The sequence below is a fragment of the Pseudomonas sp. LD120 genome, assembly GCF_009861525.1.
GTDB lineage: Bacteria > Pseudomonadota > Gammaproteobacteria > Pseudomonadales > Pseudomonadaceae > Aquipseudomonas.
This window is the reverse complement of the sequence record NZ_WVHL01000003.1, coordinates 286,375-513,862: the sequence shown is the minus strand read 5'-3', so window position 1 is coordinate 513,862 and position 227,488 is coordinate 286,375. Positions and strand designations below refer to the sequence as shown.

Sequence of the window (227,488 nt, the reverse complement as noted above, 5' to 3'; positions counted from 1 at the left end):
CCGGGCAGGTACAGGCTGTCCGCCTCGGGCAACGCGGAATCGTGGATCGGAGAGAAGAAGCTCAACTGCGCGCCCATGGCCCGCAACAGGTCCAGGCTCGCACCGTAGGTGAAGGCAAACGCCTCATCCCGTGCCACGGCGATGCGCACCCCTTGCAACAGGGGCTCGCACGCCACCGGCGATGGCGCGGCAAAGCTCACCGCGGGCGGCAGCGCCACCTGGCAACTGCTGGCCAGGGCCTGGGCGGCGGCGTCCAGGCGCAGGTCCAGATCGTTCAGTTCGCCAGCCTGCACCAGGCCCAGGTGGCGGCTGGGCAACTCAATGTCGGTCTCGCGAGACAAGGCGCCGTACCAGCGCAGCCCTTCGGTCAGGCTGCCTTCAAGCAACTGCGCATGCCGCAAAGTGCCGACCCGATTAGCCAGCACTCCGGCAAATGGCAGGTCCGGCTCATAGCGCGCCAGGCCCAGGGCCAGCGCGCCGAACGTCTGGGCCATGGCGGTGCCATCAATCACCCCCAACACCGGCACGCCGAAATGCCGCGCCAGATCAGCACTGGAAGGCGTGCCATCAAACAGCCCCATAACCCCTTCAATCAGAATCAGGTCGGCTTCGCCAGCGGCGTCCCAGAGCAGGCGCCGGCTTTCCTGCTCACCCACCATCCACATATCCAACTGGTACACCGGCGCGCCACTGGCGCGCTCGAGAATCATCGGATCGAGAAAGTCCGGACCGCATTTGAAGACCCGCACCTTGCGCCCCTGATTACGGTGCAGACGGGCCAGCGCCGCAGTCACGGTGGTCTTGCCCTGGCCGGATGCCGGCGCGGCAATCAATACCGCAGGGCAATGACGTACATCGGTCATGAATTCACACTCACAGCTCAACACCTTTCTGCGCCTTGATACCGGCCTGAAAGGCGTGCTTGACCATGCCCATTTCGGTGACGGTATCCGCCAGCTCGATCATCTCGGGCTTGGCGCCGCGTCCAGTCACCACCACGTGCTGCATGGGCGGGCGGGCCTGCAAGTCACTGAGCACCTGATCCAGATCCAGATAGCCGTGCTTGAGGGCAATGTTCAGCTCATCAAGGACCACCAGACCAATGCTCGGATCACTCAGCAGCTCCTTGGATACCGCCCAAGCAGCCTCAGCGGCAGCGATATCACGCTGGCGATCCTGGGTTTCCCAGGTAAAGCCCTCGCCCATCACGTGAAAGCGCACCTGCTCTGGACAACGCCGGAAAAACAGCTCTTCACCGGTGCTGTTACGCCCCTTGATGAACTGCACAACACCGCATTGCATACCGTGGCCCATGGACCGCGCCAACATGCCGAAGGCCGAGCTGCTCTTGCCTTTGCCATTACCAGTCAGCACCAGCAACAGCCCGCACTCATTGGGCGAGTTGGCGATTCGTTCATCGATCACGGCTTTCTTGCGCAGCATGCGCGCCAGATGACGCTCGTCACGATCGGGGGATTCACTCATGGGGCAGCTCTCCGTTGGGGCTGGGGGAACGGGGGGCAGGAAAAAAGAAAAGGCGGCGTTAGCCTGGCATCGCCCACCGTGATGCCGTTGGATGGATCAGGCCGGTCTCCGGGCTCATGAGGGGCATTGCTGCCGGACCGCGCGCCTTCCCGCATCGTGTTCGACACAGTGGCATCAGGCGCAGCCTTGACTCATCTACCGTTGCGGGGGCAGCGCCGGAATTGTCGCCGATTCCATCGCTGGAACAGGCCCTGACCGGCTTCCCTGTTTCACTCTGTCGACCTTGGGCCACAGAGCACCTGAAACAAGCGGCGAAGGTTAGAGGGTTGGGGTGGGAGCGTCAATTAAAGCCGGCCCTCGCATGTGCAGCAAAACCGTACTGCATCAATTAACCCACATGCATCTTGTGCCACACTGATCACTTTGATATCAAAAAGCCACAACCCTCCCCCTACCAGACAAGAATAAGGATGGATCCCGATGCAAGGCATGCTCATCAGCAATCCCAAGCTGGAATTCCTGCGCCCGATGCTGGAACGCTGGTTCGATTGCATTGATCGTTACAACACCCTTCGTGGTGATGGCGAAACCCCTTACTGGCACGACGAACAGGCCAACCTCGGACTGCTTTCCGCCGCCGCCTGGATGGCCGAGATGGTCAGTCTGGAACACAGCCCGAGCAAAAAGCAGCAGGAAGAAGGTGCCCGCAACGCCCGCACCGACCTTTACCTGGCCACCCGCGATGAACGCGCCTATATCCAGACCACTCAGCGCTGGCCGCGAGTCAACAACCTGCAACTGACCCAGGCCTTACTGGACATCACCCTTGATGCCAAAAAGATCAGCTACGCCAGCGACCTGAGACTCGGCTGCCTGTTCGTCGCCCCGCAAAAAGCCCAACACAGCGCCAGCCCCGAAGAACTGCAGGACATGCTCGACGAACTGCAAAAGGAACACTGCTGCGCGGTGGCCTGGTACTTTCCCTACGCCTACCGCAAATTGCACAACGAAGCGGGCAACTACCATCCCGGAGTCGCCGTGTTGCTCAAGGAGGCCCGCTGATCGAGCGGAACCATCGACTGGCGATGTTCCTCTATGACTGGGACATTGGCGCATTCATAGGGACATCAGCATGCTCAAGCTTCAACACGCGTTACTTATCGCCATCGCCGCCGGCCTCAGCGCCTGCGGCGAAACCTCAACGCTGCAGGTTTCGGACGGCACCGGAGCGCACCCCACACTCCCGGAACCCAACCCGACACTGCTACCCACAGTCAACATCGCCCCCGCCATTGGCTGGCCCCAAGGCGCAACACCGATTGCCGCGCCCGGCACCCAAGTCAACGCCTTCGCCGAACACCTCGACCATCCGCGCTGGCTCTACGTGCTGCCCAATGGCGACGTACTGGTGGCGGAAAGCAACGCCCCCGCCAAACCCGATGACAACCAGGGGATTCGTGGCTGGATCGCCAGCAAGATCATGGACCGCGCCGGCGCTACAGTACCCAGCGCCAATCGCATCACCTTACTGCGGGATCAGGACCATGATGGCGTGGCGCAAACCCGCAGCGTGTTCCTGGAGAACCTCAACTCGCCCTTCGGCATGACGCTGGTGGGCAACGACTTGTATGTGGCGGACACCGACAAGCTGCTGCGCTTTCCCTACCAAAATGGCGACACCCAGATCAGCGCGGCCGGCACCAAGGTCATCGACCTGCCTGGCGGCACGCTCAACCACCACTGGACCAAGAACGTCATTGCCAGCAAGGATGGGAGCAAGCTCTACGTGACCGTGGGCTCCAACAGCAACGTCGGGGAGAATGGCCTGGATAAAGAAGAAGGCCGTGCGGCCATCTGGGAAGTGGATCGCGCCAGCGGTAAGCACCGATTGTTCGCTACGGGTCTGCGCAACCCCAATGGCCTGGCCTGGGAACCGGTGAGCGGAGCACTCTGGACCGCAGTGAACGAGCGGGATGAAATCGGCAGCGACCTGGTGCCGGATTACATCACCTCCGTCAAGGATGGAGCCTTCTACGGCTGGCCGTTCAGCTATTACGGGCAACACGTGGATGTACGGGTCAAACCACAAAACCTCGACCTGGTGGCCAAGGCCATCGCCCCCGACTACGCCGTGGGTCCGCACACCGCCTCACTGGGCCTGACCTTCGCCGAAGGCAGCAAGCTCCCGGAGCCCTTTACTGAAGGCGCATTTATCGGCCAGCACGGCTCCTGGAACCGTAACCCTCATAGCGGCTACAAAGTAATCTTCGTCCCCTTCAACGCCGGCAAGCCGCAGGGACAGCCTATCGACGTCCTCAGCGGTTTTCTCAATGCCGATGAAAAAGCCCAGGGCCGCCCGGTTGGGGTGGTGATCGATCGGCAAGGCAACTTATTGGTAGCCGACGATGTCGGCAACAAGATCTGGCGCGTGTCCGCAGCCAAAGCGCCATAAGCTCAGCGCTTGCGGCACAGGGTCAAACCATCCCCCAGCGGCAGCAGCGACAGGTCGATGCGCGAGTCATCCTTCAAGGCGCGATTGAGCGCCTGGATGGCTCGGGTGTCCTCACTCTCGGCATCCACCTCCAGCACCCGACCGCTCCACAAGGTGTTATCAAACACCGCCAAACCTCCGACTCGCAGCAAGCGCAGCGCGGCCTCCAGATAGGCCGGGTAATTGGCCTTGTCGGCATCGATGAATATCAGATCGAAACACCCCAGCGCTCCTGAGCGCTCCAACTGCGCCAGGGTTTCCAAGGCAGGGCCCAGGCGCAGATCAATACGCTGACTGACCCCCGCCGCCTGCCAGTAATGGCAAGCGGTCGCAGTGTAATCACCGGGAATGTCGCAGCAGATCAGCGACCCGTTTTCCGGGAGCGCCTCGGCCATGCAGAGGGCGCTGTAGCCGGTAAAGGTACCCACCTCCAGCACCCGCCGAGCGCCGAGCAGCTTGATCAGGAGCGCAAGAAACTGCCCCTGCTCCGGCGCAACCTGCCAGCGGGCATTGGGCAAAGCCTGGGTTTGCTCGCGAAGACGGCGCAATAACGGCGTTTCACGCAAGGAGACGTCCAGCAGGTACTGATAAAGGGCGTCGTCGAGGTTGAGCGTACGAGCAGTCACAAACACCTCGACCCGAAAAGAATTATGGATTGCGCGCCAGATGCTCCGGCGGCAGTACGCGCTTGGCGCTCAGGTAGGCTTTCTGCCAATAGGCTTTGGACAAGCTGTCGAGCTTCACGGTGCCGCCCGTGGCCGGCGCATGCACGAAGCGCCCTTCGCCGACATAAATACCAGCATGGCTGACCTGGGAACCCCCATTGGTGGCGAAGAAAATCAGATCGCCAGTCTGCAGGGCATTCTTACCAACGCTCTGCGCCTGCATGCTGATCATTTCCCGAGTAGAACGCGGCAGCGCAATACCCGCCACATCACGATAGACATAGGCAATCAGGCCACTGCAGTCGAATCCGGTGTCAGGTGTATTCCCCCCCCAGCGATAAGGCGTACCCACCAAGCCCAAGGCGCGAAACAGCACATCGTCAGCAACGGGAGAAAAGGCCTGTGAGGCATTGAATGTCGGGGATCGCACCACTGGTGCAGAGGGCGGGGCATGACTGGCGCAAGCGCTGAGTAGCGCGGCCAGGACAATCAGAGCAAAGCGGGCTGAGGTCGACATAAGCTGAACAATCCTGATGGGGATGCGGCTTTCTCTGCCATGGCGCTGAAAACAAAACCGCGTAAGCCGAGGCCTACGCGGTTTGCTTTCAACAATTGATCAGAATTCTAGCGACTACACGTCAAACTTCAAGTAAGACTTTAACTTCGCCCTACAAATGGCTTGATTATTTACGTGCCGTGACCACGCTTGGCGCCATGGCCAACGCACGCTTGGCTTCGATAAACGTCTTGCTCCAGTAGCTGGAACCCAGGCTGTCGATGCGCACACCACCACTGCGGCGGCTGCTGGAGTGGATGAACTGATCATCCCCCAAGTAGATACCTGCGTGACTGACACGACCGCGGCCGTTGGTGCTGAAGAACAGCAGATCGCCCGGCTTAAGGTTGTTGCGCGCCACCAGAGGCGCTTTCACGTTGATCATTTCGCGAGTGGAACGCGGCAGGTTCATACCGGCCTCCTCACGAAATAGGTAACCGATGAAACCGCTGCAGTCGAAGCCGGCTTCCGTGCTACCGCCAAACCGATAACGAGTACCGATCAAGGAAATGCCACGCTCGAGGATGCTGTCAGCCAGAACTGGCATCTGGTAAGGCTTGCTGTCAGAGAACTCTGCCAGTTCCTTTTCAGTTGCCAGCTCTTCTTGGTAAACAGCAGGAGACTGGTTTTTAACGGAGACTTGAACCTGCCGTGCCGGCTGCTGCTCAGACACTGGAGCGTGAGAGGCGCAACCAAATAGCAGGGTGACGAGTGCGAGAGGCACGAGGGGTGCGAAGCGACTTAGCATGGGCACGACCGTGGCTTGAAATAAAAGAAGACGCGACTATGCCTTCTATCGCCCTCATTTGCAAATTCAATCGATCAGAATGTGACTTATGAGTTTCGTGCGTACATCTAAGGCTTTAAGCCCATTTAAACGTCGTACGCCTCTGGAAAAGCTTCCAAAGGCGCGTTTTCTGACGCCTGAAACATGCCGTCGGCGACCAAGAGTCACCGACACCTCGCGCCTTACCAGCCCAGCGTCTCTTTCAGAAACGGGATAGTCAGCTTGCGCTGGGCTTGCAGCGAGGCCTGATCGAGACGCTCCAGCAGCTCGAACAAGGCGCTCATGCTGCGGGTTCCACGAGTCAAGATGAAATGCCCAACCTCATCGGTCAGGTGCAACCCGCGACGGGATGCACGCAACTGCAAAGCTCGCAATTTATCCTCATCGGAAAGCGGACGCATCTGGAAGATCAACGCCAAGGTCAAGCGGGACTTCAAGTCAGCCAGTTTTACCGGCAACTCACGGGGCGAGGTCGACGCCGCAATCAACAGGCGGCGCCCACTGTCACGCAGGCGATTGAATAGATGGAACAACGCCTCTTCCCAATCAGCCTTGCCGGCCACGGCTTGCAGATCGTCGAGACAAACCAGTTCGTACTGCTCAAGGTTGTCGAGTATCTCAATACCGCGATCAAGCAGCTCCGCCAGTGGCAAGTACACCGCCGGCTCACCCAACTGCTCGAAACGCAAACAGGCGGCCTGCAGCAAATGGGTGCGCCCCACACCATCCTTGCCCCACAAGTAGATCAGGCTTTCGGTCCAACCGGCGTCGGCTTCGCATAGGCGCTCGACGTAGCCGAGTGCAGCGGCATTGGCGCCTGGGTAGTAGTTGATGAAGGTGGCGTCATCACGCAGACGCACACCTAGGGGCAGCTGAATCGGTTTCATGCTGACTGAACAGTTCCAAACGAACCGTTAGTGGCCTCTGTGTAAAGTTTGCAAAGTTTATACCCGTGACGCCGAGCGCACAATGCAGCAGACCACAAGCAAAATCAAAGGTTTGCGTCAGCCGAACACGACCCTGGGGCACTCTTTGACGGTCCAGGCGAAACCTGGTTGGACGCCCACCAACAACACTCGCCCTCCCTTGGCTTCATTCAAGGCCCTTACAATTCAGGGTCTTCAAGACCACTGTAGAGGCCCGAGTCCTTGTACAGATCATGCATGTGGCGCACCAGCACCATGATCACCGCCGCCACCGGCAAGGCCAGCAACACACCGGTGAAGCCGAACAGCTGACCACCGGCAAGAATGGCGAAAATAACTGCCACCGGATGCAAGCCGATGCGATCCCCCACCAATAACGGCGTCAGCACCATGCCTTCAAGCGCCTGGCCAACCATGAACACCGCAACGATACCGATCATTGGATACAGGTCGCCACTGAACTGGAACAAGCCGGCAATCAATGCCGCGCCAATACCGATGACAAACCCCATGTACGGCACAATCGCCGCCAAGCCGGCAATCAAACCGATCAACAGACCCAACTCAAGCCCCACGAGCATCAGCCCCGCCGCATAGACTGCCCCGAGCGCCAGCATCACCAGCAACTGCCCTCGAACAAAAGCCCCCAGCACCTCATGACACTCGCCCGCCAGGGACACCACCCGCTCTTCGCGATTACGCGGCAGCAGGCTGCGGATCTTGGCCATCATCAGGTCCCAGTCCCGCAGCAGGTAAAAACTGACCACGGGAATCAGCACCATATTGGCCAGCCAACCGATCAACGCCAAACCCGAAGCCGTGGCTCGACTCAGCACCATACCGACGATATCGGTGGTCTGCCCCATGTGCCCACTGATGGCCGCCTTGATCTTGTCGAACTTCCAGAAACCATCCGCCAGCCCCAGTCGGGACTGCACCCAAGGCATGGCCGTGTGCTGGACCCAATCAAGCATCTGCGGTGTCAGCTCATAAAGGCGCAGCAACTGCTTGGCGAGCATCGGCACCAGCACCAGCAACAGCGCCATCACGACCAACGTAAACAGAGTGAACACCGCCACCACGCCCCAGGTGCGAGACAACCCCCAGGTCTCCAACTTGTCCACCAGCGGATCAAATAGATAGGCCAGCAACAGCGCCACCAGGAACGGGCTGAGGATCGGATGCAGCAGGTAGACGAACCCACAAGCCAGGAGCACACCGCCCAGCCAGAACCAACGACGCGCATCAGCCATACACCACTCCATTGCTTCTATATAAAGGACACAATCCGTCACCAACGAAAATGCAGCTGCACCTCGGATGACGGCGCAGCCGCAGGGGCTGGGGCTACGCCTCCCTCCCCTGGCACCGGCACCTGCTGCGCTTGCACTTCGCCAGCAGGCACCTCCTGCAACTTGGCCAGGGACAACTGCGCCCGCAATTGCTCGGCGCTCCCGTTAACCCGGTAGACAATACGGTCACCGTCGACGCTCTGCAGCTGCGCGCCAAACGGCAGCAAAAGTTGATCCAAAGTCGCATAACGCTCCAGAGTCATGCCCTGGACCTCAAGCAACTGTTCGCTGGACGCGCCCGGATGGGTAACAAAGCGCGGCGCCAGACGCTGACTCACTGCCAGCAAGACCGCATCGGCCAAGGCCGCGGTGTCGGCCCCTTGAACAGCCCCCTGCTCTTTCTCGTCGCCCAGCCAGAGCCGCCACTGGGCCTGCCATTGACTGCCTTCTTCACGGGCATGTACCGCCAGCAGCGCGTCCGCACCATAGCGTTCCGACGCCTCGCGCAGCGGGGCAGGATCAGAGCCTTCAATATTTGGCGCAGTGGCAACGATCTGCTCGCTCAAGTCCCCCAGGGGCAAACGCAGCGGCAAACCGCGATGCTGCGCCGCACGCCGCAAAGGCACGGCATTGGCCTGACCATCCCCCACCAGGCTCGAACCCTCAGTCGAATCACTCAACCACCAGCCGAGGATCGACGGCCGATTACTGCCCCACAAAGACAGTCCGGCCTGACGCAACGCGCGGTCGGTACTGACAGGATCGAAATCCACCTGCAGGCTTTCCGGCGGTCCGGCGTCGTAGCCGTACTGACTGATGATCTGTTGCGGATCCTTGCGAATAGCCGCGAGCCCCGCGCCCCGCACCGCCTTGGCATCACCGGTGAGGCGCAACACCAGGGTTGCCAACGCCCGCTGAGTGGCCTGATCACGCTCCTCGGGCGCCTGACTGCTGACCGGCTCACGGACCTGATACAAACCATTGAGGGTTTCGGCATGACTCGCCAGGCTGACCCATGACAAACAGCCCACAAATAGAAATTTACCCAGACGCATGGAAGATTCCCGACGACAAAAAACGATTGAAACAACGCGCACGAACCATGGCGAGCAAGGCTGTGACCACAGGCCCCGGCAAAACATTCACTCACCGCCCGTTTTGTTTTCGCGCTGTCATAACGATAGCCACTTGAGCGCTATACCTTATACAGGCAAGGCCAAGACCACCAACACGACCAATCGCGGTTTTTTTAAGCGGATATGCCCCTCCCCGTCGGACCGAGGATGGCCGCTGCCCCTCAAGCCTGATAAAATCGCGCGCCTTCGCAGACCGGCATCAGCTGGGCACCCTGAGACACTTTCACAGTGCCTGGGCAGCCTCACTGGTTCGGTCGATACCCCTGAATCCCCCCTAAAGGCCTGGATCATGAGCAAGCAACCCTCCCTGAGCTACAAAGACGCCGGTGTAGACATCGACGCCGGTGAAGCATTGGTCGAACGCATCAAGAGCGTCGCCAAGCGCACCGCGCGCCCGGAAGTCATGGGCGGCCTGGGCGGTTTCGGCGCCCTCTGCGAAATCCCGGCCGGCTACAAACAACCTGTACTGGTGTCTGGCACTGACGGCGTTGGCACCAAGCTGCGCCTGGCCCTGAACCTGAACAAGCACGACAGCATCGGCATCGACCTGGTTGCCATGTGCGTCAACGACCTGGTGGTCTGTGGTGCCGAGCCGCTGTTCTTCCTCGACTACTACGCCACCGGCAAGCTCAATGTCGACACCGCTGCCCAGGTCGTGACCGGCATCGGCGCCGGCTGCGAACTGTCCGGCTGCTCGCTGGTGGGCGGTGAAACCGCTGAAATGCCAGGCATGTACGAAGGCGAAGACTACGACCTGGCCGGTTTCTGCGTCGGAGTCGTGGAAAAATCCGAGATCATCGACGGCTCGAAAGTCGCCGCTGGCGACGCCCTGCTGGCCTTGCCATCGTCCGGCCCGCACTCCAACGGCTACTCACTGATCCGCAAGATCATCGAAGTATCCGGTGCCAACATCGAAAATATCCAGCTCGACGGCAAGCCACTGACGGACCTGCTGATGGCCCCGACCCGCATCTACGTCAAGCCGCTGCTGAAGCTGATCAAGGACACCGGCGCGGTCAAGGCCATGGCTCACATCACCGGCGGCGGCCTGCTGGACAACATCCCACGCGTGCTGCCAAAAGGCGCCCAGGCCGTGGTCGATGTGGCGAGCTGGCAGCGTCCGGCAGTCTTCGACTGGTTGCAAGAGCAAGGCAACGTCGACGAGCACGAAATGCACCGCGTACTGAACTGCGGAGTAGGCATGGTCATCTGTGTGGCCCAGGATCAGGTTGAAAACGCCCTGAACGTTCTGCGCGAGGCCGGCGAACAGCCTTGGGTCATCGGCCAGATCGGCCTCGCTGCAGAAGGCGCGGCCCAAGTTGAGCTGAAGAACCTCAAGGCCCACTGATGCAAGAGCGGACGTCGCCGACCTGTGATGTTGTGGTGCTGCTATCCGGCACCGGCAGTAACCTGCAAGCCCTGATCGACAGCACGCGCACCGACGACAGTCCGGTGCGCATTGCTGCCGTGATCTCCAATCGCGCTGACGCCTATGGCCTGCAGCGCGCCAAGGACGCGGGTATCGCTACCCGCTTCCTCGATCACACCGCCTTCGAGGGCCGCGAGGCCTTCGATCAGGGGCTGATCGAACTGATCGATAGTTTCCAGCCAAAGCTGGTGGTCCTGGCGGGATTCATGCGCATTCTCAGCGCTGGATTCGTGCGCCACTATCAGGGCCGCCTGCTGAATATCCATCCTTCGCTGCTACCCAAATACAAAGGGTTACATACTCATCAGCGAGCGCTGGAGGCCGGAGAGACCGAGCACGGCTGCAGCGTGCACTTTGTCACCGAGGAACTCGATGGCGGACCTCTGGTCGTACAGGCTGTGATCCCGGTAGAGTTGCACGACTCGCCGCCAAGCCTGGCGCAGCGAGTACACGTCCAGGAGCATCGGATTTACCCCATGGCCGTACGCTGGTTTGCCGAAGGTCGGCTCACGCTCGGCGATCAGGGTGCTTTACTGGACGGTCAATTACTGGCTGCCAGTGGTTATTTGATTCGAACCTAGGAGATTTTATGCGTCGCGCCCTGCTCTTCGCTTGCGCTCTGTTCGCCCTGCCGGCTGTGCAGGCGGCAGACCTTCACCCGTTCTCCGCTAGCTACACCGCCGACTGGAAACAGCTGCCCATGAGCGGCACTGCTGAACGCAGTCTGGAAAAAACCGCCAATGGCGCGTGGAAACTCAGCTTCAAGGCATCGATGATGATCGCCAGCCTGAGTGAGGAAAGCACACTGACCCTGGACAAGGACACCCTGGTGCCTCAGTCCTATCACTTCGAGCGCGGCGGCCTGGGCAAGGCCAAGAAGGCTGATCTGGACTTCGACTGGAACGCCAAGATGGTCACTGGCACCGACCGCGGCGATGCGGTCAAACTGCCACTGAACACCGGCATGGTGGACAAATCCACCTACCAGCTCGCCCTGCAACACGATGTGGCCGCCGGCAAGAAGACCATGAGCTATCAAGTGGTCGATGGCAGCGACGTTGACACCTACGATTTCCGCGTCCTGGGGTCGGAGAAAGTCGACACCAAGGCCGGCCAGATCGACGCCATCAAGGTCGAGCGCGTGCGCGACCCGACACAAAGCAAACGCATCACCGTGATGTGGTTCGCCAAGGACTGGGACTACCTGCTGGTGCGCCTGCAACAAGTTGAAACCGACGGCAAGGAGTACAACATCATGCTCCTCAACGGCACCGTCAACGGTAAGACGGTCAAAGGCAGCTAAGCCACAGCACGATCAAAACCCCGCCAACGCGGGGTTTTTTTTGCCTGACATTTCACCTCGGCACCTCACCGAAAAGGACAAGGCAAGACGCCGAAGATGAAGCTTTTGTCATGAAACCTCCCTGCCTGCGGCGAAATGTCACGGATTCAGCGGGCTGCAGGATTGTCTTCGATTCTGCAAAGGTCTGTTGCAAATTCCGGCGATTTACTTAGCAATCTAACAAAACATATAACGAAGTCCTGCACACGCCTTGCTGCAGATCAACAGAGATTGGAGCTAGCAGATGACTGTAAAAGTAACTGAACGCGACGATTCACACATGTCCCATGAAGGCGTAGCCGCGGGTGTACGGATCTGGGATGTGCATCAACAAGACCTGCTGGTGGGCATGTTCCACTCCGAAAGCGATGCCCACAGCTATAAGGCTGAGCTGGAAAAACTCGAACAGAACCGCGCCCCACAAAGCTCCTGACTCAACATCAGCGCCGGGCCGCCAGATTCCACGCCAATCCTACCGCCCAATAACGAGCAACCCCGCCATGAGCGGGGTTGCTCGTTATTGGGTGCTTACCACATCAAATCATCGGGAATCTGGTAGGCCGCGTACGGATCATCCTCATCCGGTGCTTCGGTAGGGGTATTGAGTTGCACGATACGCCGCGGGTCACGCTCCTGGATCTTCAGCGCCGCCTCCCGTGGAATCACCTCGTAGCCACCGCCGTGATGGACGATGGCCAGGGAGCCGCTGCTCAGTTTGTTGCGCATCAAGGTGTTCACCGACAGACGCTTGACCTTCTTGTCATCGACGAAGTTGTAATAGTCCTCGGTGGTCAACTTGGGCAGGCGCGAGACTTCGATCAACTGCTTGATCTGCGCGGCACGGGCCTTTTGCTCGGCCTTCTCCTGCTGCTGACGATTGAGCTCCTGGTCACGCTTGACCTTCTCGGCCATGGCTTCCTGAGCTGCGCGCTGCTGGGAGTCATCCAGCTCGATCTGGCCTTTGTGGGCCAGGCGTTGCTGCTTCTGCTTGTCTTTGCCGACCTGCTTGGCCTGCTTTTGGTTGACCAGCCCTGCTTTGAGCAACTGGTCGCGAAGGGAAAGGCTCATGGTGCTTACTCACTTAGGCAACGGCCTCAGCCGCAGCTGGGCAAATTCTTTTCCTGACGTTTGGCTTCGCCCCACAGGGCATCCAACTCTTCGAGGGTGCAATCTTCCACGGGACGATGGGTATCGCGCAATGCCTGCTCGATAAATCGGAAGCGTCTGTCGAACTTGGCATTAGCGCCACGCAAGGCGCTCTCCGGATCGACCTTAAGGTGCCGGGCCAGGTTGACCACGACAAACAGCAAGTCACCGATTTCATCGGTGATGGCCGCCGGGTCGTTGTCGGCCATGGCCTCCAGCACCTCGTCCAGTTCTTCACGCACCTTGTCCACCACCGGCAACGCATCCGGCCAGTCAAAACCAACCTGGGCGGCGCGCTTTTGCAACTTGGCAGCACGGGACAAGGCCGGCAAGGCAACCGGCACATCGTCCAGCAGGGACAACTGCAGCGGAGCATCGGACTTCTCGGCACGCTCCTCGGCCTTGATCTGCTCCCAGCGGTCCTTGACCTGCTCCTCAGTGAGCCGCGCAACATCCAGCGGGGCATACAGGTCACCGGTAGGGAACACATGAGGATGGCGCCGAATCAGTTTGCGGGTGATGCCGTCCACCACCGCATCGAACTCGAAACGCCCCTCTTCACGGGCCAGTTGGCTGTAATACACCACCTGAAACAGCAGATCCCCCAACTCCCCCTGCAAGTGGTCGAAGTCACCGCGCTCGATGGCGTCAGCGACTTCATACGCCTCTTCCAGGGTATGCGGGACGATACTGGCGTAGTTCTGCTTGATGTCCCAAGGGCAGCCATATTGCGGGTCTCGCAAGCGCGTCATCAGGTGGAGCAGGTCTTCAAGGCTGTGCATCACTTCATCCCTTTCATACAGGCATCACGGGGTTCGGTTGCGCCGGGTCTCGATGATGTTCGGCAACTGGGAAATTCGTCCCAGCAAGCGGCCCAACGCGTCCAGCCCCGGAATCTCGATGGTCAAGGACATCAACGCAGTGTTGTCCTCCTTATTCGAGCGGGTGTTGACCGCCAGCACGTTGATCCGCTCGTTGAGCAGTACTTGCGAGACGTCACGCAGCAGACCGGAACGATCATAGGCACGGATGATGATGTCCACCGGATAGGTGAGCACCGGCACCGGCCCCCAACTGACCTGGATGATCCGCTCTGGTTCGCGCCCAGCCAATTGCAGCACCGAAGCGCAGTCCTGACGGTGAATGCTCACGCCGCGACCTTGGGTGATGTAACCGACGATCGCATCCCCCGGCAGCGGTTGGCAGCAGCCAGCCATCTGGGTCATGAGATTGCCCACGCCCTGGATCTGGATGTCGCCACGTTTGCCCGGCTTGTAGCCTGCTGCCTTGCGCGGGATCAGTTCCAACTGTTCGTCGCCGCGCTCTGGCTCCACCAGTTGCTGGGCCAGATTGACCAGTTGCGCCAGACGCAGATCACCCGCCCCCAGGGCCGCGAACATGTCCTCGGCGACCTTCATGTTGGCCTTCTCGGCCAGCTTGTCGAAATCCACCTGCGGCAGGCCAAGACGACTCAGTTCCCGCTCCAGCAAGGTCTTGCCGGCCGCAACGTTCTGATCACGCGCCTGCAACTTGAACCAATGGACGATCTTCGCCCGCGCCCGCGACGTGGTGACGTAGCCCAGGTTGGGGTTCAGCCAATCGCGGCTCGGAGTGCCGTGCTTGCTGGTGATGATTTCCACCTGCTCGCCAGTCTGCAGGCTGTAGTTGAGCGGCACGATGCGCCCATTGATCTTCGCGCCCCGGCAGTTGTGGCCGATCTCGGTGTGCACCCGATAAGCGAAGTCCAGCGGCGTGGCGCCCTTGGGCAAGTCGATGGCGTGACCGTCAGGGGTGAAGATGTAGACTCGATCCGGCTCGATATCCACCCGCAGCTGCTCGGCCAGACCACCGATATCACCCAGCTCTTCGTGCCACTCCAACACCTGACGCAGCCAGGAAATCTTCTCTTCGTAATGGTTGGAGCCGGACTTGACGTCGGTGCCCTTGTACTTCCAGTGCGCACAGACCCCCAACTCAGCTTCTTCGTGCATGGCGTGGGTGCGGATCTGCACCTCCAACACCTTGCCCTCGGGGCCGATCACCGCGGTGTGCAGCGAGCGGTAACCGTTTTCCTTGGGGTTGGCGATGTAGTCGTCGAACTCCTTGGGAATATGCCGCCACAAGGTATGCACGATACCCAGCGCGGTGTAGCAGTCGCGCATTTCCGGAACCAGCACCCGCACCGCGCGCACATCGTAGATCTGGCTGAACTCCAGACCTTTGCGCTGCATTTTGCGCCAGATGGAATAGATGTGCTTGGCCCGCCCGCTGATGTCGGCGTTGACTCCAGTGGCCTTCAACTCGTTCTGCAACTGGTTCATCACGTCGGAGATGAAGCGCTCGCGATCCAGGCGCCGCTCATGCAGCAGCTTGGCGATCTGCTTGTATTGCTCAGGCTCCAAGTAACGGAAGGACAGATCCTCCAGCTCCCACTTGATATGGCCGATACCCAAGCGGTGAGCCAGGGGAGCGTAGATATCGAAGACTTCCCGGGCAACCCGGTTGCGCTTCTCTTCGTCGGCGCTTTTCACCGCCCGAATGGCGCAGGTCCGCTCAGCCAGTTTGATCAGTGCCACGCGCACGTCATCGACCATGGCCACCAGCATCTTGCGCAGGTTCTCCACCTGAGCCTGAGTGCCCAATACCAGGGATTGACGAGGACTGAGACTGGCGCTGATGGCGGCCATGCGCAGCACGCCATCGATCAGCTTGGTCACCACCGGACCAAAACGCTGGCTGACCGCGGGCAACTGGATCTGACCCTCACGGACGCCGCGGTACAACACCGCGGCGACCAGTGAGTCCTGGTCCAGCTTGAGGTCGGCAAGGATCTCGGCGATCTCCAGGCCGGTGCTGAAACACGACACGTCCTCGGCGCTGAGCCCCTTGGCCGCGATGTGTTGTAACTCAGCCTCACGAGCGAACTCGCAGGCTTCTTTCAAGGCTTCACGGTCCAGTGCCATGTCGACGCTGACCGTGTGATCGAGCCACGCCTCGAGATTGATACTGCCGTCGGTGTTGATCGGCTGGTGCGCTCTCACCTGTACCATCTTGCTTTACCTTCCCTACGACGCACATTCAATGCGTCAAATCGCTGACCTTCAACTGTCAGGCACCGCTCGCAGGGCCAGCGAGTCGTGCCTGACAGGCCAGTCGGATTAGACAAGCCATCCTAGCTCGCTTCGAATAACGCCATGGCCTCGACATGTGCCGTTTGAGGAAACATATCGAGAATCCCGGCTCGTTTTAACCGATAGCCCTGTTTGATCAATTCGACCGTGTCACGGGCCAAAGTTGCCGGGTTGCATGACACATACAGCAACCGCTTGGCGCCCAGACTCGCCAGCGTGCGAACCACCTCAAAAGCACCGTCGCGAGGCGGGTCCAAGAGTACCGCAGAAAAGCCTTGATCGGCCCACTCGGCAGCGTTCAGGGGTTGGGATAAGTCGGCTTGAAAAAAGCGTGTGTTATGCAAGTTGTTGCTGACGGCGTTTTCAGCCGCTCGCGCCACCATGGTTGCCACGCCTTCCACCGCCACCACTTCCCGCACCTGCTGCGCCAACGGCAGGGCGAAGTTGCCCAGACCGCAGAACAGATCCAGCACCCGCTCGTGGGCCTGTGGTGCCAGCCACTCCAATGCCTGAGCGACCATCGCCTCATTGACACCGGCATTGACCTGGACAAAATCACCAGGCCGATACGCCACGTTCAGATCCCAGGATTCCAGGCGGTAACCCAGGGTCTGTGACGGATCGAACGGCTGCGGTTCGCCTTCGCCATGCAACCACAACTGCGCCTGATGGAAGTCGCAGAAGTCCTTGAGGATCGCAAGGTCGCTTGCGGACAACGGCGCCATGTGGCGCAACAGCACCGCCAGTGCCGAACCACTGAACAGCTCCACATGCCCCAGCGCTTGAGGCTTGCTCAAACGCCGCAGCATCGCCGGCAAGCGACTCATGATCGGTTGCAAGGCCGCTACCAGAACCGGGCAATCGTCGATGGCGACGATGTCCTGGCTGCCGGCGGCCCGGAATCCCACCTCCAGTTGCTTACCCTTTGCGTCCCAACGCACCGCCACCCGGGCGCGGCGTCGATAGCCGAACTCTGGACCGCTCAACGGCGCCGCCCAGACGTCGGGCTCGACCCCCGCGACCTTGAACAACTGCTCGGCGAGCATGCGCTGTTTCAGGGCAAGCTGTTCGGCGTGGGGCAGGTGCTGCACGCTGCAACCACCACAACGCCCGGCGTGGGCACAGGCTGCCGGACGGCGCAGCTCACTGGCGCTGAACAGACGCTCGGTACGGGCCTCCACCACCTTGCCATGAGTACCCAGTACCCGCGCCTCGACGTCTTCACCGGCCAGGGCTGCGCTGACAAACCAGGTGCGGCCATCGACAAAGGCGATGCCACGACCGTCGTTGGCCAGGCGCTGAATGTTCAAGCGCTGTTTCTTGCCCACCGGAATCTGTGGGGCCCGGCTGCCGCCCGCAGGTTGGAAGCGCAAGCCTCTCTCGTGCTTAGCCATCAGTTGGGCGCATCGAAGATGCCGGTCGACAAGTAACGATCGCCACGGTCACAGATGATCGCGACCATGACCGCGTTTTCCACTTCCCGGGACAGGCGCAGCATCGCTGCCACCGCACCACCGGAAGACACGCCGCAGAAGATGCCCTCTTCCCGGGCCAGGCGCCGGGTCACGTCTTCGGCTTCGCTCTGGGCCATGTCGACGATCCGGTCGACCCGACTGGCCTGATAGATCTTCGGCAGGTATTGCTCGGGCCAGCGGCGAATGCCGGGAATGGCCGAACCTTCCATGGGTTGCAGACCGATGATCTGTACCTCGGGGTTCTGCTCTTTCAAATAGCGCGAAGTGCCCATGATGGTGCCGGTGGTGCCCATCGAGCTGATGAAGTGGGTGATGCTGCCCTGAGTCTGGCGCCAGATTTCCGGACCGGTGCTGGTGTAGTGGGCCTCGGGATTGTCGCCGTTGGCGAACTGATCGAGCACCTTGCCACGGCCTTCGGCCTGCATGCGTTCGGCCAGGTCGCGGGCGCCTTCCATGCCCTCCTCCTGGCTGACCAGAATCAACTCGGCACCATAGGCGGTCATCGCTGCCTTGCGCTCGGCGCTGGAGTTGTCGGGCATGATCAGGATCATTTTGTAGCCCTTGATCGCCGCAGCCATGGCCAGGGCGATACCGGTATTGCCCGAGGTCGCTTCGATCAGGGTATCGCCGGCCTGGATCTGCCCGCGCAGTTCGGCGCGAGTGATCATCGACAGTGCCGGACGGTCCTTGACCGAACCCGCCGGGTTATTGCCCTCGAGCTTGAGCAGCAAGGTATTGCTGGTGGCGCCAGGCAGGCGCTGTAAACGAACCAGCGGGGTGTTGCCGACGCAATCGGCGATGGTTGGGTACTGCAAGGTCATGGCGTATTCGCAATCCAGACTGCGGGGGCGCCTATCATACCGGCAAACGTCCAAGCTCCATATCACGCAAAGTACGGCTCTTATGGCTTATTGGAATAAGGCCATCAAGCACAACCCCTTCAAGCCGCCCGCGGCGAACAGGCAGCCTGCAAGCGCAGGTGAATGCGCAAACCCTGAGCCGTGTTGCACGCCCACAATTGCCCGCCCTGACGCACCACCGCATTGCGCGCAATACTCAGGCCCAGGCCAAACCCGCCGTGCCCCGGGCGCGATCCGTCCAGGCGAATGAACGGGGCGAAGATGCGCTCCAGGTCCTGCTCCGCCACGCCCGGCCCCTGATCGTCCAGCCACAGGTGCCAATATTCACCATCGCGGCGCCCGCCCAGGGTCACCCGGGCGCCAGGAGGTGAATGACGGATGGCATTGCGCAGGATGTTTTCCAGCGCCTGGGCCAGGGTATTGAGGTGCCCGCGAACCCAGCAATCCACCTGCAGTTCACACCGCAACTGGTCGGTGGACCAACCGCTCTCGAAGCAGGCATTTTCGCTGAGCATCTCCCACAATGCCTGGACATGGATCTGCTCCTCGGCCAGTGGCCCACGCTCAGTGTCCAGCCAGGCCAACTGCAGGCTGTCCTCCACCAGACGCTGCATGCCATCGATCTCTCGTCCCAAGCGTTCACGCAGCGCCACCAGACTCTGCTCGCCGTCACAGGCCACCCGCAGCCGACTCAGGGGCGTGCGCAGTTCATGGGAAAGGTCACGCAGCCACTGCTGTTGCATCACCACAGTGCTTTGCAAGCGCTCAGACATCTGGTCGAACGCTCGCCCCAACTCCCCCAACTCATCCTTGCGCTGAGTGATCTCGGTGGACAGCCGCGCATTCAATTGCTCCGCACGCCAGGCATTGGCTTGCTCGCGCAACTGATTCAGCGGCACCACCAGCAATCGGTACAACCCCACGCACAACAACAGGGTGAACAACCCAGGAATCACGCCGTTGGTAATGACCTGCCAGAACACGCGGTAGTGACCCGGCATGAAACGCGGCGGCAACTCGATCACCAGACTGCCCAAGGACGGATCGTCGGGAAAGGGTATTTTCAGCCAGGGCAAGCCACGGGCATGCCGACTCACCGGCCAGTCAGCGCCACGCAAGAAAGTCAGGCGCTGGGCTTCGGTCGACGTCAAGGGATAGCTGCTCAGCGATTGCAGATCACTGCCAATTACCCCGATCCAAGTGTGCTCGGAACCGGCCACGTGCTCGATCCACCGATCGATGCTGGCATGTTGCCCGTTCTTCCAGGCCTGCTGCGCTTCTCGGGCGTAACGACCAAGGGTGGCGCGAGCCTCGTCGGAGAGATACAGGTTCTTGCGCTCCACATAGCGCCCCCACGACCAGCTCAGCCAGATCATCAGCAGACAAAAAGCCATCAACAGGCACACCAGCTTCCAAAACAGCGAGTGTCGCCCGGGCAGATCAGACCGGCTCATCGAAGGCGCTCAGCACGTAACCCTTGCCCCACACCGTGCGCAATTCCAGCTTGGCGTAGCCCAGCGCCTTGAGCTTGCGGCGAATCTGGCTGACGTGCATGTCCAGGCTACGGTCATGGGCCGAGTAACCGCGCTGCAGCACGTGCTGATAAAGGAAGGCCTTGCTCAGGACCTCATCGGCATTGCGGTGCAGGGTTTCCAGCAGGCGGTACTCGCTGCGGGTCAGGCCGGCCCATTGCTCGGCAACCCTCACGTCACACCGCGCATCGTCAAACCCCAGGCTCTGCAGGTGGCCGCTGAGCAGCGGCGTGGTCGGACATCGATCCAGCGCCACGCGTCGCAGAATGGCTTCGATGCGCACCCGCAACTCGGCGATGCTGAAAGGCTTGGGCAGATAGTCGTCGGCGCCCAGACGGAAACCACTGATACGATCAGCCTCGGCGCCCAGGGCCGACATCAGCAGCACCGGCGTCGAATGACTCTGGCGCAAGTGGGTCAGTACCGTCAGCCCATCCATCCCAGGCAACAGGATGTCCATCAACACCACATCAAAAGACCGCTGCCGGGCGATCCCCAGGCCCTCTTCGCCATTCTGGCACCAGGTCACGGCGAATCCGCACTGAGCCAATTGCGCCTGCACAGAGGCACCCAATACCGGGTCGTCTTCAATGGTCAAGATTCGGGGGAGTTCAGCGGACACGCGAGTCATTGGTTTATGCTAGTAATTCTCAGTTGCGCAATTATTCAAGATTGCTCGGATTGCGGCAACCAATGCCTGAGGCGCAACCTCGGCCTGGTCTTTTTAGCCGCCGCCGAGCCTGTCGCAATTTGCCAAGATCAGCCCCCAGCAAATCGTTACACTGCGCACGTGGCGCATCACGGACGTGTTCGTCGACCTTCAAAAACAGCGTGGAAGCAGGAGAGTTGCGTGCTCAAGAAACTGGGAATCAAAGGCCGCGTACTGTTGCTGACCTTGCTGCCCACCAGCCTGATGGCCTTGGTTCTAGGTGGCTATTTCACCTGGATGCAGCTCTCGGACCTGCAAACCCAACTGCTGCAGCGCGGCGAAATGATCGCCGAACAACTGGCCTCGCTGGTGGCTCCGGCGATGGGCCATAACAATTCCCAGATGCTCGAACGCATTGCCACTCAGGCCCTGGAACAGCAAGACGTGCGCGCCGTGTCGTTCCTTGCCCCGGATCGCACACTGGTGGCCCATGCCGGACCAAGCATGCTCAATGCACCGCCCAGCGGCGACAGCAGCCACATGATGCAACGCAGCGGCAATGACGCGACCCGCTATCAACTGCCCGTCTTCGGTCGCCATCGCAATCTGGCCGGCGACCTGATCCCCGACGAGTCCGACCGTTTGCTGGGCTGGGTCGAGCTGGAGCTGTCCCACAGCGGCATGCTGCTGCGCGGATACCGCAGCCTGTTCGCCAGTCTGCTGCTGATCGCTGCGGGTTTGGCGGGCACTGCCCTATTGGCGGTACGCATGGGGCGAACCATCAATAACCCATTGAGTCAGATCAAACAGGCCGTGGCGCAACTCAAGGACGGCCATCTGGAAACCCGCCTGCCGCCCCTGGGCAGCCAGGAACTGGATGAACTGGCATCCGGCATCAACCGCATGGCCAGCACCCTGCAAAATGCCCAGGAAGAATTGCAACACAGCATCGACCAAGCCACCGAAGACGTACGCCAGAACCTGGAAACCATTGAGATCCAGAACATCGAACTGGACCTGGCGCGCAAGGAGGCTCTGGAAGCCAGCCGGATCAAATCCGAGTTCCTGGCCAACATGAGCCATGAAATCCGCACGCCGCTCAATGGCATCCTCGGCTTTACCCATCTGTTACAGAAAAGCGAGCTGACGCCCCGTCAATTGGATTACCTGGGCACCATCGAAAAATCCGCCGACAGCCTGTTGGGGATCATCAACGAAATCCTCGACTTCTCGAAAATCGAGGCCGGCAAACTGGTGCTCGATAGCATTCCGTTTAACCTGCGCGACTTGCTCCAGGACACCCTGACCATTCTCGCTCCGGCGGCCCATGCCAAGCAGTTGGAACTGGTGAGCCTGGTGTATCGCGATACGCCGCTGTCGCTGGTGGGCGATCCGCTGCGGCTCAAGCAGATCCTCACCAATCTGGTGAGCAACGCCATCAAATTCACCCGCGAAGGCACCATCGTCGCGCGGGCCATGCTCGAAGACGAACACGAAGACAGCGTGCAGTTGCGCATCAGCATTCAAGACACTGGCATCGGTTTGTCGAACCAGGACGTGCGCGCGCTGTTCCAGGCCTTCAGCCAGGCCGACAACTCGTTGTCGCGCCAACCCGGCGGCACAGGCCTGGGGCTGGTGATTTCCAAGCGCCTGATCGAACAGATGGGCGGCGAGATCGGCGTCGACAGCACCCCCGGCGAAGGCTCGGAGTTCTGGATCAGCCTGAACCTGCCGAAAACCCGCGATGACGCCGAAGACTTGCCAGGTCCACCGCTGCTGGGCCGGCGTGTGGCGGTGCTGGAAAACCACGAGCTGGCGCGCCAGGCGCTGCAACATCAGTTGGAAGACTGCGGCCTGGAAGTTACCCCGTTCAACACCCTGGAAGCGTTGACCAACGGCATCACCGGGGTGCACCAAAGCGAGCAGGCGATTGATCTGGCGGTGTTGGGCATCACCAGCAACGACATGCTCCCCGAGCGCCTGAGCCAACACATCTGGGACCTCGAACACCTGGGCTGCAAGGTCCTGGTGCTGTGCCCGACCACCGAACAGACGCTGTTCCAGCTGTCGGTGCCCAACCCTCACAGCCAGTTGCAGGCCAAGCCGGCCTGCACCCGCAAACTGCGCCGCGCCCTGTCCGACCTGGTCAACCCGCGCCGGGCCCGCAACGAACCGGAAGAAAGCCTGTCCAGCCGCGCACCGCGCGTGCTGTGTGTCGACGACAACCCGGCCAACCTGTTGCTGATCCAGACCCTACTGGAAGACATGGGCGCCAAGGTGCTGGCGGTCGACAACGGCTATGCCGCCTTGCACGCGATCCAGCAGGAACCCTTCGACCTGGTGATGATGGACGTGCAGATGCCGGGCATGGACGGTCGACAAAGTACCGAGGCCATCCGCCAATGGGAAGGCGAACGTCATGGCACACCGCTGCCCATCGTCGCGCTTACCGCACATGCGATGGCCAATGAAAAACGCGCCTTGCTGCAAAGTGGCATGGACGACTACCTGACCAAACCCATCAGTGAGCGGCAACTGGCTCAAGTGGTGCTGAAATGGACCGGGCTGGCCTTGCGCAACCAAGGCCCGGAACGCGCCAGCGAACGCCCCGGACAGGGCCTGGAACTGCAAGTGCTGGATCAGGACGAAGGCTTGCGTCTAGCCGCGGGCAAGGCCGATCTGGCGGCGGACATGCTGGCCATGTTGCTGGCCTCGCTTGAGGCCGACCGCGAAGCCATCAAGGCGGCCCGCGCGGCGAACGATCACAACGCCCTGATCGAGCGGGTCCACCGCCTGCACGGCGCCACCCGCTACTGCGGTGTGCCGCAATTGCGCGCCGCCTGTCAGCGCAGTGAAACCTTGCTCAAGCAGCAAGATGTCAAAGCCTATGCCGCCTTGGACGAACTGGACCACGCCATCGCTCGCCTGGCCAGCGAAGCGCGGATCAACGCCTGACCCAGGGCAAGACGCCCGCACTGCCCAGCCCTCATGCTGGGCGCCCCAAACAAGGATGCACGCATGCGTACGATTCTTTTCAGCAGCCAGAACTACGACCGCGACAGTTTTCTCGGCACCAGCCTGCCACCAGGCATTGAACTGCAGTTCCAGGCCGCCCGCCTGAGCCTGGACACCGTGGCCCTGGCCGAACGTCATGAAGTGGTCTGTGCCTTTATCAACGACGACCTCAGCGCCCCGGTACTGGAACGACTGGCCGCCGGCGGCACCCGCCTGATTGCCCTGCGCTCAGCGGGATACAACCATGTCGACTTGCCCGCCGCCCAGCGCCTGGGGCTGGATGTGGTACGCGTCCCGGCCTATTCACCCCATGCAGTGGCCGAACATGCGGTGGCCCTGATCCTGGCGTTGAATCGCCGCCTGCACCGAGCCTACAACCGCACCCGCGAGGGCGACTTCACCCTGCACGGCCTGACCGGTTTCGACCTGGTGGGCAAGACCGTGGGGATCGTCGGCACCGGGCAGATCGGCGCCACCTTCGCTCGCATCATGGCCGGCTTCGGCTGTCAGTTACTGGCCTACGACCCGTTACCCAACCCTGAGGTCCAGGCCCTGGGCGCGCGCTACCTGAGTCTGCCGCAACTGCTGGCCCAATCGCAGATCATCAGTCTGCATTGCCCGCTTACCGCCGACAGCCGTTACTTGATCAACCAGGACAGCCTGGCGCACATGCAGCCGGGGGCGATGTTGATCAATACCGGTCGCGGTGGCCTGGTGGATACGCCCGCCCTGATCGAAGCCCTGAAAAGCGGCCAACTGGGCTATCTGGGGCTGGATGTCTATGAAGAGGAAGCGCAGCTGTTCTTTGAGGACCGCTCGGACCTGCCCCTGCAGGACGACGTACTGGCCCGACTGCTGACCTTTCCCAACGTGATCGTCACCGCGCACCAGGCATTTCTGACCCACGAAGCCCTGGCAGCCATCGCCGAGACCACCTTGCACAACATCGCCAACTGGGCCGCGGGCCAACCGCAGAATCAGGTCCACGGCTAACCCCCTCACGCCGCCTGATCGAAGGTCGACAGCCCGTAACCTGCGGCGCAGGGGGCCGTGCTAGCATACGCTGCAGATTTGGAGGACCCATGGTCGAACACGATTTCCGCTACAACCTGATGAACCCGCAACACACCCTGATCGAATGCCGCGCCTTGGTGCCGGGACGCTATCAAGTCACCGGCAACGGCGGCTCGATCCGTACCGATGACGTGCTGCTGGTCACCCTTAAAGGCAGCAAGGACTTGTCCATGCGACTGACGGTGGAAACCGTCCGCCATCTGATCAATCCGGTCGGCCAATGGGTCGCCGTGGCCCGTGGTCCGGTGTTCGGCGAGCTGTCGATTCATCAATGGCAGGTCAACTGCGACAGCTGCGCGGCGGAGCTGAATTTCGAATTTGCGGTAGACGCCAAGCTCGGCAACAAGGCCCAGAAGCCTGCAGCCAGCGCGCGAATTGCCGAGTTGGGCTGGACAGGCGAAGGTGAGCGCCACCTCTGCCCGAAATGCCAGCAGGCCAACCAATGAAACGCCTGGCCCTGACTGTGGCACTGGGCGCCGGCCTGATGGGTTGCGCCGCCGAACCCTTGAAGCTGCAGCAAGACCGCAGCTACACCCTGGAGTGGATCGGCGAACGTCCGCTTATCGACTACAGCCACTTGACCATCACCTTGGACGAGGATGGCCGCGCCTACGGCAATGCGGGTTGCAACCACTGGTTCGCGCCGTACACCCTGGACGGCGCCAAGCTCAGTTTCGGCAAGGTGGGTAGCACCCGCAAACTCTGCGCTCCGGCGTTGATGGAACAGGAGCGGCGCTTCATTCAGGCGCTGGAAGCTGTCGAGCGCTGGGATGTCTCGCCCATCGAACAAGTGCGCTTCTGGCCCGCCACCGGCAAACCGTTGCGCTGGTGGCCTGAAGAAGGCTGATAGCACCGCAGGCCATTGAGCCTGCGGCTGCTGCCGCTATCGTGCCCTCCTCAATGACCGCGCAAGGCCTGCAGCTTCTCCTGCACGCCCGCAGCGGTCTGCTCTCCCAGCAATTGCTCACGCACCTTGCCCTGGTCATCGATGATGTAAGTCACCGGCAGCGCTTCGCTGCGTGGCAGATCGAAACGCTCTGCGGGGTTCTGCGCCAGCACGGTGAACGCGATCCCCAGTTTCTCGCTCGCGCTCTTGAGTTCATCGCCCTGCAAGTTATCGAAGTTGACCCCCAATACCGTCGCCGACTGCCCCTTGAGCTGCTCGTTCAAAGTGTTCAGCTCAGGTATTTCAGTACGACACGGCCCGCACCACTCCGCCCAGTAGTTGAGCACCAGCCATTGTTTATCGAGGCGTTCGGCGGCGACTTTCTGGCCATATTGATCGACCCCGTAGTCATTGCCACAGCCGCCCAGCAAAAGGGTTGTGATGATCGCCAATGCCGCTGCCCACTGCCTTGCCATGCTCTGTTTCCTGTGGTGAAAGGTGTTTTAAAAGGACCGCTAACTGCGTGTCGCTGCGACCTATCGACTCTCAAGGTTCAGGAGAGCCCGTCGCGCGGGTAGAATAGCCGCCACCTTACGCAAGATGCGACCCGCACATGACCGATCTGACGCTTTATCACAACCCGCGCTGCTCGAAATCCCGCGGTGCGCTGGAACTTCTGGAACAACGCGGCTTGGCCCCCACCGTAGTCCGCTACCTCGAAACGCCTTTGGACGCCGCCCAACTGCGTAGCCTGCTGGCCAAGCTCGGCATCAGCGCCCGCCAGTTGCTGCGCAGTGGCGAGGATGAGTACAAAAGCCTCAACCTGGCAGACAGCAGCCTCAGTGAAGAGCAACTGATTGCCGCCATCGCCCAGCACCCGAAACTCATGGAACGGCCGATTCTTGAAGCTGGCGACAAGGCCATTATCGGCCGGCCGCCAGAAAACGTGCTGGAGATCCTGCCTTGAGTGCGCCGTACATTCTGGTCCTGTACTACAGCCGCAATGGCTCGACCCACGAAATGGCCAGGCAAATTGCCCGCGGCATCGAGCAGGCGGGCCTGGAAGCCCGGCTGCGCACCGTCCCGGCGATTTCCACCGAGTGCGAAGCCGTGGCGCCAAGCATCCCTGAAAGTGGCGCGCTGTACGCCAGCCTTGACGACCTCAAGCATTGCTCGGGCCTGGTTCTGGGCAGCCCCACGCGCTTCGGCAACATGGCCGCGCCCTTGAAGTACTTTCTCGACGGCACCAGCAACTTGTGGCTGACCGGCGCTTTGGTGGGCAAACCCGCGGGCTTGTTCACCTCCACCGCCAGCCTGCATGGCGGCCAGGAATCCACCCTGATGTCGATGATGCTGCCCTTGCTGCACCACGGCATGCTGATCACCGGCTTGCCCTACAGCGAATCGGCGCTGCTGGAAACCAGCGGTGGCGGCACGCCTTACGGCGCCAGCCATCATGCCGGCGCAGACGGCAAGCGCCCGCTGGACGAGCATGAAATCGCTCTGTGCCGGGCCTTGGGCCTGCGCCTGGCGAACACCGCCCAGCAACTGGAGAACGGCCGTGGCTAAGAAGCCGAAAGTCCTGCCGACGGAACAATGGCTGGAACCTCGCGTTCGCTTGATGCGGGTTGTCGCGCTGCTGTGTTTTTTCGGCCTGGTGGGCCTGTTGTGCACCTATTACCTGTTGCTGGCCGACCTGCACGGCGCGCGCCCCTGGGTAATCCTGCTGATCGAACTGGTGCCTCTGCTCCTGATGGCGCCCGGCATGCTCAGCGGCAGCGCCCGTGGACACGCGTGGATGTGCTTCGTGGTCAATCTGTACTTCATCAAGGGGGCTCTGGCCGCCTACGACCCGAATCGCCACGGGTTCGGGTTGCTGGAGATGTTCGCCAGCCTTGCGCTGTTCTCCTCGGCGCTGCTGTACGTGCGCTGGCGCTTCCAGCTCAATCGTCGGCTCGCTGGCGAAGGCGCCCCCCCGGCCTGATCCTCACCCCCAACCCGATCCCCGGAGCACGCGGCAGGCTCCGGGGAACTTGTATCGGCATTTCGCGCCCCAACCTTGCGCAACAGACACTCCCGAACCCACCCGGAGCAGGCATGCACGACTACAAATGGCTGAATGAATACTGTCTCAACCGCTTCGGTTCCGCCGCAGCCCTGCAAGCCCAACTGCCGACTCCGGCCAGTGCTGAGTACCTGCGCTCACTGAGCGCCGATCGTTATCTGTCGACCCTGGCGCTGCGGGTGTTTCGCGCCGGGCTGAAGCACAGCCTAGTGGATGCCAAATGGCCGGCGTTCGAGCAGGTGTTCTTCGGCTTCGACCCCGACAAGGTGGTACTGATGGGCGCCGAACACCTGGAACGGCTGATGCAGGACACGCGAATCATTCGCCACCTGGGCAAGCTCAAAAGCGTCCCGCGTAACGCCCAGATGATCCTCGACGTGGAAAAACAGCACGGCAGTTTCGGCGCCTTCATTGCCGACTGGCCGGCTCAGGACATCACCGGGCTCTGGCAGTACCTGGCCAAGCACGGTAACCAGATGGGCGGCCTCTCAGCCCCACGCTTCCTGCGCATGGTGGGCAAGGACACCTTCATTCCGACCTGGGATGTGGTGGCCGCACTCAATGCTCAAAACATCATCGACAAGGTACCCAGCAGCAAGCGTGACCAGGCCCTGGTACAAGAGGTGTTCAACCAGTGGCAGCAAGAAAGCGGCCGCCCGCTGTGTCAGCTTTCGGCCATGCTGGCCTACACGGTCAATCACTGAGCCCCCACGCATCGACCTCGCTTTGCCCCCTCGCCAACACGACTTCTGCCCTGAACACGGGCAGCGAGCAACCGCTCGCCCCAGGCTGAGTACCGGCCAACAAAGCTGACAATTAGCTGAACTAAACACGCAAAGTTCAGCGCTTTGTTTATTTCTCCAATGCATTTCCTCGCCCTATTACTTACGAGAAGAAAGATCAGTAATCAGTTGATATCAGACTGCTTCAGTCTGATAAAAATCACTCAACAAACCGTGAAACTGAAGCAACGCTGTCAATTTAATAAATACAGGTTTCGCGCCCATTCGTTTTTTTCACATTGCTTTCACCATTCGCCCACCTGAGTCGATTTAAGTTGGCGGTCTATGACGGCATGAGTGTCGCTACTCAGGTATCGGCCTGCTTTAAAGCACGACGCCCAAACCGGATAAACAACCTTTCAAAAACACATTCAGGTAATCGATGTGCCCAAGCGTGTGCAAGCCGGACCTCAGGCCCATGCCGCCAGAACGCCCCGCTCCAGGAAGGTCGCCTTCAGTACCATCGCCTGCGTCTTGATCATTGTGGTCTGCGGCTTTGCACTATGGCCCGGCACACCGCTGGATCTGGGTATTGGTCACCCGTTGAGACGCACGCAGGTCTATCAGCGTTGGCAAGCGGGCGAGGTCATCGTTCTGGTGCGTCATGCCGAGCGCTGCGACCGCTCCGCCCACCCCTGCCTGGGCCCTGCGGATGGCATCACCCGGCTCGGCGATCAGACCGCAAGCTCTCTGGGCCAAGCCTTTCGCACGATCGGCATGCAACATACCGATGTTCTCAGCAGCCCCCTGACACGGACCCTGCAGACCGCGCAATCGATGTTTAACCAGCCAGCCACAACCCGAGACTGGCTGGTCAATTGCGGAGCGAACTTTCCAGCCCGGATCAAGGCTCAAAAACGTCAGGGCCGCAACCTGATCCTGGTGACCCACAGCGCCTGCATCAGCAATCTGGAAAGTCAGCTAGGCTTCAGCCATGCGGTGGCCAGTGAGTACACCAGTTCATTATTCGTCACCCTGAGAGCCGACGGTCAACTGAAAATACTGGGCATCATCAATGCCAAGAACTGGCCGCAGGCTCTCAAATGAATTACTGGCCATCAATAACTATTTTTAACAACTAAACAACAGATTTGAACCAGAAAAGAGACAAACTAAACACCTAATATCCAATGGACTTTATTGGCCTCTTTACTATTAGCTCTCGAACACGAGCATTATCGAAAATATTCCCAAACACAACGCCGCCACCCCTGCAGCAAAGTGCAAGAGCCCAAAAACTCATGCGTTGCCAGCGGGATCACTTAGCACCGAACCCGGACCAAGCCACTTGCCTCCGGCATTGCGAAACTGACTTAGAGGACAGAAATGCATCGCACTTTACTCACTCCGCTGATGGAACAAGCAATACGCCTTCAGGCTGCACAGTGCGTGGGAGTAACAACGGTATGATTCAGCGCTGGGGATTGCCATTTCTGCTGCTGGCCTTCGGCCTCTTCTACCTGTTGCCACTGACCACCCACGGTTTGTGGATTCCCGATGAAACCCGCTATGCGCAAATCAGTCAGGAAATGCTGCTCAACGGGGATTGGATCGCTCCGCACTTCATGGGCATCCGCTACTTTGAGAAGCCCGTAGCGGGCTATTGGATGATTGCCATCGGCCAGGCGATGTTTGGCGACAATCTGTTCGGGGTACGCATCGCCTCGGCCGTCAGCACCGGCCTGAGCGTGCTATTGGCTTACCTGATCACCCGTCGGATGTGGAACGACCCGCGCAAAAGCTTCGCCGCGGCTCTGCTCTACATGAGCTTTGGTCTGATCGCCGGGCAAGCCGGGTACTCCAACCTCGACCCGCAGTTCACCTTGTGGGTCAACCTGAGCCTGGTGGCACTGTGGTTCGCTCTGGACAGTCGCACCATGCGCAGCCGTTTACTGGCCTGGGCGGCGCTGGGGGCAGCCTGCGGCATGGGGTTCATGACCAAAGGCTTCCTCGCCTGGCTGTTGCCGGTACTGATCGCCGTGCCTTACATGCTCTGGCAACGTCGCTTCGGCGAGTTGTGGCGTTACGGGCCGGTGGCGGTACTGGTGGCGGTCGGCATCAGCCTGCCCTGGATACTGAGCATTCACGCCCACGAACCCGACTTCTGGCGCTTTTTCTTCTGGCATGAACACATCCGACGCTTTGCTGCCGAAAATGCCCAACATACCCGTCCCTGGTGGTTCTACTTGCCTCTGCTGGTGGTCTCTTGCCTGCCCTGGACGGCGTTGCTGCCAGGCACCTTTATCCAGGCCTGGAAGGACAAACGACAAGCAGCCACTGCGTTCCTGTTGTTGTGGTGCCTGCTGCCGCTGGTGTTTTTCAGCCTAAGCCGCGGCAAGCTGCCGACTTACATCATGCCGTGCCTGTTGCCACTGGCCGTGCTCATGGGCAGCACCCTGATCGACCGTATCAACAACCTGCAGAGTCGTGCCATTCGCCTCAACAGCCTGCTCAACCTGCTGATCGGCGTGACAACGATGGGGGTGCTGCTGGTGATGCAGCTCACTCGCCCGATCTATGGGCACAGCGAGATGCTCAGCCTGTCGCTGGTGTTCATCATGCTGATGGGCTGGATCATCGCCAACCTGCTGCCGGCCTCCAAACCGCTGCACTATTGGGCAACTCCGGCCCTGGGCATCTGGCTGCTGGTGGCCCTGCTGCCTGCAGGCATGCCCGGGCTGATCGTGTACAACCAGATGCCGGACCAGTTCATCAAGGAACACCTGGAAGAGCTCAAGCAGACTCGGACCCTGCTGAGCAACGATCTGGGGGCCGCCTCAGCCTTGGCCTGGCGCCTGCAACGGCCGCAGGTGTCGCTGTACAACACCGAGGGCGAATTGAAATATGGCCTGGCTTATCCTGATTCGGCGCAGCGCAAGGTGAGCATGACCGAGGTCGGACAATGGATGACCGAGGCACGCAAGCTGGGCTCGGTAGGCGTGGTCATGCGGGTCAAGAGCGTGGTGGAAAATGAGGAAGTCGCGTTGCTGCCGCCCGGCGGCAAGCGCTATGAAGAAGGCAACCTGCTGATCCTGATCCTGCCACAGAGCCAACCCTGAGCCCGTTGCGGCACTGACGCTTGAATCAGCCTCAGCGCGGACTGCGGTCGGCGCTGAGGCTTTTCAGGCACGCCTGAACTATCGATACCGACGACTCTTTCAGCCTGACCTTTGGGACTCTCGCCCATGAATGTCCTCCACAACGAACGCCGGGCGTTGATCCTGCTCCTCGGTGTCTCGGCCTTGATCCTGTTGCTGGGCCTGGGCTCCCGCGAGCTGTGGGGACCCGAAACCCGCTGGGCCAACATCGCCCTGCAGATGCTGCAGAGCGGTGATTACTTCGACCCTTATCTCAAGGGCGGCCCCTACTACGACAAACCGCTGCCGTCCTATTGGCTGATCACCGCCAGTGCCTGGCTCATGGGCGGACTGGGGCACTGGTCGCTGCGCCTGTCGTCGGTACTCGCGGCTTGGCTGAGCATCTGGCTGGTGTACCTGATCGGCGAACGCCTGTTCGATAAAGGCACCGGGCTGATCGCCGGCTGGATGCTGGCCACGACCTTCTACTTTGCCTTCTGGGCCCGGGTGGCCACCGCCGACATCCTCACGGTATGTGGCGTATTGGCCGCTGTGTGGTGGTATTGGCGAGGCCCGGAAGATACACGCCTGACTCGCTACACGGGGTTCTTCCTGCTGCTGGCGGCCACGTCACTGCTCAAGGGGCTGATCGGCTTTGTCTTGCCGGGGCTGATCCTGTTGCCGCACCTACTGAGCCGGGGGCGCTGGAAACGCCACCTCAATCCACGCCTGTGCCTGGCGTTGCTGATGGCTGCCCTGCTGTACATGGTGCCGTTCGTGCTCTCGCACCTGTACGGCGCCCCGACCTACGGTGAAAGCGGCCTGTACCTGGTCTTCCGGGAAAACGTGGTGCGCTTCTTCAACCCCTTCGATCATCAGGGGCCGCTGTATACCTACCTGATCTACCTGCCGGCCTATACCTTGCCCTGGGCGCCCTGCTGGGTACTCGGCCTATGGGTAGCGGCGCGTCACTGGCGCCAGCTACAACCCAATGAGCGCTGGCTGGTCTGGGCCCTGGGCCTGTTGCTCCTGTTCTTCACCGCCAGCGGCAGTCGCCGCAGCTATTACGTCTTGCCACTGGTGCCATTCGCCCAACTTTTGGCGGCCTGGTGGCTGAATCGGCATCTGCGGCAACGGCGGGCCAGAGGCCAGCCGAGCGAGCGACGCTGGACCATCGGTGTTGCCAGCGCCGCGGTGGTTGTGTTGTTGGTGCTGGGAGTGGCCTATCCCTGGAGCAATGGCGGCGGCGGGGTGATTCAGTTCAGCGCTCAGGTCAAAGCCGCAGCGGGCCGAATCGCCCCGTGGAATCAATGGCGCATGGTCATGATCGAGGTGGATAACAAACTGCCGATGTACCTGCAGAATCAAGGTCAGCCGTTCTACTACGTGCCGCAAACCGAGGACTTCCCTCGCACGGGCGACAGCGCCATGTTCATGGCTTGGCTGGAGCAACGCAGCGGACAGCACTGGGATCCGCAACGCACCTTGATCGTTGTGCCGCAAAGCGACCCTGCATCACAGATGCTCAAATACCTGGGCCTAGATCATCAGGTGATCCGCACCCAGCCCACCAATGGAGAGCGACTGGCCAAGAAAGCCGCCGAAGGCAGCGTGGCCTTCATCCCTCGCGCTTGAAGTCTTGCCTGCGTCACCGCCAACCCAGGCAAGGCTCAATGCCAGTGGATCAGAGGTTTACCAGATTGACGAAACGCGGCGTGGCGCTGTCGTCGATACGCAGGCTGGTGAAGTCGAACAGGTTGCGATCCGCCAGTTGCGAGGGCACCACATTTTGCAGTCCCCGGAAAATGCTCTCGGTACGCCCCGGGCTCTTGCGCTCCCACTCCTGAAGCATTTCCTTGACCACCTGACGCTGCAGGTTCTCCTGGGAGCCGCAGAGGTTGCACGGGATGATCGGGAATTGCTTGAAGTCGGAATACGCCTGGATGTCCTTCTCGCTGCAATAGGCCAGCGGCCGGATCACTACGTTACGTCCGTCGTCGGCCAGCAGCTTGGGCGGCATGGCCTTGAGCGAGCCGTTGTAGAACATGTTGAGAAAGAAGGTCTCGACGATGTCGTCGCGGTGGTGACCGAGGGCCATCTTGGTGGCGCCGATCTCGTCGGCAAAGGTGTACAAGGTCCCGCGGCGCAGGCGTGAGCACAGCGAGCAAGTGGTCTTGCCTTCCGGGATCAGTTCCTTGACCACCGAGTAGGTGTCCTTCTCAACGATGTGGTACTCGATCCCCAACTCCTTGAGGTAGGCCGGCAGTACATGCTCGGGGAAACCAGGTTGCTTCTGGTCCATGTTCACCGCGACGATCTCGAACTTGATCGGCGCCACCTTCTGCAGGTGCAGCAGCACATCGAGCATGGTGTAGCTGTCCTTGCCGCCGGACAGGCAGACCATGACCTTGTCGCCCTCTTCGATCATGTTGAAATCGGCGACTGCTTCGCCCGCCAGCCGGCGAAGGCGTTTCTGCAGTTTGTTCTGGTTGACCGTAAGAGTGCCCATGGCGCTTGAAATCCGCGAAATGTGTGACGAAAAGCCGAACATTTTACGCAAAAACCGTGGCCCTGCGAAAGCGCCGCCGAGCAATGGCTACAGGCCACTCGGCAACAGAAAAGCTGGCGATTAATCCAGGGATTTACAGCGCAATTTGCTCTAAAGGTGCGCACATCTAGTGAGAACTCCTCCCTATACTGCGACATAAGGTCGCATTCATATCTGGACCTACACTGACTTTGCCAGTTGGCTGTAAGCGCTCCGTTGGGGGGCGATGGCAACAACGCAGGAGTGACTGACCATGATTCATCATGTCGTAGGACTCTTCACCCACCCCGATCAGGAATGGCAAGAAATACGTGGCGATGCCGAGGAAAGCATCAGTCACATGTACCTCACCCACACGCTGATTCTGGCGGCCATCCCCGCCATCTCGGCCTTTATCGGCACCACCCAGGTCGGCTGGGTCATCGGCAACCGTGCGCCGGTGATGCTGACCATGGAAAGCGCTTTATGGATGACCATCATGTCGTACCTGGCCATGCTCGGCGGCGTGGCGGTAATGGGGGCCTTCATTCACTGGATGGCCCGCACCTATGATGCCAGTCCGAGCCTGGCGCGCTGTGTAGCCTTCGCCACCTACACCGCGACACCGCTGTTCGTCGGCGGCCTGGCGGCGCTGTATCCACACATGTGGCTGGGGATGATCGTCGGCACGGCGGCCATCTGCTACACGGTTTACCTGCTCTACGTCGGGCTGCCGACCTTCATGAACATCCCGTCGGACGAGGGGTTCCTGTTTTCCAGCTCAGTCTTGGCCGTGGGACTGGTGGTACTGGTGGCGATCATGGCGTTCACCGTGATTGTCTGGGGCCTGGGCGTCGGCCCCGTGTATACCAACTGACGCCGCCCTATAATAATCCTCTGTCTGCCAACACTGGCCGCCGCAAGGCGGCCTTCTTAATGGCCGTGACCCAACCACCATTTCGCGCCTGAACGATTCGGATTCGCCGGTCTTTGCGGCATACTCAGCCACTCTGGAGAGCCGTTAAGCATGCCCGAGCAACTCAATACCCGCGTCGAAGACTGTTTCCTACTCGCTGAATCCTTTTTCAAACGCCCTTTCAAACGCCCGGTGGTCAGCCTCAAGTTGCGTGGCCAGAAAGCCGGCGTCGCGCACTTGCATGAAAACCTGCTGCGCTTCAATCCGCAGTTGTACCGGGAAAACAGCGAAGACTTTCTCAAGCAGACCGTGGCTCACGAAGTCGCGCACCTGATCGCCCATCAGTTGTTCGGCGAGCGCATTCAGCCCCATGGCGAGGAATGGCAGTTGATCATGCGTGGGGTCTACGAACTGCCGCCCAACCGCTGTCACACCTATGCAATCAAACGTCGCAGCGCCACCCGCTACATCTACCGCTGCCCCTGCGTCGACAGCGATTTTGCGTTCTCTGCCCAGCGCCACAAGCTGGTGGCCCAAGGGCGTCGCTATTTGTGTCGACGTTGTCGGCAGACGCTGGTTTACAGCGGAGAAACCCGGGTCGAATAACACCCCGCAAGCGCCCCCTCTAGGCGATTACCCGGTCACGTCGCAGCGACTCGATACGCTCGGCACTGTAGCCCAGCTCCGTCAACACTTGTTCGGAGTGCGCCCCCAGCCTGGCGCCGATATGCCGCGGTTCGGGCAAGCCTTCGGAGAACTTCAACGGGCAGGCCATCTGTGGCTGGAGGCTGCCATCGTCGCGCGGCACCTGGCTGACCACCCGCCGCGCCTGCAACTGCGGATGCTGCACCGCCTCGGCCAGGCTTAGCACCGGTTCGACACAGGCATCGAGCCCGGCAAACAACTGGCAAAGCTGCGCGAAATCACGCTTTTCGAACTCGATCTGCAAGGCCAGCTTAAGGGCCTGTTGCTGCTCGGGCACAGGCGACAAGCCCTGAGCCGCCAACTCCGGCCGCCCCAACGCCTGACACAGTTGCTGCATGAACACCGGCTCCAGGCTCCCCACGGACAACCAGCGCCCATCGCGGCTGCGGTAGTAGTCATAAAAGCTGCCGCCATTGAGCATTTGCTGCTCCATGTGCGGCTCCACCCCACAGGCCAGGTAACCGGCGCCGGCCATGGCGTTCAGGCTGAACACACAGTCGGTCATGCTCACATCCAGATGCTGCCCCTGACCGCTGTGCTGACGGGCGATGACCGCCGCCAACAGACCGATCACCCCATGCAAGGAGCCGCCAGCGATGTCCGCGGCCTGGATACCCAGAGGCACAGGCCCCTGGTCCCGGCGCCCGGCCTGGCTGGCCAGCCCAGCCAGCGCCAGGTAGTTGATGTCATGCCCGGCGCGGTCCTTGTAGGGCCCGGTCTGTCCATAACCGGTAATGGAGACATAAATCAGCCGCGGATTGATCACCTTCAGCGCCTCGTAGCCCAAGCCCAGGCGCTCCATCACCCCCGGGCGGAACTGCTCGAGGACGATGTCGTAGTCCTGAACCAATTGCCGCACCACCTCCAGCGCCTCGGGACGCTTGAGGTCCAGGGCCAGACTGCGCTTGTTGCGATTGAGATAGGCGTGACTGGCGGAGACCCCATGGTCGTGGGGCGGCAGCAGCCGCAGCAGGTCCATGCGGGTCGGCGACTCGATACGCAGCACCTCGGCGCCCATATCTGCCAGCAACAGTGAGGCGAAGGGCCCCGGCAACAGGGTGGAAAAATCCAGTACCTTGAGTGACGCCAACGGCCCTTGCATGTGCCCTCTCCTCTTGATCGACTGCAACCAGAGTAGGCAGCCGCGAGCGCCGCAACAATTACCACAACGCTCAGCCAGACTGACCGTTGCGCTCAAACGCCCGGCGATAAAAAACCCGCCGAAGCGGGTTTCTTATCGTGAGCACAACTTACTTGATACTCGGTGCCGGACCTTCGGCCACACCCAGGTCATCGGTTTCGCGGGTATCGATAATCGACCGCCCCCCCGAAGCCAACTCGGCCTGCAGTTGATCTTCATCCAGTTCCTTGACCCACTTGGCGACCACCACGGTGGCCACGGCGTTGCCCACCAGGTTGGTCAGGGCACGGGCTTCGGACATGAAGCGATCGATCCCGAGGATCAGCGCCAGGCCTGCCACCGGCAGGTGACCCACCGCCGACAGGGTTGCCGCCAGGACGATGAAGCCACTGCCAGTCACGCCAGCCGCGCCTTTGGAGGACAGCAACAGCACCAGCAGCAAGGTGATCTGGTGAGTGATGTCCATGTGGGTGTCAGTGGCCTGGGCGATGAACACCGCGGCCATGGTCAGGTAGATCGAAGTACCGTCGAGGTTGAAGGAGTAACCGGTTGGAATCACCAGGCCGACCACCGACTTCTTCGCCCCCAGGCGCTCCATCTTGATCAGCATGCGTGGCAAGGCCGATTCCGAGGACGAAGTGCCCAGCACGATCAGCAGCTCTTCACGGATGTAGCGGATCAGCTTGATCACGCTGAAGCCGTGAGCGCGGCAGATAGAGCCCAGCACCAACAGCACGAACAGCACGCAGGTGATGTAGAAGCAGATCATCAACTGGCCCAGTTGCACCAGGGAGCCTACGCCGTAGGCACCGATGGTGAAGGCCATAGCGCCCAGCGCACCCAGGGGTGCCAGCTTCATGATCATGTTGATGATGTTGAACATCACGTGGGCAAAACGGTCAATGAAATCCAGCACCGGCCGGCCGTAGTCACCCAGGCGATGCAAGGCAAAACCAAAGATCACCGAGAACATCAGCACCTGCAGGATATCGCCGTTGGCGAAGGCACCGACAATGGTCGAGGGGATGACGTTGAGGATGAAGCCAACGATGCTCTGATCCTTGCCTGCGGTCACGTAGGCGGCGACTTTCGAGGCATCCAGGGTCGAAACATCGATGTGCATGCCGGCCCCCGGCTGCAACACGTTGACCACCACCAGACCAATCAGCAGGGCAATGGTGGAAACCACTTCAAAATACAGCAGCGCGTAGCCACCGGTCTTGCCCACCGACTTCATGTTCTGCATGCCAGCAATACCGCTGACCACGGTGCAGAAAATGATCGGGGCAATGACCATCTTGATCAGTTTGATGAAGCCGTCACCCAGCGGCTTCAAGGCCACGCCGGCCTGAGGGTAGAAGTGACCGAGCAGGATGCCGATGGCGATGGCAACGATCACCTGGAAATACAGGGATTTGTACAGTGGCTGACGAGTCGTCATTGCAAGTTTCCTCAAGAGCCCCGGCATACAGCGTCCGTCGATGCATGCGGTGCCTAAAGTGCGAACCCTCCTGCACTGGAGGGATTTGTTGTGTCGAGCTGCGTGCTGGCAGATCTATTGGCTCTATCGCAAGGCCCGTGCCACCTTGTCGAAAAGCCCTGCAGGCCTTTAAACACGAGGGAATGGGGGGCTGATTGGCATTGCGCGCTCCCGGCGCTGCTGGCGGATATCCGCCCATTCAACGAACCTCGTCCTACAATTTGGCGGATATCCGCCTTGTCCACTCTCGGGTGGCTGGCTAACATCCGCCCCTCAATGGACGGACCTGCCTTCATGCGCGAACGCACCATCGCCAGCCACTTTGCCCGCGCCGCCTTGGGCGGGGCACGCCGCCGCGGTTACGACTACGCGCCCCTTCTGCAACAACTGGGAATCAGCCCGGAACTGCTGGATCAGCCCAAAGCCCGCATCGCCCCCGAACAATTCACCCGCCTGCTGCAACTACTGTGGCGGGAGCTGGACGACGAATACCTCGGATTCGGTGAAGGCCCCAGCAAGCGCGGAACCTTCGCCATGATGTGTCACGCGCTGATCCACTGCCGCACCCTGGAAAAAGCGCTCAATCGCGGGCTACTGTTTTATGGCTTGTTCCCACAAGCCCCGCGCCTGAACCTGACGCGCGAAGGGGACATGGCTCGCCTGAGCCTGGACGATGCGACGCTATGGGACCCCGAGCATTTCCTCAGTGAAAGCCTGATGGTGATCTGGCATCGCCTGGCCAGTTGGCTGATTGGCCAGCGAATCCGCCTGGAGCAGGCAGGGTTCAGTTACCCGAAACCCGAACACGGCGCAGAATACGACCTGCTCTTTCCCTGCCCGCTAAGGTTCAGGCAGCAACGCAGCAGCCTGCTGTTCCACAGCCGCTACCTGGACATGCCACTGCTGCAAGATGAACGCACCCTCAAGCACTTCCTCGAACGCTCCCCCGCCGACCTGCTGTCGCGCCCCGACGAAGGCAACAGCCTCAGCAGCCAGTTACGCCGCTTGCTCAGCCGCGACCGCGAGCGCTGGCCCGACCTGGAAAGCGTTGCCCAGCACCTGCACGTCAGCCCGCAGACCCTGCGCCGCCACCTGCGGGAGGAAGGTTCCAGCTTTCAGGGGTTAAAGGATGAGTTGCGCCGCGATATCGCTATCTATCACTTGGGGCGGGCCGACCTGTCCTTGCAACAGATCGCCGAACAACTGGGCTTTTCCGAACCTTCGGCCTTTCATCGGGCGTTCAAGAAGTGGACCGGCCTGACTCCCGGCGCTTACCGCGCCCGGGAGCAGTGAGCCCAGCCGCTACAAGAGCGGAAAGTGAATGCGGAACGCCGCACCGCCGAGGGCGGAGTCCCCCAGGGTGAGTTTCGCGCCATAACTTTCGATGATGTCCTTGACCACCGCCAGACCGATGCCCTGCCCCGGATGCTGGCGATCCAGACGCTCGCCACGCTGGAGAATCCGCGCCCGCTGATCCGGCGGCACCCCCGGCCCGTCGTCTTCCACACACAGCTCGCAACCGTCCAGGGAGTCACGCACGCTGATGCGCACTGAGCTCAGGCATAGCCGGTAAGCGTTCTCCAGCAGGTTGCCGAGCAATTCCAGCAACGCGCCGTGCTCGATCGGCAAATAGCAGCGTTCGGGCAACTCGAACGACACTCGCACCTGCTTGTCGCGATAGACCTTGTCCAAGGTGTCACACAGGCTTTGCAACACCGGTCGCAGCCGTACCTGATGGCGCACCAGACCACTCTTGCGCAGGCTGGCACGCTGCAACTGATAGCTGATCTGTTGGCTCATGCGCTCGATCTGAGCCTGCAGGACCCACGCCTGCTCACGGTCCTGAGGCCGCTGCGCCATGTCCTCACTGACGCCCTGCAGCACCGTCAGCGGTGTTTTCAGGCTGTGGGCCAGATCATCCAGGGAGTCCCGGTAGCGGCTGCGCTGCTCACGCTCGCTTTGCAGCAGGCGGTTCAACGAACCGGTCAGGCGCAACAGCTCCCGAGGATGCTCCTCACTCAAGCTCTGGCGAGTACCGCTCTCAATCTGGTCCAGCTCCTGACTCAAACGGCGCAGCGCCTGCAAGCCCCAAGTCAATCCCATCCAGAGCAACGCCAGGAGCACCAGCAATGCCGCGCCAAAGCCCAGGTAGAGGTTCTCTCGCACGCCTTCGAGCGTCTGCTGGTACTCACGCACCGGCTGCAACGCCACAATACTGAAGGCCGCACTCTTGCCCCCCAGCAGCTTGATCTCAACGTCGTAGACGAAGAACTCCTGGCCATTGGCTTCGCGGATCCTGGCGAACTCATTGCCGCGCCCGTCATAGCGCGGCCGGTAGTTGATGTTCTCTTCCTGGGTCGCCCGCGAGCGCCAGACCAGATGCCCTTCACGGTCATAGATGTAGCCCAGCAGGCGGCTGTCGGCCAGATTGAAACGCTCGTCCGGTAATTGCGCCGGCATCTGCAGGCGGTTGTTCTCGATCCGCGCCGCCGAAATCAGGGTGGTGACATCCGACGCCAGGCGCTGCTCGATGGAGTCCTGCAACGCCAGGCTGAACGCACCTTGCATGGCCGGCAGCAACCCCAGCATGAACAGCACCGCCAGTGTCGTGGCCGCCAGCATCAGCCGCAGGCGCAGCGATCGAATCATCGACAACGCTCGTTGAACAGATAGCCCAGGCCGCGCACCGTCTCGATCGGCTTGAAGCCCGACGGTCCTTCCAGCTTGCGTCGCAGGCGGCCCACCAACACCTCGATGACATTCGGATCACGCTCATCGTCATCCGGGTACAACTGCTCCATCAGTCGGTCCTTGGCCACCACTTGCTGGTGATGAAGCATCAGGTACTCGAGGATCCGATACTCATAAGCGGTCAGGGCCAGGGGCTGCTCATCCAGGGACGCCTGCTTGCGGTTCAGGTCCAGCAGCAGCGGACCGGCCGTGATGGTCGAGTGGGTAAATCCACTGGAGCGCCGCAGCAGCGCATTGAGCCGCGCATCCAGCTCCTCAAACTGAAACGGCTTGACCACGTAGTCATCGGCGCCGGCGGCCAGGCCTTCGACCTTGTCCTGCCAGTTGCCACGGGCGGTAAGAATGAGGATCGGAAAGGCCTTGCCTCGGGCGCGCAGTTGGCGGATCAAATCCAGTCCGCCCATACCGGGCAAGCCCAGGTCGATCACCGCCAGATCGTGATTGAACTGCTCGGTCTGATACAACGCCTCCTCGGCGTTCGCCACCGATTCGACCACATGACCGCTGTCGGTGAGGCGGGTTTGCAAGTGATGACGCAACAGCGCCTCATCTTCGACGACCAGCAACTTCATAACGCTCTCCCAGGCAAAATTCGACATCTCCAGGGGCGCCCCTGCGCCCTGATGATTGATACGCCAACGCCGGACCGTGCCCAAGGCACGATCCGGCGCGGTTCAAGGCAGGCTGCTTATCAGAAAGCGTAGTTGACCGACAGATAAGTCTGAGCACTGCTGGTGAGGCTCAACGAGCCCTGTTTGCTGCCACCACGCTCGCTCATTTCGGTCCCGGCATTACTGCGCAGGTAACGGTAGCCAAGCTCCACCGAAGTGCTTTGGGAAACCTGTTGCAGAACACCCGCCTGCAGCCCTACCGCGTAACCGATATCGCTGTCACGGCTGAACCCTGGCGACTCTTGAGTCAGCTTGGTAAGCCCCGCGCTAGCACCACCAAAGAGCTTGGTGCTGCTGGTCACCGGCAGGAACATATCGTAACTGCCCAATAGATTCTGCTGACGCAGTTTAATGCCATTGTGAGAACCCGAAACGTAATCGTAAGTGGCGTAGTAACGACCTTGGTCATTCTGCTGACCAAAGCGCACACCATAGGTGTTGTCTTTGCCAATCACGCCATCCGCGTTCGGATGATCGAGGTTGCTGTTGAGCAGGCTGGATTTTTTAACCTTGTCGCTGGTCTGCCCCAGGGTCAGGCTGGCGAAATTGCTGTCAGCGGCTTGGACGGCGGCGCTGGCGCCGAGAACGGTAAAGGCCAGGATCAGTTTTTTCAACGAAGTCATAGGAAGTTTCCTTTGCGCTATTGGCTTTTTGGGTACCGGGCTAGAGTAAACAGCACGCCCTGAACTCCCCCTGAACACTCCCTTAACCTCGCCTGAACCAGACTCATCTGGCTGTCCTACCGATTTTTTAACCCGAAACGCTCACTGGAGATCCACCTGAGCGCTGCATGGCTACCCTCGAACGCGGCAACCCGGCACACTAGCGCCCATGAATGCTCTCCCCCCTCTTCCCGCCTGCTGCACCCCTCTGGACGCTTCCTGCCCTCTGCCGGAAGCCTTGCCCAATACCCTTTGGCTGCGCACCCGGTTCGATCCCGGGCAATTGACCTGCGATGATTTCCAGCGCAGCGGCATCGAGGCTCCACCGAACATCCAACGTTCAGTGGCCAAGCGCCAAGCCGAGTTCCTTGCCGGACGCCTGTGTGCCCGGGCGGCTCTGCGGCAATTGCAGCAACTGGATTGGGTGCCCCCCATAGGCGCTGACCGGGCCCCCATCTGGCCGGACCATATCTGCGGCTCGATCACCCACAGCACCGGGCAAGCCGCCGCCATCGTCGCCGACAAGCAGCATTGGCAAGCCCTGGGCATGGATCTGGAAAATCTCCTCAGTCACGAGCGAGCGGCCAATCTGGCTGAGCATATTCTCACGCCGGCAGAGCTGCAGCGTCGCGACCAACGGCCACCCGAACAGCATGCGCTGGCGGTGACCCTGACCTTCTCGATCAAAGAAAGCCTGTTCAAGACCTTGTATCCGCTGGTGCACAAAAGCTTCTACTTCGAACACGCCGAAGTGCTGGAATGGAGCCCTGAGGGGCAAGTGCTAATGCGCCTGCTGACCGACCTGTCCGAGGAGTGGCACCACGGCCGAGAGCTCCAGGGGCAGTTCGCCGTCGAGGATGATCAGGTCCTCAGCCTGATCGCCATCAAAGCCGGTGCCTAGGCCTTCAACGAGGCTCCTGGTGCCGTGGCCAGCTCAGGCTGAAGCAAGCGCCGCCGAGGCTCTTGCTTCTGCTGATCAACGCTCGCCCGTCATGCCAATGGATGATTCGCCGCACAATCGATAATCCCAGCCCGTGCCCACCAGATGCCCGGGTCCGGCTGTCATCGAGGCGCAGGAACGGGGTGAAGATTTTCTCCCAGGCGATTTCCGGCACACCGGGACCGTCATCCTCCACATCCACGCGGCAGCGCAATTGCCCAACCTGATAACTGACCGTCACCTCAGACTCGGCGTGGCGCATGGCATTGCTCACCAGGTTCTGCAACGCCCGATGCAAATAGCGTGGTTCGGCCTCGACCCACGCCCCATCACAATCAGCGGCGGACAGGCAAAGGCCGCGCTGGACCTTGAGGTTGGCCCGCAGGGGGGCCAGTTCGCTGATCACTTGGTTGATCAAGGCGTCCAGGTCGATGCGCTGGAAGTTCAAGGCTGGCGAGCCCTGCTCCAAACGCGCGTAGGTGAGCATTTCGTCCACCAGCCGGTCGAGGTCCTGAATATCGTTGTCCATGCCGTCCAGGTACTTCTGCCGGACCTGATCCGTGCTTGCCGACGCGATCATCTCCAGGCCAAACCGCAGCCGCGCCACCGGCGTACGCAGCTCATGAGACACCGCACGCACCAATTCGCGCTGGATCGCCAACAACCGTTGCAGGTGCTCGGCCATGCCATTGAAGGCCGCCGCCAGACGCCCCACCGAATCCGCCCCGCGCGCCGGAACCCGGGTTTCCAGGCTGCCTTTGGCGATGCGCGTGGCCGCCGACTCCAGGCCACTGAGTCGCCGCTCCAACTGGCGCACCAATAAATAGACCATAAGCCCGATCAGACTCAGGCCCAGCACTGCGATCAACACCAACCACTCAGGAGGATAAGGATTCATTTGATACAGCGGGCCGATCTCCAGCACCCAGGGCGTACCCACCAGCCCGGCGAACACCCGGATCGAGTCCCCTCCCTTGCCCAGGGCCATCACCGTATCGCCCTCGGCAACTCGCCGACGCTGGTCATCGTCCATATCGGCGGTATCCAGGGTCGACAGATGCATATCAAAGCCGAAGCCCTTGGCCTGTTTCAACGCCGCCAATCGCTGGGGCTGCTCCGCCACCGGATAACGCACCAACTCATCCGCCAGCAGATAGATCGTCGCCCGCGCCAACTGTTCGCTGATCTGCTGCACCTCGGCGCTGAGCAGCAATTGCTCCTGCTCACTGACCAGCCGATAGACCCGGGCGGCGAATGGCCCGGTCTGCTCCACCAGGGCCTGGCCACGCAGCACCCGACTGCGCTGGCCGCTGTCCAGATTGGTCTGGCTGAAGGTTTTCAGGCTCAGGGGAATCCCCAGCAGGCGCTCCCACACCGCCAGGGCGCGGCGACGCTCAATCTCGCTCATCGGTTGCAGATTGTCGGCCATCAGGGAAAAAGTGCCGTGGGCCAGCCGCTCGCGGTACTGCTCGCTGCGCACCTCGTTCAACAAGTGCAGGGCCAGAACCCCCAGCAACGCCACCATAATCAGCGCAGCGCACATGCCGCCGTAAATACGCAGGAAAATCGAGTTCACTGCGGCATGTCGGCGGCGGCTTCAGGAACGAACAGATACCCCTTGCTGCGAATGGTCTTGATCAGTCGCGGGTGATCCGGGTCATCACCGATCTTCGGGCGGATGCGCGAGATACGTACATCAATGGAGCGATCCTGACCGTCATAGCCGATGCCGCGCAGGGCAGTAAAGATTTCTTCCCGAGACAGGATCCGTCCGGCATTAACCACCAGCAGCCACAGCAGGTCGAACTCGGCACTGGTCAATTCGATGCCGACATCACTCAGCCAGGCTTCACGCAGGGCATTGTCCACCACCAACGGGCCGAACTGCAGGCGTCGGGTTTTCTCCGGCACAGCCTCCGGCGCTTCGCTGCGCCGCAGCAAGGCCTGGATACGCGCCAGCAACAGCCGTGGACGCACCGGTTTGCAGACATAGTCGTCGGCCCCCAGGTCCAGGCCCATGACCTGGTCCATGTCATCGGTACGGGCGGTGAGCATGAGGATCGGCCCATCAAAGCGATCACGAACCTTGCGGCAGATACTCAGGCCATCCTCCCCTGGCAGCATCAGGTCAAGAATCACCAGGTCCGGTTGCTCGGCGATGATCCGCGCTGCGGCCAGCGCGCCATTACCCTCGATCGCTACCTGTAACCCATTGCTCTCCAGGTAGTCACGCGTCAACTCAGCCAGTCGCTGGTCATCCTCAACAATCAGTACCTGCCAGGCGTCTTGCACCACGTTCGACCTCTTTTTTATGTCCAGCACCAGGTGGGCATGACCCCCATCTTATTGTCATGAAAACGCTGGATAACGGGTCATTGGAAAAGCCTGTTATCTGCGGCGGATCGCAGCGGATTGTAGCAACCGGCGCAGCCCCCTTTACAAGCGGCTAAAACGACTCGGTCAAGGCGATTTTTTATGATAGGGTTCGCGCCCGCAAAAATCCGCCCAAGGCAATTTCAGGCGGTAAAAAACAGTGACAAACGGTTCCAAGCACTAGGGCTGCGGGCTACGTGAGTTTTACCCAAACCATGCACAATTTACGCACAACCTTATCCACAGGCAGCACGTTGCAATCAGCCCCCAAAACGCATTATCTTGTAGCCCGGCGGCTAAAAATCCCTATATCTAGGGTTTTACACAAAAAACCAAACACAAATCAGACAAGAAACTCAAGCCCTATTCTTGCCCCTGTTTGGCGGAACCAATCGCCGCTTTAGAAGACCAACAACGCGCGTGCGGATGGCACCGCTTTCAACCCTGCCCAGGAGAAAGCGGTACGGGTGTTGCAGTCAAAGACTGCCACCCATCAGGAACACAGTGTCGCGCCACGGCTCGACACCCAAGACTTCGGCATGGAAGCGGCGCCTACAGCCCCCCTTCCTGAACTGTCCCGAAGTCGTTATGTCCGGCCCAGCCGGCTGTAGTGCTTCAGGACGGAACGGTGGGCACCCCAAGGGTGCCCAATCAAACATAGAGAACGTGGAGACACCCATGCAAACCGACACAACTCGCGAGAACTCGCCGGCCAATGCGCCGCTGGCTGCTGATTCAAACCTGGATCTGTCTGCCACTGCGCCTGGCCAATTGCGCGTGATCAAGCGTAACGGCACTGTCGTTGCTTACACCGACGACAAAATCACCGTCGCTATCACCAAAGCGTTCCTCGCAGTTGAAGGCGGTACCGCCGCTGCCTCGTCGCGTATCCACGACACCGTGGCACGCCTGACCGAACAGGTCACCGCGACCTTCAAGCGTCGCATGCCTTCGGGCGGCACCATCCACATCGAAGAGATCCAGGATCAGGTTGAATTGGCCCTGATGCGCGCAGGCGAACAGAAAGTCGCCCGCGACTACGTGATCTACCGCGACTCCCGCGCCAAAGAACGCGCCACTCGCTCCAGCAGCGAAGAGCCGGTACAAGCTCACCCCTCGATCCGCATCACCCGTGCCGACGGCAGCTTCGCCCCTCTGGACATGGGCCGCCTGAACACCATCGTCAGCGAAGCCTGTGAAGGCCTGGAAGAAGTCGACGGCGACCTGATCCAGCGCGAAACCCTGAAAAACCTCTATGACGGCGTGGCCCTCAAAGACGTTAACACCGCCCTGGTGATGACTGCTCGCACCCTGGTGGAGCGCGAGCCGAACTACTCGTTCGTCACCGCCCGCCTGCTGATGGACACCCTGCGCGCCGAAGGCCTGGGCTTCCTCGAAGTGGCCGAAAGCGCCACTCACCACGAAATGGCCAACCTGTACGCCAAGGCGCTGCCGGCCTACGTCGCCAAGGGTATCGAGTTCGAATTGCTGAACCCGGTACTGGCTGAGTTCGACCTGGAAAAACTCGGCAAGGCGATCAACCACGAGCGCGACCAGCAGTTCACCTACCTGGGCCTGCAAACCCTGTATGACCGCTACTTCATCCACAAGGATGGCGTGCGTTTCGAACTGCCGCAGATCTTCTTCATGCGCGTGGCCATGGGCCTGGCGATCGAAGAGAAACAGCGCGAAGACCGCGCCATCGAGTTCTACAACCTGTTGTCGTCCTTCGACTACATGGCCTCGACTCCAACCCTGTTCAACGCCGGTACCCTGCGTCCACAGCTGTCGAGCTGCTACCTGACCACCGTTCCGGACGATCTGTCGGGCATCTACGGCGCCATCCACGACAACGCCATGCTGTCGAAATTCGCCGGCGGCCTGGGCAACGACTGGACACCGGTTCGTGCGCTGGGCTCCTACATCAAGGGCACCAACGGCAAGTCCCAGGGCGTCGTACCCTTCCTGAAAGTGGTCAACGACACCGCTGTAGCTGTTAACCAGGGCGGCAAGCGCAAAGGCGCGGTATGTGCCTACCTGGAAACCTGGCACATGGACATCGAAGAGTTCATCGAGCTGCGCAAGAACACCGGTGATGATCGTCGTCGCACCCACGACATGAACACCGCCAACTGGATCCCCGACCTGTTCATGAAGCGTGTCTTCGATGACGGTAAGTGGACCCTGTTCTCCCCGTCCGAAGTACCAGACCTGCACGACCTGACCGGCAAGGCCTTCGAAGAGCGCTACGAGTACTACGAAGCCCTGACCGAGTACCCAGGCAAGGTCAAGCTGTTCAAGACCATCCAGGCCAAAGACCTGTGGCGCAAGATGTTGTCCATGCTGTTTGAAACCGGCCACCCATGGCTGACCTTCAAAGACCCGTGCAACCTGCGCAGCCCGCAGCAGCACGTGGGCGTGGTCCATAGCTCGAACCTGTGCACCGAGATCACCCTGAACACCAACAAAGACGAGATCGCGGTCTGCAACCTGGGCTCGATCAACCTGCCGAACCACATCAAGGACGGCAAGCTCGACACTGCCAAGCTGCAACGCACCGTGAACACCGCCGTGCGCATGCTCGACAACGTGATCGACATCAACTACTACTCGGTGCCGCAAGCGAAGAACTCCAACTTCAAGCACCGCCCGGTGGGCCTGGGCATCATGGGCTTCCAGGACGCTTTGTACCTGCAGCACATTGCCTACGGCTCCGACGCGGCCGTCGAGTTCGCCGACAAGTCCATGGAAGCGGTCAGCTACTACGCGATCCAGGCTTCCTGCGACCTGGCCGATGAGCGCGGCGCCTACGAGACCTTCCAGGGTTCGCTGTGGTCCAAGGGCATCTTGCCGCTGGATTCGCAACAGATCCTGATCGAGGCTCGCGGCCAGAAGTACATCGATGTGGACCTCAACGAAACCCTGGACTGGGCACCGGTTCGTGCCCGTGTGCAGAAAGGCATTCGTAACTCCAACATCATGGCCATCGCACCGACCGCGACCATCGCCAACATCACCGGCGTATCGCAGTCGATCGAACCGACCTACCAGAACCTCTACGTGAAATCGAACCTGTCGGGCGAATTCACCGTGATCAACCCGTATCTGGTTCGCGACCTCAAGGCTCGCGGCCTGTGGGACTCGGTGATGATCAACGACCTGAAGTACTACGACGGTTCGGTACAGCAGATCGAGCGCATCCCGCAAGAACTCAAAGAGCTCTACGCGACCGCCTTCGAAGTGGAAACCAAGTGGATCGTCGACGCCGCCAGCCGTCGCCAGAAGTGGATCGACCAAGCTCAGTCACTGAACCTGTACATCGCCGGCGCTTCGGGCAAGAAGCTCGACGTGACCTACCGCATGGCCTGGTACCGTGGCCTGAAAACCACTTACTACCTCCGTGCCCTGGCCGCCACCAGCACCGAGAAGTCGACCATCAACACCGGCAAGCTGAACGCTGTTTCCAGCGGCAACCACGGTGACGACTCGGTCCTAGCGGCTCCCGCCGGTCCTGCTCCTGTACCAAAGGCTTGCGCCATCGACGAGCCGGATTGCGAAGCTTGCCAATAACCTGAGCCGACAGGTGCCCGCGGGCACCTGCCTCGCCCCCCGATAGACCTCCGGTTTATCGGGGGTTTTCTTTTGCCCGCAATAAACCGGCAGCCGACCTCAAACATCGCTCAGGCCCAGAAGGCGTGCCCCCCCCATAAAGACAGAAGCACAATGGGCAACAGGACACCGACATAAAAAAAAGCCCCTCAATGAGGGGCTTCGGGTAGAGCGCGCTAGCGAACCGGCATCAGGTCATCTGAATGATGGTCTGCATGATGGTGCTCTGGGTGGAGATGGTCTTGGCGTTCGCCTGATAGTTGCTCTGGGCCTTGATCAGGTTCACCAGTTCGTTGGTCAGGTTGACGTTGGATTCCTCCAGGGAGTTGGACACCACCGAACCCAAGGTACCGCTCTTAGGCGCGTCATAACCTGGAATACCGGACGAGTAAGTCTCTTTCCACTGGGTGCCGCCTACCGGCTGCAGACCCTGCTCATTAGTGAAGCTGGCCAGGGAGATCTGGCCGATCGCCTTGGTCTGCTCGTTACTGAAGTTGGCCAACATCACGCCGGAACCGTCGATGGTCAGGCTGCTGATCTGTCCCGTGGAGTAGCCATTCTGCGCAATCACCGTGCGATTGGTATCGCCAAACACCGAACCGGTCTTGGTCATGTCGATGCTCACGCCGTTTGGCGCTGGCGCCGCACCGTTAGGCGCGAACACGCCATTGGTGACGGTACCCGGGGTCCAGGCAGCAGCCGACATGACAATGCTGTTACCGGTAACGGTATACGGCGTAGTCGCAGGCGCAGCGGGCGGCGTAATGCTCTGCAGCTTGCCCGACGAATCGAAGGTTATGGTGATCGGCGACTGGTTAGCCATGCTAAAGGCCGAGCCGTCCGGGTTGCGACCGTCGATCAGGGTGTAGGTCTCCCAGGTATTGGCGTTCGGCGTCTTGATCATGTACTGATCCATGACGTGCTTGTTGCCCTGAGTGTCATAGACCGGCGTACTGAACTGCTTGGTGTAGGTCGTGTTGTCGCCCGGCTTGAAGACGTACGCAGGCGCTGTCGCCGCCGTATCGATCGGGTCTGCGTCGGAATCCAGGTTGATCGTCGAAGAGATCGCGTCAGTTGGCTTCGGCGCCAAATTGGAAGTATCGATCCGCAAGTCGGTCAGTACGCCGTTGATGATCTTGCCGTTGGCATCCACGGCATAACCTTGCAGGCGGGCGGTACCGTCACTGTTGGTAATGAAACCTTCCTTATCGGTCTTGAAGGTGCCCGCACGGGTGTAGGTCAAGGAACCGTTGGTGCTGAGCACGAAGAAGCCCTGGCCCTGGATGCCCATGTCCAACACGTTACCGGTGTTGTTGATATCACCGTTGGTAAACTGCTGGGAGACGTTGGACAAGCGCACACCATTACCAATCACCTGGCTGCCGCTACCCAGTTTGGTGGCCGAGTACACGTCGGCGAACTCCGCACGGGAGGATTTGAAGCCGGTGGTGGCGACGTTGGCGATGTTGTTGCCGGTAACGTCCAGCTGTTTGTTGGCAGCGTAGAGACCGCTAAGGCCGATATTGAAAGACATATTCCACTCCTTGTGCCGGTTAGTCGGCTCTAGATACCAATAGTTTGTACTTTGGACAGGGCAATCGGACTGCCCATGCCTGCCAGGTTCAACATCAACTCGCCACCGCTCTGACTGATGGTGACGCTGTTGACGGTCGCTGGCAGATAAGTGATCAGATCAGTGCCCTTGCCATCAATGGTGGTGCTGGCCTTGAAGGTGTAGTTACCTGGATCCGCCTTGGTGCCGTCGGTCTTGGTACCATCCCACACGAAGCTGGAATTACCCGCCTTCTGGCTGCCCAGATCGATAGTCTTGACGGTGTTGCCGTCCTTGTCGGTAACCGTGACGGTGACCGAGCTCACGCTAGAAGGCACCGTCACCGAACCGGTCATGCTCTTGCTGGTATCCACCTGAGTGGTGCCGGTTTGAACAATCACCGAGCGCCCTACCAAAGAGGAGGCCTGCAGAGCCTGGGACGACTTGTAGTTGCTGGTAATCGCATTCACCGTGGTATTGAGCTTGGCCATCTCACCCAAGGAAGCGAACTGCGCAAGCTGCGCGACAAATGCACTGTTGTCCTGCGGATCGAGCGGATTCTGGTTACTCATCTGAGTGACCAACAACTTCATGAAAGAATCCTGATCCAACGCCTTTTTGCCGGCGACACTATTCGTCGCGGCAGCCAGGCCATCGGCGCTGGTGGCCGCAGTTTTCTTCGACGAGTTGGCCAGCACATCCTTAAGGGATGGAGCACCGGTGGTGTCAGTAACGCTCATTGGCTTCGCCCCTTATCACTGACCCAAGGTCAGGACCTTCTGCATCATGGTTTTGGCGGTGTTCATCATTTCAGCATTGGTCTGGAACGAGCGGCTGGCAGAAATCATGTCGGCCATTTCCTCCACCACGTTGACGTTGGGGTAGTAGACATAACCCTTGGCGTCAGCGGCAGGATGGTTCGGCTCATAGCGGGCCTCAAGATTGCTCTGATCCTCGACGACGCCCAACACTTGTACGCCCTGTCCGGCAGCGTCCTGGTTCTGGAACAGCGAATCGCTGCCACCACTCTGCGCACTCTGGAACATGGTGGCGAACACTGGATGACGAGCGCGATAGGTCTGATCAATGCTCGACGACACGCTCTCAGCGTTGGCGATGTTACTGGCGACGGTGTTCAGGCGCGTGGTCTGAGCGCTCATGCCGCTACCGGCAATATTGAAAACACTGGCAAGGGACATGAATTACTCTCCGCGCAGGGCTGCAACCAGCCCTTTGAATTTGCTGTTGAGCAGCGTGAAGCTGGCCTGGAAATCCACCGCGTTCTGCGCATAGCTGGACTGCTCCAACTGCGCATCCACGGTGTTCTGATCGATCGAAGGCTGCATCGGCGTGCGATACAGCAGCGACTCATCGCCGCTGCTCAGGCCTTGCGCTTCGATATGCCGGCTATTGGTCATGTTCAACGCGAACGTACCGTTCTTGACCTTCTCGTTCTGCTCGGCGAGTACCGCGGAAAAGTCCAGATCCCGAGCCTTGTAGTTCGGGGTATCGGCGTTAGCGATGTTATTGGCCAGTACTTCGGCACGCTTGGCGCGAAAGCCAAGAGCCTCTTCGTGGATACCAAGCGCTTTATCGAAGCTGATGCTCATGTCGGGAAACCTTCGGGTGACCTGATTTTTCGTAATTTTGATTTAGCAATCAGCGTGCCAAGTACTCAAAGCCCGTAAATCAGGGGTTTTCCAGCGATACCCAGGCGGCAATGCCAGAAAAGCGGCAATGGATTTCCGCGAAACGCCGGCAAAGCGGCAATCACTCTGCCGCTTTCAGCTCGTCTCACCGGCAAAATGACACGCACAAAAAAGGGAGATCCGAAGACCTCCCTTTTCATTGCAGCCGATACTGATCACTTCGCCTTGTAAATGATCCCCGGACTGCATTGCACCATCTGATAATGATCCGGTAGACCGTTGAGCGCTTCGGAAGCTCCGAGAAACAGGTAACCGCCAGGCTTCAGGGTGCTATGAATGCGCAACAGAATGTCCTTCTTGACCTCGGCCGAGAAGTAGATCAACACATTGCGACAAAACACGATGTCGAACTTGCCGAGGCTGGCATAGCTGTCCAACAGGTTGAACGAGCGAAACTCCACCCGGTTCTTGATTGGCGCCTTGACCACCCAGCGCCCCGGTCCCTTGGGTTCGAAATAACGCTGCAGGCGATCGGCTGACAAGCCACGACCAATCGCCAGGCTGTCGTATTCGCCAGTCTTGCAGTTGTTGAGCATGGCGCCGGAGAGGTCGGTGGCAACAATCTGCACCCCCATCTTCAACTGCCCCATATTACTGCGCTCGAACTCATCGATGGACATCGACAGCGAGTACGGCTCTTGCCCCGACGAACAGGCGGCCGACCAAATCCGCAGACGCTGATTGGGACTGGCCTTGATCGCCTCGGGAAGCACCTTGTTCTTCAAGACCTCAAACGGATAGGTGTCACGAAACCACAAGGTTTCGTTGGTTGTCATCGCATCCACGACCATCTCGCGCAAACCGCTGCGAGGTTGAGCCTGAATACGCTGAACCAGTTCGCCCAAGGTTTTTATCCCCTGCTGCTCCATCAGCTTGTTGAGACGGCTCGAGACGAGATATTGCTTATTCTCCCCGAGCAAAATACCACAGGCTTTTTCCAGGAAGACCCGGAACTGTTCAAAATCCAAATTACCCGTAGACAATGCTGCCGCCTCTTATATCTTATTGTCCGCCAAGGGCTGATGCCCTCAGCTATGGTCTGCTGCTTTGATCCGGTCAACTACCCGGGATGCCAGGTCATCAGGACGGAACTTGGCAAGGAAGTCATCAGCACCGACCTTCTTCACCATCGCCTGATTGAACACCCCTGACAACGAAGTATGCAGGATGATATGCAGCTTTTGCATACGCGGATCACTGCGTATCTCAGCCGTGAGAGTGTAGCCGTCCATTTCGGGCATCTCGATGTCGGAAATCATCATGAGGAACTCCTCTTCCGGCTTCTTGCCCTCGTCCACCAACTTGCGCAGGTAATCCAGCGCTTGCCGTCCGTCATTCAGCGCCACAACCTCAACGCCCACGGTCTGCAAGCAACGGGTGACTTGTTTGCGCGCCACTGACGAATCGTCAACGGTAAGCACCCGCAAGGAAACCGCCTTGTGCTGGGTTTCAGCATCCACCACCCCCACCGAGATCGACTCGGAAGTGGGCGCAACTTCCGCCAATATTTTTTCTACGTCGATGATCTCAACCAACTGGTTGTCCACCCGAGTCACGGCCGTCAGGTAGTGATCGCGACCGGTCCCCTTGGGCGGCGGATGAATTTCTTCCCAGTTCATGTTGACGATACGTTCCACCGAGCGCACCAGAAACCCCTGAGTTTTGGTGTTGTACTCAGTGATAATGACGAATGGATTGCTCTGATCCTGCAATCCGCCAGAGCCAGTGGCCATTGCCAGATCCAAGATCGGAATGGTTGCCCCTCGAATATTTGCAACACCGCACACCACAGGACTGGATTTGGGCATCACGGTCAGCTTGGGGCATTGCAGCACCTCACGAACCTTGAATACGTTGATCCCATAGAGTTGCCCACCATCCAGACGGAACAGCAGCAGCTCCAGGCGATTCTGCCCAACCAATTGCGTGCGCTGGTTTACCGAATCCATTACACCAGCCATGCCCAGACTCCCCAAAGCTTTAAGATCCGACGCACGCTCATTGCTAAACGGCACGGGGCTTGCTTTTTAACTGTTATGAACGCCAAAACGACATTTTTCCGACGCCTGACCTCTAACTACCGCAAATTGCTTTGCGGGCTGTCGGCGTTATGCATTTTAAACCCTGGCGGCCCTGCCGTTGCTGATTCGGTCACCCTGCCTGATCTACTTATCGGCGTCACTCAAGGGTTTCTTGAATTCACGGTAGAAGACTATCTGGCAACCAGTCAAACGGAAGGACGCTACGAAATTCAGGTCAACCAGTTGGATCCGCGCATGCGCATGCCTGCTTGCGACAAGGAATTGACAGCGAGCTTGGAAAGCCCGGCACAACCACTGGGGCGGGTCACCGTGAAAGTTCGCTGCGAAGGCGCCTCGCCCTGGACAGTATTTGTGCCCGCCCAGGTCAAGCTGTTTCGCGAGGTGGTCACCACATCACGGCCTCTCAAGCGTGGGGGAATCATCGAACCGAACGACGTTACACTGCGTGAGCGCGACATCAGCCACAACAATCAGGGCTACCTGACTTCGGTGGATCAGGCTATTGGACAGAAGCTTGTCCGACCAATGGTCGCCGACCAGCTCATTACGCTGGTGCACCTGGAACAAGCTGAAGTGGTGCGCAAAGGCGACCAAGTGGTGATATCGGCGCGCAGCGGCACCTTAAATGTGCGCATGCCCGGCGAGGCGCTGTCCAACGGCGGCATGAGCGAGCAAATCCGGGTCAAAAACCTGAATTCACAACGCGTGATCAAAGCTCGCGTCACCGCCCCGGGTCAGGTAGAAGTCGCAATGTAGATCTCTGGCGCTCGACCCATTCGTTCCCTAAACTGTGACCCATTACGGGTCGCAGATACCTGCGCTGGCTCGTCGACAATTGAGCCTAAAGTTTTTCAGGGTATGGCCGAAAACATGGCAAGCGTCCAAATACCCAGAGGTTTTCTTCATCATGGTCATCGACTTTAGCCGTTTAAACAGCTCCCCTTCACTGACAGGCAGTATGCGTACCAGCACCAGCAAGGAAACCGGTGAAGCCGGAAAATCCGCGCCGCTGACGACCGCAGCCGAAACCAGCAAAAGCGGGGAATCGGTACACCTCAGCAATGAGGCTCAACAGTTGCAGAAGATCACTGACAAGCTGCGCGATCAGCCCGCTGTCGACAAAGCCCGCGTGGCCGAGTTGAAGCAAGCCATTGCCGATGGCAGCTATAAGGTCGACAGCAACCGTGTAGCCAGCAAACTGCTTAACTTCGAAGCCCAGCGCTAGCCACCGGCTCGCGCCAGGCTTTTGGACGCTTAATTCCCAAGGCCAGCCATGCACGACACCAACTTACTGCAACTGATCAATGATGACCTTGCTCCAGCGCAACAACTGCTGGAGCTGCTCAGAGCCGAATCGGTCGCCCTGCACGGCCGTGACATGCCGTTGCTGGAAGACATTCTGGCGCAGAAGCAAGCCCTGGTCATTTTGCTGGAACAGCATGGCCGCAAGCGCACGCAAATACTCGCCAGCCTGAATCTGCCCACCAACCGGACAGGCCTCGAGCAACTGGCCAGTCACTCGAGCCTGGGTACTCAGCTGCTTGAACAGAGCGATCTGCTGACTCAACTGCTTGCAGACTGCCAGGCCACTAACGAGCTCAATGGCCGCTCGATCCAGATTCAGCAGGCCACCACCGCCAACCAATTGAAAATCCTCAACGGCGGCGAACCTCCAGCCCTATACGACGCCCGGGGCTCTACCTCGATGCTTGCGAAGCCCCGCGCACTCAGTCAGGCTTAATCCGCAAAAACCAGCGCGTGCTACCAAGCCGTGAAACATGCTGGCAAAATGCTAGCCCCTGCGTGTAGTTGTATTTTGTCTGGAGATTGACGAACCGTGTTCAACACCTCAACCGCGGAAGATGCCCCGCAGCCACCTAAGGTGTTCACCACAGCGTTGGAAATTTCCTCCAACCTGCGGTTGCTGCAAGAGAGCCACGACCCGCTGATCATCACCTTCCACGAACGCAGCCAACGCTTCCAAAGCTACTTGGTGGAAGTGGACCGCGACAGCAACATGATCGCCCTCGACGAGATGATTCCCCGCGACGGCGAACGCTTCATGCTGGCCGGAGAGCCGTTTCGTGTTGAAGGCTTTCATGACGGCGTGCGTATTGCCTGGGAAAGCAATGGCGTACCGACGCTGGATGACTCCAATGGCGGTCGGTGCTACCGCACCACGTTGCCGGACGAAGTGGTTTATCACCAACGGCGCAATGCCTTCCGTGCCGCGTTGAAGCTGGCACAGCTGGTGGACATCGAACTCGGTGGTGAAAAGCTCAAAGCGCCCATCACCGGCAAGCTACTGGATATCTCCGCCACAGGCTGCAAACTGCGCTTTGATGGTGATACCTCCTCGCGCCTGCAACTGGGCCAGGTATATGAACGTTTCATCGCCGCCCTGCCCTTCGGCAGCATGACCACGCCAGTGGAACTGCGTTACCTGCATCACGAAGAACGAATCGACACGACTTTTGCAGGCGTGCGTTTTCACAACATGAGTGGCTTGGTCCAGCGCCAGGTCGAGCGTTTCGTCTATCAACTGCAGCGTGAAGCGCGGCGCTTCGATAAAGACGATATGTGATTGCTAGCAAACAATAAAAAACGGGCAATTGCCGCAAGGCACTGCCCGTTTTTTTTCAGGGCCTGGCCCCACTCAGGTGTTCTGGACCTGAATCATCCGGGGCAGCCTGCCCCTCTACTTGCTCAGCCTCAGAGTCCGGCGCAAGCTCCACATCCGACTCGGCGTCCGGGGCCGGAGTAGTCTGCATCTGATCCTGTACCACTTGCTCATCCACCCGAGGGTCAAGGGCGGCAACCAGCGGCGAACTGGACATACTGTCCGGCATCGCCACGTGATGCAGCGGCGCATCGTCTACCTGATGCAGATTGGTGACGGCCTTTGGTCGGATCCGCCAAACCAGGATCAAGGCAAAGAAGCAGAAGAAGGCATAAAGCATTTGGCTGCCGAAAAACTTCATCAACACCCCCGCAGCCAAGGGCCCGATACTCGCCCCCACGCCATAGGTCACCAATAACATCGCCGTCAGCGACACCCTTCGATCCGCCTCAACGTGGTCATTGGAGAATGCCACCGCCAAGGGATAAAGACAGAACTGCACCAAGGAACAAAGAAACCCCAGGACAAACAGCACTTCCAGTGACACCGAGGACAAGATCGCCAAGGGCAAAGCCGCTATCGCCAAAAACAGGGCAAAACAACGAATCAGCAACGCCCGGTCATACCGATCGGACAACCAGCCCAAGGGCCACTGCACCACCAGCCCGGCAAAAATACAGCTACCCATGAACAGACCCACCTGCTCGGTCGTCAGGCCCTGGCGCGAAGCATAGAGCGGTGCCAAACCGTAAAATGAGCCGACGATCAAGCCTGAACCAAGCACCGTACTCAAGGATTGCGGCACCCGCTTGATAAAGAATCGCGGCTCCATTGGTGCTGGATGCAAAGGCGCCGGGTGAATGCGCCGAGTCATCGCCACCGGCACCAGGCACAGGGCAAAGCACAGAGCCACCAACATCAACAGCTCCAAGCCCAAGGCCGGATGCATGACCAGAATAAGCTGCCCCAGAACCAGCCCCAGGTAAGAAGCGATCATGTAACCACTGAACACCAAGCCACGCTGATTGGCATCAGCCTGCTCATTGAGCCAGCTCTCGATGACCATGTACTGGCACATCATCCCCAGACCGACGATCATCCGCAGCACCAACCAGGCCGGCAGCCAATCCACCAGCCCGTGCCCAAGCACTGCGGCACCAACGATACCGGCACAGGTAGCGTAGGCACGGATATGACCGACTCGTGCAATCAGCCGGTGCCCCAGCTTGCCGCCCAATACCAAGCCGAAATAGTTGGCCGCCATCAAGGCCCCCACCCACAAGCCGTCGACATGATCGGCAGCCAGGCGCAGTGCCAGATACGTGCTGAGCAGACCCGAGCCGATCAACATCATCAGCGAGGCGAAATAAAGCGCTCGAAAAGACTTCCAAATTTGGCGCATCGGCGTTCCGAGCGGCTCCTTGAATGAGGGATTGAGCCCATGGCAACACAGGGCCCGATCAGCGACAGGTCGGTTAAGCCTGGGCCGCTAAAACACGCCGCTCCCAGGGGGTAATTTCATCAAAGAAGCTGGTCAACTCCATAGTCTTCGAAGCGATGTAACCTTCGATGAACTCACTGCCGAACAGTTCCCTGGCCAACTGGCTACGCTTGAGACGCTCCAACGCGGCATGCAAGGTACAGGGCAGCGACAAATTATCCGGCACTTGGAATTCGCCCTGAATTGCCGCCGTAGGCTCCAGTTCGTTCTCGATACCATGCAAACCCGCCGCCAAGCTCGCGGCAATTGCCAGATAGGGATTGGCGTCCGCCCCCGGCAAACGGTTTTCCACCCGGCGCGCCACAGGCGAACTGGCCGGAATCCGCAACCCTGCGGCCCGATTGTCATGGGACCAGCAGGCATTATTCGGCGAAGCGTAAGGATGGCACAAGCGCTGATAGGAGTTGACGTTGGGCGCGAACAACGCCGTGAAATCCGCCATTGCCGCCTGCTGGCCGCCGATAAAATGACGAAACATCGCCGTGGGCTGCCCGGCCTCGTCACTGAAGACGTTCCGATCGCTGCCCATCTCCACCACGCTCTGATGAATATGCATGGAGCTGCCCGGCGTATGCGCCAGCGGCTTGGCCATGCAGACCACCATCAGACCATGCTTGAGCGCCACCTCCTTGAGCAGGTGCTTGAACAAGAAGGTTTGATCCGCCAACAGCAGTGGATCACCATGCAACAAGTTGATCTCGAACTGACTGACCCCCATTTCATGCATGAAGGTGTCACGGGGCAGCCCCAAAGCCGCCATGCACGCATAGACTTCGCTGAAGAACGGCCGTAAGCCGTTGTTGGAACTGACACTGAACGCCGAGTAGCCCTCCTCACGCCGACCGTCCAGGCCCACCGGTGGCCGAAAGGGTTGAGCCGGGTCTTGATTGGGTGCGAACACGAAAAACTCAAGCTCGGTAGCCACCACCGGAGCCAGGCCCAAGGCCGCATAACGAGAGATCACCTGCTTGAGTTGACCACGGGTGGACAGCCGTGAACTTTCGCCGTTGAGTTCATCTGCATCACAAATGGCCAGCGCCCGCGGTGCTTGACTCCAGGGCAGGCGGTGAATCTGCTGAGGGTCGGCATTGAGCGCCAGGTCACCGTCGTCGCTGCCGTAAAAACGTGCCGGCGGATAACCGCCCATGATGCACTGCAGCAGCACCCCACGGGCCATCTGCAAGCGCCGCCCTTCGAGGAAGCCTTCAGCGGTCATTACCTTGCCCCGCGGTACGCCATTCAAATCCGCAGTGACACATTCGATCTCATCAATGCCCGTCAATCGCTCGGCGAGTGAACAGTGGCCTTCGGTTGTCATGACTCAATCCTTGTTGTTATACGAGCCGCGAACGGCAACCCGTACAAAATACGCATCAGCCGTTCAAAATTTCAAGCAGGCAAAGATAAAATCCCGAAGCCCCCGGTTTCCGGCAATAACGAGCGTTACCAAAAGACCAATAACGCCACAAGGACACGTCGCAGGAATAACCTCGGAGGGCCCTTCAGGGCAGATAGAGCTTGAACAAGCCGCCGCCCAACGGACCGCCATTGCTGATTTGCGTGTGCCCGCCTACACCATTGCGTTGGTGCAGTTCGGCGATGCGTCCAGCGAAGTACAAACCCAGTCCGGTGCTGCCACTGCTTTGATTGATGCCCTGCACATAATCGGCCTGACGTTCGATCATTACCGGGGGATAACCGTCACCATCATCATTGATGGACAGGACCACCTGCCCCTCCTCATCACTGACGCTGATCAACAGCGCATGGCGTGCATGACGAATCGCATTGTTGATGCAGTTAGCCAGTACCGAGGCGATCAACTCACGATCGAAAAAGCCCAGAGGACTCAAAGGATCAACTTCGTAGGTGGCCAAGATCCCACGGCTTTTGAACACGTCCTGATGGCTCACCAATTGCGCTTCTATGAAGTCATCCAACTCGTGATAGGCCGGCTGCAGGGGCAACTGATTGACCCCCAGCTTGTACAGCCCCAGCAGTTGCACCAACATCCCGTTGAGGTGGGCAAATTCATAATCGATCACCCCCTGCTCAGCTGTCTGCTGCGCCTCGGGCAGACGCGCTACCCATTGCGCATGGGCCTGCATCAGCATAGCCAGGGAGTTCTTCATGTCATGTACGGTGGAGGCGATCACCGTGGAAAAGTCGAGAGCCTGTTGCTGTTCGTTCATTCGCCAAACGCCTTGCTTCTCAGCTTCTGGTAACGCGGATAACGCACGTCGCTATCGGGCATCATGCCAACCATTTTCAGGCACTCGCGACACTCCTCCAGGAGCGCCGCATCGGCACTGGCATCCGCACCGTGCAACAGCGACTGCGCCATGTTCAGGGCAATACTGATGTTCTTCGGCTGCATGGCCAGAGCCTTGCGGAACAATTCCCGGGCTTCGGCCAAGTTGCCAGCCTTGTAGCTACGCACACCCTGGCGGTTAATGTCAGCCGCCGCATTGGAAGCATTGAGAATAGCCGGATCGTCGGTGAGCTTGGCAATGTTCTGCATGACCTTCGGATCGTCGCCGTAGATTTCCGCGCAGTTTTTCAACATCGACGCACCTGCATTGGCCTGCCCCAGCATTTGCAGTTGCTTGGCCACCAGCAGCGCCGCCTCGGGACTCATGAACTGCTCCATGCCATCCAGGCGCATCAATGCCTGTTCGGTGAGCTTTTCCGCGGTTTCCGCATCATTGAGCAGCAGACTGGTGGCTTTCATCAAACGCGCGCGAATCTGCAACCCCGGATCGGTGGGATTTTCCTTGGCCACAGCGCTCAGGGTCTGATTGATCTCCAGCCGGGTACGCGTATCCAGTCCTTTCTCGCTGCCTTTGCTGATCAGCGCATGGGCCAGACCAAGATTGCTTTCCGGGTCCTTAAAGCGCGACTGCGCGCCCTGGGAAACGGCCTGACGATAGGCTCTGGAAGCGCTGTCAAAATCTTCGTTAGCCATGGCCAGCTTGCCCAGCAGGGCCTGACGCCGAACCGCCAATGGCGACAGGCGCACAGCCTCTTCCAGCACACTCTGGGCACGCTTGGTATCGCCTTCAGCCACCAGCACATCAGCTAACCCGTCATAAAGCCCCGGCATCATCGGAAAGGCTTTCAAGGCCTTTTCGTACACCGACTTAGCCTCACCAATCTGCCCACGCTTGAACAACAGACGCCCCAATCCGACATAAGCCCAAGGCAATGGACGGTCGGCCAAAATACTGTTGTACAGGCGCTCAAGGGCCTCATTCTGATGCATATCGCGCAGAGCATCCGCCCGATAACGCAGGCACAGCGGTGCGTAACGCGGGTCTTGCTTGCATAGGGCGACGCAGGCGTTGAGCACCTCCACCGGCTTACCCCGATCAAGGGCCTGAAGGATGGGTTTGAGCAGGTTCTTACGCTGCTGCAGACGCTCCAAGCGCTGCGCCAGACCAGAGCGATTGAAAGGCTTGGTCAAATAGGCATCGGGCTCGTGCTCCAGGGCACTGAGCACCATGGCCTGGCTGCTCTCAGCGGTAACCATGAGGAACACGCTTTCATGGCTGATGAGTTTTTCCAGCATCAGGTCTTCGAGCACCTGCTGGCCGTTTTTCTTGCCGTCACCCAGGTGGTAATCCTGAAGGATAAAGTCATAGCGCTTTTGCGCGCACATGCGCAGAGCCTGTTCGCCGGTATCCGCGGTGTCCACGTCCTTGACGCCCAGCTCACGCAACATCGAACGCACCGAACTGCGGAAGTCCGAGAAATCATCGACGATCAAAAAGCTCTTTTGGTGGTACGCCAGCATCGAAGATTCCAGGCAAGTAAGAAAATCAATCCAGAGACACGAGGCCCGGCCTCTCAGCCCACTCTCGGGCGCGCGAATAATAGCCGCAAGCCAGAGGCCATCAAGCATTTTCCAGCGGTCCCATGCTCCGGGCCGCTGCTTGGGAATACAAGTGTCCACCGAAGCTATCGGCCAGATTCAGCAATCCCTTATAGAGACCGAGCAGCATTTACCACCTGAACGCGAAAGAATCAGCCAGCGCCCAGGCAACGCTGCTGAAAATCCCCCTCCCCTCGCCCCAACGCCTTGGATTCTGAAACATCACCTGACAGCATGCCGCGCCTCAACGCCTCAAGTGTCTTTTACTTGCCGCGCCAGGGTTTCCCACAGACCTGGCCAAGGGCCAAATTCTCCATCAGACGCGAGCTTGCAAGCTGGGTGTCGAAGCATCGGCATGCCCACCGGAGGTGTTATAGAGAATGAGCAATTACCGACCTGCCAGGCGGTGCATCACCTGATGCGCAGGTCATTATCAAAGGGAGTCAACGATGGCGCATAACAGCGGCGTGATCACCGGCATTGAACTGGAACAGCAGTGGTTTCGCGTTGATCTGCACGGCCTGAGCACCACCAACGATCCTCGCTTGCGTACGCAGTGCTTTTTTTGTCCGCTACACGATGCTGATGAACTGGATCGATCCTCAGACAGGTTGGCGCATCATGTTGCACAACGCCGAACGGGCTCAAGACTGCTTCAACGACCGGGATGACTTCGTTCGCGCTTACGTGCTCAGGCGTCAGCAATGGGTCGCCGCGTTCAGGGCCGACTCTCTGGGGCAAGCATTCGACGAGGCGAGCTTGAGTCGCCTGGGACGGATTACCGGCGTTCTGTCTGGCGACGCAGTGAGGCAACGAAGGGAAATGAGTTGGTGTCCCAGGGCAGGTTCGAACTGCCAACCTTCCCCTTAGGAGGGGGATGCTCTATCCAATTGAGCTACTGAGACTTAACAGCGGCGCCAGGCGGCGCGAAGGACGGCGTGCATGTTAACGGTCAGGGCTGCATTTGTCATGTCATCCCTAGGGCTTTTTGCAGAAGACGCCAGCCCTGGGCGCAGGACTCAAAACGACTTCGTGCAAATTGCATCACCCCAAAAAGCCATCATTGCAAAATGCAATCAACAAGATGGACTTAAAAAATTTAAGCCATTGTTTTTAAAGCATTTATGCATTATTAAACCACTGGCACGCGGCCTGCTTTAGTCAATGAATAAGACACCGCAGAGATGATGCTCATGAACAGCGCCTTGCTTATGTTGAATGCCACAGCCATCGCCGCATTGCTGGCCTTCCACTTTCTGCCAGCAGGCAACGCTGAACTTACCCCTGCTACCGCCCCCCATCACAACCCACACCAAACGCCGCAACTGGCGGTCATCAGCAGCCAGGCAGTGCCTGGAGTAATTGCCCGGGCGACCGAAGGACAGACCCTGCCGCAACCGTCCGTCACGCCAACTGAAAGCTGGGTATTTTAAGTTCGCGACATCAGGAGCCCTCTATGTCCACTGCTGCAATAAGCTTGTTCGCTCTGACACTGCTCAGCGGATGTGCTGCCCGGCTGCTGCCAGCACTTCGCTGATTGCCTGCGGCTCGTTCTTCAGCTTGTTCCTGCTGGCATTGTTCGCAGGGCGCAAGATCAAGCTCGATTCGACGCTGCGCTAACACGGCACTGTCGCAGTATCTCCAGCACTGGTTCCAGAGTAATGCTCAACTCTGCGGAACTAACCAAACACACAATCAGCTCATCATCGAACCAAGCGGCACTGCTGAGCAGCTCGTTGCGTTTCAAGGTAATACCGACTTCGTGCACGCGCTCCCGCGCCCGTAGCAGTAAACGGCGACGCACACCTGTTTGCTCAAGACCAGAACTATCGGAATTAGATCAAGATAGTGCTTTCTCACTTGAGGAAAACACCCTCTTGAGCCATCGACAAGCCCCCTCCTACCATCGGATAATCACTGATCAATCTGCAATGGAATGCCATAGCCGAGGCCATTGCTCCGCCAGAACAAAGCGGAATCGCCTACATCACTCGCTGCCCGCCCCCCCGCCCAATACCCCCTCTCCCCCCTCACCCGCTAACACGGCAGAACACGTAACCAACCCGCTTGCAATCTCACAACTCATTGAATTTAAAGGCTGCCTGACGCCATCAATCAAGCTATCCTTGCCGCCCCCGAAGGCCCCATCGAGTCAATCAGCCTACCTGGCATGCGGTGTTGCTCCGTGCGACGCCACTAGCAAATTGGCCATTTGCCACTATTCTCTAACAGGCAGGGATTACACAACTCACCCGCACAACATGCACCTTCGCTAGTGCGCTAATACTTTCATTGGAGAGGAGGATGCGGCCAACAGCGCGGATTAGCGATCTTTTCAAACCAGTCCGCATTTCTGATAATTGGTGCTGGCATAACGCCTTTATCCAGTTCAATATTTGTCACAGAATTGACGCCAAGGATCTGGCAACTTTGAGGCATGATGCGGGCCTCTTAGCAATTCAGGTTGAACATTTGGCGATCAGGCTTGTCCTAAAAAACAGCCCGCGGCCAATTCCGAGAACCGCTCCCCTGAACTAACCGGTTAAATATATGCGCCCATTGAAACAGGCAATTTATTCCAGCCGTACGGCTGACAAGTTCGTCGTACGCCTACCCGACGGGATGCGTGAACGCATTGCCGAGGTGGCTCGCAATCATCACCGCAGCATGAACTCCGAAATCATCGCGCGCCTGGAACAGAGTCTCATTCAGGAAGGCGCCTTGGGCGAAGAGCTGAGCATGCGCCTGGACAGTCCAGAGCTGTCTTTGCATGAACGCGAACTGCTTCAACGTTTCCGTCAACTTTCACATCGCCAGCAAAACGCTTTGGTTTCGCTGATCGCCCACGACGCTGAAATGGCCGCAGACGCCACCTGACTTCATCTCGAACGCTAAAGCCAGCCCAGCCGCTGGCTTTTTTTTTGCCTGAGACAAAAGCAACGAAGCGCCATATAGGCGCTTCGCGGGGATGTAAAGCATTAGCTGGGAGCTCTTTAGAGCAAGAAGATCGTCGCCAGACCAAGAAAGATGAAAAAACCACCACTGTCGGTCATCGCGGTAATCATCACACTGGCTCCCATTGCCGGATCACGTCCCAGACGCGCCAAGGTCATCGGGATCAGAACGCCCATAAGCGCCGCCAGCAAGAGATTGAGGGTCATGGCCGCCGTCATCACCACCCCCAGCGACCAGCTCCCGTAGAGCATGTAGGCCACGACGCCGATCACTCCGCCCCACACCAAACCATTGATCAAGCCTACCGCCAACTCCTTGCGCATCAGACGCGAAGTATTACCGGTACTGACCTGGTCCAAAGCCATCGCACGAACAATCATGGTGATGGTCTGGTTACCCGAATTGCCACCGATGCCCGCGACAATGGGCATCAAAGCGGCCAGGGCCACCAACTTTTCGATAGACCCTTCAAACAAGCCAATCACACGGGATGCGACAAAAGCGGTAACCAGATTGACCGCCAGCCAAGCCCAACGGTTACGCAGTGACTTCCACACTGAGGCGAAGATGTCTTCCTCCTCACGCAGACCAGCCATGTTGAGGACTTCGGTCTCACTTTCTTCACGAATCAGGTCGACCATTTCATCGATGGTCAAACGACCGATCAGCTTGTCGTTCTTGTCGACTACTGGGGCCGAAATCAGGTCATACCGCTCAAACGCCTGGGCGGCGTCGTAGGCGTCTTCGTCCGGATGAAAACTCACCGGGTCGCTGGCCATGACTTCTGCGACCTGTTTTTCCGGATCATTGACCAACAACCGCTTGATCGGTAGTACGCCTTTCAGCACACCGTCGTAATCGACCACGAACAACTTGTCAGTATGGCTAGGTAGCTCTTTGAGGCGACGCAGATAACGCAAAACCACTTCAAGACTGACATCCTCACGGATGGTCACCATCTCGAAGTCCATCAGCGCACCGACCTGCTCCTCGTCATAGGACAGCGCTGAGCGAACCCGCTCACGCTGCTGGCCATCGAGCGCCTCCATCAGCTCGTGGACAACGTCTCGCGGCAGCTCAGGGGCCAGGTCAGCAAGTTCGTCAGCGTCCATCTCCTTGGCGGCAGCCAGGAGTTCGTGATCGTCCATGTCGGCGATCAGGGTTTCACGGACAGAGTCGGATACTTCGAGGAGGATATCGCCGTCACGCTCGGCCTTGACCATCTGCCAGACGGTCAGACGCTCGTCCAGGGGCAAGGCTTCAAGAATGTAAGCAACGTCGGCGGAGTGCAGATCGTCGAGCTTACGCTGCAATTCGACGAGGTTCTGCCGGTGGACCAGGTTCTCGACCCGATCATGGTGATGGCCTTCCTGACGATGCGTCAGGTCTTCGACCACTCGCTGGCGCTGCAGCAGCTCAATGACTTGAGCGAGGCGGTCTTGTAGGCTTTCTTGCGTTTTTTTTACTTCTACTTCGGTCATAGGCGAACTCCACTCCCAGCAGAGGAGCACGCCGGAAGGATCAATCAGTCAGTTCATGATTGTGAAAACGGGATACTGAGTCACTACTGGGTAAGTCCATGGAGGTATTCCACAAGCCCCGGCGGGGCTGACGGGCGCAATCATACACCGCCTGGCGGTTTTAAACGTTAAAAATCACGACAAGACAAGCGCTTGCGGCACAAACCTGCGCAGGGCCCGAGCCTATGAAACTGCGACGCCCTAGCGGAAAAAGAAAACACACGCCCGCAGAAAAAATCCATTAGCAGGCCGGCAGATATGAAATTCGACCACCAACGACCGGGGCCGTTCCAGCCAAATGAGTTGGAAGAAAGACAGATAAATGACGAACAAAACAAAAAGCCCGCATCTTACGATGCGGGCTTTCTGATATATGGTGCACTCGACAGGATTCGAACCTGTGACCGCTCGGTTCGTAGCCGAGTACTCTATCCAGCTGAGCTACGAGTGCATTTTGTGTTTTTAGACCAGACCACAACTGGTTGAAACCGAGCTATCTACATTACTGAAGCTAACCCTTAAATGGTGCACTCGACAGGATTCGAACCTGTGACCGCTCGGTTCGTAGCCGAGTACTCTATCCAGCTGAGCTACGAGTGCATTTGTTGCCGCGCATTATAGGCCGTTAAATCTCTTTGTAAAGCACTTTTTCTAGTAATTTCAACAACTTACAGAAGAAGCCAGATTACAACGTACTAAATAAATAATGGCGGAGAACGGGGGATTCGAACCCCCGACACCCTTTTGAGGTGTACTCCCTTAGCAGGGGAGCGCCTTCGGCCACTCGGCCAGCTCTCCGCAACACGGGGCGTATATTAACCACCTTTCTCCCCGTTTGCAAACAAAAAAAACGATAAAAATTAATGGCTTGGTTCTTCGTCCTTCTCTTTCTTGATTCGCAGGTAAATTTCCTCACGATGAACCGCCACTTCTTTGGGGGCGTTGACACCAATACGCACTTGATTACCTTTGACACCGAGCACGGTCACAGTGATTTCGCCGTCACCAATGATCAGGCTCTCGGCGCACCGACGAGTCAGAATCAGCATACCTTTCTCCTCACGCATTACATTTCAGGGACTACAGTCTGCAAAAAAAAGGGTGTTGGCCTACAGCCAGTTCGGCAGCAGTCCTACACGCCTAAGTATTGACTAGCACGAGCAAAAGAACAGTTTTCTCCCGTGCTGATCAAAAACACAAAGGGCGCGGTCAGCCCGCGCCCCTGTCGAACCTGAATCACTCTCCCTGTCGGGCTGGAGCGTCGAGTTCAAAAGCGGTGTGCAGTGCACGCACAGCCAACTCCAGGTACTTCTCTTCGATCACCACCGAAACCTTGATCTCGGATGTAGAGATCATCTGGATATTGATGCTTTCTTTCGCCAGGGCTTCGAACATACGGCTAGCCACGCCCGCATGGGAGCGCATGCCGACACCCACGATCGAGACCTTGGCAATGTCGGTGTCGCCGACAACTTCACGAGCGCCAATTGCACGCGCAGTGTTTTCCAGCACGGTCTGGGCCGCCAGGTAGTCATTGCGATGCACGGTGAAGGTGAAGTCGGTGGTGTTATCGTGCGAAACGTTCTGCACGATCATGTCGACCTCAATGTTCGCCGCACTGATCGGGCCAAGAATCTTGAAGGCCACGCCAGGATTGTCTGGCACGCCACGGATAGTCAGCTTGGCTTCATCGCGATTAAAAGCGATGCCGGAAATGATCGGCTGTTCCATGGATTCCTCTTCATCAATAGTAATGAGGGTGCCCGGACCCTCCTGAAAGCTGTGCAACACGCGCAGCGGAACGTTGTACTTGCCAGCAAACTCGACCGCACGGATCTGCAACACCTTGGAACCGAGACTGGCCATTTCCAGCATCTCTTCAAAGGTGATCTTGTCCAGGCGTTGAGCCCTGGGTACCACGCGCGGATCGGTGGTGTAGACGCCATCAACGTCGGTGTAGATCTGACACTCGTCAGCCTTCAGGGCTGCCGCCAGCGCAACGCCAGTGGTATCGGAGCCGCCGCGCCCCAACGTGGTGATGTTGCCGTGCTCGTCAACGCCCTGGAAACCGGCGACCACAACCACACGACCAGCCTTCAAATCGCCACGAATTTTCTGATCATCAATCTGCAGGATTCGCGCTTTATTGTGAGCACTATCGGTCAGAATTCGTACCTGATTACCGGTGTAAGACACTGCCGGAACACCGCGTTTGATCAGCGCCATGGCCAACAGTGCAATGGTCACTTGCTCACCGGTGGACACAATCACATCCAGCTCCCGGGGAACCGGTTTGGCTTCACCACTGATCTGCTTGGCCAGTTCGATCAGGCGGTTGGTCTCGCCACTCATCGCCGACAACACAATCACCAGATCATCGCCGGCTTCGCGGAACTTCTTCACCTTGTCGGCGACCTGCTCGATCCGCTCGACAGAGCCGACCGACGTGCCTCCAAATTTCTGTACGATCAAAGCCATTTTCTAAGCCGCCTCAGCCCGTAAAGGGGCGCCCGTTAATCAATCAAACTGCACAGCGCAAGGCCCCGCCACTAGACGACGAGACCGGCTCGGCGCCTTAAATACCCTGTTCGACAAATGGTACGGTCAGGGCCAGTGCGGCATCCAGCGCAGCCGCATCAACGCCGCCGCCCTGAGCCATGTCTGGACGACCACCGCCCTTCCCGCCCACTGCCGCAGCGGCTTGCTTCATCAAATCACCGGCTTTGAGTTGGCCAGTCAGGTCTTTGGTTACACCGGCAACCAGTACGACCTTTTCCTCATGGACACTGCCGAGCAGGATCACTGCGCGGCCGAGTTTGTTTTTCAACTGATCCACTAGCGCCAGCAGCGCTTTGCCGTCCTGGCCGTCGAGACGCGCGGCCAGTACTTTCACGCCTTTGATGTCTGCCGCCTGAGCCGACAAATCATCACCGGCCGCGCTGGCGGCCTTGGCCTGCAACTGCTCAAGCTGCTTCTCCAGCAGACGATTGCGCTCCAGCACCACCGACAGCTTGTCGATCAGATTGTCACGACTGCCCTTGACCAGGGTCGCCGCTTCCTTGAGTTGTTCTTCCGCTGCGTTCAGGTACGCCAGGGCCGCGGCACCGGTGAGCGCTTCGATACGCCGCACACCGGCAGCCACACCGCCCTCACTGGTGATTTTCAGCAGGCCAATGTCGCCGGTACGGTTGGCGTGGATACCACCGCACAGTTCCACCGAGAAATCGCCGCCCATGCTCAGCACGCGCACACTGTCGCCGTACTTCTCGCCGAATAGCGCCATGGCGCCCTTCTTCTTGGCGGTATCGATGTCGGTTTCTTCGGTTTCCACAGCCGTATTCTTACGAATCTCGGCGTTGACGATGTCTTCCAGCGCCTTGATTTGCTCAGGCTTGATCGCTTCGAAGTGACTGAAGTCAAAACGCAGACGCTGACTGTCCACCAGCGACCCCTTCTGCTGCACGTGCTCGCCCAGTACCTGGCGCAGGGCAGCGTGCAGCAAGTGGGTGGCCGAGTGGTTCAGCGAAGTGGCGTGACGCACGTCGGCGTCGACCTGGGTTTCAACCGGAGCGCCCACGATCAGGCTGCCCTTGGCCAGCACGCCGTGATGCAGGAACGCGCCACCGGTCTTGGTGGTGTCGCGCACATCAAAACGCGCACTGCCGGCCTGCAGATAACCGCAATCACCGATCTGACCGCCGGACTCAGCGTAGAACGGCGTCTGGTCAAGCACCACCACGCCCTCTTCGCCCTCGCTCAATACGTCGACCGACTGCCCTTCCTTATAGAGCGCAACCACTTTGGCCGCACCGCTGGTGGCCTGGTAACCGGTGAACTCGGTGGCCACATCGACCTTGACCAGGCTGTTGTAGTCCATGCCGAAGGAGCTGGCGGAACGAGCGCGCACGCGCTGGGCTTCCATCTCGCGCTCAAAACCTTCCTCGTCGAGGGTCAGGCTGCGTTCGCGGGCAATGTCGCCGGTCAGGTCCATGGGGAAGCCGTAAGTGTCGTACAGCTTGAACACCACATCGCCCGGCACCACGGTGCCTTTGAGCTCGGCCAGGTCCTGCTCGAGGATCTTCAGGCCCTGCTCCAGGGTCTTGGCGAACTGTTCTTCTTCGGCCTTGAGCACCCGCTCGATATGCGCCTGCTGGGATTTCAGCTCAGGGAAAGCTTCACCCATCTCGGCCACCAGAGCAGCAACGATCTGATAGAAGAAGCTGCCCTTGGCGCCCAGCTTGTTGCCATGACGGCAAGCGCGACGAATGATCCGGCGCAGCACGTAACCACGGCCTTCGTTGGATGGCAGCACGCCATCGGCGATCAGGAAACCGCAGGAGCGGATGTGGTCAGCCACCACTTTCAGCGATGCCTGGGCATCGTTGGTGCAACCGATGGCCTTGGCCGACGCGTCCAGCAGGCTTTGGAACAGGTCGATTTCATAGTTCGAGTGCACATGCTGCAGCACGGCACTGATCCGCTCCAGGCCCATGCCGGTATCCACCGACGGCGCAGGCAGCGGGTGCAACACGCCATCGGCGGTGCGGTTGAACTGCATGAATACGTTGTTCCAGATTTCGATGTAACGGTCACCGTCCTCTTCCGGCGAACCGGGTGGACCGCCCCAGATGTCGGCACCGTGATCGTAGAAAATCTCGGTGCAAGGACCGCACGGGCCGGTATCACCCATGGTCCAGAAGTTGTCGGAAGCGTAAGGCGCGCCTTTGTTATCGCCAATGCGCACCATGCGCTCGGCCGGCACGCCGACTTCCTTGGTCCAGATGTCGTAGGCTTCGTCGTCGCTGGCGTAAACCGTGACCCAGAGCTTTTCCTTTGGCAGGTTCAGCCACTTGTCGGAGGTCAGGAAGGTCCAGGCGAAGGTGATGGCGTCACGCTTGAAGTAGTCACCGAAGCTGAAGTTGCCCAGCATTTCGAAGAAGGTGTGGTGACGAGCGGTATAACCGACGTTTTCCAGGTCGTTGTGCTTGCCACCGGCGCGGACGCACTTCTGGCTGCTGACCGCGCGGGTATAAGCGCGCTTTTCCTGGCCCAGGAAGCAGTCCTTGAACTGGTTCATCCCCGCGTTGGTGAACAGCAAGGTTGGGTCGTTGCCTGGGATCAAAGAGCTGGAGGCTACACGGGTGTGGCCTTGCTCTTCGAAGAAGCGAAGGAAGGCTTCACGGATTTCTGCGCTTTTCATTAGGTTCTTCCACGGAGACTGCGGCCAAAGGCCTGTGCGCAACGTCAACAGACGAAACGACGGCAAAGGGCCGCATTATATCGGCGTTGATCACTAGGTACAGTGTGTTTGTACGATACAAACAGTCAATTGGACGAGGAACACTGTCAGTTACGGGAAAACGCGACAAAAGTGTCGACCACTTGTTCGATTTGCCCGGCATTCACGTCCAGATGGGTGACCAGACGCAGTCGTGGCGCGGCGCTGAGCTTGATGCCTCGCTGCGCAGCAAAGGCCTTGATGGCCTCGGCGCGATCGCCCATGTGCACGTACACCATATTGGTTTGCACGGGCTCGACACAGTAGCCCGCCTCACTCAGCCCTCGTGCCAGCAACTGCGCATTGGCATGGTCGTCCGCCAGACGCTGCACCTGATGATCCAACGCATACAGACCGGCTGCCGCCAATCCGCCGGCCTGGCGCATGCCGCCACCGACCATCTTACGCAAGCGCCGGGCCTTGCCGATCAGCGCCACCGAGCCGCACAACACCGAGCCCACCGGTGCGCCGAGCCCCTTGGACAGGCACACCGACACCGAGTCGAAATGCTCACTGATCAGTCGGGCATCCACCCCCAATTTCACCGCCGCGTTATACAAGCGTGCACCGTCCAGATGCAGCGCCAAGCCGTGCTCACGACTAAAAGCCCGAGCCTGGGCCAGATACGACAAGGGCAGTACCTTGCCCTGCATGGTGTTTTCCAGCGCCAGCAGGCGGGTGCGGGCAAAATGAAAGTCATCGGGCTTGATCGCTGCCTCCACCTGGGCCAAGTCCAGCGAGCCGTCTGCCTGAAACTCCAGTGGCTGGGGCTGGATCGAGCCCAGCACTGCAGCACCACCGCCTTCATATTTATAGGTGTGAGCTTGCTGCCCGACGATGTACTCATCGCCGCGCTCGCAGTGCGCCATCAACGCCAGCAGGTTACTCATGGTGCCGGAGGGCACAAACAGCGCTGCGGCAAAGCCAAGCCTGCGCGCCAACTCGGTTTCCAAGCGATTGACCGTCGGGTCTTCACCGTACACATCGTCACCGGTTGGGGCACTGGCCATGGCGTCGAGCATGCCCGGGGTCGGTTGGGTCACGGTGTCACTACGAAGATCAATCACGCTCATCACATCTGGCCTCGACTGTGGGACCCACTGGGTCGGCTTTAAACGGGGGAGTTTGCTTTCCAGGGGAATTACTGCGGTCACCTACCTGATTAATCAAGCAATAACTGTAGAAAATGCTGAACCAGAGGAGGAAACCCGGATGAGAATGATCAAAAAGGCGCAATGCGCGCGCGACGGATCTGTGTTAAAAACTCACCGCCCGCGGAAAATCCACGGGCAAACGTTCTCAGGGCGGGGTGTAATTCCCCACCGGCGGTAATTGCGCGCAACGCGCATAGCCCGCGAGCGCTTGGCGACTCTGTGACAAGTACGCAGGTGACGACAAGGTCAGCAGACCCGGTGTGATTCCGGGGCCGACGGTCATAGTCCGGATGAAGAGAGAACGGGATTGGCAGCCAAGGGCCACTATCGGGCCGTTCGTGGGAAATCCACGACGGTTCTGCGCGCCCCTTAAATCCCATTCGATCCATATACGCCCTGTTTTTTACACAAACAGGAGTCAGAACTGATGCAACCCACCGCAATCGATAGCCAAAGCAAACACCATCCCAACGAGCGCGTCGCGTTTATCCAGGCCTGCTGGCATAAGGAAATCGTCGATCAGAGCCGCCTGGGCTTCGTCGCGCAAATGCTCGCCCAGGGCTATCAGGAATCCGATATCGACTTCTTCGAAGTCGGCGGCGCCTTTGAAATCCCACTGCACGCCAAACTGCTGGCAAAGTCCGGACGCTATGCCGGGATCGTCGCCGCGGGCCTAGTGGTGGACGGTGGCATCTACCGCCACGAATTCGTCGCCCAATCGGTGATCAGCGGTCTGATGCAAGTGCAGTTGGAAACCGAAGTGCCGGTGTTCTCCGTGGTGCTGACCCCGCATCATTTCCATGCGGGCGAAGAACATCAGAAGTTTTTCTTCGAGCACTTCGTGCACAAAGGTCAGGAAGCGGCAAGAACCTGCGCCGACACCCTGCAGAAAGTGCATGCTCTGCGCCGCAACGAGCAGCGCGCGGTCGCGGTTTAAGCGTTAGCCGCATCGCCGCCAAGCCGATACCCACGGGCCCGGCTCGGCGGCGAACCTCAGGCCAGGCCGTCCGCCGTGGCCGGCACAATCAAAATCCCCGCACGCAGACCATTCTTCACCTTGGGGTTGGGGAAGATGATTCGTGCACCTTGCTCTTCAATGACCCAACGGGTCTGGGCGATGTCATCGGCTAACAGGTAACCCACGTCCAGCTCGGAAAAGTTCTCCACGTCCGCCGGCAGGTGCAACTGGAAACTGTCGCTGTGCTTGATGATTTCCCGGGCCACACTGAACAGTTTAAGACCATCGAGACCGTCCTCTTCGGCAGCCGGCTCAGTACCTTCGATGATGTGTTTGAGGCGGGCTTCCAAGCGCTCGACGTTAACCCCCTGGTTCTGCCCGAAGGGCCGCGCCTTCCCCAGCTCCAGAGTGAAAGACTCAGCTCCCAACTGATCGTAGGTGTAAGCACTGAAGACAATGGAGGGCTTGTTCTGCAGCAATACCGCTTCCATGCCGGCAGCCCGCAGGCGAGTCAATTGACGGCGCGAATGCTGGCGCCCGTCCTTCCATGGATACAGGGCGAACTGCTCGATCTTCGAGCCACGGATTGCCGTGTGCAGGTCGTAGTGCAAGCGCTCGCGCTGCGGCAGGCTGAAAAAGCTCGCCGCCAGACGTTCCAGTTCACAGGCCCGAAGGGCCTCCACGCCGCTGCTCATTTGGTGACGGCCATTGAATAGCCGGTTGACGTCCTGCTCGACAAAACGCTCGCCACGGCGCATGGCCTCGGGGTTGCCGAACAGAAATAGAATACGTGCGCGGGGCTTCAAGTCGCCTCGGGCAATGTCGTGCAACAGACGGTCGAGCAGCTCGATCGGAGCCGTCTCATTGCCGTGGATACCCGCGGACAGCAGCAGGTCCAGACCGTTGTCGCGGGCTTCGGGTGCCCGGACTTCCAGGGCGCCCTCGCCAAGCCAACGCATGCGCACGCCGTCGACAGTCAGTTGAGTCTTCTCCGCCGGTTCGCGGCCGGCGAGGGTCAGTTCAAGCAGTTTGCCGAGGGCGAGCATAACGCGGCTTCCTTAGTGAGCGTGACCGCAGTCCGGGCCATGCACGTGATCGTCATCACCGGCCTCGGCCGGTTCCATTTCCAGTTGCAGGCTGACCAAGTTGGTGGCCAACGGGCGCAGCAGCAGGCTGGCGTATTCGGCATCCCCCTCCTCCACGTCCACGCCGATCAGCAACTGGCCACGGCCGTCCTGTTGAATCCACACTTCCTTGCCCTGCCACAGCACCGCAAAGCGGGTGCAGGAGGTTTGCAGTTGAGTGCCGTCGGTGTCTTCAAGGATCAGTTGCAGGGTATCGCTCATGGGGGATCGTTCTCATTTGGGGTGAAGCGGCGCGCCCGGTGGTATGAGACGGGCGCGGGCTTTCAATTGATCTGGAAGGGATAAACCGCGCCCAGTTTAAGGATTTGCGTCAGTTCATCCAGTGCCGTCCGGCATTCAAGCAACAGCTGCGGGTCCGCCAGATCGCTTTCGCGGAGGCGGTCGCGGTAGTGCTTGCCGACCCATTGGGCCAGGGTGTCGTACAACGGCGCGGTCATGATAACCCCAGGATTGACCGCCGCCAGCTCAGTTTCATTGAGGGCCACGCGCAGGCGCAGGCACGCCGGGCCACCGCCGTTCTGCATGCTCTGCTTGAGATCGAAGACCTTCACTTCACGGATCAGCCCGCCGGAGCTGGTGAGGCTTTGCAGGTACTGCCAGACGCGCTCGTTGCCGCGGCACTCTTCCGGCACGATCAGCAGCATCGAACCATCGGCGCGGGACAGCAACTGGCTGTTGAACAGATAGGAACGCACAGCATCGTCTACTGTCACCTGTGCGCGCGGCACGCAGATCGACTGGAAGCGGCCGCCACGCTTGCCCAGCTTGGCCTGCAGTTCAGCGAGCATCCTCTCGGTTTCGAGGAAGGCATCCTCGTGATAGAACAGCACCTCGCCATTGCCCACCGCAATCACATCGTTGTGGAACACGCCTTGATCGATCACCGATGGATTCTGCTGGGCATAAACCACACCCTCGTCGCTCAGACCATGCAGACGAGCCACGGCTTGCGAGGCTTCCAGCGTCTGGCGCGCCGGGTATTTCTGCGGCGCCGGGTAGCGGGTATCGAACGCGCTGCGACCGAACACGAAGAACTCGACACCGGCCTCGCCGTAGTCACGGCAGAAACGCGTGTGGTTGGCCGCGCCTTCATCGCCGAACTGCGCCACCGCCGGCAAGGCCGCGTGGTGGGCGAAGTGTTTCTGGTCAGCGAACATCGCCCCCAGCACACGGCTGGTGGTCGGGTGCTCGATGCTGCGGTGGTATTTGCAGTTGAGGTTGGCGGCAGTGAAATGCACGCGACCGTCAGCGGTGTCGGCGCTCGGGCTTACCGTTGCGGCATTGGCAACCCACATGCTCGACGCAGAGCAACTGGCCACCAACAACGGCATGGCCTGCTGGGCCGCTTGCTGAATCACTTGCGCGTCGGTCCCGGCAAAACCCAGGTTACGCAGCGCCGCAACGTCAGGGCGCTCTTGCGGAGCGAGCACGCCTTGCTGAAAGCCCATTTCCATCAGTGCTTTCATTTTCGCCAGGCCTTGCAGCGCCGCTTCCTTGGGGTTGGAACCCTGCTGGCTGTTGCTCTGGGAGGCGACATTGCCGTAGGACAAACCGCCGTAGTTATGGGTCGGCCCCACTAGCCCGTCAAAATTGACTTCATAGGATTTCATCAGCGAGGCTCCACGAATCTGTTGTTATAGGCATCGGTTCTATACATGTCTTGAGGCCGTCAGCGTCCATGGACGCGGCTGCAGGGCCGCTGCTGCTCGGCGTAGCTGCTGCCGAAGGCTGCGACAAGGCCCACAGGACCTTCCCGCAAGCCTCTACGCAAGGCTATTACCCCAGGCGCACACCCGGCGTCAGCGCGCTCGGCAGCACCAGGCTCGGGGTTTCCAGGGACGCCACCGGGTACGCGCAGTAATCCGCCGCGTAATAGGCGCTGGCCCGGTGGTTGCCCGAAGCGCCCACGCCACCGAACGGTGCGCTGCTGGCGGCACCGGTCAACTGCTTGTTCCAGTTGACGATACCTGCCCGGCTTTCCAGCCAGAACTGCTGGTAGCGCTCGGCGGAATCCGACAACAGCCCCGCAGCCAGGCCGTACTGAGTGTTGTTGGCCTCGGCGATCGCTGCATCGAAATCAGCGTAGCGGATCACTTGCAGCAACGGCCCGAACAGCTCTTCATCGGGACGCTCAGCCACTGCCGTAACGTCCAGAATTCCCGGCGTCAGCAACGCGGCCTGAGCCTGGGGCTGGGTCATTTCCAGCAAGGCCACGGCGCCATTGGAAACCAGTTGCCGTTGCGCCTCCAGCAGCGCGTGAGCAGCGCCCAGGGAAATCACCGAACCCATGAATGGCGCGGGCTGCTGGTCATAGGCACCGACATCGATGCCCGCGCTGACCGCCACCAGGCGCGCCAGCAACCCATCACCCCAGGTGCCTTGCGGCACCAGCAGGCGACGGGCGCAGGTGCAACGCTGGCCGGCCGAGATGAAGGCCGACTGAATGATGGTGTACACCGCGGCGTCCAAATCAGCGACCTGATCCACCACCAGTGGGTTGTTGCCGCCCATTTCCAGGGCCAGGATCTTGTCCGGACGTCCGGCAAATTGCTGGTGCAGATGATTGCCGGTATGGCTGGAACCGGTGAAGAACAAGCCATCGATACCCGGATTGGCGGCCAGGGCGATACCGGTTTCCCGGGCGCCTTGCAGCAGGTTGAGGACGCCTGCCGGCAAGCCGGCTTCGATCCAGCACTGCACCGTCAGCTCGGCGACTTTCGGCGTCAGCTCGCTGGGTTTGAACAGCACACTGTTACCGGCCAGCAGCGCAGGAACGATATGCCCATTAGGCAAGTGCCCAGGGAAGTTGTAAGGACCAAACACCGCCACCACGCCGTGAGGCTTGTGTCGCAGCACGGCGGTGGCGTCACCCAAGGGGCCGCTCTTCTCGCCGGTACGCTCGCGGTAGCTCTGCACCGAGATGGCAATCTTGTTGACCATGCTGGTGACTTCGGTGGCGGCTTCCCACAACGGCTTGCCGGTTTCCTCACCGATGCAGCGGGCCAGTTCATCGGCACGCGCCTTGAGCGCAGCGGCAAAGGCTTCGAGCACGGCAATACGCTCCTCTAGGGAACGCTTGGCCCAGCCCGGAAACGCCTGGCGGGCGGCCTGCACGGCGCTTTCGACCTGCGCGGCAGTGGCACCGTTACCGGACCAGATAACCGCCTGGGTCACCGGATTGACCGAGGTGAAGGCTTCGCCCTGGCCAGCCAGCCATTGGCCTGCGATGTACAGCGTGCTCATTATTTCGACTCCCGAGAAGCAGACAGCGGAACCGCGCGGACCTGGTCGCCGGCGTTGAGTTGCAGGCGCTTGGCGGTCAACGGATCGACCACCAGGGTGCCCGCGGCGAAGCGGCCCGGCGCCGCGGTGATGCGGCAGTCCTCGCGCTTGCGGTTGTGGATGAGGAACGGCGTGGCGTCGTCACCTGGAGTACCGATGGCCAGCACCAGCGCCTGGCTGTCACGCACCGCGCGAATCTTGCTGGTCTCGCACTCCACCGCCGGGCCCGCGTCGAAAATATCGACGTAGCCCTGATAGCTGAAGCCTTCGCTCTTGAGCATGGCCAGGGCCGGTTCGGTGTCGGTGTGAACCTTGCCGATCACGTTGCGCGCATCTTCGGAGAGAAAGCAGGTGTACAGCGGAAACTTGGGCATCAGCTCGGCGATAAATGCCTTGTTGCCGACCCCAGTCAGGTAGTCCGCCTGGCTGAACTCCATCTTGAAGAAGTGCCGGCCCAGGCTTTCCCAGAACGGCGAACGGCCATTCTCGTCGGACATGCCGCGCATCTCGGCAATGATCTTGTTACCGAACAATTGCGGGAACTCGGCAATGAACAGCATCCGCGCCTTGGCCAGCATGCGGCCGTTGAGGCCGTTACGGTAATCGGCGTGCAGGAACAGCGAGCACAGCTCAGAGTTGCCAGTCAGGTCGTTGGCCAAAAACAGCGTGGGGATCTCGCGGTAGATATTCAGCTCCTGGGAAGCGCTGACCGTGAGGCCGACCCGGAAGTTGTACCAGGGCTCACGCAAGCCGACAGCGCCGGCAATGGCGGAAATCCCCACCACTCGGCCGTTGTCGTCCTCCAGCACGAACAGGTAGTCCGCGTCGCCGCGCTCGGCTTCACCACGAAAGGTCTTTTCCGCCCAGCCAACCCGATGGGTCAGGCGCTCTTCGTTAGCCGGCAAGGTGGTGAGGCCGGTGCCGGTGCTGCGGGCCAGGTCGATCAGCGCGGGTAAATCGCTGCTGCGTACGGGACGAACGATCATGCTATCTCCTCAAACACAAGCCGCTGGCGGCCTGCGCGAAACTCGCTGCTTTCTAGGCATGCTTTCCAGGTCGTGAAAGCAGGGGTTAAACCGCCACCAGGCGCACGCTGGCACCTTCGCCGACGCCCAGGGCTTCGGCTGCTTGCAGGTCCAGGATCACCGGTTTGCCCGGGGCATAATCCAGCTCCAGCAGCACCGCGCGGTAATCCTGCAACTGGCCGTTGGACACCAAGTATTGACGACCGCCGCTCTTGAGCGCCTCGCCGATTTTCACCGGTACCACACGACTTTGGGCAATGGAACGAATTCCCGAAACCCGTGCATGCAAGGTTGGACCACCGTCAAAAATGTCGATGTAGTGATCGGTTTCAAAGCCTTCGCGCATCAGGATGTCGAAGGTGATCTGCGCCCGCGGATGCACCTGGCCCATGGCTTCCTGGGCGGCGTCCGGCAGCAGCGGTACGTAGATCGGGTAGTGCGGCATCAGTTCGGCGAGGAAGGTCCGGCTCTTCAGGCCGCACAGACGCTCGGCTTCGGCGTAATTGAGGTCGAAGAAGTTGCGCCCGATGGCATCCCAGAACGGCGAATCACCGTGTTCATCGCTGTAGCCGACGATCTCGGTCACCACCGAATCGGCAAACCGCTCCGGATGGCCAGCAACAAACAGCAGGCGCCCCCGAGAGTTAAGCTCCGACCAGGCCGACCCCACCAACTCTGGAACCACATAGAAACTGGTCAACAGGCTGTTGCCGGTCAGGTCATGGCACTGGGACAAGACGTGAATCTTGTTGTGGATCTTCAGCTCGCGGGACGCGTGGACGAAGGTTTCATTACGAAAGCTATAGAACGGCTCGGAATAGCCGGCTGACGCGACAATGGCCGAACAGCCCACCAGCTTGGCGCTGTCGGTGTCTTCCAGGACGAAGAAGTAACTCTCTTCGCCGTTGAAACTCACCTCAGCAGCGAACGAGGCCTCGCTGGCGGCGATCTTGTCGCGCAGGCGTTCCACATCATCCGGCAAGGAGGTGACACCAATCGGGCTGTCTGCAGCCAGACGCTGTACCTCGCCCAGATCAGCCATTTGCGCGGGGCGCATCACCAGCATGGTGTCACTCCTTACTCTAAAACAGGTCGGAAAGCGTCCGACTCAGGGAAAAAAATGCCGGGACAGCCCGGCACAGGAATTAGGCTCGACGCCAGCCAACACGGAGCTGACGCCGAGAAGTACCGCCGCCTGGATCAGGCTTGAGTCAGTTTTGCCACCGCGCGCTCGAAGCGGTTCAGACCTTCGTCGATGTCCGCGTCCTCAACCACCAAGCTCGGGGCGAAACGCACCACGTCCGGGCCGGCTTGCAGAATCATCAGGCCTTCTTTCTCGGCCGCATTGAACACGTCCTTGGCCTTGCCTTTCCAGGCCTCACTGAGCACACAACCGAGCAGCAGGCCCAGGCCACGAACCTCAGTGAACAGGCCGTACTTCTCACCGATCTGCAACAGACGGGTCTTGAAACGGTCGTGCTTGGCTTTCACGCCATTGAGCACTTGCGGGGTGTTGATCACATCGACCACCGCCTCGGCCACGGCACACGCCAGCGGGTTGCCGCCATAGGTGGTGCCGTGGGTGCCGACCACCAGGTGCTTGGCCAGCGCTTCGGTGGTCAGCATCGCCGCGATCGGGAAACCGCCGCCCAGGCTCTTGGCGCTGGTGAGGATGTCCGGGGTCACGCCGTAATACTGGTAGGCGAACAGCTCGCCGCTGCGGCCCATGCCGGTTTGCACTTCGTCAAACACCAGCAGCGCGTTGTGCTGGTCACACAGTTCGCGGGCGCCTTGCAGATACGCCAGCTCGGCCGGCAATACACCGCCCTCACCCTGCACCGGCTCCAGCACCACAGCACAGGTCTTAGCCGAAACCGCCGCCTTTAGTGCCGCCAAATCGTTGTACGGCACGTGGCTGATGCCGGTGATTTTCGGGCCGAAGCCATCGGAATACTTCGATTGGCCGCCGACGTTGACGGTGAACAGGGTACGGCCGTGGAAACTGTTCAACGCCGCGATGATCTCGTACTTCTCAGTGCCGAAACGATCATGCGCCACACGACGGGCCAGCTTGAATGCGGCCTCGTTGGCTTCCGCGCCGGAGTTACAGAAAAACACACGCTCAGCGAAGGTCGCGTCGACCAGTTTGTGAGCCAGGCGCAGCGCTGGTTCGTTGGTGAACACGTTGGACACATGCCACAACTTATTGGCCTGTTCGGTCAGCGCCCCCACCAACGCCGGATGAGCATGACCCAACACGTTAACCGCGATGCCGCCGGCGAAATCGATCAGCTCCCGCCCCGACTGATCCCAGACACGGGACCCGGCGCCACGCACAGGAATAAAAGCCGCAGGTGCGTAATTGGGAACCATCACCTGGTCGAAATCGGCGCGTTGCACCGGAGCTTGCTCAACGGACATCGGAGTCTCCTGAAGAGGAACACCCGCCTGAAACTGGCGAGCGATGGAAGGATTGTAAGGACAGTTTTGTGCTCGGCCTTGTCGCCAAGCGACAACTTCTTATAGCGCCAACCCTGGATTTAGGCGGGTTTATGGCAATGCGACAAATAGCGTCGCAAAGGCGCAGTTTAAACTGCGCACAGCGCCAGCGGCAGATTCGCCAGGTAATTTGCCCCTGGTAATTACCCAGATAGTTATGGCGTGAGCGGACCCAAATCTCGAAAAGGCTATCGGCATTACGACAACAAGGCGTCGAGCGGGATTTTGCGAGGCGAGCGGGTTGCCTGCTGGATTCACCGGCAAGCCAACGCCTAGAGGACGGGGTCAGCCGCGCTCGGCGGGAACAGAGGAGAGTTCAAACGGGCTGCTGCTGCGTCGTTGATTGCGATCTTCACGAGGGGTGGCGCCAAAGAAATTGCGATAGGCGCTGGAGAAATGCGGCCCCGAAGAAAAACCGCAGGACAGACCGATCTGAATGATCGACTTGCTGGTCTGCATCAGCATCTGTCGGGCCTTGTTCAGACGCAGCTCCAGGTAATACTGGCTCGGCACCCGATTCAGGTATTGCTTGAAGATCCGCTCCAACTGACGCCGGGAGACACAGACATGCTGGGCAATTTCGTCGGTGGTCAGCGGCTCCTCGATATTGGCTTCCATCAACAGCACCGCTTGAGTCAGCTTCGGATGGCTGGAGCCCAGACGGTTCTGCAGCGGAATACGCTGACGCTCACCGCCCTCACGGATGCGCTCCACCACGAGCTCTTCGGATACCGCGCCGGCAAGCTCCGCGCCATGATCGCGCGCCAACACCGCCAACAACAGGTCCAGCACCGATAGGCCGCCGCAAGCGGTCAGACGATCACGATCCCAATCGAACAGATGACTGGTGGCAATCACCTTGGGGAAACGCTCGGCAAAATCATCCTGCCAGCGCCAGTGCACCGCCGCCCGGTAACCGTCAAGCAAACCCAGCTGAGCCAGCGGATAGACGCCGGCGGACAAACCACCGATCACACAACCGGCTCGCACCAGTTGCTTGAGGGCGCTGCTGAGCGCGGAGCTCATCGGCGCCGGTGGCTCATCCGCCAGCAGGAAGAGCTTCTGACAACCCTCAAGCTTGCCTGCCCAGGGTTCGCCCGGCAGTTGCCAAGCACCTTCGGACGGCGCTTCGGCCAACAGGAACGCCAGCTCATAAACCACTTCTGGGTGCACCCTTTGGGCAACACGCAAGGCCTCCTCGGCCAGCGCCAGCGTCAAGGCTTTAGTGCTGGGCCAAATCAGGAAACCAATTCGATGGGCAGTCATGGCGGGCAATCCGAAACAAAAACAGTGTAAGAAGCCAAGGGCGGCAGCACCAAGTTAGACCATCCGGCGCGCGGTGCGCAGCATGACCTAATTTGGTGCATAACGGCAGCGATTACTTGAGACTGCCCGAGAGGAATTGTTGCAAACGCTCTGATTGCGGGTTCACCAACACTTCCCGCGGGTTGCCGCTCTCCTCCACCACGCCCTTGTGCAGGAACACCAGCTGATTGGACACCTCACGGGCAAAGCCCATCTCGTGAGTCACCACCACCATGGTCCGACCTTCCTGAGCCAGGGCCTGCATGACCTTCAACACATCCCCCACCAGCTCCGGGTCCAGGGCCGAGGTCGGCTCGTCGAACAGCATGACTTCCGGCTCCATGGCCAGGGCCCGGGCAATGGCCACGCGCTGCTGCTCACCACCGGACATGTGTCCCGGGTAGGCGTCTTTACGATGCGCCACGCCCACCTTGGCCAGGTAGTGCTCAGCCTTCTCCCGGGCTTCGGCCTTGGACACGCCGAGCACATGCACCGGCGCCTCCATGATGTTTTCAATCGCGGTCATGTGCGACCACAGGTTGAAATGCTGGAACACCATCGACAAGCGCGAACGCATACGCTGCAACTGCTTGGGATCGGCTGCCTTCAGCGCGCCGTCCTTGTTGGCCACCAGCTTCAACTCTTCGTTGTTCAGCAGGATCTTGCCAGCGTGGGGCTGCTCCAACAGGTTGATGCAGCGCAAAAAGGTACTTTTGCCCGAGCCACTGGAGCCGATGATGCTGATCACATCACCAGCGGCAGCCTTCAGGGAGACCCCCTTGAGCACTTCGTGACTGCCATAGCGCTTATGCAGGTCTTGGACTTCAAGTTTGTACATGCGGTCGGTTCTCACAAAAACAGTCAGTCGTTGAGCAAGCGCCCGTGACGTAGCGCTTCGCGCCCCGCCACCTTGGCCAGCCAGAAACCGGGTTGGGCATAACGCAGCCGCTCAACGGCGAACAACACGCCGCTGGTGCCAGCACACACCGTACTGACCCGATCGGATAGAGGATCAATCACTTCAAAAACCGGTTCGCCCACTTCCACCCAGCTCCCAGCCGGATGCAGAAAGCTCACCACGCCGGGGTGCGGCGCATACAGCAATTCGGTGCCTTCAAACGGCATGCCCTCGCAAGCCTCATGCTCTGGCGCCGGCCATTGCCCGGCAATCAGGCCTTGCTCGGCCAGAAACGCCAGGATGCCTTCGGCATGAGCTTCGGCTTGCGGGCGCCCGGTGTCGGCCTGCCCTCCCAGCTCCAAGGTGGTTGCCAGGCAGGCCAGGGGAATCTGCGCCTCCGGAAACTGCCGAGACAGTCGTAGCCAGGGCAGTGAACAAGCTTCGTCAAACGAGCTGCCGCCAGAATCTTCGGCCAACAGGCCGACCCGTACATCCAGGCGCGCGGCCAGGGAGCACCACTGCGGCCAGTGTTGCGGCAAGGCGTACATATGCAGCGCCGCCTCGGTATCACAATGCAGGTCCAGCACCACATCAGCAGTACAAGCATGACTCAAGAGCACCCGCTGCATGCCTTGCAACTGACTGGAAGCCGGCGGCAATTGCGCCAGAACATCACTCATGGCCTGACGGATCAAACGCACGTTGGCGTGAGGATCATCCCCCAGGGAGCCTGCCAGGCGCTGGGCCACGGGCGAGCTCAACTCGACGAAATCACGATTGAAATTCTTGCCGCTGCCGGCCTCGAAACGGCCTTGGTGATTGCCTTGCAGCAACTGCCCCAAGCCTAGGGGGTTGGCCACCGGCACCAACTCGACAACGCCGGTGAGGGCGCCCTGGGCCTCCAGCTCGGCCAGGCGCTTTTTCAGCTCCCAGGCGGTGCGCATGCCGGGCAGTTCGTCAGCGTGAAGGCTGGCCTGGATATAGGCCTTGCGTTCACCACTGCCGAAACGGAACACCGAGATGCTGCGCTCGCTGCCCAGGTGGCTCCAGGGCAATGGATGATCGATACGTTGCATATCAGTGCTTCCGCGGTGCCAGGTAGCGCAGCCAGCGGCCTTCGGCCAGCTTGAACAGGCGCACCAGAATGAAAGTCAGGCACAGGTAGAAAGCACCGGCGGTGATGTACGCCTCGAACGGCAAGTAATACTGCGCATTGACAGTACGGGCCGCGCCGGTGATGTCGATCAGGGTCACGATGGACGCCAGACTGGTGGTCTGCAGCATCATGATCACTTCGTTGCTGTACTGCGGCAGCGCCCGGCGCAGGGCCGACGGCAGCAGGATGCGCTTGTACATCTTGAAGCGCGACATCCCCATGGCTTTGGCCGCTTCGATCTCGCCATTGGGCGTGGCCTTGAGGCTGCCGGCGATGATTTCGGCAGTGTAGGCGCTGGTGTTGATCGCGAACGCCAGGCAGGCACAGAAGGTCGCGCTGGACAGCCACGGCCAGAGGAAGCTTTCACGCACCGCTTCGAACTGGGCCAGACCGTAGTAGATCAAGAACAACTGCACCAGCATCGGCGTGCCGCGAATCACATAGGTATAGAGCCAGGCACTCATGTTCACCAGCGGCTGCTTGGAAACCCGCATCAGCCCCAAGGGCAGTGCCACCAGCAAGCCAAAGAACAGCGACAGAGCCAGCAGTTTCAGGGTGGTCAACAAACCGCTGAAATACAGCGGCAAGGCCTCATAGATGACGTTGTAGTCGAAGATCATAGATCAGCCGCCCTTACGCCTACCGAGTAGCGCTTCTCAAGTTGACGCAATGCCAGCAACGAGACACTGGTGAGCACCAGGTACATGGCCGCCACTGCGAGGAAGAAGGTGAAAGGCTCGCGGGTGGCGTCTGCCGCCTGCTTGGCCTTGAACATCATGTCTTGCAGCCCCACCACCGAAATCAGCGCGGTGGCCTTGGTCAGTACCAGCCAGTTGTTGGTGAACCCGGGAATCGCCAGACGAATCATCTGCGGCACCATCACCCGGAAGAACACCTGAAAGCTGCTCATGCCGTAAGCCATTCCCGCTTCCGCCTGCCCCTTGGGGATCGCCATGAAGGCGCCACGGAAGGTTTCCGACAAATAGGCACCAAAAATGAAACCCAGGGTGCCGATGCCGGCGGCCAGTGGATTCAGATCGATGTAATCGTCGTAGCCCAGCATCGGCGCCACACGGTTGAGCAGGTCCTGGCCGCCGTAAAAGATCAGCAGGATCAGCACCAGATCGGGAATACCCCGGATCACCGTCGAATACAGATCGCCCAACCAGGCCAGCCAGCGCACCGGCGAGAGACGCAAAGCGACCCCGATCAGACCCAGAACAATGGCCAGGGCCATGGACGACAAGGCGAGCTGAAGCGTCAGCCAAGCGCCATCGAGGATGACAGCCCCGTAGCCTTTCAACATGATTCAGGTCCTCGAAAATTGGGATGAAAAAATGGCGCAAACTTCAGAGATTCTGCTGCTTGCGCCATCTCGGACTGACTGTTTCGACGGAATTACTTGCCGTAAATGTCGAAGTCGAAGTACTTGTCCTGGATTTGCTTGTACTTGCCGTTCTCACGAATGGCAGCGATGGCGGCGTTGATCTTGTCCAGGTGAGCCTTGTCACCCTTGCGCACGGCAATTCCTACACCGTCGCCAAAGTATTTGACGTCGGTGAAGGCCGGTCCGACGAAGGCGAACCCCTTGCCTGCGTCGGTTTTCAAGAACCCGTCATTCAACAGCGTAGCGTCGGCCACGGTGCCGTCTAGGCGACCGGCGGCCACATCCAGGTAGATTTCATTCTGCGAGCCGTAAGGCTTGATCTGCGCCCCCAGAGGCGCCAGCACCTCACGGGCGAAACGTTCGTGGATCGAGCCACGCTGCACGCCGATATTCTTGTCCTTGAGCTCGGCAAGACCGTCGCTGACCTGAGTACCCGCCTTCATCACCAGACGAGCCGGGGTGTTGTAGTACTTGTTGGTGAAATCCACGGATTTCTTGCGATCGTCGGTGATCGACATGGATGAGAGGATGGCATCGATCTTGCGCACTTTCAGCGCCGGGATCAGACCATCGAACTCCTGCTCGACCCACACGCACTTGACCTTCATCTCTTCGCACAGCGCATTGCCGATGTCGTAGTCAAACCCGACGATGGTGCCGTCCGGCGCTTTCGAGGCAAACGGAGGGTAAGCCGCTTCGATACCAATTTTCAGCGGCTTTTCATCGGCGAACGTCGGCAGGGAGAGCACGGACAGTGCCAGGGCGCCAAGAAGCACGAGTTTCTTCATCTTAGAACTCCATCGGTAAAGGGCGAAAACGGCAGAGTGAGCAACAGCCCAATATGCGAATGGGTGGAACAGCAATAGCGGTGCTGCGCCCCGCAAAGTCCAAAGAGGACTCACACACGGGTAACGACGAGCGAGTGACCGGCATTCTAACGACAGGCTGGAAGCCGATATTTCCTCAATGCGACAACAAATTACAGAAGCATCGAGAATGCCGGATCAGCGCATTGACAGCTCTTCAATTCTATGCAAGAGCAAAAGACAGGGAACCGATACATGCTGCAAATTGCGGGCCTATTATTGGCAAAGCCTTCTATTCCGGCAAGCGCAGCGTAATAACTCATTACGCATGAGGCGATAAAGGCCCATAAATGGGGCCCGACGTTTCCCATGGCCCCGAAAACGAGCACGGGGTTACATCTTCGGCAGTATCGGTAACATTCAGAGGCGTCTGCTGGATAAATCCGATATTTATTCGCGCCTTTCTTCTCTGGCCCCGCCGCTCTACACCGGCCACACAACTCCGTAGAAGCTGCGCGGCAGCAAATCGCCCCGCACAAAAAGCCCCGCCCGGCGCGAGGCCGAGCGGGGCTGGATGACTCAGAAGCCGCCTCAGGCGACGTTCATGGTCTTATGAGTATCGATCAGATGCTGCACCACGCTTGGGTCGGCCAAGGTGGAGATATCTCCCAGACCGTCGTACTCCGCGGTAGCAATCTTGCGCAGGATCCGCCGCATGATCTTCCCGGATCGGGTTTTCGGCAGTCCTGGTGCCCACTGGATGACATCCGGCGAGGCAATCGGGCCAATTTCCTTACGCACCCAGTTTTTCAGCTCCAGACGCAAGGCTTCGTTCGGCTCTTCGCCGCCATTGAGGGTCACATAGACATAGATGCCCTGGCCCTTGATGTCGTGAGGAACCCCAACCACCGCCGCTTCGGCAACTTTCGGGTGAGCGACCATGGCGCTTTCGATCTCCGCGGTGCCCATGCGGTGCCCGGAAACGTTGAGTACGTCATCCACCCGGCCGGTGATCCACCAGTAACCGTCTTCATCGCGACGAGCACCATCACCGGTGAAGTACATGCCACGGAACGTCTTGAAGTAGGTATCGACAAAGCGGTCGTGGTCGCCATACAGCGTGCGTGCCTGACCAGGCCACGAATCGAGGATCACCAGGTTGCCCTCGGCCGCGCCTTCAATAATGTTGCCCAGGTTATCCACCAAGGCTGGCACCACGCCAAAGAACGGACGCGCCGCGGAACCCGGCTTCAGGGCATGAGCCCCTGGCAGCGGGCTCATCAGGGTGGCGCCGGTTTCGGTCTGCCACCACGTATCGACGATCGGGCAACGGGATTGGCCGACGTTCTTGTAGTACCAGTCCCAGGCTTCGGGGTTGATCGGCTCGCCCACCGAACCCAGCAGGCGCAGGCTGCTGCCATCGGCGCCTTCGCAGGCAGCCGTGCCCGAGGCCATCATGGCGCGGATCGCGGTTGGCGCGGTGTAAAGGACATTGACCTTGTGCTTGTCGACGATCTTCGCTACGCGGGTCACGTCCGGGTAGTTGGGCACGCCTTCGAACAGCACGGTGGTGGCGCCGTTGGCCAGCGGGCCATAGACGATATAGGTGTGGCCGGTGACCCAGCCGACGTCCGCGGTGCACCAGTAGACTTCGCCCGGACGGTAGTCGAACACCCGCTCATGGGTCAGGGATGCATACAACAGGTAACCACCGGTGGTGTGCTGCACACCCTTGGGCTTGCCCGTGGAGCCGGAGGTGTAAAGGATGAACAGCGCTTCTTCGGCCCCCATCTCTTTTGGCGCGCAAACACTGCCGGCGACCTTCATCAGGTCTTCGTACCAGATGTCGCGGTGCTGGTTCCACTTGATGTTGCCACCAGTGCGCTTGCACACGATGACCTTCTGAATGCTACTGGTTTCCGGGTTGGTCAGGGCGTCGTCGACATTGGCTTTGAGCGGCACCTTCTTACCGGCGCGAATGCCTTCGTCGGCAGTGATCACTACTTTCGAGCGACAGTCGATGATGCGACCGGCCAGGGCCTCAGGGGAGAAACCGCCAAACACCACCGAATGGATTGCGCCGATACGGGTACAGGCCAGCATGGCCACCACCGCTTCGGGAATCATCGGCATATAGATAGTCACCACGTCACCGCGGTGTACGTCCTGACCACGCAGGGCGTTGGCAAACTTGCAAACTTCTTCGTGCAGTTCGCGGTAGGTGATGTTGCGGCTTTCGGAAGGATCGTCGCCTTCCCAGATGATCGCGATCTGATCGCCACGCTCGGCGAGATGACGATCAAGGCAGTTGTAGGAAACGTTCAAGGTGCCATCGGCGAACCACTTGATGTCGACATGGTGATCGTCGAAGGAAGTTTGTTTCACCGTGGTAAAAGGCTTGATCCAGTCGAGACGCTTGGCCTGTTCGCGCCAGAAACCGTCCGGGTTCACGACCGACTGCTGGTACATGGCCTTGTAGGTCGCCTCGTCAGTCAGCGTATTGGCCAAAACCTCGGGACGAACGGGATACAGAGAAGCCGCACTCATCTTTCTTACCTCGGTGACATAGTTGTTTTTGTATGACCCCGTTGTAGCCGGGGGGCGCCTATAGAACCATTCGACGATGGTAGTAACAACCCCCTGCGAAATACCCCGACATCGATAAGAACCCCTCAAGATCGCTGCTTAGCGCCATCTCCACAAAAAACAAAAAAGTTCAACTGCGCCCCTGAAAAGGGGCTTTCTCGGCGATTGTTACAAAAACTGTCAAAGGTGTTTATCAAAAGTACGCCTATATGAGGTCCGTCCGCAGGCCTAAAATCAGCCTCGCCAAACAGGCAAACTGATTAACCAAGTTGCAGCCCCCACGAAGGCAGTTAATCAATCTTCTACTCAAGTTCCACACGCAGCCCCACAAAGGCTGCGTGACCCCACACGACCTTAGAAAGGTAAAACACAAATGAAAGCTTTATTAGCTCTGGCCCTCAGCAGCCTGTGCGCTACCGCAATGGCTGATGAGATCCCGACTGATGTCGCCAATCAGCAAGTACCGGTAGAGGAATACACTTACTCCACTGATCTGGATATCGCCAAAGTTATCTCCATGAGCGAAGTTCCAAACGTATGCGAAGTTGTACCCGCACGTATGGAATATGAAGACTCCCACGGCCAACGGCATATTCTTCAATACCGCGTCATGGGCAATGGTTGCTCTAACGGTTAATAGCCAAGTTGATTGCATGGACCTTGACGACTGACGGCCGCAAGAAATCCCTCTTGCGGCAAAGATACCTCGCCAGCCTCCCGTCCAGAGCCCGCTCATGAGCATCACTGCCTCGACGTGCGACCATGGCCATCGCATGCACTCTTTTCGCCCATTCAGAAGTCAGAATCCCCCCCCTTCCAGAGCCCAATCCAGTTGTGTTGAAAGCAGTTAAATGGCTTGCAAAAACACAACATCTAGTAAAATTGGCTGTTTTTTGGCCACTTCCGGCTGATTTTTTCGAGCGCAAAAAAAAATCTTCCGCGACCAAAGCCTTATAAACCCGCGCTTTGCTCTTAGTCCCCCCCTTTCTCAGGCTCGCCTGCGCTTATCGGTCGCCCCACGTCACCGAAAATATCCTTATAATGCGTCCTCAAAACGGGCCTGCAACATTCCCTTAGCGGATGCCAACCACCTGCTGAATCCTCAGCGTGAGCCGACACCCTCAGCTCCGCTCGACAGCAGCCACAGGACACCCGGACACGAATTTTTCGTTTATTGCCTGCGTCATGCTGCAAACAACGATTTCTCATTGATTTAACGCGGCCAGTCGCGCCGTGTGAAACGCCAACCCTTTTGTTTTCACACGGGCATCTGGCCCTCAAGCAGGAGACGACACGTCATGCTGAGCTGGGACGAATTCGACAAAGAAGAAGGCGAAGTTGCGGTCAAAGGCACCAACGCCGGCCACGCGACCGAAGCCAACATGGACCGCCTCGACAGCGCCGGTGGTGCCGCGGCTCTGGAAGCCCGCGCCGTGACCGCCAACGACTCTGCTGCCGTGGCCCGCGCCAAAGCGTCTCTGGACCAGCTCGACATCGCTGAAGGCCTGGCCGAGCTGGAAGGTTCTTCCGCCCGCGTTGCCGTTGATGAAAAGCGCATGATCAACTGCCGCGCCGACCTCAACCAACTGGTGCCGTTCAAATACGACTGGGCCTGGCAGAAGTACCTGGACGGTTGCGCAAACCACTGGATGCCGCAAGAGGTCAACATGACCGCCGACATCGCCCTGTGGAAAACCCCGGAAGGTCTGACCGACGACGAGCGCCGCATCGTCATGCGCAACCTGGGCTTCTTCTCCACCGCCGACTCCCTGGTTGCCAACAACCTGGTACTGGCGGTGTACCGTCTGATCACCAACCCGGAATGCCGCCAGTACATCCTGCGCCAGGCGTTCGAAGAGGCGATCCACACCCACGCCTACCAGTACTGCATCGAATCGCTGGCCATGGATGAAGGCGAGATCTTCAACATGTACCACGAGATTCCATCGGTCGCGAAGAAAGCCGCCTGGGGCCTGAAGTACACCCGCTCGATCTCCGATCCGAAGTTCGAAACCGGCACCGTCGACACCGACAAGGAGTTGCTGCGCAACCTGATCGCCTACTACTGCGTGCTGGAAGGCATCTTCTTCTACTGCGGCTTCACCCAGATCCTGTCCATGGGCCGCCGCAACAAGATGACCGGCGTCGCCGAGCAGTTCCAATACATCCTGCGCGACGAATCCATGCACCTGAACTTCGGCATCGACGTGATCAACCAGATCAAGATCGAAAACCCGCACCTGTGGGATGCCGAAATGAAGGAAGAAGCCACCCAGATGATTCTCCAGGGCACCCAACTGGAAATCGAATACGCTCGCGACACCATGCCACGCGGCGTACTGGGCATGAACGCGGCCATGATGGAGGACTACCTCAAGTTCATCGCCAACCGTCGCCTGTCACAGATCGGTTTGAAAGAAGAGTACCCAGGCACCACCAACCCGTTCCCATGGATGAGCGAAATCATGGACTTGAAGAAAGAGAAGAACTTCTTCGAGACCCGTGTAATCGAGTATCAGACTGGCGGTGCATTGAGCTGGGATTGATTCCCTGATCGATGAATCCAATAAAAACCCTGACTGGCTCAGGGTTTTTTATTGCCCGCGATAATCCACATTGCCGGCTTCATTCCACCGTCCATTAAAGTGCGTGCAGGCTTCAAGACCTGCCGTTATAAAGTGTCCTCCCCCGCTTAAGGACTCAAGCGCTCATGAAATTCGATACTGCCTACTGCATCAGCCTCGACGACACGCTGTCGATCTATGACGTGCGGGATTTGAATTTCGATGAAACCGTGGCGTTCGATTCGGCCCTGGAACGCTTTCAGTGCCCCAACGATGAATGTCGTGCCGCCTTCGATGCCACCAATCAACTGGGCACCTTCAATGCCAAGAACGTCAATTACATCCGCACCCCGCACTTCAAGAACCTGCCCGGCACGCTGCATATAGAAAGCTGCCCTTATGGCGTCAGCAAAGGCGCGAGCGTTGGAGAAGGCGCTGCCGCCGAGGATGAGCGCGAGGAGCACTTCCCTTCGGAATTGCTACTGACCCGCCGCGAATATGGGCGTCGACCGACCAGCCCGACGACGCCAGAGGCGCCCCGGGACAACCCGCCAGTCGCCAGCGCCAGCCCGCAGAAGCCCTACGCCGGGCGCGACTCGACCCCGGAAAAGACCAGCGTTTTCGCCCATCCGGTGGAGTGCTTCGTGTCGAATATCGACGACAAGGAACTGCTCAAGCGCATGCCGCTGAAGATCGGTGAGCACACCGCCTCCTATGCTTCGTTCTTCAAGAAGATCGAGTACCTGCTGGACAACAAAGGGCTGATCTACTGGGGCAAGATCAAACAGATCAAGGACTACACCCAGAGCTTTCGCATCGATTTCGAGCCCAAGGTCTGGTTCAAGGAAGTCGGTGAATCGAAGAAAAAGCCCTATTCGGTCAACGTCTATCTGAACAAGAAACTGATCGACAACTACCGCAAGCGCAACGCCTTCCTGGAAGAAATCAAGGCTGCCATCGACAGTCAGCGTGGGTTGTACTGTTTCTTCTACGGCGTCACTCCGACACTCAAGCAAGTGCCGAGCAAGAAGAACCCAGAAGCGACCTTCGGGGTGTTCAGCGCCAATATCGAGAACCTGGACCACTTCGTGATCCGTGAAGCACCGGGCCTGGAGGCAAAATAGCTGCAAACGGCAATCCCGACCCTGCCCAAGGTGACGCCGTGATCACTTCAGGCCCATGCTGATCAGCACCAACAGCAACAGGCCGATATACACCCGGGCATGTACACGATCAGGGATACGACCGATCCAGGGCGTAGCCAAGCGGATGCCCAGAAGTGAGCCCAGGGTCAACACCGTGAACGCCAGCAAATCGACATAGCCGATGAACCAAGGCCCCAAGTCGAACCGGCTGAAGCGGGCCAAGGCCAAGTAGGTAGCGGTTCCCGCCAATGCCACGGGAATACTCAGGGGGTTGGCCATGGACGTCGCCTGGGTCATGGACAGGCCGCAACGGCGCAATAAAGGTACGGTCATGACGCTGCCGCCAACGCCAAGAAAGGTGGCAATGGTACCTATTCCTACCCCCCCAAAGAGAGTTTCGCTGCCCCCCAATCGACGCACCTTCTGCTCTTTTGACGCTTCAAGAAAACCACGTCGCAGCAGGCAATCGGCAATGGTGACGCCCAGGTAGACAATAAAGGCATAGCGGATCAACTCGCCGCTGACCCACATGGCAGCAGCCGCACCGAACATTGCTCCCAAACCGATGTAGGCGCTCAAGGGCCACAGGTAATGACGAATGAGGTTGCCTGCACGCTGATGCCTCCGACTGGCAACCAGCGCGTTGACGATCATCACACAGGTCGAGGTTGCCACCGCAATATGCATCGCCGACTGCCCCGCCGCTGAATCCGCGCCCTGGCTGCCCAGCAGCATCCAATACAACAACGGCACCACCACAAAACCGCCACCAAAACCGAACAGCACGGCGCTGATACCAGTGACGCACCCAAACAGTGCCAGCAATAGATAGAACATCGAACAGCATCCAGTTGTACAGAAGCCTCGAACAATAGGGTTTTAGTGCCTGGCCGACTTCAGCAAGCTGGCCAATAATGTTGGCGTTTTCGCCAAACACAGGACGCTATCGGCATGCGCAATATCCCCATCGAGCAACTCGATCACACGCCGCGTGCCGTGCTGGCCATCGGCACCGACTACGCCGATGGCCAACACCTGCCGCGTCACCGTCATCGACGGGCACAGTTGCTCTACGGCGCCACCGGGGTCATGCAGGTAGGTACCGATCAGGGCCATTGGGTCGTGCCGCCGCAGCGCGCGGTGTGGATACCGCCGGAGATGGAACATGAGGTGCTGATGCTCGGGGTCAGCACTCGCAGTCTGTACATCGAACCTGGCGCGGCGCCCTTCGATAGCGGCGGCTGTCGAGTCATCAGCGTTTCCCCCTTACTGCGCCAACTGCTTCTGGAGGCGGTTGAAATGCCTCTGGAATACGATCAGGACGGACGCGACGGGTTACTGGTCAAGCTGCTGCTACATGAAGTGCAACGCAGCGCTGCGTTGCCACTGCATATTCCTTTACCGACAGCAGCGCCGTTATTGGCACTGTGCCAGGCTTTTCTCGCACAACCAGACATCCACCAATCCTCCCAGCACTGGGCGCAGCAGTTGCACATCAGCCTGCGCACCTTCAATCGCTGGTTTCGCCAGCAGACCGCCATGAGCTTCGCGCAATGGCGACAACGCGCCTGCGTGATCCAGGCCCTGGCACGGCTTGCGGCGCAGGAGCCTGTCACCCGAATCGCAATGGACATGGGTTACGACAGCCCCGGTGCGTTCTCCACGATGTTCCGTCGGGTGCTGGGGCAGTCGCCCAGCACTTACTTGAACCGATAGCTGCCGAGTTGAGGAAAAACCTTGTGACCAAAGGCTTGCGCGGTGGCAGAAATTGAGTTTGATCCGGGGATAAAACAACTGTACAAATATCCAGTACAACACTAACGCACTGCCTAATCTTCCGGAGAAAACCATGGCCTCTCTAGCGATGAAAATCACCCTGGAACGTATCGCCCTCTATCAATTCACTCCACAGCACTGCGCCCAAGCCCGTGACATGCTGGATTGGGACATGGAGCGACTGTCTCGTGAGTCCACTGTCTCGGTGCACGCCATTCAACGCTTCGAGGCCGGTTACGCAGTGCGTGACGTGACCCGCCTGGCCCTGGCGTTCTGTCTTGAAGCTCAAGGACTGGTGTTCTTTCCAGGCTTCACTCCGGGTCGAGGCATGAACATCAAGGGCGCCACCCCCAATCCCATGGAGCGCTCTGACTACGCCATGATCGAGTGATCCCGCCCGCTGCATGCCGACTTGAGTCCGACATTCAACGCCGGTGCATAGCCAAGCAAATGACTGGAAAGGTCGGGGTTTAGGCCTGATTTGATGGCAACGTGAACGCTGTCATGCGCTATGCCTGTCCAAGTCGTCCTGGGTCAGGCAGGTTCGACGCCCGCCTGATCCAGGGCTCCTTCCACCTCCAGCCACCAGGCCCCTCCCTGCAAGGGTTGGCTCAGACTGAAGGGCTCCCCCATCTGTGGAGTCGTGATGTTGATGTTGCGCTCCCGAGCCAGGACCAGGATGCGATCAAAAGGTTCATGCCAAGCGTGCATGGCCAGGTCGAAGGTGCCGTTGTGAATCGGCAGCAGCCAGCGACCTTGCAGGTCAATGTGGGCTTGCAAGGTTTGCTCCGGCTGCATGTGCACATGAGGCCATTCGACGTTGTAGGCGCCGGTTTCCATCAGCGTCAGGTCAAACGGACCGTATTGCTGGCCAATGCGCTTGAAGCCGTCGAAGAAACCGGTGTCGCCACTGAAGAAGATCCGCTTCGGCCCGTCGATCATCACCCAGGACGCCCACAAGGTGCGGTTGCCATCGAACAGACCACGACCGGAAAAATGCTGTGACGGCGTGGCGACAAAGCGAATCCCCTGGACTTCACACCCCTGCCACCAATCCAACTGGCGAACCTTGGCCGTCGGCACACCCCATTTGATCAGGGTGTCGCCCACTCCCAGCGGGGTGAGAAAGTGCCGGGTCTTGGCCGCCAGGGTCAGCACCGTCTGATGGTCCAAATGATCGTAATGATCATGAGACAGGATCACCGCCTCGATCGCTGGCAGTGCATCCAGACTGATGGGCGGCAAGTGAAAGCGTTTTGGCCCGGCCCATTGCACCGGTGACGCGCGCTCGGCAAACACCGGGTCGGTGATCCAGAACCTGTCGCGCATTTTCAGCAACACCGTGGAATGCCCAAGGCGAAAAACACTGTGGTTGGGCGCTGCCAGCAATTGCTCGCGCGTCAGTGGCTGCAGCGGAATGACCCCGGCCGGACGCGTATTACGCGGTTTGTGGAACAGCATGTTCCAGAAAATCTGCAGGGTTTTACCGACGCTGGCACGACGCACCGGGGCATGATTACGAAAGGCTCCCTGCTCATGGCGGGAGGTTTCCTGGCGGGTACCGCAGGATGAGGATGAGACAGTGACCATGACTGAAGTGACTCCATGCAGCGTGGCAAGGTTCGGAGGTTGCTCTGCGGGACGATTGACCGGCTCAAGCACGCAAGCATCAGTCGCAACCATCACCCCAAGAAATTACACTACACGGTGTAGTTTCTACATTGCAACAGGATTAAGACAACGTAGACTGCCCAGTGTCGTCACTGCCCACCTTCATCGAAACTAACTTATGACAGCCCCCAAGCGCCTCACCGACCTCAAACGCAATGCCATCATCCAAGCGGCAATCCGCGAATTCCGCGCCAACGGTTTCCAGATCACCAGCATGGACAAGATCGCTGCCACGGCCGGAGTTTCCAAGCGCACGGTGTACAACCATTTTCCCAGCAAGGAAGAATTGTTCGCCGAGATCCTGCATCAACTTTGGACCAGCATCAGCGCGCAATCGGAGGTGGCCTACCGCAGTGACCGGTCCCTTCGCGAGCAGCTGGAAAAGGTACTGCGGGCCAAGCTGCAACTGCTGGCCGACGACAACTTCCTCGACTTGGCTCGTGTGGCTATCGCCGCCACCATCCACTCACCCGAGCGGGCACAAGACATGGTGGCGCGGCTCGGCGAACGGGAGGAAGGGCTGACGCTATGGATTCGCGGGGCCTTGGCCGACGGCCGCCTAAAACCGCTGGACCCGGAGTTCGCCGCAACGCAAATGCATGGCCTGCTCAAAAGCTTTGCCTTCTGGCCTCAAATCACCCTCGGCCAGGCTCCCTTGGAGGCAGACATGCAGACCCGGGTTATCGACTCGGCACTGGACATGTTTCTCGCCCACTACCAAGCCTGAGCCAGGGCCCTTCCAACAGCCGATACCCGCCGTCCAGCGTGGACAACGGTGCGTCCATGTTGCCGTCTACTGTGAAATGGCTTCGAAGGACACTGATTAATTTCACTGGAATAAATGACAATATTCACCAAACTGATCCGATCAACGGCAACGCCGTAAAAACACCACAAGGTGTTTCAGTACAACATCTGGTGCACAAATCTATGGAAAACCATCGCGGCAAAGGACTGTCATTTGCCAAACGCATCTATCGACCCAGGATCATCGGCCTGGGTATCGGCGGCATCAGTGTGTTCGCCGCGCTCTACCCCCTGAGCATGCCTCACTGGATATGGGCACTGCTGCTGTTCCACGGCCTGATCTGGCCACATCTGGCTTATCAACTCTCCAGCCGCTCGACTTTTCCCTACCAGGCAGAACGCCGCAACGTACTGTACGACTCACTGCTGGGCGGTTTCTGGGCCGCCAGCATGCAGTTCAACCCACTGCCGGCGGTGACCATTCTGTCGATGATGGCCATGAACAACGTGGCTGCGGGCGGCTTGCGCCTGTTCCTTCGCGGCAGCCTCGCCCAAGGCGTCGGCGTACTGCTCTCCTGGGCGCTGCTGGGGGCCAATTTCAGCAACCAGATCAACCCGTGGCAAATCTACGCCTGTCTGCCCATGTTGATCCTCTACCCCTTGGCAGTGGGCATGGTCTGTTACCAGTTGGCAATCACGCTGTCCAAGCATAAGCGTGCCCTGAGCGCCCTAAGCCGCACCGACAGCCTCACCGGCCTGCTCAATCACGGCTCCTGGAAAGACCTGTTGCATATCAAGTTCCACAAGTGCCAGCAACAGCAGATCGAAGCCAGCATCGCGCTGATCGACATCGACCATTTCAAGGCCATCAACGACACCTATGGGCACATCATTGGCGATGCAGTACTGCGCCATCTGAGCAGCGAGCTGCGACGCAACCTGCGCCATGACGACCTCGCCGGACGCTACGGGGGCGATGAGTTCTGCGTGATCCTGCCGCGCATGAGCCACCAGCAGGCGGCGGACATCATGGAGCGCCTGCGCCAGGTCTTCAACCAGTACCAGCACCCTGATGTGAGCGAACTGAAGGTCAGCCTGAGCATCGGCCTGGCCGCTTTCGACACTGGCTTCAAGGACCCCGCGTCTTGGCTCAACGCAGCAGACAAGGCCCTGTACCTGGCAAAAAACAGCGGACGTAACCGCATTGCCAGCAATGGCGGCAAGGCTCATGTCTCTCGGACACAACCGGTATAACCCCCCTCAAAACTTATACGAACTCAAAACGAACAACATTTCCGTACAAGTTTATTGGGGTTTTCCAGCGCCACTGCCACCGTAGTGCGGCCACTTTGTTGCAGAAGAATCCTCACTTCAATCCCCCTGCAACCCTTGATACTCAGTCCACTTAAATCGACTTGCAGTCGCAAAATTGACTCATGAAGCAGGGCCAGACGTTCCCCCGGAATCTCATCCCGCTTCATCGCTGCGAGTTTTTCTGTCAGTCATGGAACGCTGACATTGAGCAGAGAATGCCGAACGCCAGGAGGCGTTCGGCGTACCGGCGCATTCAATAGAGATCGACGCAACGTTTCTCCCATAGAGCATCTGCCAACATGCTATTTAACCGCCACAACAAAATGATTGACTCCTTACAAAAACGTTGCCGAACAATCACGCCTGCTAAAGGCCATTGATCGCTCCATGGCGGTAATCGAGTTCGACCTGCACGGCATGGTGCTGCGCGCCAACGACAACTTTCTCCAGACCCTGGGCTACCGCCAAGAACAGGTGATCGGCCAGTCCCACCGCCTGTTCTGCACCCTGCAATACGCGCGCAGCAACGAATACCAACAACTGTGGTCTCGCCTGAAAGACGGCCAGTTCCAGTCCGGGACCTTTGAACGGCTCGACAGCGCTGGGCAGAGCCTGTGGCTGGAGGCCAGCTACAACCCTATCCGTGACGAATCCGGTGCCGTGTACAAAGTGGTCAAATACGCCGTCAACGTCACCCCTCAGGTGGAAAAGCACGCACAGGACGCGCAAAGCGCAAGCCAGGCGTATCACATCTCGGTGCAAACCCGAAAAGTCGCCGAACAAGGCACGGGGGTGATCCAGCAGGCCGCCAGCGAGATGCGACAGATTGTCGACAACATTGAGGATGCCTCATCGCTGATCGCCAAACTCGGCGAGCGTTCCGAGCAGATCACCGCCATCGTCAACACCATTCGTTCGATTGCCGACCAGACCAATCTGCTGGCCCTGAATGCAGCCATAGAGGCGGCCCGAGCCGGGGAACAGGGGCGCGGCTTTGCCGTGGTGGCCGATGAGGTCCGGCAACTGGCGGCACGCACCAGTGGTTCCACGGCGGAAATATCCAGCATGATCGACATGATCCAGAGCGAAACCCAACAAGCGATCAAAAGCATGGATGGCAGTCGCGAACGCGCGGCCAAAGGCGTGCAACTGGCAGATCAGACCGGTACGGTCATCCTGCAGATTCGTGACGGCGCCAGCGATGCGGTGCAAGCCGTCAGCATGCTCGCCAGTGAGCGCGGGGGGATCTGAGGCAAGGGTTGCCCAGTTCGACCTCTCCCCCTTCATCCTTCTGAATCTGGCCTTCAGCCTGCAGGCAGCCTATGCCGCGCCGCTGATCCTCCTGGCGCAAACACGCCAGGCAGCGCGGGAAAGCCCAGGTGGAAGCCGATGTACAGCACCGTGAGCCCCTGGCCGTTGCCATCAGCGAACGTCAGGCACAGGCCGCGCAGACCGTCGCGCAGTTGCTCGAACGGCTGAAGCAGAACACCCGCCTGACGCAAATGACCAAACAGTTGAGCGAGCGCATCGAGAACCTCACCAGCAAGATGCACGCGCACGTTGTACATCAGCCCCACTCGAAAACCTGAGTGTTTCAGGGCCAGCGCACGTGATGCGCCAGCTCATCGAACAACGTCACCACAGAGCGCAGGGCCCGGCAGTCCGGCCGGGTCAGTAGCCACAGCGCGGTGTCATGGCCCAAGGGCTCACTCAAGGCCTGCAGATCGCCGCCCATGAGAAAGTCCGGCAACGCCGCCACCCCAAGGCCGACCCGCACCAGCTCGGTCACCGCCAGCATGCTGTTGCAGCGATAACTGGGTTGTACCCCAGGCCACTGCCGACGGCGCCAGACCACCGTGGGGTGATCCGGCAGAACGTCATCCAGGGCAATCCACGCCACCTGCGCCAGGTCACTGCAATCGACCCGTTGTCGATACACCGGGCTGGCGCATACCCGGTACGACACCGTTCCCAGGCAGCGCCCCACCAGATGCTCCGCAGGAGTCGCGGTGAGGCGCAGGGCAATATCAGCATCGCGGCGGTTGAGGTTGGCGAAGTCATTCGAGGTGCACAGCTCGATGACCAACGCCGGGTACTTGGGCATGAACTGCGCCAGGGCCGGCAGCAACAGACCCTGCAACACCGAATCGGTACAGGTCAGGCGCACCGTGCCACTGACCACTTCACCGCCCTGGGCCACGCCGATCCGTGCCGCTTCAAGCGCCTGCTCCGCTTGTTCAGCCTGCTGTGCCAGGGCCTGGGCCAGGCTGGTGGGCAGATAGCCGGCGCGGCTCTTGTCGAACAGTTGCTGGCCGAGCCCGGCCTCCAACCGGCGCACCGCGCGAAACACTGTCGAAACATCGACCTTGAGCAGGGCTGCGGCACGGGCCAGGGAGCCGCCACGGACCAGGGCCAGTACCAGCGACAGGTCCGGGTAATCCAGCCGATAGTGCGCTGCTGCATTGATCACTTGGGTAAACGCCAATATTGATTGCATGGACGCCAATCTATAGTGGCCTCAGGCAATCGACAAGTCAGCGCCTTTACCGGAGAAGCCCATGCAAGCACCCACCTCGCCACCCACCCTGCGCATCGCCCTGGTGGGGGATCACGACCCACTGATCAGCGCGCACCAGGCCATTCCCTTGGCCCTGGATCAGGCCGCAGCCGACGTCGCAATCACCCTCGACGTGCAATGGCTGGCCACTCCTGATCTGACTCGCGAGCACCTGTTGCAAGGCTTCGACGCCATCTGGTGCGTGCCCGGCAGCCCCTACCGGAATATCCATGGCGCACTGCTGGCGATCCGCGTGGCCCGGGAGCAACAGCGCCCCTTCCTCGGCACCTGCGGCGGCTTTCAGCATGCGCTCCTGGAATACGCGCGCAACGTACTGGGCTGGTCCGATGCCGAACACGGCGAGATCGCCCCCGATGCCGAGCGCGCACTGCTCACCCCATTGGGCTGTGCCCTGGTGGAGGCCCGTGAGCCTATCGAACTGCAAGACGGCAGTCGGATCGCCAAGGCCTATGGCACCCGGCGCATCGAGGAAGGCTATCGCTGCCACTACGGCGTCAATCCGGACTTTGCCGGGCCTCTGCTCGCTGGCACCCTGCGTGCCAGCGGCCACGACCGCCAGGGAGATCTGCGCGCCGTGGAGCTCGCCGATCATCCATTTTTCGTCGCCACTCTGTTCCAGCCCGAACGCGCGGCCCTCAAGGGCCACACGCCCCCCCTGGTCAGCGCCCTGCTCAATGCCTGCCTGGAGACCCGAGGATGATCGGCCAGGCACCCGCCCCGCCCTACTACGCCGTGATCTTCAGCTCCCAACGCGGCGCCGCGGACCCCGACTACGATCAGGCCGCCGAGCGCATGCTGGAACTGGCGCGCCGGCAACCGGGCTTTCTCGGGGTCGAATCGGCTCGGGGCGCGGACGGTTTCGGGATCACCGTGTCCTACTGGAGCAGTGAGGCGGCAATCCTGGCGTGGAAGCACCACGCCGAACACAGCGCCATCCGCGAGCGCGGACGCAAGGATTGGTACCAGTCCTGCCATACCCGGGTCAGCAAGGTCGAACGGGCCTATGCCTTCGGCCCTCAAGCCCAGGCCTGAACCGCGGCCTACAGCGGTTCAGGCCTGCCGCCGGATCAATCCTGAGCCATCGGCAACAGGCTGCGCACGGCCTGGATTTCCGGCAGATCGCTACGGCGCATATAGACCCGTAGCGGTTCGCTGATGTTGATCCGGTCGTCGATGTTCTGGTCCAGCAACAACTGGATCTGCTCGCGCTTGAGGCTCATGGCCTGATCGGACACCGGCGCCCAGACAAATTCGCTGGCCGGCACTATGGCGTCGTCGGCCACATCCATGCCGAAGGAGTCTTCGCTGAAACGCACGATGTAACGGCCGGTCTTGCGATTGAAACCGACAAAACCCTTGAGCTGGTCGGCAGCCTGGCAGATGAGTTCAGAGGTGATGCTCATGGTAAACCTCACGGTAAGTCCCACAGGACTGGGTGATCGATGGTCTACACGCGAGGCAAGGAAAGAGGTGTTTTCAGGCTTCCCTCTGCTGGGGAAACTGCAGCGCACAAGAGTACTGCAAAGTACCGGGAAAAACCCTCAAACATGCAAATGAGCGGGGTTTATGTCGCGCTGGAGATAGCACAAGCGTCATTGAGTTGCTAAAAGATACGTCCTTGTCATTGCCCCCACGAAAGGATTTCGAGCATGCCCGCGACCTTTTCCCCTTGCGCCCTGATGCTGGGCCTGATGCTCGGTTGCGGCCTGGCTCAAGCGTCTGAACAGCCTGCCCCAAGCGCGCTGGCCACGCGCCAGGGCATTCCGCGACCGGCGGTGATCGCCCATCGCGGAGCCTCCTACGATGCCCCCGAATCCACGGCAGCCGCCTATCGTCTGGCCCGCGACCTGGGCGCTGACTACCTGGAAATGGACCTGCAACGCAGCAAGGACGGCGTGCTCTTCGCCCTGCACGACGACAACCTGCAACGCACCACCGACGTCGCGCAAAAATTCCCCCAACGCAAAGACAGCCCGGCCAATGCCTTCACCATGGCGGAGCTGAAAACCCTCGACGCCGGCAGTTGGTTCAACCAGGCCTACCCGGATCGCGCACGGCCTGGCTTTGCCGGCCTGAAGATTCTCACCCTGGATGAAATCATCGACATCGCCCAAGGCAATCCGCAGCACAAGCCCGGGCTCTATATCGAAACCAAGGAACCGCAGCTCTTCCCCGGCATTGAGCATGACCTCAAGGAAAAGCTTCAGGACCGTGGCTGGCTCAGCTCGGCGGGCTCCAAGCTGGCAAAAAGCGAGTTGGCGGTGGGCCAGGGTAAAGGCAAGGTGGTGTTGCAGACCTTCGACAAAGGCAGCCTGGAACTGCTGCACGAGGCCATGCCCAAGGTGCCGAAAATCCTCTTGCTGTGGATTGCTCCCGGCTACATCGAACCAGCCTCTGGCCAGGCCTTCGCCAGCAGCGGCGAAACCGACAAGGCGGCCTTCTACGCCAGGCAGCAGCCCAAGGACCCAGCCGAGTTCAAGCGCTGGGTCGACTACGCCAAGACCCAAGGCGCCATCGGCACAGGGCCTTCGGCGACCCTCACCGCGGGTGGCGAGCAGAGTTACGCAGATCTGGTACAGCCGTGGATGAATCAATACACCCACGACCAAGGCCTCTTGGTGCACGCCTACACCCTTGATGACCCCGTGGATTTCAAGAAAGCCATGGACGCTGGGGTCGATGGCATGTTCACCAACCGCAGCGCCGAGTTGCTCAAGTACCTGAAGCGTTCGAGCAACGCCAGCGCGACCCAGTTGCTGGAGGCCAGCGGTTACTGAATGTGCGCCTCAAACTGGAGCGGCGAGCTTTGGCTGGGGCGCGACTTCGGCCTGGTCCACGGCTTAATGGGGCGCACCGCGCGCCATGCCCACTACGCCCATCAACTGATCATCGCCCCCGAGCAAGCGGTCACGGTGGAGCTCGACGGCGCTCGGCACAGCGCTCACTTCGTGCTGATCCAAGGCTTGCAGCGCCACGCCATCCTCCAGGCTCCGACAAGCACCTTCACGGTCTACGCCGAGCCACTGTCGATCGCTGCTGCGGACCTGCAGGCGTGTGTCCTGCGCGCCGAAACCTCACTGTCTGGACTGGAAGCGGCACTGCGCGCCTGCCCGCGCCAGCCGCTTGCCGACCGCCGCGTGACTCGGGCTCTGCGGGCTGTAGACGCCACCCTTGGGGGCAAAGTGGCGGCAGCGCAACTGGCTGCCCAGGCCCATGTATCGCTGAGCCAACTGGAGCGATTGTTCGCCCGGGATGTGGGCTTGCCGGTGCGACGCCTGGTGCTCTGGCGCCGTCTGCGCCTGGCCATGGCCTTGTTGCTCGACGGTCAGGCCATGACCCAGGCGGCCCACAGTGCCGGCTTTGCCGATAGCGCGCACTTCTCGCGCACCTTGAAGGCGCTGTTCGGGGTGACCGCCGGCCAGACCCTGAAAAGCCTCAGCCCCCGCCTGCTCGATTGAGCGGACGGCGCAGGGCCTCGGGCACCTTGGGCTCTGCCGCGTAGCACTGGGCCTTGAACGGCTCCAGCACCTGCGGCCAGTAGTCCTGCGGATAGTCCGGACGGCTGCCGATGCCCAGGTCGCCGTGACGCATCGAGTAGTCGTGCCGATAGAACGCAGTGCCCAACAGCCTGTCCCAGCAGTTGAAGAACAAGCCAAAATTCACATCGCCAGCACGGCCGTATTTCATGTGATGAAAGCGATGCACCGGCGCCCAGGCGAATACCCAACGCAATCCGCCCAGGCGCATATCGACATTGGAATGCTGCAACAACAACTCAATAGCAATAGCCAGGGCCAGCAGCTGCGCCACCGGCAACGGAATCCCCATGAGCACCAGTGGCAGCAGCCCCGCCGAAGCTTCCAGCAGTTGGTGCAAGGGGTGTTTGAGCAGCCCGTTGAAACCGTACATACGCTGCACACTGTGGTGCACCGCATGCAGGCGCCAGAGCCAAGCCCAGCGATGGCTGCCGTAATGAGCCAGGGTAATCCCGCAATCGGCGATCACTATCGCCAGCAGCAGTTGCCCCCAGAGCGGCCAGCCCCCGGGCCACAAGCCATCGTAGGCCAGCAGTGCCACCAGCCCTGGCAAGGCCAACAGGCCCAGCGCATTCAGGCTTTCATTGACCAGGGCATGCAAGCCATCGCGCAGTCGATCCCCCTGCGAGCGATTCCAGGCCCGCTCGTAAGGCAACAACCACTCCGCCAGAAAGGACACCAGCAGCGCCGCCGCGAACAGCACCAGCAACCCGAGCGCCGAGGCGTGCTCGCCGCTCATCCAGTACAACCCGCCGCCAATCCATCCGCCAAAGAACAACGGGCCATACAACCACGCAAACAGTCGTTTCATTCACTGTGTCTCCTTGAAGGGAGACGCCAGCTTGCAACCGGCCCGCACACCCTGGCTTGAACAAACGGCGCAAACACTCAGCGGAATTAAGGGTGAATTAAGTTGCATTGGCTAACCTGTGCCCATCGAAACCCATCACCCTGAGGAATCAAAACATGACCCAGTTCTCCGCCCTATTTGCCGCCGCCGCCCTGACCCTGACCGCAGGTCTTGCCCAGGCCGACGTGCGTCCGGACCTGATCCCGGGCCTGCTCAAATCCGGCGCCATCATGGACCTGGAAAAACTCAACCAGGCCGCTCTGGCCCAACACCCCGGCACCACCGCCGCCAGCATTACCGACACCGAGCTGGACCAGACCGCCACCGGTACCTATGTCTATCAGGTTGAACTGCGTGACAGCAAAGGCATCGAGTGGGACGTGGACCTGGATGCCAAGACCGGCAAGGTGCTGAGCAACAAGCAAGACAACTAAACGCCACCACAGCACAAGGCCGCGCCCGGTTACCGGAGCGCGGCCTTGTGCTGTGGCCGCCATGACTTTTGGTGCGGCGGCGACCGGCTTGCGCAAGGCTTTCAGCGTATCGCGCTTGGGATCATCACTGCTGGCCTTGCCGGCAATACCGGTCTTGCTCGGGTTGAGCCGGGCCTAATTGATCGAAAGCCAAGTGACGCTGACCACGGCGCTTGTCCTGATAATGGGCAGATACCCGGTCATCAACGCACTTGAGAGCGTCCGTGTACCGGCCTGGTGAGCAGGCCGATACAGAGCGCTCGGTCTCAGGCGCTCAAACGTGCCGTGACCTCATTCAACTGCCCCGACAAGCCATGCAGATTGCGGCTCGCCGCTTCAGTGCGCTGAACGTTGTCGAGGTTGTTACTGGCAATCGAGGTGATCTCGGTGAGATTGCGTGAGATGTCCTCGGCCACCGACGTCTGCTCCTCGGCGGCGGTAGCGATTTGCCGGTTCATGTCGCGGATCGCTTCCACGGCCTCGGTAATGCGCTCCAGCATGGCCCCCGCTTCGGTCACCTGCTGTACGCTTTGCTCGCTGCGCGACTGGCCGCTCTCAATGGCCTGAGCCGCATCCACGGCGCCGGTTTGCACGGTCTGAATGATCTGGTTGATCTCGGTGATCGAGGCCGCGGTGCGCTGGGCAAGGCTGCGCACCTCATCGGCGACCACTGCGAAACCGCGCCCGGCTTCGCCGGCACGGGCCGCTTCGATGGCCGCGTTGAGGGCCAACAGGTTGGTCTGTTCGGCGATCCCTTGAATCACTTCCAGCACCTTGCCAATCCGGCCGCTGTCAGCTTCCAGACGACGGATCACCGTGGCGGTGTTGGCGATCTCGCCACGCATTTGAGTGATGCTGTGGATGGTGCTCTGCATCACCTGTTCACCCTGCTGCGCTGACTGGTCGGCGTCGTCCGCAGCCCGAGCGGCGTCAGCGGCATGGCGCGCCACTTCCTGGGCGGTGGCTGACATTTCGTTCATCGCCGTGGCCACCTGATCGGTGCGGCTGAACTGTTCGTTGGTGCCCTGAGACATCAGGGTGGCAATCGAATTGAGTTCGCCACTGGAGCTGTCCAGGTCAGCGGCGCTGCGCTGCAGGCTGCTGAAAGTCTGGGCCAGGAAGTCACGCAGGGTATTGGCGGCCATCGCCAGCCTGCCCAGTTCATCCTGACGCTCGCTCGCCACCCGCTGATCAAACTGCCCACGACTGAGGTGAGCGACATAATCGATCAATTGACGAATCGGCTGTACCAAGCTGCGATTGACCAGCCACAGGCTGAGCAGGCCGATCAGCAGACCGGACGCGAGCATCACCAGAATGCCCATCCACACGGTACGATCGGCCGCCACGCTGATCTGCCGCGATTGCTGATCGCTCTGCTTGCGCAACTCGCTCACCAACTCACTCATCTGCTCGCTGGTGGCACGGTCCACGCCCTTGACCGCGGCATCGCCGGCACGGGCATCGGCCCCCGCCGCCACGTAGGCGTCACGGCCTTTCTGGTAGGAGGCTGCGAGCATCCGATGTTCATCGGCCAGACGCTGCACCCGACTCTTCAGGCTCGGCTCCAGTCCAGGCGTCTGGGCCAATTGGCCAAGGATGTTCTGCACATCGCGCTGGCGGTCCTCGAACTGCTGCCAGTACTTGTTCAGGTCCTGGGGCTGTTTGCCGCGCAGCAGCACGTTCTTCCACTCCTGCACCTGGCTTTTGAACTGCAGGTTGGCTTCATCGATCAACTGCGAACTGCGCAGCGGACCGTCAATCAGCTCGCGGTAGCTCTGCACACCACCGGACAACAAGTGAAAGCTAGCCAGGGCGATCAACAGCATCGCGAACAGGCTACCGCTCAGCAGGGCGAGAATTTGCGCTCTCAGGGATTTTTGCAAAAACATCGAGAAGATCTCATGTCAGGGATAGAGCCGGCCCGTAGGCCGCGCGTAAGGATGAACTTCCCTGTCAGGTGCATTCGAGGGTGGCGAATGCGTATTGCATGTACTGCCTGCGTAATCGGCCTTTGCGCACCAATCTTGAGCACTACCGACCACTGGTATCACCTCCAGCAAGTGTGCGCGTTGAAACGTCATAAAACTGTCAAAAGCCCTGGTCATGATGGGGTCCGAGTGAACCTGTAGAACCCGCGCCAGGCACTGTCCCTCCTGCGAGACTCAATGAACCACAGCATCGACCAGCGTCACCGGGATGCCGATCTGTTTGGCTTGCTCTACGGTTTCAGCTTCCGGCCGGGAGAACGCGGCCAGGAACTGGATTCGGCCAACGCCCTGCTCGCCCTGCAACAGCCCCAAGACAAGGATGAATTCCTCTGGCTGCACCTGAACCTGGCCCACGCCGCTTGTGAACGCTGGATGAAGGCGCACCTGCAACTGCCCGAGGAGTTTTTCGAAGCCCTGCACGAAGGCTCGCGCTCGACCCGCATTGAACACGTGGACTCAGCCCTGCTGGCGGTGGTCAACGACGTGGTGTTCAACTTCAGTAGCCTGGTCTCTTCGGACATTTCCACGCTCTGGGTCTGCGCCCGCAGCCGGCTGATCGTCAGCGCCCGCCTGCAACCCCTGCATTCGGTGGACAAGCTGCGCTCCTCGGTCAAGGCCGGCGAGTGCTTTCGCTCGCCCCTGGAACTGTTGGTGCATCTGCTGCGCGATCAGGGCGAAGTGCTGACCCAGATCGTGCGTAAAACCAGCCTCAGCGTGGATCAGATCGAAGACCAACTGTTGGCCGCCCGGGTCTCCAGCAACCGCGCCGAACTGGGGGCCATGCGCCGGGTGCTGGTGCGCTTGCAACGGCTGTTGGCCCTTGAGCCAGGCTCTCTGCTGCGCCTGCTCAACCGCCCGCCACAATGGCTACAGAAGGACGACGTCAAGGAACTGCGCAAATCCACTGAAGAGTTCGCCCTGATCATCAACGACCTCACGGCCCTGGGCGAACGGATCAAACTGCTGCAGGAAGAAATCGCCGCCAACCTCAACGAACAGACCAACCGCACCCTGTTCACCCTGACCGTGGTCACTGTGCTGGCCCTGCCGATCAACATCATCGCCGGCTTCTTCGGCATGAACGTCGGCGGCATTCCGTTCTCCAGTGACCCGCAAGGGTTCTGGATTCTCGTCGCGTTGGTGGTCACCTTCACCGTAATCGCCGGACGCTGGGCGTTCCGCAAACGCCAGGATCATTAATCGCTGGGTACCGGATAAACGGAGTGACTCATTTGCCGAAACACTGACCTGAGGCAGCCTCTGTGCAATATCTGGCAACGATCATGGGCGACACTCCTTCCCGCAACAGGATTGTCCAGTAATGGCCACCCCTTCCCTGACCGCCTCCCAGAGCCCCGACATCAAGCCGCAATTGGATAAAAAAGCCAGCCCCTTCACCTTGGTGGTGTTCTTCGCAGTACTGGCCATGGGCCTGTTGTTCACGGCCTACAGCCTGGTGCATGACATGCACCAACTGGGCGCCACGGTCACCACCTGGACCCCGTTCCTGCTGCTGGGGGTGGCGCTGCTGATCGCCCTGGGCTTCGAGTTCGTCAATGGCTTTCACGACACCGCCAACGCCGTGGCCACGGTGATCTACACCCACTCCCTGCCGCCGCAGTTCGCGGTGGTCTGGTCCGGTTTCTTCAACTTCCTCGGGGTGCTGCTGTCCAGCGGCGCGGTGGCCTTCGGCATCATTGCGCTACTGCCGGTGGAACTGATCCTGCAAGTCGGCTCCTCCGCGGGTTTCGCCATGATCTTCGCCCTGCTGATCGCCGCCATCCTGTGGAACCTCGGCACTTGGTGGCTGGGGCTGCCGGCCTCTTCGTCCCACACCCTGATCGGTTCGATCATTGGCGTCGGCGTGGCCAACGCCTTGATGCATGGCCGCGACGGCACCAGCGGCGTGGACTGGAGCCAGGCCAGCAAGGTCGGCTACGCCCTGTTGTTCTCGCCATTGATCGGTTTTGTGTTCGCCGCCCTGCTGTTGTTGGCCCTGCGCCTGTTCGTCAAGAACCGCGCCCTGTACAAAGCGCCCAAGGGCGACGCCCCGCCGCCGTGGTGGATTCGCGGCTTGCTGATCCTGACCTGCACCGGGGTGTCCTTCGCCCACGGTTCCAACGACGGCCAGAAAGGCATGGGCCTGATCATGCTGATCCTGGTGGGCACCCTGCCCATGGCCTATGCCCTGAACCGCACCATGCCCGCCGACCAGTCACTGCAATTTGCCGCGGTGGCCGAAGTCACCCAGCAGGCCCTGATGAAAAGCGCCCCGCAAGCGGCCCCCGCCGATCCTCGCGCGGTGCTTTCGGAGTACATGCGCAGCAAGGAGGCCACGCCAGAATTGATCCCCGCCCTGGCCGCCCTGACCGGCGCCATCGGTGCCGAGGTCAAGGGCTACGGTTCCCTGGCCAAGGTGCCCGCCGAGGCCATGAGCAATGTGCGCAACGACATGTACCTGACCAGCGAAACCATTCGCCTGATGGACAAGAACCAAGTGGGCCACTTCGATCAGGACACCCGGGACAAGCTGCAACTGTTCAAACAGCAGATCGACAACGCCACGCGCTTCATTCCGCTGTGGGTAAAGATCGCCGTGGCCATCGCCCTCGGCCTGGGCACCATGGTGGGCTGGAAGCGCATCGTGGTGACCGTCGGCGAGAAGATCGGCAAGACCCACCTGACCTATGCCCAGGGCGCCTCGGCGGAGACCGTGGCCATGCTGACTATCGGCGCGGCGGACATGTTCGGCCTGCCGGTGTCCACCACCCACGTGCTGTCCTCGGGGGTGGCGGGGACCATGGTGGCCAATGGCGCCGGGCTGCAGATGCGCACCATCCGCAACCTGGCCATGGCCTGGGTCCTGACCTTGCCGGCGGCCATCCTGCTTTCCGGCAGCCTGTACTGGCTGTTCACTCAATTGTTCTAGCCCCCGGGTAGCTGCCGAGGTCGCACTTACGCAGACCTCGGCAGCCTAGCGCGCACACGGCTCGACAGGGCGGCCTGCAAGGCAAACGCCAGGCCCCCAGTCAGTGGCGCGGAAAAACTCGCCAGCCCGCCCCCAGCCCACATCAGTATCAGCCCCAGAGCGGTGCCACCGAACCAGGCGGTCAGCCCCACCGGGTTGAAGGCCGCCACCCTGTCAATCGCCGTCACCTCGCTACGCCCCAGCAGAATCTGCGCCAGGGCCACGCCGACCCAGGCCACCACGAAGATCCCCTGATAGGCCAGGGCCTTGAGCAGGTAGGCGAACACGTCCGCCAGCATCAGGCCGTAGACGATGATCCCTACGGCCACCGCCCACATCAGGTAGGAACCGCGCAGGCCGAAGCGGCCGAAGAACGCCTGCATGTTCAAGGTCGCCAGGTAGTAGTTGGCGGTGTTGATCCGGGTCTGGGTGGCCCAGACGAACAACAGCCCCCACAACCCCATCAATTGCAGGATCGCCATCACCACCGAGACTTCGTTGAGCGCACCGTCATGGGGAATGCTGCTCACCAGATAGATCCCTGCCGCACCGTTGAGCAAGAACGTCACCGCGTAGAACGGCATGCCGAAGTTCCAGCGACCGTGATAGCCGGCGTCTTCGGGCTTGCCCAAGCGTGCATAGTCGAAGGTGAACAGCATCAGGATCCACACCCCCATGTAGGCCACGAAGCAGTCCCACCAGCCCGTGCTATTGGGATTGGCCGGGCCGAAATCCAGCCATTGCGGCTGGTAGCCATAACGGCTGATGGACAGGCCCACGGCGAACAGCAAGCCCCCCAGGTACACCGGCAACAGCACGCCGTTGAGCTTGTCCAGCCAGTGCTGCACGCTGCCTAGGATCAACGGCACGCTGTACAGCACCACCACCAGCGCCGCCAGCGGGTACAGCAGTTGCGGGTACAGGTGGTTGAGCGCCACGGCGATCACCGAACCCTCGAACACCGCGTAGTAGATGGCCGTGGAGAAAAAGATCAGGGTCGCCAGGCAGGCCCCGGTGCTGCCGAACAACAACCGCGAGAACAGCGCCACCGAGAGCCCGCTGCGCATGGCGAAGCGGCTGAGCACGCTGTTCACCAAGCCATAACTGAGCACCGACAGGAGCATGCCGATCAAGGCATTGCGGGTGCCGTAGGACAGGGCCAGGGAAGCCCCGACGACGATGTAGAACATCGCGCTGCACACCGCCCACCAGGCCATGGTCAGGGACAGTCGACCCATGCGTGCATCGCTGGGAAGGGCCACGTTGGCCGGGGTCTGCCCGGTTTGATTCGCTTGCGATAAAGCTGCCATGTGCGTGAACTCCAGAACCGATCAAGGGTTGAAGCGCGGGCAGCCGTCACCGCACCGAAGTGCGGCGTTGGCCTACCGTTTGGCATGACCCGCGCGATGCGGCGGGCAGAATCAGGAAGGAAACAGTTTGCTCAGACAGCTGAGCTTTTTCTTGTAGGAACGCCGGGCCTCCAGCGCGTCTTCGAGGGTCACCGCGACAAAGCGGGCCTTCTGGTTGGGCTGCATCTGGCCGATCAGGTCAAGGTCGGCGCTGATCACCGTGCCGATCATGGCGTAGCCGCCACCGGACACCGCATCCCGGTGCAGGACGATGGGCTCCAGCCCCGCCGGCACCTGGATCGAGCCGATCGGGTAACAGCTGTCGACGATGTTCGACGGATCAGAACCGGCGCCGAACGGCTGCTCCCGGGGCTGGAAGCTCAAGGCGCTGCCGCCCTTGAAGCGATAGCCGATGCGGTCCGCCTCCGAACCCACGGTCCAGGGTTCAGCGAAGAAGCTGGCCTTGGCCGCGTCGCTCAAGCGTTCGTAGTACAGACCCGGCACCACCCGCAGGGTGATCTCGCCACCCAGGGATTGACGCAGCGCCATGGGCAAGCTGGCACCGGGACGGCTCTTGCCGCTGGCGACGCCCACCGGCAGCTCATCCCCGGCCGCCAGACGCCGGCCCTGGAAACCACCCAGGGCGCCCAGGGCGTAGGTCGAACGACTGCCCAGCACCAGCGGCACATCGATGCCACCGGCCACCGCCAGGTACGCTCTGGCCCCGGCCTTGGGAAAGTCGAAACGCAGCACTTGCCCGGCCTTGACCGCAAAGGCGGTGTCCAGGTGCATGTCCACACCATCGAGTTTGGGCGTCATATGGGCGCCGCAGACCGCCACCAGGGCATCGGTGCTGAATTCCAGCTCTGGCCCGAGCAGGGTGCACTCCAGCCCGGCCGCGCCTGCCGGGTTGCCCACCAGCTGGTTGGCCGCGCTCAGGGCGTACTGGTCCAGGGCCCCGGACGGCGGAATCCCCAGGTGATAGAAACCTTCGCGACCCAAGTCCTGCACCGATGTGGCCAGGCCCGGTTTGATGACCTTGATCATGCCAGCACCTCCTGCAGCGACTTGGGATAGCCGACCGGGTCGGCGAGAAAGGCATCCAGGGAAAACTCCACCTCGCGGATACGCAGGTCGAAGCGCCCGGCCTCGACTTCGGCCACCGCCTGGTCGTAAGCCTCACGGTCGATGGGCTTGAACTGCACGATGTCCCCCGGGCGGAAGAACACCATGTGCGCCTTGAGGTAGGCCAGTTGCTGCTGCGGGTCGTAGATGGGGGCCGGGGTGACGCCGAACATCTGGTAGCCACCGGCGCCGCGCACCGAGTAGATGCAGCCGAAACAGCCGCCGTGGCCCAGGGTCAGTTTTGGCGTATCGGTGCGTGGCCGCAGGTACTTGGGCACCTGCAACTGCCGCTCGCGTTCGACCATCTGGAACATGAACGGCAACCCGGCGACGAAGCCCACCATGGAGACAAACCAGGGCGCACCGCTGTGGGCGGCGATGAACGCCTCGACGTCCGCCAGGCCATTGATCCGCGCCGCGTACTCCAGGTCCGTGGCGCTGGGGTCCTGATGCCGGTCGCGAAAGCGCATCAGGGTTTCGTGGGTCCAGGGATCGTTGTAGAGCACCGGGATCTCGATGATCCGAGTGTGCAGGCTGCGCTCGGCCACCGCCCCGGCCTCGGCCTGCTGCACCGCCTCCAGCAGAACCTGCGGAGCGATACGATCAGGATCGAAACGAATCTGGAACGAGGCATTGGCCAGGCACACATCCAGCACACCGTCCAATTCCAGGCGCTGCACGGCGCGGGTCACCGCCATGCCTTTGAAGAAGGCTTCCAGGGACATGCTGTCGCTGACTTCGGCGAACAGGTGCTCGTCGGCACCAAAGCTGTAGCGGATCGGCTGGCTCATGCGACACCTCCGGCGCGGCGCGCGGCCAGCCAGGTTTCCAGGGTTCCGGTGTGAAAATCGGCCTGCTGCAACCAGGGTTCGGCCAGCAGTTCACGGTGCAGCGACAAGGTGCTGGCCATGCCGGTCAAGGTGGTGTGTTCCACGGCCAGCCGCGCCCGGGCCAGGGCCTCGTCGCGATCAGCTCCGTGGACGATCAGCTTGGCCAGCAGCGAGTCGTAATAAGGCGGCACAGCATAGCCCGGGTACAGATGGCTATCGACCCGCACCCCCGCCCCTTGCGGCCAGATCAGTTGCTCGACCTGGCCCGGACTGGGGAAGAAATCCCGCGCCGGGTCTTCGGCATTCAGGCGCATCTGCAAGGCCGCGCCATTGAGCTGGATGTCGCTCTGGCGCAACCCCAGGGGCTCGCCCCCGGCGATGCGCAACATGGCCTGGACCAGATCGATGCCGGTGATCAGTTCGCTGATGGGGTGCTCCACCTGAATCCGCGTATTCATCTCGATAAAGAAGAACTCGCCGGTGCTGTCGTCATACAGGTATTCCAGAGTGCCAGCACCTTGGTAACCCAAGGCTTGGGTCAGGCGCACGGCGCTGCTGCACAACTGCTCACGCTGCTCGCTGCTGAGTACCGGCGACGGCGCTTCTTCGAAGATCTTCTGCCGCCGCCGTTGCAACGAGCACTCGCGCTCGAACAGGTGCACGGTGTGCTGGCCATCGCCCAGTACCTGGACTTCGATGTGCCGCGCGCGACCAATGAAACGCTCCAGGTACAGCGCACCATTGCCGAACGCGGTCTGGGCTTCGCGTTGCGCCCGAGGGAATTCCTCGGCCAGTTGCGCAGCGTCCTGGGCCAGGCGAATCCCGCGCCCGCCACCACCGGCACTGGCCTTGATCAACAGCGGAAAGCCCACGCTTTCAGCGGCCTTGCGCGCGGCGTCCAGGTCGAAGAGTTCACCTGGGGAGCCGGGCACCACGGGCACACCTGCCGCCTGCGCCGTGCGCCGGGCTTCGGCCTTGTCGCCCATGCGGCGGATGGTTTCGGCGCGGGGACCGACGAAAATCGCCCCGGCCTCGACCACCGCCTCGGCAAAATCGGCATTCTCGGAAAGAAAGCCATAACCCGGATGCACCGCGTTGGCACCGCTGGCCTGCAAGGCACCGAGCAGGGCCTGGACGTTCAGGTAGCTCTTGTCGGCTCGCGCCGGGCCGATGATCTGCACTTCATCGGCCATACGTGCGGCCATGGAGTCGGCATCCGCCTCACTGCAGGCGGCAACCGTGGGAATCCCCAGGGCCTTGGCCGCACGGATGATGCGCACGGCGATCTCACCGCGGTTGGCCACCAGCAACTTCTTGATTGCTTGAGTCATGCCCCGGCCCTCACTGCTTGAGCGTGGCGACGACCTGACCCGGTTCCACCGGATCACCGTCTTGCACCGCAAAGGCGCTGACCTGGCCCGCGCTCCCGGCGGTCAGTTCGGAAAACTGCTTCATGACTTCGATCAGGCCGATCACGGTATCGGCGCTGACACTGTCGCCGACCTCGACGAAAGGCGCCGACTCGGGGGTGGCCTTGCGATAGAAGGTGCCCGGCAAGGGGGTGATAACACTGTATTCGGCCATGTCTGTTCCTTTTGGAATAGTTGTAGAAAGGCAGGCAAAAAATCAAAACCAGATGAAACCCGCGTCTGTGCGCGGTGCTTCGTTTCAATGCGCCTCAGCGCGGTGCGCGCACCTCGATGCCGGCCTGATCCAGCGCGGTGCGGGTGGCCTCGACCAAGTCCAGGGCGCCCGGGGTGTCGCTGTGCAGACAGATGGAATCGAACTCGAGGAACAGCTCCTCGCCTTCAACCGTACGTACCAGGCCGGTCTGGCAGGCGCGCAACACCTTGGCCGCCACCGCGGCCGGGTCCAGGGCGCGGACATTGCGGGTAAACACGATGCAGCCGCTGAGGTCATAATCGCGGTCGGCATAGAACTCGCGGATCACTGGCTGGCCCAGCTCCTGGGCCACATGCCAGATCACCGAATTGGGCATGCAATACAGCAGCAGCTCGGGCTCCAGTTTGCGCAGGTTTTGCACCAGCAACCGCGCGGCCTCTTCATCCCGGGCCAAGTGCATGTAGAGCGCGCCGTGGGGCTTGATGTGTTGCAGCTTCACGCCTTGTACCCGGGCCAGCTCACGCAGGGCGCCGAGCTGATAGAGCATGTCGTCCACCAGCTCCTGGGCCGGGGCATTGATGTGCCGGCGCCCGAAACCCACCAGGTCGCGAAACCCCGGGTGAGCACCAACGGCCACGCCCCGGCGCTTGGCCTGCTCGATGGTGCGGCGCATGGTGCCAGGGTCGCCAGCGTGAAAGCCGGTGGCGATGTTGGCCGAACTGATAAAGCCCATCAGCTCGTTGTCGACGCCATCGCCGATGGTCCAGGGGCCGAAGCTCTCGCCCATGTCCGAATTGAAATCCACTGCCTGCATCACTGTTGCTCCAACTCTTGTGACTTCGTGCAACGGAAATTAGAGCGGTCTTGACCCCTTGGGAAGATCTATTATCAGATATAGCTTCTTCTGAAAAACAGATAAAGCTCTGCTAGGAGTAGGCGGACGGTGATCCGTTTATTGATCAAGGCCGGCGTGAGATGGCTTTGGCCGGCAAGCCGGCTCCTGCAGAGGAGATGGGGAATGGAACATGTCGTTGACCTTGCGCCAGGTGCGCTACTTCGTGGCGACCGCAGAGATCGGGCAGATCTCCCAGGCGGCGATCCACTTGAATATCTCCCAATCGGCGGTAACCACAGCGATCAAGGAGCTTGAAGCCATGCTCGCGGTGCAGTTGTTCGTGCGCTCGGCCCAGGGCATGAACTTGACCGATGCCGGGCGGCATTTTCTCAACCGCGCCTATGTGATTCTGCGCAGTGTCGAGGATGCGCTGAACAGCCCGCTGCCGGATTACCGGGCCAGCGGCGTGCTGCACCTGGCAGCCAGCTACACGGTGATCGGCTACTTCCTGCCGCACCATCTGCAACGCCTGGAACACTGGCACCCGGACGTCACCATCGAGTTGCATGAGCAGGAACGTCGGGCCATCGAGCAGGGGCTGCTGGAGGGGCGTTTCGACATGGCGGTGGTGCTCACCGCCAACCTCACCCACCCGCACATCGTCTCCGAGACGCTATTTAATTCCGAGCGCAGGCTGTGGCTGCCAGCCCACCACCACCTGTGCGAACGCGCCAGCGTCAGCCTGGCGGACGTGGCCGAAGAGCCGTTTATCCTGCTGACGGTCGATGAAGCCGAACAAAGTGCCATGCGTTATTGGGAGCAAGCTCACCAACAGCCTCAAGTGCGGGTGCGCACCAGTTCAGTGGAGGCGGTGCGCAGCATGGTGGCCAACGGCAGCGGCGTAGCGATCCTTTCGGACCTGGTGCATCGCCCCTGGTCCCTGGAGGGCAAGCGCATCGAAACCCTGACCCTGAGTGACGCAGTCACCCCCATGAGCGTTGGCCTGGCCTGGCACCGCGAACGGACCTTTACCCCGGCGATGCAAGCCCTGCGCGACTACTTCCACGACGCCTTCCTGGCGCCCCAGCAACTCTCGGCCCGGCGCTGAATTGCTTGCCCCCTCTGCTGTAGCCGCTGTCGAGCCTCGGCGAGGCTGCGAAAAGGCCCGCAGGGCCTTGCCTGGCGATCGCCTGGCGAACCTGCAGCGGTCTCAAGATCTTTACGTCCGCTGCGTCGGAATGCCGCCCAAGCCGTTCACAGCCTGCGACAGCGGCTACACAGCGGCGCTGGCCCCGTCGGCTTTGGCGTAGCCGCTGTCGAGCCTCGGCGAGGCTGCGAAAAGGCCCGCAGGGCCTTGTCTGGCGATCGCCTGGCGAACCTGCAGCGGTCTCAAGATCTTTACGTCTGCTGCGTCGGAATGCCGCCCAAGCCGTTCACAGCCTGCTGCCAGCGGCTACAGGGCGGATTCAGGGGCAGGTCCAGCGCTGCGCGGCGGTGGCGATCTGCCCGGCCAGTTGGGCAATGGCCTGTTGGTGGGCCTGCACCAGGCTGTTCAACTCGACACCCGCCGACTGACGGATCTGGCTGCTGCAGGTGAGGCTGCGGGCCGGGCCGCCCTCGCCCCGCAGGCGCAGGCTCCAGACCACATCGATCAGCGCGTAACGCCCGGGCAGGGATTCGAAACGCCGCACATCAGTCTGCAATGACAGTACCGGACGCCCAGGCTGCTTGGGCAACCCTTCAAGGTTGCGGGTGCCGAGCTTGTGCTCCATCTGGCTGGCCAGGGCATCGTGGAATTCATCCACCAGAGGCGCGCTCCAGCGCTGGGTCTCGAGGATCGCCAGGCTGCCGCTGTCCTGGCGTACCACCAGTTGTGGCTGGTCCACCTGTACCGGAATGCGCACCGTGGACATCTCGAACTGCAGATTGCCGGTCCGCGCCGCAGCGCTGCCCTCGGCCACAGGCGGCATCAGGGTGTAGTAACGGGTGGGCGCGGAGCTACAAGCAGCCAGCCCCAGGGTCAGGGTCAGGCAGAACAACAGGGCACGGGTTTTCATGGCTGGGCTTCCGGTACGGATTCGCGAACAGAGGAGGATGGCGACGAATAGGCATCCGGTTGGTTGTCTTTGAGGCGCCCGCGGATCAGCGCTTCCGGATGACGCCCGAGGAAGTCACTGAGCACCCGCACCGAGCGCGCGGTGCGCTGCACTTCATCCATGGCCTGGCTGAGTTTCTGCCGCTGCGGTGAGTCCTCGGAGAAGCTCTCGTTGGCACTGGCCAGGGTCTTTTTCGACTGTTCCAGGGTGTCGCGCATGTGCGGCAGCACTTGGCTATTGACCTGTTTCAGGGTCTTTTGCATTTCCACCAGGCTGCCGTTGAGGTTGGCGGCGATGGAATCGATCGGCAGCTTGCTGATCTTGTCGACCACGGCCTGCAGTTGCTCTTGCAATTTGTCCATGCTGCCCGGCACGGTGGGAATCTCCAACGGCCGCGCGCTGGCATCGTAGGCCACGGGCCTGGCGTCGGCGACAAAATCCAGGGAGATGTACAGCTGGCCGGTGAGCAGGTTGCCACTGCGGGGCTGAGCCCGCAGGCCGTTTTTGACGAAGCCGGCGATCAGTTGCCCTGCGCGGGCATCATCTTCGCCACCTGTCTGCTTGAGGAGTTTTGTATGGGCTTTGCCCAGACGCTCGGGATAGATCACCGCGCCCACCAGGGTCGGGAAGTAATTGCGCCGTTCGTCGTAGTCCAGATCCATGGACACCACCTTGCCGATGTTCACCCCGAGGAACTCCACCGGCGCATTGATGGACAAGCCGCGCAGGGCCTGGTCGAAACGCATGCGGATGTAATACGGCGCCCCATCCGGCGGGGCCAGGGCCGTGTCCTGGTCGCCGAACAGCGTGTACTCGGCGTTCTCTTCGGCGGGCTGGGCATTGGGGCTGTACTTGGGCTCGACGAAGGCAATGCCGCCGGCGAGGATCGACGACACCGACTCGGTGTTGACCTTCAAGCCGTTGGCGCCGAGGGTCACGTCGACACCACTGGCGTTCCAGAAGCGGGTGTCGGTGGTGACGTATTTATCGTTGGGCGCGTTGACGAAAATCTTCACGTCCACGCCCTTACCGTTGTTGGCCAGTTGGTAGGAAACCACCTGTCCCACCTGGATGCGCCGGTAATAGACCGGTGAGCCGATGTCCAGCGAGGCTAAATCGTCGGTGTGCAGGGTGAAGCGCTTGCCCTTCTGGCCGTAAGTAATGGGCGGTGGGGTTTCCAGGCCCTTGAAGCTGTGCTTGCGCTGCTCTGACTTGCCGGCATCGGCGCCGATAAAAGCCCCTGACAGCAGGGTGTCGACCCCGGAAATACCGTTGGCGCCGATCCGTGGACGTACCACCCAGAACATCGAGTCGGCGGCGGTGAACGGTTCGGCGGACTGATCCAGCTCGACGTTGGCCAGCACCTTCTTGCGGTCGTCGCTCAAGGCGATGGAGGTCACCTTGCCGATCACCACGTTCTTGTACTTGACTTGGGTCTTGTTGGCTTCCAGGCCTTCAGCGGTCTGGAAGCTGATAGTGATTTCCGGCCCGGCCGAGAGCGACTTGTTGACCACCATCGACAGCCCCACCAGGGCCGCCACGATCGGCACCAGCCACACCAGCGAGACATTGAAGCGTCGTGAGCGTAGCGCCGGTGCGGGCGGGGAATGTACTGCGTTAGAACCTGGATGATCAGACATCTTCAACCTCTACATCCCAGATAAGCCGGGGATCGAAACTCATGGCCGCCAACATCGTCAGCACCACCACCAAACCAAAAAACAGAATGCCCATCCGTGGATCGATGGAGCTTAGGGCGCGAAACTGCACCAGGGCCGCCACCAGGGCCACCACCAGTACGTCGAGCATCGACCAGTAGCCGATCAGCTCGATAAAGCGGTACAGCTTGGCCCGTTCGCGCTGGGCCCAGCGCGAACGACGCTGGCAAGTCACCAGCAAGGTGCCAAGGACACAGAACTTGCTGCAGGGCACCACCACGCTGGCGATGAAGATCAACAGGGCGATGTCCCAGGCGCCATGTTTCCAGAACTCCACCACGCCGCTCATGATGGTGTTTTCACTGGCGCTGCCAAAGATGCTGGTGTGCATCACCGGCAGCAGATTGGCCGGGATGTAGAAGATCAGGCTGGCCAGGAGCAAGGCCCAGGTACGCGCCAGGCTGTTGGGCTTGCGCGCATGCACTTCTGAATCGCAACGCGGGCAGCGATGCTCGGACTGCTGGCAGACGTGGCCACAGGTGTGGCAGAGCATCAATTGGTATTCCCGGGCGTAAGGCACTGTGCTCATCAATAACGCCCCTCCAGGTCATCCCAGAGGTAGCGGATGTCCTTGCCGGAAATCAGGATGATCAACACCGTCAGCATCGCCAGGGCCCACAGCCCCAGCCCGGGATGCACCTCGAGCATGCCCGCCAGCTTGACGATGGCCACCAGGATGCCCAGCAGGCACACCTCAAGCATGCTCCACGGACGCAAGTGCTCCAAGGCGCGCATGCAGGCCTTGAAGCCCGGCGCCGCGCGGTCGACATGGGCGAACCCCAGCACCCAGCACAGCAGAATGATCTGCAGGCACGGCGCGAGGATGATGGTCAGGCCGGTAATCGCGGCAATCAGGCTGATACGCCCCTGGGCCAGGGCTTCCACCGATTGCCAGAGGGTCGCCTCATTGCTCAGGCCTTCGAGACTGATTGTGATCACCGGAAACAGATTGGCGAAGACAAACAACAAGCCGGCGGTGATCGACAAGGCAAGCAGTTGCTGCACATTCAGGTAGCGGGCGCGGGCCAGCACCGCGCCACAACGCGAGCACTGGGCCATCTGGCCTTTGCCGAGCGGCACGGATTGATACAGCGAATCGCAGTGTTCGCAGATGATCCAGTTGCGGGAAATAGTCATGGTCTTCAGATAGTCGAGAGGGCCGCAGGTTCAGTGAGCCCCGCGCGACCTATTTTCAGAACAACGCAAGGAGCCTGTCCAGCGTTGTCTGAGCACTCGATGCAAGTCCCTAAACCATGATAGGCGCCCCACGACATTTCGCCTTGTGAGGCTCTGGACAGGCCCTCACAAGGTGATTTCCGCTCAGTGCGCCGGACACTGTTGCAGCCACTTGCCCCGCAGCAGGTCGTAGGCCCAGTGGTAGAGGTAGGTGTAGGGCAGGAAGAACAGCAGCACGCCGATGTCGAGGATCAACGCCTGCAACAGACTGATGTTCAGCCACCAGGCGATCAGCGGCACAGCCACCGCCACTAGCCCGCCCTCAAACAGCAAGGCATGCAGGACCCGGGTCCAGCTGCTGTGGGGCAGTTGCAGACGCTTGAGCAGCGCATCGAACAGGCCGTTGAGCAGCACGTTCCACAACAGCGCCAGCAAACCGATGCAGAGGGTCGCCAGGCCCATATCCACCAAGGGCTTGTCCATGATCCAGGAGAGCAACGGGGTGCAGATCAACAGCGCCAGCAGTTCAAAACCTACAGCTTGCAACATACGTTCGGTGAGGGATTTGTGCAGGGTCATCGCCATGCTCCTGAAGTGAATGTGTTGGCGATTCTCTAGGATCAGGTCGATACTTAATAATCAATAACCATCGATCAAGGCGATAGTTCATGGCCTCACATGAAGTGCTGCTGGCGTTCGTCCAGGCTGCGACCCAGGGCTCCTTTTCCGCCGCTGCGCGCAAGCTGGGCAAGAGCCAGTCAACCATCAGCGCGGCGGTGGCCAGCCTGGAAATCGACCTCAATGTGCAACTGTTCGACCGTACCAGCCGCAAGCCCGGCCTGACCCCCGCCGGGCATGTGCTGCGCCAGCGTGCGGAGGAGATTCTCGCCGCCACCAGCCGCCTGGAAATGAGTGCCAGCCAGCTGTCACAAGGCATTGAGCCGAAACTCACCATGGCCTTGTCCGACACCTATCAGTCAGATCGTTTTGAGCGCTGCCTGAAGGCCTTCGAACAACGTTACCCAGACCTGGAACTGGAATGCCTGATCGCCGAATGCGATGACCTGATCGCTCTGGTGCAAAGCGGTCGGGCACAGATCGCCTTTGCCGAAATGCAGGACGGCTACCCACCGGACCTGGACCACCGAACCTTGGAGGAACGGGGTGAAATCTCCCTGTTTGTGTCTCGCAAGCACCCCTTGGCACAACGGGCCAAGGTCGATCAGGAGACCCTGCGCCAGCACCGCGAGCTGCGTCTGGCGACGGTGCTCAACCCTTATGAGAACCGCACTCAGGGTCGAGTGTGGTCGGCCCCCAGCTACTTGATGCTGCTGGAAATGGCCCAAGGTGGTTTTGGTTGGGCGCCGCTGCCGCGCTGGCTGGTGGACGGTTTTGGCGCCGGTAAATTGCAGGAACTCAAGGTCCGTGGCTGGCCGCGCACGGTGGCGGTAGACGCACTCTGGTCACGTCTGCACCCTCCCGGCCCGGCAGGCAGTTGGCTGCTGAACTGGATGCTGGAGTAACGCCCCGTGACCTGCCGTCGGTGGTGCTGCAAGTACTGGTACAGGCGGGCGCGGGCGGCGACCGCAGCGCTTGCACCGGGCAAATCAAGCCCCTAGCCAAGCGCACTTGAATGCCCAGCCGCCCCTTGCCTGCCTGGCCACCTGGGCAATCGACACGTCGCATAAATAAATGTCCCATTTGGGCAAAATCGCTAAAATCCGCCCCCTCCCCCCCCTGGACACCCCCGTCAGTGACCATTTGTCTCGTGCCTTATGAACAGCTCGACAGGCAGCAGCGTGCGCAACTACTGAGCCTTGAAGTGCGACCTGAACAGAAAGCGTTTTCCGGGGATATCCACGGCGCGCTGTACACCCTGGGCCATGCGTCACAAGGGGGCATCAAGGGCTTCGCCCTGCTGTGCGAGCAACGGCCGGTGGCCTTCCTGCTGCTCAAGCACGCGCCGTGCCTGCCAACCTGGGCCGAGGCCGGTCACGCCACCCTGCACGCCCTGCAAGTGGACCGACGATTCCAGGGCCAAGGATTGGGCACCGCCTGCCTGCAAGCCCTGCCCAGCGCGGCACTGCACGAATGGCCGCAACTCAAGGGCCTGATGCTCGCGGTGGACGCCGACAACCAAGCCGCGCTCAAACTCTATCTCAGGCAAGGCTGGGTCGAGGATGGCGAAGCCTATAAAGGCCGGATGGGCTATGAACGCAGAATGGTTCTAGCGTTCTGACTTCGGCACGGCGACCGGAGGAGACACACCTGTGAAACAGCCCCCTTGAAAAGCTCGCGCCCCGGCGCTCCTTGTTCATCAGGGCCAGCGCCTGACTCACAGCGCCCGCACCATTTCATGCCAGGCCATGCCACCGTGAACCGAGGCTGAAGCCTGGACGTAGTGGAAACCGAAGCGCTGGTAGAGCGGCACATGGCGTTCCTTGCACATCAGGTGGATACGCGCCTTGCCCAGCTCGCTCATGCGCGCGATGAAGGCTTGCAGCAAGTGTCGGGACAGGCCCTGGCCCTGGAAGTCCGGATGCACCACCACCGACATGATCACCACCTCGGAACCGGCCGGGTCGTGGCCGATCAGTTCCTTGAAGGCTTCATCGGCCATCTGCACCTCAAAGGTGGCGCCAGCGTTGATGAAGCCCGCCACCCCACCATCGACCTCGGCGACGATAAAGCCCTCGGGCCAGGTGGCAATGCGGGTAGCGATCTTTTCCCGGGTCGCGGCTTCATCGCCCTCATAGGCCAGGGTCTCGATGGCGAAGCAGCGGTCCAGATCAGTGGGCAAGACAGTGCGGATCAGTGGAGACAAAGCGGTCATGGAAAGCAGCCTGGAAGCAGTGAAAGATCGCCGATTCTAGCAACAGTGCGGTTCCGGACGCCGCTCAATGGCCGGGCTGGTGGCGGGTAACGGTGTGGAAGGCGCGGCCAACAGGCGCGGCAGCCGCGGCAATCGACGCACCGACACGGGGAGAACGCCGCCAGGAAAAATCGGCGGCGAATCAGCGCCCCGGGGGGCTCAGGCACTTTTAAGCGGCAGCCAGATTTCCACCACGCCGCTGCCGGTGTCTGGGTTGAAGTCCGCACTGTAGCGCTCGAACTCCGGCGCCTCGGCAGCTGTATGCCCGGACTGGGGCAGCCAGGTTGTCCAGATGTAACTGAAGGTTTGCGGCAACTCCTGCAGCGATCCGCCGTGCTCGAATACCGCGTAGTTCTGCGGCTGTACTTCAATCCAGCGATAACCCTCGGGTAGATCATCGAGCTTGCTGATCTCGACCCCGGCGATGTATTCAAAACCGCCCTGACCGTCGGGGTTGCAACAGATGCCGTAGGTCACCTCATCAACCTGCCCCGGCACCTGACCGATGTGCGGGATGAAGCGCTGCCACAACTGGCCGATGTCCTGGCTGGTGGCAGGAGTAAAGCGCTCGCCGAGGCCGGCAATCAGCATGAAACGCTCCCTTTCGAAACGTGGTTCTGGACCCGCGCCCTGTTTTTGCTCATCCATGACTGCCGCTCCTGCCGTGAAAAGATGGGTTCGGCGCCAAGTATAGAAGCCAATCGTCAACTAAGGATCAGAGCCCGGAAAGCTCGCCCGCTGCGCTGCCAAGAATGAACTCCTGGTAACCGGATAGAATCACGTACACCGCGAAGTAGCAGAAGATCGCTGCAGATGCCAGATAGGAATAGCGCAAGAGCTTGTCGCCCAGCAGCTTGCCTCCCTGGGTCGCGGCCAGGCACAGGCCCAGGGTCCAGACCAGCCCCGCCGAGAAGAAACCGGCCAGGAACAGCCCGGAGCCTGCGATCCCGGCGCCACCGGAGCGAGCGATCAAGGTGCCTCCGACGGCGGCGAACCAGAGGATCGCACTGGGGGAGGACATGGCCAGGAAGATCCCTCGGAAGAATTCCTTGCGCGGCGACCCATTGTCCGCCTCGCCAGCCGTGGCCAGCACCGCGCTGTGATGGATGGCGGCGTAAATCATCTTCGCTGCGAAGTAGACCAACAGCGCCGAGCCGCCGATCCACAGCACCCAGCGCACACTTTCGTATTGCAGCAGCACCGTCATTCCGGCCAGGGCCAACAGGGCATAGATAAAATCACCGACACAGGTTCCCAAGCCCAGGCAGAACCCCTGGAAATAGCCTCGCTGCATGGCCAGGGTGATGATCGCGATATTGGCCACGCCGATGTCCAGGCACAGCGAAAGGCTCAGCAAAAAGCCGCTGGTAAACTCCATCATTCATCTCGTTTGAAGCTGTTATTCGAAGAGGTGGCGCTCGGCAATACATCCGTCTAAACGGATCAGGCAGACGCCGGTCGCGGCCATTGCAGGCAAAAAACGTGCACGTTATAGCGGCAAACCCCACACCGTCGCAAATGCACCACTGGCGCGAAAAAAAGTTTCTGGCCCTCTGGACAAGCCTACGCCAGCGCCCTTATCGTCTGCGCCGCAGGCCACCGCAGTGGCCAACGTCGCTCGGACGGTTCCGGGCGCTTACGTCTTTTCGAGGCAACAATGGCCGAACAAGGTTCGCCGCGCCGCTTTGCGCGCATCGATCGTCTCCCCCCTTACGTTTTCAATATCACTGCCGAGCTGAAGATGGCTGCGCGTCGGCGCGGCGAAGACATCATCGACTTGAGCATGGGTAACCCCGACGGCCCGACTCCGCCGCACATCGTCGAGAAACTGGTCACCGTCGCCCAGCGTGAGGACACCCACGGCTACTCCACGTCCAAGGGCATTCCACGGCTGCGCCGGGCGATTTCCCGTTGGTACAAGGATCGTTACGAAGTCGATATCGACCCGGAAAGCGAAGCCATCGTCACCATCGGCTCCAAGGAAGGCCTGGCGCACCTGATGCTGGCCACGCTGGATCAGGGCGACACGGTGCTGGTGCCCAACCCGAGCTATCCGATCCACATCTACGGCGCCGTAATCGCCGGCGCCCAGGTGCGTTCGGTACCGCTGGTGCCGGGGGTGGACTTCTTCGCCGAACTGGAAGGGGCCATTCGCGGTTCGATCCCCAAACCGAAGATGATGATTCTCGGCTTCCCCTCCAACCCCACCGCCCAATGCGTGGAGCTGGATTTCTTCGAGCGGGTGATCGCCCTGGCCAAGCAGTATGACGTGCTGGTGGTTCACGACCTGGCCTACGCCGACATCGTCTACGACGGCTGGAAAGCTCCGTCGATCATGCAGGTGCCCGGGGCCAAGGACATCGCGGTGGAGTTCTTCACCCTGTCCAAGAGCTACAACATGGCCGGCTGGCGCATCGGTTTCATGGTCGGCAACCCGGAACTGGTCAACGCCCTGGGGCGGATCAAGAGCTACCACGATTACGGCACCTTCACCCCGCTGCAGGTGGCGGCGATTGCCGCCCTGGAAGGCGACCAGCAGTGCGTCAAGGACATTGCCGAGCAGTACCGGCAACGGCGCAATGTATTGGTCAAGGGCCTGCATGAACTGGGCTGGATGGTGGAGAACCCCAAAGCCTCGATGTACGTCTGGGCCAAGATCCCCGAGGCTTACGCACACCTGGGCTCACTGGAGTTCGCCAAGAAGCTGCTGGCCGAGGCCAAGGTCTGCGTGTCACCAGGGGTGGGTTTCGGCGAATACGGCGACGATCACGTGCGCTTCGCCCTGATCGAGAACCAGGACCGGATTCGTCAGGCGGTGCGCGGCATTCGCGGCATGTTCCGCGCCGATGGCCTGGTGCAGAAAAGCTGATAACACCTCAGCCACAAAAAAACCGCATCGCTGCGGTTTTTTTATGCCTGCCTACCCAGGCCTGCCCCTTGTAGCCGCTGCCGCAGCTGCGAACGAGTGCACAGCGCTCGCGGCGCTTCAGAGGCCCATCAAGGGCTGACGGGCAAGCCCCTTCGGGCCTTTACTCAGCCTCGTCAGAGGCTCGACAGCGGCTACATGCGCCAGGGACCACAAGGCCTTGAACGATCCGACGGTCGCCAATGCCCTTCCGGCCGTGACAATCGGCGCTACACCACCAACGACAACAATAGGATAAAGATCAGGCCCACCACCGAGAGGATGGTTTCCATCGCCGTCCAGGTCTTGAAGGTCTCGGCCACGGTCATGTTGAAGTACTGCTTGACCAGCCAGAACCCGGCGTCGTTGACGTGAGACAGGATCAAGGAACCGGCGCCAGTGGCCAGCACCAGCAGTTCGCGGTTGACCCCGGGGATCATCCCCACCACCGGCACCACGATGCCCGCGCCCGTGATGGTCGCCACGGTGGCCGAACCGGTGGCGATACGGATCACCGCCGCCACCAGCCAGGCCAGGAGGATCGGCGAGATCTGCGCGTTGACCGCCATGTGACCGATCACGTCCCCCACGCCGCTGGTCACCAGCATCTGCTTGAAACCACCGCCAGCGCCGATGATCAGGATGATCGCGGCGGTAGGCGCCAGGCTGGCGTCGAGCAGACCGAGAATCTGCTTGGAACCGATGCCCTGCTTGTAGCCGAAGGTGTAGAGCGACAGCAGCAGGGCCAGCAGCAAGGCACTGATCGGGTGGCCGATCATGTCCATCCAGATACGGAAGAAATGCCCGGCCGGCAGCGCCACGTCGGCGAAGGTCTTGAGCAGCATCAGGAACACCGGCAGCAGCACAGTCAGCAAGGTCACGCTGAAGCTGGGCAGGTTCTGCGAGGTGTTTTCACGGGCCAACTGGTCCACCAGTTCCTGGGATGGGTGGCCCGGAATGTACTTGGCAATGAAGGTGCCGTAGATCGGACCGGCAATGATGGCGGTCGGCAGCGCGACGATCAGACCGTAAAGAATGGTCTTGCCGATGTCAGCGCCAAACACGCCGATGGCCAGCAGCGGCCCCGGATGCGGCGGGACCAGGCCGTGCACCGCCGACAGACCAGCCAGGAGCGGAATGCCGATCTTGATCAGCGACACCCCGGTACGCCGGGCGACGATGAACACCAGCGGGATCAGCAGCACGAAGCCGATCTCGAAGAACAGCGGGATGCCCACCAGGAACGCGGCGAACATCATCGCCCACTGCACCCGCTCCTTGCCGAACGAGCGGATCAGGGTCTGGGCGATCTGATCGGCGCCGCCGGACTCTGCCATCATCTTGCCGAGCATGGTGCCCAACGCCAGGATGATGCCGACAAAACCGAGCACGCCGCCAAAACCGTCCTGGAACGCCTTGATGATCTTGTCCACCGGCATGCCCGAAGTCAGGCCGAGGAACCCCGCGGCGATGGTCAGGGCAATAAAGGGATGCAGCTTGAATCGGGTGATCAGCACGATCAGCCCGATGATGGTGACCACTGCATCTACCAGCAGATAGGTCTCTTGGGACATGCCAAACATGGGGGGTTGCCTCCGGTTTGTTGTTTTTATTAAAGCGTTAAAAACAAGGGCCAAGTGGGACAGCGCTACCTATTTCGAGCCAACACTCAATGTGAAGGTTCAAGGTCATGCTCCAGCCACCATTGGTGGGCCTGTTCGGCCAGGCGCTGGACGCTCAGGGTGCTGGCATCCAGGGCCAGGGTGAGCGGCTCCCCCACGGGGGATTCGAGGGTGGCGAACTGACTGTCGATCAGGGTCGAAGGCATGAAATGCCCGGGCCGATGGGCCACGCGCTCGGCGGCGACAGCCGGGGTCAGTTCGAGAAAGATGAAACCCAGGCCCGGGGTGGCGGCGCGCAGGCGTTCACGGTATTGGCGCTTCAAGGCCGAGCAGGTCAGCACCGGACGCTGGCCGGCGGCCAGGGTGCGGCGCAGCTCGTCGCACAGGCTGTCGAGCCAGCCGGCACGGTCGTCGTCGTCAAGGGGAATCCCGGCACTCATCTTGGCGATGTTCGCGGCAGGGTGAAAAGTATCGCCTTCAATGGCGGTGGCGCCGCTGCGTTCACAGAGCGCCTGGCTGACGCTGGACTTGCCACAACCGGCAACACCCATGATGACCAGGGCGGTAATAGATTGACTCATGTAACACCTCAGCGCGCAGACAGCGCTACCTTTGCTAGTTCTGGTTCTAGTACAAAAACAGTGTCTGCCGACGCCTTCTTGTCATTTTTGTGGGTTGCCGCGTATATAGTCCTCCAAACCAAAGAGCGAGGGTCAGGCACACCTCGCTCACGCATTGCAGCTGTTTCAGGACAGCGCTACCTTAGTGACTTGAATTTTGTTTGGCAAGCCGTCTGATGACCACCCAGAAGAACGATAAAAATACCCGTACCACGGGCCGCCCCACCCTCAACGAAGTCGCGCGCCTGGCCGGTGTCAGCCCGATTACCGCCTCCCGGGCCCTGCGTGGCGTCAGCAGCGTGGCCAGCGAACTGGTGGAAAAGGTGCAGAAGGCCGCGCTGGAGCTCAACTACGTGGTCAACTCCGCCGCCCGTGCCCTGGCCTCGGCCCAGAGCCAATCGGTGGTGGTGCTGGTGCCGTCGCTGTCCAACCTGCTGTTCATCGAAACCCTGGAAGCCATTCATCAGGTGCTGCGGCCCAAGGGCTTCGAAGTGCTGATCGGCAACTATCACTACTCCCGGGACGAAGAAGAAAACCTGCTGCGCAACTACATGACCTACCAGCCACGAGGCTTGCTGCTGACCGGTTTCGACCGCACTGAAAGCTCACGACGGATGATCGAAGCGAACAACATTCCGTGCGTCTACATGATGGATCTGGACACCGGTGCGGGTCTGAACTGTGTCGGCTTCTCGCAGTTGAGCGCCGGTGAAACCGCCGCTCAGCACCTGATTTCCCGTGGCCGCAAGCACCTGGCCTACGTCGGCGCGCAACTGGACCAGCGCACCCTGCTACGCGGCGAAGGCTTCCGCCGTGCCCTGCAGGCTGCGGGGCTGTACAACCCCGATCTGGAGTTGCTCACTCCGCGCCCCTCCTCCGTGGGCCTGGGCGGCGAGCTGTTTGTGCAACTGATGCACAGTCAGCCCCAAGTGGACGCGATCTTTTTCGGCAACGACGACCTGGCCCAAGGCGCGCTGCTGGAAGCCCTGCGCTGCGGCATCAAGGTTCCAGAGCAAGTGGCGGTACTGGGCTTCAACGACCTGCCGTCCTCGGCGCACATGGTGCCGCGCCTGAGCAGTATCAGCACCCCAAGGGAAGCCATCGGCCGCCGTGCAGCCGAGCAGATGCTGACCCTGCTGGCCGGCAATAGCGTGGCCGAGCCCGTGGTGGACATGGGCTTCGAGCTGCGGGTGCGGGAAAGCACCTGAGGTGTTTCAGGGCTGCAGGCTCAGCACGCTGAGCAGCAGCCCGAACCCCACCAGCACCACACCAAATACCTGATCGATACGGCGCTTGTACCCCTGCAGTCGACTGGCAATGGCCGGTGCCGAGAAAAACAGCGCCACCGCCACGAACCACAACACGTGAGCCAGGACAATGATCCCCCCGTAACCGATCTGCACCGGCAATGCCGTGCCCGGCTGGATAACCTGCATAAACAGGCTGAGAACGAAAATCATCGTCTTGGGGTTCAGCGCATTGCTCAGAAAGCCGCTGCGCAGAGCCGCCCATGACGAAGTCTCGACATTCGCCGCCCCCTCCTCGTGCGCCCCCTGGTCCGAACCGCGCAACAGCTTGATCCCCAGATAGATCAGATAAAGCGCCCCGGCAATCTTCAGCCCGTTGAACCACAGCAGCGACTGCTGCAACAGCAACCCCACCCCCAGCAGGCTGTAGCCGATATGCAGCATGACCCCGAGCCCGATACCCAGGGCAGTGAACACACCGTGGCGGCGCGAGAGCATCAGGCTATTGCGCGTTACCAAGGCAAAATCGGCTCCGGGGCTGAGTACAGCAAGAATGGTAATGGTGATTACGACTAACAGTTCAGTCACGTTACATACGCCTTGGTTATAGAATCAGGCGCTACTGTATGGGGATCGGCACGGGGACAGCCAACGATGAAAACTGACACTCTCAGTGATAAAAACTCACAAACATTATCTAGACGCCTGCCGCCCCTCGGCGCCTTGCGCTGCTTTGAAGCGGCAGCACGCCTGGAAAGCTTCACCCGGGCCGGCACCGCCCTGCACCTGACCCACGGCGCTATCAGTCGTGCGGTGCGCGCCCTGGAAGAAGACCTGGGCACGGCCCTGTTTGAACGCCGCAGTCACCGGGTATTTCTCACCGCGGCTGGAGCCGAACTGCTGCACAGCGTGACGCAGGCCCTGGACCTGATCGAGAACACCACCAGGCGCCTGCGCGCCCCCATCCTCGATGCCCCGCTGGTGCTGTCCTGCGAACCGACCTTGCTGATGCGCTGGCTGATCCCCCGCCTGCCAGCGTTCCAGGCCGCCCACCCAGAAATCTCGATCCAATTGCTGGCCGGCGGCGGGCCTTTCGCGTTCAACCAGGGGATCGATCTGGCGATCCGCCGCAATGACTTTCCCTGGAGCGACGAGACCCAGGCCCATTGGCTGTTTGACGAAGCCGTTGGCCCAGTGTGCCGGCCAGACAAACAAACAGACTGGAGCCCATCGCCAATGGGCCTGCCGACCCTGTTGGAGCATGCCCCGCGCCTGCACAGTGCCACTCGACCACACGCCTGGGCGCAGTGGCTACAAGGGCGTCAGTTGCCGGCGTCCCAGGTGCCCCAGGAGCAAGTCTTCGAGCATTTCTACTTCAGCCTGCAAGCGGCGGTGGCGGGACTGGGGCTGGCCATTGCCCCCTGGCAACTGGTGCGCGACGACTTGGCCGGCGGACTGCTCTGCGCCCCTTTCGGATTCGTCGCCGACGGTAGCGCCTACTACTTGTTGTCAGCCCAAGCGATCAGTGACGATTCGGCGGCCGGGCGCCTGCTGCACTGGTTGCGCGAACAAGCCCAGGCTTAAACCAGCGGGCCAGGCAAAGCCCCCAACGCGGGGTCCTCGCCACTGAGTAGCTGCACCAGAGCCAGGGCCCCCTTCTGCAGCGGCTGGTTCTTCAACCACAGCGCATGCACCGGCAATGACAAGCCGTTATCGATGTTTTTGAAATGCAGGCGTTGCAGGCGCCCGGCGGTGAGCAACGGCTGGATCAGCGACAACGGGAAATTGCCCCAGCCGATGCCGGCCTCCACCATCTGCAGGGCCATGGCCAGACTGTCGGTGCGCCACAGCGACTCCCCCACCAAGGGCCGGGTATCGCTGATCGGCAAGTCACGGCTGGCCACCACCACCTGACGGACGCGAATCAACTCCTCCAGATACAAGGAACCGTCGCTGGACCGGAACAGCGGATGTTCGGCCGCGATACAGGCGATCATCCGCTCGCTGCCCACGTACTGGAAATACTCCAGAGCGTTGACGCTCAGCCCGGCAAAGGCCATGGCGACACTGACCCGCCCACTGTGCAACAAGTGCAGCACATCATCCTGGGGGGCGCTGAGCACCTCCACCTCCAGCAGCGGGTACCGCTCGGCGATCCGCTTGATCGCCGCCAGCAGCCGCTGCTTGTCGAGGTCATCCACCACGGCAATCGACAGTCTGCTCTCCAACCCCAGAGACAGCTCGATGGCGTGCACCTGCAACTGCTTGAGCTGGTCGGCGATCAGTCGTGCATGAGGCGCGAGCGACAGCGCCAACGGCGTCGGCACAGGCTCGCGATGGCTGCGGTCGAACAACGCATAACCCAGTTCCGCCTCAAGATTGGCGATCCCCATGCTGACCGCTGACGGCACCTTGCCCAACGAGCGGGCCGCCGCGGAAAAAGAACCGCGTTCAAGCACGGCGAGAAATAACTGGATGCTGTCGCTGGAAAAATTCATGGGCACAACCTATCAGTAAAACTGAAAGCTTCCGACTTTTTCTATCATTGGCATTGAAGCTATCTTCTGCGCCCCGTGCCAGCCCAGCCCTGGCCGTTCGCATTCAATACCGAGGAATCTCCATGCAAGGCGTGAAACGCAAACTGGTCTATGTCTCCCTGTTCGAAGTGTTCGGCATGACCTTCTCGGCCCTTGGCCTGGCCCTGCTCTCCGGCACCTCCCCCAGCAGTACCGGGCCGCTGGCGGTGGTGATCACCAGCATCGCGGTGACGTGGAACTTTATCTACACCAGCCTGTTCGAGCGCTGGGAAAGCCGCCAGCCGTCACGCACCCGTACAGTCAAGCGGCGCATCGCCCACGCCGTGGGTTTCCAGCTGACACTGATCGTGTTCCTGATCCCGCTCATCGCCTGGTGGATGCACATCAGCCTGGTGCAGGCCTTCCTCCTCGACCTGGCACTGATCCTGTTCATCCCCTGCTACACCTTCGTCTTCAACTGGCTATTCGACCGGGTCTTCGGCCTGCCAGCTTCGGCCCTGCCCGATCCGGCCTGACGCGCGGCTAAATACCCGGAGTCAAATTGACCATCGCCCAGCGGCGGTTGCGCTGATAGATTCCCATGGGCCATCTGGGCCACGAATAAGGAAGCATCATGGCAACCCCCTGCAGAATTCTGGGTAAAGCGTCATCCATCAACGTCAGGAAAGTCCTCTGGACCTGTGAGGAACTCGGACTTGCCTACCAGCAGGAAGATTGGGGCAGCGGCTTCCAGTCGACCCACAGTCCCGAGTTTCTGGCCCTCAATCCCAACGCCCAGGTGCCAGTGCTGATCGATGACGCTGGCGTACTGTGGGAGTCCAACAGCATCTGCCGCTACCTGGCCAACCTGCATCCTGGCAGCGGCCTGCTGCCCATCGCTCCGCGCGCCCGGGCCCTGGTAGAGCAGTGGATGGACTGGCAGGCCACCGAGCTCAATCCAACCTGGAGCTACGCCTTCATGGGGCTGGTACGCCAGCATCCAGCCTGCCAGGAGCGCGAGCGCATCGACGCCAGCCTCATGGCCTGGAACGCCAAGATGGCGATTCTCGAACAGCAGTTGCAACACGCGAAAGGCTATGTGCTGGGTGAGGACTTGAGCCTGGCGGACATCGTTCTCGGACTCTCGGTCAATCGCTGGAAAATGACGCCCATGGAACACCCGGACTACCCCGCGATCGAGGCCTACTACGAGCGCCTCAGCCTGCGTCCAGGCTTCCGCCTGCACGGCCGTAACGGCACCCCCTAGCGCGCAGCACTGTCACCCCGTCACCGGAGATTGGACATGGATGGACTCAACGTATTACTGACCGGCGCCTGTGGCCGGATCGGCAAAGTATTCTTCCAGGGTTCCCAGGAGCGCTACCGCTTTACCCTGACCGATCGCGTCGAGCCGGACTTCGAAATCCCCACGCCCCATCGCTTCGTGCGCCTGGACCTCAACGACCCACAGACCGTTGGCCGTCTCCTGCCGGGCATCGACGTGGTCGTCCACCTGGCCGGCATCCCCGACGCCAGCGCCAGTTTCGAGCAATTGCTGCCCAACAATATCCTCGCCACCACCTACCTGTTCGAGGCCGCCATGAATGCCGGCTGCCGGCGTCTGGTGTTCGCCAGCGGTGCCCAGACCATCGAGGGCTACCCGGTGGACCGGCAGATCACCGCGAACATGCCCGTGATGCCAGCCAATCTGTATGGCGTCAGCAAGTGCTACGGCGAAGCGCTGTGCGCCTTCTATGCCGCCCAGCATGGGTTGTCCTGCATCGCCCTGCGCATCGGCGCCTTCGAGTTCCCCGAGCATCATCAACTGACCACCACTCGCGATCTCAGCGCCTGGCTCAGCCCTCGGGACGCCCTGCAACTGCTGCAACGGGCGGTGGAAGCCCCGGGGGTGCAGTACTTCATCGGCCACGGTATCTCCAACAATCGCTTCAAGCGCCTGGATCTCAGCGAAACCACCCGGGTCCTCGGTTATGAGCCGCTGGACGACGCCTTCCAGGAGGACTTCGGCATTGCCATCACCTACTGAGCCGTGCCACGCCGCCCTGCTGTCCCGGACGGCAATTGCCAGAAAGCGGCAAGAGTTGTCCGCCTACTGGCGGTTCGGCAGCCATGAGCTCGGCAATCCATTGCGATTCAACGCAGTATTCTTTCGGCACGGATCTTGCTGACCCAGTAGTCTAGTTCCCTCACACAGGTTCTCGATCATGTTGGTCAACGCCCAGAAATCCGTTTCGGTGCAGCCCACCTCGCGCACCGATTTGGACCCTACCACCGCCGCAGCCAGCGTGCTTTACAGTGGCATGCTGCAACAGGCGCAAAACACCATGACCACTCCGGCGGCCCCATCCAGCCTGCAAGCCAACAGCGTTGACGATAATGTCAACGCGGCCTTCGCCAAGACCCGCGTGCTGCTCCAGGCCACACCACCGACAGCCGACATCTTGCCGGCCAATGGCGCCACCGCCAGCAGCGCAGTCACCGAATTCCAGGAGTACATGAGCAAAAGCCCCGAACAGCGGCTGCGCGACAGCATCCTGAAGGAGCTAGGCCTGACCGAGGAAGACCTGAAGAACCTGCCGCCGGAAAGACAACTGGCGATCAACCAGGAAATCACCCAGCGCATGCAAGACAAGATGAAGCTGGCCAACGACGAACAACAGACCAAGAACAGCGAGAAACCGATCGAAGAGAAGTTCCTCGCTTCGCTGTAACGGTCAGGTCACGAAAAAGGGTTCCCTGCGGGAACCCTTTTTCGTGAACACGTGAAAAACGCTACTGCAATTGCAAGCTCGAGTTGAACTGGCTGATGGCCTCCACCACATGCCACGAGCCTTACTGGATTTCCAGGATCACCTCCCCCGCCTCATTGGCCAACTCGACCCCGAGGCCAGTACGACTCAGGCTCGACTACAGGCTGATGACCCCGCTCGTGGAGAGGTCGTGGTTCTTGCGCACCACCTCGACGATTTCCACCGTAGCCTGGCTGGTCCGCGCCGCCAGACCGCGCACCTCTTCCGCCACCACCGCGAAGCCTCGTCCGTGCTCGCCGGCCCGAGCGGCCTCGATGGCCGCGTTAAGCGCCAGCCGATTGGTCTGATCGGCAATCCCACGGGTGGTCTGGACAATGCTGCCAATGATCTCCGACTGTTTGCTCACCGTATCAATGCTGCGCGCCGCCTGGTTGAAGTCTTGGGAAATCCACTCAATGATCTGCACCGCTTGCTGAACCACCTAGGAGCCCTTCTGCGCACAGGAATCGTTTTGCACCGAAGTGCTATGGGCGGACTGCAAGCACGTCATCTGTTCGGTGATATCGCTGGCGAACTTGACCACCTTGTACAAACGCCCCTTGGCATCAAACGGTGGATTGTAAGAGGCCTCAAGAAACACCGTCTGGCCGTACTTGTTTTTCCGCTCGAAACGGTGAGAGTGAAACTCCTCCCGGTTCAAGGAAACCCAGAACTGCTTGTACTCGGCTGACTCGGCTTCAGCACGATGGCAGAACATGCTGTGGTGCTGCCCCACGATTTCATTCAAGGAGTACTGCATGGTCTTGAGAAAGTTATCGTTGGCGTCGAAACATCACGAGCCCCAGGTTCAAAAAGTAACCGGGAGTTTTTTCACCATCGGGCATAGACAGGCGCCGACTCGATGCAAGGCCACCACTCAGTCTGTTTTCACAACGTTTAAATGCCTTTCAAGCCTTCGCCAAGAGTATCAACATGACGCGCCAGGAACCGTCCGCCGACTAGTCCCGAGCGAGCATCTGCAGAAAAGCCTGAACCAGTCCGTGCGCCTCCCGACCCGGCGCGGTCACCAGAGCAAACTGGCGCTCGATCGCGCAACTCAAGGGCAGCACACGCAGTCCCTGGCGCTGTTCCGGCAAGGTACTCTCGGGTACCAGGGTCACCCCCAAACGCTCACGCACTAGGCTGAATGCGCTCTTCCACTCGCGCACTTCGATCTGCACATCCGCCAACGGTATTCCTGCGTCGGCCGCCAGGCTGCGGGCATTTACCGAACAGCCGCCAGTGGCCAGGACGAAAGGCTGCGACAGCAAGGCTTCAAGCTCGATGGTCGGGGCTTGCCAGGGGTGATCCTGGGGCAGCACGGCCACCCACGAATCGACGCCCAGCAACCACGAACGACGCGCGGGCAGCGGATTCAACACCACTCCCAGATCCACCAGTTGTGCCTCCAGCAGGGCTTCGACTTCATCGTCGCTGACCTCCAGTTGCACCACCTCGATCCCAGGGTGTAACTGCTTGAAGCGTCGCAGCACCGGTGGCAGGAAGCTCGCCAGGACCATGGGAAAGCCCGCCAGGCGCAAACTGCCCTGGAGGATGCCCCGGGCCGCGGCCACTTGCCGGCGTACCTGAGCCAGCGCTCCGAGCATCACCCGGGCCTGCTCCAGCACTTGGAGGCCAATTGCCGTAGGCAGCGCCTGGCGGTGCTCACGGATGAACAGTGACACTCCCAGCATGTCTTCCATCTGGGCCAAGGCCTGACTGGCCCCGGACTGGGTCATGCCCACCTGCTCGGCGGCCCGGGTGATGGTGCCGCACTCGGCTATCGCCACCAGCAGGCGCCAATGCATCAGGTTCATCATGGCAGTAGCCTTCCTTATGGATATTTTCTGAAAGATTAATTTTACCCATGCCAGTACTGCCCCGACACTGACCAGAACATCAACCAGAGACCCGCCGATGAAACTCTACTACGCCCCTCAAGCCTGCTCCCTGGCCTGCCATATCGTGCTGCGGGAACTGCAACTGCCGTTCGATGCCATCCGTGTCGACAATCGCAGCAAGCGCACCGCCGACGGGCAGGACTTCCTCGCCATCAACCCCAAGGGCTACGTGGCCGCCCTGCAACTGGACAACGGCGAAGTGCTCACCGAAAGCCCGGCGATCCTGCAATACCTGGCCGATCTCAAGCCCGAAGCCGGCTTGGCCGCGGCCAATGGCAGCTGGCAACGGGTACGCCTGCAGGAAACCCTGAACTTCATCACCAGCGAAGTTCACGGGATCATGGGCTGGCTGTTCAACCCTGGGCTCGATGACGGCGTGAAGGCGGTGTTACAGCAGAAGTTGTTCAAACGCCTTGCGCTGCTGGAGCAGACCCTGGAGCATCAGGATTATCTGCAAGGCGGGCAGTTCAGCATCGCCGATGCCTATCTGTTCACCGTGCTGCGCTGGACTGCGCTGTTTGCCATCGATCTAGGAGCCTGGCCAGCGCTGGTGAAGTTCCAGGCCCGGGTCGAGCAGCGGCCTGCGGTACGGGAGGCATTGGCGGTGGAGCTGGCGTAGGTTCGGAACAAGAAATGGAAAAATTGCGCTGAACAGGCAGAACCGGCCTGTCATTTCAGGAGGGATAAAACCAAGCCCGCGCTGCGGGCTTGGTCAAATTGATCAATGGCCGAAGATGTTCACTTCGGTTTTCTTGGCCTTTTTCTCGGCGCGTTTCTCGTCAGCGCTCTTGGCCGGCTTCTTCTTGGCGCTTTTCTTGGCGTTCATACCTTTGGACATGACGTTCACTCCACTGATGCGGGATAGGCATCAGGTATAACACCTATCGCCACCGGGGGTTCCTTTATAATCCGCCGCTTCCCGCGGCCATACCCGGAACCCTCATGTCCAGCCTTCAGATCAGCCTGCTTGCCGAGGCATCGCGACCGTTACTGAACAAGTTCTATCGCCAGCACCAGTCGCCCATGCGCGCCTCGCCCGAAGGTCAGCTGTGGGTACTCAAGGACGGCGAGATCATCGCCGGGATGAGCCTGAGCAAAGTGGCTCAAGGTCATTGGTTGACGGGGTTGTTCGTCGCCCCGGCCTGCCGCGGCCAAGGGCTGGCCGCGCAGTTGGTGGCGCGTGCCTTGGGCGAGGTTGCGGGGCCGGTGTGGCTGTTCTGCCACCCGGACCTGCAACGGCTGTATCAACGCATGGGCTTTGCCCTCACCGACCAATTGCCGCAGCCACTGGCCGAACGCCTGGCCCGCTACCGCCGCAACAAAGCCCTGCTGGCCATGGCCATCCGCAGTCTCGAACAGGCTCACTGAGCCGCGACATCAGTCGTCGGAACTGGGGTCAAGATCGGGAAACAGCACTTCGCTGAAGCCAAACTTGCTGAAATCGTTGATCCGCGACGGGTACAGCCGCCCGATCAGGTGATCGCATTCATGCTGCACCACCCGCGCATGAAAGCCCGACGCCACGCGCACAATCGGCTCCCCCCTGGGATCGAAGCCTTCATAGCGGATGTGCTGATAGCGCTGGACCGCCCCGCGCAGACCGGGAACCGAGAGGCAGCCCTCCCAGCCTTCTTCCAGTACCGGGCTCAAGGGTGTGATCAACGGATTGATCAGGATGGTCTGGGGCACGGCTTCGGCATCCGGGTAACGTTCGCTGTGCTCGAAGCCGAAGATCACCAACTGCAGGTCGACGCCAATCTGCGGTGCCGCCAGACCGACGCCGCCGACGCTTTCCATGGTCTGGAACATGTCGTCGATCAGTTGCCATAACTGCGGACTGTCGAACATCTCGGACGCAACCGCAGGCGCGATGCGCAGGAGGCGTTCATCGCCCATTTTGAGGATTTCACGGATCATGTTCGGGCTTCGTCAGAGGTCGGGTGGAGCGAGTGATCTCGGCCCAGTCCCGAAACGTGTTGTTTATCGCCGGGACCGTCAAAGTCCTTTTCACCAGGCTCCTTGCCTTCGGCCGACATGTGTTCGATCACCGCATTCATTTCCGCCCCCAGCAACAGCACCGCCGAGGAAATATAGAAATACAGCAACAGCACGATGATCGCGCCGATGCTGCCATACATGGCGTTGTAGTTAGCGAAGGTTTTCACGTAGTAGGCAAACCCCAGGGACGCCACGATCCACACCACCACCGCCAACACCGAGCCTGGGGTGATGAAGCGGAACTTTTGCTTCACATCGGGCATCACGTAATACATCAAGGCCACCGCCACCATCATCAGCAGCACGATCACCGGCCAGCGCAACACCGTCCACAAGGTCACGATGAACTCTTCCAGGCCCACCTGCCCGGCCAGCCAAGTCATCACCTGCGGCCCCAGGACCATCAACGCCGCGGCCGCCAGGAGCATGCCGGCGATGCCCACGGTATACAACACCGACAACGGAAAACGTTTCCAGATCGGCCGCCCCTCAACCACGTCGTAGGCTGCGTTCATCGCGCTCATCATCAAGCGTACGCCCGCCGAAGCGGTCCACAACGCGATGACAATACCCACCGACAGCAATCCGCCCTTGGACTGCTGCAGTTGGTCAATCACCGGATTGACCTGTTCCAGCGCCTGGGGCGGCAGCACCAACTCCGATTGCAGGCGCAGCCAGGTGAAGAAGTCCGGCAAGTGCAGAAAACCGATCAGGGCGATGAGAAACAGAATGAAGGGGAACAACGAAAACAGCATCTGGTAGGCCAGCGCCGAAGCATAAGTGGACATTTCGTCCGCAATGAACTCGTTGACCGTGCGGATCAGCACACGGTGCAGGGGCAAACCTTTGAGGTCTGGAAAAAGCATAGCGTCTCCTTTCGCCGCAAAAAGGTTGAAGTCGATGGCGACTCAGGGGGCGTTTTCTACAACAAATTAGCTTAGTTGGCGAACGGCAACCATTTCCATTGATGGATTACCTGTATTCAAGGGAAAACCGGACATGAAAACGGCCATCCAGGGATGGCCGCATCTGTGCATCATCGGGTGCGCCGTGCTCAGGCCTCGTCGATGGTTTTCTTCACCGTCTCTTTGACTTTACCCACTGCTTGCTGGGCTTCGCCTTTCACTTCCTGCAGCTTGCCTTCAGCCTGCAACTGGGTGTTGCCGGTGGCTTTGCCGACACCCTGCTTGACGTTGCCGATGGCTTCGTTAGCCAGGCCTTTTACCTTATCCGCTGTACTGCTCATGGTATTGCTCCGTTGAACATTCATTGATCGAACAAAGGGGGTACAGGGTTACCCAAGGTTGACCCGCGGCCATTGCGCAGAGTTTCAATTATTTTTTCCGGCCATTTCATCAGTGATCCGAGGTTGCGCTTTATGTTTGCCAGGCAACCCGGGAGAATGCTCGGCCTGTTCAGGTCAAGCACTGAAGATCCAATCCTCGTAGGAACGTTATGAAACTCGATAAAAAGCAGGCCATCGCCCGTAGAAACCAGGAACTGGGCGGTGCGGTGCTGGGCGTCAACAACTGCCATTTCGCGGAGCTGAACCGTAATCGCAACATCTGGTGGTTCGATATTCTGGTCACCCGCCTGGCCATTGGTCAGTACGAATGGGTGCACCTGCTGTTGCACACTCCGGACACCGACCAGTTGCTGCACCTGAAAGTGCCCACTGTGTTCCTGCGGGAAAAAATGGAAGGCCTGGTGGTACGTAATCAAGGCAAGCGCAAAGCGGCCCTGAGCCTGGAACTGAGCGCCGACAAGGACTCGTTCCTCAATGACGTGCGCCCGGCCGGCACCGGTGTGAACTTCGCCCAGTTTCAGCAGTAAGCTTGCCCCCCGATAAAAAATAGCCCCGCATTGGCGGGGCTGTTTTTTATCGGCACTGAGGCTTAATTCTTCACGCCAAGCTTCTTCAGCTCTTGATCACGCAACTCGCGGCGCAGAATCTTGCCAACGTTGGTGGTCGGCAGGACATCGCGGAACTCCACCGCCTTGGGCACCTTGTAGCCGGTAACGTTGGCGCGCATGTGCTCCATTACCTGCTCTTTGGTCAGGGTCACCCCTGGCTTGGCGACGATGAAAATCTTGATGGTTTCGCCGGACTTTTCATCCGGAACGCCAATGGCCGCGCACTGCAGGACACCCGGCAACGAGGCCAGTACATCTTCCAGTTCGTTGGGATACACGTTGAACCCCGAAACCAGGATCATGTCTTTCTTGCGGTCGACGATGCGAATGTAGCCGTCTGGCTGAATCAGCGCGATGTCACCGGTCTTCAGCCAGCCTTCACTGCTGAGTACTTCATCGGTGGCGTCCTGACGCTGCCAGTAGCCCTTCATCACTTGCGGCCCCTTGATGCACAATTCGCCGACTTCGCCCAGAGGCAGCTCTTCACCCGCGTCATTGACCACCCGGCACTGGGTCGACGGCACCGGAATGCCGATGGTGCCAATCTGGATATTCTGGATCGGGTTGACCGTGGCCACCGGGCTGGTTTCGGTCATGCCATAACCTTCGCAGATCGGGCAGTTGGTCACGTCCTTCCAACGCTCGGCGGCTGCCAGTTGCAAGGCCATGCCCCCGGAAAGGGTGACTTTCAGCGCCGAGAAATCCAGCTTGCGGAAGGCTTCGTTGTTGCACAGGGCCACGAACAGGGTATTGAGACCGACAAAACCGCTGAACTTCCACTTCGACAGCTCCTTGACCATCGCCGGCAAGTCGCGGGGGTTGCTGATCAGGATGTTGTGGTTGCCCATCAGCATGATGGCCATGCAATGGAAGGTGAACGCATAGATGTGGTACAGCGGCAATGGCGTGATGAGGATCTCGCAGCCTTCACTGAGGTTGGAGCCCATCAACGCCTTGCACTGCAGCATGTTGGCCACCAGGTTGCGGTGGGTCAACATTGCGCCCTTGGCCACGCCGGTGGTGCCACCGGTGTATTGCAGGACGGCCACATCGCCGCTGGCGGGATTGGCTTCCTGCACCGGCTGGCCGTGGCCCTTGCTCAAGGCGTCATTGAACTTGACCGCCTGAGGCAAGTGGTAGGCCGGCACCATCTTCTTCACGTACTTGACTACGCTATTGATCAGCAGGCGCTTGAGTGGCGGCAGCAGATCCGCCACTTCCGTGACGATTACATGCTTGACCCCAGTCTTGGGCACCACGCTTTCTGCCAGATGGGCCATGTTGGCCAGGCAGACCAGGGCCTTGGCTCCGGAGTCATTGAATTGGTGTTCCATTTCCCGCGCGGTGTACAGCGGGTTGGTGTTGACCACGATCAGACCGGCGCGAATCGCACCGAATACCGCGATCGGGTATTGCAGCAGGTTGGGCAGTTGCAGAGCGATTCGATCGCCGGGCCGCAAATCGGTATGCTGCTGCAGGTACGCGGCGAAGGCCCCGGACAATTCATACAACTCACCATAGGTGATTGTCTTGCCAAGGTTGCTAAAGGCCGGTTTGTCAGCGAAACGTTGGCAGGATTGTTTCAATACCGCCTGAATATTCGGATACTCGTCTGGATTGATATCGGCAGCAATCCCAGCTGGGTACTTATCCTTCCAAAAGTCTTCGATCATGGAAGCCCACTCCTCAGCAACGCGAATTCATCACCGCAGTCGATGCGATTATTATTTGTCTGTGTTTTTTATTGGTGTCTATTGTTGGTGAGTCTGGCTGTTTACTTAGGCCGAGAAGTCACAAAGCGCGCCGAGAGTAGCAGCTTTGAAAAAGGCCGCCTAGAGCCAAAAAGGCCTGAATAGTCACATTAATGACTCAAGACCATTTAATGGTCATTTTTAGAGTAAAAATTCTATCCCTTTGAATTCCGCTCTAGCTCGGGCTTTGCGCCCCTGAAATGACTCGGGGGCCAGCCCGTTGCGTCAACCGACTGGCCCCCCGAGGGAGGAACTCAAGGATCAGGCGATGTCACGCAACTCACGGCGCAGGATCTTGCCCACGGGCGTCATCGGCAGCGACTCACGCAGGACAATGTGCTTGGGCACCTTGTAGGCGGTGAAATTCTCCTTGCAGTAGGCCTTGAGCTCTTCCAGGCTGACCCCCGCTTCACGGGGCACCACAAACAGCTTCACCGCCTCGCCGGAACGCTCGTCCGGCACGCCGATCACCGCACAATTGGCGACCTTCGGGTGAGCCATCACCACATCTTCGATCTCGTTGGGGTACACGTTGAAACCCGAGACGATGATCATGTCCTTCTTGCGATCGACGATGTGCACGAAACCGTCAGGATCGATCACCGCGATATCACCGGACTTGAACCAGCCCTCGTCATCCAGCACCTCCGACGTGGCTTCGGCCTTGTTCCAGTAGCCCTTCATGACCTGCGGGCCTTTGATGCACAACTCACCGCGCTCGCCCAGCGGCAGCTCGGCCCCCTGGTCATCGATGACCTTCAAGGTGGTGCCCGGCACCGGCAGACCGACCGTGCCCAACCGCGAGCGGTCGCCATAAGGGTTGGTACAAGCCACCGGCGAGGTTTCGGTGAGGCCATAACCTTCGGTGATCCGGCACCCGGTAATCTTTTGCCAGCGCTCCGCTGTGGCCTTCACCAGGGCCGTGCCCCCGGAGTTGGTCAGCTTCAGACTGGAGAAGTCCAGGTTCTTGAATTCTGGGTGATCCATCAGTGCCACAAACAGGGTGTTGAGCCCCAGCAGCGCAGAAAATCGCCACTTCCTCAGCTCCTTGATGAAGCCGCCGATGTCTCGCGGGTTGGTGATGAGCACGTTGTGGTTGCCGGTCACCATCATGCACATGCAGTTCGCGGTGAACGCGTAGACGTGGTAGAGCGGCAGTGGCGCGATCATCACCTCCTGGCCTTCACGCCATTGCGTGTGGCCATCGGGTCCATGCTGGCCGAGGCAGGCCCGCGCCTGCTGCATATTGGCCACCAGGTTGCCGTGGGTCAGCATCGCCCCCTTGGGCAGCCCGGTGGTGCCGCCGGTGTATTGCAGCACGGCGATATCATCGAGCCCCACCTGCAGCGGCTTGATCACTTGGCCACGCCCCAGGCGCAAGGCGCTCTTGAAGGCAATGGCCTGCGGCAATTGATAGGCCGGCACCATCTTCTTGACCTTGTCCACCACGGTATTGACCAACCACCCCTTGGCACTGGACAGCATGTCACCCATTTTGGCTTCGATCAGGAACTGGATATCGGTATCGCCCAGCACCTCCTGGACCTTCTGCCCGAAGATGTTCAGGTAGACCAGGGCCCGGGCGCCGGAATCCTTGAACTGATGACGCATCTCCCGCGCGGTGTACAGCGGGTTGGTGTTGACCACCACCAGGCCGGCCCGCAGCGCGCCGAATACCGCGATCGGGTATTGCAGGACATTAGGCATCTGCACCGCGATCCGATCCCCCGGCACCAGATCGGTGTGGCATTGCAGATAACCGGCGAACGCAGCGCTGTAGCGCTCCAGTTCAGCATACGTGAGGGTCAAGCCCATATTGCTGAAGGCCGGGCGGTCAGCGAACTTCTTGCAGGAACGCTCAAACACCTCGACCACCGACTTGAAAGCCCCCAAATCGATCTCGTTGGGAACGCCGGCGGGGCGTTTATCATTCCAGAAATCAGGCTGCATTATTCTTGTCCTCCTATTTACCTGAGCGGACCGGGCCGCCACTGTAACGCTGCCAGCGGCGGGGAATCACCGGACGTTAGCAGCTATGGCGATGCAGGCAAATATGCACGAGCGTGTCATTGACTGTGTGAATCTTGTGTCCAACAGACGTACGAGTCAGACGCGTAGGCGCCAATGGGCTATAAAGTGCAGCGTATACGAGCAAAGGAATCGCCATGATCCATGACATGTTCTGGCTGACTACCAGCGACCACCAGCGCCTCTTCGTCAACCAGTGGCTGCCCGAGAGTCCACTCAAGGCGGTTGTCCTGCTGTCCCACGGCATGGCCGAGCACAGCGGCCGCTATGTTCGTCTGGCCGCGGCCTTGTGCGCCGAGGGTTATGGCCTCTATGCACCGGATCAGCGCGGCCACGGTAAAACCGCAGAAACCGGGGTGCTCGGCCATTACGCGGACCAGGGCGGCTGGAACAAGGTGATCTGCGACCTGGCTAGTCTCAATCAGCACATCGGCCAGCAACACCCTGGCACACCCATCGTGCTGCTGGGTCACAGCATGGGCAGCTACATCGCCCAGGGGTACATGCTGCACCACAGCGCCAGCCTCCAGGCAGCGATTCTCAGCGGTTCGAACTTCCAGCCCCTGGCCCTGTATCGTGTCGCTAGCCTGATTGCCCGCCTCGAACGCTGGCGCCAGGGCGCTCAGGGCCGCAGCGCGCTGATCAACTGGCTGTCCTTTGGCTCCTTCAACAAAGCCTTCAAGCCCAACCGCACCGCCTTTGACTGGCTCAGCCGTGATCCGGCGGAAGTCGACAAGTACGTAAACGATCCTCTGTGTGGCTTCCGTTGCACGAACCAACTATGGATCGACCTGCTGGGCGGACTGCAGCAGATCAGCAAGATCGCCAACCTGGCACAAATCGATCCGGGCCTGCCGCTGCTGGTCATGGGCGGGGAATGTGATCCGGTGAGCGCTGGCAAGCGTCTCAAGGATCTGGCCAATGCGTTGCGCGAGGCTGGCAGCCAGCGCCTGCAACTCAATATCTACCCGCAGGCGCGCCATGAGCTGTTCAACGAAAGCAACCGTGACCAAGTGACCCACGACGTACTGGCCTGGCTGGCCCAGGCGCTGCAGCACCGGCGCCCACTCCGATCGGAGTAGGCGCCGGTGCTGCCAGTGCGTTCATTTATCTGTCAGAGGATTTCAGCAAGATGACCCAGGTTACCAACACCCCTTACGAAGCCCTGGAGGTCGGTCAGACCGCCCAGTACAGCAAGACCGTCGGGGAGCGTGACATTCAACTGTTTGCGGCCATGTCCGGCGACCACAACCCGGTACACCTGGACCCCGAGTTCGCTGCCGCCACCATGTTCAAGGAACGCATCGCCCATGGCATGTTCAGTGGCGCACTGATCAGCGCCGCTGTCGCCTGCGAGTTGCCTGGACCGGGCACCATCTACATCGGCCAGCAGATGAGTTTCCAGAAACCGGTAAAGATTGGCGACACCCTGACCGTGCGCCTGGAAATCCTCGAAAAACTGCCGAAATTCCGCGTGCGCATCGCCACCCGTGTGTTCAACCAGCGCGATGAACTGGTAGTGGACGGCGAGGCCGAGATTCTCGCCCCACGCAAACAACAGACCGTGACCCTGCCAACCCTGCCAGCCATCACCATCGGCTGAGCCCCATAGCCAGCGTGTCGGCGCCTACAGCTTGCCCCCCTCCTCGACCTGCACGCTGGCGGTCATGCCAGCGCTCAGGCCGATACCTTGCGGTACCTTGTCCAGCTTGATCCGAACCGGAATCCGCTGCGCCAGGCGCACCCAGTTGAAGGTCGGTTCGACCTCAGCCAGCAGTTGCCCGTCGGGGGTGGCGTTGCGGTCAGTGATGCCCCGACTGATGCTTTCGACATGCCCCTGCAGGGCCTCACCGGCACTCATCAGCCAGACCTTCACCGGGTCGCCGACCTGGATGCGCGGCAGCTTGGTTTCTTCGAAATACGCCTGAACGTAGAAGGTCGAGTCATCGATCAGCGCCATCACCGGCTGCCCAGCATTGACGTAATTACCCTCGGCCAGACGCAAGTTGGTGATATGCCCGCTACGAGGCGCATGCACCTGGCTGCGGGCCAGATTCAGTTCGGCCACCTTGGCTTCGGCCTGGGCCTGGCGCAGCTCGCCACGGGCGATGCCGGCGTTGATCTGAGCGTTCTCGCGCAACTCAGCGCTGATGGCCTGGGGACCGAGGCTGGCACGGCGACTGGCCTCATGCTCGCGCAAGTTCAGTTGCTGCTGGCGGGTCTGTACCACCGCCCGGGCTTTTTCCAGGGCGGCCTCGAAACGCTCTCGATCAAGGCTCAATAACAGATCCCCGGCCTTGACCTGCTGGTTGTCCGTCACCTTGAGCTCACGCACCCAGCCAGATACATCCGGGGCGACGATCACCACGTCGGCGCGAATCCGCGCATCGCGGGTCCAGGGCGTGAGCATGTAGTACTGCCACAGGTGATAACCGGCAAAGATCGCCACCGCCACCAGGCACAAGGTAAACGCGACACGTACAGGTGTACGCATAATCAACTCCTTATAAAGGTCCCAGGACCACCGTGATCACCGTCAACACACAGACGTACAGGGCACAATCGAACAGCGCTTCGTGCCAGATCCAGCGTCCCAGCCCACTGATCCGCACCAGCCCCCGCAAAACGCCGGTGAGGACCAGCGCCAGCAGCACATAAATCAGAAACGGGCTGAGCAGCACCCCGCCCAATGACCACTCACGCAGCCCCATGGTTTTCCTCCTGCTGCCGGCACCAACTGCGCCAGCTGTTTTGCAGTTGCAACACCGCGCCTTGCGCCAGCTTCAGCGCGTCACTTGGCGGCTGTTGCTCCAAGGCCTGGAGCAATGTCGCGCTGGGCAGCTCCAGGGCATCGGCGCGACAGCCCGCCGGGCCTTGCTCCAAAGTGTGTTGCAACTGCTCGAAATAGGTCCGCTGCGCTGAGCTGACAGGGGCCTGGGCCACCGCCAGGCTCAGGCGCAAGTGCATCAGTTCATCGCCGATATCCAGGCCCAGCAAGCCATCGTCCCAACGGCTGCGGGCCGGCTCAGGCAACTCCGGATAATGCCGGGCCAGTTGCAGCAGCCGATCAGCCATGCGTCCGCCAAACCAGCTTTCCGCGCCCCGCAGATTTCGCCGGGTCAGACGTACCAGATCACTCAAAGTCGCCGCCAGCAGCCGCCGACCGTGCCAGGCCGGGTTACGCAGAATCAGCAACCGGAAAGCCAGCACCGCAGCGCCCACGCCCAGCACCATGGCCTGGGCGTTATTGAAGAAGCTGGCGACATCGAAATGCATCTGGTTCATCGGAGAAATCAGCACGACGAAATGCAGGCAAAACGAGGTGGCGGTGGCGCCGATCTGCGGCTTGGCCATGCCCAGAGCTCCGAAGAATAGAGGTACGCCCATGGCCATCGCCAACATCGGGAAACCGCTCCACTGGGGCAGCACAATCTGCCCGACCACGAATGCCACCGGGATCGCCAGGAAGATCCCGCGCATAAAACTCATGCCGATCTGCGCGCCGTTCTCGCGACTGGCAAACAAGCTACAAACCACGCACGTCAGCAGCATCGCCCCGGAGGCCGCCGGCCAGGCGGTGGCCATCCAGAAACCGGCCACCGTAAGGAACGCCAACGCACTGCGCGCGCCAAACACCAGGGCCAGTGACAGGTCACGGTGCGGCGTCAGGGTCGCCGGCTGTTCTGCCCAGGCCCGCCCCTCCTGCACCGCATCCAGGGCATGGGCGGCCGCCAGGGCGGTGTCGAGCAACAACGCAAAGCGCGCCAGGCAGAAACTCTGCGCAGGACTGATCCGCTGCGCATGAGACGCCTCCAACAAGCGTGGACGCAGAGCCTGCAGGCTGGTTTTGTCCGCCGCGGCCAGGGCTTGCTGGACGTGATCCATCCAAGGCTGTAATTGCCGGGCTTCGTCGGCATCCAGTTGCTGCCATTGGCGCCCTACTGAACGGGAGGTGCGCAACAGCATCAGCAACTTCTGACTCAGACCACTGATCGCCCGGGCCCGCTGACGCCCTAGCGGACCTTCAAACCAGGCATGTTCGCGCTGAGAGTCCACTGCGACGATGCGCCCGAGTATCTCCAGCAGGCCCTGCCGTGCCAGGACGCTCCCCAACACGTTGGCCTGCGCCGCCTGCATCCCGCTGTGCCAGGCTGAGCGCGCCTGATCAGCCAACTGGCGCTCCACCCGCATCGGCCAGATCAAGGCGCTGCTGACGGTGGCGCAGATAATGCCCAGGGAAATTTCCGTGCATCGGGCCACGGCTTGATCGAATATCCCCAACGGATGACTGATGGCGGGCAAGGCAATGATTGCCACGGTGTAACCGGCAAGCACGAACGAGTAGGACCAGGCGCTGCGCAACAGCGTCGAACTGGCTGTACACACACCTAGCCACAACGCCAGGGCCAGCAGGAATAACCAGGGGGTCTGAGCGAACAGCCCCATGAACAGCACCGAGACCAAGGTGCCGATCAACGTTCCCAGCAGCCGGGCCAGGCCTTTTTGCAGGACCATGCCGGACAGCGGTTGAGCGACGATGAACGCCGTCATCAGGGCCCAGGACGGCTGCTCCAATCCCCAGCGAAACGCCAGCCACAAGGCGACGCCGCCACCCAGCAGGGTCTTGATGGCGAACTGCAACGCGGCCAGGTTGGGAGCAAGCAGGGCCTGCAATGTAATGGGCACGAACAAGGACTCTTGGAAACACAGATGAACGATAGTCGGAATCGCCCAGGGCGGGCGCGACGCAATTATTAGCTAGCTAACTAAATTCCGTCCAGTACTAAATCGCACGCATAAAAAAACGCCAGGCTGGCTGGCGTTTTTTACAGCGTCTAACGATTACGAACGGGCACGAGCCTGGTTGCGCAACGCTTTCACCTGATCGTGATTGCGTAGCGCGCCATGGTACTGACGCTCAACCACGTCGCGGATGCCGGCCAGGTTGTGCTTGTTGATCTTCTCCAACGCGTCCTTGTAGGACTTCAGCGCATGGTCTTCACCGCGCTCCGCCTCGTTGAGCACCGCCTCCTCATCCTTGCCGGTGACCAACGATTTGAGGTCGACCCAACGGCGATGCAGATCGCCGCTGACACTGGTGGAAGTATGCGGATCGCCGCCCATGGAACGCACCACCGACTGCAGTTCGGCCGCCGCTGTGGCGCAATCGGTGGAGCGCTTGATGAACAACGCCTTGAGTTCTGGGTGCTTAATGTCTTCGGCGCAGGTTTTGAAACCCTCCTGACCATCCTTGCTGGTCTCGATCAGGCTGTTGAGTACCGAAATCGCTTCTTTGTTCAAGTCAGTCATTTTCTGGTTCCTTGCAGGTTGCGAGAGTCGAGTTAACCGTTGCACTCGCCATGCCAGACTGTGAACTTATATTTTTTATTTATTTTTCAATACGTTAATTAATATCAAAAAAACTGTAGCCGCTTTATTTGCATGATCTGTCATTTGGCCTGCATGCAGAATGCCTGTATTTTCCAAGGCGTTTTAATCACACGAACGTTGCGCCATGACGCCTGAGACACTGGAACTGCTGGTCACCCGGGAAATGCCCTTCGGCAAATACAAGGGACGCATCCTCGCCGACCTGCCCGGCCCTTACCTGAACTGGTTCGCCCGAGAAGGGTTCCCCAAGGGAGAGCTCGGCGGCCTGTTGGCCCTGATGCAGGAAATCGACCACAACGGCCTTGCCGACCTGTTGGACCCACTGCGCGCCAAACACGGCAAACCCAAACCCCGCCACTGAAAAAAGAGCCCACCATGCCAAGGACTGCCACAACACTGGCCCACGACGAAGTTCATTGGCAGGGCATCGCCCGACAGTTCGACATCGCCCCTGGGCCGATCAACCTGGAAAACGGCTATTTCGGGCGCATGACCCGCACGGTGGCCGAGGCCTACCAACACAACATCCTGTGGGTGAACCGCAGCAACTCCGTGCACGTGCGCCAGCGCTTCGAACAGACCGAAGCCTTGCAGATCCGTCGGCAACTGGCCGAACTACTGGACGCCCCGGAAAACGCTGTCGCCCTGACCCGTTGCGCCTCCGACGCCTTGCAATCATTGATCCGCAACTACAACCGCCTGCAGCCTGGCGACCAGGTGCTGCTCAGCGACCTGGAGTACGACACGGTAAAAAGCGCCCTGCGCTGGCTGGCCCGCCACCGCGGTGTCGACGTCATAGAGATCGAGCATCAGCACCCTGCCAGCTTTGACAGCCTGATCGACACCTACACCCAGGCGTTCGAGCGCTATCCGCGCCTTAAACTGATGCCTTTGACTTATGTCACCCATCGCAGTGGCCTGGTGATGCCGGTGCAGGCCATTGCCGCCGCCGCTCAAGCGCACGGGATCGACATCATTCTCGATGGCGCCCACGCCCTGGGGCAGATCGATTTCGACCTGGCAAACCTGGGCATCGCCTTCGCCGGTTTCAACTTGCACAAATGGATCGGTGCGCCGCTGAGCCTGGGCTTTCTCTATATCGACCCACAGCGCTTGTCGGACATCGACCCGGACATGGGTGAGTTTCACTTCCCCGCCGACGACATACGCGCCCGCACGCCCTACAGCACACCCAACATTCCCGCGCTGATGACCTTGCCCCAGGTGTTCGAGGAACACCGGGCCATGGGCGGTTCGGTGGCCAAGGGAGCGCGCCTGAACTACCTGCGCGAAACCTGGACCGAAGCGGTTCGCCAGATCCCCGGCATTGAAGTCCTGACGCCACAGGATCCACGCCTGTGCTGCGCCATCAGCGCCTTGCGTTTCACCCGCCACCAGAGCCAACAAGGGCAGGTTGATCGTCTGTTGCAAGACTACAACCTGTTCACTGTGACCCGCAGCGGCGCCGGCTTTGGTCCGTGCATCCGCATCACCCCGGGCCTGGTGACACCTCTTGAACACATCCAGCGCTTGATCGAGGCCGTGAGCAAACTGGCCGGACAATGACCCAAGGCGCTCCGCAGGCTGCGATAGGGCCTCACAGGTCTTTTAAGCGCTAGAGCCCATCACCTGCGCTGCCAGTCGCAGGCCGTGGGCGACAGTCACAAATAGCCGGCGGCCCCATGCTTTTACGCGGACAAAAAAAACGGTGCACCGACCAAGCGCACCGTAAAGCCGTAGAACACACCAACGAATCGGGTAAAAACTTCAGTCCAGCAGAGACAGGGCCTCGGCCGTGCACTCTTGAATCCGCGCCCAGTCGCCGTTCTTGATCCACTCGGGATCAAGCATCCAGCTACCGCCCACGCACATCACATTCTTCAACGCCATGTAGCTCTTGATGTTGGCCGGGCCAACGCCGCCGGTGGGGCAGAATTTCACCTCACCGAATGGGCCGCCCAGGGCCTTGATCGCCGCCACGCCGCCACTGACTTCCGCCGGAAACAACTTGAAGCGGCGATAACCCAGGGCATAACCTTCCATGATCCCGGAGGCGTTGCTGATCCCCGGCAACAGCGGGACCGCGCTGGCGACGCTGGCCTGCAGCAGATCACGGGTGATGCCAGGGGTCACGATGAACTGCGAACCCGCCGCCTCCGCCGCCGCCAGCATCACCGGGTCGAGCACCGTACCGGCACCAGTCACCAGCTCCGGACGCTGCTCGCGCAGGATCTGGATGGCCTTGAGGCCGAATTGCGAACGCAGGGTCACTTCCAGAGCGCTCAGGCCACCGGCCGCCAGGGCGTCGGCCAATGGCAGTACATCCTGCTCCCGGGCGATGGTGATCACCGGCAGGATCCGCGCCTTGGCGCAGAGACTGTCGATCAGGGCAACTTTGTCCGCCATGGAAACGGTCAGGGGTTGGTTTGTCATAGCGGCTGATCCTTGGCTCATGGGCACCAGTAAATCTCTAACGGGGTTTGCAGGAAGGCGCGAATCGGCATGTCGGCGACAGCGTCACCCGCCAGTGCGGCACTCAGGGTGGCCAGCTTGGACTGACCGGAAATCGACAACAGTTGATTGCGGGCCGATACCAGCAAGGCCCGACTCATGCTCAAGCGTTGATGGGGCACGCTCGGCGCCAGCATCGGCCAACAGCGGCGAGTGCCGTCGGCCTGGAGCGCTTCGGCCAGGTTCGGGCTGTTGGGGAACAGCGAGGCGGTGTGTCCGTCATCGCCCATGCCCAGCACCAGCACATCGATGCCCGGCAACTCGGCCAGCAGACGATCGGCCTGCTGGGCGGCCTCCTCCAGATTGGCCGCGGCACTGTAGAGGCCGAAGAAACGCGCTTTGGCCACGGGCCCCTGAAGCAGGTAGCGCTTGAGCAGGCCGGCGTTGCTGTCGGCATGTTCCACCGGCACCCAACGCTCGTCCGCCAGGCTGATCAGCACCTTGGACCAGTCCAGTTCCTGCTTCACCAGCGCCTGGAAAAACGCCACCGGGCTGCGCCCGCCCGACACCACCAGGGTTGCGTGACCGCGCGCGGCAATGGCCTCGCGCAGCAGCTCGGCCACCTTCAGCGCCTGGCCTTCGGCCAGTAGCGTGGGGCTGCGGAATTCGTGGGCGCGCACGCCCGTGGGCAGTTGCAAATCAGATATCGCCATACCAAGACCTCCCGTCCCGCGTGATCAGTGCAATGGAACTCATCGGCCCCCAGGACCCGGCCGCGTAGGGCTTGGGCGCATCGCCGGATTTCTTCCAGCCGGCGATCAACTGGTCACACCACTTCCACGCGGCTTCGATTTCATCTTTGCGCACAAACAGGTTCTGATTGCCGCGCATCACTTCCAGCAACAACCGCTCGTAGGCATCGGGGATCCGCGCGCTGCGATAGGTGTCGGAAAAATTCAGCTGCAACGGACCGCTGCGCAGCTGCATGCCCTTGTCCAGGCCCTGTTCCTTGGTCATCACCCGCAACGAAATGCCTTCGTCCGGCTGCAGGCGAATGATCAGCTTGTTGCTGATCTGCAGGCGCTGCTCGGGGGCGAAGATATAGTGCGACGGCTCCTTGAAGTGGATGACGATCTGCGACAGTTTTTGCGGCATGCGCTTGCCGGTGCGCAGGTAGAACGGCACCCCGGCCCAACGCCAGTTGCGGATGTCGGCCCGCAGGGCGACGAAGGTTTCAGTGTCGCTCTGGGTGTTGGAGTTTTCCTCCTCCAGGTAACCCGGCACCGACTGGCCCTCGCTATGGCCGGCAATGTACTGGCCGCGCACCACCTGGGTGGTCAGGCCTTCCGGGCTGATGGGCGCCAGGGCCTTGAGCACCTTGACCTTCTCGTCGCGGATGCTGTCGGCGGACAGGTCGGCCGGCGGGTCCATGGCGATCAGGCAGAGCAGTTGCAGCAGGTGGTTCTGGATCATGTCCCGCAGCTGGCCGGCCTTGTCGAAATAGCCCCAGCGGCCTTCGATGCCAACCTTCTCGGCCACGGTGATTTCCACGTGGGAGATATAATTCTGGTTCCACTGGGTTTCGAACAGGCTGTTGGCGAAACGCAGGGCGATCAGGTTCTGTACCGTTTCCTTGCCCAGGTAGTGGTCGATCCGATAGATGCGGTTCTCCGGGAAGAATTGCGCCACCGCGTCGTTGACCTTGCGCGAGGAATCCAGGTCCGAGCCGATGGGTTTTTCCAGAACCACGCGGGTGTGCTGGTTGAGCCCGACCTTGGACAGGTTCTCGCAAATCGCGCCGTAAACAGCCGCCGGAGTGGCGAAGTAGGCGATCAGGCGCTGTTCGCTGCCGGCACACTCGGCCAGGGCGATGTAATCATCGGACTTGAGGAAATCCACATGCAGGTAGCTCAGGCGAGCAAGAAAGGTCTGCAGCACCTGGGCATCGATGTCCTTGTCGCCAACGTATTTGCGCAGCTCGGTTTCGATAGTCGCCAGGTGCTCTGGCTCGCTGCCTGGCTCACGGGCCAGGGCCAGAATCCGCGTATCCTCATGCAACAGACCCGCGGCATCGAGTTGGTACAGGGCAGGAAACAGTTTACGCAGCGCCAGATCGCCCAGCGCGCCGAACAAGGCAAAGGTGCAGGGTTCAACCGTAATCGAAGGCATGATGTTTGTTCTTTTATCAAGTTAAGCTACAAATACCTTTTTTCAAGGCATCACTCAAGGAAAAATGTAGTAATAAACACAACATTTTTACAAAAAACAGATTCCCAGTGGTGGTCGTTCCGGGCCATCAGTAGGATAGGCCACCTCTCAACTTCGCATTGCGGGCACGGTAGCGGCTCTGCCGCTGTGCCTGTCTAACCGATCTAGGAAACCTGAATGGACCGAGTGCGAAATCTTCTGGAGCAGATCCAGAACCGTCTTGAAGAACTGAACAAGGCGGAACGTAAAGTCGCCGAAGTCATCCTGCTCAACCCGCAGCAGGCGACTCGCTTCAGCATCGCCGCCCTGGCCCAGGCCGCCTCGGTGAGTGAGCCGACGGTCAATCGCTTCTGCCGCTCGTTCGGCGTCAGCGGCTACCCGGAACTCAAGTTGCAACTGGCCCAAAGCCTGGCCAGCGGCGCAGCCTATGTCAGTCGCGCGGTGGAAGCCGACGACAATCCCGAAGCCTACACGCAAAAGATTTTTGGCAGCGCCATCGCCTCCCTCGACAGCGCCTGCCAGGCCCTGGACCCGAACCTGATCAGCAAGGCCGTCGACCTGTTGATTCAGGCTCGGCAGATCCACTTCTTCGGCCTCGGCGCCTCGGCCCCGGTGGCCATGGATGCACTGCACAAGTTTTTCCGCTTCAACCTGGCAGTCACGGCCCATGCCGACGTATTGATGCAGCGCATGATCGCCTCGGTGGCCCACACCGGTGAACTGTTCGTGATCATTTCCTACACCGGCCGTACCCGCGAACTGGTGGAAGTGGCGCGCATTGCCCGAGAAAACGGCGCTTCCGTGCTGGGGCTGACCGCGGAGAACTCGCCACTGGCCAAGGCCAGTACCTTGAGCCTGAACATCCCCCTGCCGGAAGACACCGATATCTACATGCCGATGACCTCGCGGATCATTCAGCTCACGGTGCTCGACGTGCTGGCCACCGGCATGACCCTGCGCCGTGGCGTGGACTTCCAGCCGCACCTGCGCAAGATCAAGGAAAGCCTCAACGCCAGCCGCTACCCGGTGGGCGACGAGTTCAACTGATCGCCCCCGTGCGCCGGCAGACCTGCTCCCGTCGGGAGCCGACCTGCTGGCGCTGTGGCGGCGTACCCCACCCTACCCCGCCGCTCGCGCCTGCAAGCTCAGGTGCGCCTGCTGCCCCGGCGCCAGGCACAAGCTGTCGGTGCCACCGGTCGCCGCCTCAACACACACGAAACGCGACACCTCGTTCCAACTCACGCCCAACAGCGGCCGTGGGCCAGGATGCCAGACCACCGTGTCGCCATCATTACCGGTATCGATACACAACTCACGCTGCCAGGCGTGATCCTTGAGCTGCAACTCGCCTTCGTGCTGGAACACCCGCTGGCAGCCGCCTTCCACTCGCAACTCGCCCTGCTGCTGGCAAGCCTGGCGGTTCAACTGGTCATAGCCCTGGACGCCGTCAAGCCCAGACAGCGCTACCTCACCCACGTCGCCAATACGCCAGTAAGCGTGCAAAGCCTGGCTCAACTGGCAGGGTTCGCTGTCCTGATGCTCGGTGCTCAGGCGCAGATCCATGCTCTGGCCCAGGTGGGCGTGCAAGTCGACCTGCCAGTCGCACAGTTGCAACTGCCAGTGCAGACGCACGCCGTCCTCATCACTGCTGCTGTCCAACAGTTTCCAGTCCAGCAACCGTGCCCAACCGTGGGACGGCCAGGCGTTTTCACTGGGATGGCGGCCGTACCAGGGCCAGCACACCGGCACCCCGCCACGGATCGCCCCCACTTGCGGCCACTTTGAAGCGCACCACAGCCAGGGCTTCTGCCCGGCCGGCTGAAAGTGCAGCAACTGCGCGCCCTGGCGACTGAACACCGCCTGACACAGCGGGTGATCGATCACCAGCACATCACGCAGTTGATAGCGCTCCCAAGCGAACACCGGGCGCTCGCGCAGGGATTTGAAAAAGCGTTGTAGCGGATGCTCATGCATGAGCCACGGTCCTGAAAATCACTGCTGTCTCGATATTGATGAAGGACTGCGCCATCCCCACAAAAAAAAGCGGACAGCCCGAGCCGTCCGCAAAATGCGCACATGGAGGAGGAGCTTATCGCAACAGCCCTAGAACACCGACTGAATTTTCAACCCAGCCACCAGTGCGTTGTCGACTTCATCCACACCGCCTGGATGGGTGACGTATTGCAGGTTGGGGCGCACGGTCAGCCAGTTGGTCACGTGGAAGCCGTAGTTGATCTCGTAGTTGTATTCCGTGTCGCGCAGCGGCATGTACAGCGGGTTGTCGTAGTTGCTGATGCCGTTGTCCCGGTTGATCAACTGGGCGTTCTTGCGCACATCGTCGTTGACGTGGATACGTGCGAAACCGATGCCCACGTCATCTTTCGGACGCGCATCGAACGGCCCCTTGTACACGAACATCAGCGATTGATAGTTGTCGACGACGTTGGTGTCCTTGTCGTGGAAGGTGGCGTTGGCGGCGATGTTCAGGCCACGGGAAGCATCGCCGTTGTGCATGGTGAGTTGCTGCTGTGCGACAAACCAGTAGCCATGCTTGCTGTTGTGCACCCGATAGGCGGCGCCGGTGTCCGCGGCGTCCTGGCCGTTGGCGTCCTTGCGCACATCGTTGGCATCGGCGGTGCTCTTGTAATAACCGACGCGGTACTCGCCCGGCAGGTTGTCCAGCTTGGGCGACCAGACCAGTTCCACTGGCAATACCGTGCCCTTGGTGCCGCTGCCGCTGAGCTTGAAGCCGTTGCCGTGTTCCAGTTGCGAGGGGTTCTGGTTGTAGGCGCCGATCTGCGCATACAGCTCGGGGGTGATGTGGTACTTGACCCGCAACGCCGCCTGGCTGACCGGCCAGTTGTACCAGATGCCGGTGGCCCAGTTACCCACCTGGGAGCCGCAGAACGCCAGGTTCTGGAAGTCGCAGGGGAAGGTGTTGAAGTCTTCGCCTTCACCGAAGTAACCGGCCTTGACGTCAAGCTTGCCATCAAGGAACTGATGCTGAACCCACAACTGGGTCAGACGGACCATATGACCACGGCCATAGACTTCCTGGGAGGAGCTCAGAGTGCCGGCACGCGGGTCGCCGATCCGGTCGTTGGAGATGTTTTGACCATTACGATTGGTCAGCTGAATCTTGGCTTGAGTGTTGTCCCAGCCCAGCAGCTTTTGCAGGTCGAACGCCACGCCCAGGCCGAACTGGTCGCTGTAACGCCCGGTCTTGTCATTGTTGTAGCCGCCATGCAGGTTGGCGCCCATTTCACCGACGTAGTCCGCCTTGATGTCGATCCCCTGCTCGATCAGCTTGGTACGCTCTCCCCCCCAGTCGCCGGTCATCCACTTGGAGTCGGCGCTAAACGCTTCGTCGGCCATGGCATTAGCGGACAGGAGCAATGCCGCCGCGGCTGACAATTGGCAAAACACTCGGGTTTTGCTGTGTTGCTTTTTCATCCCTACATCCTCGTCTTTATTGTTATTAACGATTTATCCAACGCGGTTTACAGCGATAGCGGCGGATGACAGGCCATCCGCCACGCATTCAACGCCCCTTGAACTGCGCCACATTGCCACTGCGCGCCTCGGGCATAGGCGCTCCTGCGGCCCCCAGGCGCTCGCCGGTCTGGGCGTCGAACAACAGCACCCGGGCCGGATCGAACTGCAGGGTCAGGGTTTCACCGGCCTCGGGCGCCTGATCCGGAGCCAGACGGCAGCAGACCTTGGTGCCATTCAAGGTGACGAACACCAGGGTGTCGGGGCCGGTAGGCTCTATCACCTGGACCTCGGCGCGCAGGGTCGGCAGACCATTGGCTTCGGCCGGGGCCAGGGAAATCTGCTCAGGGCGAATGCCGAGGATCACTTCGCGATCCTCAAGGCCAGCGTCCTTAGGGCCCAATGGCAGCTCGCAGCGGGCCTGCCCACTGTCCAGCAAGGCCAGCAAATGACCGTCCTGGCGTTGCAGGCGCAGGGGGATGAAGTTCATCGGCGGCGAACCGATGAAACTCGCCACAAACAGGTTGGCCGGGTCGTTGTAGATCTGCTTCGGCGTGCCGAACTGCTGGATGATCCCGTCCTTCATCACCGCCACCTTGTCGCCCAGGGTCATGGCTTCGATCTGGTCATGGGTGACGTAGACCGTGGTGGTTTTCAGGCGCTGGTGCATCAGCTTCATTTCGGTGCGCATCTCGACCCGCAGCTTGGCGTCGAGGTTGGACAGCGGTTCGTCGAACAGGTAGATCTTCGGCCGCCGCGCCAGGGCCCGGCCCATGGCCACCCGCTGCTGCTGGCCACCGGAAAGCTGGCCCGGCTTGCGGGTCAGCAGGTGTTCGATCTGCAGCAGCTTGGCCACCCGCGCCACTTCCGCGTCGATCTCGGCAGTGGGCATCTTGCGGATCTTCAAACCGAAGGCGATGTTGTCGCGCACACTCATGGTCGGGTACAGCGCGTAGGACTGAAACACCATGGCGATATCACGGTCCTTGGGGCTCATCCCGCTGATGTCGGCGTCGTCCACCAGGATCGCCCCGCCGCTGATGTTCTCCAGCCCCGCGATGCAATTCATCAGGGTAGATTTTCCGCAGCCGGAGGGGCCGACGAGGATCAGGAACTCACCGTCGTCGATCTTCAGCTCGATGTTTTTCAGGGTGTCCGGCAGGCCAGCACCGTAGGTCTTGTTGACGTTGCGTAATTCGAGAGTTGCCATGCTTTACCCCTTGACCGCGCCGGACGTCAGCCCGCGCAGGAAATACTTACCGGCGAAGATGTAGACCAGCAGTGTCGGCAGCCCGGCGATCATCGCCGCCGCCATATCAACGTTGTATTCCTTGGCCCCGGTGCTGGTATTGACCAGGTTGTTCAGGGCCACGGTGATCGGTTGCGCGTCGCCACTGGCGAACACCACGCCGAACAGGAAATCGTTCCAGATCTGGGTGAACTGCCAGATCAGGCAGACCATGATGATCGGCACCGACATCGGCAGCAGGATCTTGCCGAAGATGGTGAAGAACCCGGCGCCGTCCAGGCGCGCGGCCTTGACCAGGGCATCCGGCACGCTCACGTAGTAGTTGCGGAAAAACAGCGTGGTGAAGGCCAGGCCGTAGACCACGTGCACCAGCACCAGGCCGGTGGTGGTGTTGGCCAGGCCGAACTTGCCGAGGGTGAACGAGGCCGGCAGCAGCACGGTCTGGAACGGCAGGAAGCAACCGAACAGCAACAGCCCGAAGAACAGCTGGGAGCCGCGAAAACGCCACATCGACAGCACGTAGCCGTTCATGGCACCGATGAAGGTGGAGATCAGCACCGCTGGAACGGTGATCTTCACCGAGTTCCAGAAATAGCCGCCCACGCTGTCCCAGGCCTTGATCCAGCCGATGCCGTCCACCACCTGAGGCCAGCTCAGCAGGTTGCCGGTGCGGATGTCTTCCGGGGTCTTGAAACTGGTGAGCAGCATCACCACCAGGGGAATCAGGTACACCGCCGCCGCCAGTAACAAGGTGGCGTAAATGGCGATGCGGCTGAAATTCAGGGTCGGCTTGGCCAGGGAGTCAGTCATGGCGCTTGCCTCGCAGTTCGGAGTACAGGTACGGCACCAGAATGGTCAACACGGCGCCCAGCATCAGCATCGCGCTGGCCGAACCGATGCCCATCTGGCCCCGACTGAAGGTGAAGGAATACATGAACATCGCCGGCAGGTCGGAGGAGTAGCCCGGGCCGCCCGCGGTCATCGCCGCCACCAGGTCGAAGCTTTTGATGGCGATGTGGGCGAGGATCATGAAGGCGCTGAAGAACACCGGGCGCAGGCTCGGCAGCACGATTTTCAGGTAGATGGTCGGCAGACTCGCACCATCCACCTGGGCGGCACGGATGATCGACTGGTCAACACCCCGCAGACCGGCGAGGAACATCGCCATGACAAAACCCGAGGCCTGCCACACCGCAGCGATCACCAGGCAGTAGATCACTCGGTCCTGGTCCACCAGCCAGTCCAGGCGAAAGCCTTCCCAGCCCCAGTCCCGCAGCATTTTGTCCAGGCCCAGACCAGGATTGAGCAGCCATTTCCAAGCGGTGCCAGTGACGATCATCGACAGCGCCATGGGGTACAGGTACACGGTGCGGATGAAACCTTCCTTACGAATGCGCTGATCCAGCAGCACCGCAAGAAACACCCCCAACACCAGGCTGATGCCGATGAACATGCCGCCAAACACCGCGAGGTTCTTGCTCGCCACCCACCAGCGGTCGTTGTCCATCAGCCGCAGGTACTGCTGCAGGCCGACCCACTTGTAGCTCGGCATGAAGCTGGAATTGGTAAAGGACAGAATGAACGTCCAGATGATGTAGCCGTAGAACCCCACCAGCACGATGACCATGCTTGGCGCCAGCACCAGCTTGGGCAGCCAGCGCTGCAATACATCCAGGGGTGAGGCTTTGCTGAAAACCGCCACAGAGCTCATCGCAATAACCCAGTTGTTGAAGTGAATCCGGGCTGCACGTCGCCGCTGCATGGACGTAAGCCCATGCAGGGCGGCAAAACAGTCACAGGTGAGCCGCCGGCGTACCGGCGGCGGGGTCAAGGATTACTGCGCGGCTTTGACCGCCGAGGCCAGTTGCGCACTGGCCTTGACCGGGTCCGCATCCTTGTCGTTCATGAAGTTGGTCACCACGTCGAAGATCGCGCCCTGGACGGCCAGAGTGGTCGCCATGTTGTGCGCCATGCTCGGCTGCAGGCCGCCGGTTTTCGCGTCCGTCAAAAAGTCTTTGGCCGACGCCTGAGCGCAAGAGTCGAAACCTTCGGCGCTCATGTCATTGAGCATGTCGGTGCGCACCGGGATAGAGCCCTTGTTGATGCTGAAGACCTTCTGGAAGTCCTTGCCCAGGGCGACCTTGGCCAGGTCCTGCTGAGCGGCGATATCCCCCTTGCGATCCGCCTTGAGCTTGAACACCGCCAGAGAGTCGATGTTGTAGGTGAAGGCCTTGTCGGTACCCGGGAACGGCACGCACTGGTAGTCCTTGCCGGCGATTTTCTTCGCCGCGGTCCACTCGCTCTTGGCCCAGTCGCCCATCATCTGCATGCCGGCCTTGCCGCCGATCACGTCGGCGGCGGCAATGTTCCAGTCACGCCCGGCGCGGTTGGGGTCCATGTAGCCAGTGATTTTCTTCAGCTCGGTAAACACCTTGACCATCTCCGGGCCAGAGAGGGTTTTCTGGTCGAGGTCCACCAAGGCTTGCTTGTAACCGTCGGCGCCCATGACCGACAGCACCACATCTTCAAACACGGTGCTGTCCTGCCACGGCTGACCGCCGTGGGCCAGGGCAATGAACCCTGCAGCCTTGAGTTTGTCACCGGCGGCATAGAACTCGTCGAGGGTGGTCGGGGCCTTGTCGATCCCGGCCTTCTTGAACACTTGCGGGTTGATCCACAGCCAGTTGACCCGGTGGATGTTCACCGGCACGGCCACGTAGTCACCTTCGTACTTGACGGTGTCGGCCACCTTGGGCGAGAGCAGGCCGTCCCAGTTTTCCGCCTTGGCCACCTCTTTGAGGGTGTCGGTACTGAGCAGGCCGGTGCTGCCCCACTCCTGGATGTCCGGGCCCTTGATCTGCGCCACACCCGGTGGGTTGCCGGCCACGGCGCGGCTTTTCAGCACGGTCATCGCGGTGGAACCGCCACCGCCAGCCACAGCCCCGTCCTTCCAGGTGAAACCGTCTTTTTCCACTTGCGCCTTGAGCACATCGACGGCAGCTTTTTCACCGCCCGAGGTCCACCAGTGGACGACTTCCACGGAACCTTTGGAGTCAGCGGCGAGGGCACTCAGGGGAAACAGAGAGGCAAGGGAAATGACAGTGGCGAGGCGAGAAATCGCATTCATTTGAAGTACCTTTCTTGTTGTTATGCATGCAAGTCTGGTGCTTGCGCTGCACACGAGTCTAAACAGACTAGTCGAACGTTCGGGTAACGAAGCGACGGTGAAATGTCACGACATGGTTACACAAGGCCCGGAACAGACGCTTGGGCCAGAGCCGAAGCCATGCTCGGCGCCAGCGGCAGACGCGGAATCAGCACCGCCTGCCAGGCGTGATAGAGGTCCGGCTTGCCACCCCAGATCTCGGCGGCCGGGCGATTGTCGCGGCCCAGTTCGTGATGCCAACTGCCCTGCTGGCGATCAATGAAATGCGCTTCGCAGAACGCCCAGAAACGCCGGTACCAGACTTCGTACTGCTGCTGGCCGGTGCGCTTGAGCAAGGCGCAGGCGGCGGCGCTGGCCTCGGCATGGGTCCAGTGCAGGCGCTGGCACACCACTGGCCGGTTGTCCCAGTCCAGGGTGTAGACGATGCCCGGGGCGCCATCCACGTCCCAGCCGTGGCGGCAGTTGCTCGCGAACAGGTGTTGCGCATCCAGCACCAGCCAGCCCGGGGTCAGCATCCCGGCCAGGCCGCGCGACGCCTCCAAATGCAACAGCAGGCGCGCCCATTCGAAACCGTGACCCGGCGTGGTGCCGAAGGGGCGGAAACCATCGGCGGGAAAGGCCCGGTTGTAGTCGCGCAGAGGCTGCCAGCCGCCGTCGAAATGCTCGATCACCATGAAGTCGTTGGCGGCGGCGTGCTGATGGATCACCCGCTCGACGATGCGCAGGGCGCGGTTGAGCCAGCGCGGGTCCCGGGTGACATCGGCCAGGGCCAGAAAGGCCTCGGTGGCGTGCATGTTGCTGTTGGCGCCGCGATAGGCTTCCGCCTCGCTCCAGTCGCGGCTGAAGGACTCGAGCATGGCGCCCTCCTCCTCGCTCCAGAAATGCCCATCGATGATCCGCATCGCCTCCTCAAGCAGGGCCTGGGCACCCGGCCGCTGCGCCACCAGTGCGGAACTGGCGGCCAGGGCGACAAAGGCGTGCAGGTAGGCAGCCTTGGTGCTGTTGCCATCGGCCTGACCGGCCACGGCAAACCAGCCGCCGTGCTCGGCATCGCGCAACGGCCCCATGAGCGCGGCGATGCCGTGGTCCACCAGCCCGGCAAAACCCGGCAGGCCCTGGATGTGCGCCATGGCAAAGCTGTGGGTCATGCGCGCGGTGTTCATGGTTTCGGCCTGGGCGCCTTCTGGCAGGCGGCCCTGGGCATCGAGGTTGCCGAAGCCTTCGGCGAGCCGCGATGCCTTGGCGAAATCCAGCAGGCGCAGGCCCTCGGTGGCGAGCCAAGCCTGATGCGCAGGTGCATTCAGCCAACTGCACAGTGGCAGGGAAAGAGTGTCCATGGGTGACCTGTTGTTTTTATCGAAGGCTTGAGTCTAATCAAGCCACCTGCAACCGCAGGTAACAAAGGCCCCGCGAAATGTCACTGCCTGGTGACATTGCACTGTGCTGTAGCCAGCTTGCCGGCGAAGTGCCCCTTGAGTCTGCATGCCCCCTGAAGGCGTCTTGGCCGGCAAGCCGGCGCCAACACAAGTCAGCGCCTGCACAGACTTGCCGCTCAGTCGAAGGTCCGGGGCAGGTACAGGGTCACGCGCAAGCCGCCTTCGCGCAGGTTCTGCAAGCTGACTTCGCCGCCATGGCTGTGGGCGATGTTGCGGGCGATGCCCAAGCCCAGGCCATAACCCTGCTGTTGGCCCGCCAGACGTACATGCGGCTCGAACACCTGCTCCAGACGCTGCTCCGGTACGCCGGGGCCCTCGTCGTCCACATGCAAGACAAAGCCACTGTCATCGTCTTCGATGTGCAGGTGAGCGTTCTGCCCGTACTTCAGGGCGTTGTCGATCAGGTTGCCCATGCAGCGCTTGAGCGCCAGGGGCTTGCCCGGGTAACTGGCCAGGGCCCGGCCTTGTTGGGTCACCCGGCCATTGCCGTGGGGCGCCAGGTAAGGTTCTACCAGGCAATCGAGCACCTGATTGAGGTCCACCGGCTCGATGTTTTCATGGATGTCGGTGTCCTTGACGCACTGCAACGCACCTTTGACCAGCAGTTCCAGCTCGTCCAGATCGCGACCGAACTTGGTTTGCAGTTGCTCATCCTCCAGCAGCTCGACTCGCAGGCGCAGGCGGGTGATGGGGGTACGCAAGTCATGGGAGATGGCGCTGAACAACTGGCTGCGCTCGGTCAGGTAACGGCTGATGCGTTCGCGCATGCTGTTGAAGGCTCGCCCGACTTCCACCACCTCGCTGCCGCCCCCCTCCGCCACCGGCTCGACGTCGGCGCCCAGGGACATGTCCCGCGCGGCACGCGCCAGGCGCTTGAGCGGCCGGCTCTGCCAATGCACCAGCAGGCCAATGAACAGCAGCAGAAAACCGCTGGTGAGCAGGATGAACCACACCTGCTGCGCCGGCAGCCCCTGTTCTTCGAGGCTGGTATAGGGCTCGGGCAGCAGCGAGGCGATGTACAGCCATTCCCCCGGGGCCATCTGGATCTGGGTCACCAGCACTGGCGGGTTCACCGGCTCCAGGGTCAGGGCGTAATGGGCCCAGGAGCGAGGCAGTTCATCAAGCTTGAGGCCACCATTGAAGATCCGCAGGTCGTCGGGACTGACAAAGGTCACCGAGATATCCGCGTCGTTGCCCAAGGACCGTCGCAGCACTTGCTCCACCGCCTGCAGCACCGCCTCTTTACGCGGGGTATTGGGCAGCACCTGCATGCCTAGGGGTTTGTCGTTCAGGGTCACGACAAAACGGGTGCCGCCCATGCTGCGCAACTGGTCGAGCACCAGGGGCCGGTAGGCCACCGGCAACGAACGCAGGTAGCTGACGCTGGCGGTCATCGAATGGGCCAGGCTGCGGGCGCTGGTCACCAGGCCTTCGAGCTGGGTGGCGCGCAACTGCGAAACCCAGATCACGCTGGACAGCGCCTGGGCGAACAGCACCGCGAGCAAGGTCAACAGCAGCATGCGGCCCAGCAGGGAACGGGGCACCGGCACCCGTCGCAGCAAACCGCGCAATGCCTCAGAGAGCATTGCCGGCAACCACATTGGCTGCCAACTGGTAGCCGCTGCCGCGCACGGTACGGATCAGCCGCGGTGGCTTTTCCGTGTCCCGCAGGCGCTGGCGCAGGCGACTCACCGCCATGTCGACGATGCGATCCAGGGGCATCAGCTCACGCCCGCGGGTGGCGTTGCCGATGGTGTCGCGGTCGAGGATTTCCTGGGGGTGGTCGAGGAACAGCTTGAGCAGGGCGAAATCGGCGCCGGAGAGAATCACTTCCTCGCCGTCGTTATGGAACAGCCGGTGGCTGATGACATCCAGGCGCCACTCGTCGAAGCACAGTACCTCCCCAATGACTCGCTCCTGGGCAAACTGCACGCGCCGCAACAAGGCCTTGATCCGCGCCTGCAACTCCCGGGGACTGAAGGGCTTGCCCAGGTAGTCGTCGGCCCCCAGCTCCAGGCCGATGACCCGGTCAGCCTCATCGGAACTGGCCGTGAGCATGATGATCGGCACCTGGCTGCGCCGTGGATGCTGGCGTATCCAGCGGCACAGGCTGAAACCGTCTTCGTCGGGCAGCATCACGTCGAGGATCACCAGATCGCTGGGCGCCTCGCTCAGGGCCTGACGAAAATCGGCGCCGTCAGCGGTGCTGCGCACCTGGAAACCGCAGCGGCTGAGATAGGTTTCCAGCAGCTCACGAATTTCCTGATCATCGTCAACCAACAAAATCGACTTACTGACTGAACTCACCGAGGCCGTCCTTATGGCTGGGGAAGGAACGTGATTATGCCTGATGGGCCGTCGGCAGCGCGGTTCCGTTACCCGCGAAGTCGTTTAAGACCGTGCCTGCTCCAGGGCCACCCCTGCCCCCGTCAGCCCGGAATAAGGCGCGGTCACCAGCCACACCGGTATGCCCTTGAAGTAATCGCTCATGCAGCCTTTATCGACAAAGCACTTGGCAAAGCCGCTTTGCACGAAGAAATCGGCAAACCGTGGAATCACCCCGCCGACGATGTACACCCCGCCGCGAGCACCGGTAGTCAGCACGTTATTGCCCGCCACCCGGCCCAACCAGCAACTGAACTGCTCCAGCACTTCCCGGGCAATCGGATCGCCCGCCAGCCCGGCCGCGGTAATCGCTTCCGGGGTGTCAAGGCGCGGCTCATGGCCGTCCACCGCGCAGATCGCCCGGTACACCCGTGGCAACCCGCTACCACTGAGGGCGGTTTCGGCGCTGACATGACCGATTTCATCGTAAATGTGCTGCCAGAGCTGGGTTTCCCGGGGGCTACTCAACGGCAGGTCGACATGCCCGCCCTCCCCCGGCAAGGCCATGTAACGGCCATCCGCAAAACTCAGCAGCGTGCCCACGCCCAAGCCCGTGCCTGGGCCAATCACCACTGCCGGGCGCAAGGGCTCGGCGACACCTTCGCAGACCACGCGAAACTCATCAGGCTGCAGACGGGTCATGCCCAACGCCATGGCCGAAAAGTCGTTGACCAGCAGCAGTTGGTCCACCTGCAAGGCCCGACAGAAGGCCTGACGACTCAGGCGCCAGTGGTTGTTGGTAAAGCGAAATTCGTCGCCGCTGACCGGCCCGGCCACCGACAGACAGACCGAGCCAATGGAGCCCAACGCCAGGCCCTGGTCCCCCAGGTACGCCTTGATGGCGTCTTCCGGGCAGCGATAGTCCGCTGTTGCATGAACCTGGATCGCCTCCAGTTGCTGGTTCTTCCACAGCGCGAAACGCGCGTTGGTGCCACCGATATCACCGACCAGGGCCAGTTTCACTTGAGCGTCTCCAGAGCAGAGGTAAAGGCGCTGGCGCCCTGCTCTGCCGAGCTGAAGGCCATGCGCATGAAGGCGAAGAGTTCGCGGCCGGTGCCGACGTTGTTGCCCAGCAGCCCCTTGGCCGGTTCCCGGGCGGCGAATTCGGCGGCGTCGACCTTGAGCTCCAGAGTGCCCTTGACCCCGTCCACGCGAATGATATCGCCGTCCAGCACCCGAGCCAGGGCACCGCCGACCTGGGCTTCGGGACTGACATGAATCGCCGCCGGAATTTTGCCCGAGGCACCGGACATGCGTCCATCGGTGACCAGTGCCACCTTGAAGCCACGGTCCTGCAGCACCCCGAGGAACGGGGTCATCTTGTGCAGTTCGGGCATGCCGTTGGAGCGCGGCCCCTGGAAACGCATCACCGCGACAAAGTCTTTCTCCAGCAGGCCGGCCTTGAACGCATCGGCCAGGTCCTGCTGGTCCTGGAACACCACCGCCGGGGCCTCGACGATCTGATGTTCGGGCGCCACGGCGGAGACTTTCATCACCCCACGGCCGAGATTGCCTTCCATGACCCGCAAGCCGCCTTCCGCAGAGAAGGCCCGGGCCACCGGCCGCAGGATGTTTTCGTCGAGGCTCTCGATCGGGCCGTCGCGCCACACCAGCTTGCCGTTGTCGAGGAACGGTTCCTGGGTATAGCGGCTCAGGCCGCGGCCAGCCACGGTGTTGACGTCTTCATGCAGCAGGCCGGCTTCCAACAGCTCGCGGATCAGGAACGACATGCCCCCCGCGGCCTGGAAGTGGTTGATGTCGGCTTTGCCGTTGGGATAGACGTGGGACAGGGTCGGCACCACCTCGGACAGGTCGGCCATGTCTTGCCAGGTCAGCTGGATGCCCGCCGCTTGAGCAATGGCCGGCATATGCAGCGTGTGGTTGGTGGAACCGCCGGTGGCGTGCAGGGCAACAATGGAGTTGACCAGGGAACGCTCGTCAACGATCTCGCCGATGGGCATGAAATTGCCGCTTTGCTTGGTCAGGCGAGTGACCTGCTGCGCCGCCTCATGGGTCAGGGCGTCACGCAACGGCGTGTTGGGGTTGACGAAGGAGGCGCCTGGAAGGTGCAGGCCCATGACTTCCATCAGCAGTTGGTTGGTGTTGGCGGTGCCGTAAAAGGTACAAGTGCCGGGGCTGTGGTAGGACTTCATTTCCGATTCCAGCAGTTCCTCGCGGCTGGCCTTGCCCTCGGCGTAGCGCTGGCGCACGTCGGCCTTCTGCTTGTTGGAAATCCCCGAAACCATCGGCCCACCCGGCACAAAGAGGGTTGGTAAATGACCGAAGCGCAACGCCCCCATCATCAACCCCGGCACGATCTTGTCGCAGATGCCCAGCATCAATGCCGCATCGAACATGTTGTGGGACAGCGCCACCGCCGTCGACAGCGCGATCACCTCGCGGCTAGGCAGGCTCAGCTCCATACCCGCCTCGCCCTGGGTCACGCCATCGCACATGGCCGGGGTGCCGCCAGCGAATTGGCCCACAGAGCCGATTTCGCGCAAGGCGCGCTTGATCTGCTCGGGGAATACCTCGTAAGGCTGGTGCGCGGACAACATGTCGTTATATGACGAAACAATTGCCACGTTGGCCGAATTCATCATCCGCAGGCTGTGTTTGTCTTCGGCGCCGCAACCGGCCACGCCGTGGGCGAAGTTCGCACACTGCAGCTTGCCGCGCTGCGGGCCGTCGCTGGCGGCATCGTGGATCAAAGCGAGATAGGCCTGGCGAGTGGCGCGACTGCGGGCAATAAGCCGTTCGGTGACCTCAAGAACGCGGGGATGCATGTGTAGAACTCCAGGCTAACGGATGTGGCGACCTGTTTGTCTATGCTGATCAGAAGCCCCCTCGCTCAAGCAGAACGGAGGAAATTTCTGACCATTTGGACCAGTTGATTCAGGTCACTCGTTGTAGATAAAACAAAATATTGCCACTAAAAAGGCTTGTTTTCTATTTCTATGCGAATAATCTTGTAATTCCAACAACAAATTCAACGACAGGCGTTTTCACATGACTCTTCGAATCGCAATCAATGGTTTTGGCCGTATTGGCCGCAACGTCCTGCGCGCACTCTATACCCAAGGCTATCGTCAGGACCTGCAGATCGTCGCCATCAACGATCTGGGTGACAGCGCGATCAATGCCCACCTGCTCAAATACGACACCGTTCACGGCACCTTCGACGCCGAGGTCCAGCACGATCAAGAGAGCCTGACCGTCAATGGCGACCGGATTGCTGTCAGCGCCATCCGCAACCCGGCCGAACTGCCCTGGGCCGAAGAGAAGATCGACGTGGTGTTCGAATGCACCGGTCTGTTCACCGACCGCGCCAAGGCCGCCGCCCATCTTACTGCCGGCGCCCGCAAAGTGATCATCTCGGCCCCGGCCAAAGGCGCCGACGCCACCGTGGTCTATGGGGTCAACCACGACATTCTGCGCCAGTCGCACCAGATCATTTCCAACGCCTCGTGCACCACCAACTGCCTGGCCCCGGTGGCCCAGGTACTGCACCGCGAACTGGGCATCGACAACGGCCTGATGACCACCATCCACGCCTACACCAACGACCAGAACCTCACCGACGTCTATCACAGCGACCCCTACCGCGCCCGCTCGGCCACCCAGAACATGATCCCGAGCAAGACCGGCGCCGCCGAGGCGGTGGGCCTGGTGCTGCCGGAGCTGGCGGGCAAGTTGACCGGCATGGCCGTACGGGTGCCGGTGATCAACGTCTCCCTGGTGGACCTGACCGTGACCCTCAAGCGCGACACCACCGCCGAAGAGGTCAACGCCCTGCTCAAGAGTGCCAGCCAGCATTCGAAGATCCTCGGCTACAACACCCTGCCGCTGGTCTCCAGCGACTTCAACCACAACCCGCTGTCGTCGATCTTCGACGCCAACCACACCAAGGTCAGCGGGGGTCGCTTGCTCAAGGTCCTGGCCTGGTACGACAACGAGTGGGGCTTCTCCAACCGCATGCTGGATAACTGCCTGGCCCTGTGCAACGCGGAATAAAACGGATAGTCGTCGATGATCGGTATCAGTTTTACCCAAAAGACCATGGCGGCGCGCAAGCGTATCGCCCTGGTCGCCCATGACCATTGCAAGGCCTTTCTGCTGGACTGGGCCGAGCGGCAACGGACGCGCCTCGCCGACCATGAACTGGTGGCTACCGGCACCACCGGATTGCTGCTGAACAAACGCCTGGGGCTGCCGATCGAGAGCATGATCAGCGGCCCCTTGGGTGGCGATCAGCAACTGGGCGCGCAGATCGCCGAGCAGCGGGTCGACCTGCTGGTGTTTTTCTGGGACCCCTTCGAGCCCCAGCCCCATGACCCGGACATCAAGGCCCTGCTGCGCGTGGCCGCGGTGTGGAACATTCCGGTGGCCTGCAACGAGTGCACCGCCGACTACCTGCTCAGCAGCCCACTGATGAACCAGGCCCATGAACACCGGATTCCCGACTATCCAGCCTATCTGGACGGCCGGGGATAATTCACACAAGGCTTGACCATTGACGTAGATGACAATCATTATCATCCGCTGAAAAAATGGATCAGGCCTCGCTGTGAGTCAATCGCATTTCAACCACGTCTTCCTTACTCAACGAATCTCTCTGTTGCGCACGCTGGAGCGGATGGTCAACAACCACAGCACCGCCGAAGACCTGCTACAGGAAACCTATCTGCGAGTGACCCGGGCCCTCAGCGAACGGCCAATCACTCACCTTGAACCCTTTGTGTTCCAGACCGCGCGCAACCTGGCGCTCGATCACTTGCGGGCGCGACGCATCCAGGACCGCACGCTGCTCGAAGACGTGCCGCCGCAGGTACTGGAAAACGTCGCCGCCCCTCTTAGCAGCGCCGAAGATGCAGCCCACGCCGAGCAACTGCTGGAACGCCTGAACCTAAGCCTGGGCCAGCTCAGCCCACGCCAACAGCGAATCTTCATCCTCAGCCGCCTGCACGGTCACAGTTATCAGGAGATCGCCGACCAGATCGGGGTATCGCTGAGCACAGTACAAAAGGAATTGAAACTGATCATGGCCATCTGCATTGGCGTCGCCGATCGTCTCGACAGCCAGTGAGTCTCAACGACAGAGCACCATGACTGCGTCAGCCCCGGGGCTTTGCTAACCTTGGCCGGCTTTCGCTCTCTCTTGAAAAAACAGCTGTGCACAGTCACAGCCGAGGAACACCCGTGACGGATTCTCACAGCACCGAGCCGCCCACTGCTGCCGGCCCGCACTCAAGCACCCTTGCCATGGATCAGGCGCTGGATTGGCTGATCGAGCTGGAACGTCCAACCCCTGAGCAACTGCGCCAGTTCCAACAGTGGCTGGAGGCCTCACCGCTCAATGCCCAAGCGTTCGAAAAGGCCCAGGCGCTATGGAACGCCCCGCAAGTGGCGCAATGCGCCCGCACACTGGCCGCGCGCCCAGCAAAAGTATCGTCGCTGGCTCGTCTGCGTCCCCACTGGAAGCCTCTGGCCACCGCTGCGGTGCTGGTACTCGGACTGTTCAGCTTCAGCAGCCTGCCCCTGCGCCTGCAAGCCGATCACCTGACACTGGTGGGGGAGCGCCAGCGCCTGCAACTGGAGGACGGTTCAAAGGTGCTGCTCAACACCAATTCGGCGTTTTCCAGCGACATCAACGGTCAGCAGCGTGTTGCCCGGCTGTACCAGGGCGAAGCTTTCTTCGAAATTCCGGCCAATCGCGGCCTGCCCCTGGAACTGGACGCCGGCCCGGTGCGAGCCAGTGTGCGCGACACCACCTTTGCCGTGCGTTACCTGGACGGCATCGCTCAGGTCCAGGTGCAGCGCGGCGACATCGACCTGCAAGCGACCCACGCCGACCAGCGTCTCCGCCTGAGCGCTGGTGAAAGTGTGCGCGTCGGTCCTCAGGGATTTGATCGCCCGGCCAAGCTCGATGCCGGTAAGGATCTGGCCTGGGTCGACGGCCGCCTGGTGTTCGAAAACTGCCCATTGAGCCAGGTACTGGCGGAACTGCGGCGCTATTACCCGGGCTGGATCGTCAACAACAATCCGCAACTGGCGAACGTCGCCGTGACCGGCAACTACCGCCTGGATCAGCCCCTGAATGTCGTGCGTTCCCTGGCCCACATCACCTCGGCGCGGTTATCGGAGTTCCCTGCGCTGGTGATTCTCAACTGAGAATAATTATTTTTACGCGATTGTGACGGGTAGTACGTCTCGTTATAGCCAATGCAACTGATTCGTATTTTTGAATACGTTTCTGCACCTATAAGATTCGTGCGACCCGGAGCGCTTTCGATGTCCCCTCGCCTCAACAGCCGATCCTCAGTTCCCTGTGCCCGCCTGCAACACTGCACCTTGTCATTGCTGACCGCCGCGATCCTGCTGGCCGGTAGCCATGCCGCGCCGCTGATGGCCGCCGATGCGCCAACGCCGTCCACCCAGCGCATGGGCCACTACCACTTCGCCATTGCCCAGCAACCGCTGGTCTCGGCGCTCAACGCCTTTACCGCGGTCACCGGCTGGCAAGTGGGCCTGCCTGCGGAACTGGGGGCAGGCGTTGCTTCGCCAGGCGTGCAGGGCTCGATGCCTGCGGACAAAGCCCTGGATCGATTGCTCAGCGGCACCCAACTCAGCTATCGCTCACTGGACAGCCACAACATCGTCCTGGAGAAACGCAGCGGCGCCAATGTACTGAACCTGCAGCAAGTGACCATCAGCGCCACCCGCCAGGAGCAGGACATCAGCAGCGTCCCCAGCACCGTGACAGTCCACGACCGCCAGGAGCTGGACCGCAACAACGTCAACAACATCAAAGACCTGGTGCGTTACGAACCGGGCGTCTCCGTAGCCGGCGCCGGCCAACGGGCCGGTATCAGTGGCTACAACATCCGGGGCATCGACGGTGACCGGGTGCTGACCCAGATCGATGGGGTACAGGTGCCTGACAGCTTCTTCAACGGCCCCTACGCGCAGACCAACCGCAACTATGTCGACCCGGAAATCATCAAGCGCGTGGAGATCCTCCGTGGTCCGGCATCAGTGCTCTATGGCAGCAACGCCATCGGCGGCGCGGTGAGTTACTACACCCTGGACCCGGACGACATCATCAAGCCTGGCAAAGACGTCGGCGCGCGCCTGAAGACCGGCTACAGCTCGGCCGACGACAGTTGGCTGACCTCCGGCACCGTGGCCGGTCGCCTGAACGACCTCGACGGTTTGCTGCACCTGAGCCAGCGCAATGGCCACGAAACACAATCCTATGGCGAAACCGGCGGCACGGGCTTGAGCCGCACCCAGGCCAACCCCGAAGACGTACGGACCACCAACGTGCTGGCCAAACTGGGCTGGCACTATGCCGACGACGCGCGCTTGGGACTGACCTACGAGCGCTACAAAGACGACCGCGACACCCATCAACTGAGCGCGGTGGGCGGCCCCTTCATTTCCGGTCGTGGCTTCGGTTTCTACAAGGCTCGCTCGGGCAATGACACCGTGACCCGCGAGCGCTTCGGCCTGGAACACAGCTTCGGCTTGGACAGCGCCCTGGCCGACCACATCAAATGGACCTTGAACTACCAGATCGCCAAAACCGACCAGAGCACCCAAGAGATCTACGCCCCCTCGCGCACGGTCATGCGCACTCGCGAAACCACCTACAAGGACCGCCAATGGGTGTTCGATGCCCAGGCCGACAAGTCCTTCGCCATCGCTGCTACCGACCACCTCGTCACCTACGGCACCACCCTCAAGCAAGATCAGGTCACTGGCCTGCGTACCGGCAGCGGCACCTGCCTGAGCGTCGCCGGCTCCTGCCGCGCCATCGGCGCCGCCAGCGCCGCTGACACCCTGACCCCGGCCAGCGACTTTCCGGACCCGACCATCAACACCTACAGCCTGTTTGCCCAGGACCAGATCGGTTGGAACAACTGGACCTTCCTGCCCGGCGTGCGCTACGACTACACCCAACTCAAGCCGCACATCACCGACGAATTCCGCGTCACCGCCGACCAGAGCGGTAACGGCGTGATGAACGACAAGACCAAGACCTGGCACCGCCTGTCACCCAAGTTCGGCACCACCTACCGCTTCAACGACCACTACACCTGGTACGGCCAATACGCCGAGGGCTTTCGCACCCCGACCGCCAAGGCCCTGTATGGGCGCTTCGAAAACCTGGCGGGCGGCTATCAGGTCGCGCCTAATCCCGACCTGCAGCCGGAAAAGAGCAAGAGCTATGAAACCGGCCTGCGTGGCCAGTTCGACGCCGGTAGCTTCGATGTGGCGCTGTTCTACAACAAATACCGCGATTTCATTGACGAGAACGCCATCACGCCCGGCTATAACCAGACCACCTTCCAGAGCAACAACATCCAGCACGCCACCATCAAGGGCCTGGAACTCAAGGGCCGGCTGAACCTGGACCGCTTCGGTGCGCCCAACGGGCTCTACACCCAGAGCTCGGTGTCCTACCTGCATGGACGCAACGATGACAACGGCCAACCACTCAACAGCGTCAACCCACTGACCGGCGTGTTCGGCCTGGGTTACGACCAGGACAACTACGGCGCCCTGCTGAGCTGGACCCTGGTGAAGAAGAAGGACCGTGTCGACAGCACCAGCTTCAACACACCGGACGGCAGCAGCAGCCCGTTCAAGACCCCGGGGTTCGGCGTGCTCGACCTGGCGGGGTTCTACAAGGTGACCGACGACGTGACCATCAATGCCGGCCTCTACAACCTGACCAACAAGAAGTACTGGCAGTGGGACGACGTGCGCGGCTATGACAGCGTCGGCGAAGCCTCGGTGACGCAACCGGCCAACCTCGACCGCCTGACCCAACCGGGCCGCAACTTCTCGGTCAACCTGGTCTGGGATATCTGACGCCGCAGCGCCTCACTGCTCTTTTTGATCCAGGGCAGTGAGGATTTTTTACTGTCTCGCGTCTTCTTGTTCGTCTAGTCAATAAGTGACTCTCATTCTCAAGGACATCTGCATGACCTCCCAGGATTTCTCCCAGCGTCATCACCTGCGCTCCCAGCGTCTGAACCAGATCACCCACGAGCCGCACACCAAGCTCGATGCTCTGGTCAAGGCCCATGCGCCGTTTGAAACCCAAGGCAGCTTCGCCCGCTTCGTGGTGGCCCAGTACCTGTTTCAGTCGGAACTGGTGGAGCTGTACAACAATGCAGAGCTGAACCAGATCGTCCCCGACCTGGCCGAGCGCTGCCGCGCCGAAGCGGCCAAGGCCGACCTGGCGGATCTGGACACCGACGTCCCGGCACCGGTAGCCGGCGCCGTGCGCAACCCGAGCAAGGCCGAAGCCCTGGGCTGGATCTTCGTTTCCGAAGGCTCCAAGCTCGGCGCTGCGTTCCTGATCAAGCGCGCTGTGGGCCTGGGCCTGAGCGACACCTTCGGTGCCCGTCACTTGGGCGAGCCGGCCGGTGGCCGCGCCGAAGGCTGGAAGACCTTCACCCGCATCCTCGACGGCCTGGCGTTCACTGCCGAAGAAGAAGCCGCGGCGGAAAAAGGCGCCCTGGACGCCTTCAATCGCTTCACCGTGCTGTTGGAACAGGCCTATTCCAGCGCCGCACAACCGGCCTGACCTCGTCGTTGTCGGCAAGGCGGCCTGCTCCGCCTTGCCGGCTGCGGTATTTTGTCGGCCAGTCCACGCCCCGGATTGAGCCGCAAGGCGCGTTACCTCATCATCGAAGCCATGACTCGCAATCGCCCCTCCTCGTCGAAAATTTCCCGCCTGCTGTTCGGCGTGCTGGCCTATGTCAGCCTCGCCATCGGTCTGATCGCCATCGTCGTGCCGGGCCTGCCGACCACAGAATTCATCCTGCTGGCTGCCTGGGCGGCCACCAAGAGTTCGCCGCGACTCAGTGCCTGGATGGAGAACCATCGCCTGTTCGGGCCGATCCTGAGCAACTGGCGCAACGGCCGGATCATCAGCCGCAAGGCCAAGATCAGCGCCACTGTCAGCATGCTGCTGTGCGCCGGGCTGATGCTGAGCCTGCTTAATCATCATTGGACGATGTACGCTGCCATCGCCGGCATGGCCTTGGGCAACCTGTGGATCTGGTCGCGCCCCGAAACACTGCCGCAGCCCTCCTGCCCTCCCTCGCTGTAAAGCCGGCGTGGCGGTGGGGCGCTCTTCTCCCTTCAGGCCTACCGTTCGTCGGCAATTGCTCACGCATCGGCTGACCAAGCCGATGTTCCGGGCATAGCGCTAAATGGATTTGGCGACTGGAGTCACCCAACTCCGCGCTTCCCATCCGTTATTAGCGAGATCGCCTCTATGCTCGACTCTCTCTCCATCCGCTTGAAAATCGTGTTGTTGTCCGGGCTGTGCCTGCTGGGAGTAGTGGCACTGATCGTCGGCATGAACCTCTACCAGAGCCGGCAGAACAACCAACTGGTCAACACCTCCAGCACGCAAATGCTGACCGCCGGAGTTGAGGACCTGCTACAGGCCAAGGCCGCCGAGCAAGCCGCGCATATCCAGAAAACCTTCGGCGAGAGCCAACTGGTGATCACCGCCCTGGCGGATCAGGTCCGAGACCTGCGAGAGATGGCCAACAAACGCGGTCTGGACGCCGCAGCCTTGCGCGAAGAACTCAACCACAGCCTGAAAACCGCCTTCGAGCGCAACCCCAAGGTGCTCGGCATCTGGCTGGCCTATGAGCCCAATGCCCTGGACGGCAAGGACAGCGAGTTCGCCAACGACGCCACCCACGCCTCCAACGAACAAGGACGCTTTGCCACCTACTGGAGCCGCGCCGGGGGAAATGCGCTGAACACCGTGATGGCCGAAGAGGACATGACCAAGACCACCCTCAACCTCAGCGGCACGCCCTATAACATCTGGTACACCTGCCCCCGCGACACCGGCCGCACCTGCCTGCTCGACCCTTATGCCGACACCATCGGCGAAGACAAGAAACAGGTGCTGATGACCACCATCTCCCTGCCTCTGCAAGTGAACGGCAAAGCGATCGGGGTGATTGGTGTAGACATCGCCCTGGACTCGCTGCAATCGGCCGCCGTTGCAGCCCAACGCGAGCTGTTCGACGGCGCCGGACACATGATGATCGTGGCCGGCAGCGGCCTGTTGGCGGCGGTGGGCGCCGATGCCAGCCGGATCGGCAAGAACATCAATGAAACCGAGAACGCCAACGGCAAGGCAATCCTCACGGCACTCACTGACCAGCAATCGAGGATCCTGCTACAGGGCGAGTTGATCCGCGCGGTCTATCCGTTCAGCCCGATTGCCGATGCCAAAGCCTGGGGCGTGACCATCGACCTGCCCAAACAAGTACTGCTGGCGGATTCGGTGAAGTTGCAAACCCTGCTGGACCAAGCGCAAACCAGCGGCACCCTGAAGACTTTACTGGTGGCCATTGGCGCTGGCCTGCTGGGCCTGCTGCTGATCTGGCTCAGTGCCTCCGGCGTGACCCGCCCGATCAACAGTGTGGCCGAGATGCTCAAGGCCATTGCCAGCGGCGACGGCGATCTGACCCAGCGCCTGAACTACAGCAAAAAAGATGAATTGGGTGAACTGGTGAGCTGGTTCAACCGTTTCCTCGACAAGCTGCAACCCACCATCGCCCAGATCAAGTACAGCATTGTCGAAGCCCGCGGCACCGCCGACCAGTCTTCGGAAATCGCCCGTCAGACCAGTGAAGGCATGCAGGTGCAGTTCCGCGAAATCGACCAGGTGGCCACGGCCTCCAACGAAATGAGCGCCACCGCGCATGAGGTCGCCAGCAGCGCCTCCAATGCTGCCCAGGCGGCCCGGGGCGCCGATCAATCGGCCAAGGAAGGCATGAGCATCATCGAGCGCAGCACCCGCGACATCAGCCTGCTGGCCGATGAAGTGAGTAAAGCGGTGGGTGAAGTCGAGGCCCTGGCGGTGAGCAGCGAACAGATCGGTTCGGTGCTGGAAGTCATCCGCAGCATCGCCGAGCAGACCAACCTGCTGGCCCTCAACGCCGCCATCGAGGCCGCCCGTGCCGGTGAAAGCGGACGCGGCTTCGCGGTGGTCGCCGACGAAGTGCGCAATCTGGCCAAGCGCACCCAAGACTCGGTGGAGGAAATCCGTGCGGTGATTGAGCGCCTGCAGAGCGGCACCCGCGACGTGGTGCACACCATGCATGCCAGCCAGAGCCAGGCGCAGAGCAACGCCGGACAGATTCATCAGGCGGCCCAAGCCCTGGGCAAGATTAGCGATGCGGTCACGGTGATCAGCGACATGAACCTGCAGATCGCCAGCGCTGCCGAGGAGCAAAGCGCGGTGGCCGAAGAGGTCAACCGCAATGTCTCGGCCATTCGCAGCGTGACCGAAACCTTGACCGAGCAGGCCAGCGAGTCAGCTCAGGTCAGCAGCCAGCTCAACGCCCTGGCCAGCCAGCAGATGAAACTGATGGATCAGTTCCGGGTATAACCCTGGGCCTTTCAACCGGGGCCGCATCGCCGCCCCGGCTCCCCCTGAGGTACAGCACTCACAGCGCCAGAAGGCCGCTGTACAGGCCGTACGCGGCCAGTAACGCGCCGCTGATCACTGCCATGAAAATCAGCTTTTCCAGCGGGGTAAACAGCGGCTCGCCCTGTTCACGTTTGGCCTTGGCAAACAGGATCACGCCTGGGGCATAAAGCAACGCTGACAGCAGCAGGTACTTCAAGCCGCCGGCGTACAACAGCCAGATGGCGTAGCTCAGGGCTACGAGGGCGATAACCAGATCCTTCTTCCGCTCACGCGAGCCTTGCTCGTAAGTCTCTCCCCGACCGCTGAGCAGCACCGCATAGGCCGCCGACCACAGGTAGGGCACCAGGATCATCGACGACGCCAGGTAAATCAGGCTGGTGTAGGTTCCCGCGGAAATCAGCGTGATCAACAAAAACACCTGGATCATCAGGTTGGTCAGCCACAAGGCGTTGACCGGCACATGGTTGGCATTTTCCTTCTTCAAAAACGCCGGCATGGTCCGGTCACGCGCGGTAGCGTATAGGATTTCCGCACACAGCAACGCCCACGACAACAGCGCCCCCAACAGGGAAATCGCCAGGCCAATACTGATCAGCAAGGCCCCCCAGGGACCGACGATATGCTCCAGCACGGCCGCCAGCGAGGGGTTCTGCAGCGTGGCCAGTTCCGGCCGGCTCATGATCCCCAGCGACAGCACGTTCACCAGCACCAACAACGCCAGCACCCCAAGAAAACCAATCACCGTGGCCCGCCCGACATCCGCTCGCTTGTGTGCCCGGGCCGAGTAGACGCTGGCCCCCTCGATGCCGATGAACACAAACACCGTGACCAGCATCATGTTGCGCACCTGATCCATCACCCCACCAAAATCCGGATTGCTGCGGCCCCAGAGGTCACGGGTGAAAATGTCCGCCTTGAACGCCACCGCAGCGATGACGATGAACATCACCAGCGGCACGATCTTCGCCACGGTGGTCAACTGGTTGATCAAGGCAGCCTCCTTGATGCCCCGCAACACCAGAAAGTGCACGGCCCAGAGCAGAATCGAGGCGCAGCCGATGGCCACCGGGGTATTGCCCTGGCCAAACACTGGAAAGAAATAACCCAGGGTGCTGAACAGCAGCACGAAGTAGCCGACGTTGCCCAGCCAGGCACTGATCCAGTAACCCCAGGCCGACGAAAAACCCATGTAGTCGCCAAACCCGGCCTTGGCGTAGGCGTAGACTCCGGAGTCCAGCTCCGGCTTGCGATTGGCCAGGGTCTGGAAAACAAACGCCAGGGTCAGCATGCCCACCGCCGTGATCCCCCAGCCGATGAGTATCGCACCGGCATCGGCCCGAGCCGCCATGTTCTGTGGCAGCGAAAAAATCCCTCCGCCAATCATCGAGCCCACGACCAGAGCGATCAGTGCACCGAGTTGAAGCTTCTGCGCCGGTTGTGACATCGCTACCTCTGCATCAGTGATGCCAATCTGGCAATAAACCTAAACACCTTATAAACAACTTTCACACATGCGCCGAAAACAATAAAAGTCAATTAACCATCCATTCGCACACCCACCACTACTTGCCTCTCAGAACCCCATGAATACCCGACTGTTTTATTAAAAGCATGTACTAAATGCCATCACCAATAAGTGATTGCTCAAACATTGCCGGCAATTTGCACATTCTTCAAAAGGGTCTAGGTTCAAGGATCGCCGAGAATGCCAGCCAGCACTCAAAGAGGATTAGGAAACACCTCTGGAGTGCACCTTTCAGCGCAGCATTCTACCTTCCGAAATAAATCTTAAGTCATTCATTCACAACGAAATGCAGCGATGAACTGATCTAAGTCAGCTATTTGGATTGCCAGCAGATTTACGCTGTCGTCTCTCTTCTCCTGCACTGGAGTCATGCAATGTCTGAATCCCCCGGAAAACTAAGACTGGGCGCATTAGTCGCCTTGGTAGTGGGTTCCATGATTGGTGGCGGAATCTTTTCTTTACCACAAAACATGGCAGCCAGCGCCGATGTTGGTGCAGTTCTTATTGGTTGGGCGATTACCGCCGTCGGCATGTTGACCCTGGCATTCGTCTTTCAAACCCTGGCCAATCGCAAGCCTGATCTGGACGGCGGTGTCTACGCTTATGCCAAGGCTGGATTCGGCGACTACATGGGTTTTTCGTCGGCCTGGGGTTACTGGATCAGCGCCTGGCTGGGCAACGTCGGCTACTTCGTGCTGCTGTTCAGCACCCTGGGTTACTTCTTCCCGATCTTCGGCGAAGGCAACACTCCCGCGGCGGTGATCGGTGCCTCGGTGCTGCTCTGGGCCGTGCACTTTCTAGTGCTGCGGGGCATCAAGGAAGCAGCGTTCATCAACCTGGTAACCACCGTGGCCAAGGTGGTGCCGCTGGTGTTGTTCGTGCTGATCGCGCTGTTCGCCTTCAAGCTCGACATCTTCACCGCCGACATCTGGGGCCTGAAGAACCCGGACCTGGGCAGCGTAATGAACCAGGTGCGCAACATGATGCTGGTCACCGTCTGGGTGTTCATCGGCATCGAGGGCGCGAGCATCTTCTCTTCCCGGGCGGAAAAACGCTCAGACGTGGGTAAAGCCACTGTCATCGGCTTTATCACCGTGCTGCTGTTTTTGGTGCTGGTAAACGTGCTGTCCCTGGGGATCATGACCCAGCCGGAACTGGCCAAGCTGCAGAACCCGTCCATGGCTGCCGTGCTGGAGCATGTGGTGGGCCACTGGGGCGCGGTGCTGATCAGCGTCGGCCTGATCATCTCGCTGCTGGGGGCGCTGCTGTCGTGGGTGCTGCTGTGTGCGGAGATCATGTTCGCCGCGGCCAAGGACCACACCATGCCGGAGTTCCTGCGCCGCGAGAACGCCAACCACGTGCCGGCCAACGCCCTGTGGCTGACCAACGCCATGGTGCAGATCTTCCTGGTCATCACTCTGTTCTCGGCCAGCACCTACCTGTCGCTGATCTACCTCGCCACCTCGATGATCCTGGTGCCCTATCTGTGGTCCGCGGCCTACGCGGTGCTGCTGGCGGTGCGCGGCGAAAGCTACGAACAGGCCCTGGCCGAGCGCAAGAAGGACCTGATCATCGGTGGCATTGCCCTGTTCTACGCGATCTGGCTGCTGTACGCCGGCGGGGTCAAGTACCTGCTGCTCTCGGCCCTGCTCTACGCCCCCGGCGTGGTGCTGTTCGCCAAGGCCAAGATGGAACTGCACAAACCGATTTTTACCAACGTCGAGAAGCTGATTTTTGCCGCGGTGGTCATAGGAGCCCTGGTGGCCGCCTACGGACTCTACGACGGCTTCCTGACCTTGTAGCACCGCCTTTCAAGCAACACCCCGATTGTTTTGTCTCTGGAGGATCACAGTAATGACCACGGAAAAAGTTAAGTACGGCGTCCATTCCGAAGCCGGCAAACTGCGCAAAGTCATGGTTTGCTCCCCAGGCCTGGCCCATCAGCGGCTGACCCCGAACAACTGCGACGAACTGCTGTTCGATGATGTGCTGTGGGTGGCCCAGGCCAAACGCGACCACTTCGACTTCGTCACCAAGATGCGCGAGCGGGACATCGATGTGCTGGAAATGCACAACCTGCTGACCGACATCGTCGCCATCCCCGAAGCCCTGGAGTGGATTCTGGAGCGCAAGATCACCGCCAATCAGGTCGGCCTGGGCCTGGTCCATGAAGTCGGTTCGTGGCTGCGCAGCCTGGAACCACGCAAGGTGGCCGAATTTCTCATCGGCGGGGTGTCGGCCGACGACCTGCCCAGCAGCTTCGGCGGCAAGACCATCGAGATGTTCCGCGATTTTCTCGGCCACTCCAGCTTCATCCTGCCGCCACTGCCCAACACCCAGTTCACCCGCGACACCACCTGCTGGATCTACGGCGGCGTGACCTTGAACCCGATGTACTGGCCGGCGCGACGCCAGGAAACCCTGCTGGCCACGGCCATCTACAAGTTCCACCCCGAGTTCACCCACGCCGACTTCCAGGTCTGGTACGGCGACCCGGACCTGGAACACGGCAACGCTACCCTGGAAGGGGGTGACGTGATGCCCATCGGCAACGGCGTGGTGCTGATCGGCATGGGCGAGCGCTCCTCGCGTCAGGCGATCGGCCAACTGGCACTGAACCTGTTCAAGCACAAGGCCGTGGAACGCGTGATCGTCGCCGGCCTACCGAAATCCCGCGCGGCCATGCACCTGGACACCGTGTTCAGCTTCTGCGACCGCGACCTGGTCACGGTCTTCCCGGAAGTGGTGAGCCAGATCGTCGCCTTCAGCCTGCGCCCTGACGAAAGCAAGCCCGGCGGCATCGACGTGCGCCGTGAGGAATCCAGCTTCCTCGACACCGTGGCCAAGGCCCTCAACCTCAAGGCCCTGCGCGTGGTGGAAACCGGCGGCAACAGCTTCGCCGCCGAGCGCGAGCAATGGGACGACGGCAACAACGTGGTGGCCTTGGAGCCGGGCGTGGTCATCGGCTACGACCGCAACACCTACACCAACACCCTGCTGCGCAAGGCCGGGGTCGAAGTCATCACCATCAGCGCCAGCGAACTGGGCCGCGGTCGTGGCGGCGGCCACTGCATGACCTGCCCGATCATCCGCGACCCGATCGACTACTAAGCCCTTCAACTTAATTTGACTTACCACAAACCGACGCTGTGAGCGCGCAGCGAGCACAGGAAAGACAAGGCAAAAACAGGCGAGGAAAGGCCGGGTTCGACTCTACCGGCTGTCAATGAGCATTGCGCTCGGACTCGTGCACGAGCCTGTTTTTAAACCAGTATTTCCAAGCGCAGTCGCTTTCACAGTGTCGGCGAGGAGAATCACCATGGCGTTCAATATCCACAACCGTAACCTGCTGAGCCTGGAACACCACACCCCACGCGAGCTGCGCTACCTGCTGGACCTGTCCCGCGACCTCAAGCGCGCCAAGTACACCGGCACCGAGCAGCAGCACCTCAAGGGCAACAACATCGCGCTGATCTTCGAAAAAACCTCGACCCGCACTCGCTGCGCCTTCGAAGTAGCGGCCTATGACCAGGGCGCCAACGTCACCTACATCGACCCCAACTCCTCGCAGATCGGCCACAAGGAAAGCATGAAGGACACCGCTCGGGTGCTGGGGCGCATGTACGACGCCATCGAGTACCGCGGCTTCAAACAGGAAATCGTCGAAGAGTTGGCCAAGTTTGCAGGCGTTCCAGTGTTCAACGGCCTGACCGATGAATACCACCCGACCCAGATGATCGCCGACGTGCTGACCATGCGTGAGCATGCCGACAAGCCGATTCACGACATCAGCTACGCCTACCTGGGTGACGCCCGCAACAACATGGGCAACTCGCTGTTGCTGGTGGGCGCCAAGCTCGGCATGGACGTGCGCATCTGCGCCCCCAAAGCGCTGTGGCCCCATGACGACTTGGTGCAGCGTTGCCAGCAATACGCCGAGGAAAGCGGTGCCCGCATCACCCTTACCGAAGACCCGAACGCCGCGGTCAAGGGCGTGGACTTCATCCACACCGACGTCTGGGTGTCCATGGGCGAGCCGGTGGAAGCCTGGGCCGAGCGCATCGAGCAACTGCTGCCGTACCAGGTCAACGCCCAACTGATGAAAGCCACCGGCAACCCTCGAACCAAATTCATGCACTGCCTGCCGGCGTTCCACAACAGCGACACCAAGGTGGGCAAGCAGATCGCCGAGCAGTATCCGCACCTGGCCAACGGCATCGAAGTCACCGACGACGTGTTCGAGTCCCCGGCCTGCATTGCCTTCGAGCAAGCGGAAAATCGCATGCACACCATCAAGGCGATCCTGGTTTCGACCCTGGCCGACCTCTAACCCGCCTCCCCTATGGGAACTGGCTTGCCAGCGAAGAACGATGACGCGGATCAGTTGCTGGTCCGCTGCCGCCGATTCGCCGGCAAGCCAGCTCCTACAGGGCCTCTAGAAGGATTGCACTATGCGTATCGTCGTTGCACTGGGTGGCAACGCCCTGCTCCGCCGTGGTGAACCCATGACTGCGGACAACCAGCGCGCCAACATCCGCATCGCCACCGAACAAATCGCCAAGATCCATCCCGGCAACCAGTTGGTGATCGCCCATGGCAATGGCCCGCAAGTGGGCCTGTTGTCGCTGCAGGCCGCCGCTTACACCCAGGTTTCGCCCTACCCGCTGGACGTGCTTGGCGCCGAGACCGAAGGCATGATCGGCTACATCATCGAGCAGGAACTGGGCAACCTGCTGGACTTCGAGGTGCCTTTCGCCACCTTGCTGACCCAAGTGGAAGTGGATGCCAAGGACCCGGCGTTCAACAACCCGACCAAACCCATCGGCCCGGTCTACAGCCAGGAGGAAGCCGAGAAACTGGCCAAGGAGAAAGGCTGGACGATTGCACCGGACGGCGACAAGTACCGCCGGGTGGTGGCCAGCCCCAAGCCCAAGCGCATCTTCGAGATCCGCCCGATCAAGTGGCTGCTGGAAAAGAGCAGCATCGTGATCTGCGCTGGCGGCGGCGGCATTCCGACGATGTACGGTGAGGACGGCAAGCTCAAGGGCATTGAAGCGGTGATCGACAAGGACCTGTGTTCGGCGCTGCTGGCCGAGCAACTGGAAGCCGATCTGCTGGTGATCGCCACCGACGTCAGCGCGGCCTTCATCGACTTCGGTAAACCGACACAGAAAGCCATCGCCCAGTCCCACCCGGACGAGATGGAGAAGCTGGGCTTTGCCGCCGGCTCCATGGGGCCCAAGGTCCAGGCAGCCTGCGACTTTGCCCGGCGCACTGGCAAAGTCGCAGTGATCGGTTCACTCTCGGACATCGAAGCGATTGTCCAGGGCACAGCCGGCACCCGCATCAGCACCGCCACCTCCGGCATGAGCTACCTATAAGACGCTTGCAGTGAAACCTCGGGGCAGGCCCGGCGCCTGCCCATATTTCTAAGCCTTGGAGGAGAAACGCCTATGGCCATGTTTGAGCCCGGTCACTTGCACATCGAGCGCCATGCGCTGAACAAGGACGACTTCAGCTACAACCTGTGCATCGACTATGAGTTGGCCCAGGACCCTAAAGAGGGTCAGGGCATGCTGTTCACCCTGCACGGCACCATCGAAGAAAAGTCCTTGAAGGAGCAGTTCTTCCTGGCCAAGGACCTGGCCTTCGACTTCGCCCGTCACGCCACCCGCATTGCCCAACAGTACGGCCTGCCCAAGAGCGCCAATATCGCCTCCCTGCACAAGTACTACGATGAAATGTTCGAAGATGTGCGCAAACAGCTGCACGTCAAGCCCGGCGACCCGATAAACCCCGAACACCTGGCATAACCCGCCCGAGGGGCTTACCGTGACGAGAAAGCAGGCGCCCGCCAAGCCCAGTCCCGCCATCCGGCGCCAGCGACACATCACCTGCCGGTGTTGCCGATGAACGCAAGCAAGCCCCTCCCCACGTTGGCCTGAGTCCTCGAATTTCACCTTCCCGCTCCCCCAAGGCATACTGGCCACCCTTCGTGCCCCAGAACCCTCTGTCGCCCCATGCGTATCCACGTCAGCTTCATCGACCGCGTTGGCATTACCCAGGAAGTCCTGGCCCTGCTGGGCGGACGCAATCTCAACCTGGATGCGGTGGAAATGGTTCCCCCCAACGTCTACATCGACGCTCCGACCCTGAGTCCTCAGGTGCTGGAAGAGTTGCGCGATGCACTGTTCAGCGTGCGCGGCGTGCAAACGGTGACGGTAGTCGACATCCTTCCCGGCCAGCGACGCCACCTGCAACTGGATGCCTTGCTGGCGGCCATGACCGATCCGGTACTGGCCCTGGACAGTGCCGGCAAGGTATTGCTGGCCAACCCGGCGCTGATCGCCCTGTATGGTCGTGAACCGGCGGGAGAAAGCGTGGCCGAACTGTTTGCCGATGCCGCGCTGCTGGAGGCCCTGCTGGAAAACGGCTTTCGCCTGCCACTGCGGGAAATCATGGTCAACGGCCAGACCCTCCTACTGGACGCCACGCCCATTACCGATGCCGGCGCGCTGCTGACCCTGTACCAACCCAACCGCATCGGCGAGCGACTCTCGGCGCTGCACCACGATCACGCCGAAGGCTTCGATGCGCTGCTCGGCGAATCCCCGACAATTCGCACGCTCAAGGCCCGGGCCCAACGGGTCGCGGCCCTGGACGCCCCGCTGTTGATCCAGGGTGAAACCGGCACCGGCAAGGAGCTGGTGGCCCGCGCCTGTCACGCCATCAGTGCCCGGCACAGCGCGCCGTTTCTGGCGCTGAACTGCGCAGCCCTGCCGGAAAACCTCGCCGAGAGCGAACTGTTCGGCTACGCCCCCGGAGCCTTCACCGGTGCCCAGCGCGGCGGCAAGCCGGGGCTGATGGAACTGGCCAACCAGGGCACGGTATTTCTCGATGAAATTGGCGAGATGTCGCCTTACCTGCAAGCCAAGCTGTTGCGCTTTCTCAACGACGGCAGCTTTCGCCGGGTCGGTGGTGATCGGGAGATCAAGGTCAATGTGCGCATCCTCAGCGCCACCCACCGCGACCTGGAGAAAATGGTCGGCGAAGGCAGCTTTCGCGAAGACCTGTTCTACCGCCTCAACGTCCTGAATGTCGAAGTGCCGCCGCTGCGCGAGCGCGGCCAGGACATCCTGCTGCTGGCCCGCTACTTCATGCAACAAGCCTGCGCGCAGATCCAGCGCCCGGTGTGTCGCCTGACCCCGGGCACCTACCCGGCGCTGCTGAGCAACCGCTGGCCGGGCAACGTGCGCCAGTTGCAGAACGTGATCTTTCGCGCGGCGGCCATTTGCGAAAGCAACCTGGTGGACATCGGCGATCTGGACATCGCCGGCACCTCGGTGGCACGGCAGAACGACGCCGAAGTCGAAAGCCTGGAGCAAGCGGTGGAAGCTTTCGAGAGAGAGCTGCTGGAAACCCTCTACGTCAACTATCCCTCGACCCGGCAACTGGCCAGCCGCCTGCAGACCTCCCACACCGCCATCGCCCATCGCCTGCGCAAGTACGGCATTCCCAACAAGGCCTGACCGGCTCCCCTGGGAGCCGGCTGGTCGGCGAAAGGCTGCCTGAGCCTGGCGCGGCCCTTGCGGGCACCTTCGCTGGCAAGTCAACGCCACCCAAGCCTGAACTCCGCGCCGCGTCTAGCGTTCTGGAAGCGACCTGCAACTGTACTGAAAGCGCTACAGCGGAACGATTTCGCTACACCACCTTGTAATCGCTGCCGTGCAAGGCTTTGATCCTCAAAGCCTTTTCTCCACGCCGCCAGCTGTAGCGATTTCGCTACACCGGAATACAAAAGCCCTCTAGCTAAAATACTTAACTAATTGATTTTAAAGGATTAAATATTTATTGGCCGCGTTCTTGCTATGGGTATTGCCATCCGGCTCGGCCCCGCACGAGCATTCAATCGCGTCCACCAGACGATTCTGGCCCTGAGGAGTTTCCATGAGCGAGTTGCGTTTTACTGAAGATCACGAATGGCTGCGTACCGAAGCCGATGGCAGTGTCACCGTCGGCATCACGGCTTTCGCCCAGAACGCTCTGGGCGATGTGGTGTTTGTGCAACTGCCAGAACTGCAGCGCTACGACAAAGGCGCCGAAGCCGCCACCGTGGAATCGGTGAAAGCCGCCAGCGGCGTGTACATGCCATTGGACGGCGAAGTCATCGCCACCAACCCAGCCCTGGAAGACCGTCCGGAACTGGTCAACGAAGAGCCCCTGGGCGAAGGTTGGTTCTTCCGTTTCGTGCCCGCCGATGCCGCAGCCGTCAGCCAACTGCTGGACCAAGACGCTTACGACCGCCTGATCAAAGCCAGCGCCGAAGCCTGAGGAGCCTGCCATGACCGTCAACCTGTCTACCGCCAACGAATTCATCGCGCGCCACATCGGCCCGCGACAGGGCGATGAGCAAGCCATGCTCAACCGCCTGGGCTTCGACTCCCTGGAAGCGCTGAGCGCCAGCATCATCCCCGAGAGCATCAAGGGCACCAGCGTGCTGGACCTGGGCAACGGCCAGAGCGAAGCCGATGCCCTGGCTTCGATTAAGGCCATCGCCGCCAAGAACCAATTGTTCAAGACTTACATCGGCCAGGGCTACTACAGCTGCCACACCCCTTCGCCGATCCTGCGCAACCTCTTGGAAAACCCGGCCTGGTACACCGCCTACACCCCATACCAGCCGGAAATTTCCCAGGGCCGACTGGAAGCCCTGCTGAATTTTCAGACCCTGATCAGTGACCTGACCGGTCTGCCGATCGCCAACGCCTCGCTGCTGGACGAAGGCACCGCCGCCGCTGAAGCCATGACCTTCTGCAAGCGCCTGAGCAAGAACAAAGGCAGCCACGCCTTCTTCGCATCGGTGCACTGCCACCCGCAAACCCTCGACGTACTGCGCACCCGAGCCGAGCCTCTGGGCATCAACGTAATCGTGGGCGATGAGCGCCAACTGACCGACGTGAGTCCGTTCTTCGGTGCCCTGCTGCAATACCCGGCGAGCAACGGCGATCTGTTCGACTACCGCGAACTGGCCGAACGCTTCCACGCCGCCAACGCACTGGTGGCCGTGGCCGCCGACCTGCTGGCCCTGACCCTGTTGACTCCGCCGGGCGAATTCGGCGCCGACGTGGCCATCGGCAGCGCTCAGCGCTTCGGTGTGCCACTGGGCTTCGGTGGCCCGCATGCGGCTTATTTCTCCACCAAAGATGCGTTCAAGCGCGACATGCCCGGCCGCTTGGTAGGCGTTTCGGTGGACCGTTTCGGCAAACCGGCCCTGCGCCTGGCCATGCAGACCCGCGAGCAGCACATCCGCCGCGAGAAGGCCACCAGCAACATCTGCACCGCCCAGGTGCTACTGGCCAACATTGCCAGCATGTACGCCGTGTACCACGGCCCCAAAGGCCTGATCCAGATTGCCCAGCGCATCCACCAACTGACCGCGATCCTGGCCAAGGGCCTGAAGGATCTGGGGCTGGTCGTGGAGCCGGGCAACTTCTTCGACACCCTGAGCCTGCGCACCGGTGCCGACACCGCCGCGCTGCACGACAAGGCTCATGCCCGAGGCATCAACCTGCGAGTGATCGACGCCGAGCGCCTGGGCCTGTCCCTGGACGAAACCTGCACCCAGGCCGACGTTGAAGGCCTGTGGAACCTGCTGGGCGAAGGCAAGACCGCGCCTGACTTCGATGCACTGGCCAAGACCGTATCGAGCCGCATCCCACCGGCGCTGACGCGCCAATCGGCGATCCTCAGCCACCCGGTGTTCAACCGCTATCACTCGGAAACCGAGCTGATGCGCTACCTGCGCAAATTGGCGGACAAGGACCTGGCCCTGGATCGCACCATGATCCCGCTGGGCTCCTGCACCATGAAGCTCAACGCCGCCAGCGAGATGATTCCGATCACCTGGGCCGAATTCGGTGCGCTGCACCCCTTCGCCCCAGCCGAGCAAAGCGCCGGCTACCAGCAACTGACCACGGAGCTGGAAGCGATGCTCTGCGCCGCCACCGGCTACGATGCGGTCTCCCTGCAGCCCAACGCTGGTTCCCAGGGTGAGTACGCCGGTCTGCTGGCCATTCGTGCCTATCACCAGAGCCGTGGCGACGAGCGCCGCGACATCTGCCTGATTCCCTCCTCGGCCCACGGCACCAACCCGGCCACCGCCAACATGGCCGGCATGCGTGTAGTCGTCACCGCCTGCGACGCCCGGGGCAACGTGGACATCGAAGACCTGCGGGCCAAGGCCATCGAACACCGCGAACACCTCGCCGCGCTGATGATCACCTACCCATCGACCCACGGCGTATTCGAGGAAGGCATCCGCGAAATCTGCGGCATCATCCATGACAACGGCGGCCAGGTGTACATCGACGGCGCCAATATGAACGCCATGGTCGGCCTGTGCGCACCGGGCAAGTTCGGCGGCGACGTGTCCCACCTGAACCTGCACAAGACCTTCTGCATTCCCCACGGCGGTGGCGGTCCGGGCGTCGGCCCGATTGGCGTCAAGTCGCACCTGGCACCTTTCCTGCCCGGCCATGCCGCCCTGGAAAACAAGCAAGGTGCAGTCTGTGCCGCACCGTTTGGCAGCGCCAGCATCCTGCCGATCACCTGGATGTACATCCGCATGATGGGCGGCGCCGGTCTCAAGCGTGCTTCGCAGTTGGCGATCCTCAATGCCAACTACATTTCGCGCCGCCTGGAAGAACACTATCCCGTGCTCTATACCGGCAGTAACGGCCTGGTGGCCCACGAGTGCATCCTCGACCTGCGTCCGCTGAAAGACAGCAGCGGCATCAGTGTCGATGACGTGGCCAAGCGCCTGATCGACTTTGGCTTCCACGCCCCGACCATGTCGTTCCCGGTGGCCGGCACCTTGATGATCGAGCCGACCGAAAGCGAATCCAAGGAAGAGCTGGACCGCTTCTGCGACGCCATGATCCGCATCCGCGAAGAAATCCGCGCGGTGGAAAACGGCACGTTGGACAAAGACGACAACCCGCTGAAAAACGCACCGCACACCGCGGCAGAACTGGTGGGTGAATGGTCCCACCCGTACAGCCGCGAGCAGGCCGTGTACCCAGTGGCATCGCTGATCGAAGGCAAGTACTGGCCACCGGTTGGCCGGGTCGACAACGTGTTTGGCGACCGCAATCTGGTGTGCGCCTGCCCGTCGATCGAAAGCTACGCCTAAGGCAGCCACAAGCTAGTAGCCTCAAGCTGTAAGAAAGAGCCGATCGGCCTCTGACTTGCAGCTTGTGGCGCGTGACTTGCCGCTGCCTCTATAACAAGAAACCGGAGAACCAACATGTCCCTGAGCGTGTTCGACCTGTTCAAGATTGGCATTGGCCCCTCTAGCTCCCATACCGTTGGCCCGATGCGCGCAGCCGCGCGCTTTGTCGAAGGCCTGCGTCGCGATGACCTACTGTCGGCAACCGCCTGCGTCAAGGTCGAGCTGTACGGCTCGCTGGGCGCCACCGGCAAAGGCCACGGCAGCGACAAGGCCGTCTTACTGGGTCTGGAAGGTGAACACCCGGACACCGTGAATACCGAAAACATCGCTGCTCGCCTGCAGGAAATACGCAGCAGCGCACAACTCAACCTGCTCGGTGAACACCCCATCGTGTTCAACGAGAAAGAACACTTGGCCATGATCCGCAAGCCTTTGGCCTATCACCCCAACGGCATGATCTTCCGTGCCTTCGACAGTGCCGGCCTACAGATCCGTAGCCGCGAGTACTACTCCATCGGTGGCGGATTCGTCGTCGATGAAGACGCCGCCGGTGCCGATCGCATCGTCGAGGACACCACGCCCCTGACCTTCCCGTTCAAGAACGCCAAGGAGTTGCTGCAACATTGCAGCACTTATGGCCTGTCCATCAGCCAAGTGATGCTGAGCAATGAAAGTGCCTGGCGCCCGGAAGCTGAAACCCGGGCCGGATTGCTGAAGATCTGGCAGGTCATGCAGGACTGTGTGGACGCAGGCTGTCGCAACGAAGGCATTCTGCCGGGCGGGCTCAAGGTCAAACGCCGCGCCGCCGCGCTGCATCGGCAGTTGTGCCGGCATCCGGAGGCAGCGCTGCGGGATGCACTGTCAGTGCTGGATTGGGTCAACCTGTACGCCTTGGCGGTCAACGAAGAAAACGCCAATGGCGGACGGGTGGTCACCGCGCCCACCAACGGGGCGGCCGGGATTGTTCCTGCGGTGCTGCATTACTACATGCGCTTTATTCCCGGGGCCAACGAAGACGGGGTGGTGCGTTTTCTGCTGACGGCTGCCGCCATCGGCATCCTGTACAAGGAAAATGCCTCGATCTCCGGCGCCGAAGTCGGTTGCCAGGGCGAAGTGGGCGTGGCCTGTTCGATGGCCGCCGGGGCCTTGTGCGAGGTCCTGGGTGGCAGCGTGCAACAGGTGGAGAACGCCGCGGAAATCGGCATGGAACACAACCTCGGGCTGACCTGCGACCCGATTGGCGGCCTGGTGCAGGTACCCTGCATCGAACGCAACGCCATGGGTTCGGTGAAAGCCATCAACGCGGCGCGCATGGCACTGCGCGGGGACGGGCAACACTTTGTCTCCCTGGACAAGGTCATTCGCACCATGCGCCAGACTGGCGCCGACATGAAAAGCAAATACAAGGAAACCGCCCGCGGCGGTTTGGCCGTGAACATTATCGAGTGCTGATGCCCCTGCGACACATCCGCACATTTTTCAGGAGTTGCCCATGTCCACCGAATCACTGTTGAAAACCCCGTTGCACAGCCTGCACCTGGAACTCGGCGCCCGCATGGTGCCGTTCGCCGGCTACGACATGCCGGTGCAGTACCCGCTTGGGGTGATGAAAGAGCATCAACACACCCGTGAGCACGCTGGTCTGTTCGATGTGTCTCACATGGGTCAGATCCGCCTGAGCGGCGCCAATGCCGCCAGGGCTTTGGAAAGCCTGGTACCGGTGGACATCATCGACCTTCCGGTGGGCATGCAACGCTACGCGATGTTCACCAACGAGCAAGGGGGCATCCTCGACGACCTGATGGTCGCCAACCTGGGCGACGGGCAACTGTTCCTGGTGGTCAACGCCGCCTGCAAGGAGCAGGACCTGGCCCATCTGCGCCAGTACATCGGCGATCAATGCGATATCCACCCCCTGTTCGAAGAGCGCGCACTGCTCGCACTGCAAGGTCCGTCAGCCGTCACCGTACTGGCGCGCCTGGCGCCAGCGGTCACGCAGATGACCTTCATGCAGTTCAAACCACTGTCGGTGCTGGGCGTGGACTGTTTTGTCAGCCGTTCGGGCTACACCGGCGAGGACGGCTTCGAAATTTCGGTCCCGGCAGACCAGGCAGAAAAACTCGCTCGCGCTCTGCTGGCTGAACCGGAAGTCGCAGCCATCGGCCTCGGTGCCCGCGACTCCCTGCGTCTGGAAGCCGGTCTGTGCCTGTATGGCCATGACATGAACAGCGACACCACGCCCATTCAGGCCAGCCTGTTGTGGGCCATCTCCAAGGTACGTCGCGCGGATGGTGCGCGCGCGGGTGGCTTCCCCGGTGCCGAAGTGATCTTTGCCCAACAACAAGGCGGCGTCAGTCGCAAACGTGTCGGCCTGCTGCCCCAAGAGCGCACACCGGTACGTGAAGGCGCGGAGATCGTCGACGCTGAAGGCAAGATCATCGGCAGCGTCTGCAGCGGCGGCTTTGGTCCGACCCTTGGCGGTCCATTGGCCATGGGTTACCTCGATGTACAGCACAGCGCACTTGATACGCCAGTTGCTGCAATAGTTCGTGGGAAAAAGGTGCAAATGCTTGTAAGCAAAATGCCATTTGTAGCCCAACGCTACTATCGTGGCTAAAGGACTGTTTCTATAAGTAACGCGGTTGCGTTAAAAGTGCACTAATCTGTAACGCAACCGCCATAAAACAGTGCATGTCTTCGATACTGAAACTCACTAATAACCCGCGACAACAATTGAACAAGTCTATCGAATAAGCCCTGCGCGCTAGTTCCGCCAAACCTCGATAAGCTGAGTAAAGCCGGGGTTTCGCAGGGCTTGTTTTTTCTCCCATAGTTGGCGTAGAGTTTCCCCACTGTGTTTGCATGGGTCGCTTGGAATCGTGACCTGGGCAGTAGCTAACAAGTTTGCTACAACCCGTTCGACGTCTCTTACTTTCCTGCAACCCAGCCCAGTACTCTTTCATCAGGAAGAGACTGTCATTAATTTTTTAGCGTCAAAGGAAATAAGAAATGTCCCAACGTCAGAGCGGTACCGTCAAGTGGTTTAACGACGAGAAAGGTTTTGGTTTTATCACTCCAGAAAGCGGTCCGGATCTGTTCGTACACTTCCGCGCTATTCAGGGCAACGGCTTCAAGAGCCTGAAAGAAGGCCAAAAAGTGACCTTCATCGCTGTGCAAGGCCAGAAAGGCATGCAGGCTGACGAAGTACAAGCAGAAGCTTAATCGTCTGTAACGAAAAAGCCCCTGATGCTGACATCAGGGGCTTTTTTGTGCGCGCAATTCCGTAAAATGGCTTCTTTTTTCAGTCGAGAGCCTGTCATGTCGAAACACCTGCTAAGCCCCCAAGGCGATTTCCCCGCCGTTGGCCTGGGACGCCGCCTGGCAGCAATGTTCTATGATTTTCTGCTGTGCGTCGCCCTGCTGATCGTCACAGGCGGCCTCTACAAACTGATTCAGATGCAGATCCTCGGCGAAGCGCGGATGCGTACCTTGACCGAATCCGGGGCTCTGGATGGCGACCCGCTGTACTCCACCGTCCTGCTGTTCGTTCTATTTGGTTTCTTCGCCAAGTTCTGGACCCACTCCGGACAGACCTTGGGCATGCAGGTGTGGGGCATTCGGGTGCAGAACGCCGATGGCAGCCGCATCAGCCTGTGGCAGGCGCTGCTACGCTTCATGGTGTCCATCGCGTCCTGGCTGTGCGCCGGCCTGGGCTTCATCTGGGTGCTGGTGGACAAACAAAAACGCAGCTGGCACGACATTTACTCCAATACTCAACTAGTACGCATTCCCAAGCAGAAGAAGTAACACGCCACACACAAAAATGCCCCGACAGATCGGGGCGTTTTTCGTTACGCGAGATAAGCAACTCAGGCGTTACCCGCCAGCTTCATCCGCGCCGCCTGTGTGAAATCCAGCATGCGCTTAAGAGGGCGAATCGCATTGGGGATCAATGCCGGATCAACACTGATCTCGTTGCTGCCCTGCTGCAGACAATGCAACGTGCGCTCCAGTGTGTTCATGGCCATCCATGGGCAGTGGGCACAACTGCGGCACGCGGCGCCGTTACCGGCCGTAGGTGCTTCAATGAAGACCTTGTCCGGGCACAACTGCTGCATCTTGTAGAAAATGCCGCGGTCGGTAGCAACGATGAAAGTCTTGTTCGGTAGACGTTGCGCGGCGGCAATCAGTTGACTGGTGGAGCCGACCGCGTCTGCCAGCTCGATCACCGCACTGGGGGACTCAGGGTGCACCAGGATTGCCGCATCCGGGTACAAAGCCTTCATGTCTTCCAGTTGCTTGGACTTGAACTCCTCATGGACGATGCAGGCACCGTCCCAGAGCAGCATGTCGGCCCCGGTCTGGCGCTGGATGTAGGTGCCCAGGTGCTTGTCCGGTCCCCAGATGATCTTCTCGCCGTTATCCATCAGGCTTTCAACGATCTCCAGGGCACAACTGGAAGTGACCACCCAGTCGGCACGGGCTTTGACCGCCGCCGAAGTATTGGCATAAACCACTACGGTGCGCTCGGGGTGCTGATCGCAGAAGGCCGAGAACTCGTCCACCGGGCAACCCAGATCGAGCGAGCAAGTGGCCTCCAGCGTCGGCATCAGCACGCGTTTTTCAGGGTTGAGAATCTTCGCCGTTTCACCCATGAAGCGGACGCCGGCGACCACCACGGTCTTGGCCGGATGGGCATTGCCAAAACGGGCCATTTCCAGGGAGTCGGAAACACAGCCACCGGTTTCTTCGGCCAGGGCCTGAATCACCGGATCACAATAGAAATGCGCAACCAGCACCGCGTCTTGAGCCTTGAGCTCGGCGGCGATGGCGGCACGGAAATGGGCCTCTTGCTCAGCACTCAAGGGTTTGGGCTGTTTGGCGTCGAGGTGGGCTTGAACCAGAAGGCGTTCGGAAATTTGCGTCATGTTCGCAAGACCTGCAGGCGCTTGGGCGCGAAAGTCGAGTATACCACCGGCTCCGGACCGCTTAGGGCCCCGCCGGGAGAGTGAGTTCATCAGGTACGGACAGCGTTGGAGCCGCGCAAGGCTACAGAATATCCGGGGTATTCAAAAGCCAATTCTGCCCAGCGTCTAATCCTCGCGGTCCGGGTCGACCCGCGCCAACGCGCCCCAGACGCACAACCCGGTCCTGGCCTGCTCATTGGTATAAGCGAAACGGATCCGGGCGCCGTAAGGCTCGGCGATGACCTTGACGATGGAAAGTCCCAAGCCCAGTGCCTCGGTGGCCAGATTACCGGCGGCGGTCCCTAGCGCATAGGCGCATAGGCGCATAGGCGCATAGGTGCATAGGTGCATAGGTGCATAGGTGCATAGGCGCATGGTGCACAGCACCGTCGCCCAGTAGAACAATTCGCGCCAAGAAGTAACGATCTGTCGGAGCGAAAGACTGCGTTCAACGCCGTACCAGGCAGCCAAGTTGATCGCCAACAGCAGTGCAAACAGCGCCGTGCCGACATACAGACGCCCAACTGCTCAGTCAGTACGCCAGTGACCTGGGTGCCGACAATGCTCACCAGCACCACGCTCAACCAGTAGACCCGGGGCGTGTAGGCGCGGGTACGCCACTGAGCAAACAATGCCACCATCAATAGCAGCGCCATGCCGATACTGGTCAGTCCCCTGCCCCCTCCAGAGCCATACCCTGGGGTTTCGCGGGCTGCAGCAAGGACCCTGTCTGCACGGCGCTGTGAGTGCTTGGGTTATGGACAGTTTTTTCCAGTTAATAGCATTTTGAACTTTCTACGCTAACGTCAAATAACGAAACAGTTATCTGGGATCAGCAAGGAAAAGCCTATTTCAGAGTGCTCTGACGAATGATTCGTGGCGCCCGACTGTCCCGGCTGACCCTCCCAGCCAATCAAGGAAGCAGTAAATGAACAGTGATTGCTTGCAGATACTCAGGCGAGTGACATGGGCACTCATTTTTGCCGGCTTACCTACAGGAGTGACCCTGGCGGCGGCGAACAATTGTGCGGGGCTGGAACCACTACCGGCAGTGCTTGAAGTCAGTGAGGGCATGCAGGCCGCCATACGCTCTCCCGTGGCCATCACCCGCTTGGCGGTGGGTGATCCGAAAATCGTCGACGTACACCTCAATGGCAATGACTCCTACCTGCTGACCGGCATTGCGCCCGGAGCCACCAGCCTGATGGTCTGGAGCGCCTGTTCCAGTTCGCCACGGCAAAGCATGGTCTTCGTCCAAGGTAAAGCCGCCCAATCGCTGGTGGGCTCGCAGATCCCCCCCTCTGAGAACCCCCTGCTACCCAGCCAGGTGCAGACCGACATCCGCTTTGTCGAGGTCAGCCGTACCAAACTGAAGGAAGCCAGCACTTCGATCTTCGGCAAGAGCGGCAACTTTCTGTTTGGCTCGCCCCGTTCCGTTCCCGGCGTCACAGTGACGCCCGGGCAGATCGGTAACCTGGCACCCCGCATCCCGCTGGACAATGGCAGCTTCAATATCGGCTTTGGCGGCGGCAATGTGCTGGGGATTATCAACGCACTTGAAGGCAGCGGCTTCGCCTATACCCTGGCACGTCCCAGCCTGGTGGCCCTGAGCGGGCAGAGTGCGAGCTTCCTGGCCGGTGGCGAAGTGCCGATCCCGGTACCGAGCTCCGGCAGCGACAACATTTCCATCGAATACAAGGAGTTCGGTATCCGCCTGACCCTGACCCCCACCGTCATCAGCAACAACCGCATCACCCTGAAAGTGGCGCCGGAAGTCAGCGAACTCGATTACAACAACGGAGTGATCATCTCCAGCACCAGAGTCCCGGCACTGGTTGTCCGGCGAACCGACACCAGTATTTCCCTGGCTGACGGCGAGAGCTTCGTGATCAGTGGCCTGATCAGCACCAACAACAGCTCCAGCGTGAGCAAGCTACCGGGCCTGGGCAACATTCCAATCATCGGCGCGTTCTTTCGCGACTCCACGATCAATCGTGAAGAGAAGGAACTGCTGATGGTGGTCACTCCCCATCTGGTGCAACCACTGGCCGCCAATGCTCAGTTGCCTTCACTACCCGGTGAGCAGATGCGCAATTACGATCCGAACTGGTTCCGTATGTACTTCCTGGAAGACGGTGACTTTGATCGGCGCAGTGGACTATCGCAATGAACCAGCACCTTGAACCCTCCTCGCGGGGAATGGGGTTCAACAATCCTGACCTCGACAGGCCTTGCCCTGAGGTCGTGACCCGAGCATTGCGCGCTTTTCGGGAGCGGAAAATGAAAACCATGATAGTGGCGATAGGGCTGGCGATGCTCAGTGGCTGCGCATCACCTGGAGGCGCGTCCTGGTCATCGGTAACAGCCCCGGAGAGCTGCGCCAAGATCAACTCCGACCAGGAACTGTCACTCAGCCTGGCGGACGAACTGATCAACAGCGGCAAACTGCATGCTGGCCTGGCCAACCTGCAACGCCTACCGGACGACCTGCCGGCAGTGCGCCTGCGCAAGGCCAAGATCTACCGCCTGCTGGGACAACGCGAAGCCGACCCGCTATACCGTAGTCTGCTCGGTGGTTGCCTGGCCGCGGAAGGAGAGCATGGCCTGGGGCAACTGGCCGCAGGGCGCAACGACAACGAACAGGCCCTGGTGCACCTGCAACGCGCAGCCCGGCTATCTCCCACCGACGAGAAAATCCGCAACGATCTGGGCGTGGTCTACCTCAAAACACGACGCCTGAAAGAAGCCCGTTTCGAGTTCATTACCGCCATGGAGCTCAAGCAGTCAGATCAATTGGCGGCCCTCAATCTAGTGACCTTGCTGATCTATCAAGGGAACTGGAAACAAGCCTCGGAAGTGGTCAGCCGTGTCGGCCTGAGTCCGGGGCAGGTCACCGAAGCCAAGGCCCGCGCAGAAAAACTCAGGGCCACGGCGCCCAATGATCGGGTAGCGACCGCCGTCGATCAGGCGCAACCCGAAGCCACCCCCTCGACAACGCAGAGGTAGTGATGAAACACAACATGCTCAGTTGCCTGGGCCTCGTGCTGCTTCCCCTCGCGGCTCAGGCCATCGAACCCGGTCCATCCTCCCCACAACAGCAGATGACCGAAACCTGGCTGCAATTGCAGAACCGCAATCAGGTCGCGTCGCGCACGCCGCAACCGGCGACCCTCGGTGAACGGGAGTTGAGCCTGCAGCGCTGGATGGATAGCTACAAACATGCAATTCCCGAGTACTACAAGGAATACTCGGGCAAGGGAAAATAGGTCGTTACTGTCAGCGGCGCGCCTGAAGCTCAGCGACCAACGTTCGACCCGCCCTCCTGCACCTGCCCCATTCGATGATGGAGCAGGCTGGCAGGTATCTTCTGCGGCTCGCGTCTTTCATAACTTCCCGAAGACCTTGAATACACCAATGATTGCCGGATCGATGGCCACCAGGAAAAAGCTCGGCCACAGGCAGAAAATCAGTGGAAAGATCAACTTGGTCCCCACTTTTGCAGCCTTTTCCTCCGCCGTCTGAGTACGCCGATCGCGAAACTCCTCGGCATAAATGTGCAAGGTAGTCCCCACACTCGTACCAAAGCGGATGCTCTGCGCCAGCAGGCTCACCAGGCCCCGAATGTCCTCCAGCCCGGTCCGATCCGCCAGGCGCTTGAGCGCTTCGGTGCTAGGAATACCGGCACGGATTTCAGAGTTGACCAGCGCCAGCTCCAGGACCAGGTCCGGTTGGCTGACCGCCATTTCCTCGGACACCCGCTCGATGGCCTGGGGCAAGGCCAAGCCGGACTCGACACAGACCACCATCAGGTCAAGCGCATCGGGAAAGGCCACCAGCAAGCGGGTCGTGCGCGCCTGTCGCCGCGCACTGACATAGATCGCCGGAGCCAGCCAGCCGATGCCGGTTGCCAGAACCAGCAGGAAGATACCCAGGAGCAGCGACAGCTTCGGAATCAGCGGCAGCACCATGACCGCCAGGGCCAACATGAGCAGCGGCGACAGCAAGCGCAGAGCCCAGTACATCTGCACCGCCGCAGGCGAGCGATACCCCGCCTGCGTCAGCAGGGTCCGGGTCGCGCAGACTTGGCCCTGCTCTTGCGCAACAAAACGCTGGCCGACCTGTTCAAGCATCAACTACAGGTTGCTCGGTGCCTCCCGAGTCACTGCGCCATGGCCACGCTTGATCAGCAACAGGCGACGCTGCACCGGATCTTGCAGGCAAAAAAAAACCCGGAAATCCTCACTTTCGTGGGCCTTCCGGATTTTCTAAACCGCCAAAATATGGTGGGTCGTGTGGGATTCGAACCTACGACCAATTGGTTAAAAGCCAACTGCTCTACCAACTGAGCTAACGACCCGCTGTGTGGTGGCGCGTATAATACTGATTTCTAACGGGAATTCAACACCCTAAATGAAAAAAATCAAAAATAAGCAGTTGGATCGCTGATACCGGCCGCATCGAAACCTTCTGCACGCAGGCGGCAGCTATCGCATTTGCCACATGCACGGCCATTGTCATCCGCCTGATAGCAGGAAACCGTCAGGCCATAATCGACTCCCAAACCCACACCGGCCTTGATGATTTCAGCTTTGCTGAGGTTCTGCAGGGGCGCCTGGATACGGAAGCCCTGCCCTTCGACACCGGCCTTGGTGGCCAGGTTGGCCATGCGCTCGAAGGCTTCGATGAACTCGGGGCGGCAATCTGGATAACCGGAATAATCCACCGCGTTGACGCCGATGAAGATATCCCGCGCTTGCAGAACTTCCGCCCAGCCCAGAGCCAGGGCCAGAAACACGGTGTTGCGTGCCGGCACATAAGTCACCGGAATCCCCTCACCGGGTGCCTCGGGCACATCAATGGTGCTGTCGGTCAGGGCCGATCCGCCCATGCCGTTGAGATTCAGGCCGATCACCTTGTGCTCCACTACACCCAGGTCCCGCGCCACGCGCTCGGCAGCGTGCAATTCGGCCCGATGGCGCTGGCCATAATCGAAGCTCATGGTGTAGCAGCGGTAGCCTTCAGCGCGGGCCATGGCCACTACCGTGGCCGAGTCCAGTCCGCCAGAGAGCAGGATCACTGCACGCTTCTCGGTCGACGATTGGTTGTGTGCTTGCTCAGTCATTTCAGCGCCCCGGCTCATCATTCCAAAGGTATTTATGCAGCTGCAGTTGCAGTCGCACCGGCAGGTTGTCAGCCACGATCCAGTCGGCCAGATCCCGTGCACTGAGATCATGGTGGCTGGGAGAGAACAATACTTCGCCGGCACGTCGCTCAAGACCGTACTGGATCAGTTTGGACACCGCCCAGTCGTAGTCCTCACGGGAACAGATGACAAACTTGACCTGATCGTTGGCCGTCAGCAGCTCGATGTTCTCGTAGCAATTGCGATGCGCTTCCTTGGAGCCCGGAGTCTTGAGGTCAAGGACCCGGCTAACGCGCTGATCCACCTCGGAAATATCCAGCGCGCCACTGGTCTCCAGCGAGACTTCATAGCCGGCATCGCACAACTGCTTGAGCAAGGGAATGGCGTTAGGTTGCGCCAGCGGCTCGCCGCCGGTGACACAGACATAACGCGGACGGAACTCGGCAACCTGCTCCAGCAAGCTGTCGAGGGTACGCTGAGTGCCACCACTGAAAGCGTAGGCACTGTCGCAGTATTGGCAGCGCAACGGACATCCGGTCAGGCGCACAAAAACCGTGGGCAGGCCGGCAGTCCGAGTTTCACCCTGCAACGAGTAAAAAACTTCGGTAATTCTCAATGTGTCTTGCATAGTCGCCACGGGCGTAACAGCTAAACAGGCTGTCCGCCTCCGTCAGGCACTTCAAGGAACCGCGTCATCGCACAGATCCCAAGAAGCGTGTTTCATGAAAAGGGCGTGGATTTTAACGAAAAAACCCGCGACAAGCGCGGGTTTCTTATCAGGATAGCCAAAACGCCTACATGCGCTGCAGATCCCGTTGTGCCAGTTGAGCCGCAGAGGTTCCCGGATACTGGGCCACCACTTGTTGCAAAATACCTTTAACCCGATCGGTATGACCCAGGCGACGCTCTACATCAGCCAGTTTGTACAAAGAGTCAGGCACTTTCGCGTGCTTGGGATACAGCTGGGAAACCTTGGCAAACGCCTGACCCGCACTTTGCAGATCGCCCTTGGCCAGGTTCACTTCACCCAACCAATACTGGGCATTGCCAGCGTACTGGCTGTTGGGGTACTTGCGCAGGAATGCCGAAAAGGCTTGGCTGGCCTTATCGAAATCCTTGGCTTTGATCAGGTCGAAGGCCGCATCGTAATAGAGCTTTTCCTTGGCCGGATCAGCCGGTTCGCTGCTAGCGGCTGGCGCTTGAGCAGCAGCGGCGGCATTGTCGCCACCCGCAGTAGAATTCTCAGGAGTGGCGGCAGGTGCAACGCCGCTTCCTATGCGCCGATCAAGATCCTGATAACGCTCCAGGCTTTCTTGCTTCATGCGCGCTACATCGTTTTGGAGAACCTCAATCACACCCTGTTGCCGTGAAATCTGGTCCTGCATTTGCTGCAGCTGCTGGAACAGCTGGCCCTGTGCCGAGACAGGGGTCGAAACCCCTCCCCCGGCATAGGCGCCGTTCGTGCCATAACCCGCTGGTGGATAACTGCTCCCGCCATTGTTATAGCCAGAGTTGTTATCGACCACAGGAACCGCAGACCACGCCGCAAGCGGCGTGAGACTGAGAGCCAATATAGTTACAGCACGACGGCACGTTCGCATGACGAATTACTTACGCAGTTCGACGCGACGGTTTTGAGCCCAGGACTGCTCGTCGTGGCCAGTAGCAACTGGACGCTCTTTACCGTAGGAAACCAGCTCCAGCTGTGCAGGGGAAACGCCCTGCAGAACCAGGTAGCGCTGAACGGCTTTCGCACGACGCTCGCCCAGAGCCATGTTGTACTCACGAGTACCACGTTCGTCGGTGTTGCCTTCCAGAACAACGCGAGCGCCGTTTGCTTTCAGGTCTTTGGCGTGAACGTCCAGAGCGCGCATGGCTTCTGGCTTCAGGTCCGAGCTGTCGTATTCGAAGTAGAAGGTGGTGATTGCGCGCAGAGCAGCTTCTTCGCTCAGGGAGCCATCAACAGCACCGGTGTTAGCGCCGTAACCAGCGTTTGGATCAACAGCGCCTTCGCCAGCGTTGTCGCCGCCTTTGGAGGAGCAACCTACAGCCACAGCCATGGCCAGAGCCAGCGCAGCAAACTTACCAAACTTCAACATTTCCATCGTGAAACTCCTAATGAACCCCAGTGTGTTAAGTGAAACATTGTAGCGCCGCGTCAGTTCAGGTAAGGGGACCAGGACGGTTCTCTGACTTCGCCTTGAGCGGTAGGAAGCGGGAGCCTTACACGTCCATTGATGGACACGAGCATCAAGACTCCCCGGCCCTGCTGGCGGGTGGCGTAGATTACCATGGTGCCGTTGGGCGCAACAGTAGCTGACTCATCAAGGTTGGTGTCTGTAAGGATTTTTACGCTACCGCGCTGCAAATCCTGAGCCGCCACCCGGAAGTTGGTGAAACCATCCTGGCGGTGAATCATTACCAGGGTTTTTTCGTCAGCTGAAAGTTTCGGGTTAGCGTTGTAGTTACCGATAAAGGTCACACGCTCAGCGCCACCGCCGTTGATACTACTTTTATAAATCTGAGGCTTGCCGCCACGGTCGGAAGTGAAATAGATGGTGGAACCATCTTTACCCCAGAACGGCTCGGTATTGATGCCTGGACCACTGGTCACACGGCTCAACTGGCGCGTTGCCATGTTCATCACATAGATGTCCGGGTTGCCATCCTTGGACAGCACGAACGCCAGGCGACTGCCATCTGGCGACCAGGCGGGCGCACCGTTCAGCCCTTCAAAGTTGGTGATCTGCTCACGACGTCCAGTGTCGATGTGCTGAACAAAGATGCGTGGACGCTTCTGTTCAAACGACACATAGGCGATGCGTTTGCCATCAGGAGCAAAACGCGGCGACAGGATCGGCTCACGGGACTGCAACAGGGTTACCGCCCGAGCACCGTCATAGTCCGAACGCTGCAAAGTGTAACGCGTGTTGTTCACCGAAAAACGCTCAGCCGTCACGTACAGCAGACGCGTAGAAAACGCACCTTTGATGCCGGTGAGCTTTTCAAAGGATTGATCGGAAATGTAGTGCGACATATCCCGTAACTGATCGACATTGCCCGACACGCTGCCCGTCAGCACTTGCTGCTCAGTGGCGACGTTGAACAAAGCGTACTGCACCTGCAGGCGACCGCCCGCGGGAACAATGCTGCCGACCATCACGTATTGAGCGCCCAAGGCTTTCCAGTCACGGAAAATGACTTCGCTGGCCTGAGTGGGCAGGCTGATCATGTTCTGTTTCGGAATCGGTGCGTAGTAACCGGAATTGCGCAGGTCGTCACCAATGATCTGCGCCATGTCGTCCGGCAGCACGCTACCGCCCTGCCAGCCGAACGGCACTACCGCGATCGGTGTTGCCCGATCACTGCCGCTGGTGACCAGAATGTTTTTTTCATCCGCTGCCGCTATCCCTGCCATACAGCAAATAACGACAAGCATTCCTCGAAGAAGGTTTCTCACAAGGCTAGATCCTCAGGTGTGAATGTCATCTTGAATGAACGATAGGGAGCGAAATCCTTCGGACTCAGCCCCTGCATTTCTGTCAAACGTCCAATGTTCTTGACTGCCGCCACCGCCGAAGCGTCGAACGGGCCGTCACCACTGGACTTGATCACGTTGACCGTGGTCACCGTGCCATCAGGCAACATGCCGATACGTAGCTCCACCGTCATGCCCTTGCGCGCCGAAGGAGGACGGGCCCAGCCTTCTGCCGCACGAATACGAATCAGGTCATCGAAACTACCCGAGACGTTGTCGCCCACCTCGTCCGACTTTGTCGCCTCTCGCTGCGGCGTATCGGAAAGCAAGTCCGCCAAGGCCTGAGCCTTTTTCTCTTCGGCAGACTTGCGTGCTGCTTCCTGGGCCTTTTTCTTCGCGGCATCGGCGGCGGCTTTTTTCTTGGCCGCTTCGGCGATCTTTTTCTTCGCCTCATCAGCTTCAGCTTTTTTCTTGGCGTCTTCGGCAGCTTTCTTCTTCGCGTCTTCGACGATTTTCTTCTTCGCTTCTTCAGCGGCCTTTTTCTTGGCCTCTTCTTCAACAGCTTTCTTGGCTTCTTCTTCAGCTTTCCTCTTGGCTACATCAGCCAACTTTTTCTCTTCAGCCTTCTTCGCTTCGGCGGTTTTCTTGGCCTCATCGGCCTTCTTCGCTTCGTCAGCCTTCCTGGCCTGATCGGCCTTCTTCGCTTCCTCGGCTTTTTGAGCCGCCTCTTCTTTCTTTTGTTCCGCAGCCTTGATCTCTTCCTGCTCGACCTTCTTCTGCTCCAACTGCTCGGCTTCAGTCTGGCGCGCGGCGGATTTCTTCGCCTCACCCGCAATCTTGTGATTGGTCTGGGTCGTCGCTGGGCTCTTGGATTTCAGTTGGTACAGGGTCGCCTGAACGATCGGCTTGGCCGGCGGCAGCTCCGGGGTCATGGCAAAGCTGACGAACAACATGCCAAACACCAGCACGTGCAGGGCGATTGCCCAAACACTAGGCCAGAAATAGCTTTCCGAGGCAGAGGGCTCTCGCTGTTGGTGCATCAGGGCGCCTCGGTGATCAAGCCAACGTTACCGACTCCGGCTTTCTGCAGGCCGCCCATGGCACCCATCACGGCACCATAGTCGACGGACTTGTCACCGCGAATGAACACCTGGGTGTGCTTGCCGCCTTCGTTGCCGGCACGGATGATCTTGGTCACCGCATCGGTCATCTGCGGCAAGGTCATCGCCTTGTCCTGTTGTTTTTCGGTGTCGACTTCACTGCCAAGGTTCCAGTAGTAGGTCTTGTCAGCCTTGATCGAAATGGTCAGTACCTGGGTGTTGTTGTCCTGGGGCAAGGCTTCGCTGGAAACCTTGGGCAGATCAACTTTCACGCCCTGGTTGAGCATCGGCGCGGTCACCATGAAGATAACCAGCAGTACCAACATCACGTCGATGTAGGGCACTACGTTCATCTCGGCAACCGGCTTGCGTTTGTGGCGAACTCGGGCCATGGGGTTTACCTGCTCACTCTTCGCTGGTGTGCACTTTACGGTGCAGGATCGCCTGGAACTCGTCGGCGAAGGTGTAGTAGCGGCTGATCAGCGTCTCGCCACGAGCAGCGAAACGGTTGTAGGCGATCACCGCCGGGATGGCCGCGAACAGGCCGATGGCGGTAGCGATCAAGGCTTCGGCGATACCCGGGGCCACAGTGGCCAGGGTCGCTTGCTGTGCCTGAGCCAGGCCGCGGAAGGAGTTCATGATCCCCCAGACGGTACCGAACAGACCGATGTACGGGCTGACCGAACCGACAGTGGCCAGGAACGGCAGGCTCTGCTCAAGCTTCTCTTCCTCGCGGGAAATTGCTACACGCATGGCGCGGGCCACGCCTTCCATGACCGCTTCAGGGTCGACGCCCGGTTGCTGGCGCAGACGGGAGAACTCCTTGAAACCGGCACGAAAAATCTGCTCGACGCCGGAATCCGGATCAGGGTTACTGCCCGCCTGACGGTACAGCTTGGACAGGTCGATGCCGGACCAGAAGCGCTCTTCGAAGCTCTCCAGGGCACGTCGACCGGCACGCAGCAAATTGCTGCGCTGAAAGATCATGATCCATGAAGTCACCGATGCGGCAACCAGGGTCAGCATTACCAACTGCACTACAACGCTGGCATTGCTGACCAGGCTCCACATGGAGGAATGGTCGACGACGTTAGCTTCCACGCTTTATCTCCTGCTCTGAATGTGTACCCGCGCAGCTCTCGTCGGCAAAGGCCGTACGCAGAGCGTCTGGAATGGCGCGGGGTTTGAAAGTGTCGGCGCGCACACAGGCCACCAAAAACTGCCCCTCACAGAGCAGTGCATTATCCGCGACTCGCCTGACCTGCTGAGTGAAACGCAGGCTGACCCGGTTCAATTCGGTGACATGGGCACTGACCAGAAGCTCGTCGTCCAGTCGCGCCGGCGCGTGATAACGCGCTTCGCTGGAATGCACGACAAATAACAGGTTCTCCCCTGCCAGCTGCGACTGAGCAAAGCCCAGGTGTCGTAGCCGCTCGGTTCGAGCCCGCTCCATAAACTTAAGGTAATTAACGTAATACACGATGCCGCCGGCATCGGTGTCCTCGTAATAAACGCGACAACGATGTGCGAACGACTCAAGCCCGTTTTGCGCGCGCATACTCTAGTGCTTACTCCTCAGGTTGCCAATCCGGCCAGGCAACTGTTTTTTCATTCTTGAGCGACTTTTCCTGCCGTTTTAACGACGCCAGCCCCTAGGACCGCAAAAAAACCAAATAAATCGAAAAGGGCAGGTTATTAATCGTCCACGGCGTCGAGGAATTCGTCTACCACAGGCATGTCCCCCATTCGTGACGGAATGTTAAGACCAAAGTGCAGATAAGCATGTCGAGTGACCACACGGCCCCGCGGGGTGCGCATGATGTAGCCCTGCTGGATCAGATAGGGCTCCAGCACATCCTCGATGGTATGCCGTTCCTCGCTGATGGCCGCAGCCAGACTGTCGACCCCCACCGGGCCACCGTCGAACTTCTCGATCATGGTCAACAGCAGGCGCCGATCCTGATGGTCGAAACCACGCTCATCGATATCCAGCAGGTTCAAGGCCAGGTCGGCAATCGGTTTGGTGATGTGGCCCTTGGCTCGCACTTCGGCAAAATCCCGCACCCGGCGCAACAGGCGGTTGGCGATCCGCGGAGTACCCCGGGCACGCCGGGCCACCTCGAAGGCGCCTTCCGGGTCCAGTGGCAAACCAAGAATGCTGGCGGAACGACTGACGATGGTCGCCAGGTCCACGGTGTTGTAGAACTCCAGGCGCTGCACGATACCGAAACGATCGCGCAACGGGTTGGTCAACATCCCCGCGCGCGTGGTTGCCCCCACCAGTGTGAACGGCGGCAGGTCCAGCTTGATCGAGCGCGCCGCAGGGCCTTCGCCAATCATGATGTCGAGCTGAAAATCCTCCATGGCCGGGTACAGCACTTCCTCGACGATCGGCGACAGCCGATGAATCTCGTCAATGAACAGCACGTCATGGGGATCAAGATTGGTCAGCAAGGCCGCCAGATCACCGGGACGCTCCAGCACCGGGCCGGATGTACTCTTGATCGACACGCCCATTTCCTCGGCGATGATATTGGCCAAGGTGGTCTTGCCCAATCCCGGAGGACCGAAGATCAGCGTGTGATCCAGGGACTCGTTGCGCCCTCGAGCGGCCTGAATGAACAGCTCCATCTGCTCTCGCACACTGGGCTGGCCAATATAGTCGGCCAGACTGACCGGACGAATCGCCCGATCCTGGATTTCCTCGCGCTCACGGGGCCCCGTGGCGGCGATCAGACGATCAGCTTCAATCACTTAAATCATTCCCTTCAGGGCTCGGCGGATCATGTCTTCACTGCTCAAGCCTTTGTCTTTGATCGCGGAGACCGCCTTGCTGGCTTCCTGAGGCTTGTAGCCCAGGGAAATCAGCGCACTGACCGCATCCGACTCGGCACTGGCCACCGGGGCCGGCGCATCAGGCTGATTCGGCACCAGAGTGAACATGCTCGGCACGGCCTCCCAGGCTTTGAAGCGGTCCTTGAGTTCCACCAACAGGCGCTCGGCGGTCTTCTTGCCGACCCCCGGCACCTTGGTCAACGCCGAGGTGTCCTGGGCTTGCACGCAACGCACCAGTTCATCCACCTCCAGGCTGGACATCAAGGCCAAGGCCAGCTTGGGCCCCACGCCGTTAAGACGGATCAGTTCACGGAAAAAGTCTCGCTCGCGCTTACTGGCGAAGCCGTAGAGTAACTGCGCGTCCTCGCGAACAACCAAATGGGTATGCAAGGTCAGGGGTTCGCCGACCGACGGCAGGCGATACAGGGTGGTCATGGGCACTTCGACTTCGTACCCCAGCCCGTTGACATCAAGAATCAAGTGCGGCGGCTGTTTTTCAGCCAGAGTGCCGCGCAAGCGTCCAATCACGTTTCAGATCCTTAGGCGATGGCCAGCACAGGACTGGCGACTCACTGAGCAAGCGTGCGCAGGGCAAGACAGGCCCGCAACGCTCCACAGCTAAAATGGCTGCGCTGATGCTATCAGAGACGCAGGCGGCCGCCACGACTGCGTGCTGTTCCCAGCCCATGGGGCAGTAGACTGGAACGGGTATGCGCGTGACAGATGGCGATGGCCAGGGCATCCGAGGCATCGATCTGTGGCTTGGTGGTCAGCTTGAGCAAATGCATGACCATCATCTGCACCTGCTCTTTATTGGCGCCGCCGGTCCCCGCTACGGCCTGCTTGACCTGGGTAGCCGTGTATTCAGCGACCTCCAGCCCCTCCTCGACACACGCGACAATCGCCGCGCCCCGAGCTTGCCCAAGCTTCAACGCCGAATCGGCATTACGCGCCATGAACACCTTCTCGATGCCCATAGTCACCGGCCCGTAGGTCTGAATCACTTCACGAACACCGCGATAGACAATCTGCAGCCGTTGCGGCAGTTCGCCGGTGCCGGTACGAATACAACCAGAGGCGACATACACACAGCCACGCCCGGTATCACGAACCACGCCATAACCGGTGATGCGCGAACCGGGGTCGATACCAAGAATAAGTGTCATAACGCCTGCTGCTTAGAATGAAGAGATCCGCCGGCCATGACCGGAATAGCAAAAAGGCAGAAGCCGGAAGCGCCCTACCGCACAATCATCACGGCGTTGCCCATCCGGCTTCAAGGTCAGTGTCGTTCAGTCAGCCAAGTTGCTCGGCCACCGACTCGGGGATATCCGCGTTGGAATAGACGTTTTGCACGTCATCCAGGTCTTCCAGCATGTCGATCAGCTTGAGAACCTTTTCCGCGCCTTCCAGATCCAGTTCGGCACTGGTGGTGGGCAGCATGACGATTTCCGCGTCCGCAGCAGTGAAACCTGCCGCTTCCAAAGCATTGCGCACGCCATAGAACCCGGCGAACGAGGTGAACACGTCAATGGAACCGTCTTCATTGGTGACCACGTCGTCGGCATCGGCTTCCATCGCCGCTTCCATCAGCGCGTCTTCATCGACACCTTCGGCGAAGGTGATCTGCCCTTTACGTTCGAACAGATAAGCCACCGAACCGTCGGTCCCCAGGTTACCGCCGCACTTGCTGAAGGCATGGCGCACGGCCGCTGCAGTGCGGTTGCGGTTGTCGGTCATGCACTCGACCATCACCGCCACACCATTGGGACCGTAGCCTTCATAGGTCAGCTCGACGACATCGTCGCTGCCGGCAGCACCGGTGCCACGAGCGATGGCCCGATCAATGATGTCTCGACTCATGTTGGCGCCCAGGGCCTTATCCAGAGCCAGACGCAACCGTGGGTTAGAGTTGGGGTCGCCACCGCCTTGACGGGCAGCGACGGTCAGCTCACGAATCCACTTGGTGAAAATCTTGCCTCTCTTGGCATCCTGACGCTCTTTGCGGTGCTTGATGTTCGCCCACTTGGAATGACCTGCCATAACTTGCTCCAAATTTTCTTTGAAACATTGCCCGCGCGCCCCTTGAGACGCGCGACCAACAAAACTCGACCCCATAGAAAAAGCGCACCCTAAGGTGCGCCTTCTCGGGCCGGCTTATTCAGCCTTAGGCTGTTCGCGCAGGCGGATGTGCAGCTCACGCAGAGACTTAGCATCCACCAGACCCGGTGCCTGAGTCATGACGCAGGCCGCGCTCTGGGTTTTCGGGAAGGCGATCACTTCGCGGATCGACTGGGCGCCGGTCATCAGCATCACCAGACGGTCCAGACCAAAGGCCAGACCACCGTGTGGCGGCGCGCCGTACTTGAGGGCGTCGAGCAGGAAGCCGAATTTCTCGTCCTGTTCGGCTTCGCTGATCCCCAGCAGGCGGAATACTGCTTGCTGCATTTCCTTGCGGTGAATACGGATCGAACCACCACCCAGCTCAGTACCGTTCAACACCATGTCGTAGGCGCGCGACAGAGCGGTTGCCGGGTTGGCCTCCAGCTCTTCAGGCGAGCATTTCGGCGCGGTGAACGGGTGGTGCAAGGCGGTGAAGCTACCGTCATCGTTCTCTTCGAACATCGGGAAGTCGACCACCCACATCGGTGCCCACTCGCAGGTCAGCAGGTTCAGGTCGTGACCGAGCTTGATACGCAGCGCGCCAAGGGCTTCGCTGACGATCTTGGCCTTGTCGGCCCCGAAGAACACGATGTCGCCGTCGACCGCACCCACGCGATCGAGGATCACGTTCAGGTTGGCTTCCGGAATGTTCTTCACGATCGGCGATTGCAGACCTTCAACACCCTTGGCACGCTCGTTGACCTTGATGTACGCCAGGCCCTTGGCACCGTAGATACCGACGAACTTGGTGTAATCGTCGATCTGCTTGCGCGGCATGCTGGCGCCGCCAGGAACGCGCAAGGCGGCAATACGGCATTTCGGATCGTTGGCCGGGCCGCTGAAGACCTTGAATTCCACTTCCTTGAGCTGGTCGGCAACGTCCACCAGTTCCAGCGGGTTGCGCAGGTCTGGCTTGTCGGAACCGTAGCGGCGCATGGCTTCTTCAAAGGTCATGTGCGGGAATTCGCCGAACTCCAGACCCAGCACTTCCTTGAACAGGTTGCGGATCATGCCTTCGGTCAGGCCCATGATGTCTTTTTCGTCGAGGAAGCTGGTTTCGATGTCGATCTGAGTGAACTCAGGCTGACGGTCGGCACGCAGGTCTTCGTCGCGGAAACATTTGGCAATCTGGTAGTAGCGGTCAAAGCCAGCCACCATCAGCAGTTGCTTGAACAGCTGTGGCGATTGCGGCAGAGCGAAGAAGCTGCCGGCGTGGGTACGGCTCGGCACCAGATAGTCGCGGGCACCTTCCGGTGTGGCGCGGGTCAGGATAGGGGTTTCTACGTCAAGGAACCCGTTCTCGTCCAAGTAGCGACGAATACTGGTGGTCATGCGCGACCGCAGGCGCAGCTTCTCAGCCATTTCCGGGCGGCGCAGGTCGATGAAGCGATAGCGCAGACGAGTTTCTTCACCCACGTCGGAGTATTCGTTGAGCGGGAACGGCGGGGTTTCCGCTTCGTTCAGCACTTCCAGCTCGTAGCCCAGCACTTCGATCATGCCCGAAGCCATGTTGACGTTGCCGGCACCGGCTGGACGCAAACGCACCTTACCGGTGATCTTGACCACGTATTCGCTGCGCACGCGGTCGGCGGCGGCGAAGGTTTCAGCGCGGTCCGGATCGAACACCACTTGGGCCAGACCTTCACGATCACGGATATCGAGAAAAATCACCCCGCCGTGGTCACGGCGACGGTGGACCCATCCGCAAAGGGTGACTTCCTGACCTTCCAGGCTTTCGTTCAGTTGGCCGCAATAATGGCTGCGCATCATGGTAGTGGTTTCACTTCTCGTAATTCGAAATTCGATGGAGGCCTTGCGCAGCTTGGGGGGCCGCATGGTGCAAGAGCTCGCGCGTGTCGTTCAACTTAGTCAGCTTTGTCGCCACCGGCCAGGTTCTTCTTGGAGCCGGTTTTGAAATCGGTTTCATACCAGCCGGTGCCGCTGAGGCGAAAGCCCGGCATGGACAGCATCTTCTTCAGTTCAGGCGCCTGGCAGGCAGGGCAGTCGACCAGCGGCGCGGCGCTGATCTTTTGAATGGCTTCCAACTGATGACCACAGGAAGCACATTGGTAGTCGTACATGGGCATGGGGGCGTCTCGGCGATCCAGATTGCTGCTCGAACTAGTGCCAGAGCCCACGCCAAAGCTCGGGCTACGTAGCAAAGAGCGGGATTATATCCATTAAATCGGCCCTGTGCAGCCGTATGACCATATAGATAGCGGACGCTGCGAAAAGGCGCGAATGACGCACAGGGCGCCATTCGCGATTACAGCCTTAACGATTTTCCAGCAGAGAACGCAGCATCCATGCGGTTTTTTCATGCACCTGCATACGTTGGGTCAGCAGATCCGCCGTCGGTTCATCGCTGACTTTGTCCAGCAACGGAAAGATGCCCCGGGCGGTGCGGGTTACCGCCTCTTGTCCGGCCACCAGTTGCTTGATCATTTCTTCCGCCGCCGGCACGCCCTCCTCCTCCTTGATCGAGGACAGTCGGGCATAAATGGAGTAGGCGCCCGGAGCCGGGAACCCCAGCGCACGAATACGCTCGGCAATCAGATCGACCGCCAGCGCCAGTTCGTTGTACTGCTCTTCGAACATCAAATGCAGGGTGCGAAACTGCGGACCGGTGACGTTCCAATGGAAGTTATGGGTTTTCAGGTACAACACGTAAGTGTCCGAAAGCAGGCGGGACAGTCCGTCGACGATGGATTTACGATCTTCTTCGCTGATACCGATATCAATTGCCATGTTTCTCTCCGTTAACGGGATGGATTCACCCAATGATCTGCCGGACCACTCTAGCAAGAGTGCCGTCCCTCTGCCGCCGCGACTGGCCAATCAGCCTGCGGTGGATTGTCCCGCGGCCCAGTCAAGACGCTGAAGTGCCAAACTCAGCCCTAATCCGACAACAGGGAAAAACCGGCGTTCCTTGGAAAAACACGGCAATTGCTCTAGAACAAGCCTTTGCTCGCCCCTTTCAGCCCACGCATTCAATTCAGGAATTTCACGCATCCTCACCCCACCCCTGCTGATTTGAGAAGGCTTGGGCTTTGCTGTTAAATAGGCCCGGTGTCGCTGTTGCCAATTTCTCCGGCCAGCGCGCATAGGCTGACACCGCGTCCGTACCTGCCGCCTCACCTATTTATTCAGAAGCGAACCGTGCGTGATCAGCTCTTCCTTAGTGCTTGCTTCTTAACGTGAGTTAATCAAAATGTTGAAAATCGTCCACCTGCTGACAGGCGTCGCGGCTTTGCTGCTGTCCTTGATTCCGAGTCTTAGATCTGACGCGGAGCCCTACCTGCAACAACCCGATGCTCTTTACCTGGCTCTGTTCGGCCTGCTCAACCTGATCCTGGCTCCGGTGATTCCACACTGGAACAAAGGTCCTCGCCATCACCTGCAAAACCTGGTCAGCGCCCTACTGGTACTGGTTGTCGTACTGCAAACCCTCACCCTGCTGGCGCCCATGCCTGTCATCGGAGGCCAACCTGCAGTATTGGTCAGCCTGCTGACTGCACTGATCGCGGTGGTTCTGCACCTGGCCATCAGCTTTTACAAGTCATCACCGGTGGCCTCTGCCTCGGCGCCTTCCTATGACATGAGCAACCGTGATACCGGCACCGTGAAGTGGTTCAACACCTCCAAAGGGTTTGGCTTTATTTCTCGGGACTCCGGCGATGATATTTTTGTGCACTTTCGCGCCATCCGTGGAGAAGGACATCGCGTTCTGGTGGAAGGCCAACGTGTAGAGTTCTCGGTAATGAATCGCGACAAAGGCTTGCAAGCTGAAGACGTGATCGCCGCACTACCGCGCCGCTGATACATGCCCCAAAAAAACCGCGCCCAGGCGCGGTTTTTTGGCTTTGAAGAATCAGTAATGCGGTGGGGGCGCCTCTTCCTCAAAAGAGTCGAACTGCCCAACCATCTCCTCCTGACGCTTGAGCAGCGCCATCATTTGCAACTGCAAACGCTCCAGTACCTTCTGCTGTGCCACCAGCACATCGTTCAAGGCTTGAATCGTGTCATCCTGAAACGCCAGACGGCTTTCCAGATCAGTGACGCGCTCTTCCAGGCTCATGTTCATCCCTCCAGAAACCGGAAATCATCGGTCAACACCACCCGCAACCGATCGCGGATCTGTGCAACCTGCTCAGGACTGTAAGGCTTGGCCGGGTGCTTGCCCCAGACAGGCGCAGGCCAGGCAGCATCATCGCGCTTACGCACAATCACATGCATGTGCAACTGACTGACTACGTTACCCAAAGTCGCCACGTTCAGTTTATCGGCATCAAACGAATCCTTGAGCAGCTCAGCCAGCGCGGTGGTTTCCTGCCATAACTGAAGCTGATCCGTGACATCCAACTGAAACAATTCGCTGATATCCTCGCGACGTGGCACCAGGATGAACCAAGGGTAGTTCGCATCGTTGGACAGCAACAACCGACAGAGGGGAAAGTCCCCTATGGGCAGCGTATCTTGTTGCAACCGTGAATCTAAAGTGAACACCGCGCTTTCTCCCGCTCCGCTCATTCCAGCCCGGCGTCCAGTATGACTGACACGCGCCAGGCGACAGACACGCAGCATACCTGCGAATGCACCATGCTTCATGACCAAAGAGCCGCAAAGCGCCGCCTCCACGACAAGGAGCCCAGTCAATGCAACCAGCGCGCACTACGACAGATCACTTTTCTGAGCGCTGCACCATTTGCGTACAGAACACCCAGGACGCTTGCAAGGGGCTCCGGCAATTCTCTGATGCCCACAACCCCTCGAACAACTGACTGTATGGGACCTGCACAGCACCGCAGAAGTTTTGCACCAAAATCGTACAGACGGTCTACGCTAGGTACCTCAAGCATCCGCCGTTTACTCACTTGGCAGTGTGCAGCGGTAACGCTTTGCTGGGCTGTGCAACTTATCGCACACCCCTGCACCATGAAAAGCGCCACGTCAAGCCAAACAAAAGGACGTTTGAAACGGCGGTTTTATGAGGTTTTTACTGGGTCGGATGAAGCATGGTGGAAAAATTGCCGAGTAAATCCATTTTGTGCACGCTTGTTGCATTCAACCGACCATCGTCGGCAAGGCTTCACCACCAGTGGAAAGGCCTTGCAGACTCATAATAATAGCGGCAGGGTTGCCCCGCGGCGTTTTCAGGGTGTTCACATGGGAGGGGGTTCACTGCTTCCTTTCAGTGGCTCTGAAAGCACTGCTTTAGCTGTCAATCTGAATGCAGGCGACGGCTCAATTGCGACATGGGTCAAGCAATTTGCGACAGGCTCGTAAAGAAGCCGAAAGGATAGATAGGCAAGTATCGCCAACATTGTCGGCGTGATATAAGTTTGCGCCGACACAAAAAGAAAGAGCCGCCCAGATAAAAAGAAAGTGGGATGGCAGTACTCTTCTAAAAACCAAAGGAGCAAATCACGATGCGCGTGATGAAGTGGAGCATGATCGCCCTGGCTGTATCAGCAGGCACCTCGCAGTTCGCAATCGCGTCCTCTCAGGACGAATCCAAGGGCTTTATCGAAGATAGCACCCTGACTGCAAAAACCCGTCTCGAGTACATGAACCGTGACTTCAAAAACGGTGCAGGTAACCGTAAGCGTAGTGATGGCACCTTCAAAAGCGGCTATCGCCAAGACACCGGTCTGAGCGAACTGCTGCAGTACAAATCTGGCTTCACCCAAGGTACTGTAGGTGTCGGTGTCGATGCTTTTGCCATGGGCGTGATCAAGCTGGACGGTGGTGCTGGCCGTTCGGGCAACGGTATGGCCGCCAACAATAGCCGAGGCGAGCCTGAGAAAGACTCTTCCGCTGTAGGTGGTGCCGTCAAGTTCCGCATCTCCGACACCGTACTGAAGTACGGCGACCAAATGGTTGCCAGCCCAGTATTCTCCACCGATGACAGCCGTCTGTTGCCTGAAGTCGCTACCGGTACCTTGATCACCAGCAACGAGATCAAAGGCCTGGAGCTCAATGCTGGTCACTTCACCGCACTGCGCTCGCAAACCGGTCAGTACAGAGACAGCATCAACGGCCGTAACAGCGACACTGGTCTGAAAAACCCAGGCCTGACCGGTGCTGATTTTGCTGGCGCGACCTACCAGTTCACTGACAACTTCGTCGGTGGCGTGGCCATGTCCAAGGTCGATGACTACTTCAAGAAGCAGTACATCAACCTGAACTACACCTTCCCGATCGCCGATGATCAGTCGCTGAACTTCGACTTCAATGGCTATCGCACCAAAGACGACGGCAAAAAGCTGTACGGTAAACTGGACAACAAACTGTGGAGCCTCGCAGCTGCTTACAGCATTGGCCCGAACAAGTTCACCATTGCTCACCAGCGCTCTACCGGCAACAGCAACTACCAGTATGGTGTTGACGGTAACGGCACTATCTACGTTGCCAACTCCATTCAGATCTCCGACTTCATCGGCGAAGACGAGCGCTCCTGGCAAGCTCGCTACGACCTGAACATGGCGACTCTGGGTGTTCCTGGCCTGAGCTTCATGGCCCGTTACGTGAAGGGTGACAACATCACCACTTCGTCGAACACCGAAGGCAAGGAAAACGAATTCAACTTCGAAACCAAATACGTGATGCAAGAAGGTCCAGCCAAGGACCTGTCGTTCCGCCTGCGTAGCGCTGTATACCGTGCAAACGGTGCTTACAACAGTGACTACACTTCGGACAACAACGACGTTCGCATCATCGTAGAGTACCCACTGAGCATCTTGTAATTTCAATGCTCTGTTGATTGCGCTAACGCGCAGCTCTAATAAAACCGCCGACCTGTATCAGGTCGGCGGTTTTTTTATACGTCGATGTCGCGTAAGACCGACGCAGAAGAATAGCAAGCTAACTAATAGAATGAACGCTCGAACAAGTATCCGCCTTGCTGGACAGAACTTGCTGCGTATCAATGATCGAGACTTAAAACAAACAAGGGGCCGATAGCCCCTTGTCTGAACAACACCAGCTGACCAAACAGTCAGGTCATAGGCCTGAGGTGTTATGCAGCAGCGTCCTGAACCACACGAATCACCCGCTGCGGAAACGGGATGTCAATTCCCGCTGCCTTCAAACGATCACGGGACAATTCATTGAAGCGGAACATCACATCCCAATAGTCCGCGGTCTTGACCCAGACACGCAGGGAAAGAGTAATGGCGCTGTCGCCCAAGGTAGACACCACAGCCACCGGCGCAGGATCGGTCAATACACGTTCATCCTTAGCCAGCTCCAGAAGCACCGCCCGTGCGGTCTGCAGGTTCGCGTCGTAATCAACGCCAACATCGAACACCACCTTGCGGGTCGGCTGGCGGTTGTAGTTGATGATGATGCCGTTGGACAGATTGCCGTTGGGCACGATCACGGTCTTGTTGTCCCCGGTGCGCACAACGGTATGAAAGATCTGAATGCTGTCGACCGTACCGCTGATGCCCTGGGCTTCGATCCAGTCACCGATACGGAACGGGCGGAATAACAGAATCAGCACCCCGCCGGCGAAGTTCGCCAGACTGCCTTGCAGCGCCAGGCCGATGGCCAGGCCAGCAGCACCGATCGCAGCCACAAAGGAGGTGGTTTCGACACCAATCATCGAAGCCACACTGACGACCAGCAGCACCTTGAGAATGATGTTGGCCAGGCTGCTGATAAACCCTTGCAGCGCCAGGTCCGCATTACGCAGTGCCAGCAACTGGCCGACTTTGCGAGTCAGTTTGTTGATCAGCCACCAGCCGACAGCCAGCGTAATGACTGCCAGCAGCACCCGGCTGCCGTATTCCATGATCATTGGAATCCAGGCTTGGGAAGCCCGAACGAGGTTGTCTACTTCAGCGCTCAAATCCATCTATTTCTCCAGATTCCAGGGGTGACGGCATGGGTGACTGACAGGCAGAACGACCAAGTCCCCGACGGCTCAATCGTTTCTGCCATGACTCCGGCCTCGGACGCCAAAAAGCTCTAGAGGTTCCCGGAGACGGGATCAGTCGCGGAAGTTATTGAACTGCAGAGGCATGCCGAATTCCTTGGCTCGCAGGGCGGCGATAGCCTCTTGCAGGTCGTCGCGCTTCTTGCCGGTCACCCGCACCTGCTCGCCTTGAATAGCCGCTTGCACCTTCAACTTGGCATCTTTGATATGAGCGACGATTTTCTTCGCCAGCTCCTTGTCGATACCTTCCTTGAGTACGGCTTCCTGCTTCATCACCTTGCCCGAGGCGTAGGCCTCTTTGACTTCCAGGCACTGCACGTCGATCTTGCGCTTGACCAGGGCCAGCTTGAGGATCTCGATCATCGCCTCCAACTGGAATTCGGCTTCAGCGGTCAGGTTGACGGTCAGATCCTTGTCTTTGAACTCGAAGCTGCCCTTGCCCTTCAAGTCGTAGCGACGGTCCAGCTCCTTGACGGCGTTCTCCACCGCATTGGTGACTTCGTGCTTGTCCAGTTCGGATACCACGTCAAACGACGGCATGTAATCTCTCCAAATAAAAAGGGGCGCTGTTCAAGACATCGAACACGCCCGGCTTGCGGTTAAAATCCGCGCTCATTATAACGGGTCTTTCCCTTCCTTCACCGCGTGCCCTCCAAGGGCCTGCCAAACAGAGCGATAACCTGATGTCCACTCCCTGGCATGTTCTCGGCGCCGGCAGCCTCGGCACCCTATGGGCGACTCGCCTGGCCCGCGCCGGCTTGCCGGTACGGCTGATCCTGCGCGATCGAGCCCGTTTGCAGGCGTATCAGAGCGCTGGCGGCCTGACTCTGGTGGAACAGGGGCAAAGCAGCCTGCATGCGATCCTCGGTGAAACGTGCGACAACACCTCCCCCATCAGCCGTCTGCTGCTGGCCTGCAAGGCGTACGACGCCGAAGCCGCCGTGGCCGGCATCGCCCAGCGCCTTGCCCCAGGCGCTGAACTGATCCTGTTACAAAACGGCCTGGGCAGCCAAGACGCCGTAGCCGCCAGCGTGCCCCAGGCACGCTGTATCGCTGCCTCCAGCACCGAAGGCGCATTTCGAGACGGTGACTGGCGCGTGGTCTTCGCCGGCCATGGCTACACCTGGCTGGGCGACACCGGGCATCCGACCCCGCCGCTCTGGCTCGATGAGTTGAGCGCCAGCGGCATTCCCCACGAGTGGAGCACCCAGATCCTCACTCGGCTCTGGCGCAAACTGGCGCTCAACTGCGCGATCAATCCGCTGACCGTGCTGCATGACTGTCGCAATGGCGGCTTGCAGCAACACCATTGTGAAGTCGCCACCTTATGCGCCGAGTTGAGCGAGCTCCTGCAATGCTGCGGACAACCCGCAGCAGCGCAGAACCTGCAACAAGAAGTCGAACGTGTGATTCAGGCCACGGCCGCCAACTACTCCTCGATGTACCAGGACGTGAGCAACCAGCGGCGGACGGAAATCAGCTACCTGCTCGGTTATGCCTGCCAGGCAGCCGCTCGACACCGCTTGCAACTGCCGCACTTGCAGCAGCTGCAACAACGCTTGGTGAGCCAGCTGCGTCTGCGCGGATTGCCCAGTGACTGAGCAGCAGCTACGCTGCCCACTTGCTCATTCCCAGCGATACAACCGATGCCATTGCGCCAGCGCCTCGAAAATCTGCCGGTGGGCCAAAAGCTCCTGGCCGCCCTGCTTGTCCTGCTGACCACCGTACTGCTGGTGGCCAACCTGACTTTCATCAGCGCTGCCTACTGGATCTCCCAGGAAAGCATGGCGCCGCAGGCCCTGCAGACCATTGGCCGACTGATGTCCAATCCGACACTGGCGATCAAGGCCCTGGACTCCACCGACGATGCGCAAAAGCTGCTCAACGAACTCGACAGCTACTCCCCGCTACGGGCAGCAGCCATCTACGATGGCAAAGGCATGCGCCTGGCCCAGTTGCAGCACGGTGATCACCTCACGCTGCCCGAGCGCTACCGGCACATCGAAGCCTGGCAAATGACAGAGTTTCGCAGCAACCAAGTGATCCCCCTGCCCCGACCGGGACAGGCACCCGGGCACTTGCTGCTGGTGGCTACCAGCGAACTGCCGATGGCGTTCTACACCGGCACGCTCACGGCGAGCCTGGGCATCCTGATTTTCAGCGTACTGTTATGGCTAGTCATCGCGCGGCAGATCAAGCGCCTGATCACCCAACCGATTCACCGCCTTGAAGAACTGTCACGCCAGGTCACCCGCGAAGAGAACTACGCCCTGCGTGCGGCTCGGGGCAACCACGATGAAATCGGCAGCCTGGCGGAAGCCTTCAACACCATGCTGTCGCGCATTGAGGCCCGAGAACAGCAGCTCAAGCGCGCACGTGACGACTCACAGGCAGCCTATGACCAGGCTCAGGGATTAGCCGAAGAAACCCGCCACACCAACCGCAAGCTGGAGCTGGAAGTCCAGGTGCGCAGCAAGATCGAAAAGAAACTCACCGGCTTTCAGAACTACCTCAACAGTATCATCGACTCCATGCCCTCGGCACTGATCGCCTTGGACGAACAGCTGTATGTGACCCAGTGGAACCAGGAGGCCAGCGCCCTGTCCGGCACCCGCCTCGACGAAGCCCTGAACCAACCGATCTTCCTCGCCTTCGAACCGCTCAAGCCGTTCCTGGCACAACTCAAGGAAACCGTCGAACAGCACACCGTGACCAAGGTCGAGCGGGTCACCTGGTTCAAGGATGAAGAACCCAAGCACTACGCCCTGACGTTCTACCCGTTGATGGGGGGCGCTGGGCGCGGTGTGGTGATCCGGATCGACGACATTACCCAGCGCCTGTCCCTGGAAGAAATGATGGTGCAGTCGGAAAAGATGCTCTCCGTGGGCGGACTCGCCGCCGGCATGGCCCACGAGATCAACAACCCTTTGGGCGCGATCCTGCACAACGTGCAGAACATTCGTCGGAGGTTGTCTCCCGAACTGGCAAAAAACCTTGAGACCGCCCAACAGATCGGCGTCGAGTTACACACCGTCAATCGCTACCTGGAAAGCCGCGAAGTGCCGCAGTTGCTGGATGGCATTCAACAAGCCGGCGCGCGGGCGGCGAAGATCGTTACCCACATGCTCAGTTTCAGCCGCCGTAGCAATCGGCAAATGGCGCCGTGCGATCTGCCGGCGCTGATCGACCAGGCGGTGGAGATCGCCAGCAACGACTTCGATCTGGCCATAGGTTTCGACTTCAAGGGCCAGGCCATCATCCGCCAGTTCGACCCGAATCTCGGCCCGGTTCCAGGCACCGCCAACGAACTGGAGCAGGTGCTGCTCAACCTGCTGAAGAACGCCGCCCAAGCCATCCACCAGCGTACAGATGACAGCGAACCGGGGCGGATCATCCTGCGTACCAGGCTGAATCCCCCCTGGGCGGAAATCCAGGTAGAAGACAATGGCATCGGCATGAGCGAGAACGTGCGCAAGCGCACCTTCGAGCCATTCTTCACCACCAAGGAGATCGGCCAAGGCACCGGACTCGGCTTGTCGGTGTCGTACTTCATCATCACCAACAACCACAAAGGGCAGATGGAAGTGCAATCAACCCGGGGCCAAGGCACCTGCATCACCTTGCGCCTGCCCCTGGCCAGCAGCCAGCCCCAGGTTCAAGAACCTCTACCATTGGAGAACTAAACATGGGCTTTCGCTTGTCGAAGATCTACACGCGCACTGGCGACAAAGGCGAAACCGGACTGGGAGACGGCCGTCGAGTCGCCAAGGATCACCCACGGGTAGAGGCCATCGGCGAAGTCGACACCCTGAACAGCCAACTGGGGCTACTACTGGCCGGCTTGGCCGAACAAAGCGAGGCCTGTCCTGGACTCAAGGAAGTGATCGAGGTGCTCGCGCCTTGTCAGCACCGCTTGTTCGATCTCGGAGGAGAATTGGCGATGCCGGCGTATCAGGCCCTCAACAAGGCCGAAGTCGAACGCCTGGAAGCGGCCATTGATAGCTGGAACGAAGAATTGGGCCCACTGGAGAATTTCATTCTGCCCGGTGGTTCGACACTGATCGCCCAAGCCCACATCTGCCGCAGCCTGGCACGTGGTGCGGAACGCCGCTGCCAACGCCTCAATGCTGTCGAACCGTTACAAGGTGTCGGACTGGCCTACATCAACCGCCTGTCAGACCTGCTGTTTGTCGCCGCGCGCCTGATTGCCAAACGCCAGAGGATAGCCGAGATCCTCTGGCAAGCCGCCGCCAAACCCTAAGCATCGAGCGCCGGCTTGCCAGCCCTAAGGCCCTCAAGCCTTGCTGAACCACCGGCGCCTGACGACCTTTAGTCTTGCGGCCAGAGGGCGCGGATTCCAGCCACACCCTGCGCGCCGACATCCCAGGCTTGCTGACACTCCGCCGGACCTACGCCCCCCAGCAGATACACCGGCTTATTGAAGCCGCTGATCAACTGCGTGGCCTGCTCCCACCCCAGAGGCTGCGCATCGGGATGAGTCTGGGTCGGCTGCACCGGTGACAAGGTCACGAAGTCCACGTCCATCTGCTGCGCCAGGGATAGCTCCTCGGCGCTGTGGCAAGAGGCTGCCAACCAGCGATCCTTGCCAAATGGCCGACCGGCACTGGCGTATTTCCGCAACTGCGCCGCAGTAATGTGCCAGCCCGCTGACGGAAAATCGCCCAACCATTCAAACGGTCCCTTGAGCATCAATTGCGCCTTGCCGGCACACAGGCCCGTAGCGTCCACCGCCAGATCGCGGTACTGCGGATCGTAGCCACCGGGGGCTCGCAACTGAATCAATTTGCTGCCCTGGGCAATCGCCTTTTGCATGCCACGCAACAAGGTCGGAGTTTCCAGGCCCTCTGGGGTAATCAAGTAATGGGCTGGCAAACGCGCCGCCGCGACAATCGGCTGATTGGCTGCCGGGAATTCATAGTCCGCCAGTTCGCGAGGGCTAACCCAAGCCAGCGGTTGCCCTTCGGCGCCGTGGGGTTCACCGCTGAAGGCACAGACTTCCCAGACATCCAGCAACACCTGTTTATCCGGGTAGTCGTGCTGCACCTTGATCAGCGGCCGCGCCGCCGTCACAGCAATCCCCAGCTCTTCCTGCAGCTCACGGGCCAGCGCAGCGTGTACCGCCTCTCCAGCCTCGACCTTGCCTCCGGGAAACTCCCATAGACCGCCTTGATGCTGAGTATCGGCACGCCGGGCAATCAGGATCTTGCCGTTGCCATCACGGATAACGGCCGCAGCCACATGTACTCGTTTCACCGCACTGCTTCCTCTGATCGAGTGTTCGGCCGGACCAGGTCGGGCCGGCCATTTAAGACCACTGTTTCACCAGCAAGCCGGCTCCCAAAAGGCTCTGAAGCAGGCTTGCGGACGTGCGCTTAAGTACGGTATTCCGCGTTGATCTTGACGTATTCGTGAGACAGGTCAGTGGTCCAGAGGGTTTCACTGCACGCACCACGG

Annotated in this window: 217 protein-coding genes, 5 tRNA genes, 7 pseudogenes and 2 riboswitches (2 of these 231 running past the window's edge); of the genes and pseudogenes, 94 read left to right on the top strand and 135 right to left on the bottom strand. The window is 60.3% G+C overall.

Annotated features, from left to right (window positions below; genetic code table 11):
- Together PLD_RS08615 and cobO are read right to left on the bottom strand one after the other, a co-directional pair.
- Nucleotides 1-863, bottom strand: partial view of a cobyrinate a,c-diamide synthase gene (locus PLD_RS08615; RefSeq protein ID WP_159891720.1) — the 5' portion only. Its footprint begins 478 nt before the window's first position; 863 of the gene's 1,341 nt are visible here — the first part of the coding sequence; the start codon lies at nucleotides 861-863; its stop codon lies off the left edge, out of view.
- A 10-nt stretch (nucleotides 864-873) separates the two neighbouring features.
- Entirely contained in the window at nucleotides 874-1,485 is a 612-nt protein-coding gene (gene cobO / locus PLD_RS08610) for a cob(I)yrinic acid a,c-diamide adenosyltransferase (RefSeq protein ID WP_159891717.1), read from the bottom strand.
- Between the two features lie 81 nt (nucleotides 1,486-1,566).
- Nucleotides 1,567-1,803: riboswitch (cobalamin riboswitch) on the bottom strand.
- A 162-nt stretch (nucleotides 1,804-1,965) separates the two neighbouring features.
- On the opposite strand from cobO, the gene PLD_RS08605 reads away from it, so the two are divergent.
- Together PLD_RS08605 and PLD_RS08600 are read left to right on the top strand one after the other, a co-directional pair.
- Complete coding sequence (locus PLD_RS08605) at nucleotides 1,966-2,547, top strand: hypothetical protein (protein WP_159891715.1); 582 nt, start codon at nucleotides 1,966-1,968, stop codon at nucleotides 2,545-2,547.
- Between the two features lie 70 nt (nucleotides 2,548-2,617).
- Nucleotides 2,618-3,937, top strand: a complete 1,320-nt coding sequence (locus PLD_RS08600) for a sorbosone dehydrogenase family protein (RefSeq protein ID WP_159891713.1) — start codon at nucleotides 2,618-2,620, stop codon at nucleotides 3,935-3,937.
- Nucleotides 3,938-3,939: 2 nt separating this feature from the next.
- Here the strand turns inward: PLD_RS08600 and PLD_RS08595 are convergent, their stop codons facing one another.
- The 6 genes from PLD_RS08595 to PLD_RS08570 all read right to left on the bottom strand — a co-directional run bounded on the left by PLD_RS08595 (nucleotide 3,940) and on the right by PLD_RS08570 (nucleotide 9,257).
- Nucleotides 3,940-4,602, bottom strand: a complete 663-nt coding sequence (locus tag PLD_RS08595) for a class I SAM-dependent methyltransferase (RefSeq protein ID WP_159891711.1) — start codon at nucleotides 4,600-4,602, stop codon at nucleotides 3,940-3,942.
- A gap of 22 nt (nucleotides 4,603-4,624) precedes the next feature.
- A complete protein-coding gene (locus tag PLD_RS08590) occupies nucleotides 4,625-5,158 on the bottom strand; it encodes a C40 family peptidase (RefSeq protein ID WP_159891709.1) in 534 nt (177 codons plus the stop codon).
- 166 nt (nucleotides 5,159-5,324) lie between these two features.
- Nucleotides 5,325-5,945 carry a C40 family peptidase gene (locus PLD_RS08585; protein WP_159891707.1) on the bottom strand — a complete coding sequence of 207 codons (621 nt, stop codon included), beginning with the start codon at nucleotides 5,943-5,945 and terminating at the stop codon, nucleotides 5,325-5,327.
- Between the two features lie 221 nt (nucleotides 5,946-6,166).
- Entirely contained in the window at nucleotides 6,167-6,871 is a 705-nt protein-coding gene (gene hda, locus PLD_RS08580; RefSeq protein ID WP_007898944.1) for a DnaA regulatory inactivator Hda, read from the bottom strand.
- Between the two features lie 218 nt (nucleotides 6,872-7,089).
- The gene (locus tag PLD_RS08575; RefSeq protein WP_159891705.1) at nucleotides 7,090-8,163 is read right to left on the bottom strand and encodes an AI-2E family transporter; all 1,074 of its coding nucleotides are present in this window, start codon (nucleotides 8,161-8,163) and stop codon (nucleotides 7,090-7,092) included.
- A 38-nt stretch (nucleotides 8,164-8,201) separates the two neighbouring features.
- Nucleotides 8,202-9,257: a DUF2066 domain-containing protein gene (locus tag PLD_RS08570; RefSeq protein WP_159891703.1), complete on the bottom strand. Its 1,056-nt coding sequence runs from the start codon at nucleotides 9,255-9,257 to the stop codon at nucleotides 8,202-8,204.
- Between the two features lie 370 nt (nucleotides 9,258-9,627).
- Between PLD_RS08570 and purM the strand changes: the two genes are divergently transcribed.
- The 4 genes from purM to PLD_RS08550 all read left to right on the top strand — a co-directional run bounded on the left by purM (nucleotide 9,628) and on the right by PLD_RS08550 (nucleotide 12,542).
- A complete protein-coding gene (gene purM / locus PLD_RS08565) occupies nucleotides 9,628-10,686 on the top strand; it encodes a phosphoribosylformylglycinamidine cyclo-ligase (RefSeq protein ID WP_159891701.1) in 1,059 nt (352 codons plus the stop codon).
- Complete coding sequence (gene purN / locus PLD_RS08560) at nucleotides 10,686-11,348, top strand: phosphoribosylglycinamide formyltransferase (protein WP_159891699.1); 663 nt, start codon at nucleotides 10,686-10,688, stop codon at nucleotides 11,346-11,348. The genes purM and purN overlap by 1 nt, the downstream gene beginning before the upstream one ends.
- Before the next feature lie 8 nt (nucleotides 11,349-11,356).
- Nucleotides 11,357-12,070, top strand: coding sequence for a DUF3108 domain-containing protein (locus tag PLD_RS08555; RefSeq protein WP_159891697.1), 714 nt, complete (start codon nucleotides 11,357-11,359; stop codon nucleotides 12,068-12,070).
- Nucleotides 12,071-12,353: 283 nt separating this feature from the next.
- Nucleotides 12,354-12,542 carry a hypothetical protein gene (locus PLD_RS08550; protein WP_159891695.1) on the top strand — a complete coding sequence of 63 codons (189 nt, stop codon included), beginning with the start codon at nucleotides 12,354-12,356 and terminating at the stop codon, nucleotides 12,540-12,542.
- A 95-nt stretch (nucleotides 12,543-12,637) separates the two neighbouring features.
- Here PLD_RS08550 and PLD_RS08545 read toward each other — a convergent pair whose 3' ends face one another.
- The 7 genes from PLD_RS08545 to PLD_RS08515 all read right to left on the bottom strand — a co-directional run bounded on the left by PLD_RS08545 (nucleotide 12,638) and on the right by PLD_RS08515 (nucleotide 20,884).
- Nucleotides 12,638-13,177, bottom strand: coding sequence for a DUF2058 domain-containing protein (locus PLD_RS08545; protein ID WP_159891693.1), 540 nt, complete (start codon nucleotides 13,175-13,177; stop codon nucleotides 12,638-12,640).
- Between the two features lie 26 nt (nucleotides 13,178-13,203).
- A complete protein-coding gene (gene mazG / locus PLD_RS08540) occupies nucleotides 13,204-14,037 on the bottom strand; it encodes a nucleoside triphosphate pyrophosphohydrolase (protein ID WP_159891691.1) in 834 nt (277 codons plus the stop codon).
- A 24-nt stretch (nucleotides 14,038-14,061) separates the two neighbouring features.
- On the bottom strand, nucleotides 14,062-16,305 hold the full coding sequence (gene relA / locus PLD_RS08535) for a GTP diphosphokinase (protein WP_159891689.1): 2,244 nt from the start codon (nucleotides 16,303-16,305) through the stop codon (nucleotides 14,062-14,064).
- A 122-nt stretch (nucleotides 16,306-16,427) separates the two neighbouring features.
- Nucleotides 16,428-17,780 carry a 23S rRNA (uracil(1939)-C(5))-methyltransferase RlmD gene (gene rlmD / locus PLD_RS08530; protein ID WP_159891687.1) on the bottom strand — a complete coding sequence of 451 codons (1,353 nt, stop codon included), beginning with the start codon at nucleotides 17,778-17,780 and terminating at the stop codon, nucleotides 16,428-16,430.
- Nucleotides 17,780-18,682, bottom strand: coding sequence for a cysteine synthase CysM (gene cysM / locus PLD_RS08525; RefSeq protein WP_159891685.1), 903 nt, complete (start codon nucleotides 18,680-18,682; stop codon nucleotides 17,780-17,782). Before cysM ends, rlmD begins: the two co-directional genes overlap by 1 nt.
- 119 nt (nucleotides 18,683-18,801) lie before the next feature.
- Nucleotides 18,802-20,175, bottom strand: a complete 1,374-nt coding sequence (locus PLD_RS08520; RefSeq protein WP_159891683.1) for a sensor histidine kinase — start codon at nucleotides 20,173-20,175, stop codon at nucleotides 18,802-18,804.
- Entirely contained in the window at nucleotides 20,162-20,884 is a 723-nt protein-coding gene (locus PLD_RS08515) for a response regulator transcription factor (RefSeq protein WP_159891681.1), read from the bottom strand. Before PLD_RS08515 ends, PLD_RS08520 begins: the two co-directional genes overlap by 14 nt.
- 219 nt (nucleotides 20,885-21,103) lie before the next feature.
- Here PLD_RS08515 and PLD_RS08510 point away from each other — a divergent pair, with 219 nt between their 5' ends.
- The 4 genes from PLD_RS08510 to PLD_RS08495 all read left to right on the top strand — a co-directional run bounded on the left by PLD_RS08510 (nucleotide 21,104) and on the right by PLD_RS08495 (nucleotide 25,838).
- On the top strand, nucleotides 21,104-23,857 hold the full coding sequence (locus tag PLD_RS08510; RefSeq protein WP_159891679.1) for a response regulator: 2,754 nt from the start codon (nucleotides 21,104-21,106) through the stop codon (nucleotides 23,855-23,857).
- Nucleotides 23,858-23,920: 63 nt separating this feature from the next.
- Nucleotides 23,921-24,910, top strand: a complete 990-nt coding sequence (locus tag PLD_RS08505; protein WP_159891677.1) for a 2-hydroxyacid dehydrogenase — start codon at nucleotides 23,921-23,923, stop codon at nucleotides 24,908-24,910.
- Nucleotides 24,911-24,999: 89 nt separating this feature from the next.
- Nucleotides 25,000-25,437: a hypothetical protein gene (locus PLD_RS08500; RefSeq protein WP_159891675.1), complete on the top strand. Its 438-nt coding sequence runs from the start codon at nucleotides 25,000-25,002 to the stop codon at nucleotides 25,435-25,437.
- The gene (locus tag PLD_RS08495) at nucleotides 25,434-25,838 is read left to right on the top strand and encodes an META domain-containing protein (RefSeq protein WP_159891673.1); all 405 of its coding nucleotides are present in this window, start codon (nucleotides 25,434-25,436) and stop codon (nucleotides 25,836-25,838) included. Before PLD_RS08500 ends, PLD_RS08495 begins: the two co-directional genes overlap by 4 nt.
- 50 nt (nucleotides 25,839-25,888) lie before the next feature.
- Here PLD_RS08495 and PLD_RS08490 read toward each other — a convergent pair whose 3' ends face one another.
- Nucleotides 25,889-26,353 carry a TlpA disulfide reductase family protein gene (locus tag PLD_RS08490; RefSeq protein WP_159891671.1) on the bottom strand — a complete coding sequence of 155 codons (465 nt, stop codon included), beginning with the start codon at nucleotides 26,351-26,353 and terminating at the stop codon, nucleotides 25,889-25,891.
- A gap of 137 nt (nucleotides 26,354-26,490) precedes the next feature.
- On the opposite strand from PLD_RS08490, the gene arsC reads away from it, so the two are divergent.
- The 7 genes from arsC to PLD_RS08455 all read left to right on the top strand — a co-directional run bounded on the left by arsC (nucleotide 26,491) and on the right by PLD_RS08455 (nucleotide 33,436).
- On the top strand, nucleotides 26,491-26,844 hold the full coding sequence (gene arsC / locus PLD_RS08485; protein ID WP_159891669.1) for an arsenate reductase (glutaredoxin): 354 nt from the start codon (nucleotides 26,491-26,493) through the stop codon (nucleotides 26,842-26,844).
- Nucleotides 26,841-27,446 (top strand): NAD(P)H:quinone oxidoreductase, encoded by a 606-nt coding sequence (wrbA, locus tag PLD_RS08480; RefSeq protein WP_159891667.1) that lies wholly within the window; start codon nucleotides 26,841-26,843, stop codon nucleotides 27,444-27,446. The genes arsC and wrbA overlap by 4 nt, the downstream gene beginning before the upstream one ends.
- Entirely contained in the window at nucleotides 27,439-27,861 is a 423-nt protein-coding gene (locus PLD_RS08475; RefSeq protein ID WP_159891665.1) for a DUF2069 domain-containing protein, read from the top strand. The genes wrbA and PLD_RS08475 overlap by 8 nt, the downstream gene beginning before the upstream one ends.
- Nucleotides 27,862-27,974: 113 nt before the next feature.
- A complete protein-coding gene (locus tag PLD_RS08470; RefSeq protein ID WP_159891663.1) occupies nucleotides 27,975-28,646 on the top strand; it encodes a DNA-3-methyladenine glycosylase I in 672 nt (223 codons plus the stop codon).
- Nucleotides 28,647-29,207: 561 nt separating this feature from the next.
- A complete protein-coding gene (locus tag PLD_RS08465) occupies nucleotides 29,208-29,771 on the top strand; it encodes a histidine phosphatase family protein (RefSeq protein ID WP_256674621.1) in 564 nt (187 codons plus the stop codon).
- Between the two features lie 359 nt (nucleotides 29,772-30,130).
- Nucleotides 30,131-31,783: a lipid IV(A) 4-amino-4-deoxy-L-arabinosyltransferase gene (gene arnT / locus PLD_RS08460; protein WP_159891661.1), complete on the top strand. Its 1,653-nt coding sequence runs from the start codon at nucleotides 30,131-30,133 to the stop codon at nucleotides 31,781-31,783.
- A 126-nt stretch (nucleotides 31,784-31,909) separates the two neighbouring features.
- Nucleotides 31,910-33,436: a glycosyltransferase family 39 protein gene (locus PLD_RS08455; protein ID WP_159891659.1), complete on the top strand. Its 1,527-nt coding sequence runs from the start codon at nucleotides 31,910-31,912 to the stop codon at nucleotides 33,434-33,436.
- Nucleotides 33,437-33,485: 49 nt separating this feature from the next.
- Here the strand turns inward: PLD_RS08455 and ttcA are convergent, their stop codons facing one another.
- Nucleotides 33,486-34,310 (bottom strand): tRNA 2-thiocytidine(32) synthetase TtcA, encoded by an 825-nt coding sequence (gene ttcA, locus PLD_RS08450; RefSeq protein ID WP_159891657.1) that lies wholly within the window; start codon nucleotides 34,308-34,310, stop codon nucleotides 33,486-33,488.
- Nucleotides 34,311-34,602: 292 nt separating this feature from the next.
- Between ttcA and PLD_RS08445 the strand changes: the two genes are divergently transcribed.
- Both PLD_RS08445 and PLD_RS08440 read left to right on the top strand, forming a co-directional pair.
- Complete coding sequence (locus PLD_RS08445; RefSeq protein ID WP_159891655.1) at nucleotides 34,603-35,205, top strand: Yip1 family protein; 603 nt, start codon at nucleotides 34,603-34,605, stop codon at nucleotides 35,203-35,205.
- Nucleotides 35,206-35,355: 150 nt separating this feature from the next.
- The gene (locus PLD_RS08440; protein WP_159891653.1) at nucleotides 35,356-35,850 is read left to right on the top strand and encodes a SprT family zinc-dependent metalloprotease; all 495 of its coding nucleotides are present in this window, start codon (nucleotides 35,356-35,358) and stop codon (nucleotides 35,848-35,850) included.
- Nucleotides 35,851-35,869: 19 nt separating this feature from the next.
- On the opposite strand, the gene PLD_RS08435 is transcribed toward PLD_RS08440, so the two are convergent.
- Nucleotides 35,870-37,051: a CaiB/BaiF CoA-transferase family protein gene (locus PLD_RS08435; protein ID WP_159891651.1), complete on the bottom strand. Its 1,182-nt coding sequence runs from the start codon at nucleotides 37,049-37,051 to the stop codon at nucleotides 35,870-35,872.
- Nucleotides 37,052-37,199: 148 nt separating this feature from the next.
- On the bottom strand, nucleotides 37,200-38,531 hold the full coding sequence (locus PLD_RS08430) for a dicarboxylate/amino acid:cation symporter (RefSeq protein WP_159891649.1): 1,332 nt from the start codon (nucleotides 38,529-38,531) through the stop codon (nucleotides 37,200-37,202).
- Between the two features lie 333 nt (nucleotides 38,532-38,864).
- On the opposite strand from PLD_RS08430, the gene PLD_RS08425 reads away from it, so the two are divergent.
- The gene (locus tag PLD_RS08425; protein ID WP_159891647.1) at nucleotides 38,865-39,863 is read left to right on the top strand and encodes an AraC family transcriptional regulator; all 999 of its coding nucleotides are present in this window, start codon (nucleotides 38,865-38,867) and stop codon (nucleotides 39,861-39,863) included.
- A gap of 9 nt (nucleotides 39,864-39,872) precedes the next feature.
- On the opposite strand, the gene PLD_RS08420 is transcribed toward PLD_RS08425, so the two are convergent.
- From PLD_RS08420 to PLD_RS08410, 3 genes are all read right to left on the bottom strand, one after another.
- A complete protein-coding gene (locus tag PLD_RS08420) occupies nucleotides 39,873-41,219 on the bottom strand; it encodes an ATP-binding protein (RefSeq protein ID WP_159891645.1) in 1,347 nt (448 codons plus the stop codon).
- Nucleotides 41,216-41,893, bottom strand: coding sequence for a response regulator transcription factor (locus PLD_RS08415; RefSeq protein WP_159891643.1), 678 nt, complete (start codon nucleotides 41,891-41,893; stop codon nucleotides 41,216-41,218). Before PLD_RS08415 ends, PLD_RS08420 begins: the two co-directional genes overlap by 4 nt.
- Nucleotides 41,894-42,012: 119 nt before the next feature.
- On the bottom strand, nucleotides 42,013-42,615 hold the full coding sequence (locus PLD_RS08410; RefSeq protein ID WP_159891641.1) for a hypothetical protein: 603 nt from the start codon (nucleotides 42,613-42,615) through the stop codon (nucleotides 42,013-42,015).
- Between the two features lie 208 nt (nucleotides 42,616-42,823).
- On the opposite strand from PLD_RS08410, the gene PLD_RS08405 reads away from it, so the two are divergent.
- Complete coding sequence (locus PLD_RS08405; protein WP_159891639.1) at nucleotides 42,824-43,555, top strand: 4'-phosphopantetheinyl transferase; 732 nt, start codon at nucleotides 42,824-42,826, stop codon at nucleotides 43,553-43,555.
- 4 nt (nucleotides 43,556-43,559) lie between these two features.
- Here the strand turns inward: PLD_RS08405 and PLD_RS08400 are convergent, their stop codons facing one another.
- Entirely contained in the window at nucleotides 43,560-45,170 is a 1,611-nt protein-coding gene (locus PLD_RS08400) for an ATP-binding protein (protein ID WP_159891637.1), read from the bottom strand.
- On the bottom strand, nucleotides 45,167-45,889 hold the full coding sequence (locus PLD_RS08395) for a response regulator (RefSeq protein WP_159891635.1): 723 nt from the start codon (nucleotides 45,887-45,889) through the stop codon (nucleotides 45,167-45,169). Before PLD_RS08395 ends, PLD_RS08400 begins: the two co-directional genes overlap by 4 nt.
- Nucleotides 45,890-46,645: 756 nt before the next feature.
- On the opposite strand from PLD_RS08395, the gene PLD_RS08390 reads away from it, so the two are divergent.
- Entirely contained in the window at nucleotides 46,646-49,537 is a 2,892-nt protein-coding gene (locus PLD_RS08390) for a ribonucleoside-diphosphate reductase subunit alpha (RefSeq protein WP_159891633.1), read from the top strand.
- A 229-nt stretch (nucleotides 49,538-49,766) separates the two neighbouring features.
- Here PLD_RS08390 and flgE read toward each other — a convergent pair whose 3' ends face one another.
- From flgE to PLD_RS08360, 6 genes are all read right to left on the bottom strand, one after another.
- Complete coding sequence (gene flgE, locus PLD_RS08385; RefSeq protein ID WP_159891631.1) at nucleotides 49,767-51,110, bottom strand: flagellar hook protein FlgE; 1,344 nt, start codon at nucleotides 51,108-51,110, stop codon at nucleotides 49,767-49,769.
- A gap of 29 nt (nucleotides 51,111-51,139) precedes the next feature.
- A complete protein-coding gene (flgD, locus tag PLD_RS08380) occupies nucleotides 51,140-51,868 on the bottom strand; it encodes a flagellar hook assembly protein FlgD (RefSeq protein ID WP_159891629.1) in 729 nt (242 codons plus the stop codon).
- 15 nt (nucleotides 51,869-51,883) lie between these two features.
- Nucleotides 51,884-52,327 carry a flagellar basal body rod protein FlgC gene (flgC, locus tag PLD_RS08375; RefSeq protein WP_159891627.1) on the bottom strand — a complete coding sequence of 148 codons (444 nt, stop codon included), beginning with the start codon at nucleotides 52,325-52,327 and terminating at the stop codon, nucleotides 51,884-51,886.
- A 3-nt stretch (nucleotides 52,328-52,330) separates the two neighbouring features.
- Nucleotides 52,331-52,738 (bottom strand): flagellar basal body rod protein FlgB, encoded by a 408-nt coding sequence (gene flgB / locus PLD_RS08370; protein ID WP_159891625.1) that lies wholly within the window; start codon nucleotides 52,736-52,738, stop codon nucleotides 52,331-52,333.
- Nucleotides 52,739-52,992: 254 nt separating this feature from the next.
- Nucleotides 52,993-53,820 (bottom strand): protein-glutamate O-methyltransferase CheR, encoded by an 828-nt coding sequence (gene cheR / locus PLD_RS08365; RefSeq protein WP_159891623.1) that lies wholly within the window; start codon nucleotides 53,818-53,820, stop codon nucleotides 52,993-52,995.
- 45 nt (nucleotides 53,821-53,865) lie between these two features.
- On the bottom strand, nucleotides 53,866-54,798 hold the full coding sequence (locus tag PLD_RS08360; protein WP_159891621.1) for a chemotaxis protein CheV: 933 nt from the start codon (nucleotides 54,796-54,798) through the stop codon (nucleotides 53,866-53,868).
- 75 nt (nucleotides 54,799-54,873) lie between these two features.
- Between PLD_RS08360 and flgA the strand changes: the two genes are divergently transcribed.
- The 4 genes from flgA (at nucleotide 54,874) to PLD_RS08340 (ending at nucleotide 57,463) form a co-directional block, all read left to right on the top strand.
- Nucleotides 54,874-55,635 (top strand): flagellar basal body P-ring formation chaperone FlgA, encoded by a 762-nt coding sequence (gene flgA, locus PLD_RS08355; RefSeq protein WP_159891619.1) that lies wholly within the window; start codon nucleotides 54,874-54,876, stop codon nucleotides 55,633-55,635.
- Nucleotides 55,636-55,786: 151 nt separating this feature from the next.
- On the top strand, nucleotides 55,787-56,104 hold the full coding sequence (gene flgM, locus PLD_RS08350) for a flagellar biosynthesis anti-sigma factor FlgM (RefSeq protein WP_159893438.1): 318 nt from the start codon (nucleotides 55,787-55,789) through the stop codon (nucleotides 56,102-56,104).
- Nucleotides 56,105-56,152: 48 nt separating this feature from the next.
- Nucleotides 56,153-56,620 (top strand): flagella synthesis protein FlgN, encoded by a 468-nt coding sequence (locus PLD_RS08345; protein WP_159891617.1) that lies wholly within the window; start codon nucleotides 56,153-56,155, stop codon nucleotides 56,618-56,620.
- Between the two features lie 96 nt (nucleotides 56,621-56,716).
- The gene (locus PLD_RS08340) at nucleotides 56,717-57,463 is read left to right on the top strand and encodes a flagellar brake protein (RefSeq protein WP_159891615.1); all 747 of its coding nucleotides are present in this window, start codon (nucleotides 56,717-56,719) and stop codon (nucleotides 57,461-57,463) included.
- Between the two features lie 55 nt (nucleotides 57,464-57,518).
- On the opposite strand, the gene PLD_RS08335 is transcribed toward PLD_RS08340, so the two are convergent.
- The 4 genes from PLD_RS08335 to PLD_RS08320 all read right to left on the bottom strand — a co-directional run bounded on the left by PLD_RS08335 (nucleotide 57,519) and on the right by PLD_RS08320 (nucleotide 62,793).
- A complete protein-coding gene (locus PLD_RS08335) occupies nucleotides 57,519-58,901 on the bottom strand; it encodes an MFS transporter (RefSeq protein WP_159891613.1) in 1,383 nt (460 codons plus the stop codon).
- 73 nt (nucleotides 58,902-58,974) lie between these two features.
- Entirely contained in the window at nucleotides 58,975-60,216 is a 1,242-nt protein-coding gene (locus PLD_RS08330; RefSeq protein WP_178116162.1) for a glutamine synthetase family protein, read from the bottom strand.
- Nucleotides 60,217-60,502: 286 nt separating this feature from the next.
- A complete protein-coding gene (locus PLD_RS08325; protein ID WP_159891609.1) occupies nucleotides 60,503-61,192 on the bottom strand; it encodes a sensor histidine kinase KdpD in 690 nt (229 codons plus the stop codon).
- Nucleotides 61,189-62,793, bottom strand: coding sequence for a tetratricopeptide repeat-containing response regulator (locus PLD_RS08320; protein WP_159891607.1), 1,605 nt, complete (start codon nucleotides 62,791-62,793; stop codon nucleotides 61,189-61,191). The genes PLD_RS08325 and PLD_RS08320 overlap by 4 nt, the downstream gene beginning before the upstream one ends.
- A gap of 527 nt (nucleotides 62,794-63,320) precedes the next feature.
- Between PLD_RS08320 and PLD_RS30635 the strand changes: the two genes are divergently transcribed.
- Complete coding sequence (locus PLD_RS30635; protein WP_256674576.1) at nucleotides 63,321-63,542, top strand: hypothetical protein; 222 nt, start codon at nucleotides 63,321-63,323, stop codon at nucleotides 63,540-63,542.
- A gap of 157 nt (nucleotides 63,543-63,699) precedes the next feature.
- Here the strand turns inward: PLD_RS30635 and PLD_RS08310 are convergent.
- Nucleotides 63,700-63,776 (bottom strand) — tRNA-Arg (locus PLD_RS08310).
- A 37-nt stretch (nucleotides 63,777-63,813) separates the two neighbouring features.
- Between PLD_RS08310 and PLD_RS08305 the strand changes: the two genes are divergently transcribed.
- The 3 genes from PLD_RS08305 to PLD_RS08295 all read left to right on the top strand — a co-directional run bounded on the left by PLD_RS08305 (nucleotide 63,814) and on the right by PLD_RS08295 (nucleotide 65,748).
- Entirely contained in the window at nucleotides 63,814-64,032 is a 219-nt protein-coding gene (locus tag PLD_RS08305; protein ID WP_159891605.1) for a hypothetical protein, read from the top strand.
- A 32-nt stretch (nucleotides 64,033-64,064) separates the two neighbouring features.
- Nucleotides 64,065-64,304 (top strand): hypothetical protein, encoded by a 240-nt coding sequence (locus PLD_RS08300; protein WP_159891603.1) that lies wholly within the window; start codon nucleotides 64,065-64,067, stop codon nucleotides 64,302-64,304.
- Nucleotides 64,305-65,421: 1,117 nt separating this feature from the next.
- Nucleotides 65,422-65,748, top strand: coding sequence for an Arc family DNA-binding protein (locus PLD_RS08295; RefSeq protein WP_003204761.1), 327 nt, complete (start codon nucleotides 65,422-65,424; stop codon nucleotides 65,746-65,748).
- A gap of 116 nt (nucleotides 65,749-65,864) precedes the next feature.
- Here the strand turns inward: PLD_RS08295 and mgtE are convergent, their stop codons facing one another.
- The 8 genes from mgtE to ltaE form a co-directional block, all read right to left on the bottom strand.
- A complete protein-coding gene (mgtE, locus tag PLD_RS08290; protein WP_159891601.1) occupies nucleotides 65,865-67,307 on the bottom strand; it encodes a magnesium transporter in 1,443 nt (480 codons plus the stop codon).
- A gap of 413 nt (nucleotides 67,308-67,720) precedes the next feature.
- Nucleotides 67,721-67,797 (bottom strand) — tRNA-Arg (locus PLD_RS08285).
- A gap of 72 nt (nucleotides 67,798-67,869) precedes the next feature.
- Nucleotides 67,870-67,946: transfer RNA gene (locus PLD_RS08280), tRNA-Arg, on the bottom strand.
- Between the two features lie 107 nt (nucleotides 67,947-68,053).
- Nucleotides 68,054-68,144: transfer RNA gene (locus tag PLD_RS08275), tRNA-Ser, on the bottom strand.
- A 62-nt stretch (nucleotides 68,145-68,206) separates the two neighbouring features.
- Nucleotides 68,207-68,395, bottom strand: coding sequence for a carbon storage regulator CsrA (gene csrA, locus PLD_RS08270; RefSeq protein ID WP_002554426.1), 189 nt, complete (start codon nucleotides 68,393-68,395; stop codon nucleotides 68,207-68,209).
- A gap of 187 nt (nucleotides 68,396-68,582) precedes the next feature.
- Complete coding sequence (locus PLD_RS08265; RefSeq protein ID WP_159891599.1) at nucleotides 68,583-69,824, bottom strand: aspartate kinase; 1,242 nt, start codon at nucleotides 69,822-69,824, stop codon at nucleotides 68,583-68,585.
- Between the two features lie 97 nt (nucleotides 69,825-69,921).
- Nucleotides 69,922-72,546 (bottom strand): alanine--tRNA ligase, encoded by a 2,625-nt coding sequence (gene alaS, locus PLD_RS08260; protein ID WP_159891597.1) that lies wholly within the window; start codon nucleotides 72,544-72,546, stop codon nucleotides 69,922-69,924.
- Between the two features lie 146 nt (nucleotides 72,547-72,692).
- The gene (ltaE, locus tag PLD_RS08255) at nucleotides 72,693-73,697 is read right to left on the bottom strand and encodes a low-specificity L-threonine aldolase (protein WP_159891595.1); all 1,005 of its coding nucleotides are present in this window, start codon (nucleotides 73,695-73,697) and stop codon (nucleotides 72,693-72,695) included.
- 218 nt (nucleotides 73,698-73,915) lie between these two features.
- A riboswitch (FMN riboswitch) is annotated at nucleotides 73,916-74,085 on the top strand.
- A 120-nt stretch (nucleotides 74,086-74,205) separates the two neighbouring features.
- On the opposite strand from ltaE, the gene PLD_RS08250 reads away from it, so the two are divergent.
- Complete coding sequence (locus PLD_RS08250; RefSeq protein WP_159891593.1) at nucleotides 74,206-74,715, top strand: 6,7-dimethyl-8-ribityllumazine synthase; 510 nt, start codon at nucleotides 74,206-74,208, stop codon at nucleotides 74,713-74,715.
- A gap of 56 nt (nucleotides 74,716-74,771) precedes the next feature.
- Here the strand turns inward: PLD_RS08250 and astE are convergent, their stop codons facing one another.
- The 14 genes from astE to acs form a co-directional block, all read right to left on the bottom strand.
- The gene (astE, locus tag PLD_RS08245) at nucleotides 74,772-75,782 is read right to left on the bottom strand and encodes a succinylglutamate desuccinylase (RefSeq protein ID WP_159891591.1); all 1,011 of its coding nucleotides are present in this window, start codon (nucleotides 75,780-75,782) and stop codon (nucleotides 74,772-74,774) included.
- Nucleotides 75,783-75,794: 12 nt separating this feature from the next.
- Nucleotides 75,795-76,082 (bottom strand): topoisomerase II, encoded by a 288-nt coding sequence (locus tag PLD_RS08240; protein ID WP_159891589.1) that lies wholly within the window; start codon nucleotides 76,080-76,082, stop codon nucleotides 75,795-75,797.
- A gap of 62 nt (nucleotides 76,083-76,144) precedes the next feature.
- Nucleotides 76,145-77,491, bottom strand: coding sequence for an N-succinylarginine dihydrolase (astB, locus tag PLD_RS08235; protein WP_159891587.1), 1,347 nt, complete (start codon nucleotides 77,489-77,491; stop codon nucleotides 76,145-76,147).
- A gap of 166 nt (nucleotides 77,492-77,657) precedes the next feature.
- Nucleotides 77,658-79,127 (bottom strand): succinylglutamate-semialdehyde dehydrogenase, encoded by a 1,470-nt coding sequence (gene astD / locus PLD_RS08230; RefSeq protein ID WP_178116161.1) that lies wholly within the window; start codon nucleotides 79,125-79,127, stop codon nucleotides 77,658-77,660.
- Complete coding sequence (gene astA / locus PLD_RS08225) at nucleotides 79,124-80,149, bottom strand: arginine N-succinyltransferase (RefSeq protein WP_159891583.1); 1,026 nt, start codon at nucleotides 80,147-80,149, stop codon at nucleotides 79,124-79,126. The genes astD and astA overlap by 4 nt, the downstream gene beginning before the upstream one ends.
- Before the next feature lie 85 nt (nucleotides 80,150-80,234).
- Nucleotides 80,235-81,254 (bottom strand): arginine/ornithine succinyltransferase subunit alpha, encoded by a 1,020-nt coding sequence (gene aruF / locus PLD_RS08220; RefSeq protein ID WP_159891581.1) that lies wholly within the window; start codon nucleotides 81,252-81,254, stop codon nucleotides 80,235-80,237.
- A 134-nt stretch (nucleotides 81,255-81,388) separates the two neighbouring features.
- Nucleotides 81,389-82,609: an aspartate aminotransferase family protein gene (locus PLD_RS08215; RefSeq protein WP_159891579.1), complete on the bottom strand. Its 1,221-nt coding sequence runs from the start codon at nucleotides 82,607-82,609 to the stop codon at nucleotides 81,389-81,391.
- A gap of 363 nt (nucleotides 82,610-82,972) precedes the next feature.
- Nucleotides 82,973-83,953, bottom strand: coding sequence for a transcriptional regulator ArgR (argR, locus tag PLD_RS08210; RefSeq protein ID WP_159891577.1), 981 nt, complete (start codon nucleotides 83,951-83,953; stop codon nucleotides 82,973-82,975).
- Between the two features lie 112 nt (nucleotides 83,954-84,065).
- Nucleotides 84,066-84,830, bottom strand: a complete 765-nt coding sequence (locus PLD_RS08205; RefSeq protein WP_011062773.1) for an ABC transporter ATP-binding protein — start codon at nucleotides 84,828-84,830, stop codon at nucleotides 84,066-84,068.
- A 23-nt stretch (nucleotides 84,831-84,853) separates the two neighbouring features.
- Nucleotides 84,854-85,966 (bottom strand): succinylglutamate desuccinylase/aspartoacylase family protein, encoded by a 1,113-nt coding sequence (locus tag PLD_RS08200; protein WP_159891575.1) that lies wholly within the window; start codon nucleotides 85,964-85,966, stop codon nucleotides 84,854-84,856.
- A gap of 1 nt (nucleotide 85,967) precedes the next feature.
- Nucleotides 85,968-86,666, bottom strand: coding sequence for an ABC transporter permease (locus PLD_RS08195; protein ID WP_159891573.1), 699 nt, complete (start codon nucleotides 86,664-86,666; stop codon nucleotides 85,968-85,970).
- Entirely contained in the window at nucleotides 86,663-87,352 is a 690-nt protein-coding gene (locus PLD_RS08190; RefSeq protein WP_159891571.1) for an ABC transporter permease, read from the bottom strand. Before PLD_RS08190 ends, PLD_RS08195 begins: the two co-directional genes overlap by 4 nt.
- A gap of 92 nt (nucleotides 87,353-87,444) precedes the next feature.
- Entirely contained in the window at nucleotides 87,445-88,221 is a 777-nt protein-coding gene (locus PLD_RS08185; RefSeq protein WP_159891569.1) for an ABC transporter substrate-binding protein, read from the bottom strand.
- Nucleotides 88,222-88,830: 609 nt separating this feature from the next.
- The gene (gene acs, locus PLD_RS08180; protein WP_159891567.1) at nucleotides 88,831-90,786 is read right to left on the bottom strand and encodes an acetate--CoA ligase; all 1,956 of its coding nucleotides are present in this window, start codon (nucleotides 90,784-90,786) and stop codon (nucleotides 88,831-88,833) included.
- A 412-nt stretch (nucleotides 90,787-91,198) separates the two neighbouring features.
- Between acs and PLD_RS08175 the strand changes: the two genes are divergently transcribed.
- From PLD_RS08175 to PLD_RS08165, 3 genes are all read left to right on the top strand, one after another.
- A complete protein-coding gene (locus PLD_RS08175) occupies nucleotides 91,199-91,462 on the top strand; it encodes a DUF2790 domain-containing protein (protein WP_159891565.1) in 264 nt (87 codons plus the stop codon).
- Between the two features lie 661 nt (nucleotides 91,463-92,123).
- Complete coding sequence (locus PLD_RS08170) at nucleotides 92,124-93,371, top strand: ribonucleotide-diphosphate reductase subunit beta (protein ID WP_159891563.1); 1,248 nt, start codon at nucleotides 92,124-92,126, stop codon at nucleotides 93,369-93,371.
- A 164-nt stretch (nucleotides 93,372-93,535) separates the two neighbouring features.
- Nucleotides 93,536-94,513, top strand: a complete 978-nt coding sequence (locus PLD_RS08165) for a hypothetical protein (protein ID WP_159891561.1) — start codon at nucleotides 93,536-93,538, stop codon at nucleotides 94,511-94,513.
- A gap of 42 nt (nucleotides 94,514-94,555) precedes the next feature.
- On the opposite strand, the gene PLD_RS08160 is transcribed toward PLD_RS08165, so the two are convergent.
- Entirely contained in the window at nucleotides 94,556-95,371 is an 816-nt protein-coding gene (locus PLD_RS08160) for a sulfite exporter TauE/SafE family protein (RefSeq protein WP_159891559.1), read from the bottom strand.
- Between the two features lie 114 nt (nucleotides 95,372-95,485).
- Between PLD_RS08160 and PLD_RS08155 the strand changes: the two genes are divergently transcribed.
- Together PLD_RS08155 and PLD_RS08150 are read left to right on the top strand one after the other, a co-directional pair.
- Nucleotides 95,486-96,250 (top strand): helix-turn-helix transcriptional regulator, encoded by a 765-nt coding sequence (locus PLD_RS08155; protein ID WP_159891557.1) that lies wholly within the window; start codon nucleotides 95,486-95,488, stop codon nucleotides 96,248-96,250.
- A 133-nt stretch (nucleotides 96,251-96,383) separates the two neighbouring features.
- Complete coding sequence (locus PLD_RS08150) at nucleotides 96,384-96,701, top strand: XRE family transcriptional regulator (RefSeq protein ID WP_159891555.1); 318 nt, start codon at nucleotides 96,384-96,386, stop codon at nucleotides 96,699-96,701.
- 143 nt (nucleotides 96,702-96,844) lie between these two features.
- Here PLD_RS08150 and PLD_RS08145 read toward each other — a convergent pair whose 3' ends face one another.
- Nucleotides 96,845-97,900 carry an MBL fold metallo-hydrolase gene (locus PLD_RS08145; protein ID WP_159891553.1) on the bottom strand — a complete coding sequence of 352 codons (1,056 nt, stop codon included), beginning with the start codon at nucleotides 97,898-97,900 and terminating at the stop codon, nucleotides 96,845-96,847.
- Between the two features lie 199 nt (nucleotides 97,901-98,099).
- Here PLD_RS08145 and PLD_RS08140 point away from each other — a divergent pair, with 199 nt between their 5' ends.
- The 4 genes and pseudogenes from PLD_RS08140 to PLD_RS08125 all read left to right on the top strand — a co-directional run.
- On the top strand, nucleotides 98,100-98,708 hold the full coding sequence (locus PLD_RS08140) for a TetR/AcrR family transcriptional regulator (RefSeq protein ID WP_159891551.1): 609 nt from the start codon (nucleotides 98,100-98,102) through the stop codon (nucleotides 98,706-98,708).
- A 203-nt stretch (nucleotides 98,709-98,911) separates the two neighbouring features.
- Nucleotides 98,912-99,982 carry a diguanylate cyclase gene (locus PLD_RS08135; protein WP_159891549.1) on the top strand — a complete coding sequence of 357 codons (1,071 nt, stop codon included), beginning with the start codon at nucleotides 98,912-98,914 and terminating at the stop codon, nucleotides 99,980-99,982.
- Nucleotides 99,983-100,369: 387 nt separating this feature from the next.
- Nucleotides 100,370-101,293 (top strand): methyl-accepting chemotaxis protein, encoded by a 924-nt coding sequence (locus PLD_RS30925; RefSeq protein ID WP_371928961.1) that lies wholly within the window; start codon nucleotides 100,370-100,372, stop codon nucleotides 101,291-101,293.
- Nucleotides 101,294-101,300: 7 nt separating this feature from the next.
- Nucleotides 101,301-101,631, top strand: a pseudogene (locus PLD_RS08125) (DUF1003 domain-containing protein); the annotation flags it as partial.
- Between the two features lie 5 nt (nucleotides 101,632-101,636).
- Here the strand turns inward: PLD_RS08125 and PLD_RS08120 are convergent.
- Entirely contained in the window at nucleotides 101,637-102,539 is a 903-nt protein-coding gene (locus PLD_RS08120; RefSeq protein WP_178116136.1) for a LysR family transcriptional regulator, read from the bottom strand.
- 61 nt (nucleotides 102,540-102,600) lie between these two features.
- Between PLD_RS08120 and PLD_RS08115 the strand changes: the two genes are divergently transcribed.
- Entirely contained in the window at nucleotides 102,601-103,320 is a 720-nt protein-coding gene (locus tag PLD_RS08115) for a CTP synthase (protein ID WP_159891547.1), read from the top strand.
- Nucleotides 103,317-103,652 (top strand): antibiotic biosynthesis monooxygenase, encoded by a 336-nt coding sequence (locus PLD_RS08110; protein WP_159891545.1) that lies wholly within the window; start codon nucleotides 103,317-103,319, stop codon nucleotides 103,650-103,652. Before PLD_RS08115 ends, PLD_RS08110 begins: the two co-directional genes overlap by 4 nt.
- 35 nt (nucleotides 103,653-103,687) lie before the next feature.
- Here PLD_RS08110 and PLD_RS08105 read toward each other — a convergent pair whose 3' ends face one another.
- On the bottom strand, nucleotides 103,688-104,023 hold the full coding sequence (locus PLD_RS08105; RefSeq protein ID WP_159891543.1) for a DUF2025 family protein: 336 nt from the start codon (nucleotides 104,021-104,023) through the stop codon (nucleotides 103,688-103,690).
- A gap of 246 nt (nucleotides 104,024-104,269) precedes the next feature.
- On the opposite strand from PLD_RS08105, the gene PLD_RS08100 reads away from it, so the two are divergent.
- Together PLD_RS08100 and PLD_RS08095 are read left to right on the top strand one after the other, a co-directional pair.
- Nucleotides 104,270-105,397 (top strand): glycerophosphodiester phosphodiesterase, encoded by a 1,128-nt coding sequence (locus tag PLD_RS08100; protein WP_159891541.1) that lies wholly within the window; start codon nucleotides 104,270-104,272, stop codon nucleotides 105,395-105,397.
- On the top strand, nucleotides 105,398-106,078 hold the full coding sequence (locus PLD_RS08095) for a helix-turn-helix domain-containing protein (RefSeq protein ID WP_159891539.1): 681 nt from the start codon (nucleotides 105,398-105,400) through the stop codon (nucleotides 106,076-106,078). It begins immediately after the preceding gene.
- Here PLD_RS08095 and PLD_RS08090 read toward each other — a convergent pair.
- A complete protein-coding gene (locus PLD_RS08090) occupies nucleotides 106,056-106,967 on the bottom strand; it encodes a sterol desaturase family protein (RefSeq protein ID WP_159891537.1) in 912 nt (303 codons plus the stop codon). The genes PLD_RS08095 and PLD_RS08090 overlap by 23 nt on opposite strands.
- A gap of 155 nt (nucleotides 106,968-107,122) precedes the next feature.
- Between PLD_RS08090 and PLD_RS08085 the strand changes: the two genes are divergently transcribed.
- Nucleotides 107,123-107,440: a PepSY domain-containing protein gene (locus PLD_RS08085; protein ID WP_159891536.1), complete on the top strand. Its 318-nt coding sequence runs from the start codon at nucleotides 107,123-107,125 to the stop codon at nucleotides 107,438-107,440.
- Between the two features lie 305 nt (nucleotides 107,441-107,745).
- On the opposite strand, the gene PLD_RS31070 is transcribed toward PLD_RS08085, so the two are convergent.
- Complete coding sequence (locus PLD_RS31070; protein WP_371929004.1) at nucleotides 107,746-108,450, bottom strand: methyl-accepting chemotaxis protein; 705 nt, start codon at nucleotides 108,448-108,450, stop codon at nucleotides 107,746-107,748.
- 228 nt (nucleotides 108,451-108,678) lie between these two features.
- Nucleotides 108,679-108,789 (bottom strand): annotated as a pseudogene (locus PLD_RS31065) (hypothetical protein); the annotation flags it as partial.
- 858 nt (nucleotides 108,790-109,647) lie between these two features.
- Here PLD_RS31065 and PLD_RS08075 point away from each other — a divergent pair.
- The gene (locus PLD_RS08075) at nucleotides 109,648-110,670 is read left to right on the top strand and encodes a transporter (protein ID WP_159891532.1); all 1,023 of its coding nucleotides are present in this window, start codon (nucleotides 109,648-109,650) and stop codon (nucleotides 110,668-110,670) included.
- A gap of 121 nt (nucleotides 110,671-110,791) precedes the next feature.
- Nucleotides 110,792-112,399: an inorganic phosphate transporter gene (locus tag PLD_RS08070; protein ID WP_159891530.1), complete on the top strand. Its 1,608-nt coding sequence runs from the start codon at nucleotides 110,792-110,794 to the stop codon at nucleotides 112,397-112,399.
- A 26-nt stretch (nucleotides 112,400-112,425) separates the two neighbouring features.
- Here the strand turns inward: PLD_RS08070 and PLD_RS08065 are convergent, their stop codons facing one another.
- From PLD_RS08065 to PLD_RS08040, 6 genes are all read right to left on the bottom strand, one after another.
- Nucleotides 112,426-113,748 (bottom strand): cytosine permease, encoded by a 1,323-nt coding sequence (locus PLD_RS08065; protein WP_159891528.1) that lies wholly within the window; start codon nucleotides 113,746-113,748, stop codon nucleotides 112,426-112,428.
- A 111-nt stretch (nucleotides 113,749-113,859) separates the two neighbouring features.
- Nucleotides 113,860-114,834, bottom strand: coding sequence for a biotin-dependent carboxyltransferase family protein (locus PLD_RS08060; RefSeq protein ID WP_159891526.1), 975 nt, complete (start codon nucleotides 114,832-114,834; stop codon nucleotides 113,860-113,862).
- The gene (locus PLD_RS08055; protein WP_159891524.1) at nucleotides 114,831-115,703 is read right to left on the bottom strand and encodes an allophanate hydrolase subunit 1; all 873 of its coding nucleotides are present in this window, start codon (nucleotides 115,701-115,703) and stop codon (nucleotides 114,831-114,833) included. The genes PLD_RS08060 and PLD_RS08055 overlap by 4 nt, the downstream gene beginning before the upstream one ends.
- Nucleotides 115,700-117,073 carry an acetyl-CoA carboxylase biotin carboxylase subunit gene (locus tag PLD_RS08050; protein WP_159891522.1) on the bottom strand — a complete coding sequence of 458 codons (1,374 nt, stop codon included), beginning with the start codon at nucleotides 117,071-117,073 and terminating at the stop codon, nucleotides 115,700-115,702. The genes PLD_RS08055 and PLD_RS08050 overlap by 4 nt, the downstream gene beginning before the upstream one ends.
- 10 nt (nucleotides 117,074-117,083) lie before the next feature.
- Nucleotides 117,084-117,326: an acetyl-CoA carboxylase gene (locus PLD_RS08045; protein WP_159891520.1), complete on the bottom strand. Its 243-nt coding sequence runs from the start codon at nucleotides 117,324-117,326 to the stop codon at nucleotides 117,084-117,086.
- A gap of 94 nt (nucleotides 117,327-117,420) precedes the next feature.
- The gene (locus tag PLD_RS08040; RefSeq protein WP_159891518.1) at nucleotides 117,421-118,179 is read right to left on the bottom strand and encodes a 5-oxoprolinase subunit PxpA; all 759 of its coding nucleotides are present in this window, start codon (nucleotides 118,177-118,179) and stop codon (nucleotides 117,421-117,423) included.
- A 211-nt stretch (nucleotides 118,180-118,390) separates the two neighbouring features.
- On the opposite strand from PLD_RS08040, the gene PLD_RS08035 reads away from it, so the two are divergent.
- Nucleotides 118,391-119,308, top strand: a complete 918-nt coding sequence (locus PLD_RS08035; RefSeq protein WP_159891516.1) for a LysR family transcriptional regulator — start codon at nucleotides 118,391-118,393, stop codon at nucleotides 119,306-119,308.
- Nucleotides 119,309-119,666: 358 nt separating this feature from the next.
- Here PLD_RS08035 and PLD_RS08030 read toward each other — a convergent pair whose 3' ends face one another.
- From PLD_RS08030 to PLD_RS08010, 5 genes are all read right to left on the bottom strand, one after another.
- A complete protein-coding gene (locus tag PLD_RS08030; protein WP_159891514.1) occupies nucleotides 119,667-120,257 on the bottom strand; it encodes a membrane integrity-associated transporter subunit PqiC in 591 nt (196 codons plus the stop codon).
- Complete coding sequence (locus PLD_RS08025) at nucleotides 120,254-121,936, bottom strand: intermembrane transport protein PqiB (RefSeq protein ID WP_159891512.1); 1,683 nt, start codon at nucleotides 121,934-121,936, stop codon at nucleotides 120,254-120,256. Before PLD_RS08025 ends, PLD_RS08030 begins: the two co-directional genes overlap by 4 nt.
- Nucleotides 121,929-122,543: a paraquat-inducible protein A gene (locus tag PLD_RS08020; protein ID WP_159891510.1), complete on the bottom strand. Its 615-nt coding sequence runs from the start codon at nucleotides 122,541-122,543 to the stop codon at nucleotides 121,929-121,931. The genes PLD_RS08025 and PLD_RS08020 overlap by 8 nt, the downstream gene beginning before the upstream one ends.
- Nucleotides 122,543-123,151 carry a paraquat-inducible protein A gene (locus PLD_RS08015; protein WP_159891508.1) on the bottom strand — a complete coding sequence of 203 codons (609 nt, stop codon included), beginning with the start codon at nucleotides 123,149-123,151 and terminating at the stop codon, nucleotides 122,543-122,545. The genes PLD_RS08020 and PLD_RS08015 overlap by 1 nt, the downstream gene beginning before the upstream one ends.
- 183 nt (nucleotides 123,152-123,334) lie before the next feature.
- On the bottom strand, nucleotides 123,335-123,769 hold the full coding sequence (locus tag PLD_RS08010; protein ID WP_159891506.1) for a multidrug/biocide efflux PACE transporter: 435 nt from the start codon (nucleotides 123,767-123,769) through the stop codon (nucleotides 123,335-123,337).
- 89 nt (nucleotides 123,770-123,858) lie between these two features.
- On the opposite strand from PLD_RS08010, the gene PLD_RS08005 reads away from it, so the two are divergent.
- Both PLD_RS08005 and PLD_RS08000 read left to right on the top strand, forming a co-directional pair.
- A complete protein-coding gene (locus tag PLD_RS08005; RefSeq protein ID WP_159891504.1) occupies nucleotides 123,859-124,713 on the top strand; it encodes a LysR family transcriptional regulator in 855 nt (284 codons plus the stop codon).
- Nucleotides 124,714-124,943: 230 nt separating this feature from the next.
- Nucleotides 124,944-125,429 carry an N-acetyltransferase gene (locus PLD_RS08000; protein WP_159891502.1) on the top strand — a complete coding sequence of 162 codons (486 nt, stop codon included), beginning with the start codon at nucleotides 124,944-124,946 and terminating at the stop codon, nucleotides 125,427-125,429.
- A gap of 96 nt (nucleotides 125,430-125,525) precedes the next feature.
- Here PLD_RS08000 and PLD_RS07995 read toward each other — a convergent pair whose 3' ends face one another.
- The 3 genes from PLD_RS07995 to PLD_RS07985 all read right to left on the bottom strand — a co-directional run bounded on the left by PLD_RS07995 (nucleotide 125,526) and on the right by PLD_RS07985 (nucleotide 127,440).
- Nucleotides 125,526-126,023 (bottom strand): GNAT family N-acetyltransferase, encoded by a 498-nt coding sequence (locus PLD_RS07995; protein WP_159891500.1) that lies wholly within the window; start codon nucleotides 126,021-126,023, stop codon nucleotides 125,526-125,528.
- A 198-nt stretch (nucleotides 126,024-126,221) separates the two neighbouring features.
- Nucleotides 126,222-126,710 carry a GyrI-like domain-containing protein gene (locus PLD_RS07990; RefSeq protein WP_159891498.1) on the bottom strand — a complete coding sequence of 163 codons (489 nt, stop codon included), beginning with the start codon at nucleotides 126,708-126,710 and terminating at the stop codon, nucleotides 126,222-126,224.
- Between the two features lie 67 nt (nucleotides 126,711-126,777).
- On the bottom strand, nucleotides 126,778-127,440 hold the full coding sequence (locus PLD_RS07985) for a LysE family translocator (protein ID WP_159893434.1): 663 nt from the start codon (nucleotides 127,438-127,440) through the stop codon (nucleotides 126,778-126,780).
- 279 nt (nucleotides 127,441-127,719) lie between these two features.
- Here PLD_RS07985 and alaC point away from each other — a divergent pair, with 279 nt between their 5' ends.
- Nucleotides 127,720-128,931 (top strand): alanine transaminase, encoded by a 1,212-nt coding sequence (gene alaC, locus PLD_RS07980; protein WP_159891496.1) that lies wholly within the window; start codon nucleotides 127,720-127,722, stop codon nucleotides 128,929-128,931.
- Nucleotides 128,932-129,197: 266 nt separating this feature from the next.
- Here alaC and PLD_RS07975 read toward each other — a convergent pair whose 3' ends face one another.
- Together PLD_RS07975 and PLD_RS07970 are read right to left on the bottom strand one after the other, a co-directional pair.
- On the bottom strand, nucleotides 129,198-130,550 hold the full coding sequence (locus tag PLD_RS07975; protein ID WP_159891494.1) for a GntP family permease: 1,353 nt from the start codon (nucleotides 130,548-130,550) through the stop codon (nucleotides 129,198-129,200).
- An 86-nt stretch (nucleotides 130,551-130,636) separates the two neighbouring features.
- Complete coding sequence (locus tag PLD_RS07970; protein ID WP_159891492.1) at nucleotides 130,637-131,170, bottom strand: gluconokinase; 534 nt, start codon at nucleotides 131,168-131,170, stop codon at nucleotides 130,637-130,639.
- Between the two features lie 215 nt (nucleotides 131,171-131,385).
- Here PLD_RS07970 and PLD_RS07965 point away from each other — a divergent pair, with 215 nt between their 5' ends.
- Nucleotides 131,386-132,417, top strand: a complete 1,032-nt coding sequence (locus tag PLD_RS07965) for a LacI family DNA-binding transcriptional regulator (RefSeq protein WP_159893432.1) — start codon at nucleotides 131,386-131,388, stop codon at nucleotides 132,415-132,417.
- A gap of 6 nt (nucleotides 132,418-132,423) precedes the next feature.
- Here the strand turns inward: PLD_RS07965 and PLD_RS07960 are convergent, their stop codons facing one another.
- Nucleotides 132,424-133,044, bottom strand: a complete 621-nt coding sequence (locus PLD_RS07960; protein ID WP_159891490.1) for a LysE family transporter — start codon at nucleotides 133,042-133,044, stop codon at nucleotides 132,424-132,426.
- Nucleotides 133,045-133,110: 66 nt separating this feature from the next.
- On the opposite strand from PLD_RS07960, the gene PLD_RS07955 reads away from it, so the two are divergent.
- A complete protein-coding gene (locus tag PLD_RS07955; protein WP_159891488.1) occupies nucleotides 133,111-134,040 on the top strand; it encodes a LysR family transcriptional regulator in 930 nt (309 codons plus the stop codon).
- Here the strand turns inward: PLD_RS07955 and PLD_RS07950 are convergent.
- On the bottom strand, nucleotides 134,037-134,954 hold the full coding sequence (locus PLD_RS07950; RefSeq protein ID WP_159891486.1) for a LysR family transcriptional regulator: 918 nt from the start codon (nucleotides 134,952-134,954) through the stop codon (nucleotides 134,037-134,039). The two genes, PLD_RS07955 and PLD_RS07950, sit on opposite strands and share 4 nt — an antisense overlap.
- A gap of 122 nt (nucleotides 134,955-135,076) precedes the next feature.
- Between PLD_RS07950 and PLD_RS07945 the strand changes: the two genes are divergently transcribed.
- The 4 genes from PLD_RS07945 (at nucleotide 135,077) to PLD_RS07930 (ending at nucleotide 137,704) form a co-directional block, all read left to right on the top strand.
- Entirely contained in the window at nucleotides 135,077-135,508 is a 432-nt protein-coding gene (locus PLD_RS07945) for a PACE efflux transporter (protein ID WP_159891484.1), read from the top strand.
- A 98-nt stretch (nucleotides 135,509-135,606) separates the two neighbouring features.
- Nucleotides 135,607-136,239 (top strand): glutathione S-transferase family protein, encoded by a 633-nt coding sequence (locus PLD_RS07940; protein ID WP_159891482.1) that lies wholly within the window; start codon nucleotides 135,607-135,609, stop codon nucleotides 136,237-136,239.
- A 36-nt stretch (nucleotides 136,240-136,275) separates the two neighbouring features.
- Complete coding sequence (locus tag PLD_RS07935) at nucleotides 136,276-137,019, top strand: NAD(P)-dependent oxidoreductase (RefSeq protein WP_159891480.1); 744 nt, start codon at nucleotides 136,276-136,278, stop codon at nucleotides 137,017-137,019.
- A gap of 178 nt (nucleotides 137,020-137,197) precedes the next feature.
- A complete protein-coding gene (locus tag PLD_RS07930) occupies nucleotides 137,198-137,704 on the top strand; it encodes a hypothetical protein (RefSeq protein ID WP_159891478.1) in 507 nt (168 codons plus the stop codon).
- A gap of 253 nt (nucleotides 137,705-137,957) precedes the next feature.
- Here the strand turns inward: PLD_RS07930 and PLD_RS31060 are convergent.
- The 3 genes and pseudogenes from PLD_RS31060 to PLD_RS07920 all read right to left on the bottom strand — a co-directional run.
- Nucleotides 137,958-138,209: pseudogene (locus tag PLD_RS31060) on the bottom strand (methyl-accepting chemotaxis protein); the annotation flags it as partial.
- Nucleotides 138,210-138,224: 15 nt separating this feature from the next.
- A pseudogene (locus tag PLD_RS31055) lies at nucleotides 138,225-138,557 on the bottom strand (PAS domain-containing protein); the annotation flags it as partial.
- 184 nt (nucleotides 138,558-138,741) lie between these two features.
- On the bottom strand, nucleotides 138,742-139,602 hold the full coding sequence (locus PLD_RS07920) for a LysR family transcriptional regulator (RefSeq protein WP_159891476.1): 861 nt from the start codon (nucleotides 139,600-139,602) through the stop codon (nucleotides 138,742-138,744).
- Nucleotides 139,603-139,699: 97 nt separating this feature from the next.
- Between PLD_RS07920 and gstA the strand changes: the two genes are divergently transcribed.
- Nucleotides 139,700-140,302, top strand: a complete 603-nt coding sequence (gene gstA, locus PLD_RS07915) for a glutathione transferase GstA (RefSeq protein WP_159891474.1) — start codon at nucleotides 139,700-139,702, stop codon at nucleotides 140,300-140,302.
- Nucleotides 140,303-140,625: 323 nt separating this feature from the next.
- Entirely contained in the window at nucleotides 140,626-141,051 is a 426-nt protein-coding gene (locus tag PLD_RS07910) for a GNAT family N-acetyltransferase (RefSeq protein WP_159891472.1), read from the top strand.
- Nucleotides 141,052-141,060: 9 nt separating this feature from the next.
- Here the strand turns inward: PLD_RS07910 and def are convergent, their stop codons facing one another.
- The 3 genes from def to PLD_RS07895 all read right to left on the bottom strand — a co-directional run bounded on the left by def (nucleotide 141,061) and on the right by PLD_RS07895 (nucleotide 142,927).
- Nucleotides 141,061-141,600, bottom strand: coding sequence for a peptide deformylase (def, locus tag PLD_RS07905; protein ID WP_159891470.1), 540 nt, complete (start codon nucleotides 141,598-141,600; stop codon nucleotides 141,061-141,063).
- The gene (locus PLD_RS07900; protein ID WP_159891468.1) at nucleotides 141,597-142,547 is read right to left on the bottom strand and encodes a YihY/virulence factor BrkB family protein; all 951 of its coding nucleotides are present in this window, start codon (nucleotides 142,545-142,547) and stop codon (nucleotides 141,597-141,599) included. Before PLD_RS07900 ends, def begins: the two co-directional genes overlap by 4 nt.
- A gap of 188 nt (nucleotides 142,548-142,735) precedes the next feature.
- A complete protein-coding gene (locus PLD_RS07895; RefSeq protein ID WP_159891466.1) occupies nucleotides 142,736-142,927 on the bottom strand; it encodes a CsbD family protein in 192 nt (63 codons plus the stop codon).
- Between the two features lie 209 nt (nucleotides 142,928-143,136).
- Between PLD_RS07895 and PLD_RS07890 the strand changes: the two genes are divergently transcribed.
- Entirely contained in the window at nucleotides 143,137-143,514 is a 378-nt protein-coding gene (locus tag PLD_RS07890; RefSeq protein ID WP_159891464.1) for a hypothetical protein, read from the top strand.
- Between the two features lie 62 nt (nucleotides 143,515-143,576).
- Here the strand turns inward: PLD_RS07890 and fadD1 are convergent, their stop codons facing one another.
- Both fadD1 and fadD2 read right to left on the bottom strand, forming a co-directional pair.
- The gene (gene fadD1 / locus PLD_RS07885) at nucleotides 143,577-145,268 is read right to left on the bottom strand and encodes a long-chain-fatty-acid--CoA ligase FadD1 (RefSeq protein WP_159891462.1); all 1,692 of its coding nucleotides are present in this window, start codon (nucleotides 145,266-145,268) and stop codon (nucleotides 143,577-143,579) included.
- Nucleotides 145,269-145,607: 339 nt separating this feature from the next.
- Complete coding sequence (gene fadD2 / locus PLD_RS07880; protein WP_159891460.1) at nucleotides 145,608-147,296, bottom strand: long-chain-fatty-acid--CoA ligase FadD2; 1,689 nt, start codon at nucleotides 147,294-147,296, stop codon at nucleotides 145,608-145,610.
- Between the two features lie 215 nt (nucleotides 147,297-147,511).
- On the opposite strand from fadD2, the gene PLD_RS07875 reads away from it, so the two are divergent.
- A complete protein-coding gene (locus PLD_RS07875; protein WP_159891458.1) occupies nucleotides 147,512-148,456 on the top strand; it encodes an alpha/beta hydrolase in 945 nt (314 codons plus the stop codon).
- 50 nt (nucleotides 148,457-148,506) lie between these two features.
- On the top strand, nucleotides 148,507-148,977 hold the full coding sequence (locus PLD_RS07870; RefSeq protein WP_159891456.1) for a MaoC family dehydratase: 471 nt from the start codon (nucleotides 148,507-148,509) through the stop codon (nucleotides 148,975-148,977).
- 24 nt (nucleotides 148,978-149,001) lie between these two features.
- Here the strand turns inward: PLD_RS07870 and PLD_RS07865 are convergent, their stop codons facing one another.
- The 4 genes from PLD_RS07865 to PLD_RS07850 all read right to left on the bottom strand — a co-directional run bounded on the left by PLD_RS07865 (nucleotide 149,002) and on the right by PLD_RS07850 (nucleotide 152,684).
- Complete coding sequence (locus PLD_RS07865; protein ID WP_159891454.1) at nucleotides 149,002-149,868, bottom strand: HlyD family secretion protein; 867 nt, start codon at nucleotides 149,866-149,868, stop codon at nucleotides 149,002-149,004.
- 10 nt (nucleotides 149,869-149,878) lie between these two features.
- Nucleotides 149,879-150,085, bottom strand: coding sequence for a DUF1656 domain-containing protein (locus tag PLD_RS07860; protein WP_159891452.1), 207 nt, complete (start codon nucleotides 150,083-150,085; stop codon nucleotides 149,879-149,881).
- Nucleotides 150,072-152,060 carry an FUSC family protein gene (locus PLD_RS07855; RefSeq protein ID WP_159891450.1) on the bottom strand — a complete coding sequence of 663 codons (1,989 nt, stop codon included), beginning with the start codon at nucleotides 152,058-152,060 and terminating at the stop codon, nucleotides 150,072-150,074. Before PLD_RS07855 ends, PLD_RS07860 begins: the two co-directional genes overlap by 14 nt.
- Nucleotides 152,061-152,216: 156 nt before the next feature.
- Entirely contained in the window at nucleotides 152,217-152,684 is a 468-nt protein-coding gene (locus PLD_RS07850) for a PA2169 family four-helix-bundle protein (protein ID WP_159891448.1), read from the bottom strand.
- A gap of 205 nt (nucleotides 152,685-152,889) precedes the next feature.
- Between PLD_RS07850 and PLD_RS07845 the strand changes: the two genes are divergently transcribed.
- The gene (locus PLD_RS07845) at nucleotides 152,890-153,126 is read left to right on the top strand and encodes a DUF3820 family protein (RefSeq protein ID WP_159891446.1); all 237 of its coding nucleotides are present in this window, start codon (nucleotides 152,890-152,892) and stop codon (nucleotides 153,124-153,126) included.
- A 14-nt stretch (nucleotides 153,127-153,140) separates the two neighbouring features.
- Nucleotides 153,141-154,331: an aminotransferase class V-fold PLP-dependent enzyme gene (locus PLD_RS07840; RefSeq protein ID WP_159891444.1), complete on the top strand. Its 1,191-nt coding sequence runs from the start codon at nucleotides 153,141-153,143 to the stop codon at nucleotides 154,329-154,331.
- 201 nt (nucleotides 154,332-154,532) lie between these two features.
- On the opposite strand, the gene PLD_RS07835 is transcribed toward PLD_RS07840, so the two are convergent.
- From PLD_RS07835 to zwf, 3 genes are read right to left on the bottom strand one after another with little or no spacing between them, the layout of a single operon-like run.
- Entirely contained in the window at nucleotides 154,533-155,198 is a 666-nt protein-coding gene (locus PLD_RS07835; protein WP_159891442.1) for a bifunctional 4-hydroxy-2-oxoglutarate aldolase/2-dehydro-3-deoxy-phosphogluconate aldolase, read from the bottom strand.
- Nucleotides 155,199-155,215: 17 nt separating this feature from the next.
- The gene (gene pgl, locus PLD_RS07830) at nucleotides 155,216-155,929 is read right to left on the bottom strand and encodes a 6-phosphogluconolactonase (RefSeq protein ID WP_159891441.1); all 714 of its coding nucleotides are present in this window, start codon (nucleotides 155,927-155,929) and stop codon (nucleotides 155,216-155,218) included.
- Entirely contained in the window at nucleotides 155,916-157,385 is a 1,470-nt protein-coding gene (gene zwf, locus PLD_RS07825; RefSeq protein ID WP_159891439.1) for a glucose-6-phosphate dehydrogenase, read from the bottom strand. The genes pgl and zwf overlap by 14 nt, the downstream gene beginning before the upstream one ends.
- A gap of 225 nt (nucleotides 157,386-157,610) precedes the next feature.
- On the opposite strand from zwf, the gene PLD_RS07820 reads away from it, so the two are divergent.
- Entirely contained in the window at nucleotides 157,611-158,471 is an 861-nt protein-coding gene (locus PLD_RS07820; RefSeq protein WP_170001736.1) for a MurR/RpiR family transcriptional regulator, read from the top strand.
- 72 nt (nucleotides 158,472-158,543) lie between these two features.
- Here the strand turns inward: PLD_RS07820 and PLD_RS07815 are convergent, their stop codons facing one another.
- The 11 genes from PLD_RS07815 to edd all read right to left on the bottom strand — a co-directional run bounded on the left by PLD_RS07815 (nucleotide 158,544) and on the right by edd (nucleotide 171,938).
- Nucleotides 158,544-159,398 (bottom strand): D-hexose-6-phosphate mutarotase, encoded by an 855-nt coding sequence (locus PLD_RS07815; protein WP_159891437.1) that lies wholly within the window; start codon nucleotides 159,396-159,398, stop codon nucleotides 158,544-158,546.
- Nucleotides 159,399-159,527: 129 nt separating this feature from the next.
- Nucleotides 159,528-160,877, bottom strand: a complete 1,350-nt coding sequence (locus PLD_RS07810) for a carbohydrate porin (protein WP_159891435.1) — start codon at nucleotides 160,875-160,877, stop codon at nucleotides 159,528-159,530.
- Nucleotides 160,878-160,965: 88 nt separating this feature from the next.
- Nucleotides 160,966-162,126, bottom strand: coding sequence for an ABC transporter ATP-binding protein (locus tag PLD_RS07805; RefSeq protein WP_159891433.1), 1,161 nt, complete (start codon nucleotides 162,124-162,126; stop codon nucleotides 160,966-160,968).
- Between the two features lie 3 nt (nucleotides 162,127-162,129).
- Complete coding sequence (locus tag PLD_RS07800) at nucleotides 162,130-162,975, bottom strand: carbohydrate ABC transporter permease (protein ID WP_159891431.1); 846 nt, start codon at nucleotides 162,973-162,975, stop codon at nucleotides 162,130-162,132.
- Entirely contained in the window at nucleotides 162,968-163,876 is a 909-nt protein-coding gene (locus PLD_RS07795) for a carbohydrate ABC transporter permease (RefSeq protein WP_159891429.1), read from the bottom strand. The genes PLD_RS07800 and PLD_RS07795 overlap by 8 nt, the downstream gene beginning before the upstream one ends.
- Before the next feature lie 123 nt (nucleotides 163,877-163,999).
- Nucleotides 164,000-165,292: an ABC transporter substrate-binding protein gene (locus PLD_RS07790; protein WP_159891427.1), complete on the bottom strand. Its 1,293-nt coding sequence runs from the start codon at nucleotides 165,290-165,292 to the stop codon at nucleotides 164,000-164,002.
- A gap of 116 nt (nucleotides 165,293-165,408) precedes the next feature.
- On the bottom strand, nucleotides 165,409-166,668 hold the full coding sequence (locus PLD_RS07785; protein WP_159891425.1) for an AGE family epimerase/isomerase: 1,260 nt from the start codon (nucleotides 166,666-166,668) through the stop codon (nucleotides 165,409-165,411).
- A gap of 215 nt (nucleotides 166,669-166,883) precedes the next feature.
- On the bottom strand, nucleotides 166,884-168,353 hold the full coding sequence (locus PLD_RS07780; RefSeq protein ID WP_159891423.1) for an ATP-binding protein: 1,470 nt from the start codon (nucleotides 168,351-168,353) through the stop codon (nucleotides 166,884-166,886).
- Nucleotides 168,343-169,074 (bottom strand): response regulator, encoded by a 732-nt coding sequence (locus PLD_RS07775; RefSeq protein ID WP_159891421.1) that lies wholly within the window; start codon nucleotides 169,072-169,074, stop codon nucleotides 168,343-168,345. The genes PLD_RS07780 and PLD_RS07775 overlap by 11 nt, the downstream gene beginning before the upstream one ends.
- 84 nt (nucleotides 169,075-169,158) lie before the next feature.
- Entirely contained in the window at nucleotides 169,159-170,115 is a 957-nt protein-coding gene (locus tag PLD_RS07770) for a glucokinase (RefSeq protein WP_159891419.1), read from the bottom strand.
- Nucleotides 170,112-171,938: a phosphogluconate dehydratase gene (gene edd / locus PLD_RS07765; protein WP_159891417.1), complete on the bottom strand. Its 1,827-nt coding sequence runs from the start codon at nucleotides 171,936-171,938 to the stop codon at nucleotides 170,112-170,114. Before edd ends, PLD_RS07770 begins: the two co-directional genes overlap by 4 nt.
- Nucleotides 171,939-172,161: 223 nt before the next feature.
- Between edd and gap the strand changes: the two genes are divergently transcribed.
- The 9 genes and pseudogenes from gap to PLD_RS31045 all read left to right on the top strand — a co-directional run bounded on the left by gap (nucleotide 172,162) and on the right by PLD_RS31045 (nucleotide 181,591).
- On the top strand, nucleotides 172,162-173,166 hold the full coding sequence (gene gap, locus PLD_RS07760; protein ID WP_159891415.1) for a type I glyceraldehyde-3-phosphate dehydrogenase: 1,005 nt from the start codon (nucleotides 172,162-172,164) through the stop codon (nucleotides 173,164-173,166).
- A gap of 15 nt (nucleotides 173,167-173,181) precedes the next feature.
- The gene (locus tag PLD_RS07755) at nucleotides 173,182-173,646 is read left to right on the top strand and encodes a methylglyoxal synthase (protein ID WP_159891413.1); all 465 of its coding nucleotides are present in this window, start codon (nucleotides 173,182-173,184) and stop codon (nucleotides 173,644-173,646) included.
- A 73-nt stretch (nucleotides 173,647-173,719) separates the two neighbouring features.
- Nucleotides 173,720-174,238, top strand: a complete 519-nt coding sequence (locus PLD_RS07750; RefSeq protein WP_159891411.1) for an RNA polymerase sigma factor — start codon at nucleotides 173,720-173,722, stop codon at nucleotides 174,236-174,238.
- Nucleotides 174,239-174,351: 113 nt separating this feature from the next.
- A complete protein-coding gene (locus PLD_RS07745; RefSeq protein ID WP_159891409.1) occupies nucleotides 174,352-175,323 on the top strand; it encodes a FecR domain-containing protein in 972 nt (323 codons plus the stop codon).
- Nucleotides 175,324-175,443: 120 nt separating this feature from the next.
- A complete protein-coding gene (locus tag PLD_RS07740) occupies nucleotides 175,444-178,029 on the top strand; it encodes a TonB-dependent receptor (protein ID WP_159891407.1) in 2,586 nt (861 codons plus the stop codon).
- A 112-nt stretch (nucleotides 178,030-178,141) separates the two neighbouring features.
- Nucleotides 178,142-178,750 (top strand): biliverdin-producing heme oxygenase, encoded by a 609-nt coding sequence (locus PLD_RS07735; RefSeq protein WP_159891405.1) that lies wholly within the window; start codon nucleotides 178,142-178,144, stop codon nucleotides 178,748-178,750.
- Nucleotides 178,751-178,861: 111 nt separating this feature from the next.
- Nucleotides 178,862-179,278: a YbaN family protein gene (locus PLD_RS07730; RefSeq protein WP_159891403.1), complete on the top strand. Its 417-nt coding sequence runs from the start codon at nucleotides 178,862-178,864 to the stop codon at nucleotides 179,276-179,278.
- A gap of 168 nt (nucleotides 179,279-179,446) precedes the next feature.
- Nucleotides 179,447-180,685, top strand: a pseudogene (locus PLD_RS31050) (chemotaxis protein); the annotation flags it as partial.
- A gap of 150 nt (nucleotides 180,686-180,835) precedes the next feature.
- Nucleotides 180,836-181,591: a methyl-accepting chemotaxis protein gene (locus tag PLD_RS31045; RefSeq protein ID WP_371929003.1), complete on the top strand. Its 756-nt coding sequence runs from the start codon at nucleotides 180,836-180,838 to the stop codon at nucleotides 181,589-181,591.
- A gap of 58 nt (nucleotides 181,592-181,649) precedes the next feature.
- Here the strand turns inward: PLD_RS31045 and arcD (PLD_RS07720) are convergent, their stop codons facing one another.
- Nucleotides 181,650-183,077 (bottom strand): arginine-ornithine antiporter, encoded by a 1,428-nt coding sequence (gene arcD, locus PLD_RS07720; protein ID WP_159891399.1) that lies wholly within the window; start codon nucleotides 183,075-183,077, stop codon nucleotides 181,650-181,652.
- Between the two features lie 455 nt (nucleotides 183,078-183,532).
- Here arcD (PLD_RS07720) and arcD (PLD_RS07715) point away from each other — a divergent pair, with 455 nt between their 5' ends.
- From arcD (PLD_RS07715) to PLD_RS07660, 12 genes are all read left to right on the top strand, one after another.
- A complete protein-coding gene (gene arcD / locus PLD_RS07715) occupies nucleotides 183,533-184,960 on the top strand; it encodes an arginine-ornithine antiporter (RefSeq protein WP_159891397.1) in 1,428 nt (475 codons plus the stop codon).
- A 52-nt stretch (nucleotides 184,961-185,012) separates the two neighbouring features.
- Nucleotides 185,013-186,269, top strand: a complete 1,257-nt coding sequence (gene arcA / locus PLD_RS07710) for an arginine deiminase (protein ID WP_159891395.1) — start codon at nucleotides 185,013-185,015, stop codon at nucleotides 186,267-186,269.
- Nucleotides 186,270-186,477: 208 nt separating this feature from the next.
- Entirely contained in the window at nucleotides 186,478-187,488 is a 1,011-nt protein-coding gene (locus PLD_RS07705; RefSeq protein WP_159891393.1) for an ornithine carbamoyltransferase, read from the top strand.
- Nucleotides 187,489-187,609: 121 nt separating this feature from the next.
- A complete protein-coding gene (gene arcC / locus PLD_RS07700) occupies nucleotides 187,610-188,539 on the top strand; it encodes a carbamate kinase (RefSeq protein WP_159891391.1) in 930 nt (309 codons plus the stop codon).
- A 72-nt stretch (nucleotides 188,540-188,611) separates the two neighbouring features.
- Nucleotides 188,612-188,971 (top strand): DUF5064 family protein, encoded by a 360-nt coding sequence (locus PLD_RS07695; RefSeq protein WP_159891389.1) that lies wholly within the window; start codon nucleotides 188,612-188,614, stop codon nucleotides 188,969-188,971.
- Nucleotides 188,972-189,178: 207 nt separating this feature from the next.
- Complete coding sequence (locus PLD_RS07690) at nucleotides 189,179-190,687, top strand: sigma-54-dependent transcriptional regulator (RefSeq protein WP_159891387.1); 1,509 nt, start codon at nucleotides 189,179-189,181, stop codon at nucleotides 190,685-190,687.
- Between the two features lie 418 nt (nucleotides 190,688-191,105).
- Nucleotides 191,106-191,489, top strand: coding sequence for a glycine cleavage system protein GcvH (gene gcvH, locus PLD_RS07685; protein WP_159891385.1), 384 nt, complete (start codon nucleotides 191,106-191,108; stop codon nucleotides 191,487-191,489).
- A 10-nt stretch (nucleotides 191,490-191,499) separates the two neighbouring features.
- A complete protein-coding gene (gene gcvP, locus PLD_RS07680) occupies nucleotides 191,500-194,349 on the top strand; it encodes an aminomethyl-transferring glycine dehydrogenase (protein ID WP_159891383.1) in 2,850 nt (949 codons plus the stop codon).
- A gap of 114 nt (nucleotides 194,350-194,463) precedes the next feature.
- Complete coding sequence (locus tag PLD_RS07675; RefSeq protein ID WP_159891381.1) at nucleotides 194,464-195,840, top strand: L-serine ammonia-lyase; 1,377 nt, start codon at nucleotides 194,464-194,466, stop codon at nucleotides 195,838-195,840.
- A gap of 40 nt (nucleotides 195,841-195,880) precedes the next feature.
- A complete protein-coding gene (gene gcvT / locus PLD_RS07670) occupies nucleotides 195,881-197,005 on the top strand; it encodes a glycine cleavage system aminomethyltransferase GcvT (RefSeq protein ID WP_159891379.1) in 1,125 nt (374 codons plus the stop codon).
- Nucleotides 197,006-197,397: 392 nt separating this feature from the next.
- Entirely contained in the window at nucleotides 197,398-197,610 is a 213-nt protein-coding gene (locus tag PLD_RS07665) for a cold-shock protein (RefSeq protein ID WP_007977299.1), read from the top strand.
- Between the two features lie 96 nt (nucleotides 197,611-197,706).
- Complete coding sequence (locus PLD_RS07660; RefSeq protein ID WP_159891377.1) at nucleotides 197,707-198,195, top strand: RDD family protein; 489 nt, start codon at nucleotides 197,707-197,709, stop codon at nucleotides 198,193-198,195.
- Nucleotides 198,196-198,257: 62 nt separating this feature from the next.
- Here the strand turns inward: PLD_RS07660 and nadA are convergent, their stop codons facing one another.
- Nucleotides 198,258-199,316 carry a quinolinate synthase NadA gene (gene nadA / locus PLD_RS07655; RefSeq protein WP_159891375.1) on the bottom strand — a complete coding sequence of 353 codons (1,059 nt, stop codon included), beginning with the start codon at nucleotides 199,314-199,316 and terminating at the stop codon, nucleotides 198,258-198,260.
- A 276-nt stretch (nucleotides 199,317-199,592) separates the two neighbouring features.
- Nucleotides 199,593-200,044, bottom strand: a pseudogene (locus tag PLD_RS07650) (hypothetical protein); the annotation flags it as partial.
- Nucleotides 200,045-200,283: 239 nt separating this feature from the next.
- Here PLD_RS07650 and PLD_RS07645 point away from each other — a divergent pair.
- The 3 genes from PLD_RS07645 to PLD_RS07635 all read left to right on the top strand — a co-directional run bounded on the left by PLD_RS07645 (nucleotide 200,284) and on the right by PLD_RS07635 (nucleotide 202,621).
- A complete protein-coding gene (locus PLD_RS07645) occupies nucleotides 200,284-201,525 on the top strand; it encodes a type II and III secretion system protein family protein (RefSeq protein WP_159891373.1) in 1,242 nt (413 codons plus the stop codon).
- 110 nt (nucleotides 201,526-201,635) lie between these two features.
- Nucleotides 201,636-202,361 carry a lipopolysaccharide assembly protein LapB gene (locus PLD_RS07640; RefSeq protein WP_159891371.1) on the top strand — a complete coding sequence of 242 codons (726 nt, stop codon included), beginning with the start codon at nucleotides 201,636-201,638 and terminating at the stop codon, nucleotides 202,359-202,361.
- Between the two features lie 2 nt (nucleotides 202,362-202,363).
- The gene (locus PLD_RS07635) at nucleotides 202,364-202,621 is read left to right on the top strand and encodes a DUF3613 domain-containing protein (protein ID WP_159891369.1); all 258 of its coding nucleotides are present in this window, start codon (nucleotides 202,364-202,366) and stop codon (nucleotides 202,619-202,621) included.
- A 117-nt stretch (nucleotides 202,622-202,738) separates the two neighbouring features.
- On the opposite strand, the pseudogene PLD_RS07630 reads toward PLD_RS07635, so the two are convergent.
- The 18 genes and pseudogenes from PLD_RS07630 to PLD_RS07545 form a co-directional block, all read right to left on the bottom strand.
- Nucleotides 202,739-203,572: pseudogene (locus PLD_RS07630) on the bottom strand (type II secretion system F family protein); the annotation flags it as partial.
- 64 nt (nucleotides 203,573-203,636) lie between these two features.
- Nucleotides 203,637-203,712: transfer RNA gene (locus PLD_RS07625), tRNA-Lys, on the bottom strand.
- A gap of 63 nt (nucleotides 203,713-203,775) precedes the next feature.
- Nucleotides 203,776-204,477, bottom strand: coding sequence for a 7-cyano-7-deazaguanine synthase QueC (gene queC, locus PLD_RS07620; protein ID WP_159891367.1), 702 nt, complete (start codon nucleotides 204,475-204,477; stop codon nucleotides 203,776-203,778).
- Between the two features lies 1 nt (nucleotide 204,478).
- Nucleotides 204,479-205,126 carry a 7-carboxy-7-deazaguanine synthase QueE gene (gene queE, locus PLD_RS07615; RefSeq protein WP_159891365.1) on the bottom strand — a complete coding sequence of 216 codons (648 nt, stop codon included), beginning with the start codon at nucleotides 205,124-205,126 and terminating at the stop codon, nucleotides 204,479-204,481.
- A gap of 166 nt (nucleotides 205,127-205,292) precedes the next feature.
- Nucleotides 205,293-206,099, bottom strand: coding sequence for a tol-pal system protein YbgF (ybgF, locus tag PLD_RS07610; protein ID WP_159891363.1), 807 nt, complete (start codon nucleotides 206,097-206,099; stop codon nucleotides 205,293-205,295).
- Nucleotides 206,100-206,105: 6 nt separating this feature from the next.
- Nucleotides 206,106-206,603, bottom strand: a complete 498-nt coding sequence (gene pal / locus PLD_RS07605) for a peptidoglycan-associated lipoprotein Pal (protein ID WP_003227510.1) — start codon at nucleotides 206,601-206,603, stop codon at nucleotides 206,106-206,108.
- A 53-nt stretch (nucleotides 206,604-206,656) separates the two neighbouring features.
- Nucleotides 206,657-207,937: a Tol-Pal system beta propeller repeat protein TolB gene (tolB, locus tag PLD_RS07600; RefSeq protein WP_178116160.1), complete on the bottom strand. Its 1,281-nt coding sequence runs from the start codon at nucleotides 207,935-207,937 to the stop codon at nucleotides 206,657-206,659.
- 17 nt (nucleotides 207,938-207,954) lie between these two features.
- The gene (gene tolA / locus PLD_RS07595) at nucleotides 207,955-209,016 is read right to left on the bottom strand and encodes a cell envelope integrity protein TolA (protein ID WP_159891359.1); all 1,062 of its coding nucleotides are present in this window, start codon (nucleotides 209,014-209,016) and stop codon (nucleotides 207,955-207,957) included.
- Nucleotides 209,016-209,468, bottom strand: a complete 453-nt coding sequence (gene tolR / locus PLD_RS07590) for a protein TolR (protein ID WP_011063015.1) — start codon at nucleotides 209,466-209,468, stop codon at nucleotides 209,016-209,018. The genes tolA and tolR overlap by 1 nt, the downstream gene beginning before the upstream one ends.
- Nucleotides 209,469-209,481: 13 nt before the next feature.
- Nucleotides 209,482-210,177 (bottom strand): protein TolQ, encoded by a 696-nt coding sequence (gene tolQ / locus PLD_RS07585; RefSeq protein WP_011063016.1) that lies wholly within the window; start codon nucleotides 210,175-210,177, stop codon nucleotides 209,482-209,484.
- Nucleotides 210,167-210,634, bottom strand: coding sequence for a tol-pal system-associated acyl-CoA thioesterase (ybgC, locus tag PLD_RS07580; protein WP_159891357.1), 468 nt, complete (start codon nucleotides 210,632-210,634; stop codon nucleotides 210,167-210,169). Before ybgC ends, tolQ begins: the two co-directional genes overlap by 11 nt.
- A gap of 137 nt (nucleotides 210,635-210,771) precedes the next feature.
- Nucleotides 210,772-211,830 (bottom strand): Holliday junction branch migration DNA helicase RuvB, encoded by a 1,059-nt coding sequence (gene ruvB, locus PLD_RS07575; RefSeq protein ID WP_159891355.1) that lies wholly within the window; start codon nucleotides 211,828-211,830, stop codon nucleotides 210,772-210,774.
- On the bottom strand, nucleotides 211,831-212,439 hold the full coding sequence (gene ruvA, locus PLD_RS07570; protein ID WP_159891353.1) for a Holliday junction branch migration protein RuvA: 609 nt from the start codon (nucleotides 212,437-212,439) through the stop codon (nucleotides 211,831-211,833). It abuts the gene before it with no gap.
- Nucleotides 212,440-212,552: 113 nt separating this feature from the next.
- Nucleotides 212,553-213,077: a crossover junction endodeoxyribonuclease RuvC gene (gene ruvC / locus PLD_RS07565; protein ID WP_159891351.1), complete on the bottom strand. Its 525-nt coding sequence runs from the start codon at nucleotides 213,075-213,077 to the stop codon at nucleotides 212,553-212,555.
- Nucleotides 213,078-213,207: 130 nt separating this feature from the next.
- Entirely contained in the window at nucleotides 213,208-213,954 is a 747-nt protein-coding gene (locus tag PLD_RS07560; RefSeq protein WP_102860556.1) for a YebC/PmpR family DNA-binding transcriptional regulator, read from the bottom strand.
- 114 nt (nucleotides 213,955-214,068) lie between these two features.
- A complete protein-coding gene (gene aspS, locus PLD_RS07555; protein WP_159891349.1) occupies nucleotides 214,069-215,844 on the bottom strand; it encodes an aspartate--tRNA ligase in 1,776 nt (591 codons plus the stop codon).
- Between the two features lie 95 nt (nucleotides 215,845-215,939).
- Nucleotides 215,940-216,161 (bottom strand): FmdB family zinc ribbon protein, encoded by a 222-nt coding sequence (locus PLD_RS07550; RefSeq protein ID WP_010457489.1) that lies wholly within the window; start codon nucleotides 216,159-216,161, stop codon nucleotides 215,940-215,942.
- 187 nt (nucleotides 216,162-216,348) lie between these two features.
- Nucleotides 216,349-216,822 carry a Dps family protein gene (locus PLD_RS07545; RefSeq protein ID WP_011063023.1) on the bottom strand — a complete coding sequence of 158 codons (474 nt, stop codon included), beginning with the start codon at nucleotides 216,820-216,822 and terminating at the stop codon, nucleotides 216,349-216,351.
- Between the two features lie 463 nt (nucleotides 216,823-217,285).
- Between PLD_RS07545 and PLD_RS30920 the strand changes: the two genes are divergently transcribed.
- On the top strand, nucleotides 217,286-217,894 hold the full coding sequence (locus PLD_RS30920; protein ID WP_159891347.1) for a cold-shock protein: 609 nt from the start codon (nucleotides 217,286-217,288) through the stop codon (nucleotides 217,892-217,894).
- A 51-nt stretch (nucleotides 217,895-217,945) separates the two neighbouring features.
- Here PLD_RS30920 and PLD_RS07535 read toward each other — a convergent pair whose 3' ends face one another.
- Together PLD_RS07535 and PLD_RS07530 are read right to left on the bottom strand one after the other, a co-directional pair.
- Nucleotides 217,946-218,152, bottom strand: coding sequence for a SlyX family protein (locus PLD_RS07535; RefSeq protein ID WP_159891345.1), 207 nt, complete (start codon nucleotides 218,150-218,152; stop codon nucleotides 217,946-217,948).
- Nucleotides 218,153-218,154: 2 nt separating this feature from the next.
- Complete coding sequence (locus PLD_RS07530) at nucleotides 218,155-218,580, bottom strand: HIT domain-containing protein (protein WP_159891343.1); 426 nt, start codon at nucleotides 218,578-218,580, stop codon at nucleotides 218,155-218,157.
- Between the two features lie 923 nt (nucleotides 218,581-219,503).
- Between PLD_RS07530 and PLD_RS07525 the strand changes: the two genes are divergently transcribed.
- Complete coding sequence (locus tag PLD_RS07525; RefSeq protein ID WP_159891341.1) at nucleotides 219,504-220,820, top strand: OprD family porin; 1,317 nt, start codon at nucleotides 219,504-219,506, stop codon at nucleotides 220,818-220,820.
- A gap of 272 nt (nucleotides 220,821-221,092) precedes the next feature.
- Here PLD_RS07525 and PLD_RS07520 read toward each other — a convergent pair whose 3' ends face one another.
- Together PLD_RS07520 and PLD_RS07515 are read right to left on the bottom strand one after the other, a co-directional pair.
- Nucleotides 221,093-221,932: a mechanosensitive ion channel family protein gene (locus tag PLD_RS07520; protein ID WP_159891339.1), complete on the bottom strand. Its 840-nt coding sequence runs from the start codon at nucleotides 221,930-221,932 to the stop codon at nucleotides 221,093-221,095.
- A gap of 135 nt (nucleotides 221,933-222,067) precedes the next feature.
- Nucleotides 222,068-222,553: a YajQ family cyclic di-GMP-binding protein gene (locus tag PLD_RS07515; RefSeq protein WP_159891337.1), complete on the bottom strand. Its 486-nt coding sequence runs from the start codon at nucleotides 222,551-222,553 to the stop codon at nucleotides 222,068-222,070.
- A 143-nt stretch (nucleotides 222,554-222,696) separates the two neighbouring features.
- On the opposite strand from PLD_RS07515, the gene PLD_RS07510 reads away from it, so the two are divergent.
- From PLD_RS07510 to PLD_RS07500, 3 genes are read left to right on the top strand one after another with little or no spacing between them, the layout of a single operon-like run.
- Complete coding sequence (locus PLD_RS07510; protein WP_159891335.1) at nucleotides 222,697-223,614, top strand: putative 2-dehydropantoate 2-reductase; 918 nt, start codon at nucleotides 222,697-222,699, stop codon at nucleotides 223,612-223,614.
- A gap of 45 nt (nucleotides 223,615-223,659) precedes the next feature.
- Nucleotides 223,660-225,696 (top strand): ATP-binding protein, encoded by a 2,037-nt coding sequence (locus tag PLD_RS07505; RefSeq protein WP_159891333.1) that lies wholly within the window; start codon nucleotides 223,660-223,662, stop codon nucleotides 225,694-225,696.
- 2 nt (nucleotides 225,697-225,698) lie between these two features.
- Entirely contained in the window at nucleotides 225,699-226,274 is a 576-nt protein-coding gene (locus PLD_RS07500) for a cob(I)yrinic acid a,c-diamide adenosyltransferase (protein ID WP_159891331.1), read from the top strand.
- 68 nt (nucleotides 226,275-226,342) lie between these two features.
- Here the strand turns inward: PLD_RS07500 and PLD_RS07495 are convergent, their stop codons facing one another.
- Both PLD_RS07495 and argJ read right to left on the bottom strand, forming a co-directional pair.
- Nucleotides 226,343-227,287, bottom strand: a complete 945-nt coding sequence (locus tag PLD_RS07495; RefSeq protein WP_159891329.1) for a Nudix family hydrolase — start codon at nucleotides 227,285-227,287, stop codon at nucleotides 226,343-226,345.
- A 119-nt stretch (nucleotides 227,288-227,406) separates the two neighbouring features.
- Nucleotides 227,407-227,488: the final stretch of a bifunctional glutamate N-acetyltransferase/amino-acid acetyltransferase ArgJ gene (gene argJ, locus PLD_RS07490; RefSeq protein ID WP_159891327.1), read on the bottom strand. The gene runs 1,136 nt beyond the window's last position; 82 of the gene's 1,218 nt are visible here — the last part of the coding sequence; the start codon falls outside the window, past its right edge; the stop codon is at nucleotides 227,407-227,409.

Coding starts and splice junctions, on each gene's coding strand:
- cobO (WP_159891717.1), bottom strand. CDS start 1,485: ATGAGTGAATCCCCCGATCGTGACGAGCGTCATCTGGCGCGCATGCTG.
- PLD_RS08605 (WP_159891715.1), top strand. CDS start 1,966: ATGCAAGGCATGCTCATCAGCAATCCCAAGCTGGAATTCCTGCGCCCG.
- PLD_RS08600 (WP_159891713.1), top strand. CDS start 2,618: ATGCTCAAGCTTCAACACGCGTTACTTATCGCCATCGCCGCCGGCCTC.
- PLD_RS08590 (WP_159891709.1), bottom strand. CDS start 5,158: ATGTCGACCTCAGCCCGCTTTGCTCTGATTGTCCTGGCCGCGCTACTC.
- PLD_RS08585 (WP_159891707.1), bottom strand. CDS start 5,945: ATGCTAAGTCGCTTCGCACCCCTCGTGCCTCTCGCACTCGTCACCCTG.
- hda (WP_007898944.1), bottom strand. CDS start 6,871: ATGAAACCGATTCAGCTGCCCCTAGGTGTGCGTCTGCGTGATGACGCC.
- PLD_RS08575 (WP_159891705.1), bottom strand. CDS start 8,163: ATGGCTGATGCGCGTCGTTGGTTCTGGCTGGGCGGTGTGCTCCTGGCT.
- PLD_RS08570 (WP_159891703.1), bottom strand. CDS start 9,257: ATGCGTCTGGGTAAATTTCTATTTGTGGGCTGTTTGTCATGGGTCAGC.
- purM (WP_159891701.1), top strand. CDS start 9,628: ATGAGCAAGCAACCCTCCCTGAGCTACAAAGACGCCGGTGTAGACATC.
- purN (WP_159891699.1), top strand. CDS start 10,686: ATGCAAGAGCGGACGTCGCCGACCTGTGATGTTGTGGTGCTGCTATCC.
- PLD_RS08555 (WP_159891697.1), top strand. CDS start 11,357: ATGCGTCGCGCCCTGCTCTTCGCTTGCGCTCTGTTCGCCCTGCCGGCT.
- PLD_RS08550 (WP_159891695.1), top strand. CDS start 12,354: ATGACTGTAAAAGTAACTGAACGCGACGATTCACACATGTCCCATGAA.
- PLD_RS08545 (WP_159891693.1), bottom strand. CDS start 13,177: ATGAGCCTTTCCCTTCGCGACCAGTTGCTCAAAGCAGGGCTGGTCAAC.
- mazG (WP_159891691.1), bottom strand. CDS start 14,037: ATGCACAGCCTTGAAGACCTGCTCCACCTGATGACGCGCTTGCGAGAC.
- relA (WP_159891689.1), bottom strand. CDS start 16,305: ATGGTACAGGTGAGAGCGCACCAGCCGATCAACACCGACGGCAGTATC.
- rlmD (WP_159891687.1), bottom strand. CDS start 17,780: ATGGCTAAGCACGAGAGAGGCTTGCGCTTCCAACCTGCGGGCGGCAGC.
- cysM (WP_159891685.1), bottom strand. CDS start 18,682: ATGACCTTGCAGTACCCAACCATCGCCGATTGCGTCGGCAACACCCCG.
- PLD_RS08520 (WP_159891683.1), bottom strand. CDS start 20,175: ATGAGCCGGTCTGATCTGCCCGGGCGACACTCGCTGTTTTGGAAGCTG.
- PLD_RS08515 (WP_159891681.1), bottom strand. CDS start 20,884: ATGACTCGCGTGTCCGCTGAACTCCCCCGAATCTTGACCATTGAAGAC.
- PLD_RS08505 (WP_159891677.1), top strand. CDS start 23,921: ATGCGTACGATTCTTTTCAGCAGCCAGAACTACGACCGCGACAGTTTT.
- PLD_RS08500 (WP_159891675.1), top strand. CDS start 25,000: ATGGTCGAACACGATTTCCGCTACAACCTGATGAACCCGCAACACACC.
- PLD_RS08495 (WP_159891673.1), top strand. CDS start 25,434: ATGAAACGCCTGGCCCTGACTGTGGCACTGGGCGCCGGCCTGATGGGT.
- PLD_RS08490 (WP_159891671.1), bottom strand. CDS start 26,353: ATGGCAAGGCAGTGGGCAGCGGCATTGGCGATCATCACAACCCTTTTG.
- arsC (WP_159891669.1), top strand. CDS start 26,491: ATGACCGATCTGACGCTTTATCACAACCCGCGCTGCTCGAAATCCCGC.
- PLD_RS08470 (WP_159891663.1), top strand. CDS start 27,975: ATGCACGACTACAAATGGCTGAATGAATACTGTCTCAACCGCTTCGGT.
- arnT (WP_159891661.1), top strand. CDS start 30,131: ATGATTCAGCGCTGGGGATTGCCATTTCTGCTGCTGGCCTTCGGCCTC.
- PLD_RS08455 (WP_159891659.1), top strand. CDS start 31,910: ATGAATGTCCTCCACAACGAACGCCGGGCGTTGATCCTGCTCCTCGGT.
- ttcA (WP_159891657.1), bottom strand. CDS start 34,310: ATGGGCACTCTTACGGTCAACCAGAACAAACTGCAGAAACGCCTTCGC.
- PLD_RS08445 (WP_159891655.1), top strand. CDS start 34,603: ATGATTCATCATGTCGTAGGACTCTTCACCCACCCCGATCAGGAATGG.
- PLD_RS08440 (WP_159891653.1), top strand. CDS start 35,356: ATGCCCGAGCAACTCAATACCCGCGTCGAAGACTGTTTCCTACTCGCT.
- PLD_RS08435 (WP_159891651.1), bottom strand. CDS start 37,051: ATGCAAGGGCCGTTGGCGTCACTCAAGGTACTGGATTTTTCCACCCTG.
- PLD_RS08430 (WP_159891649.1), bottom strand. CDS start 38,531: ATGACGACTCGTCAGCCACTGTACAAATCCCTGTATTTCCAGGTGATC.
- PLD_RS08425 (WP_159891647.1), top strand. CDS start 38,865: ATGCGCGAACGCACCATCGCCAGCCACTTTGCCCGCGCCGCCTTGGGC.
- PLD_RS08420 (WP_159891645.1), bottom strand. CDS start 41,219: ATGATTCGATCGCTGCGCCTGCGGCTGATGCTGGCGGCCACGACACTG.
- PLD_RS08415 (WP_159891643.1), bottom strand. CDS start 41,893: ATGAAGTTGCTGGTCGTCGAAGATGAGGCGCTGTTGCGTCATCACTTG.
- PLD_RS08410 (WP_159891641.1), bottom strand. CDS start 42,615: ATGACTTCGTTGAAAAAACTGATCCTGGCCTTTACCGTTCTCGGCGCC.
- PLD_RS08405 (WP_159891639.1), top strand. CDS start 42,824: ATGAATGCTCTCCCCCCTCTTCCCGCCTGCTGCACCCCTCTGGACGCT.
- PLD_RS08390 (WP_159891633.1), top strand. CDS start 46,646: ATGCAAACCGACACAACTCGCGAGAACTCGCCGGCCAATGCGCCGCTG.
- flgE (WP_159891631.1), bottom strand. CDS start 51,110: ATGTCTTTCAATATCGGCCTTAGCGGTCTCTACGCTGCCAACAAACAG.
- flgD (WP_159891629.1), bottom strand. CDS start 51,868: ATGAGCGTTACTGACACCACCGGTGCTCCATCCCTTAAGGATGTGCTG.
- flgC (WP_159891627.1), bottom strand. CDS start 52,327: ATGTCCCTTGCCAGTGTTTTCAATATTGCCGGTAGCGGCATGAGCGCT.
- flgB (WP_159891625.1), bottom strand. CDS start 52,738: ATGAGCATCAGCTTCGATAAAGCGCTTGGTATCCACGAAGAGGCTCTT.
- PLD_RS08360 (WP_159891621.1), bottom strand. CDS start 54,798: ATGGCTGGTGTAATGGATTCGGTAAACCAGCGCACGCAATTGGTTGGG.
- flgA (WP_159891619.1), top strand. CDS start 54,874: ATGAACGCCAAAACGACATTTTTCCGACGCCTGACCTCTAACTACCGC.
- flgM (WP_159893438.1), top strand. CDS start 55,787: ATGGTCATCGACTTTAGCCGTTTAAACAGCTCCCCTTCACTGACAGGC.
- PLD_RS08345 (WP_159891617.1), top strand. CDS start 56,153: ATGCACGACACCAACTTACTGCAACTGATCAATGATGACCTTGCTCCA.
- PLD_RS08335 (WP_159891613.1), bottom strand. CDS start 58,901: ATGCGCCAAATTTGGAAGTCTTTTCGAGCGCTTTATTTCGCCTCGCTG.
- PLD_RS08330 (WP_178116162.1), bottom strand. CDS start 60,216: ATGACCGCTGAAGGCTTCCTCGAAGGGCGGCGCTTGCAGATGGCCCGT.
- PLD_RS08325 (WP_159891609.1), bottom strand. CDS start 61,192: ATGAACGAACAGCAACAGGCTCTCGACTTTTCCACGGTGATCGCCTCC.
- PLD_RS08320 (WP_159891607.1), bottom strand. CDS start 62,793: ATGCTGGCGTACCACCAAAAGAGCTTTTTGATCGTCGATGATTTCTCG.
- PLD_RS30635 (WP_256674576.1), top strand. CDS start 63,321: ATGGCGCATAACAGCGGCGTGATCACCGGCATTGAACTGGAACAGCAG.
- PLD_RS08305 (WP_159891605.1), top strand. CDS start 63,814: ATGTTAACGGTCAGGGCTGCATTTGTCATGTCATCCCTAGGGCTTTTT.
- PLD_RS08300 (WP_159891603.1), top strand. CDS start 64,065: ATGAACAGCGCCTTGCTTATGTTGAATGCCACAGCCATCGCCGCATTG.
- PLD_RS08295 (WP_003204761.1), top strand. CDS start 65,422: ATGCGCCCATTGAAACAGGCAATTTATTCCAGCCGTACGGCTGACAAG.
- mgtE (WP_159891601.1), bottom strand. CDS start 67,307: ATGACCGAAGTAGAAGTAAAAAAAACGCAAGAAAGCCTACAAGACCGC.
- csrA (WP_002554426.1), bottom strand. CDS start 68,395: ATGCTGATTCTGACTCGTCGGTGCGCCGAGAGCCTGATCATTGGTGAC.
- PLD_RS08265 (WP_159891599.1), bottom strand. CDS start 69,824: ATGGCTTTGATCGTACAGAAATTTGGAGGCACGTCGGTCGGCTCTGTC.
- alaS (WP_159891597.1), bottom strand. CDS start 72,546: ATGAAAAGCGCAGAAATCCGTGAAGCCTTCCTTCGCTTCTTCGAAGAG.
- ltaE (WP_159891595.1), bottom strand. CDS start 73,697: ATGAGCGTGATTGATCTTCGTAGTGACACCGTGACCCAACCGACCCCG.
- PLD_RS08250 (WP_159891593.1), top strand. CDS start 74,206: ATGCAACCCACCGCAATCGATAGCCAAAGCAAACACCATCCCAACGAG.
- astE (WP_159891591.1), bottom strand. CDS start 75,782: ATGCTCGCCCTCGGCAAACTGCTTGAACTGACCCTCGCCGGCCGCGAA.
- PLD_RS08240 (WP_159891589.1), bottom strand. CDS start 76,082: ATGAGCGATACCCTGCAACTGATCCTTGAAGACACCGACGGCACTCAA.
- astB (WP_159891587.1), bottom strand. CDS start 77,491: ATGAAATCCTATGAAGTCAATTTTGACGGGCTAGTGGGGCCGACCCAT.
- astA (WP_159891583.1), bottom strand. CDS start 80,149: ATGATCGTTCGTCCCGTACGCAGCAGCGATTTACCCGCGCTGATCGAC.
- aruF (WP_159891581.1), bottom strand. CDS start 81,254: ATGCTGGTGATGCGCCCCGCGCAAATGGCTGATCTGGGCGAGGTACAG.
- PLD_RS08215 (WP_159891579.1), bottom strand. CDS start 82,609: ATGTCCGTTGAGCAAGCTCCGGTGCAACGCGCCGATTTCGACCAGGTG.
- argR (WP_159891577.1), bottom strand. CDS start 83,953: ATGACTGCCCATCGAATTGGTTTCCTGATTTGGCCCAGCACTAAAGCC.
- PLD_RS08205 (WP_011062773.1), bottom strand. CDS start 84,830: ATGTACAAACTTGAAGTCCAAGACCTGCATAAGCGCTATGGCAGTCAC.
- PLD_RS08200 (WP_159891575.1), bottom strand. CDS start 85,966: ATGCAACGTATCGATCATCCATTGCCCTGGAGCCACCTGGGCAGCGAG.
- PLD_RS08195 (WP_159891573.1), bottom strand. CDS start 86,666: ATGATCTTCGACTACAACGTCATCTATGAGGCCTTGCCGCTGTATTTC.
- PLD_RS08190 (WP_159891571.1), bottom strand. CDS start 87,352: ATGTTGAAAGGCTACGGGGCTGTCATCCTCGATGGCGCTTGGCTGACG.
- PLD_RS08185 (WP_159891569.1), bottom strand. CDS start 88,221: ATGAAGAAACTCGTGCTTCTTGGCGCCCTGGCACTGTCCGTGCTCTCC.
- acs (WP_159891567.1), bottom strand. CDS start 90,786: ATGAGTGCGGCTTCTCTGTATCCCGTTCGTCCCGAGGTTTTGGCCAAT.
- PLD_RS08175 (WP_159891565.1), top strand. CDS start 91,199: ATGAAAGCTTTATTAGCTCTGGCCCTCAGCAGCCTGTGCGCTACCGCA.
- PLD_RS08170 (WP_159891563.1), top strand. CDS start 92,124: ATGCTGAGCTGGGACGAATTCGACAAAGAAGAAGGCGAAGTTGCGGTC.
- PLD_RS08165 (WP_159891561.1), top strand. CDS start 93,536: ATGAAATTCGATACTGCCTACTGCATCAGCCTCGACGACACGCTGTCG.
- PLD_RS08160 (WP_159891559.1), bottom strand. CDS start 95,371: ATGTTCTATCTATTGCTGGCACTGTTTGGGTGCGTCACTGGTATCAGC.
- PLD_RS08155 (WP_159891557.1), top strand. CDS start 95,486: ATGCGCAATATCCCCATCGAGCAACTCGATCACACGCCGCGTGCCGTG.
- PLD_RS08150 (WP_159891555.1), top strand. CDS start 96,384: ATGGCCTCTCTAGCGATGAAAATCACCCTGGAACGTATCGCCCTCTAT.
- PLD_RS08145 (WP_159891553.1), bottom strand. CDS start 97,900: ATGGTCACTGTCTCATCCTCATCCTGCGGTACCCGCCAGGAAACCTCC.
- PLD_RS08140 (WP_159891551.1), top strand. CDS start 98,100: ATGACAGCCCCCAAGCGCCTCACCGACCTCAAACGCAATGCCATCATC.
- PLD_RS08135 (WP_159891549.1), top strand. CDS start 98,912: ATGGAAAACCATCGCGGCAAAGGACTGTCATTTGCCAAACGCATCTAT.
- PLD_RS08120 (WP_178116136.1), bottom strand. CDS start 102,539: ATGCAATCAATATTGGCGTTTACCCAAGTGATCAATGCAGCAGCGCAC.
- PLD_RS08115 (WP_159891547.1), top strand. CDS start 102,601: ATGCAAGCACCCACCTCGCCACCCACCCTGCGCATCGCCCTGGTGGGG.
- PLD_RS08110 (WP_159891545.1), top strand. CDS start 103,317: ATGATCGGCCAGGCACCCGCCCCGCCCTACTACGCCGTGATCTTCAGC.
- PLD_RS08105 (WP_159891543.1), bottom strand. CDS start 104,023: ATGAGCATCACCTCTGAACTCATCTGCCAGGCTGCCGACCAGCTCAAG.
- PLD_RS08100 (WP_159891541.1), top strand. CDS start 104,270: ATGCCCGCGACCTTTTCCCCTTGCGCCCTGATGCTGGGCCTGATGCTC.
- PLD_RS08095 (WP_159891539.1), top strand. CDS start 105,398: ATGTGCGCCTCAAACTGGAGCGGCGAGCTTTGGCTGGGGCGCGACTTC.
- PLD_RS08090 (WP_159891537.1), bottom strand. CDS start 106,967: ATGAAACGACTGTTTGCGTGGTTGTATGGCCCGTTGTTCTTTGGCGGA.
- PLD_RS08085 (WP_159891536.1), top strand. CDS start 107,123: ATGACCCAGTTCTCCGCCCTATTTGCCGCCGCCGCCCTGACCCTGACC.
- PLD_RS31070 (WP_371929004.1), bottom strand. CDS start 108,450: ATGTCAGCCACCGCCCAGGAAGTGGCGCGCCATGCCGCTGACGCCGCT.
- PLD_RS08075 (WP_159891532.1), top strand. CDS start 109,648: ATGAACCACAGCATCGACCAGCGTCACCGGGATGCCGATCTGTTTGGC.
- PLD_RS08070 (WP_159891530.1), top strand. CDS start 110,792: ATGGCCACCCCTTCCCTGACCGCCTCCCAGAGCCCCGACATCAAGCCG.
- PLD_RS08065 (WP_159891528.1), bottom strand. CDS start 113,748: ATGGCAGCTTTATCGCAAGCGAATCAAACCGGGCAGACCCCGGCCAAC.
- PLD_RS08060 (WP_159891526.1), bottom strand. CDS start 114,834: ATGATCAAGGTCATCAAACCGGGCCTGGCCACATCGGTGCAGGACTTG.
- PLD_RS08055 (WP_159891524.1), bottom strand. CDS start 115,703: ATGAGCCAGCCGATCCGCTACAGCTTTGGTGCCGACGAGCACCTGTTC.
- PLD_RS08050 (WP_159891522.1), bottom strand. CDS start 117,073: ATGACTCAAGCAATCAAGAAGTTGCTGGTGGCCAACCGCGGTGAGATC.
- PLD_RS08045 (WP_159891520.1), bottom strand. CDS start 117,326: ATGGCCGAATACAGTGTTATCACCCCCTTGCCGGGCACCTTCTATCGC.
- PLD_RS08040 (WP_159891518.1), bottom strand. CDS start 118,179: ATGCAGGCAGTGGATTTCAATTCGGACATGGGCGAGAGCTTCGGCCCC.
- PLD_RS08035 (WP_159891516.1), top strand. CDS start 118,391: ATGTCGTTGACCTTGCGCCAGGTGCGCTACTTCGTGGCGACCGCAGAG.
- PLD_RS08030 (WP_159891514.1), bottom strand. CDS start 120,257: ATGAAAACCCGTGCCCTGTTGTTCTGCCTGACCCTGACCCTGGGGCTG.
- PLD_RS08025 (WP_159891512.1), bottom strand. CDS start 121,936: ATGTCTGATCATCCAGGTTCTAACGCAGTACATTCCCCGCCCGCACCG.
- PLD_RS08020 (WP_159891510.1), bottom strand. CDS start 122,543: ATGAGCACAGTGCCTTACGCCCGGGAATACCAATTGATGCTCTGCCAC.
- PLD_RS08015 (WP_159891508.1), bottom strand. CDS start 123,151: ATGACTATTTCCCGCAACTGGATCATCTGCGAACACTGCGATTCGCTG.
- PLD_RS08010 (WP_159891506.1), bottom strand. CDS start 123,769: ATGACCCTGCACAAATCCCTCACCGAACGTATGTTGCAAGCTGTAGGT.
- PLD_RS08005 (WP_159891504.1), top strand. CDS start 123,859: ATGGCCTCACATGAAGTGCTGCTGGCGTTCGTCCAGGCTGCGACCCAG.
- PLD_RS07995 (WP_159891500.1), bottom strand. CDS start 126,023: ATGACCGCTTTGTCTCCACTGATCCGCACTGTCTTGCCCACTGATCTG.
- PLD_RS07990 (WP_159891498.1), bottom strand. CDS start 126,710: ATGGATGAGCAAAAACAGGGCGCGGGTCCAGAACCACGTTTCGAAAGG.
- PLD_RS07985 (WP_159893434.1), bottom strand. CDS start 127,440: ATGGAGTTTACCAGCGGCTTTTTGCTGAGCCTTTCGCTGTGCCTGGAC.
- alaC (WP_159891496.1), top strand. CDS start 127,720: ATGGCCGAACAAGGTTCGCCGCGCCGCTTTGCGCGCATCGATCGTCTC.
- PLD_RS07975 (WP_159891494.1), bottom strand. CDS start 130,550: ATGTTTGGCATGTCCCAAGAGACCTATCTGCTGGTAGATGCAGTGGTC.
- PLD_RS07970 (WP_159891492.1), bottom strand. CDS start 131,170: ATGAGTCAATCTATTACCGCCCTGGTCATCATGGGTGTTGCCGGTTGT.
- PLD_RS07965 (WP_159893432.1), top strand. CDS start 131,386: ATGACCACCCAGAAGAACGATAAAAATACCCGTACCACGGGCCGCCCC.
- PLD_RS07955 (WP_159891488.1), top strand. CDS start 133,111: ATGAAAACTGACACTCTCAGTGATAAAAACTCACAAACATTATCTAGA.
- PLD_RS07950 (WP_159891486.1), bottom strand. CDS start 134,954: ATGAATTTTTCCAGCGACAGCATCCAGTTATTTCTCGCCGTGCTTGAA.
- PLD_RS07945 (WP_159891484.1), top strand. CDS start 135,077: ATGCAAGGCGTGAAACGCAAACTGGTCTATGTCTCCCTGTTCGAAGTG.
- PLD_RS07940 (WP_159891482.1), top strand. CDS start 135,607: ATGGCAACCCCCTGCAGAATTCTGGGTAAAGCGTCATCCATCAACGTC.
- PLD_RS07935 (WP_159891480.1), top strand. CDS start 136,276: ATGGATGGACTCAACGTATTACTGACCGGCGCCTGTGGCCGGATCGGC.
- PLD_RS07930 (WP_159891478.1), top strand. CDS start 137,198: ATGTTGGTCAACGCCCAGAAATCCGTTTCGGTGCAGCCCACCTCGCGC.
- PLD_RS07920 (WP_159891476.1), bottom strand. CDS start 139,602: ATGATGAACCTGATGCATTGGCGCCTGCTGGTGGCGATAGCCGAGTGC.
- gstA (WP_159891474.1), top strand. CDS start 139,700: ATGAAACTCTACTACGCCCCTCAAGCCTGCTCCCTGGCCTGCCATATC.
- PLD_RS07910 (WP_159891472.1), top strand. CDS start 140,626: ATGTCCAGCCTTCAGATCAGCCTGCTTGCCGAGGCATCGCGACCGTTA.
- def (WP_159891470.1), bottom strand. CDS start 141,600: ATGATCCGTGAAATCCTCAAAATGGGCGATGAACGCCTCCTGCGCATC.
- PLD_RS07900 (WP_159891468.1), bottom strand. CDS start 142,547: ATGCTTTTTCCAGACCTCAAAGGTTTGCCCCTGCACCGTGTGCTGATC.
- PLD_RS07895 (WP_159891466.1), bottom strand. CDS start 142,927: ATGAGCAGTACAGCGGATAAGGTAAAAGGCCTGGCTAACGAAGCCATC.
- PLD_RS07890 (WP_159891464.1), top strand. CDS start 143,137: ATGAAACTCGATAAAAAGCAGGCCATCGCCCGTAGAAACCAGGAACTG.
- fadD1 (WP_159891462.1), bottom strand. CDS start 145,268: ATGATCGAAGACTTTTGGAAGGATAAGTACCCAGCTGGGATTGCTGCC.
- fadD2 (WP_159891460.1), bottom strand. CDS start 147,296: ATGCAGCCTGATTTCTGGAATGATAAACGCCCCGCCGGCGTTCCCAAC.
- PLD_RS07875 (WP_159891458.1), top strand. CDS start 147,512: ATGATCCATGACATGTTCTGGCTGACTACCAGCGACCACCAGCGCCTC.
- PLD_RS07870 (WP_159891456.1), top strand. CDS start 148,507: ATGACCCAGGTTACCAACACCCCTTACGAAGCCCTGGAGGTCGGTCAG.
- PLD_RS07865 (WP_159891454.1), bottom strand. CDS start 149,868: ATGCGTACACCTGTACGTGTCGCGTTTACCTTGTGCCTGGTGGCGGTG.
- PLD_RS07860 (WP_159891452.1), bottom strand. CDS start 150,085: ATGGGGCTGCGTGAGTGGTCATTGGGCGGGGTGCTGCTCAGCCCGTTT.
- PLD_RS07850 (WP_159891448.1), bottom strand. CDS start 152,684: ATGACTGACTTGAACAAAGAAGCGATTTCGGTACTCAACAGCCTGATC.
- PLD_RS07845 (WP_159891446.1), top strand. CDS start 152,890: ATGACGCCTGAGACACTGGAACTGCTGGTCACCCGGGAAATGCCCTTC.
- PLD_RS07840 (WP_159891444.1), top strand. CDS start 153,141: ATGCCAAGGACTGCCACAACACTGGCCCACGACGAAGTTCATTGGCAG.
- PLD_RS07835 (WP_159891442.1), bottom strand. CDS start 155,198: ATGACAAACCAACCCCTGACCGTTTCCATGGCGGACAAAGTTGCCCTG.
- pgl (WP_159891441.1), bottom strand. CDS start 155,929: ATGGCGATATCTGATTTGCAACTGCCCACGGGCGTGCGCGCCCACGAA.
- zwf (WP_159891439.1), bottom strand. CDS start 157,385: ATGCCTTCGATTACGGTTGAACCCTGCACCTTTGCCTTGTTCGGCGCG.
- PLD_RS07815 (WP_159891437.1), bottom strand. CDS start 159,398: ATGCATGAGCATCCGCTACAACGCTTTTTCAAATCCCTGCGCGAGCGC.
- PLD_RS07810 (WP_159891435.1), bottom strand. CDS start 160,877: ATGAAAAAGCAACACAGCAAAACCCGAGTGTTTTGCCAATTGTCAGCC.
- PLD_RS07805 (WP_159891433.1), bottom strand. CDS start 162,126: ATGGCAACTCTCGAATTACGCAACGTCAACAAGACCTACGGTGCTGGC.
- PLD_RS07800 (WP_159891431.1), bottom strand. CDS start 162,975: ATGACTGACTCCCTGGCCAAGCCGACCCTGAATTTCAGCCGCATCGCC.
- PLD_RS07795 (WP_159891429.1), bottom strand. CDS start 163,876: ATGAGCTCTGTGGCGGTTTTCAGCAAAGCCTCACCCCTGGATGTATTG.
- PLD_RS07790 (WP_159891427.1), bottom strand. CDS start 165,292: ATGAATGCGATTTCTCGCCTCGCCACTGTCATTTCCCTTGCCTCTCTG.
- PLD_RS07785 (WP_159891425.1), bottom strand. CDS start 166,668: ATGGACACTCTTTCCCTGCCACTGTGCAGTTGGCTGAATGCACCTGCG.
- PLD_RS07780 (WP_159891423.1), bottom strand. CDS start 168,353: ATGCTCTCTGAGGCATTGCGCGGTTTGCTGCGACGGGTGCCGGTGCCC.
- edd (WP_159891417.1), bottom strand. CDS start 171,938: ATGCATCCCCGCGTTCTTGAGGTCACCGAACGGCTTATTGCCCGCAGT.
- gap (WP_159891415.1), top strand. CDS start 172,162: ATGACTCTTCGAATCGCAATCAATGGTTTTGGCCGTATTGGCCGCAAC.
- PLD_RS07755 (WP_159891413.1), top strand. CDS start 173,182: ATGATCGGTATCAGTTTTACCCAAAAGACCATGGCGGCGCGCAAGCGT.
- PLD_RS07740 (WP_159891407.1), top strand. CDS start 175,444: ATGTCCCCTCGCCTCAACAGCCGATCCTCAGTTCCCTGTGCCCGCCTG.
- PLD_RS07735 (WP_159891405.1), top strand. CDS start 178,142: ATGACCTCCCAGGATTTCTCCCAGCGTCATCACCTGCGCTCCCAGCGT.
- PLD_RS07730 (WP_159891403.1), top strand. CDS start 178,862: ATGACTCGCAATCGCCCCTCCTCGTCGAAAATTTCCCGCCTGCTGTTC.
- PLD_RS31045 (WP_371929003.1), top strand. CDS start 180,836: ATGCAGGTGCAGTTCCGCGAAATCGACCAGGTGGCCACGGCCTCCAAC.
- arcD (WP_159891399.1), bottom strand. CDS start 183,077: ATGTCACAACCGGCGCAGAAGCTTCAACTCGGTGCACTGATCGCTCTG.
- arcD (WP_159891397.1), top strand. CDS start 183,533: ATGTCTGAATCCCCCGGAAAACTAAGACTGGGCGCATTAGTCGCCTTG.
- arcA (WP_159891395.1), top strand. CDS start 185,013: ATGACCACGGAAAAAGTTAAGTACGGCGTCCATTCCGAAGCCGGCAAA.
- PLD_RS07705 (WP_159891393.1), top strand. CDS start 186,478: ATGGCGTTCAATATCCACAACCGTAACCTGCTGAGCCTGGAACACCAC.
- arcC (WP_159891391.1), top strand. CDS start 187,610: ATGCGTATCGTCGTTGCACTGGGTGGCAACGCCCTGCTCCGCCGTGGT.
- PLD_RS07695 (WP_159891389.1), top strand. CDS start 188,612: ATGGCCATGTTTGAGCCCGGTCACTTGCACATCGAGCGCCATGCGCTG.
- PLD_RS07690 (WP_159891387.1), top strand. CDS start 189,179: ATGCGTATCCACGTCAGCTTCATCGACCGCGTTGGCATTACCCAGGAA.
- gcvH (WP_159891385.1), top strand. CDS start 191,106: ATGAGCGAGTTGCGTTTTACTGAAGATCACGAATGGCTGCGTACCGAA.
- gcvP (WP_159891383.1), top strand. CDS start 191,500: ATGACCGTCAACCTGTCTACCGCCAACGAATTCATCGCGCGCCACATC.
- PLD_RS07675 (WP_159891381.1), top strand. CDS start 194,464: ATGTCCCTGAGCGTGTTCGACCTGTTCAAGATTGGCATTGGCCCCTCT.
- gcvT (WP_159891379.1), top strand. CDS start 195,881: ATGTCCACCGAATCACTGTTGAAAACCCCGTTGCACAGCCTGCACCTG.
- PLD_RS07665 (WP_007977299.1), top strand. CDS start 197,398: ATGTCCCAACGTCAGAGCGGTACCGTCAAGTGGTTTAACGACGAGAAA.
- PLD_RS07660 (WP_159891377.1), top strand. CDS start 197,707: ATGTCGAAACACCTGCTAAGCCCCCAAGGCGATTTCCCCGCCGTTGGC.
- nadA (WP_159891375.1), bottom strand. CDS start 199,316: ATGACGCAAATTTCCGAACGCCTTCTGGTTCAAGCCCACCTCGACGCC.
- PLD_RS07645 (WP_159891373.1), top strand. CDS start 200,284: ATGAACAGTGATTGCTTGCAGATACTCAGGCGAGTGACATGGGCACTC.
- PLD_RS07640 (WP_159891371.1), top strand. CDS start 201,636: ATGAAAACCATGATAGTGGCGATAGGGCTGGCGATGCTCAGTGGCTGC.
- PLD_RS07635 (WP_159891369.1), top strand. CDS start 202,364: ATGAAACACAACATGCTCAGTTGCCTGGGCCTCGTGCTGCTTCCCCTC.
- queC (WP_159891367.1), bottom strand. CDS start 204,477: ATGACTGAGCAAGCACACAACCAATCGTCGACCGAGAAGCGTGCAGTG.
- queE (WP_159891365.1), bottom strand. CDS start 205,126: ATGCAAGACACATTGAGAATTACCGAAGTTTTTTACTCGTTGCAGGGT.
- ybgF (WP_159891363.1), bottom strand. CDS start 206,099: ATGCGAACGTGCCGTCGTGCTGTAACTATATTGGCTCTCAGTCTCACG.
- pal (WP_003227510.1), bottom strand. CDS start 206,603: ATGGAAATGTTGAAGTTTGGTAAGTTTGCTGCGCTGGCTCTGGCCATG.
- tolB (WP_178116160.1), bottom strand. CDS start 207,937: ATGCTTGTCGTTATTTGCTGTATGGCAGGGATAGCGGCAGCGGATGAA.
- tolA (WP_159891359.1), bottom strand. CDS start 209,016: ATGCACCAACAGCGAGAGCCCTCTGCCTCGGAAAGCTATTTCTGGCCT.
- tolR (WP_011063015.1), bottom strand. CDS start 209,468: ATGGCCCGAGTTCGCCACAAACGCAAGCCGGTTGCCGAGATGAACGTA.
- ybgC (WP_159891357.1), bottom strand. CDS start 210,634: ATGCGCGCGCAAAACGGGCTTGAGTCGTTCGCACATCGTTGTCGCGTT.
- ruvC (WP_159891351.1), bottom strand. CDS start 213,077: ATGACACTTATTCTTGGTATCGACCCCGGTTCGCGCATCACCGGTTAT.
- PLD_RS07560 (WP_102860556.1), bottom strand. CDS start 213,954: ATGGCAGGTCATTCCAAGTGGGCGAACATCAAGCACCGCAAAGAGCGT.
- aspS (WP_159891349.1), bottom strand. CDS start 215,844: ATGATGCGCAGCCATTATTGCGGCCAACTGAACGAAAGCCTGGAAGGT.
- PLD_RS07550 (WP_010457489.1), bottom strand. CDS start 216,161: ATGCCCATGTACGACTACCAATGTGCTTCCTGTGGTCATCAGTTGGAA.
- PLD_RS07545 (WP_011063023.1), bottom strand. CDS start 216,822: ATGGCAATTGATATCGGTATCAGCGAAGAAGATCGTAAATCCATCGTC.
- PLD_RS30920 (WP_159891347.1), top strand. CDS start 217,286: ATGTTGAAAATCGTCCACCTGCTGACAGGCGTCGCGGCTTTGCTGCTG.
- PLD_RS07535 (WP_159891345.1), bottom strand. CDS start 218,152: ATGAGCCTGGAAGAGCGCGTCACTGATCTGGAAAGCCGTCTGGCGTTT.
- PLD_RS07525 (WP_159891341.1), top strand. CDS start 219,504: ATGCGCGTGATGAAGTGGAGCATGATCGCCCTGGCTGTATCAGCAGGC.
- PLD_RS07520 (WP_159891339.1), bottom strand. CDS start 221,932: ATGGATTTGAGCGCTGAAGTAGACAACCTCGTTCGGGCTTCCCAAGCC.
- PLD_RS07515 (WP_159891337.1), bottom strand. CDS start 222,553: ATGCCGTCGTTTGACGTGGTATCCGAACTGGACAAGCACGAAGTCACC.
- PLD_RS07510 (WP_159891335.1), top strand. CDS start 222,697: ATGTCCACTCCCTGGCATGTTCTCGGCGCCGGCAGCCTCGGCACCCTA.
- PLD_RS07505 (WP_159891333.1), top strand. CDS start 223,660: ATGCCATTGCGCCAGCGCCTCGAAAATCTGCCGGTGGGCCAAAAGCTC.
- PLD_RS07500 (WP_159891331.1), top strand. CDS start 225,699: ATGGGCTTTCGCTTGTCGAAGATCTACACGCGCACTGGCGACAAAGGC.